This is a genomic window from Lederbergia citrisecunda, from assembly GCF_018343695.1.
In the GTDB taxonomy this organism is placed as follows: Bacteria; Bacillota; Bacilli; order Bacillales; family Bacillaceae_C; genus Lederbergia; species Lederbergia citrisecunda.
Map to the genome: position 1 here is coordinate 2,453,898 of NZ_JAGYPJ010000001.1, position 230,686 is coordinate 2,684,583.

Sequence of the window (230,686 nt, forward strand, 5' to 3'; positions counted from 1 at the left end):
TTTCCTGAAAATCTCCCGTATAATACGGATCAGGAACATCAGCTTTTTTATCCGTTAAATCAAGCAGTCTTAACACTTTCGGATGTTTAGACTCTCCGCATATATCGTAAATATCATGAATATTCATCTCATCCATAGCAATAACATAATCAAATTTCTCAAAGTCTTCTTTTGTAAATTGTCTTCCAAACATTCCTTCAGATGAAATTTGATATTCTTCCAATTTCCTCAAAGTCCCTTTATGAGGACGGGCACCAACATGCCATGAGCTTGTACCTGCGGAATCAATATGGATTTTCTCACTCAATTTTTCATTCTTAACCAAATCCCTAAATACCGCCTCGGCCATTGGTGAACGGCATATATTCCCAAGGCATACAAACAAAACGTTAACCATATACTTTTCTCCTTTCTCTTCGTTTTCTATTTAAAAGAACCACTCCAATAAGGGCAATAAAAGCACCTAATGAATCAATCCCAACATCTAGCACGGCTCCCGTTCTTTCAGGGATAAAAACTTGGTGTAATTCATCCGTCGCTGCATATAACGTCGTCAACAGCCAGGCAAACCAAAATCGATTCTTTTGTAATCCCTTGTAGAAAAGTACGGCGAGTAATCCAAAAGCACTTAAATGAACGCATTTGCGAAACACCACATTCCAAATTTGTGCCTCGTCTTTAGTAAAATGAAAAAACTTTATCAGTATTGACTGTGTATTACTCCCCGTAGATGATGGGGATGCCGTCGCTATAAAAATTGCTATACACCAAAGAATCGCACCGATAAGCCAAAAGTATCTTCTATTCATAAACATAATCCTCTTATCATAGTCTTCTATCATTATATCTAATTCAACTATTGCATGCACTCAACAAAAATATGAATAAAGCACTCATATATATTACTAATACAAAAGAGCTACATTATTTTATTGTTTTTCTCAAAAATCTCTCTATTTTTAAAATTTCCATAGGTATATATTCACAAAATGTTCACTTTTTTTTATCAATATGTTATAATCTTTCCAATATGTCATAACATTACGACATTAATATTTAAAAAAAATAGAAAGGATGGTAGAAAAGATGAGTCAAACAGTAGGTCTAGGTACGCCGATATATTCATTCAGCAAAGATCATAATCCTGTTGCCACTGTTGCTTCAGGAAGTCGAATTAAAGTTGAATCGTACGATTGTTTCGAAGGACAAATTACGTCTAATGAAACAACGATGAATTCTATTGATTGGGAGCGGATTAATCCGGCAACTGGCCCAATCTATGTAGAAACTGCTCAACCTGGGGATGTACTTGCCGTTACGATTCACGGTCTTGATATCAAGGGTCCGGGAGTACTTGCGACAGGACAAAACCTCGGAGTCATGGGCCATCGAATTGATGAGTTTACAATCAAAATGATTCCGCTAGAAGGGGATGAGGCTGTTTTTAACGAAAAAGTTCGCATTCCACTTAACAAAATGATCGGAGTCATTGGTGTTGCTCCAGAAAATGAAGCTGTGCCATGTGGAACACCAGGTAACCATGGCGGAAACTTAGATACCGTGTTAATTACGGAAGGCGCAACGATTTATTTCCCTGTATTCCACGAAGGAGCTTTATTTGGCCTTGGTGATATGCATGCTGCAATGGGAGATGGAGAAATTGGGGTATCCGGAATTGAAGTAGCCGGTATAGCGGATTTAACACTTGAAGTAAAAAAAGGAAAAAGCCTAAAACATCCACTTGTTAAAAATAAGGATGGCCTAAGCATCCTAGTATCTGCTGAAACGCTTGATGAAGCGGCAAAACTCGCAGTTGAAGAGATGATCGATTTATTATTGCCATACACTGATATGGATGTTGCAGAAATGACAATGCTCATGAGTGCCATTGGGCATTCACAAATTTCGCAAATTGTCGATCCACTTTTAACGGCAAGATTCTTTGTTCCGCAATCGTTTTTAGATGCATATAACATAGACATTTTTTAATCATTTAGGGGGAAATTTGAGTGGCTATAGAAAAACTAAGCCAGGAAGCTAATTTAAACGGGAAAGCTCCTGAATATAAACAGGAACTGAAACGTGCATTAACTTTTTGGGATTTAATGATTTACGGACTTATTTTCATGGTTCCGATTGCTCCATTTGGAATTTATGGTGAGGTTGCAACTGGTGCACAAGGGATGGTCGCCCTTGCTTATGTAATCGGTATGATCGGGATGATTTTTACCGCACTGAGCTATGCGCGAATGTCTGAAGCTATTCCATATTCCGGATCTGTTTACGCTTATGCACAGCACGGAATTAACGACACTGCTGGATTTTTTGGTGGCTGGCTCATTCTTCTTGACTATATTTTCGTTCCAGCTCTTCTATATTTAGTAAGTGCTGCAGCTCTTGCTGATATTGTTCCGGAAATACCGATTATCGTTTGGCTTCTAATTTTTATTGGTATTAACACGGTTATTAACGTATTAGGTATTGAATTCACTGCAAAAACGAACAAATATATATTGATTGCTGAACTTATCGTCTTAGTTATTTTCGTTGTTGCAGGTATCATTGCCGTTGCTCAGCATGCTAATGGTGCTGAATTTACGTTCAAGCCTTTATATGATAAAGAACATTTTTCAATGGCAACTGTCATGGGAGCTGTTTCTATCGCAGTACTAAGTTTCCTAGGATTTGACGCAGTTTCTACACTCGCAGAAGAATCTAAAGGTGGAAGAAAAGCAATTGGTAATGCCATTATCGGTGCTTTGCTTTTAGTTGGTGTTATGTTCATCATCCAAACTTGGGTTGCAGCCCTAATCTGGCCTGATTTTACAACTTTTGAAAATGTAGATACGGCATTCTATCAAATTGCTGAAATTGCCGGTGGAACTTGGTTGAAATGGACAACCATTATTGCAACCGTGATTGCATGGGGTATTGCGGACGCACTCGTTGCTCAAGCAGCCATTTCTCGTATTATTTTTAGTATGGCTCGCGACCGTAAGCTGCCACATGTATTATCCAAAGTACATCCAAAGTTTAAAACACCATTTATCGCAACGATTGTTGTTGCCGTCATTTCATTTATCGTAACAATGTTCTTCTCGGCACAAATTGGACAACTTGCTTCGGTTATCAACTTTGGTGCACTTACTGCTTTCTTGTTATTGCATGTTTCTGTTATTAACTTCTATATTAGAAAGAAGAAAAGTACTAATTATTTCAGTCACCTAGTGTTGCCTGCAATCGGTTTTCTGATAATTGGCTATGTTTGGATCAATCTGGACATACTCGCTAAAAAGCTAGGATTCATCTGGCTTGGAATTGGTATTATTTACTTCATCTATTTGAAAGTAACGAAAAAGGATACTAAATTAGAACAGTAATTACTACAAAAAAGGTGCAAGTTCACAATTATGAACTTGCACTTTTTGTATTATCCTTCTACCATTTCTATATTTTTCTGCGTCTTCTCTTTCATAGAGAACAAGATAAAGCCTATCGTCCCTATGAAAGAGCATACTGCTAATATAAAATAAAGAGTCGAACCACTGAAAGTGTCAAAGATAAAACCACCTACAGAGGAGCCAATAATATTTGTTATACTAAAAGCGATCCCCATAAAAACCATATGGCCGGTTGCCTGCATTTCAACAGGAAGGGCTTTATATAAATATTCAATCGCACCCATATACATAATCGCAAAACATATTCCATGCAGCACTTGGATCGAAAGCAATACTGAAGGATCCGAAATGAAACCAATCATCGTCCATCTAATGGTAAAGAGAAATCCTGCAATAATCATATATTTAATTGGGCTTTCCGAGCGGAACCAAATGAAACTTGTAATGAAGAGAATCGCTTCACTAAGAACCCCAATGAACCAAAGCCACCCAACAAGCATCTCATTCCCGCCTATTTCAAATAAATATAAACTAATGAAACTATCATTTACTCGGTGAGTTAGAAAAATAAAAAAACTTAAGAGAAAGAAAGTGAGCAATGTCCGGTCTTTAAAAAAATTACCTATTTCTTTCAAGTTCACTTTTTTCGCACCTGAATTTGCGTCTTTTAATGTAAAAGACAACATTAAAGTCATACCTGCTACAATCATCATTGGGATGGCAAGGGCTCCTACCCCCATTTTATTAAAATAAAAACCACTGGCCAAAGATATGATTGCAAAACCGAACGAACTCCACGACCTTATGGAACCAAATGAAACCTTCTGTTCGTCTGCTATACGCTTCGCTAAATTATCTGACAGTGGGTTCAGCGCCGTAAAGAAGAAGAAAAATAAAGAGCCTGCAGCGAACAGCCACCCGAGTGAGTTTAATTGGAAAATCCAAAAGATTCCTATAAAAATACCAATCAATACAACAATGATAATTTTTTTAACGGTTTTAAATCTGTCACTCATATAGCCCCAAACAGGCTGAGCAATCAATCCGACCAATGTACCTAAGGCAAAAAACATCCCTATAGCTGATTTGGAAAGCCCATTATTTTGAAAATATAAAGGCAAAAAACTAACGACCAGTGAACTGATCGCAGCACCAAAAAACAAAAACATTTTGAGCGACAAAAGAGGATTTTTTCTTAACATAATCATAAGCTTCCTTTGCGAGTATATTTCTGTGCAGTCTATATAATCTATAAGAGCAAGCTCGACTCCGTCGACTCTACCACAAGAGTAGCGGTTTTAGTCGACTTTCCTTATTTTTGACAAACCTTGCGATAATGCCAAGAAGTTGGCGATTCGATATACGCTAGAGCTGGACATTAAAAAGCTTAAAAGCATCGTAAATTTTATACATCGATGCAAAATTAAGGAGCCAGCCCTTTTCTAAGGACTGGCCATGTATGGCTACTGTTATACTATACTATTGATAGGCTAATTTTGAATAGTACCTTTTTTTAAACTTTTAAGAACACAGATTAAAAGGCATGCTATACATGCCCTTTAATCATCAATATGTGTTATAGATGCTTCTCACGGATAATTTTTTTGTTAACTCTTGCAAACTTAAAGTCTCACTTAAGCTATCTTTCATGATAGTAATAGTTTTCGTGTCTCCTTTGGAGAGATCGAAATAATTATCGCTGAATTTGCAATCTGCATCTTCTAAATCAAGTTCTACATATTTAGCTAAACCACCATTTGTTTGTACTGAAAGAATAAATTGATCTTGTTCTTCCTGCACATCAAGTTCAAATTGCGGATCAACAAATTCAAAATGTTTCGGTTTTACGAATAAAACAACTGCATTGGAATGTACTTCTTCATCCATGATGAGTACTGCTTCAAGATACGTATTTCTCATGTTTTCATCTGAAAGTACATCTTTAAAAGAAAGCTCGATGCATTTTTCAGCTGATAGTTTTCCAACCTTTGCTTCAAATGTGCCTTCCTTCAATATTTCAGAAGTGTTCGTACGGAGTTTCCATTCAATACGACCTTGAATGTCTTCCAGAGAATCATTCGTTACATGAATTGAAGCTGTCTTCCCTTCTTCTTCAATGGATAGAAGAATTGGTGCATAAAATTTCTTCGCAAAATAATGAAGTGCCTTCCAGCGGCCAAAGCTATCAATGCTTGACCAAGATGCTACTGGCCAACAATCATTTAGCTGCCAATACAATGATCCCATACAACGACCACGATTGCGACGCCAATGTTCAACCCCATATTTAATGGCTTCCGCTTGTAAAAGCTGGGAAGTATAAAGCAATGAATCAAAATCTTTCGGGTAAAGGAAGTTCTCAGATAAATAGAAAAGAATTTTTCCATTCGCTCCTGCATTTTTCTGATGAGTTTCCATCACACGCGAGAAAATATTCCGATCCTCTGGAATCGTAAAGGTCTTCACTGTTTTTAATGAAGGAAATGATTGGAAACCGAACTCAGAGCAGAAACGGAAAAAGTACTTGCGATACTCTGTAAATGGCTTCAAGCCGTGCCATACTTCCCAATAATGCACATCCCCACGGTTAGGGTCACGCGGTTGATCAAAGCCACCGCCTGATGTTGGTGAGGATGGCCAGTAAAATGTTTCAGGGTCAAGTTCCTTCATCATTTCAGGGATAATGTATTCGAATAACTTAATATAATCTGTTTTACGCATCGGATCCTGCGGCCAGCCCCAATGCACCCAGCCCTCTTCAGTTTCATTATTTCCACACCAAATACCTAAACTTGCATGATGGCGTAGACGCTTTACATTATCTGCAACTTCTTTTTTAACCGTATCTAAAAATTCATCTGTTAGTTTATACACACTGCAAGCAAACATGAAATCCTGCCAGACAATGAGACCGAGGCGATCACATAGGTCATAGAAATAATCTTCTGGATAGTGACCTCCACCCCAAATGCGGACCATGTTAAAATTCGCTTCTACGCTATCTCTTAAAAGCCTTTCAGTTTTTTCAACAGAGTTTCTTGCAAGTAAGTTATCCTCTGGAATGTAGTTCGCACCCATTCCAAAGATAGAAAGACCATTTACATAAAATTCAAAGGATCTTCCAAACTCATCTGGAACAGATTTCACTTCAATAGTACGAAGACCAATATTGTATTCCTTTGTATCAAGCTTTGAATTATTACCATCCAGTACGGAAACTTCTACTTGATACAACGGCTGTTTTCCATATCCATTTGGCCACCACAATTCAGGGTTTTCCACGTTGAAGGTGATAATTTCTTGCACATCTGAAACAGGAACTGTTTTCACTTCAACTTGACCTTCTGGACTTGTCAATGAAACTGTAAGTTGAAGATTATCTGCTTCACTTAATCTCTCAACTTTCACTCTTACATCAAGACGCACTTCATTTTCACTATGCACTTGAGTCATGTATACATCATCAAGCTTTGCTGAACTCCAAGCTTGAATAGATATATTTCGCCAAATCCCCATATCTGGAATTTGTGGACCCCAGTCCCAACCAAACATATAATGAGCTTTTCTTAAATATGGATATCCAGCGACCGCATCGCCGACACCAGCAAGCGGATCTTCTTCTTGTAAAGCTTGAATATACTGAGTAGGAGAATTGAATTTTACCGTAATTTCATTTTCGCCTTTTCGTAAAAACGATTTTACATCCATTTCGTAAATACGATGCATATTATTTGTTTTCTCTACTGGTTGCTCATTCACGAAAACTTCAGCAAGCGTATCAAGACCTTCACAAATAAGAAGGATTTTATCTTGTAATAAAAACTCTTCATCTACCGAAAACTTTCTAGTATACTCATAGTCTTTTGCCGCAATTTCGAGACCAATTTTTTCATTATCACGGTAAAATGGATCTTCGATTTTTCCGTACTGCAATAAATCATTCATGACAGATCCTGGGACTTGAACATCAAGCCATTCAGATGTTCCTACCTCTTGCATTTTCCAATGTCCGTTTAAATCAACTTTTAACATTATGTCCACTCCTTGAAGTTACATTGCATTAATTTAATAAGCTTTTACTTGCCTCTAGCCATGATTTTGCCATCAGCATATTCCCAGCCGAATTCATATGAACACCATCAGTCGTTAACTTATAAGTTGCACCCGTTTTTAAATAATCAATAAAATCTTGGTGGGTCGGAACGAGAATGGCGTCGAAATTTTTAGCAAGTTTTCGAACGATCTCGACATAAGGGATAAGCTTTTGATTTCCTTCAGAATGAATGTCTTCTTCGATTATTGTAGGCTCCATTAAAATCAACTGAGCATTTGTTTTTTCTAATAATCCTGCCAAAATCTCTTCAAACTGCTCAGGATATACTTGGACCATATCTGGGTTATCGAGCTGACGCCACACATCATTTATTCCGATTGAAACGGACACGTAATCAGGATGCAAGTCTAGAACATCTTTCTCCCATCTATCCTGTAAATCTGTTGCACGGTTACCGCCGATTCCCTTATTAATGATTTCGAGTTCTTTGCTTGGAAAAGCAGTCAATAAATAATCATGTATGATTCGGACGTATCCAATTCCGATTCCTTCAGGGTCTTCATTTCTTCCCCATTCAGTAATACTATCGCCAATAAATAAAATTCGAGCCTTATCCTTCATATTTGTCCCTCCAAAATCTATTTATTGAAATACCAATCTTTTAAAACTGCCTCTGCTTTTTTTCCATATATATCAAAGCCCCTATTATTCTTAGCTTCTTCTAACGGATAAAGTTCCGTACTCCAGTCCCACCAGAAGAATCCGGCAAACCAAGGCTCGTCCCAAAACGTTTTCATAACGGAACTGTAAAAATTTGCTTGTTCCTCCTCGTTAAAAGGAAGATCTCGATGTTCAAAATCCCAAGGCATCATCGCACAGCCTTCAGCACTTCTGCATCCAATTTCCATAAATAGAATCGGCTTATTAAATTTCTTATGAAGATTTTCAATTCTACCCTTTACCTTTTCCCAGTTTTTTAGCATTGTTTCTTCACTGTCGCCAGGTTTTTCTCCAACGGGATAATAAGCACTCGTACCAATCAAATCAACTTGATCAAACCATTCAATTCCATCTTCTTTTCCATGGTTTGCATTGTAAATGACGGGACCACTGTAAACTTTTCTTACTCTCTCAACCACTTTTATCCAATGCTCTGTCTGTGCTTCTGTCCCCACCATTTCACAACCAATGCAAAACATTTCGCATTCTAGATCCTCAGCCAATTCAGCATAGTGAACTACAAAATTCGTGTAAGACTCAAACCATTGCGCCCAATAGTCATATGCTTCTTCTGGAAATCCAATTCTCGCTCTCCACAACCCATCTTTCGAATTGACGACAGGCTTCAAACATACTTTCAATCCAAGTTCCTTTGCTTTTTTCACCGCAAACATGATATCACTATCTGTCATTGTGAAACCGTAATCAAAAGGAATATCAGTAGAGAAAATGGTGTTTTGGTATGTATAAAAGGACAAAGCAATCCATTCACTGCCTGTTTCTTTTAACTTTGTTAATGACTCAACCGCACCTGGAGTTCGATAAGCACCCCTTGAAGAATCCCAGCCATAAGTCATCCCTTTGATAAATAAATCTTTCACTATTTTTCCTCCGTTAATATTATTATTTTATAGAGTCAAAATCATGATGCGTACTTGAAAAAAACGATCAATATATATAATTAATCATAACTTAATCGTTAACTTTATTCAATTTATTTATCAATAATTTAGTTATTTAGAAACATCACTTCTGCAACATATCAGAAACTAAACTTACTTAGTTCAAATGCATTAGGGAGGTTAATAAATCCATTTATGAAAATGAGCGTCGTGGATGTTCGTGTCAGAGTTTTAAAGTATTGGCGGAACCGAATTTACTAAATAAGCGGCTCGTTTTAAAAGGATTGAATCCTGACTATTACGCTTCTGCACGTGGTGGTATTGTTTACGTAGGAGACCAACTATTTGCTACGGCATTACAATGTACCTAAGCATTAAACTATATGCAAAATAATTAAAGAGAGAGGTGACAACCTCTCTCTTTTTGTTAGTCTTTCTTTATGTTTTTCACCGAATCCCTATAAATGATATTTCCCTTAATTTGGACTCTTCCATGTTTTTTATCTTTGTCGCGAATTTTTTCATGAATAAATACGACAGCTGTGCGCGACATTTCTTCAATATTTACTTCTACTGTCGTAAGTCCTGGTTCCGTAATGGTCGCATATATATCATTATCAAACCCGACAACTGAGAAATCATCCGGAACACTATAGCCCATCTCCTTTAATTTTGCGATTAAAATATGGGCTACTTGATCACAATTGCATACAAACGCTGTAGGAAGCTCCTCAGGAAGTTCAAGCTCAATATACTTTCCATGATTATCACGATCATTTAATATATATTTTTCGTTTAATTTTATATGATGTTCCAGCAAGGATTTGTAATATCCAAGAAATCGATCTTGGATACTGCTAGTAGAATAAATATTGCCTACATAAGCAATTTTTTCGTGACCGTTTCGAATTAAGTAATTTGTAATATCGTACGCGCCATAAAAATTATCAGTAATGACTGCATCCATATGAGACTCGTCATCATAGAAATCCATAAACACAGCTGGAAGCTCGACCGTCTGTAGTTTTTTAATATACGGCTTCTTTATTTGCCCAAGTATGATAAAACCATCAACCTTTTGCTCTAAATAAATTCTTGGGAGCTTTAGCCCATCTTCATCTTCGGCTCGTAAAATATGCAGGATGCCATAATATCCTTGCTCTTCTAAAACCCTGGAAATGGATTGATAGAAATTCAAATAAAATGATTGGGCCAAGCCTGTAAAACGTTCAGGAATGATAACGCCAATATTAAATGAAAGGCCGTCTTTCATCGATCTCGCTGCGGTATTAAAGCGATATCCCATCTTTTCAGCTAACTGTTTGATTTTTTCTTTAAGTTCATCGCTGACCCCTTCTTTGTCATTAAGTGCTTTTGAAACCGTCACACTGCTGACTCCAATCTTTTCAGCGATATCCCTCATTGTTACATTATTTTTCATTAATATCCCTCACATGCTCAGCATGTAGCCGTTCATTATTTTTCTTTCACATTAAAAATCGTCTAGTTTGCTATTAGTTAGCAGGTTCTTCTATGCTTGTCGTGTAAACCTATTAATTTCCTCGTATCCTTTTCATAAGCTCCAAGCAAAATCGCCCATTATGATAAGACGCTTTCCATGGATCAACGATATTCATCTCTTTAGGTTGGCCACTTGAATTTACAGCCGAATACCATTCACCATTTTCCCGTTCATCGATGATGTATTTTTTAATATAATTCCACAAGTCTTTCGTGAGCTTAAGGAATCTTTGATCCCTAGTGCGTTCATAAGCATTATAAAATCCAACTGCCGCTTCCGCTTGCACCCACCAGACGCGAGTCCGATCAATCTCACCATCCACTTGTTCATTTAAAAGCGCACCATCTTCTTCGATAGCGTTGCCCGCTATATTATAGGCGATATCAATTACCATTTGATTGAATTTTGGATTATGAATACCGATCGTTTTGATCGCTTCATCTATTAACCAACTCGCTTCAATATCATGACCAAACGATTTTACATTAATGAGATTGTTCCAGTTTTTATCAAAAAACACACCAAGAAACTTTGTATCCTCTATGTAGATTTTCTCATGTAAAATATGAAGCAGATTTTCAATTCTTTCTTCCAGTTCAGGAGCTGGCCATGTCTTATACAAGTTTGTATATGCTTCAAGAACATGAATATGAGTATTCATCGTTATTTCTGCGATAAGACCATTCCCACTAAGCATTTGATTGGGCATTTCGTTCCATTCCCTATCAAATTCTTCTCGGTATGCATTGTTCTCACGGTTAAACCCTTTTTCTTCAATTAAAAAATAGATTGTTTTAGCAAGTTCAAGAGCTTCCTCATCCTTAGATGCCAAATAATATTCACTGCATGAATACACGCCAAATGATTGTGTGTAAACATGTTTTCTCGTATCCTTAGAATTTCCTCTGTAATCTAAAAGCCAATAGAGACCCGCAAATTCATGATCATATACCTTTTCCTTTAAGAAGCAGAATAATTTCTTTGCTGCTTTTAAGTACTCCGGCTTGCCTGTTGCACGATATGCAGCGGAAAAGGTCCAAAGAAACCTTGCTGTAACAATGCCACCTTTATCTGCTTTCTTATCTACATTCAAATCATAATCAACTAGTCCATATATACCGCCATATTCCGAGTCTTGCAGCTCTAACCAAAACGGGAGAATATGCTCAGTCAATTCGATTGCAACTTCATTTTTTAGTTGGTTCATACGTATCCCTCCGGAAAAAGGAGTGTTAATTTATCGATAACTTTATATATGATATTACTTCTTGAATATTGAAAAGTCAAAGTAAGGATTATTTGCATGTGACAATAGAGTGGAATCAAAATTAGTAAATTGGTGATCTTTCAAAGTTGCAATCAGAGGGACTAATGGCAGCATTCTGTGGATTGATGACCTTCATCACTAAATCCTGCATTGCATAAGGCGCCAACCCGTATTTTTGCTTGAGTTCATATTTGATATCAAGTAGAAGGCTTTGATAGAGTCTCGGTTCATACCCATTAGCAGCTGTCAGAACGAAAAAACGTCCATCCCAATTTCAAAAAGGGATGGACGTTTCAATGACAAAAATTTATACAACTTTTGATTTAATTTCATTGGGATTAACTATTACAATTTTTCCATCTTCTAGTTCCATTCTCACTTTATTCGTTTCGGAAATACCGATGGCTTCCAAATAGCTTTCTGGAACTTGAATTCTTCTTGCACTATCGAGAACAGCCAATTCTACGTGTGTATCTTCTTCCACACCGTCATCACTGCTTTCGTCCTCGCTATTTTTAATATAATAAGATTTACGCAAAATCTCACTAGATGTTTTTCCATCACGAATGGCAACAACACGGTCCATTTTTCTCGTGAGCTGGGTGTCATGAGTAACAATGACAATCGTTACCCCTAGTTCCCTGTTTAAGTTACGAAATACATCAAGAATGATATCTGCTGTCTTAACGTCAACACTTCCAGTCGGTTCGTCTGCCAATACTAATTTCGGATTATTGGCAAGGGAGATGGCAATTGCCACCCTTTGTTGCTCACCTCCCGAGAGTGAGCTTAACTTGTTATTTAAACGATGACCCATTCCGACCATTTCCAGCAATTCTTTGGCGCGTTCACGTTTATGACGACCTTTTATTAACATCGGCAATTCTACATTTTCGACTGCCGTTAAATAAGGGATCAGGTTACGTGCGTTATTCTGCCAAACAAAACCAACTGTTTCAAGTTTATATTTCACTAAATCTTTATCGGATAAACGAAGCAGATCCTTACCGCCAACAGTCAGCTTCCCAGCAGTAGGACGGTCCAATCCACCGAGCATATTTAATAATGTGGATTTTCCACTACCACTACTTCCGATAATTCCCATCATTTCGCCTTGCTCCACTTTCAGATCGAGTCCTTGTAAAGCAATAACTTCATGATCATCGTCAATTTTATAGATTTTCATTAAATTTTGGCAATCGATCATTAATCTTCACCTAACTTTATGGCTTGATGAATTTTTATTTTTCTCAAGAAGCCAATTAATATGGCGGATCCTAAAATTAGCATAGCCGCGGCAAATATATAGATCTTCGCCTCATCGCTCGCCTCAGAAATGACAGTAAATGGAGGCATTAAGTCCCTAACATTCATCGAAAGCTTGAATAATGGAACATACAATTGACTTGTCACTCCACCCACAATAATTCCGAGTATACATGCGACGCCAGATGTCAAGAGTTGTTCAGATACTAAAATCCCAATTAATTTTGGCATAGGTATCCCCATCGCCCTGTAAATACCGTATTGTAGGGTTCTTGATTTAATTGTCAGCACCCAATATAAAAGGAAGCCGATGAACGAAATCAATAACGAAATCAGGAAACCTAATGTCATTGTACCATTTAATCCCAATAATAATGCTCCATTTTTCAAATCTGTAATTTGAGGGTTTACATCATTCATAACCATAACTGGAATTTTGGCGTCCTTGACTTCTTGATAAAACTCAGCACGAGACGTATCTGGTTTCATTTTCAGCCAAACTTCATATGGTTCAAGTCCCAGCATATTCTGGACGTATGGCAGATTAGCTACAATAAGTGCTCCCTCAGATTTATTTTCCAATGATTTCTCCAAAGGATTAAACGACGGCCAATAATCAATTATTCCATATACTACAAATTCACCGTAGTCGGAACCAGCCCATTGCATCGAAATATAGTCACCTTGTTTAAGATCTAGGGCTTCTGCTGCTTTTGTTGACACAAGGACAGCACTCGGCTCTTTTGCGATAAGGTTTAAATACTGGTACCAATGGTGCGGCAATAAAGAAGACTTAAACCATGCTGTTTCCCCAAATGCCTTTGGTTCGATCGCCATCAAAGTTGGATAGTGGATGCTTTTCCCGCTAGGAGTCGTAACGGAAACAGAGTCCTTTTTAAAAACTTTAGCCGCTTTCTCTACTTGTTTTAAACTTTGAATAGGATCAAACGGTGGTTCCGTATAAACAATAGGTTCGAATTCTGGCACACTAGCAGCATCTGATTCTCCGCCACCTCCATCCTGCCCACTTGGACTTTGCGGTGTATAGCTACCACTTGCCGGACGGCTGCTTTCCCATCTTAACAACATGCGGATTTCTGATCCATTTTTGTAGAGCAGCTGTTCTTCTAAGTTTGTGTTAATTGTCCGGGCTGCACTTGCACTAAACACACCCATTCCAATCGTCATGACTAAAAACAACATGAGAAACTGATATTGTTTTGTAGACCTACTCACTTGTAGAAATGTACTGTACAACGATACAGGCCAAAACTTTTCTCCAATTTTATAAATCAGCTTCAATATTAATGGATAAATTCTTAAAGCCACTAATCCTAATCCAATGATGAAAAGAGCTGGCATAAAAAATAGCTCAGGGTCAATCATGATATCAGAACTCTCAACATCAAGGGACTGTAAAAATTTCTGGCTGCGATTAAAAGCAACGAGTCCATAAATGGCAACTCCAAGAACTGCAAATTCACCAATGAGGGAATACCAAGGTACCTTACCAATATCCCTCGCCATTTGCTGTTTATGACTGACAATGCTTTGGCCAGATGCTCTGTAAACAGGAATCATAATCATGATAATAGAAGCCAGTACAGCAAGCAGTGCATAAATATATGATTTTAAGGAGAGTTTGACAGGCAATGACGACCTCTGGATAAACTCTAGGAAACCATTTGATGCACCTAGTAATTTACAAAGCTGCAACCCAATAATTGGGCCAATTAACAGTGCAAGTACACCTAAAATAGCAATTTCAATAAAATAGATTCCTAGAATTTGAAATCGACTTGCGCCCCTACTAGTAAAAACTGCAATTTCATTTAATTGTCGTTCAATGATCAAGCGAGAAATCATATATAAATAAATGGCAAGCATAATGAGAACGGGTACATTCAACGACCAAAGCATAGTAGTCATTTGCTTTCCTTTATCTTCATATGATTTTAGAATATTTTTGATCGGGAAATTAAATAAAATAGTTGCTTTTTTCACCTTTGTGACTTCTGATTTCAGCTTTGATTCCAAGCGTAGTAATGTTGGAAAATGAGTATCTTCTATTTTATGATAATCAAATGCGGTACTAAATCTACCAATTCCTAATATTTCTTCATGTTTCGGTATTAATTCATCCCTAAACCACTTTTCGTTAACGATAAAATCATCGTTAAAGGAGCGTGGAACAAGGGACCAATATGGATTATCGAGCGATTTGGGTTGGAAAGTTCCTACTGGTCTTATGACAAACTGATGCTCTTTTTCACTACCAACAATAAAATTAGTTCCAAGCACCATGCTTCTTTTAACTAAAGCTGTTTCTGATACAAGGACCTCAACCACTCCGTCAACAGCTTTTTCACTTGGAAACTCCCCATCTGTAATCGTAATATGATCTTCAATCCCTGTAATCATAAGTAATTTAGCAGCGTTTTGTGAACTTCCGCGCCGTTCTTCTTCTTCATACATCGTTCTAAGCGGAGTAGTTGCTATTATATTCGCATCCGCTATCACAGGTATTCCTGCACTTTCTACGATACTTTTATTAATATCTTCAACTTTAAGGAGTGATTCTGCAGGATTTTTAACAATTGATTGTGCAAATGTATCGGAAAAAGAAAATTCACCTGGATATTGATTTTTTTTCACTTGATGGTCTTCTAATTCTCGAATCAATAATTTTTGTAAAACACTGGAAGTATAAGTTGGGATACTGGAAACAAGTGAAACGGTTATGATTAAACCGAGGAATAAGCTTCCGGTCAGCCAACGATTGTTCAGCATTTTACGAAAAATTAACTTTATAATAGCCACGGGCTTATCCCTCCTACTTTAAGATGATGACGTCCCCTTCATTGAGTCCTTTCAACACTTCCACTTCTGTAGAGGAAATAATTCCGACTTCAATATCGACTTCACGTTTTGTATTATCAACCATGACTTGAACATAGTTTCTTCCTACTGTTGAACGAAGACCATTTTTTGGAATAATCATTGTATCTTTTTTCTTAGCAGTGACAATTTCTATGCCGGCTATATCCCCTACTTTTGTATCTTTCGGAAGCTTTTCAACCTCTACGAGAATTGATTTGCTGTAAAGATCAGGATTTTTTTCATAAATATCGGCTGGAACATCTTTTGGTGTTTGTACCACTTTTCCTTTAATGTCTTTCCCTTTGATGTTAGTAACTACATCCATTCCAAGTTTAACATCGGCAAGGTCATTGGCATTCATTGCTGCATATTGAACTTGCAGTTGGGTCGTTTCAGCCACTTGAAATAAAGATTCATAAGCTGGTACCCCTTGACCTTGTCGAATTTCAGTAACAAAAGTGATAACTCCGTCAATTGGAGAAACAATTTTCGATTCAGCTAACTGATTATTCATAAAATAAAGTCGATTATTAATGCTTTGGACATCTAATTTTCCCATTTCAATAGAATATTTATCTTCCTGATTTGCTTCCATTTGCTGAAGTCTAAGCTGAGCTTTTTTCAAATCGATATACGCTTGATCAACTTCAAAAGCGAGATTGCCAGTTTCTAATTCTGCCAGGGTTTGACCTTTTTTAACGAGATCCCCTTCTCTAACGTCGATCTTCTTTAAACGTCCGCCATCTTTTGTGTAGTATAAATCATGATGACTAGTCGGAACCATGGTTCCTGATCCTTTTACTCTTTTGATGATTTCACCTTTTTTTACCTCGGCTGTTTCATAATCAAGTTGAGCAGGTTCAACGAGTGGTGGGGCTAATACTGGTTCTTCTTTAGGTAAAAAAGAACAACCACCCAAAAAGATTGAAAGTAATGCAAAAGCCCCTAGTAAAAAGTAAACTTTTATTCTATTAGATGATAATTTCTTGTTTATCTTTCGCAATTTTCCGATCCTCCAATGTATAGACATGTTCTATTATTTCAAGAATACCAGGGTCATGGGTTGTCATCACGATCGTAGTCGATCGATTTTTCACCAGTTCCTGAAATGCACTAATAATATGGAATGCTGTTTTCGTATCTAATTCAGCAGTAGGCTCATCAGCAAGGAGTAGAGCTGGCTTTGTAGCAATGGCTCTAGCGATAGCGACCCTTTGCTGCTCTCCACCAGATATTTCATATGGACGATGTTTCGCACGCTTTGACAATCCAACTAGCTCAATTGATTCTTTAATTTTGTCCGCCCATTCTGCACGAGGTACTCCTGAAATTCTAAGTCCAAACTCAATATTTTCTTCCACAGTCATTAACGGGACGAGTCCATAGGACTGGAACACGAAACCCATTTTTGTCCTACGCAGCTCTGAACGCTGCTTTTCATTGTATTTGCTGATCGGATTTCCTTCTATGTATATCTCTCCATCCGTTGGTTTATCTAATGCACCAATTAAGTTCAGCAAAGTTGTTTTTCCCGATCCTGATCTTCCTCTTAGAGCAACCAACTGATAAGGCTCAATCGTTAAATTAATTTGATCCAAAATATCTACTTTTTTATTTCCGGACCCAAAAGACTTACTTATATTCTCAATTCTCACTACCGGTTCCATTTTCACAGCACCTTTCTATCATTTCTGGATGCCACCCAACCATATCTTATTCATGACCACCCCTTTTAACCGCCCCAACCCAGTGTAGCGCTTACAAACTTATTGAAAAATTAGATGATTTTCACGAAATATACTACTTTAGTCTTAAAATTATGTCAGTTTTCGCATAACTTTATCATATTATTGTTAAATCCAAACGTCAATGCGATTTTACAAGTATATTACATTTATTGTAAAGGCTGTCCTTCAATCTAAAATCCTACATTATAGATTAAAAAGAACAGCCTTTGGATTCAGAACTTATTTCTCATTCATCCAAACAAGCATTTCTCCTGGTTCACGATTACACCAGGCATAATATGGGACGGCTGTTAATGTATGTGGATAATATTTTTCATCTGCTGCTTTATATAAAGCTGAACCCCAATCTGATTCTTTCAATCTATTAGCCTCAGCCTTAATTACTACTACGCCGCCTAGAAGTTCGTTATCAAAGTGTGTTTCTAATCTAGCATGCTTTGGCAAAAAGATATTCGGCAAGTTGGGACTATTATCAACTTCTTCTAGACAGTAAACTATTGGACCCATTTGCAAAGCAGTTTTTCCCACATTTTCTCTTACACTCGGATGTGCTTTAATCCTATCTACAGGCATCTCCAAAATAAGCTCTATTTGATCATCCGGGTTCCAAGTGCGTTTCAAATAAACATATCCATTAACTGTATTTTCTATGGCAACTTTTTCTCCGTTGACTTTTAATTGAGCATTCCTGCACCAACCAGGAATTCTTAAGGCAATCGTAAATTTCATAGATTCTTCAGGAGAAACAGACATGGATACTGTACCATCCCATGGATACTCAGTTTTCTGATTCATGTAGACTTTTTTATCTTTTATATCAAATATGGCTTCGTTCCCCATATAAAGATTTACAAATATTTCATCATTACGTTCAGTGTAAATATAATGACCAATCGAAGCGATTAATCTAGCTAGATTAGGTGGGCAGCATGCACAATTAAACCACATTTGACGAACTGGTTTCACATGTCTTTTGTCATGTCTTGAACAAGCTTCTGGCCATACTTCGAGAGGATTTACATAAAAAAACTTTTTTCCATCAAGGTCCATTCCACTAATCGTTCCATTATATAGCGCTCTTTCCATCACATCGGCATATGAAGAATTCACTTCTAGATTTAGCATTCTTTTTGCCCAAAACACTAATCCAATCGAAGCACATGTTTCTGTGTAACAAAGATCGTTAGGCAAGTCATAGTCAAAACTAAACGCTTCACCAAATTCGCTCGAACCGATTCCTGCAGTTATATACATTTGCTTATTCGTTACATTATCCCAAAGCGTCTTACACGCTGTTTTTAGTTTGTCGTCGCCTGTTTTAAAAGCTAGATCTGCCATTGCCGCATACATATACATCGCGCGAACTGAATGGCCGACAGCCTCTTGTTGCTCACGGACAGGTAAGTGGGACTGACTATACTTATAACTTCCAAAATACCAAAACGGCTTTGTATCGCCCCGCACTTCACTTTCTTTATCGAAGAAGTGTGGCTGTTTTCCACGTTCGTCGATAAAAAACTTACTCAAATTCAAGTATTTTTCGTTTCCGGTCACTTCATAAAGTTTTACAAGAGCGAGTTCGATTTCTTGATGACCATCATATCCTTTGATTTTTCCATCTTCTTCACCAAAAACAGAGTCAATACAATCTGCGAACCTACACATAATATCCAATAATTTACGTTTTCCAGTTGCTTCATAATAGGCGACTGCTGCCTCAATCATATGACCAGCACAATATAATTCATGTTGATCTCGTAAATTCGTCCATCTTGAATTTGGTTCTTTTACGGTAAAATATGTGTTTAAATATCCATCTTCCTGCTGCGCATTTCCAAGTAAATCAATCAATTCATCAGCGGTTTTTTCCAGTTCTGGATTCGGATCTGTAGCCAAACTATATGCAACTGCCTCCAACCATTTCGCTACATCACTATCTTGAAAAACAAACCCGTGAAATTCCCCTTCCGCGAGTCCTGCCGCAATACGAATATTTTCGATTGCATGGCTTTTTGCTGCCCCTTCCACTCGATCATTTAAAGCTTCCCACTGATAAGGGATTACTTCGTCACGAACTACATCCATATATCTGCGCCAGAACGTATCGGTTACTTTCGGTTGGCTTGCCATCTTTTTCAGCTCCTATAATTAATATTACTGACTGAGCTTGATGTTATAACACTTCAACATTGTAAAACGTTCTCTTAATAAATGGGCTTCCTTTAAACTTCGTTCAACAAGCTCCTCGTCAATGTTTAATTCCTTAGGAAATGTTGGACCTCCTACCCTTTTTAGGAGAGCTGCTATCTGCTCTGATTTAGGAATCGTCGCAATAATCTCAGCAATTTTTTCGCTTCTATCGTTTAAAGCTATCGGCAGGAGTTCTCCTGATGCAAACCAAGCATGATAAAGGTTTGCAAGTAAAACAGAACTGACGCCTACCTTTGCTCCGTGTAACACCTGATGGCGTTTTTTCTGTAAAAATTCCATTTCCCAGTAGTGTGAAAGATGATGCTCTCCACCAGATGCTGGATGCGATTGCCCGAACAGTAGCATAGCAAGCCCTGATTGAATAAGGGAAGCTAGTAAAATACGAACTCCTTCTTCGTCGCCTACAGCTATTTTATCTACCTTATCCACACAATTTTCTAAAGCTTCTTTCGTAAGGGAGGCAGCAAGTGGACAAAATGGCTCGTCTGCTATGAATCTTCCAAAGTTCCAATCAGCAAGTGATGTATATTTTGCCAACATATCGCCAAACCCAGCCGCAGTCATCTCTTTTGGAGCATTCATGAGTACATTAATATCTGCAAAAAGAGCAATCGGTGATACGGTTTGAAATGTCTTTTTTACTCCTCGGACAATTAACGGAGCACCTAAGGAAGTAAAACCATCAACTGATGCAGCAGTTGGAATAGAGATAAATGGTTTTCCTGTCTTAGCACTACAAAATCTTGTAATATCGTGGATAGTGCCGGAACCTATCGCTAGGAGGGCATCGATGTTGTTATCGATTTTCAATAATGCTTGTACAATGGATACTTCATCAGCTACCACATCGCCGATTTTATTTGGTTCAACAATACATACCGAATATTCAAAATTTAATTCTCGTAAAGCTTGCCCCAGTTTTTCTCCTGCTTCAACATATGTGTTTTGATCAGCTACTAAAAGGACGCGCTTAAACTTTTTTTCTAAAAGAAATGATGAGCATTTTGCAAAAGCATCAATCCCAATAAACATCGTTTCAATCGAAATATGATTATGGTTATTTCCACAATTACATGTCTTACCTAAAGCTTCTATTTCCGCAATCATTTCTTCCAAATTCATAAAAGACTTCCTTTCATTATACTTGTGCGAACATGTTACCATTTTTTGCGAGGTAGTTCAATTGTTTATAGAAGTTAATCTATTTATTTTACAATAAAAGTAAAATACACTTCTCTAAATCTGAATACCTGTACGTATAAGCACATAATATAATCTAGTAGAAACAATCTACACACTTATCTTTTCATATTATTATTACAATTACTTATCTTTTAATTTTTTTTAGAGCAAAAGTAATGAGTACTACAAAAAAACTCCCCGTAAAAGTACCACTGCTTTCGAGGAGTTTTGTTTATTACATTGGTTAACCTCATTACACAATCATGTCCAAATCAATCTATTTCAATCTTTAAAACTACGGGATATAAACTTTGTACTGTCTTAGTTTGAATAACTAGTGCTTCCTCATTTCTCTCCCAAGAAGGTTGCTCACTAAAACCAATAATACTTACATCCTTAATAATCCCATGGAAATATGTTGACTTTTCTTTAAGGGATTTTATTTGTACTTGCCCATCCTCGGGATAAACTAATATGGTCGCATATAAATAGCTTCCTTTGCTTGTAAAACGAATATCTTCACTAGTAAACTTTTTAGCTGTATGGTCAGTAAATTGCCCCTCCTCTACTTGAGTAGGTCCTTCTCCAAAAAGCCTCCAGTAAGAAGTATCGTAAATAGATTCACCGTTCACTTTTAACCATTCACCAATAGCCATTAAGATGTTTTTGTCTTCTTCTGGAATCGCGCCATCCGCTTTTGGTCCAATATTTAATAGAAGACTTCCATTTTTACTAACGATATCTACTAAATCTTGAATGATTTCTACGGGTGATTTGTAATTGTTATTTGGAGTGTAGCACCAAGAATTCCGTGCAACAGCTGTATCTGTTTGCCAAAAATATGGCTTCATATCCGAAAATTGTCCTCTTTCTACATCTGGAACAGCTGTACCTAGCATGAAAGCGTCATGCTTATAGTTGATGGCCACATCATATCCCCATTCAGCCGCTCGATTATAATAATAAGCTGCAAACTTTTTAATATAGGGTTTAAAGGCTGAGTGATGAATCCACCAATCAAAATAGAAAATTTTTGGTTGATAACAATCTACTAATTCACAGCAACGAATCAACCAGTCTTCCAAATACTCTTGATTTGGTGGAGAATCATATAAATCCTGAAATTCCGGTTCATTACTAGCTGGCCAGTAAAAGTCGCCTACTTTAAGTGGTTCTTTAATATCGGAATCAAATTCCTTCCCATGTGACATAAAAAACCAGTGCTCAGCTCTATGAGAAGAAACACATAACTGTAAATCCTGTTTTTCAAAAGCCTCTTTCATCTCTCCTAAAAGATCTCTTTTAGGTCCCATTTCAAAGGAATTAAACGGAGATATATCACTCTTATACATTTGAAAACCATCATGATGTTCTGCTACTGGCATTATGTATCTTGCACCAGATGCCTTAAATAAATCTGCCCATTCGCTTGCATCAAAATTTTCAGCTTTAAATAGAGGGATGAAATCTTTATAACCGAATTCTTTATGTTCCCCATATACTTCAATATGGTGTTTATACTCATCAGATCCTTGGATATACATATTTCTAGGGTACCATTCATTTTTAAACGCTGGGACAGCATATACTCCCCAATGAATAAAAATTCCAAACTTAGCATTACGGTACCAATTAGGAACTTTAAAATCGGATAATGAATTCCAGTTAGGTTTGAATTGACCATTCGCAATAACTTCATCAATAGTTTTTAGATACTCTTCTTTCTTCATTTAAGATTCACCCTCCAAAAGCAATATAAGTTTTTCACATCAATTCCATTTTAAAACTCGCCTATTTATACAAGTTTTATAGTTCTACCACCGCTTTGATTACTTTAGATTCCGGTTTTAACCAGTCACTAAATGTGGATGGCAGATTTTCAAACGTACAACGATGTGTGATAAATTCATTTATGTTTATTTTTCTGTTTTCTAAAGATTGTTTAACATAATAAAAATCATCCTTAGTTGCATTTCTACTGCTCAGTAATGTCAATTCCTTTCTATGAAACTCGGGATCTGAAAAAGTAATTTGATCATTTACCAAACCAACAAAAACGAGTTTGCCTCCTTGCTCTGGATATTGAAAGGAAGAGTTCATTGAATGTACATTTCCTGTTGCTTCAAACACCGTTTCCGGTAGCTCTCCGTTAAACATTTCCCGTAATTTTGTGATGCTCTCTTCGTTCGGAACAATCGAGTCGAATACACCTATACTTGATAAACAAAATTTTAATCGTTCTTCATTTATATCCATTGCAACGACAGTAGCGCCTTCCAATATTGCAAATGACATCACCGCTAATCCAATGGGACCAGCTCCAATTACAAGAACCTTTTCTCCCTTACGTAATGATGCCCTTCTTACAGCATGAGCACCTATACTTAGCGGTTCAATCATCGAAGCTTCATCAAGAGTTAGATTATTTGTTTTGATTACATGATCAACTGGTACGGAAATGTACTCTCTCATTCCTCCATCCTCATGAACTCCTAGTACAGATAATGTAGAACAACAATTTGTCTTCCCTGATCGACAAGCAATACATTTTCCACATTCCAAATAAGGAAGAACAGTTACTTGATCACCAACCTTTATTTCGGAGTTGTCACTGTTCACCTTTTCTACAATTCCAGATAGTTCATGTCCAAGAATTCTCGGATATGTAAAAAACGGCTGATTTCCTCTAAAAGCGTGAAGATCTGTCCCACAAATACCAATTCTCTTGATTCGTACTAATGCTTCCCCAGGATGACATTCTGTTTTTTCACTATTTGTCATTTTGAAGATATATGGCTCTTGACATATAATTGATTTCATCATTTCACCTTTCTACTATTAATACAATCTTTACCAAGTTTCGTTATGTATGGGCGCCAATATTTTCTGTACTTCTGTAAGCAGTGCTTCATCCATTCGTTCTTCAACCCACCGGATATTATTTTCAATATTTTGGGGATTTGCTGTACTAATTAATGTGGTTGGTATACTTTTATTATTTACTGAGAACTGTACTGCGAGTTTTTCTATAGGTACCCCTTGCAAGTTGCAAAAATCGACTGCTTTTTGACATACACTTTTTATTCTCTCATTTGCTGGATGCCATTCAGGAGCACCTCTTTGACTAAGTAACCCCATCCCTAAAGGCGATGCATTTATTACTCCAGTCTTTGTTTCACTCATAAGCGGAAGAATATCTTCAAGAGATGTATCATTGAGCGTGTAGTGACAATAGGATAAAATCACATCCAAATTAGTTTGTTCCACCATATCCGTAAAAATTGATAAAGGAAGACCCGATATTCCAAAAGAACTTATCTTCCCTTCTTTCTTTAAATCCTGAAGTGCAGGAATCGCCTCATTAACTATTTGTGTTCTATCACCAAACTCAATATCATGAAGTAAAAGTATATCTAAGTAATCTGTATGGAGACGTTGCAAACTTTCTTCTACACTTTTAATGATTCTTTCATATGAAAAATTAAAATCGTTTTCTCCGTACCTACAAGCTTTTGTACATAAATAATACTTATCTCTCGAAACGGTCTTTAACGCTTTTCCGAGTACTGTTTCAGCCTTTGTTAACCCATAATAAGGGGAAACATCTACTAAATTAACACCTAAATCAATAGCAGTATGGACTGCTTTTACTCCTTCTGTCTCATCAATGTTTCGAAAGACAGACCCAAGGGACGACGCTCCAAAGCTAAGTGCTGAAACAGATAGTCCCGTTTCTCCTAATGTTCGGTATTCCAATCTCTCACCTTCTTTGTAAATTGTTCGCGCTTTCAATTAATAGTAGCAAAGTAATAATGTTATAAAAATATCTATTTTTGTTCTTTATGTACCTTTTTTTGATATAATGTTAGAAAATTAAAATAATCGTGGTGTGACATGAAACCTCTAACAAAATCAATTGAAAGTGATTTTATTCATATTGTTTTCCAAGATACAAAGCAGCCTGACCATGAGTTGCCCGATCATGTTCATGATTGGCATGAGATCGTTTATGTTTACGGTGGAACGGGTACTTTTTTTATTAATCAGCATTTCTATGAAATGTCCAAAGGGGATATTTTTGTATTACCTGCAAATACGATTCATCGAGCAGTACCTGATTCAAAAAATCCAATCACTTCCACCGCTTTATTTTTTCATCCTTCTATCATAGCTCAATCATCTTTTATTAGGAGTCTATCAATTGGAGGAATCATAGATAAAAGTAAAAAAGACCAAGAATATCGCTACTCTCTTGCAACAAACAAAAATAATAAGGTCGAAAACTTTCTAATGGAGATAGAAAAAGAATATAGGTATAAGCGCGTGGATAGTTGGGAGGCAATTGTACTACTGTTGCATTTGTTATTACTAGAATTAAATAGGCATTGTTTAAAGCAAAATGAAAGAATGGGAAACCATGAACCTGACTGGCTAAAGAACAGTCTAATATATATTGATAAACATTTAGGTGAAAAACTAGATTTAAAAACAATTGCAAAAACCGTCTCCGTCTCACCTGCTCATTTAAGTCGAGAATTTAAAGGTTTTATTGGAATGAACATCACAGATTACATCACAACAAAACGTATAATCTGGGCGAAGGAAATGCTTCTCTCGACAAATGATCCGATTCATTCCATCGCCCATCAATGTGGGTATCAGAGTATGCCCCATTTTCATAGAACTTTTAAAAGTATCACTGGAAAAACACCAAAAGAATATAGATTTAATATTCAATACTAAACTAGATACTAATTCTTTAATTAAGGTATTTGAAATTATACAGTTAACTACAAAAAAAGAGTGAGATTTCATCCCTCACTCTCAATTCGTGAACAATTTATATTTATTTTTCTTTCGAGAAGCAGAGCAATAGTACAAAATGTCTGAGAGGAAGATTCTTATTATCTTTCTCTTCATATCATTTAAAAATCTATTTTATTTTCTTGATACTCATCATAATACTTTTGCATCATATCGATAGTTCTTGTTATACCAATACTTTCTAACTGTTGTACGTAAGCATCCCATTCTTCTTCCATACCACCTTCAGTAATCCATTTACCAAAAGCACCCATCGAAAGATTCATTAAGGTGGAATTGAGTTGCGTTAATACATAATAATCTTCTGGACTATATTTAATAAAAATCTCAGGATATACGTCTTTTTCTTTATTAATGCCATCAAGTGCGGCTTTTAATGGCTTAGTTTGTTCGACAATTGCTTCTAAATCGGAACTAGGAGTTATCTGCGATGAATCTGGTATATACATAGGTCCATTATCTCCCCAAGTTGTTGTCCATTTCCAAGTAGCAGGGTCCATTCCGAGATCTTCTGGTGGAAGTACTGTATACGTACCCTCACCATTATCGGAAATATTTGATCCGACGGAACCAAATAATACTTGCATACTGACAATCGGATCATATAGTTCATTAATGAATTTCATCGCTGCGTCCTTGTCTTTAGCGGTGGCTGACATTTGGACCATGTTCGCACCATACGTCAATCCATAGAAATCATAACTCCAAGAAACCTGTTTGTCCGAGCTCGATGAAACTTGCAAAGGTGGCAGTGAAACGTATTGTGAGGCAAGCGTATTACCGAATCGTTCTGATAACTCCCAACCCCATGTAAAGCCGACGTTTGCTGTCTCTCCATTTCCGCGTGCAACGGATTGATACGTTGCATAATCGCGAGAAAGAATGTCCTCGGTCAGTACACCGGCATCCCAACATTTATGTAAAAATGTAATTAATTCCTTCGCACGCTCGTCAATGAAAAAGTTTTTAACGACGCCGTTTTCAACGAAATACCCCTGACCGCCACCGTTCGTAATGGTTATTCCAACACTCCCTAACAAAACAGTAGGGTGGAAAAAATTAAATCCTCCCATACCGAGTGGTGCAAAATCCATTGGAATTTCGTCATTGGGATCACCATTACCATTTACATCATTTTCCTTAAACGCTACTAAAACAGCAAATAACTCATCCCATGTTGTCGGCACTTCCAAGCCTAATTGATCCAACCATTGCTTATTAATGAATTGTCTCGTCGCGGTTTCAGTTCCAAACGGCTGATACTTTGGTAATCCGTAAATTTTTCCGTCAAGTTGAGTGGCAATCACTTCCGTTTCAGGCTTATCTTGAAACATTTGCTGAACGTTCGGACCATGCTTTTCAATTAATTCCGTCAAATCTTGAAACATGCCTGGATATTGAGCAAATTCGGCGTCCGTTATTGCATTGGGCCCAATGATAAGATCGGGAATTTCTCCACTAAACAATAAATCTTGTTTTATTTTTTCCCAATCTGAAGACACTTCCTGCCACTCAATTTCCACTCCGGCCTTTTTCTCTGCTTCTTTTAGCCAATCCATGTTAGATACATCTTGAGTTAAAGGATGTTTTACAATAATGGCAGTTAATTTTACTTTACTTTTAGATTTACCGACACCAATACTTATACAACCAGCCAAAAAGAAAACACAAATGGTTATCATTAAAAAAGCTACGAGTCTCTTTCTCACGCCTTCCCCCACTCCTCACTATTAGCTAGTTTAATGATACCAAGTTTTGGAAGATTATGCCGCTGATTTTTCGAGTTTTTCAGATTTTTCTAAAGAAAAGCTAATAAAAATGATTAATATTAACGGTAACGATAATATCCCAAATAAAACACCCATTTGTACATGCTCAGCTATAAAGCCGAACAAATATGGAATCGTCATCCCGCCAACTCCACCTGCTGCTACTGCTAGGCCAAAGGCTGTTCCAGAGTATTGGGATGAAAACATCGATCCCGCTTGAGATACTATGAGTGGCCATATTCCGGAAAAGCCAAGGCCCATTAAAAATAAGGTTACGGGAGCAATCGAATTGAACACCGAAAATACTTGTGCCACTAGTCCCATAATCGATACAAGGCATAAACCACTTACAAGAATTTTATTTGAAAATCTTTCAGCCAACCAAGCTGAAATAAAACGGCCGATTGTAATGCCAAACCAAAGCAACCCGACCATAAAGCCAGCAAATGCTTGTTCATAATTCATATCTGTTAAATGTTTTGGCGTCCAACCCCAAGCGGTTGTTTCCACCCCTACATACAATGCAATCGCCGTACAAAGCAAGATAAAGCTTTTATTCCCTAAAATATTTTTAAACGCGGAAACATCAAAACTCTCATCTGTTTCTACTCTTGGATATTCATATCTCGTTACCCAAATAACTGCTACAAAAGCTAAGATGGCAGCGACTAAATAAGCCGTATTCCAAGAATAATTTGAATCGATTAACCAACCAGAAAAAGTAGGTCCTACAATGGCTCCAACACCGAAGAATACATGAGCAAAGGTAACCGCTCGTCTTTCATTCCCCGGATTGACATCAGCTACGATGGCACTAAGTGTACTTTCGATAACTCCACCAAAACCACCTATTAGAAAAAACATTACAATAGAAAGTGAAAAATATGGTGAAATCGAGAATAATAGGAGTGCGCTTGCAAATCCAAATCCCGACCAAACAACTACTCGTTTTTTCCCAATCCGATCGGAAATAATTCCTCCAAATATGATCGCCACCGTAAATCCAGCAGCAGAAACCGAAAAGAACGACCCCATTTGCGCAACTGACAAATGGAAGGAATCAGACATTTTTTCAATTAATGGACCAAGCATCGTCATTTGCAAACCGAACACCAAAATGGCGAAATTGATAGCATAAGTAAAAAGTTTTCTGTTCATACATTTTCCCCCATACACAGGAGTCAGCCCCTTACCGAAACAATCGGAAGGGACTGACTCCATTAATAATTATCTTATTTTTTTGAATTTCATTATTTTTAGAATACCAGAATTCTGAAATAAATGAAAGGGGTTGTAAGAACACTTAGCTTTTATCCAATTTAAAAAAGACTTGCATGGATACCCACATACTTCCTGCTAATGCAACAGCAATCGAGAAAAAGAGAATAAATGCGGGGATTTCCAAAGAGATATAAAGCACAATGAAAATGACCATTCCAAGTAACAGCGTATAATGTATCCTTGAAATACCTATAATGAATGCATTTTTTATATGATTATGCCATTTGGCCTCGTAATGAGCCATTAATGGAAATGACCATAATGCAATGATTGAATAGAAAAAAACTAAAAGGTAAAAAGCAAATGGGATGATAAACAGGATTTCATTTGTTGTATTCACCATTACTCGATAATTTATATAGAGTACCAAACCAACAATCGTAAGAATCCATCCAAGAACATTGGCACTTTTAAACTCTTGCTTATATATGTCCTTGAACTCTTGAAAAATATGAGTCTCATCATTACCCATTATCCACTTTCTCGCTACCCCAAGCGCAGCAACCGTCGCAGGAAAAACACCCGCTATGAATAAACCGAGAAATGAAAATAGAAACCATAACACGTTTAGAATGGCAAAACGCATAACCCAACTTAGGATTCGATCAAATGTGGATACGATTTGTTTACCTACCATGTTGTAGCCACCCTTATTCATCTTCTTTCACTCTTTTCTATCCTTTAACTCCACCAACAGTAAGCCCTGTTACAAAATAGCGTTGGAAAAAGATAAATAATATAATGATTGGAACAATCGTCATAACCGAACCAGCAATCAATATATCGTAGTTATTCCCGTACGGTGTTAACAATGTTGCTAATCCAATCGGCAATGTGAACATATCATTCGAACGCAATACTATAAGAGGCCATAGGAAGTTATTCCAGCTTCCTAATCCTTGTAAAATTGCCATCGCCGCTAAAGATGGTGTCATTAACGGCAGCATGATTTTAAAAAAGATCCCATACTCCGTCGATCCATCAATTCTTGCAGCATCCATCAATTCCTTAGGTAAACCGAGGGCAAATTGCCTAAAAAAGAAAACTGCAATTGGCGCAACAATTGCTGGGAGCATAACAGCCGTATATGTATTAATTAACTGCCAACTGATCATGAGTTGGTAAAGCGGCAACATTAAAATTTCAAAAGGTACCATCAAAATAAATAAAACGAGCATAAATAAAAGGTTTCTACCTTTAAAATCATATAATGCTAAAGCATATCCTACCATTGATGAAAAAAACAAAGAAAGAACAATTGTAATCGCTGAAATGACTAAGCTATTCCCATACCAGTCCCAATAATTGCCAGCCACTGTGAAAATATAAATATAGTTGTCAATGTTTAATGAACTTGGGTCGAACGTTAAACTAATCCCGTTACGCATTAATTCTGATGAGGGTCTAAAAGAAGAAAGAAGCAAGCTCAAAATTGGAAACAGCGCAATCAATGAAATGATGACAAAGAAAACATTAATAACCCATTTGAGTCCTGAATCACTTTTTTTCGGTTTCATATTATTCATCTCCCCTTTTAAATGCTCCGGTGAGAATAAGCTGAATGAAACTAATAATAAAGATGATAATCATCAACACAACCCCAATTGCAGCACCGAATCCCATGTTATTTTGTTGTATTCCTTGTTGGTAAAGATATCCTACAACTGTTAATCCGATATTTCCAGGAGAACCGCCACTCCAGTAAACGAAACTTTCCTCAAACATTCGATATCCACCGATGATTGAAATCGTCGACACGAAAATCGTAACTGGTTTTAAAAATGGCAGCGTCACAAATCGAAATTTCTGAAACCTGGATGCACCATCAATATCAGCCGCTTCATATAATTCATTCGGAACCGTTTGTAATGCAGCGAGGAAGTATAAAATATTGACTCCCATCCAACGCCAGCAACAAAGCAAAACCATCAAAAGCATCCCGGACCACGCATGATAACGCCATTCGACAGAGTTCAATCCAAGCCAATTCATGAATTGGTTTGCAGCAGCGCTGTCAGTTTCTCCAAATAACAATCGAAAAACCATACCTGCAACAATCGTGGATGTTAATGCTGGTATAAATAAGGATGCTCTAAACAATACTTTGAATTTAACTAACTTAGAGTCTAGTAAAACTGCTAAAATTATCGGGACTGTTACTAAAATGACTACCGTTAAAACAACATATATCGTCGTATTTGATAAAGCTTTATAAAACGTAGGGTTGAGAATCCTGGAATAATTTCTGAATCCTATATATGTTATTTGACCGGGCAAAATACTTTGAAAACTCATAATGAATGCTTTTATCGTTGGATAAAGTGTAAAAACGAAAAATGATAGAACAAACGGCGTAACGAATATATAAGGTACAACTTTTTTAGAGTTTAAAAACTTTAAAATTTTATTCGGGCTCTTTATAGGTGCCATTTCAGTTGCTGTATTTCGCGGTGTTGGTAACATATGATACCACCTCGTCATTTCTTAATTACTTGATAAGACAGGAATGATCCTGTCCCATCAAGTATTTCTTTACTGCTTATTGCTTCTAATTTTCTCCGCTGCTTCTTTCAATGCTTCTTCTGCAGTCTTTGTTTGCTGCCTTAAGACACTATCAAATGTGATCGTATTAATTTCATTCTGCACTTCAGGAGTTTGCGGAGTTATATGAACAGGATTGATTTCATCCCGTACATCAAGAAGTGTATCGAAAATATCGTTACCAAAGAATTGGTAGAATTTATTGTCTTGCTTCACTTCTTCACTTTCCCATACGTCCCAGCGAGGAGGGTCGAAGCCTAGGACCGTCCATAATTTGATATTCGCTTCCCTTGAAAGTTTTGCAAATGCTAAAAATTCTTTTGCGAGATCAGGATGCTTCGTTTGATTCGTAACGACAGTTCCTGTTCCTCCCATACCCGCCGATCTGAAACCACCCGGCTCCCAAGCAGGCATCGGACGAATGACCATCTTATTTTTTAAGTCTGGCATATAATCTATAAATCTACCCATATACCATAATGGCATTGAGATGGAAGCTGCCCCACCGTCATTCATATAAGCATAATATTCTTCCGCGTGAGGTTGTCCTCCGGGAGTCAATTCAGCGATTTTATGCACATAAATGAGGTCATGCAGGAATTGGAGTGCTTTAATATTTTCAGGGCTGTCGACAGTTACTTCCCCATTTTCATCAAACCAGTCAGAGCCCTGCTGGCTAATCATAGCCCACATCGGAATATAGTCACCAGTAGGGACATTTGTCATCATTTTCCCTGTTTTCGCAACTACTTGTTTCCCAGCCTCTACATAGTCGTCCCAAGTTTTAATGGAATCAATATCTACTCCTGCTTCATCCATAATTTCTTTGTTATAATACATGACTGATGCACCGACATGTGTTGGCATCCCGTAATACTGGCCGTCTTTACTATATATTTCCAAACGAGCTTTTACAAAATTATCGATTTCAGGCTCAACAAGCTGATTCATCGGCAATAATTGCGGCTCGCCTTGCAAATAATTCGGAAAACGACTGATTTCAATATCCGAAATGTCAGGGGCACCCTTCCCAGATTGTAAGGCTAAAAGCAAGTTATTATGCATTTGATCATAAGGATATGTTTCTACCTTCAATTTAATCGGTTTGTCTGAATTCTCTTCATTCCAGCGTTTTGCAGCATCTTCAAAAAACTCCATATGCAAGGAAGCAAACGTCCAAAAAGTTAATTCTGTCGCTCCTTTAATATCGTCTCCAACAACACGACTATCTGTTGCTTCTCCAGAACCAGAGCCTGATTTCTTTCCACCACAAGCTACAAGAACGATCGACATTACTCCAATCAGTAAAATGAAAAGACTCTTTTTTATCACCATTTATCCCCCCTGTTATTTGACACGGTACTCATTAATAAGGAAACGCTTTCAACAAAAATGAAAACTCACACCCCCGTAGTATTTATCAGTATAGTTGTTGTACAACCTGTGATAACTCTACTCTATTACCTGTACGAACATGTTATCATTTGTCGTAAATGTGGTCAACCATTTTATTTAATGAACTATAGTAAAAAAGCCTTATTTTATAACGGTATTTTCGACAATATTATTCATAATTTTCTCTTCTGAAAGGTTGAAGTTGTATATTGCTGCGTTTCACCAAAACTACCTATACGTACCAATAGATGTTAACTTTAATATCATACGGTTATTTTATAGGATAAAAAAAGAGTGATTTGTCATGTTAATTCGACAAATCACTCTTTTAGTTTAATCTTATTTCACCGCCGCTGGCCTCTCCTTCGCCTTATCCGCTTCCCCGGCATTTTTACTAGCTGCTTCACGGTCTTCTGCCATTTCTTCAACCGATTTTACTTTAAGACGAGCAGCTCCTTTGTAATCATCTTTCGTAGGAATGAGATTACCTAAGGCGAGTCGCTCTTTCGCTTCAGCAATTGCCTTATGGTATTGCGGTAACCATTTTTCTTGCCCCACAAGCATCTCGTCAGTCATTTGCCAAATTTCTTTCGGATTGCATACTGCACCTGTTAGCGGGTCCATCATCATAGCCTGACGAAGAAGGAAATCATCTCCATGTACTGCAGCTTCCACTGCAAGTCTTTGAACAGATATACTTGCGTTACAAACCGCTGCCGGACCAAGTGGCAAATCACCAACATGAGGCATGTTAATTCCATTTCGGTCAACATAACCTGGTGCTTCAATGATGGCGTCATCCGGTAGATTGGAAATGACTCCATTATTCACAACATTAAAATGACCTCGGTAGACGCGCCCCGTCTCAAGTCCTTCGATAATCCACGATCCATGCTCTTCACTTCGTTTTTCCGGCTTGTATTCCATTGGTTTTTCTTTTAACCAGTTTGGAAAGTCTGTTTCAAACCAGTTTCTTCCTTCTGTACATACGCGCAGATAGCCTCCGGTTTCACCGTTAATCCATACGCCTAAATCAATCCAATCATTGATTTCTTCAGGACGTTTCCTGTACCAAGGAACATATTCACTCAAATGACCATTCGATTCCGTACTGTAATAGCCAAATCGCCTTAGCATATCAATCCGGACTTTTTCAGTTTTACTGAATTCAGGATGACTTTCAAACGCTTCCAATATTTTATGCGTTAAATCTTCCCCATTATGTTTCACACTAATATACCATGTTTGATGGTTGATTCCTGCACAAATGATATCGACTTCTTCTTTTTTAAGACCAAGAGCCGTAGTAATCTGCCAATGTCCGCCTTGCACACCGTGACAAAGTCCAATAGTCTTGACCCCACCATATTTATTGCAAGCCCACGTAATCATCGCCATCGGGTTCGCATAGTTAAGAAGAAGTACGTCAGGAGCTGCCACTTCTCTAATATCTTTACAAATGTCCAGCATTTCTGCAATTCCGCGTTGCCCATACATAATTCCGCCTGCACAGAGTGTGTCTCCAACACATTGATCAATTCCATATTTTAGCGGGATATCAACATCCATTTGGAAAGCTTCCAGCCCACCAATACGGACAACGGAAAAAATGTATTTCGCATCTTTAAATGCTTCTCTACGATCGAGTGTTGGTTGAATTTTAATATTTAGGCCATTTTCGTCAATATCTCTTTGACAGAGCTGGGTAACCATGTCTAAATTATGTTCATTAATATCTGTAAAGGCGATTTCGATGTTATGAAACTCTGGAACTGATAGAAGATCACGTAAAAGTCCTCTCGTGAAACCGATACTTCCTGCCCCAATAAAAGCCACTTTAAATGACATTAGCATATCTCCTTTTCAAAAAAATATGATTGCTAATATCATAGCAATCATGGCATTCAGAATATTGCAGGATGTTAACTTTTCAGTTATTACATGTTTAAAATATTAACCTTTCATTAACGGAATTTTGTTATTTGACTCGAGTACGTTCTTCTATAATCAATAGGCGTCATACTAGTATGCTTTTTAAAGATTTGACTAAAATATTGACTACTATTAATTCCAACATATTGTGAAATTTCTATAATTGGAATGTCTGTATCAGCTAAAAGCGCCTTCGCCTTATCCATTCGAAGAAGAGTTAAGTATTCCATAATGGTACAATTCATCAGTTTTTTAAAAACTCTATGAAGATATCCAGGGTGCAAATTAACGGCTCGTCCAATATCCTCTAATTTCAAGTCACAGTCATAATTTTGGTGTAGAAATTCAACTGCTTGATTTACATATACATTCGCTTGCTGATTTACTTTTTTTAGTTCCACATCTTCAACAGCCATTCGCGCTATTTGGATAAGTAATTGAGATATAAGCAGCTGAACCATCATCTGTTTATCTTCTTTTTTATCACTTTCAAGAACGAGATTTTTCAGAGTATGATAGATTTCATTCGGATCCTTTAATACGATGTAAGGGCTCTTCATTTTCAAAAACTCTGATAACGCCTTATTTTCATAGGCTAGTTCTTTAATGGAAGGAAAACTTCCATTCGAATGAAGGAAAGAAAATTCCACATTTAACATTCTGCATGGGTCACCTGCAGCCACGATAAGTCTATGAGGAATATTGGAATCAAGTAATATAAAATCACCTTTTTTTAATGTAATGGCTTCCGATAAGGTTTCTACGATGCATTCTCCATTAATAACATACATAATTTCTATATCTTTATGTGTATGAAAAGCCATTTCATAATTTTCCCAGTGCTTAAAATAATAAGCATTCACTTTAGGAAAATAGCGATCTTCTATTAATTGCGGGTGAAAAATGCTGGTGGTGATCATAGTTTCCCCCCTTACTAACCGTGAAGAATAAAAGGGACCTTCTAAATGATCCCGTTGGTAATTTATTCTTTAATTAACAATCGCAGTTCCTTGATCCTACTAGCCTCCACACTCTGCCCGCCATATCTTACTTGTTCATACGCATCTCTTAACTCTTCTAATGTGGTCTTTTCAGTCAATAAAGACTTTAATATTTCGATGGTTTCTCTTGGCGTTTTAGACGACTTGAAATCCATTTCCTTTTTATGTTGCTTCACAATTTGTTTATACACATATCTAACCTTTTGTTCAGTTGTTAAGGAATCCCAGCGTGGCTCGCGTTTAAAGATTTGCTGAAAAAGTCCCATCGCTTTTTCCTGTTGGGCATCCTTCCATTCTTTCCAATCAAAGACACTCTCTTTTTCATCAATATACTGTCTTGATTCTTCCAATTCAGATGATCTAAAAATGATATTTTTTAAAAAGTCGATAAATTTGCTAAGAGCTTTCATAACTAACATTCTTACTCTTTTTATAAATAAAAGAAGAATCCCCACTGCAAGAGCTACTATAACTGCATAACCTATGTACATAAAAAACATTTCCAAAAACTTCCAAAACGCATTAGGCTCCCCTTTTTCTAAGTCAATTCCCATTTGGGCAGGAGGGGGGGTTTCTTCTACTACTGATTTCCCTTGATCCGATCCAAATAACCAAAAAATCAATTGAAATAAACCTTTAATTGCTTGAAAAACTGCTTCCTGTACGATTTTTCCGTTTGTTAAAAGGAGAATAGTTATAGACGTTAATATAAGGTACACTCTGTTCTGGTTTTTGATGGCTCGACTAATAAACGGTTTCTTTTCTTTAGATAATGTTGATGCTTTCAACTGCTCGCCGTTTGATATAAAAAGAATAATAACGACTACAACTGCTCCACAAATTGAAATGATTGTTAAATGGGTTTGAAATTTTTCAACGTAACGGAAAAGTAGATAGCAGACAAAATAAATTCCAAATCCTCCATACCACATAAAAGATGTAGGTAGAAGGCTTTCCCAATTGCGGCCCACATACATCATTCCGCGATAAATAACTACAGGATGAAGTAATATTAATAAGGTTAAAGATAAGATATGGTGACCAAATAATATGCTTGGAATAATTGCGAATACAAAGGAACAAATGGCATATACCCACCATTTTTGTTGCGGAAATATAGTTCTAAATAGAACACCGACAATAAACAAACCGTAAAGGACCGGAATCCAAATCCATAAGACTTCTGGAACAACAAGAATTCCAAACATTAGAATTAGCGGAAGGAAAAGGAGGTATTCAAACAACCCTTGAATGAGTGTAACGATCATTTTTTTCATGTTATCCCACCTTTTCATTCGCCTTTTTTAGTAAAATTTCAGATTGTAAAGTAAGAACTTCCACAGAATTCCCTTGTGATTCCAACCTTTTAATCGTTTCTTTCATACCATCCGTCATAATAGCCGTTATTAAAAGAATATCAGTCCCTTCTAAGGGACGATCCACATCTTCTTGTAAGAAAAAATCAATAAATGTACTTGTACCTATTTTTACTTTTGCCATTGTCTCAAATAAATAGGTCAACTGCTGTTTGCTATTCTCTGGCTCAATTCGAATCGGTTTTTTATCCAATTCATCAAAATACGCGTTGCAGCCAAAGCCAGTTGCAATACCATTTGCAATTGCATATTGGGCAATGGATGCTGCATAGGAAAGTGCTTCTTCCATAAGGGCCTCATCGACAATCGGGATACGGAAATCTTCTGTTTGATTAAAATTTATATATATCATTAAGTGATGATCTGCCGAATAATCCTTTTTACTTACTTGAAGACGATTCGTACGAGCGGTTGCCTTCCAATTGACCGAATTTAAAGGGTCTCCGTAAGCGTAATCACGGACACCAGATATTAAAAAGGGATCTTCAATAATCCAGCGACGGACGATAATATCACCTAACCAGCTATGTGCGGGAAGTGGGATATTTTCCATTGAAACTAATCGCGGATACACAATAATTTCCGCAGTTGAAGATACACTTGTAAATCTTTCACTAATCCCAAATGCATCACCGGTAGATAGAGATACGGTTTTAAATTGGTAATGTCCTCTTTTTGTACAGGTCAAAAATTGTCGTCGCTTCACTTTTTGATAGGGCATTAAGCTAAATAACGTGCGATGATAGTCCCCACTGTTGATTTCATTATCAGTAGCGGAAGTTTTTTGGAATTGCAGATTGGCACTTATTTTTGATTCAAGGCGAAGCCACGGAATGGGAAGAAGTTTTTTATTAGAAATTTCATCTATCATTTCAACTTCTTCGCCCTCAAAAACCGCTTTTTCATTAAATGACCTCGTATATTCAATTCGAAGTAGTCCCCATTTATGATAGATGTACGCTTGACCCCCAACTACCGCAAATGTAATCAAAATAAACCACGCAATATTCATTTACTTCACCGTCAATTCTTCTGCCGGAACCGCAACCTGATCAACAATTTCATCCAATAATAGGTGTGCTTGATTTTCCCGCAGCCTCATCGTATGGGCTAAAATGAGACGATGCGCCAAAACTGGCTTGACCATTGCTTTCACATCATCTGGAATAACGTAGTCCCTACCTTTTAACAAAGCATATACTTGGACTGCCTTAAGCAACGCCTGACTTCCACGTGGGCTTACGCCTAATTCAATATGTTCATGATTTCTTGTTTTTTCAATAATTTCCATCATATAGCTAAGCATATCGTCACTTACATATACTTTTGAATACAGTCTTTGTGCCTCTACTATGTCTTCCTTACTCGCAATCGGCAGCAATTCATGAATCGGATTTTTTTCTTTAAAACGTTTTAAAATGGCGATTCCTTCTTCTTTGGAAGGATAGCCTAAGTTTAATTTTAATAAGAAGCGGTCGAGTTGTGCTTCTGGCAAAGGAAACGTACCTTGGCTTTCAAGTGGGTTTTGAGTCGCGATGACAAGAAAAGGTTTTTCTAATACATGTGTCTCACCATCAATCGTCGTTTGCTGCTCCTCCATACATTCAAGAAGACTCGACTGCGTTCTAGGAGTCGCACGATTAATTTCATCCGCCAAAATGATATTGGAAAAAATAGGACCAGGACGAAATTCGAACTCGCCTATTTTTTGATTATAAAAGTTGATCCCAGTTATATCAGATGGGAGTAAGTCAGGAGTAAACTGGATGCGTTTACATGAACAAGAAAGCGATTGCGCCAATGATTTCGCCAATAACGTCTTTCCTGTACCCGGAACATCTTCAAGAAGAACGTGTCCAGAAGAAATCAGTGCCACAAGCAGTTGATCAATCGTATCTTCTTTCCCGACTATGACTTGTTGAATATTTTGTTTTACCTGATCGGTTAAATCTTTTATTTTTTTCAATTCCATAAAACACGGCTCCTTTTCCATACCTGTTTTGAGAGTATTACACATGAAATTTTTGATTATTTCAATTATACACTATTTATCTCTTAAAAATCATAATAGAACAATAACTTGGAACTGGACTGTATGAAGAAGGATCTTTATTCATGAGAAATCTTAAATTGAATAGTATCGTAGGAATGGTGATAAGGTTTCCGGAATGGCTAATAGAAACCCCGGGACGGCTAATGGAACTCCGGATAGGTTAATAGAAACCACGGAAAGATTAGTAGAAACCCGGAACGGCTAGTAAAAACCGCGGAACGGCTAGTAAAAACACGGAACGGCTAGTAAAAACTCCGGGACGGCAAGTAGAAACCCCGGGACGGCTAATAGAAACCACGAAACGGCTAATAGAGACCCCGAAACGGCTAATAGAAACTCCGAAACGGCTAATAGAAACTTCGAAACGGCTAATAGAAACCCCGAAACGGCTAATAGAGACCCCGAAACGGCTAATAGAGACCCCGAAACGGCTAATAGAGACCCCGAAACGGCTAATAGAGACCCCGAAACGGCTAATAGAGACCCCGAAACGGCTAATAGAGACCCCGAAACGGCTAATAGAAACCCGGAATGGCTAATAGAAACTCAGTAATGGCTAATAGAAACCCCGAAACGGCTAATAGAGACCCCGAAACGGCTAATAGAGACCCCGAAACGGCTAATAGAAACCCGGAATGGCTAATAGAAACTCAGTAATGGCTAATAGAAACCGGAATGGCTAATAGAAACTCAGTAATGGCTAATAGAAACTCAGTAATGGCTAATAGAAACTCAGTAATGGCTAATAGAAACTCCGGAACGGCTAATAGATTCCGCTAAAATAACATAACGGCGAGCGGAATCGTATATTACTAAAATTATTAAAGCCTGAATACAGTGATTCAGGCTTTTTCAAGATACTTCATTGACTTTTGATGACCCTTACCCCGTACACTCCACCAGCTATATTCCCAACGCTTGAAGCAAATTTTACTTCGACTTTCGATTTACCTTTTGTCATTTCAAATGGAAGGTCATAACTTATATCGAAAAGATGATCGGAGTTAGTTCCACCAAGTTTTTGCTCGGCAATTTTTATGTCATCTATAAAAATATTAAAGTTTCTTTCGTATAACTTTCCGTCAAGGAAGATTGTTCTATCATTTCCGTAATACGTCACTAACAAATGCATTTGTACATCGGCTTCGACAGCCATCTCATAACTAAAAAATCCTTCATCACGACAATCACGCCATCTGCTCTCTGCAACATTTAAATACCCCGAGTGTGAGTTGCTAGATTTGATTCCATGTTCTACTTCAGGCTGCTGTTCCCCTGGCTGAACAAAGTCCACTGTTATTTTCCGCAATCTGTCATTATGCTCTTTTTCATCGTCTACGAAGGACTTGTATGCTTCTTCATCTAGCATATTCCAGTATAGGGTGTATCGTTGATGGTGCAATTCGTAAAATGGGATGAGTTTCACTTTTATATTTCCTGGCTGCCCAACAGCATCCGTTTCAAATGTTAATGAGTGTTCATCTACTCGTCTCACCCAATTATGTATATTATTCTTATCTGCCACGAGATTAGGAACATCGATCAACGGAAGGTTGTTAAGTTTTAAATGATCGTCCAATATATCACTTTCAGGGAAATTTTCTTTTCCAAGTGCCCCTGCGAGTACAATAGGTCCAAACATTATTCCCACTTTGTTAGCGTCATCTTTTGCCGTATAGGTGTGAAGATTCATCGCAAGGTTTATTTCAACTGAATCCCCAGTTGTCCACTTCCTTTTAAGTGTGGCGTACCCATTGTTAGGATCAACATCCACTTTTTCTCCATTCACCAAAATGGAGATGTCATCCGACAGCCAATAAGGAACCCGAATATGTATCTGTTCTAATTGAGAGTCGACTTTATTAACATGCAACAATACTTTCTCAGAGTTTGGAAACTGAGTTTCCTGTTTTAATATAATTTTTTCGTCTCCACTCGTCCATTCAGAATTAATGAATAAATTAACATAAATTTCATCATTCTTATGAAAATAAATATTTCTATTATAAAGAGTGGGATTTTCCATCCCAGTTCCAGTGCAGCACCAGAATGAACTTTCCGCTGAACAATACACTTTAAAATGTCCAGGCTGTGACGAAATAAAATATGTTTTCATTCCTGATTCAGGGTCTTGCGAAGCCAAGATATGGTTATATAGTGCTTTTTCATAAAAATCCATATACTCTGCTTTTTGTTGCCAACGATATAAAATTTCCGTCAGCTTGAGCATGTTGTACGTATTACAAGTTTCAGTAGTCTGAATACCAAGTTTTTCTTGACCTACTGGACCAAAATGCTCGTTAATACTATTTCCTCCTATAATATAAGAGCGAAATTTCGTAACCTCATTCCAGAAAAATTCAGCCATACTTCGATATTTTTCCTCGCCAGTAATCTCATAAAGCTTGGCTGCCCCAATGACTTTCGGAATTTGTGTGTTTGCATGTTTCCCTTCTAGGTCATCGATTCCTTTTGACAATGGCTCTAAAATAGCATCATGACAGAATCGAATAGCAAGATTAAGGTAGTCTTGATTTTTTGTAATCGTATACAAATCCGCCATTGCTTCATTCATTCCGCCATGCTCGCAAATGAGCATTCTTTGGAATTGTTCATCACTCAAGTGATCGGTTCCTCTTTTCGCCCAATCCGCTAGTTTTAATACTATCTCTAGTGCTCGTTTACTCCCAACTAATGAATACACATCTATTAAACCTGCATAAATTTTGTGGATACTGTACCAAGGTACCCAGCTCTCCCCCAAGCTAAAATGTCCAACTTCAAAATTACCAGAAAAAACTTGATCAAAACAATCTCGAGGAAATCCACTTACATAACCATCTGGGTCTAGAGCTTGAACATATTCAAGTTCACTGACTGCATAATTGATCTTTTCAAGCAATCTCTCATCCTTTGTAATTGTATACATGGAAGCAGCTGCAGAAAGCCAGTGGCCGACCGAGTGTCCTGCAATTTGCGTGGCTTCCCATCCTCCATATCGAGGCTTTTTCGGTTCTTGATTTTGTGCTTCATAGCACGGAGCAATCAACCGATCCACATCAAGAAAAAGCAAATACTCCTTCCCCTTTTCCTGTGAATCTTTAAAAATACCACTGAGTAGTTTCACATTTCGCATTGATAATCACCTTTGAATTATTAATCGCTTACATTAAGTTTAATATTATCACACGAAAAGTTGTACGTATATGTTTTCAAAACAAAAAAGCCAGCATTTACACGCTAGCCTTTATACAGTTGATTGTAGAACTGTGGTTAACTTATGGCAATCTGGAATTAGTTTAAGCTTAAATGATCAGTAAGAGGTAGTTGAATATATCAAGTTTCCCAATATGTATTATCACTCCTACTGTTGTATTCTCAAACATCTTTCTTCATTTTATTTTTAGAGCGACATTGGAAAAGACCGAATGATAAAAAATGAATTCTCTATTTTCGTAACGATGTTTCATTTCATTTTTAATCAGTTGCCTAATATTCATTTTCATATAATCATTATATCTAACGAAAATGGAGTAATTGGCAGGCGGTAAATCTTTTAATGAGTCTAATTTGAATTCGATAAATCCTTCACCATTTTCTTTTATAGTCACCGGTAAAACATAATCATTGTGAGCATTTTTCCCGTCACGAATTAATACATCTGTGATTGAATGGATGTCATCACCATAGACATGAAAGTGAAGATTGTATCGGTCCCCTTGACAATAATGTTGTTTAAAGGTGATATATATGGGCAAAGGAATATATTTATATTTTTCCTCAAGAAAAGGAGTAACCATATAAGGCTTATGATTTTTTATCGCCACTTCTTTTACTTTCATTGATTTATCCCATTCCAACAGTTTTGTTACTGTACTATACCTACCTTCACGGATCAATTCATAAATTACTTTATGAATTGGTTGTAAAAAGTTCTCAGAAAAATCATATGTTAATTTTTTTGTTGTCTTCAAAATTTGTTTGTACTTATAATAGTACAGCAGTTTTAATTTTGTGTTTTGAAAATGTGGTGTCGTAAACAGCCTTCTCGTTAAATCAAATTCATAAATTCGATTTACTATCATTTTTTCAATTTCAATATCTAATTTTCGATTTAAAATGTAACGGACTACTTGTAAATTATAATTTGTTTTTTGTAAAATATTGGTTTGATTCGTTAAGCGGGTTTTTTTCGTTTCATCCAAGCGATTTACATAATAAATCGGCTTTGTCGTCGTTGAGATTGTTTTACAACTTGTTAGTACATCAATAAAAAATTGCTTATCTTCGGCGAATTTCATCTCGGGGAACTGAATCTGCTGCTCTTTAATAAAACTAGTTCGCATCATTCTTGCCGTCGGACCAAGATGGTGAAATATATGCGGGATGGAAAAAGGAGATACGCTTCTTCTTTCTTTACAAGATTGATGGTCACCAACTACTTGAGTTCCTCCATTATCCACTCTGATCGTTTTTCCAACAACATATGCTTCACCTGTTTCTTCTAAAATCTCAAAAAGTACTTGTAATCCATTTGGATCGAGCCAATCGTCTGCATCTAAAAAAGTGATATAAGGTGAACTTGCTAATTCCAGACCAATATTACGAGGACGTCCAGGTGTACCAGAATTACAATCTAACAAAACCACGGTAATGTTCTCATGTTTTTTTTCATAATCTAATAAAATTTCTTTTGAACGATCTGTGGAACAATCATCGATTAAGATGTACTCAATATTTTTAAAACCAAGCGTTTGATTCTTAACGGATTCAATTGACTTCTTTAAATAGTTTTCCCCATTATAAACAGGGGTAATGACAGTAACTAAATATTCTTTTTTCCTATTTGTAGACTCGTTAAACACAGTATAAGCTTGTTTTTTAGGCTTATATAATTTTTTAAAAATCGTAGTATCTAATAAATTATATTTTTGGACCATGTCTTCACGTCATTCCTTAAAAAATCTATTAAAGACAATAAATGACTTATACATAAAATTAGAGATCGAATATGTTGGATACCTTAAGTAACAACCATATTTTGGTCCAAAAACAAATAAATTATTCTTTTTTTTAAACTCTATTCCATAAGGACACCTGCCCTTATTAAACATGGCCTTGAATGTAATGATCGAAAGTACTGATTAAACAATCATGCATTCTTTTTTCAATATAACTTTTATGAATGGGTAGGAGTAGAATTCTTAAAGCAATGGGAAATGGATTTTGAGCAGGTGATGAAGGAAGTATTAGATGAGTACTTTCTGATAAGATTGGGTTTATTTCATTTAAATTTTGTTTATATCCTATATCAATTAATTAATTTAATAATAGGTTCTAGCAGTGGTTATGTATCAACTTTATAGTACGGTTCACCATGATCTTCAGTAGATAATCTAAGTGGCAGATGGAATCACTCCATCCGCCACTCGGCATTACATTTAATCAATAGAGAAAGATTGAAAGTGTATCAGTCCACTTTTACTCTTCAATAAAATAATTAGTAAGTGAACCTAGTTTTTCAACTTCAACCGTTAAGACATCCCCTGGCTGGAGATAGTGTTGCTTGTCTTCGGGATATCCCATGACGACTCCTTCTGGTGTTCCAGTTAAAATTATATCTCCTGGCTCCAACGTCATATGCTGCGAAATATAGCTAACAATTTCTGCGCAATTAAAAATCATATCCGATGTATTGGAATTTTGTCTTAACTCGCCATTTACATACGTTTTTAAGGTAAGGTTGTTAGGATCTCCGACCTCGTCTGCCGTCACTAAAAAAGGTCCTACTGGGCTAAATTTATCACATGACTTTCCGAGCAACCATTGAGGAGTTCTCAACTGCAAATCTCGTGCAGACAAATCGTTCACCGTGGAATAGCCGAAAACATATTCCAATGCTTCATCTACATTGACGTACTTTGCTTTTTTTCCAATGACGATTCCTAGTTCAACCTCGTAATCTAGTTTTTCCGTCACTTTTGGAACTGGAATTTCCTCTTTATGACCCGTTAATGTATTATCGAACTTATTAAATAATATTGGAACTTCCGGATAAGGAGCGTTCGTTTCATCTGCGTGTTTTCTGTAATTCAAGCCAACGCAAATGATTTTATGAGGTCTTGTGACACATGGTCCCCAAGTGATTTCGTCCTCATTTGCAAAAACTGCCTTCTCTTCATTAATCGAGTATTCAATAAAATCCTGAAGTCTTGACACTTCTTCTTTAAATCCAGAAATAACATCCATAATATCTGTCTTGATATCAAAATTAATTCCGTTTTTAACAGAAGCAGTAATGTCCAAAATTCCATGTTCTGTTTTTACTCCAAGCTTATGTATGCCCTGATCATAAAACGTTAACAGCTTCATAGAAAATTTCTCCTTTCATGAACTATGCATTTTTTCCAATAGGAAGCGAAACGAAGATCAGCTGTTCCTTCAATCCGCTTCCTACACTGTTGAAATTTTTCTATCTTGCTTTATCCAATCCTGCATTCCGTCAATACTTTATCCGTAAATTTACATCCTAATCCCGGTTCTTCAGGTAAAGTGTAATAGCCATTCACCACTTTAACGGGATTTTCCCAAATATCTGCGATTGATTCGTAGCAATATTCAACCATCGGAACATTTGACGAAGCAGCCGCTAATTGGACATGTAATTTTTGTTGAACATTTGTATGTGGAATGACTTCAAGATTATAACAACGGGCGAGAGCTGCAACATCCAGCCACTCATCAATTCCAGATAGTTTCGTAGCATCCGCTTGGACGATATCAACCGCCCCCATTTCGATATAATCACGGAAATCATATTTCGTATAAATGGTTTCTCCAACGGCGATTGGCAAGTCTAAAGTACGCGCCAATTCGGCATGAGCTTTTTTATCAAATGGGTTCATCGGTTCTTCAAGCCAAAACACGTCAAACTCCTCAAATTTTCGTCCCCATACGATTGATGTTTTTAAGTCCCAAACCGTATTGACATCAACCATTAATTTTACATTGTCGCCAATGGCTCTTCGGACTGCCTTCACTCTTTCATAATCCTCTCTAGGGTCAGGCAAGCCGACCTTCATTTTTACCGCATCAAAACCACGTTCAATTAATGTGGTCATATCTCGAATCAATTCATCCTGGGTCACCTGAAGCCAGCCGCCGTCAGTGTTATATGCCTTTACTTTATCTTTAACTGGCCCTAAGTATTTCCATAACGGCAAGTTTGCCACCTTCAATTTTATATCCCATAAAGCCATCTCAACTGCACAAAGACCAACTCGTGTTACTCCAACCTGGCCAATAAAATGATTCGTATAATGGAGCTCTCGCAAAATATTTTTATACATAAGCGGGTCTTTTCCAATTAATTTAGGTGCATATGTATCATCGATAATCGCTTGAACTGCCCTAGTCCCTTTTGTGTAATTCCAGTTAAAACCCCAGCCACTAATTCCTTCATCTGTATCAACCCGGATAGCGATAAATTCAACACCTTCAAGCCTTGTTTGCGAATCTGTAATCGCTCGTTGCTTTAAAGGGACATCAAGTAAGTACGTTTCAACATGAGTAATCTTCATTAATAATCCTCCTCTAGTTAACGCTTACATTTATTAATTTAATTCAATTTTAAAAACGACTGGGCTTGTACTTTCGACAGTTGAAGTTTGAATCATTAGCGCTTCTTCAGTTCTATTCCATGTTGGTTTTTCCTTAAATCCTAAAATGGAAATATCTTTGATAATGCCATGAAACAATGGTGATTTTTCTTTAAGCGAATTAATTCGAACTTCACCACTTTCTGGATATGTCAGAACGGTTGCGTATAAATGTTTGTCTTTTCTAGTGAACCGAATATCTTCACTCGTAAAAACCTTAGCCTTTTGATCTGTAAATTGGCCTTCTTCTATATTATTTGGCCCTTCCCCAAACGTTTTCCAGTAAGTCGTGCCGTAAATTGCTTCTCCGTTTAGTTTTAGCCAATCTCCAACCTCTAGAAGAATTGCTTTATCTTCTTCAGGAATCGTACCATCCGCTTTTGGACCGATGTTTAATAGTAATGCACCATTTTTACTTACTAGGAAATCTCACTTTTATATAGTTGAAATCCATCATGATGTTCCGCAACTGGCATAATATATTTCGCACCAGATTGTTTAAAGAGATCAGCCCATTCTTCCGCATGAAAATGTTCCGCCTTAAACATCGGAATAAAATCTTTATAGCCAAAATCTTTATGCTCTCCATGCATTTCGAGGTGGTGTTTATATTCATCCGACCCTTGAATATACATATTTCGCGGATACCATTCATTTTTAAAAGCCGGAACCGAATACACTCCCCAATGGATGAATATCCCGAACTTCGCTTTTTGATACCACTCTGGAACTTGGATTTGCGATAATGAGTCCCAATCGGCATTGAATCGTCCAGAGGCAATCGTGTCATCAATGATCTTTAAATATTCCTGTTTATCCATCCTGTCATCCTTTCCTATTAAGCTATATATAATATTCTTCATCGTTTACTAGAATCCTTGATAAATTCTGTAATTTCTTATTTTTCTTAAGGGAGTTTTTTGTTTGGAAATTGAATAATATGTGAAAAGGCGTCTAAGGAGAAATACATACATAAAAAATTCCTGGGTTTAATTTTATTCTTATTATTTTTAGGTGGTTGCAACAACTCGAATGAAGATACATTGGCAAACAAGCACCGGTTATGGCTCTTATAGGTCCACCTTTTTTACTTTGAATCATCTGTGTTATGATAACAGGATACTAACAGGAAGGCTGTGGACATGCTGTGAAGGAAAAGGTAAAAATCGAGGTTATTCAAAAAGTATTAGACAATTGGATGGGGTTCTTTTTACCTTACCAAATGGCATTACATGAATTAGAAAGTGATTTCAAGATTATTGACTTAGAGTGGAAAACACGATATGGCTATTCCGTTATTGAACATAAGAAAACACGTATAAAAACATTAAGATCTTTGGTGGAGAAAATACAAAGAAAAGAAATTCCTTTAACACAAGAAGCAGTGAGGAATGAAATAAGAGATATTTTGGGTGTTAGAATTGTCACAAGTTTTGTTGATGACGTATATATGTTGAAGGAGCATATCCAGCAACGTGAAGACATTCGAATCATACGCGTAAAAGATTATATTCAGGACCCGAAAATGAGTGGATATAAAAGTTTGCACCTGATTGTAGAAACCCAAGTCATCCTATCTAACGAGATAATATGGGTTCCTGCAGAAATACAAATTCGTACTTCCGCTATGGATTTTTGGGCATCCACCGAGCATAAACTAAACTATAAATATCAAGGGGAAACTATACCTGAGGATGCTCAAAAACAGCTAATTGAACTTGCCAAAGCATCTTCCTTAATGGATAAAGAAATGTCAAGATTAAGAACACAATTACTAGCCAATTAAGCAAACAAGCGTGACACCTATATATCATATACAACCTTAAGAAATTCTGACAAATAATAACCCTTGGAACACTAAAGATTGTTTTTTCCTATGTCTTCATCATAAAGACGGAATTATGACCCGCAACAAATAACCGTATGTCTTGAACAGATTCATTGTTAAACACTGGCGTTTCACCTTCGATTATATTGTTTTCAGTTTCCTTTCCCATTACACTACTTGTAACTATTAATTAAAGGGTTAGGAAAACAAACATCAGTCTGTGCACTGATTTTTTATTCATTTAGAGAATTCCTTCTACAAAATCGTCATGTATTTTTAAGTAGTTGCTTTGAGGTTTTTAAAAGAGAGAGTGGTTACTGAAGAAGTTTTATAATGGGTGAGAGAATTCCTCTCCCCCGAGCAATATTATTTTTTCTAACGAGTAACGTTCCAAGACAGTTTTGGCAGGGTAGCTGTTACTCGACCATTTTCATTAGTCGCATCGCCATTATTGTGAGGAGCAACTGCCTGGGAAGTTGCAGTATTAACTTGTTTTAAGTCATCATTTTCAAGAACGATATGCTCTACAACTTGATAACCTTCGAAGTTACGATTATCACATTCTAACAATAAGCGATCATCAAGGTCACGGTTAACCGCAAATATCGTAAGTTCTTCATTTTCTTCGTTATATACGGCCTCTGAATCCACCAATCAAATTAAAAAACTTTAGGTTGATATTGGTCAACTAGTTCACAACAACGAATCAACCAATCTTCTAAAAATTCTTCAGTTGAGTCCGGGGAATGGATATCGTGAAGATCTGATTCAGGTATCGATGGCCAATCTCCGCAAACGAGTGGTTCTTTTACATCCGAATCAAATTCCTTCCCGCCCTACATGAAAAACCAATGCTCCGCTCGATGTGAGGAAACAGTGAGCTCTAAACCTTGCTCTTCAAATGCCACTCCAAACAAATCCCGTTTTGTCCCCATTTCATACACTTTGAAAGAGGAAATCTCACTTTTATATAGTTGAAATCCATCATGATGTTCCGCAACTAGCATGATATATCTCGCTCCTGATTGCTTAAAAAGTTCCGCCCCTTCCTCTGCACGGAAATTTTCCGTCTTGAACTTGAACCTTTTGTTTATCTAGGGCCATTCGAAATAGAAAAAAATAACATAACTAAATGATTTTAAGAAATACTATACATGGAGGTGAAGAGTGTGTCGAGAAGAAAAGCTGACCCATCAACGATCGGTTTAGGATCATCACAAACTATGGCGCAAGGAACGACAACAAGGGAAACTGGAATTAAGAAGGATTCTTCAAGAAAGAAAAACAAGTAAGGATTTTTAATATGTTTTATTATTTAAATAAGCAAAACAGGGGAAATATATTCCTCCTGTTTTGCTTATTTTAGGTAATGATAGATAAGCTTCCGTTACTCCAATATTTCGCCTTGGAAAACTAGCGTTTAAATTCCCCACTTTATACGGGATTCCTCCATTGTAACCTGCTCTTTTGGATCCTGTTTAGTATGTCCTAAAGGTTCATTTCCAACCCATCGCTCATCCATTGGCTCGGTATTTAGCTGGTAACGTGTATCAACACTAATTCGGTAGCGATTAGTAGTATTATTAATGGAGGCGTGTAGTGTAAACATACCAAAAATGATAACATCGCCAGCACTAAATGGAGTTGTGGCCCATTGCCCACCATATTTATCAATAATTTCTATTGGATTTGTTGTGAGCCATCCATTTGAAACTCTATCGCGATCCACATCCATTTTTCCATACGTTTCTTTTATTTTTTCAAAGTTTTGAGAGCCTAAGCAAATTGCTAGAGGTCCATGTTCTAAGGGTGTATCACCTAATGGTGTCCACATTGTATAGATATTTCTAGTTCCCCTACCCATGTAGACAATATCGTAATGAGCTCCCGTAAATCCTTCCTTTCCTACAGCACGTGGCCATTTATAATCGTAAGTAGTAGCAGTTCCTTCTAAAAATTCATTGAAAAAACTCATAACTCTGGAGGAATTAACAAGTTCAAGAAGATCCGGAAATTCTAAAGCAAAGTCTAGTCCTCCCCCTCCGTAAAATCCTCCCTTATTTTGCGGCCCAATAATCCCCTCATCAATAGGTTCAACATCCGCTAATTTGCCTTCTCGTTGTAATTTTTCTAGAATATTTCTCCGTGCAGCCAATACCTTCTCCCTATCATGGAATCCACGGAATAATAAATAACCTTCCTCTTCCATCCTTTTTCGAAGCTTGTCCGTTTGATCTAAGATATCATTTGAATCTCTTAAATTTGTAAGATATTTCGTGCCCATTTCCAATTCATGTTTACCCATTTTTAATATCATTTTTTAATTATCCTTCCTATTCTTTATATATATATGTATATGAGACCTTAACAAATATTAGTCAAATACTTGTTAATCCAAAAGCTAAAAAACTATCATAATTGTTGAGCCCTAATTAAAAGACAAGCTCTCCTTTATTTTTTCTCCATTCGGAAGGTGATAACCCTTCAATTTGTTTAAACCAAGACGAAAAGGAATGTATATTTGAAAAGCCAATTTGCTCAGAAATGATTTGCAATGATTTTTTTGTATATACTAATAACCATTTTGCTTCTGCCATTCTATAATACTGTTGAAATTGTTTTGGATTAATCCCGTATAACTCTTTGAACTTTCTACGAAAATTCGATTCAGAAAAACCTGTAAGGATTGCTAAATCGCGCATTCGTATTTCCTGATGAAGATTTGAGCGGATATATGTTGCCGTGGTCTCTATCGTAATGGGAACATAGCCAGTCTTAGAATGCTGTAATAAAAACAGCAAAAAAATTTCAATCCATGTAAATATTACTTTTTTTTCTTCTATTAAAGGTTGCGAAATCATTTTAAGCCAGTTTCTAAATAAGACTTCATATTGTTCCCTATAAATTTGTAGCAGTGATATTATTCGAGGATATTCCGTATGAGTTAATCTATAAAACAATTTCTTTAACTCTTTTGGCATTACTGTTATCTCGATCACTCCCCATCTTACTGATGTAATAGCGAAAATCCGATGAGGTAAATTGGGAGGAATTATTACTACACTACCCTCTTGTAAAAAAAATTCTGCGTTTTCCAATTGAAAAACTGCATTTCCTTCTAGTAATATTGAAATTTCATAAGTCTGATGTTTATGGAAGCCCATATCCCATTTATGTGAATGAGTGTTAATACTACTGTTTATAAATTCCATTACGATGTCCACCTTCCTATATTGGATTATCAATTAAATATTCCATTAACGATTACTCAATAATTAGGAGTTTGCACCATAACATTCCATCTGCTTTTAGCCTTTTATCCCTGTAGTTGATATTCCCTGAATAAATGTTTTTTGGGCAAAGAAGAAGATTATAATTATTGGTAGAGTCGCAACAGTTGAAGCTGCCATTAGCATCCCCCACTGTGTTCCATATTGGCCAATAAATTGTTGTAAACCTAATGCAATAGTATATTTAGATTCATCATTCAGATAAATTAGCGGTCCCAAAAAGTCATTCCAACTGCCCATGAATGTAAATAACCCAACTGTAGCAAGAGCAGGCTTAGATAACGGTATTACTATCTGCCAAAAAATACGGAATTCCGAACATCCGTCAATTCGAGCAGCATCTGATAACTCATATGGAATAGTTAAAAAGAATTGTCTTAGTAAAAAAATAAAAAATGCATTAGTACCAAAAAAAGCGGGAATAATTAATGGTTTAAAAGTTCCAACCCAACCAATTTCTTTAAAAACTAAAAAAAGAGGGATCATAACCACCTGGTAAGGTAACATCATGGTTGTGAGCATAATAAAGAAAAATACATTTCTTCCTTTCCATTCAATTCTAGCGAAACCATAGGCAACAATAGCCGCTGATAAAATGGTTCCCAATACCGTAAAAATGCAGATAACCATAGTGTTTTGAAAGTATAAACCAAAAGGAACAAAGGTTAAGGCCTCAGGAAAGTTTTCCCACATAAATTTTTCTGGTATCCATTCTGGTGGCCATTTAAAAATTTGAGCCTCCGGTTTTAAAGAAGTTGATAACATCCAAACAAATGGAAATAAAAAAGAAAGACCAAATATAATTAAGCATACGTGTGCTATTGCTTGCTGGATAGCCTGCTTGTTTTTCCTACTTAGCCCTGTGTTATAAGACCTCATTCACCCATCTCCTTTTAAAAAGAAAGGGAATAAAATTCCCTTTCTTTTTATTCAGATTTTCCCTTCCCCATTTCTTTTTCTATTTCTTTTTGAACAGTTTCTAAAGCTTCTTCAGGAGTTTTATTACCGGTCATAACGGATTCTTCCGCTGAGCCTATTCGATCCCAATAATACTGCTGAACAGGTATTACAGGTGTGATTTGGATATTTTCACTATTAAAAAGATCAACAAAGCCATTTCTAAAAGGAATTTCATTTAAGTATGATTGGTAACCGGGCTGTTCAGTAATCTTTGGAGATGCAGGAATCCAACCACCCTTTGCTAACATATCTCCTGCCCATTCTTCGTTTTTATATCCAGTAAGCCAAAGAATAAATTCCCATGCCTCTTCTGGATGCTTTGCTCCTTGAGGGATAATATTATAATTTCCATTAATCCAAGATGCATTTGGTTTTCCATCCACCTCTGGGTAAGGTAAAGGAACTACACCGTAATTAAGATCAGGAGCATATTTTTGTAAGTCAATCAAACGCCACATTCCATCCACAGCAAATACTGTTTTTCCGGTTAGAAATGGCCAAGTGCTGTTTATAGTATTGGATTCTAAACTTTTTTGAAAAGAAGCAACCTTTTTTGGATCATATTTCTTCGCATATGATTCGAACCATTTTAACGTCTCTAGATTTTTTTCATTTGTTGCTGTTGGATTTCCTGCATCATCAACCCATTGACCACCAAAGGCAGTATTCCATTGGATTAACCATCCGGGCATAAATCCTATTCTTTCAATAAAGCCCCTATTATCAATTTTCCATAGTTTGTCCTGCATCGCATCAAGTTCTTGGGTTGTTTTTGGAGGATTTTCAGAATCAAGCCCGACTTCTTCAAAAACATCTTTATTATAGTAAAGCATAAAGGAATTCATCGAGAACGGAACCGCATACATTTCATCCTTATATCTTCCTATTTCGGCCACAATAGGATACATCCAATCTTCTAAATCTGGAGCATTCGTTTTAATGTATGGATCTAGAGACATAATGGCTCCTTTTTCCGCCCATGACGGAATAACTTGGTTCCATTGTGTCATTACATCAGGAGGATCCCCACCTGCTTGAGCAGTTAAGAATTTTGAATTTGCATCTCCTGCAATGGATAATGCATTAACATGAATATTGGGATGGCTTTCGTTAAATTCATCTACAAGACTATCAATTAGCTTCTTCCAATCACCTGTCCACATGTGCCAATATGTAACTTCAACTACTCCATCTTTTGATGTTTTTTTCGACGAGCCATTTGAACTGCAGGCCACTAAACCCAGTAACAATACACTCATGATTAAAAGTATGAAAAGATTTTTTTTGCTCAGTCTCAAATTAATTCCTCCCAAAGTTTTATTATTCCCCGCCATAGTAAACCCAGCGCGCAGAAGATTTAAATATTAGTAGGGTAACAGACATTACGATAGCAAATAAAATCCAAGCCATTGCCGATGCATAGCCCATATGGAAATAGGAAAAAGCGTTATTATAAAGATATAATGCGTAAAAAAGTGTAGAATCATTGGGTCCGCCCCTGGTCATAATGTACGCTTGTGTAAAGTATTGAAAAGAGCCTATCAAGCCCATTATTAGGTTGAATAAAATGACAGGAGTTAGCATCGGTATTGTAATAAAAAGAATCTTTTGCCACCATGTCGCTCCATCAATGTCAGCGGACTCATACAAATCGTTTGGAATATCTTGCAATGCAGCTAAGTATATAATCATGGGCCCTCCAACTCCCCATAATCCCATTAAAATCAATGCAGGTTTTGACCATTGAGGATCGACTAACCAACCCGGCCCTGGAATACCCAAATTCTCCAATAAAGCGTTTATTACACCAAACTGAGGATCTAGTAGCCATAACCATAAAATAGAAGAAGCTACAAAAGGAACTATGGATGGAAGATAGAAAATCGTTCGATATATTGCCATTCCTTTTACTTTCAGATTAAGCAATAACGCAATCCCAACACCTACCACTACTCCTAGAGGGCAAGAAAACAAAGTATAATAAAATGTGTTATAAAGTGATTTCCAAAACAATTCGTCATGCATCAGTTCTGTGAAATTTTTAAACCCCACCCAGGTAGGTTTTTGGATAATATCGTAATCTGTAAAACTATAAAATAAGGACATCGCGAATGGTGTTAAAGTAAATGCAAGAAAACCGATTAGCCAAGGTGAAATAAAAAGTAACCCTTTTATTAATTTTTGTTTTTCTTGATGCGTTAACCTTTTTGGTCTAACGACTATTTCTTGAGATGTTTCTTCCACCAACCTTTTCGACGAACTAGCCAAATTTATTCCCCCAGTATGCAATCAAATTCCGGAAATATACTTACAAGCGAATAATATTAACAAGAAAAAAGTAATCAGGATTTAATTAATAGCTTCCCTCCTTATTTTTAAAAACCTATATTTAACATTTAAAATAAATAAATTACTTCGATCATAGAAAGCTTCATCTGTATTTTTATATCGACAATTCATGGTAGGGAAAAGTGTCAAAAAGCCCCTAATTTATCGTTATTAAGTAGATTTATTGACTTGGATATTGGAGAATAAAATCATATATTTTACCGAAAAAAGCTATAAAATTCCTAGGTCATTTTAACCATATAATCTAAACTAGTTTTTTAAGTGAGATGCTTAAATTGAGGTAACCAATCTTTATTCACTACAAACATCTTATCAACCATTGATTTTGTTTCATCTAGGCTTAAAACTGCAGAAGTTAACGGATCATAACAGATAGCATGGAAAATTTTGCGCGGGTCGCCACTTAAGGCCCCTTCCACAGCTAATTCCTCGCATCTTGCACTTGTATTTATTAAAATAGCTAATTGTTCAGGTAAATTTCCTATCTTAAGAGGATTTAATCCACGTTTAGAAGCTATTACAGGCACTTCTACACAACAACCTTCCGGCAAGTTATCAATTATTCCTAAATTGCGCACATTGCCATTAAATTCAAACATCGTTTGATCCCCAAAAACAGCATTAAAAATATAGGAAGCGTATTCATTTCCTCTATTTATATCAATCGGTTCATCTCTCCAAGAGATCAGTTGTTTTTCCCAATTCTTTCTATTTGCTTCATAAGATCTAACGATCATAGCATGCAAGCCAGGATTCCATCCGGTTCCGTATGTACAATACTTTTCTATTAAGTCAGGACGTTTTCTAAACCATGCATTATATTCTGAATTATGCCCACTGGATTCTGTAACATAATAATCTAGATGAAGAAACATCTCGTTCCTTACTTGTTCCTCATTATAAATTTCGGGATTATTTTCAATTGCACTTCGAATAAGTGGATAAGCATCTTTTCCATTCCATTTAAAGTTTAGGTAAAATGCCTGATGGTTGATTCCTGCACATTCATATGTAATTTCTTTCATTGGTGCACCAATCCACCTTGCTAACATCTGCGCAGTACCTTGTACACTATGACATAAACCAGTTACTTGAACTTGTGTTTCACTCTGCATTGCCCTACACAGCATTGCCATTGGATTAGTGTAGTTAAGAAATATTGCTTCAGGACAAAATCTTTCAATGTCCTTACATATTTCCAACATTATTGGGACAGTGCGTAAAAAACGGAATATTCCTGAAGGACCCCGTGTATCACCAATATTAATATCCACACCGTATTCTTTTGGTATTTCTATGTCTTTTCTCCAAACCTGAAGATGTTAGCTAGTATGGTACAAACAACACCATCCGCTCCTTTTAACGCCTCGGGACGATTCATTGTGCATTCTAATTTTGCCGAATCATAATTACCAGCTTCAAAAATTCCTTCAACCATCTTTTTGGCAAAACCTAGTCTTTCCTCATTGATATCCATTAAACAAATGGTAATATCCTCAAATGCAGGAAATGTTAATAAATCACGGACCAAATTATTTGTAAATACAAGACTACCTGCACCTATAAAAGTTACTTTTGCCATAAAAAATTGACCTCCTACCCAATTAATATAATTGCCTTTATAGAATGTCTCTTAAATGGGAAGAATTTATTTCCTTTTCACAATTTTGGCAATTATTCTTAATTATAGAATCATCCTCATCTTTTGTATTTGCTCAAAACGTCACTTTATTTATTGAAAAACAACATACTTTATTAAAGTAAATATTATGACCCAGGGATTGATTAAGGGATTTTGTCGATTTATTAGTGTGTTATTTATGAAGAAATAACAAGTACTATTCAATTTTCTAAAGTTCAAAATTCATATGAGAAAACGAATATAATTCTACTAATGTATCGATTAGGGAAAATCATGCACTGTAGAAAAAAATAAAACATGCTGCCCCTCCTATCCAAAGGACAGCATGTTTACATTTAACTTTTTTTCCTCACTATGATTTTCATCGCTAAAATAATCAATAGCAAAACAACATTCAGACATAGCGACAACACAACAAGTACAAACTGTGGTGTGTCGGATTCTACCCAAAATAGCAAAACAAAACTGGATAATGCAAAAAACACTGCAATTTTGAAAATTATTTTGCTAAAGTGACCAATTTCCATTCTGGAATCCTTTCTGCATGGTGGCATGCGACTAAATCGTCTCCGTGAAATCTTAGTCTTGGCTCCACTAGAACGCATGTTTCATCTGCATAAGGACATCTTGGGTTAAAGGCGCAGCCGCTTGGAGGGTTTGAAATACTCGGCATTTCTAAGCTTTTTAAGGGCAACTCCCGTTTTCCTTTGGCCATTTTTGGATCAGGTACGGGAACGGCTGTGAGCAACGCCTGTAAGTACGGGTGTCTTGGAGCTGCCAACACGTTTCTCACGCTTCCGAGCTCAACTATTTTTCCTAAATACATAACTGCCAATCTACCGTTTTTCGCTATATAACGTGCGGTTGCCAAATCATGAGTGATGTATATAAATGCGATCCCCATTTCTTTATTTAACTTTTCCATTAAATTCAAGATTGATAGTCTGAGTGAAACATCAACCATGGAAACAGGTTCGTCTGCTACGACTAGCTTTGGATTTAACGAAATTGCTCTTGCCATCAGTACCCTTTGCCTTTGCCCACCACTAAGCTGATGAGGATATTTTTCCAAAAACTGTTCTGGTGGTGTCAATTCAACGATTCGCAACAACTCGCACACTTTTTCATGTGTAGCCTTTTTTCCTCTAACAATTTTATTTTGTAAAATAGGGGCTGATAAGGATTGGTAAATCGTTTTTGCAGGATTTAATGCGGCATAAGAGTCCTGTTGAACGAGCTGCACACTTGATCTGTACTCGGCAAACTCACTCTTATTCATCGACCAAACATTTTTCCCTTTATAAAATAATTCTCCTATCGTCGGTTTTTGCAAGCCTGTCAAAACCTTACCTAATGTCGTTTTTCCACAGCCGCTTTCACCTACGAGTGCGACAATCTCCCCTTGATTAAACTTCAAATTCACATCAACCATTGCAGGAATCGTATGTTTTACTCCATCTGTTTTACCTTTAAAGATTACACTGACATCGTTAAGTTCTAATAAATGGCTCATTTAGTTCACCCTTTCATCTCGGGCGGCATTATAAAGATGACATGCCGTTAAATGATTCTCTCCGACTGTTTCCATTAGTGGTGTAACCTGTTTGCATATATCCTTTGCAAATTGACATCGTGGGTGAAACGCACAACCCAATGGTAAATTTAAAAGGTCTGGAGGTGATCCGCCAATCGGTACTGTATGCTCTAAATCTTCCAATAAAGAAGGTGCGGCTTTAATTAATCCAGAAGTGTAAGGATGTTTCGGATTCGTAAAGATTTCAAAAATATCCCCAACCTCTACTAATTTTCCTGCATACATGACTCCGATTCGATCGGCCACTTTTGCAACAACTGATATATCATGAGATAAAAGCAACATCGTGATACCTAATTCTTCATGGATTTTCAATAATATATCAAATATATAATCTTGCGTAATAACATCAAGAGCCGTCGTCGGTTCATCCAAAATGACCAAATCAGGATCCAATAAAAGACTAAATGCAATCATGACCCTCTGTTTCATCCCTCCACTTAACTCATGCGGAAAGGATTCAAAAACCCGTTTTGGTTCAAGCCGTACATATTCTAATAATTGAGCTGCTCTTTCTAATATTTCTTTTTCAGGTGCCTTTTTATGCGCCAAATATGTTTCGATAAATTGCTCTTTTATTCGTACAACGGGGTTCAGTGAATTTTGTGCTGCCTGAAAAACCATCGACACTTGGCTCCAGCGATATTGCTGCAACTCTCTTTGTTTCATCGTTAAAATATCTTCGCCGTTGATTTTAATTTCCCCATTACTAATAACTCCAGGTGAAGAAACCATTTTTAAAATGGCTGATGCGAGCGTTGATTTGCCGCTCCCACTTTCACCGACTAAGGCAGTTACTTTTCCTTTTGGAATATCTAATGAAACATTGTCCACTGCTCGGATCGTTCCTCCTTTTAACTTAAACTTAACCGAGAGATCGCGAATTTCGACGAGATTCTGTTCCATCATGCATTCCCCCTCAACCTTGGATTTAACGCTTCATCTAATCCATTCGCGAAGAAGATGGCTCCTAATTGGAAAAGGGCTAGACAAACAATCGGAGAGAGAACATAAATATATCCATTAGGATTAAAAATTCCACCTGTTTGAGATATCGCTAATGAGAGCATCTGCCCCCAGTTGGTCGGTGAATAAGGGGCCAACCCGAGCATCATGAGCCCGACACTTCCTACTATCGCTCCACGCATAATCAATACAAAGTTGATGGCAAGGTAGGAAACGATATTTGGCATTAATTCTTTAAAAACAATATGAGGCAAACTGAGATTCATCACGCGACAAATGACGATAAAGTCTCTTTCTTTTAATGAAATGACTTGCGAACGAACGGCACGAGTTAATCCTGGCCAACTCCAAGCACTTAATACGAGAGCAAAACTGATTGGATCCCTTATCGAAAGGATAGCTGCCAGCATGATAAATATTGGGAATGAAGGAATCGTTAAAAATAAATTCGTTATAAGCATGATACCAGTATCTACTTTCCCGCCAATCAACCCTGAAATCATTCCAAGTAAAGATCCAAAAATCATTGTAATCACCGCGGTAAGAAACCCAATCGTAATAACTTCTTTCGATCCATGAACGAGCTGCGTCCATGTGTCCCTCCCGCCGTAATCGGTACCTAGCCAATGATCCCAAGTAGGTCCTGAATAACGATTTTCATAATCGACGCCCATATCAAGCTTGAAAATAAAGGGGCCGACGGTAGCCATTAAGAAGAAAAAGATGAGAATAATCAACCCAACTAATGATCGTTTATTACCGCATATGATATTGAAAAAATCAATTGTTCTCTGCATGATCATCACTCCTCATTCTTAATTCGCGGATCTAGTTTGGAGTAAATTAGGTCAGATATTAAATTAGCAACGACCATCGTAATTGCAATAAATAATAAGATTCCTTGCATGACTGTATAATCACGTTGTTTGGTCGCCTCCGACATATAGTAGCCAATGCCTGGGTATTGGAATAAATTTTCAATGAGAATGGCACCTCCAAGCATTGCCCCTAAAGCTACCGCTAGCTGTGTAACAAGTGGAATAATCGCATTCTTTTTTACATATCGGTCCATAATTCTTGATTCGGAAATTCCTCTTGCTCTTGCTGCTTCCACATAATCCTCACCTAAAACCCCGATAGCACTCCCTTTCATCATTAAAGCCCAACCGCCAATTAAGGTAATGACATACGTTAATATTGGCAACGCAGCATAGTACACAACACTTAAAAGGAACGGAAGATTAAATCCTGGCGTCAGGTAGAAATCATATGCTCCATTAATTGGAAACCACCCTAGACCATAAGCGAAAATAATCAGCAAAATAATCGCGAAAATGAAATCAGGAACAGCATTTGTGACAACCGAATACAACGATACAATCGGCTCCAAGATTGAATTTCGTTTCCACGCCATTTTTACCCCAAGAAAAACTCCAATGACAAAACTGATAAGCAGCGAAACACTTGAAACAAATAGCGTCCATGGCAATGCCTTCGCAATAATTTCGTTTACCGACAGTCCCTGATTGACCATCGAGTAACCGAGGTTCCCGTGAGCAAGCCCTGATACGTAACGAACAAATTGGCGGTAGATCGGTTCAAGCGGGTTATAATTTATCATTCTAGCAATTCGTTCATACGCGTCCGTCAATGATATATTGTATTGAATCGAATATTCCCTAGCCCACTGATCAATCGCATTTCCGGGTGTCAATCTTAGTAATAAAAAGGTCAATACCGTTGCGAGTACAATCGTAATCGCTGCCGTTCCTACTCTTTTTAAAACGATCTTTACGGTCATGCTTTATCCCTCCTTATTCAATACACCTTCGTCTGATTGCCATCCACTGCGGATTTTCTATTATTTAGGAGCATAACGTCCTTCCACAAATGGCGTTATTCCGGAAAAACCTTGGTTCAGGTCGGCGACTTGCTGTAGATCCTCTGGGACGGTTGTTACCGGCATATCACGATTATATTTTTCAATTTCATCTACACGCGGCCATCCTGTTACCGTTTTTAAATTAGCCCATGCACCGGTCACATTTTGGAAAAGCACCATCCCCATTGCATTTTCATTCGTGATCCATGCCAGTTTGGACAAAGCTTCTTTCTGCTCTTCAACCGAATTCATATATGGGATATCCCTAAGCATCTGGTCGATATCGATGACTTTTCCATCCGGACCTGGAAGATGGAGATTTAAGCGATTTTGTTTTTCACCGGATTCATACCTCGGTAAATGCCCCATTTGTCCTAGTCCCCACCAATAATAATTACGCATCGAGTTCCATGGGAACATAAATCCCCAAGAGACGTCTACCCAGTCCATCGACATATCGTATTTTCCTTTATCCTTTGCTGCATTATCAAAATAGACCGTCCCGTCAACGGCAATCAGCTTAGTCGGCAATCCAAATTCAGTTAATTGCTCGGCCGCTACTTGCCCCGGAATTGGGCCGTTTTGCCAGCCTCCGTTTACACCGATAATGAATTCATGAACCTTACCTTCAGGATCACGCCAAATTCCATTCGAACCTTTTGTCCATCCTAAATTCGTTAATATTTCTGCTGCTTTTTCAGGGTTATGCGTAAACTTTTCCATCTGATCTCGGATTTCAGGAGTTATCCAGTTATCAAATTCCGATTGCGGCATCCCTGCCATCGAGACGTCCGATTCTTGACCATAATAATTTCCAATTTCACGGATTTTTTTCCGATCTAATGCGTATACGATTGCTTTTCGGAAATCTTTATTATCAAATGGCGGTCGATCGAGATTAAACACCATGCCGACAGATGCAGGATCAAGCATTTTGTAATGAGCAATATCTTTATTTAATTTTAAAATTGATTCAATAATGTCACGCGGGGGAGTCCCGTCAAACCAATCCACATTTCCTGATCTGACAAGGGCAAAACCAGCGGAAGGATCTGGACCAGGGTTTTTGATTGTGATTTTATCGAAATGAATATTCTCGACGTTCCAATAGTTTGGATTTTTTTCCAATAACATATCAGATGCGGTTACTTTTTTTACGATGAAAGGACCTGTACCTACCGGAAAATCTGGACCTGCTTTCAAAAAGTCGCGCCAATTCTCATCCATTGCCTCACGTACTTCATCTTTAATTTCTAATCCAAACGGACCTTCCTTGTTTGGCTCTGTAAAGGGCTTGGCCTTTTTTAGAAGTTCGGCAGCCTTATCTACATACTTGTGATAAAGATGATAAGGGATTGTTCCATGGCCATCCTGACCTATGAACAATTGCTTCATATGTTCAGCTGGCGATGGGTCGCGCCAATTGAATGCAATCGTCAGGTCATCGACTGCTTCAATACTCTCTAAATATTTCGTTACTTCAGCCCCGTTATTCAAAGTGTAATATGCCCACACATCCTTACTCGTAAAAGGCTCCCCATCATTCCATTTCACACCGGATTTGATTTTTACAATCGTTTTATTTCCTTGGTGCTCGAGGGATTCTGCCAACCTAAAATACTGTTTATCTGTAAATCTTACATTTTGAAATAATCCTTCAAATACAAATGGATAGGCAGCGCCTACGCCACCATTTGCAAAGTTATTCCCTTGGAACAACGGCGGCTTTGGCCAACCACCACTTTGCCTCCAGACGGTTTCTCGTTTTCCATTTTTTCCAGATTGGCAGCCACTTAAAAACATTCCGATAAGTAAAAGACTTGCAAATAGAAAGATTAGCCATTTTCTTCTTTGCATCTTCAAATCGCCCCCCCTACTTAATTTTTTTCTTACAAATAAGAGGATTACTTAGTAAAACGCTTTCAAATTCAATTTTTAAAGGCTGTCCTCCTTTCAATAATATTTGTATAGTTATTGTATACACGTAGTGTTGTAAAAATTTCAGAATTATAAAAATAATGAAAAATACCTATTCGCTTTATCCTATATTTTATAACGAACAAACGGGTTATCTGTTAGACTTTAAAGGTTAATTTCCAATAATAGCAAACAAAAAAACACTCCACTTTATGTAGTGAAGTGTTTTATTCTAGTATTAAGGATTCATTCTCTAGTTTCCAATACATACTCAAGATAACTGATTAACTGTTTTGCATACTTTTCGTCTATGTGTTTTCCCGAAGACTGTTCAACTCGTTTGATGATATGCTCCAATTTTTTATTGCCGTTTGCTTTGAAATGCTTTGCTTGAGCTTTATTGCCTTGTTTGAGGAATTGCTCCATTTTTTCAAAGTCTCGATTAGCGTTATCAAACTGGACAAACAATGACTCACGAATTCCCGGATTCATGACAAAATGTTGGATTAGTTTCTCAATCATTTCTTCTACTCTTGGTATTTCTCCAGAACCATAATAAGTCTGAATTTCCTCGTCAGATAAAACAATGCCATCGTATATAAGCAGGTCATCCATTAACCCTTTGTATGGAAGGTCCCAATAGTTAACGCCTAATCCGAAAGTGGCATTTGTTGTCGTAAACACATTCGGGAAGCCTACTCCGGAAAACTTCTTTATACCATTTACGTATACATTTATTTTTCCCTCGTCTACCGTGAACGCGATATGAGACCACTGATTTTTTGGGATCTGCATTCCTGTAACCGCATCGTACCAATTAGATCCTGACCAGACCATCGTCTCAGCACGAACTGGCCCTTTTGGTACAATACTCACCCAGTTTTCAGTCGTTCTCGCACCAAAGAATGTCGTAGTGAAATCAGTGAGTTGATCTGGATTCAACCAAAGGGATACAGAATATTGATTACTGGAAATCAATCCGTTTGGCAGCCTGACTCCAGAAGCTCCATCAAAAATAGCAGCTTTACCTGAAATTCCAGCTCCATACGATATTTTTCCACCACTATTATCAATTCGATCTCCAGTAAGCGTTCCTGATGCTACGTTTTTCGTACGATCAGATAAATCATTTTCAAATGAATAATGAGCAACTAGTCTTGGTAGTTTTTCAGCAAGAACGATAATCGTAAAAGTTTTCGTAGCTGTTGCCTCACCTTTTGTTACAGTAGCGGTTAAGGTGATTGTCGCATTTTCCTCCCCAATTACTGGTCGATTCACAACCCCTTTTGCAGATACAACTTCAGGGTTGGAGGAATGCCATGCTATTTGAGTGCCGCGTGTCCCTTCTGTCGGTAAATCTAGGTTAGCAATTATAGCGTTCGTATCTCCTAAATCTAGTTGATTCTTAACAATCTCAACGATTTCCTCCTCAGTTCGCTCGATTGTTTTTATCCCCCAAATCGACATTCCTTCGTTCGATAATGCCGTAAAGGTTACTCCAACTTTACCTGCAACAGAGTTCCATTGACGTAGAAAGAATCCATTATATGCTTTTCCATCAATGGTGATTGTTGCATAATCATCACTCGACAATTCCCAAGAACCATTTGCTCCTGAGATCGTGCCGTCATTATTTAATGTAATCGTAGTTGCCTTTTTTAGTGTTTTGGAAATATCTTTTCCATGATTGATAAATTGATAATCTCCAACTATATCTTCTTTATTAATTTTTTCAAGCTTTTCCCCTGTATAACGGTAAGGTGCAGCCACTGGCCAGCCATCTTTGTTAATAAATAATTGGTGTACGCGAACCTCGTGTGTTTCCCCTCTTTGTGGAAATCGTGTATGGAACACTAAAAATTTCTGGTCCTTTTCTTCATCATATAATACTGAATTATGTCCAGGCGATAAATATCCATAGCCAATTCCAGTACCAGGATCCCCTACATTTCTCTCAAACAAGAAGTGCCCCATGATTTTATTCCCATAAGGGGAATGGTCGACATTTCCTGGTAAAACTGCGTTTTGTTCCATTGCATCTACATAAGGTCCTGTTGGGTTCTTCGCTCTAAACACTCTCATATTATACTCGCCGTCTGCCGCAAGCCATCCAGTCGTGACGTACAAATAGTAGTACTTCATTTTTTGATCATACACGACATATGGACCTTCACCTGATTTACCGAAGCCACCAGATATTTTCGTTCCAAAATAGCGGTCAATCAACCTTCCATCAGCCGTTGTTCCATCTTGCCCCGGATAAATAGCTCTCCCTGTTGTCTTATCAATTTCGAGGATAAAAATGCCCCCAGACCAAGAACCGTATGTCATCCATAGTTTTCCGTTTTCGTCGTAAAAAAGATTCGCATCGATGGCATTTGGGAACGTGCTGTTATTGTACGAACCATTACTATTGAACCAACCGGATCTAGTGCCTGTAAGCGAGCCATCAGCAATCAAATCTTTAATATTCGTATTATCCCATTTTTTATTAATAACACTATTCGCATCATATGCCTCATCTCTAGTAAAACCGGAATACACAATCGTATCTACGTACGTATATGGTCCTTCAATATTTTTGGAAACTGCATAGCCAATGGCGGAACGGATATACGTGGAAGAAGCACTGTAATACATCATATAAGCACCTGTCGTACCGTCCTTATTAATATAATGGTCATTCCAAAAAATCTCAGGCGCCCAAACCGCAAAGCCGCCTTTACTATCCGAATCATTTTCACCAGCCCATTTAAATGACTCTGCAAGATTAGCAGAGAGATCTCCGTAAAGGGCGTTGCCAGGAGTTTTATAGCCATTCGTAAATCGAGTCCAGCTCATTAAATCTTTTGACTTGGCTGCCTCAATATGAGTTCCAAAAACATAGTACATATCACCTTCTTTGATGATAGAAGGATCGTGAACTGATACATTGTTAAACACTGGATCTTCACCTTCGTTTTGGTTGGTTTTCATTTCCTCTCCCATTACACTGCTTGGAATGATTAATAAAAGGATAAAGAAAACAAGCATCAGTCTGTTAACTGATTGTTTACTCATATAGAGAACTCCTCCTACAAAATAGTCATGAAATTTTTAAGAAGTGGCTTTGAGATTTTTAAAAGAGAGTGGTGACTGAAGAAGTTTTTTATGTGGGAGAGAAAAATTCTCTCCCACGAGTAACTTTATTTTTTCAAACGAATAACGTTCCAAGACAGTTTTGGCAGGGAAGCTGTTACTCGACCATTATCATTAGTCGCATCGCCATTATTGTGAGGAGCAACTGCTTGGGAAGTTGCGGTATTGACTTGTTTTAAATCATCATTTTCAAGAACGATATGCTCTACAACTTTATAACCTTCGAAGTTACGAATATCACATTCTAGTAATAATCGATCATCAAGGTCACGGTTAACAGCAAATATCGTAAGTTCTTCATTTTCTTCGTTATATACAGCTGTCGTATCAAGAACAGGAACATCTGTAAAATCTTTACTATCATATTTCGGACTAGATACGATAGGATTCAATACAACTCCTCTTCCATATTTAGATGCATGCATATACGGATAGAAGATTGTTTGTTTCCAAGCAGGACCGCCAGTTTCCGTCATGATTGGGGCAATAACATTGACAAGTTGAGCCATACAAGCAATTTTTACACGGTCCGCATGCTTTAATAGAGTAATGAGCATTGATCCTACTAGTAAAGCATCTTCGAAATTATAAATATCTTCAAGTTGAGGCGGTGCAATTGTCCAAGGCTCGATTTTACGGTCAGCTGCATTGGAATGATACCAAACATTCCACTCGTCGAATGAAAGGTTAATTGTCTTTTTGCTATGTTTTTTCGCTTTAATATAGTCGGCAATTGAAATAACGGATTTAATAAAATCATCCATTTCAAGTGGCAAAGCAAGATAATTGGCTACATCGTTGGAACGATTACCATAGTATTGGTGAAGGGATATAAATTCAACGTTTTCGTACGTATGGTCGAGAACAGTTGCTTCCCAATCCGCAAATGTAGGCATTTTACGGTGTGAGCTTCCGCAAGCGACTAACTCAATCGATGGATCAACAAGCTTCATTACCTTCGCAGTTTCATTTGCTAATCTTCCGTATTCATGTGCCGTTTTATGACCAATTTGCCATGGACCGTCCATTTCATTTCCGAGACACCATGTTTTAATTTTATGAGGCTCTTTGTAGCCATGAGAAATACGTAAATCACTGTAGTATGTACCTGATGGATGGTTGCAGTATTCAAGTAGGTTCCTAGCTTCTTCAATACCTCTTGTTCCAAGATTAACAGCCATATTCACTTCTGCATTTACAAGCTTTGCCCAATCAACGAATTCATTTGTACCAAGCTCATTCGTTTCAATCGTACGCCAAGCAAGTTCTAAACGGCGAGGGCGATTTTCTTTCGGTCCAATACCATCCTCCCAGTTATAACCGGATACAAAGTTTCCACCTGGGTAACGAATTAATGGAACATCTATTTCTTTTACAAGTTCGATTACATCCTTGCGAAAGCCATTTTCATCAGATTCTGGATGACCTGGTTCATAAATACCGCCATAGACAGCACGTCCAAGATGCTCTACGAAAGAACCATATATTCGCTTATCTACCTCTGACACTTTAAAATCCTTTTCAACGATCATACTTGCCTTTTTAGTACTCATTTTTTTCATCCTCTCTTTTTTATTCGCAAGACTCGTGGGCGTGCTTCACGCCCCGAGCCATTTTGAACCTTGTGGGTATGGACAAGTGCTTTCTTTCAGCCTTGCTCTGTAGTGAATAAGACTTCCGCTATGCATACAAGTTGTTTCGTATTGTAGGGAAGGACAGCTTCTACACATGTGGAGCCGTTTTTCATATATTTCATCTGAAACGATTTTTTTGTCTTCTTTTTCAGCATCATATATCAATTCTTGCAGTACTTCCTCTGAAACAATGACGTTTTGTGTACAACCTTTACAAATACTCATCTAGCACTCTCTTATTCTACTGTCAATACAACTACAGACATTGGAGGCAGTGTGACAGTTAAAGATTCCTCTTGTTTTTTTACATTTGTAAACTCTGCTGGTTTTACATTTTCAGGTTGTTCAAATGTGTTATGGGCATTCATTTTATCTGCTGTTAAAATACGTCCGCTTACTGTAGCAGAAGATATATCGATTCCACGTAGATCGATTTCTATATCGGATTGATTTTGATGGTCGAGATTACATAGACTAATATGAATTTTTCCCTCTGCGTCTTTCGAAGCTGAAACCGTAACTTGTGGTAAAACTTCTCCATCCAGTTCATATTTTCCAAAGGAAGATTCAACAGATAGTAAAGATGCATCATGATGAACCTTGAACATTTCAAATACATGGTACGTCGGCGTTAAGAGCATCTTTTCGCCTTCTGTTAAAATCATCGCTTGCAGTACGTTAATTGTTTGAGCTATATTCGCCATTTGCACACGATCCGCATGCGAGTGGAAAATATTAAAATGGATTCCTGCAACAAGAGCATCACGAATCGTATTTTGCTGATAGAGAAATCCTGGGTTTGTGCCTGGCTCAGGGTCATACCATGTACCCCATTCGTCGATAATCAAGCCAACTCTTTTCGTTGGATCATACTTGTCCATAATTGTGCTATGTTTCGTGATGAGTGTATCCATATGAAGTGCTTTCTTCAATGTGGTAAACCATTCACTCTCAGGGAAATCAGTTGCTGACCCTTTCCCCGTCCAAAATTCACCCGGAATGGTGTAATAATGAAGACTTAATCCATCCATCATCCAATGCGCATTCTTCATTAACACTTCTGTCCAATTATAGTCTGCTACATTGGCGCCGCCTGCAATCTTATAAATTCGGTTATCTCCATAATTACGTACATACGTCTGATAACGGCGGTACAAATCTGCATAATATTCTGGGCGCATATTACCGCCGCAGCCCCAGTTTTCATTTCCAACGCCGAAATATTTCAATTTCCAAGGCTCATCGCGACCATTCTCTCTTCGCAAATTAGCCATTGGGGATTCCCCGTCAAATGTCATATATTCAACCCATTCAGACATTTCTTGTACGGTACCGCTTCCAACATTTCCGCAAATATACGGTTCTGTTTCTAGCATCTCACATAGCATCATAAACTCATGTGTACCGAAGTGATTATTTTCTACAACTCCACCCCAGTGTGTGTTGATCATGCGTTTACGATTTTCACGAGGACCAATTCCATCTTTCCAATGATATTCGTCTGCAAAGCAGCCGCCTGGCCAACGTAAAACAGGAATGTTTAAATTTTTCAAAGCTTCTAATACGTCATTTCGTATTCCATTCGTATTCGAAATAGGAGAATCCTCTCCTACCCAAATACCTTCGTATATCCCTCTGCCCAAATGCTCTGCAAAATGACCGTATATGTTTTTATTAATCGTAGCTTTTTCTACATCTGCATTAATAATGACGTTGTTTCCCATTGATTTCTCCTTTTCGAAAACGTATTGTTTAAAAGTATCTCATTTCTCAGTGATCGTTTCTGTCACACGGAAATAGTCAAAATCAACGAATCCATCACTCGTTTTTGTTGCATAATTAAATAATGCAAAGCGATATCCCATAAAATGCGGGATAGTATATTTCATTTGTAAAGGTTCTCCAATCACATGCCAGTTTTCTTCATCCAGACTGTAATAGAAATAAGCTTGATCTATCATATTTTTAAAATCAAAATCTACCTTAAAGTAGACTCGATCATTTGTGATGGAAATCAATTCTATTTCTTGTTGTTCTTTGGAATTGCCCAACACCATTACAATAAAGTTTTCATTTGCTGTAGCTTTAACAGCTACAAATCCATAGTTTTCTTGAAAAGCTGCAAGTCCCGCAAAGTCTCCATCTTTCATATGACTAATCTCTACTAAAACTTGCCCTGAACACTGTGGTCCAAATGTACGTTGAGTTAATATATTCCTAGCATCTAGAATACTATTGCTCACTCTTCCATTTTTGATTCTTAAATAACCCGGTCGTTCCGATAATGACCAGTACTTTGAATCTGGATTATGGTTCCACTGCCATACAAGAGGGAGTTTTAATCCTTTATCTTGTAAAACTTCAATATTTTTTAGATATGATGGATTGCGATTCTCTAATGCTTGATCAAACTCATCTGATGATACAATTTCTGGTATGAAATGATTTGTTGAGACTCTATCAAAATCATTTTTATGAACAGGCCATCCATCTTCCCATTCAACAGGAATGATGAAAGGTGTACGTCCTACCGCCCCACAATCTTGAAATAACATCGCATACCAATCTCCATCGACCGTATCGACAATTCCACCTTGTGCAATACCAGCATCATCTAAAGCGATTCGCCCTTCATACTCCCCATCAATGCAGTCTGATCTGAACATTAATTGCGTGCGCCCTTCTCCCTTTGGCCAAGTAATGAGAAAGACATAATACATTCCATTAATCTTTTGAATATGGGCTCCTTCAGCAGGCAACCCAACATTCGGCCCTGCAATCAAACTAGCATTCGGGATAATGACTTTATTGAGCCCACCTTCTTTAATTGCAGTGGCATCAGAAGTAAGTTCAATCACCTTAATATCTCCGCCACCATAAATCATGTATACATGCCCCTCATCAATAAGCAGGGACATATCATGATAAACACCATTAAGTGATGATTTTTTCCAATCACCATTCTCAATATCATCTGTTTGAAAAATATACGTTTTGTCAGCACTAAAAGAAGCAACTGCTAAATAAAACGTATTGTTATGAAATCGAAGACTACTTGCCCAAGATCCTAATCCATACTCATTTTTGCCATTATTCAGCAGCTGTTCATCATTTTCTTCCAAAATATCATACACGTAATTAACGACTTCCCAATGAACTAGATCACTAGATTTCATGATGGGTACTCCCGGATTCATATGCATCATCGTACTCGACATGTAGTAAACATCGCCTACTCTAATGACATCGATATCTGGCACATCAGCCCAGATAATCGGATTTTCGACATTTACTTTAACACTTTGATAAGTTTGTTTTTTCATCCTTAAAACCCTCCCCTCCAATATTTTTGAATGAAAAATAATTTTTTATATGGGGAATGGAATAGATTATTGTCGTTCCTATATGGCTCTACAAGGACTTTATTTATACAAAAGGTCATTCCATCGAAGTTCATTTTGGAATGTATGTGTATTCGTTCCATTGTTAATTAAAACAGATTCGATTCCGAGTAGCTCTGCAAGATCCTTTAATTGCTCAGGAGTGACAATGTAAGAAAAACCTGAGTGATGGGCGCCACCAGCCATAATCCAATTTTCAGCCCCTTGGCTAAGGGACGGTTGCGGCTTCCAAAGTACTCGTGCAACTGGCAGTTTCGGCATCTCTTTTTCTACTTTTACAGCATCAACTTCGTTGATTACTAATCGGAAACGATGTCCTAAATCAATGATAGATGCATTCACTGCAGGGCCACTCGCTCCATTGAACACAAATCGAGCCGGATCTTCTCTGTCACCAATTCCGAGTGGATGCACTTCAATCGTTGGTTTTGTTTCAGCAATCGTCGGACAAACTTCAAGCATATGGGATCCAAGAACCATTTCATTATCTGGTTCAAAATGGTACGTGTAATCCTCCATAAAGGAAGTGCCTTTTCCGTTTGCAATGATTTTCATTAAACGTACGAGAGCGGCTGTTTTCCAGTCTCCTTCACCAGCAAATCCATAACCTTGTTCCATTAAACGCTGTACGGCAAGCCCTGGAAGCTGCTTCATTCCATGTAAATCTTCAAACGTCGTTGTAAATGCTGTATAACCACCGTCTTCTAAAAATGCTTTCAAAGCAATTTCAATTTTTGCCTGATAGCGGATAGCATCTCGAATCGGGCCTTCTTGCTTGCCTTCTTTAACGATTTCGTATTGATCTTCATACTCTGTCATTAGCTCATCTACTTGCTGTTCCGTAATAGAGTTGATGCGCTGGACTAGGTCACCAATTCCATAACCATTTATAGTCCAACCTAATTGTATTTGAGCTTCTACTTTATCGCCTTCTGTTACAGCTACTTGGCGCATATTGTCTCCGAAACGCGCGACCTTTAAGTTCTGACTTTCATTAAAGGCGACCGCAGTTCCCATCCACCCGCCAATACGTTTGAGCACATCTTCGCTTTCCCAATGCCCTACAACTACTTTTCGAGTTACATTCATTCTCGCACCGATAAAACCATATTCACGGTCACCATGAGCAGACTGATTTAAGTTCATAAAATCCATATCAATACTATCCCAAGGAATATCACGATTGTATTGCGTATGTAAGTGGAGAAGTGGTTTTTTCAGTGCTTTCAACCCAGCAATCCACATTTTGGCCGGTGAAAAAGTATGCATCCACGTAATGACCCCAGCACAATTTTCATCTGCATTTGCTTCTAAAAATAACCTGCGAATAGCATCAGATTCCTTAACGACTGATTTAAAAACTACTTTGTAAGGGACTGAGTCATCACTATCAATACCAGCAGCCATTGTTTTTGAGTGCTCCTCAACTTGTACAAGAACATCCTCCCCATAAAGCAACTGACTGCCAGTAACAAACCAAAACTCATAGACTCTTGTTTTTAACATATACTTCACCCTTTCTAGTATGTGTGAGTGCTTATTTCTACAATTAATTTAAAAACATCACCAAATCCTTCTTGGATCTCACCAATTAACTTAAAAATCTTACTAATTCTTGATCGATTTTCTACAATTTATGGTTTATTAGATGTTTTCATGACTCTATTAGACCTTTGGTGATTCCTATTAGACGATTTCACGACTCTATTAGACGTTTAGTAAATCCTATTAGATGATTTCACGACTCTATTAGACGTTTGGTTAATCCTATTAGACGATTTCACGACTCTATTAGACGTTTGGTTAATCCTATTAGACGATTTCACTAATCTATTAGACGTTTGGTTAATCCTATTAGATGATTTCACGACTCTATTAGACTTTTAATAAATCCTATAATTCTCTCTGCGCATTGCACTCGTGTATCTACTCACTTCTGCCCGTAGTAAGCACCTGGACCATGTTTGCGTAAATAATGTTTATCGAGTAAAAATTGATCCATAGAACCTACATTTTGGTTTAATTGAATTGTGTGTAATGCCATTTTTGCTACTTCTTCTAAAACGACAGCGTTGTGCACTGCTTCATCGGCATTTTTGCCCCAGTTAAAAGGAGCATGTCCTGAAACAAGAACGCCTGGCATTGCCTTTGGATCGAGGTCTAGGTTACGGAATGTCTCAATAATGACATTGCCTGTTTCCAGTTCATACGCTTCTTCAATTTCCTTTTGAGTTAATCCACGTGTAACCGGAATTTCACCATAATAATAATCAGCATGAGTTGTGCCAAGTGCAGGAATTGGCCTGCCTGCTTGTGCCCAGCTCGTCGCCCACGGTGAATGGGTATGAACGACACCTCCGATTTCAGGAAAGGCTTTATATAAGGCTAGATGTGTCGGAGTATCTGAAGATGGGCGGAGAGCCCCTTCCACCATATTTCCTTCCAAATCAACGACAACGAGATCGTCAATCTTCATTTCTGAATAGGCTACTCCGCTCGGTTTAATGACAACAAGTCCACTTTCTCGATCAATCCCGCTCACATTCCCCCATGTAAACGTGACCAACCCATGCTCTGGAAGTTGTAAGTTTGCTTCCAATACTTCTTGTTTCAATGTTTCAAGCATGACTTTTCCCCCTGTTCATCTAGAGGCATTCAATTTTATTTCCTTTAATCTTTTCATAACGTCGTTATCACCGCGGCCGAAATAATCGTATAGTCTTTCGTATTCTGCATAAAGCTTGTCATACACTTTTACATTGTCGGCAATTGGCTTATAGGTCTCATCCTTAACTCGTCCCATTTCCTTCGCAGCGCCCTCAATGCTGTCGTATCCACCGCGCTCCTTACCCGCGGCAACTGCACCAAACATTGCGGATCCTAATGCAGGTGTTTGCGATGAAGCTGATATCTTTATTTCTGTATTTAAAACATCAGAATAAATTTGCATCATAAGCACATTTTTTTCTGCTATACCTCCGCAAGCGTACACTTCGTCAACCGGAACACCGTTGTTTCTAAAGGCCTCGACGATTACACGGGTTCCGTAAGCGGTTGCTTCAATAAGTGCTCGATACATTTCTTCTGGCTTTGTTAGGAGGGTAGCTCCTAGTAAAACTCCAGTTAAATCAGCATCTACAAGTGTCGAGCGATTCCCATTCCACCAGTCCAAAGCTAAAAGGCCGCTCTCGCCGACTTTGAGATTTCCAGCTTTCTCCGTAAGCAATGCGTGAATATTAACTCCTTTTTCATTTGCCTCATCGTAATAGCTTGCAGGAACACAATTTTCGATAAACCATTCGAAATGATCTCCTACACATGATTGACCTGCTTCATAACCCATAAATCCTGGAATAACTCCATCTTCAACAACTCCGCACATTCCCGGTACTATTTTTTCCTCTTCACCAAGCAACACATGGCATGTAGACGTTCCCATAATCATCAATAACTTTCCTGGTTCCGTAATTCCAACAGCAGGAATCGAAACATGTGCATCGACATTTGCAACAGCAACTGCTGTTCCTGGATTCAAACCTATTAAACTAGCAGCTTTTTCAGTTACTTCCCCAGCCTTTGAACCAATGGAGAAAATGTTATTTGAAAGCTTGTCTTCGACAACATTTTCAAGTCGAGGATCAAGCGCTTTAAAAAACTCTTTCGAAGGATAGCCTTCTTGCTTATGCCAAATGGCTTTATACCCAGCTGTACAACTGTTTCTTCTAATTTCCCCCGTCATTTGAGAAATGACCCAGTCGGTAGCTTCAACAATTTGGTCAGCCGCTTCATAAATCTCTGGAGCCTCGTTTAAAATTTGCCATACTTTAGGAACCATCCACTCCGAAGAAATCTTGCCACCGTATCGCTTTAAAAATTCCTCTCCTCGTTCTTCCGCAATCTCATTCAAGCGATTCGCTTCATCTTGTGCAGCGTGGTGTTTCCACAACTTTACATAGCTATGAGGGTGTCCTTTAAATTCTTCCATCATACAAAGTGGAGTGCCATCCGATTTAATGGGTAGAACCGTACAAGCCGTAAAATCAATACCAATGCCGATTACATCATCTGCAGACAAGCCAGACTCCTTTAGTACTTGCGGAATCGTAATTTCTAATACTTCCAAATAATCATTCGGATGCTGTAAAGCCCAATCATCCTCAAGCTTCGTTGTTCCATCAGGTAAAAATTCATCCATTACAGCGTGTGTGTATTCCTTAACTGCCGTAGCCACTTCTCGCCCCGAGCCAACTTCTACAAGAACTGCTCGACCCGATAGCGTTCCGAAATCAACCCCGATTGAATATTTCGCCAATGTTTATCACCCTGTTCAAAATAAAATTAATCATCACTTAATCGTATTCAAAATCACATAGTATATACGTACAATCTACAAAAATATCGAACTTGTACGCATAACCTTAATTAGATTCTATCATCTTATTTCTTTTTTTCAATGGAAAACGCTTAAAAAACTTAATTTCACTTCACTTTAGCAAACTCGTACGACTATCTACTCTTTCTTTTTGCTAGATTGTATGATACTTTAATCACAGAAACTTCAAAAATAGGTGAAAAAAATGAATATATTAAACAGCCGGATTTACATCGTATTAGAGAAAATCTCGAACCTCTTTATTTTAAATGTTTTATGGATCGTATCTTGTCTACCAATCGTCACCGTATTTCCTGCAACCGCTGCCATGTTCAGCGTCATCAGGCAATGGAAGCTAAGAGACGAAACAACGGTGATAAAACCATTCATCCGCTCATTCAAACTAAATTTTAAACAAAGTCTGGTAATCGGATTATTATGGATCCCTTTTGCTTTCCTACTTTATATTGATTATTTTTATGTCATTCAGGCAGCTACACAATGGCGAACATTTCTATTAGTCCCACTATTTTTGATTGGTTTAGTATTTCTATTTATGAGTACATTTTTATTTCCAGTAATGACTCATTATCAATTGCGACTAAGGGATGTATTAAAAAATTCATTCATCGTATCACTCGTCTATTTCCCTACGACATTACTCATTATTATTCTGGGAGTCATGTTCTTGCTCGTTCTGTTATATCTCCCTGTCACTTGTTTGATCATTTTTAGCCTCTGGGCAAACATAAATTTTACTCTTTGCAATCGAGCCTTCACGAAAATAGAAAAGTTAAGAATAGAGGAATGATAAAAATCATTCCTCCCAGACTGTTGACAAACGCTTGCTTTCTTCGTTAACTCGCCTTCTTGCGGTGCTCATTGCCGAGAATAGGCAACTCCGCTCCACAGAAGGCTTCGCACCTCGAAAGACAAACGTTTTCAACTAGTCTCAATGTCCTTTAAAATAATTTTTCTACAAACTGAGAGGAATGATAAAAATCATTCCTCTTTCTTATTTCCTATTGTCTAGCTACAGCGCCTATCAACTATTACACTTCCTATCCTTTTCGTACTACTCCCCAGAAATCCCCGAACGTTCTAATCCTTCAACGAATGCTCGCTGTACGAATAGGTACAAGATGAAGATTGGCAAGATTGTCAGCATGACAGCCGCCATGATTTGGTTTAGTAAGGTCGGCGTTAAACCAAATGCATCTGAGGCAGCGACCATTTGTTGCATTTGATTAACCCCTTGCGCATTCGCATTTCCGTTAAAGGTTGACAAATTTTGAGCCAAGTTGAAATAATCGGGCACGAGTAAATACATATTTGGCTGGAATACGTCATTCCAATTCCAAACAACTGAAAATAAGAACACTACAATCATAGCTGGCTTGGCAAGCGGAAACATAATCGTCCAATATGTTCGAAACGGACCTGCTCCATCAATTTTTGCTGCCTCTTCCAATACTTTTGGTAAATTAAGATAAAATTGAATGAAAATCAGAACGAACAAGGCGCCTTTTAATCCAAAACCAAACAGTGCCGGAAAGATAAACGGAAATAATGTATTGATCCACCCTAAATCACTGAAAAAGATATAGAGAGGAACGACTATCGTTTGTGGCGGAACTAAAAATGTAAAGACAAGCAATGCAAGCCACAATCCTTTTAAAGGAAATTTATACCGAGCGAACCCATATCCGATAAAGGAACAGCTAATAATTTGTAAAATGGCGCTCCCGAAGGATATCCATATACTGTTTAATAATCCGTTCCAATAATTAATCGATTTAAATGCTTCTACATAATTTTGAAAAGTTAATACTTTTGGCAGCCATTGGACTGTCGCATCTGCTACATCCGAAGGGCGCATAAAGGACTGGGAAATCATATAAAGAAGCGGATAGACGAAAACAAATGATAAGCTGAATAACAATACGTAATAAAAGGTATTTCCAATAATCGATTTTGTTCGTCTCATCAACAATGCCTTTTTGTCATGATCCACTTTCTTTGTAAGAGTTTGAACTGAACGAATGATCGGTAATTCCATCTAAAGTCTACCCCCTCTCTAATTGGTCAACCCTCTTCGGAATATGAGGAATACTAGTCCGAGCACTATAAAAATAAAGATAAAGTATAGCCAGCCAATGGCAGACCCATATGAGTAGTTATTCGATACAAATACAACATTTAATAAATGACTCATAACCCCATTATCAGGTTTCGTAAACGAATTCACTATACTGTAAAGTGTATTGACAAATATCATCGGGATCAGCATTGGAAACGTAATTTTCCAAAATACTTCCCACTCTGTTGCTCCATCAATTTTTGCTGCTTCATATAACGAAGGTGAAATCGTCTGTAGCCCGGCCAAAAATATTAAGATTTGCACACCCGAATCCCACATGACAAGCGTAAGGGCATCTGCATATTGCAATAATGGATCGAGAACTTCTTCCGGAATAAAAGCATTCAACTGCCGATACAAATCAAATTGGTAAAAAATCGGCAATGATGCTGCCCCTTGCTCCATCAGCTTTCGAAGAGCTGCCCCAGAAGCGATAATAACAGGCAAGAAGAAAATCCCTCTAAAAAAAGTTCTTCCAAACGCCTTTCGATTCAAGAGAATGGCGCAAAACATCGCAAATATGAGGATAAGCGGTACTTGCGTAAGCATATCCTTCATCGTCTCTAACAATAGTGGGAAAAACTTAACATCTGTCGTGAAGGCATCACGATAATTTTTCATACCGACAAATGTTGCTTGAAGTCCTTGTTTAGTCGGTTTTAACTGATTTAATGAATAGTAAAATGATCTGCCAAGCGGAACGGCCATAAATAGAAAGAATCCAATAATCCATGGTCCTACAAATGAATAGCCTTCTATGATGTGTCTTGTTTTCATTGATAGTTTCATGGTTATTTTCTCCCTCCTTCAATGACAACATAGTTTTGCCCTTCAATCGTATGGCCATCTATAATTTTGGCTTTGCGATTATAATTCACAATCACTTGAGTTCCATTTTCGTAAGTTGTTGTATACACATTCTTTTCCATTCGTTCATGGTTTGCAATCAATTGCTCGCCGATACTTTCTTGAAGCTTTCTGAACTCCTCGTACTCTTCTATAGATCGATTAAACCAGTAAGAATAATCTGAACTGAACAGCCTGTCTTCCATCGTACGCTTCAAATGATCTGTCGACTTAAACGTAAGCTCGAAGCTCGGAGAGGCACCATATTCAATGGCCCTTAGAAATTCAACTCTCTCATCATTTCTCAAATTTGACGGTTTTCCAGTATAAGGTACTAACCCATGAATAACGATTTGATAAAAGGGCACTGTTTCATCCAAATAAACAAAGTTACTAGAATCCATCGGTATTCGATGAATCTCATCGACATGACCTAATAAATATCCAAATCCGTAATCTACCGAAATGTGATCAACAACATTTTTATATTGATCTATCGTCTTAATCCAAATTTCTTTCATATCTTCTCTACTCGAAGGATTTTTCTTATCTAAATCTGTATAGAGCAAGTTTCCGGCATAACTAAAATGGACTCCAGAAACACCGAGATCTTTATATGAAGGAGCTTCCTTTAATGCATACTCGGATGAATATTTCGGTTTCAATAAATAGAAGAGCTGTTGGTAATGTCCGAATCTACTAGATACGCGATAATTCGGATTCTTCATTACCTCCCGATCAATTCCTCTGACAGCTTCATTCCTAGGAGTTAGCCCCTTGCTATCTACAAAAGGCCGTACATAATTAACATCTAAATTTAGCATTACACCCAATTTTTTCGCGTAGGCAGCTAAATCTTCGAGATCCTTCTTGCCACCGAGTTTTCGTTCTACTGGAAAATGCTCTGGTTGATTCCCGTACAATCCTTTTTTGGACCAGCCTTTGAACGTAATCGATAATGACTTTATCCCTTTATCCGCATAATCATCAATAATCGACTTTGCTTGTTCAAAAGTGGTTAAATCGATAAAGGTTTTTCCAATTATTTCATCACGCAAAATTCCACCGACAAGCTCAATAAATAGAGTCTCTTTTTCAACTCGTTTTTCCAATCCTGCTTCTTTGAGTAAATAATTTCGATAGGCATGTGCCATACCGACGTAATTAGACCCTTCTCCTTCTAGTAAAATATATTTTACTTTTTTATCTCCTGTAATCCTCTTCCCTTGGAATAACGGAATGATTCCTGACGAGCCGATGAACATGACGTCTTGCTTTCTGTAAAAAAACTTCACGCCTGCACGATAAAGTGGAATATTTCTTATTCCTGAAGGTGTTGCCGTAATATTGGCTGTTTCTTCCCCTTTTGTAATAATACCTAAATAGCCAGTGTTGTCTTGGTGAATACCGAATACAGGCAAGGCGATTTTTTCTTTAGGAGCTGCCCCCCTAGTAAAACCTTCTGCCATGACATCCCCAAGTTCAATTGCAAAAGTCGGGTCTGGCCCGTATACAGGTTCGGAATATCCTTTAAAGTATTGAGGATGCTTTTCCCTAACTTTCATTAAAGCTCCAGAACCATCCGGAACGAACACTTCTCCATCGACTTTACGATCAGCAGCATGAAAAAACGGCATTACTTCTAAGCTTGTAAGTCTAACTGTTCCTAATTCCTTGATAGAATCATCCGGAATCGTTACTTCAAACCCATCGTCTGTCAGCGTATATTCCAGTGCGAAATTGACCTTTATTTCCTTAATATTAAAGTCAACCCGTATTCCGTTTTCGATAGGTGAAGTTGTAATTTCATTTTCCTTATCTTTTAAGGTATATGTTTGAGAAACACTCGATCCGTCAGTATATTCAATATGAACGGGAGCATCAATAAACGCTTTATTGTTAGGAAGAACTCCTTTATCTACTTGCGGTCCACCAAGCCATTCATTTCCTGACTTTTTATTGACAATCCGAATATTTCCGTTTGCTTCATCTACATAAAGCTCTAACGAAGAATTCTCGGCTACCTTTTTTGTTGCAGTAATAGGATACAATTCTCCGGTTTCAACAAAGACTATTTCTTTAGGTGGAGCCGCTTCAGCATTCTCACCATCCGAACCTGCTTCCTGTTCCTCACTATTTGCTTCAGTAGCCGAGTCATCTCCGGCGTCCTCCGCAAATATCCCTTGTGGAAACAAACTAAAGATTAACATCGTGCAGATGAAGAAAATAAAAATGTTTTTCCGACTAATCTTTTCGTATTGGAACAACTTTTCCACCTCCTACAGCCTGAATCGTATTTCTTTAAAGAGATCCAGGAAAAAACTAATAAATTGGTTGATAAGCCCGTATAATAAGATGCCGATAAACCAAATAATCGCCATTCCCAGTAATGTAAAAAATGTAATCATGATAAGCTTTCCGAGTTCAAAATCATGCAAAACTTTTACTTTGATTAATATTAATAAACCAACCCAGCATAAAATGAATACCGTTGCAGAGTTAAAAAATGATTCTTCACTTAAAGCGAGTACATTCGTCATTAGCGTAATTGGAATAATAAAAATGATGTAAGGGACAAGACAAAAAGCACTGCCTACTAAAAGCTCTTTAAATTTCCCTTCCCCATCTAATATCGTACTGACACTCCAATTAGAAAGACTCCAGGTAATCCATGGAACTAATATCCAAATAAATTCATGTAAATAAGAAATTTGATACGGCTCTCTCGTTTCAAAATGGTAGCCAACAAGTAAAAGTGAAGCCATTTTAGCTAGAAATGCCAACAATATAAGAATGAATCCTTGTGACCATTTCAAACGGTTCGGCTCTTGAATGTCATAAAAGAAATCTAATGGTCTGATTAAGATTTGGCGCATCATCTGCACAGTGTTCACTTTGCTTCCACCTCTCCTTCAAGAGCCTGCCGTCTTTCCTTCCGGCTTTTTCGAATGAGTTTGATCAATTGCGGAATTCCAAAACGAAGAATTAAGAATAAGACGATAACTCCTCCAAAAAACCAAGCGAAATGCTCTCGAACATATTCAATCCGATATTCTCTGAAGGATGTAGAGTAATCTACACGTGAATTCGCCTTTTTGAAATACTCCATCGCCTCTTTATATTTTTCTGATTTATAAAGGGCTTTTCCAATAGCGTGATATGCAATATCATAATTGCCATTTAAATGGATGACTTCTTCCCATATTTCTTTCGCTTCTTCATATCGACCATCTACATATAATTTGGAAGCAGTATGGACAAGGTCAGCAAAAGGTGTCGTTCTAAATAAATCAATGCGATTTCTTCCTTTATCAACGACGTATAAAACACCATCGGAATCTTGAGCAATACTTGAAGGTGTTGTAAACACCCCATTTTGCTCCCCTGTTCCCCCGAATACGAATAACAGATTTCCTAGTTTGTCATATTGATAGACTCTGCTCGTCTGTAAATTTAACGCCGTAATTAAACCATCTTCATTTACAGTAAGATCAATAAATGCGGAGATTTCAATATTTCCTCCATAGTTATACAAATCGCCATACTGCTTTTTAGTAGGATTTAACGTATCCACCCCGACAGGAGACAGCCTTTTTATCTGATTTTCATCTGTTCCCAACGTCGTTGTATAAATAAATCCATCATTATCTTGTGCTAAATTTGAAAAGGCTAAAGGCTGTACAGACACCATTTTTGCCTTTTGTTCATCTGTAGCAATGAGACGTGCGAGAAAACGCCATAAATTAAATCCAACATCATTCGTTCCGAAAAAGCCTTTAAATTCACCTTTATTATCAATTTGCATTAATCCTTTAGTGTTTCCTTCACTTACGACATATAAGTAATCACGCTTATCGACTACGAGCTTGGAAGGGGAATAAGAAAACTTTTTCCCTAATAAAGTACTGGTAGGTGTAGTCAGCTCTCGTTCGAACTTTCCATTTCGATCAAAAATTGCGATGCGTTGATTTTTCGTATCAGCAACGTAAAGCGTTCCATCTTCCTTAACAAACACACCTTTAGGTCCATTCAGCTTTCCAGGTCCGTCTTGATCGCCAATCACTTTTATCACTTCATGATCTTGATCCAAGTGAACGATCCGATTATTCCCTGTGTCCGTTATATAAATGGTGTCGTCCGTTGCGATGAAAATATCTTCCGGATTATTAAAAACCCCTGTCGGCAAGAAAGCGCCATCAATTGAATCATGATATACATACCCATTGATAGAATGAACATCTCTTCCCTCGGTATTCCATATATAACCTTCGTAGGGGGTCTCCGCCAAACCTTCAATTGGCAAAACCAACATCATCATGACAGCTGCCACCAAAATGCAAAGTCGTTTCGTTGTCTTCAAATGTTCTCCCCCCTACTCTTTCAGGCCCGAGTGAGCCATCGTTTGCAATACCATTCTTTGTGTAATCGTAAAGACGATAATGGTAGGCACGATCATTAAGAAACTAGCTGCGGCAAATGTTCCAACACGAGCGATGACTCCTGCTCCACCACTTATTGATTGAATTGCAAAAGGCAAAGCCTTTAACTCTTCCCTCGTCGTGTACATCATAGAAGGATACGGATCATTCCACGCTTGAACGAAGCTAAAGAGGGCAAAAGTTGCAACTGCCGGCTTCAGTAATGGGAAAACGATTTTCCAAAGAATTGTCCACTCGGATGCCCCTTCAATTCTTGCAGACTCAATTAAAGAGTCCGGCATCTGTTTAAGGAACTGAATCATTAAGAATATTCCAATTGGAGCAGCCAAGTATGGGAGAATCATTGCAAAATACGTATTCATTAACCCCGACTTACTGACAAGTAAATACTGAGGAATTTGCAATACCATTGACGAAAACATAAGTGCTGTCACAATCAAATTAAAAATCGTACTTTTAAATGGCATTTCATGTTTGGCTAGTGGATATGCCGCCATTGCTGAAATGACGACTCCAAAAAACACAATTCCAGCTGTGATCAGTACACTATTAAAAATATAACGAGAAAATGGTACAAAGGATGTCCCTGTAATCAAAAGTAAATCTCGGAAATTCATTATAGTGGGATTAATTGGGAAAAACCTCGGCGGAAACAGAAATAATTCACTAACAGGTTTAACAGATGTTGAAGCCATATATACAAGTGGCGCAAGCATCAATAAACCGAAAACGGTAAGGAATATATAAAGAAAAACCCCTCCCCAATCAATCCTTTTTCGGGAAACTGCAGCTCTCATCTTCTATTCCCTCCCCAACACTCTAAAAATAAGTCTATTCAATCCAAGCATCATCAAAAATAAGATGACGGCAATGGCTGAAGCGTATCCCATTTCAAAGCGGATAAAAGCATAGTCATATAAATGGGCTAAAATAGTATGCCCGGCATATAACGGACTTGGCATTCCGACTAGCTGCATACTTACATCAAATACTTGAAGTGAGAATACAACCTGCATGACAGCTCCGAATAATAGCTGTGGTTTTACAGAGGGAAGTGTGATATACCATAACTCCTGCCAACGATATTTAACCCCATCAATTTTTCCCGCTTCATATAAATCCTTTGGAACATTTTGCAAACCTGCGAGAAACGCAAGGAAGCCAATTCCCATACTGCTCCATAACGAGACAATAATGATAACCGGTACAATCGATTCAACATTTTGTAAAAATAAGTACGGTTCCTTTAATATCCCTAATTGCATCAAATAGTGATTAAATAACCCTTTTCTATCTCCAGCAAATAAATATAACCACACGACAGACATGGCAACCGCACTCGTAATCGATGGTGTATAAAAGCATAGCGTATAAAAAAAGCGATACTTTTGAGGGATTTGACTAATTAGCCAAGCTAGCATAAACGCTAATATATAGCCAAGCGGGCCTGTTACAAACGCAAATTTAAGCGTTATCCCTACAGCCTTTAGGAAAATATCATCGTCTACAAACAATAGCTTGTAATTGGAAAGCCCGACAAATCTTGGGGCTTCCACGATGTTGTAATAAGAAAAACTTAAAATGATCGATGTAATGATGGGAATGATTGTAAACATGGTAAATATGATAAGAAAAGGCGCTAATAATAAATAAGAAATACGGTTTCTTTTCATATCTAACCAAAGTTTTTTCCATTTCCCTATCGGAAGAGGAGGGCCCGATGTAGTAACGATCGGAGCCTCGTTTTTAACAGTTGTTGTTGATTCCATAGCCATTTTTGTGCGCCCCCTTATTCATCAAGGCGATCGGTGTCAGATGTTTCTAAACCGAATTCCTCACGTTTTTTCCGGAGTTCCTTGTTGATTTCCCGCACTCCTTCTTCTACCGCTTCACGGGTCACCTTTCCATTTAAGACAATTTCATTCCACATATTCGCAATATGGCGGGTTGTATAATAACCACCAATGACGACTTCCCTTTCTCTAAACCATTCCCATTGTTCCAAAATGGCGTCTAAATCTTTTTGTTCCCAAGGAAGTCTATTCAATGCTTCAACGTTAGCCGTGTTCCATCGTGCTTCAACCCCAAGAAGGGCTTCCAGTTCCGATCCAAACCTTTCCTGAGCATCCGCGCCTGTCCACCATTTTAAAAACTGCCATGCTTCCTCTTTCATTTTGGAATCTTTAAAAATGATACCTGTCTGGCCAAGACCACCTGTTGAACGATTAATCCTTCCATCTTCCTGCTCAAGACCTGGCATTGGTTTCATTCCCCACCAACCGGTTAATTCAGGTGCAGCGGTAGATAACAATATATAAGTTGAATAGTCTGCAACCCCTATAGGCATTTCACCTGAACGGAAACGGTTGTAAAAATCGGCTTGCTTTTCTATCTTGTAATTGGTGAAAAGCTCTGTCCACATTTCCATCGCTTTTAACGCTTCCGGAGAATCGAGCTTCGATACCATGCCTTTTTCATCATATAAATCTCCACCATGCTGGAATAAAAACGGTGCAAATTCATTAATGGCAAGCTTTGTATCATTCGGAGCATGCGGATAGAAAAAGTCCATTCCGTTTTGTTGCAAAGTTGGAATCAGCTGCATTACCTCTTCCCATGTGTCCGGAATTTCGTCCTCTGTAATGCCAAGCTCTTCCATAATATCTTTACGGTAAAAAAGCATATAGAAGTTTTGGTTTTCAGGAAGGGCATAATCACCGCCATTATATTTATATGGGATGAGTGCTCCTGGCCTAAAACGATCAGCAGCTTCCTGATAATCAGGAAAGTCATTTAAATCGACGAGTGCATTACGAACTGCGAAGTCTATTGGTGTTTCTCCCTCAACTCCAAGTGCAACATCTGGTGCTAGACCGGCAGTGTTTGCTAAAAGTAACACTTGCATTTGACCTGCTGGAACAACGTTAACATTTACTTTAATTCCAGTTTCAGTCGTGAAATCCTCATCAATCATTTGTTTAATGATCTGCACCCAATCACGTCCACGTGCAATCCAAACGTCAAGAGCCTCTTCATCTTCATATTGATTTCCAATCCCGCTATAATCTTTTGTAAAAGAATAACCTAAATCTTGTATACTCGTTCCCGCCCTTACGTACCATGGAGCAGCAGGCTTCGGCCATTTTTGATCAGGAGACTGAATTAATATATAATCGAGCAGCAAACTTTGCTTGCTCATACTATTCACCCAAGTACCAAGAGAGGCTTGAAGATTATTGATTGATTTTAATCTTCCTGGGATTGTATCTGTATCTTCAGCCATACTAAGCAATGTATCGCGCACTTCCAATAAAGTACTAATATCAGAGCTTCCTTTTTGAACGCCTAAATCATATAACGATTCAACGACATCGTTCACATTCTTAGCTAGTATTTGTAATCGAGGTACTAGGTTCGTAATATTATTTTCCAAATTCCAATCAGCATTTGGATCCGGACTCGTACCCGTAACACGAATAACTTCTCGATACAGGAGTGATAATTTATTCGTCGTAACTCTAATCGATTCCATCATTTCTCCAAGACTACCAACCTGTACTTCCATCCGAATCGTATGTTTACCTTTTTCCAAATAATATAAAAACTCTTCATTTTCATTGCCCAATTTTTTCATTTGAAACTCTACTTTATAAGGAAAAAGAACTCCATTCATTTCCTGAAACGGCAGCCTTCCATCTATGGTGATCTTCCTTTGTGTAGGAATTCCATTTAAATACCATTGGCCATATCGCATCCCGATATTGTACAAACCACTTTCAGGCACTTCAAATTCCCATTCAGCCCACTGTTCCCCGTTCCTCCATCCTTCACCACCAAATGTATTTAAAATAATCGCTTTTGGATTAAAGGGTTCAGTGATTGGCTCCCTATCTTCAATACGCTTCAAAGTAGGATCCGATCGTAATAGTGCATGCTCCGCCTGGATTTTAACTTGTACACCTTTCGTTTCTTTATATCCCTTCTCTTCATATGTCTTTAACACTTCTTCATAAGTAGGATAATGAATGGGTGAAAAGATGCGGATCTCACCAATGGCAGCCGGTTCACGAACAGCTTCAATTCGAAGAGTATGCTCACCCTTAGTCAAATAAAAACGAAGAGGTTCTGCAATTTTCGCTTCAGAATCTCGAATCTCCTTATATTGCCAACCATAAACTTCTTCACGGCCCGGGTTAAATTCATTCCCTTGATTATCAAACCATGGATCATCTTTTTCTTCCCACATTCGTTGGAAAGTAAGTTTTTTAGCTTGAAAAAAAGGATATTTTCCATCTATTTGCATGCTTCGAACTACAGCAGCCCTTTTCCCAGGAAGCGCATAGTAACTCATTCCCATTTGATAGTAGCCATCTTCTGGAACAGTAAAGGTATACTCTACCCAAGCATTTTGGTCTATAAGTGCAACAGCCTTGTCAAATGGTTCACCAAGGCCTGTTTTCATTTCAACATCATCTTGACTGATTGCCGAATAATCGCTGGAAGCAATCGTCATTTCAAAACCGTCGGAATCAGCTGCTCCTGCTAGATTATGATTATCAAAGTATTCAAAAAAGGATGGCTCCAACTTACTTTGAATATCCTCATCCGCTAAAATGGATCTTTCCTCTATATCATCATATTCTGGAACCTTTGCCATCGCCGCGTCATTATAACCCCGGGATTGATTCCATATAAATAGTGATGCAATAAGTACAACAACAACAGTTATGCTAACTGCATATTTTCGAAGCAAACGTTTCACGGAAGCCTCCCCCAGTTTCGTTTATCTAAAATCGATGTTTTAAGAAAAGCGTAAGCGCCTTGCTCATCGACGTACTGCCCCCACAGAATGTGGCTCCTCCGACGTTTCCACAGGAGGTGGCGGTTTTAGTCGAAGTCTCTTACTTGCCCTATGCCTTGCGATAAAGGAAACACGATGAGTCTAGTAGGACGAATCGATGTTGGCTTATCGTAGGGAAGTGGACAAGAAGTTTGCTAGTCAATAAGCGCTGGAGCTAGACAGCAAAAGCCTACGTTCAATCAATATGGACTAATAACAAACTTATTCTTTTTTATGACTTAACTTTTCTTTCTAAATTAAGGGCTGTCCTACTCATCTATTAAATTCGTGAGGACAGCCCAAGATTATTAGTTACCGAGATCCGCCTTCAATTTTTCAACTTCAGGGCCAAGTTCTTTCTCAGCAGCTTCTTCTATTTGTTGAAGAGTAGTTTTAGAATCAATATTTTCGTCTAGCGCTTTAGCTACTCTATCAATATAGATTGGCCAAGCTTGACCATCTAAAGGTGTTAGTCTACGAACTGGAATTTGGTCAGCGATCTTATCATATAAAGCATAATCATTTTGTCCGCCTAAATACTCATTCGAATGCTCTTGATACCAAGGCAAAGCGGTGATATGTTTCCAACCTGGTTCTACAGAATACTCAACAAATACTTTCCATGATTCTTCTGCCGTGTTCATCCATTCAACAAATGCCCAAGCCGCCTCTTTGTTTTCACTTTGAGAAGGAATAACAAACGTGGATCCACCAAGACCAACATTTAAACCGAGCGGCATCGTAGTTGCTCTCCATTTTCCGGATTGTTCAGGAAAAACATTTTTCAATTCACGTGCACCCCAGCTCCCTACAGGGAAGGAGGCTACTTTTCCTTGGTTGACTAACTGCTTACCTTCATCACTAAATAAAACAGACATTTGTGGTGCCCAGCCAAGTTGATTTCCTTCTTTTACAAAATCAAGTAGTTCAGCCATTTTTTCATCATTTCGAAGCCATTTGTAATCGCTATCATAATATCCAATGGCATCCCCATATTGAACGGCTGGAGAATCACGCCATTCAAACATATAAATTCCGTTAGCTGCAAAAGTTCTTGCTGCTGCTAAAACGTTGTCTTTATCTTTTATGAATTCACCAAGCTCATCTGGTTCACTTGGTAGACCCATTTGTTCATATAAATCTTGACGATAGTAGAATACACCCGGAGTTACATCCCACGGCATACCGAGAAGTTTTATTCCATCAACAGACTTCCAACGCTCCCAGTTGTATTCTGATGTCAAGTTTTGATAACGTCCTGCATCATATGGAGGTTGAAGCAAATCTTCAAGCAAGTCCCCTACAACATAGCGTGCGAATTGTCCTTGTTCAACTTGCGCTACATCCGGTGCTCCACTTCCAGCCGCTAATGTTGTTTGCAGCTTGTCATGCATGTCACCAAAATCCAAGCCTACTACTTCTACCTTTACGTTTGGATATTCTTTATTAAACCCTTTTACAATATCTACATAGATGTCTGGAGTAAACGTCCAGAATGTTACAGATCCTTCCAAAGAAGAATCGTAAACTAGTTTCATATCCTCTTCTTCTTCTTCTTCCGCTACTTCTTGTCCATTATCATTATTTCCATTGTTGTTCGTATTATCATCTGATGGATTGCTTGCAAGATTTGAACCACTCTTACAACCTGCCAAGGTGAGCATCAAAACTAGTAGAAAAATAAATACGCTTACACTTTTTCTCAATACATTCTCCCCCTTATCGGAAAATTAATAAAAGATGAATCTATATACTCACTCTTTTCCATCTCCTCCTTTCAATGTTTTAATGAATATATTTAATAAATATTCCAAAAACATCAATTCATACGTACATGTTTTGTTAATTTACCAATAAAAACTATAATTAACGTTGGGGATTTCATAAATAAAACGCTTACTTTAAAATTAAATAAAAAAAATTGTATGTATGCCTTTATTTTACGTCTCCATGTTCGGACATGTCAATCGAATTTTTGATAATTTTTGCTCATTTTTATAAACTAACTACTATTTGTACGGACAATAATTTTGTTTTTTCGACAAAAGGGGATGGCTAATGGGGACCATCCCCCTAAAATGATTAGTTTTCTACAATCGTCCTATGCCACACATGATTGATCTCTCTTATTTTTTTTAGATCACATTTCGGTTCACGGTGGTAAGTCAATAAACCATTGATTTCCTGCTCGACGTCGGTTAGTTGAGTATAGCAATAGCCATGTAAAATTTTCGAAGCGTAGACAGCTTCCATGACACGCTTATAATCTTCAACAAACTCCTCTTCCGTTTTTACAGAAGTATATCCCCAGCCAGCATCTTCCCCAACTTTGAAGCCAATTCCTCCGAATTCAGTCAAAAGAATCGGTTCTCCTTCATGTTTAAATCCATCAGCGTAAATATTGCGATGGGCAGGCTGTGACTTTAAAATGCTTTCTTTCGTGGCAAGCGAATCTTTATAGTATTCATATTTGGCGACTTCCTCTTTATTCCCGTGGTTATAATTATGGATCGCACAAATATCCGTTTTCGTTAATTCCCACCCATCATTCGAAATAACAAGCCTTGTCGTATCAAGGGAATGAATCAAGTGATACATGGCAAGTGAATGATTTTGCTGTTGCTTATCACGATTAATGAAAGGAACTCCCCAGCTTTCATTGATTGGCACCCAAGCAACTAAGGAAGGATGATTATAATCACGCTCTATAATTTCAATCCATTCTTTCGTGAGTCGAGCTGCTGCAGTTTCACTAAAATATGGAGCTGCCGCACATTCGCCCCACACGAGGAATCCGAGCTTGTCTGCCCAATACATGAAACGAGGGTCCTCTACTTTTTGATGCTTTCTGCAACCATTGAAGCCCATTTCCTTCGTAAGTTCGATATCTTTTTTCAAATCCTCATCAGTTGGTGCTGTTAAGAGTCCGTCTGGCCAATACCCTTGATCCAAAACTAATTTTTGATAATAAGGGCGATTATTTAAATACACCATTCCGTTTTCGGTGTGTATTTTTCTCATACCAAAATAGGATTCTATCTTATCGAGTTCATGACCATGTTCATCCAATAATCGTATTTTGATATCAAACAACTTTGGATTTTCCGGTGTCCAGTTCCAACCATGATGATGAAACCCCGTACGGAATATTTGCTGCTGATATAGATGAATTAAATGTTTATTATAAGGAGCAGTGACGAGATGTGTATTGCTTGCAATCTGTTCTTGATCGAACGTAATTTCAAACTCGGCTCTCGTATTTTCGTAATCTCCTAAAACATCAAATTCAATTAAAATGTCACCGTGATCAATATCTGGTGTAAAACGCAGCTTGGAAATACGCGTTTCATTCACAGGCTCTAGCCATACTGTTTGCCAAATTCCAGTTGTCCGTGTGTACCAGATTGCCTCGGATTTTTCTTTCCAAAATTGTTTACCCCTCGGTATCGTTTCGTCAGTAGATGGATCTTCAACACGCACAACAATTTCTTCCGTTTCACGTGTTAGGCAGTCTGTTATATCAAAGGAAAAAGACGTATGTCCTCCTTCATGAAAACCAACAAGCTTTCCATTCACATAAACCCATGCACGGTAGTCAACTGCACCGAAATGAATGATGACGGATTGATCCCCCCACTCCTTCGGAATCGAAAAAGTTCTTCTATACCACACATGGTCGCAAAAAGATGGATCGTGAATGCCGCTCAATTTCGTTTGATAGGCAAATGGAACATTAATTTTACGATCAAACGCCTCAGCCTTTTGATACCACTTCTTCTTCATACCAACATTTTCGCGATCAAAAGCAAAATCCCACTCACCATTTAAATTCAACCATTCCTTCCGGACCAACTGCGGCCTCGGATATTCCTGTCTATAATTCATAGATGCATGCTCCTTTAATAATTATTCTTTTTTTTTTGGGGACAGGTTCAATGGGGACAGTCCCCATTGAACCTGTCCCTTTTGAACCCGTCCCCCATTTTTCAGATCACTTCTAACTCATCTTTTCCTGGTATGGCGGGATGAGGGATGTGAGGTTCTGTTTGGTACCAGAATGCTACGGATGATATATCGTCCTTAAGTGGTAGGTATCTACCTTCAGACCGCCATCCTAGCGCTTGGATTGTTACTTTTAATTCCTCTTCAAAGCGGATTGGATCCATCACATGCCATCTGTACATACCAAAACGCTGCTGACTACGGTACAATCCATCTGGTTTTATTAGCTGATGCATTCCTAAATACGGGGTAGAATACGTACAATATTCACCTTTCGGCTGCTCCCAATTCCATGCACCACCGAAATAATCTTCAGTCCCTGTTCCACATATCGTTGGAAATTCTTTGTCCCCATCCATATAAAACTTAATTTCTCCTTCGCCCCACCAGCCGGTATTATTCACTTGCCAAGCCAAATACGTCCCGACATAATGTCCTTGTCCTTTTATATGGTCGACGATTGTATGTACTTCTTTATATTCAAGGGGATTGCTGCGATTCCAATGAGCATGAAAATAAGCCATATCCTCGGGAACTTCCGTCAAAGTATAGTCGACTTGATAATATAAAACAGCATCTTCATTCCCGATATTTTCAACCGTGATTTTAGCTGACTTTCGAAACGGCATTTCCCAATAGCAATTCATTCCTCCAGCGGGATTCACGGCAACCGGCAATGAATTAAGATTCGCCCGCTCACACCAACCACTGCAGAAGAAATCTCCGATTGGCACTTGTACAGAAGGCTGTTCTTCCCCATCCCAATACATACGAATAATCAATGATCTCCAATGTGTAGGGAAACAAGTGAGCCAAATGTGTTGAATGGCGCCTGAGTCTTGAATATCAGCCATAGTAAAAACGGTATTTTTTTGAATAATAACCGACGGTGAAACCTTCCAACCTTGTCCTAAATCACGAGCTGCCTGTGCTCCAGTTCCTTCGGTCGCCATTCCACCCTTTCCCTTTTCACCTGTAAAATTTTCCGCACTAATCGATCTCGTTTTCGCTTTCGATAGTCTTGATAAATTCCCTAAGTTCATCCCTAACCCATTAAACATAATGACTCCTCCCTTACTTTACTTTGATTTTTTGCTCCGTGGAAGTTGGGCCATCTACTTTAAGCTTTCCATCTTCAAAATAAAGGCGGTCAATATTCATTTGTCGGTTCCCGCTCGGTGCGTCCGGAATTGTATGCGTATGGTAAACAATATAGAGTGTTTCATCATCAGGTCCTACCGTGACACTGTTATGTCCTGGTCCCGAAATTCCTAGAGAAAGATCTTTAGATAAAATAGGATTTTCCACAGCTTTTACATATGGACCAAATGGATTGGGAGCGGTTGCATATCCAACACTATAATTATGGCTTGCGAAATAATTGGACGAATACATCAAATAATAGATCCCCTCATGTTTTAACACAAAAGGGCCTTCATTCCATTGATATTCATCATGCGGTCTTTCCCAATTCGCATCTGGTTCAGTAAGGAATTGTGGCTCACCTAACAATTCCGTCAGCTCATTATTCATTTGTTGTACAAAAATTTGACTGACATGCTTTCCATTAATGATGTTTTCGGAACAATCTTTTACATAATACAAATAAGAAGTTCCGTCATCATCTATAAAAATATGTCCATCAATATAAGAGCCTTCTTGTTTAATAATCTGAGTGCTGAGATCCGTAAAAGGTCCGAGCGGATCAGAACTCACTGCGATCGAAATCTGTAAATGTCCTTCTAAATTACGTGCACTATACGTCATATAAAATCGATTGTTATGCTCAACGACTTCAGGTGCCCAAAAGTCCCCTGTCGCCCATTTTTTGGGCTGATCAAAATGAACATATGCCATGCCCTTTTCTTCCCAGTCCACTAGATTAGGAGACTCCCAAACTTTAAATCCAAAATTAGGCTCAGAAGTGGCATACATATAATAGTTGCCACGTGATTTTAAAACAAACGGATCGCCAATACGAGTCATTCCCCCGACTGGATTCGTATAAGTAATCGTTTTTGCTTCTTTCTTGTTAAGATAGCCCAACAAACTCCCCCCTATCAAAAGCAATAAAGCGAAAAGAATTACAATCTTTTTCATACCTTTTCTTTGGGGACAGGTTCAATGGGGACAGTCCCCATTGAACCTGTCCCCCCTTTCTTATTCGATCGCTGCTTTACGGGAGTTAATGTTGCGAATGATGTCAGGGTCGAATTTCGGTTTTCGATCATACGTATAAAGCCCATTTACTTCCTGTTCAATGTCGTATAACTGGGTATAGCAAAATCCAAACATATAAGGATTATCAAGCAGGACAGAAACGAGGCCTTCATATCGACTTAAAAACTCTTCCTCTGATTTTGGCCTATCTCCATATCCCCAACCTATATCATCCTTCTGATCCGGATTCCACCAAATCCCGCCGAATTCACTTACAAAATATGGCTGACCTCCATACTGTTGACGCTCTGAGAACGTTGTAAATATTTCCCCTCCCTGTTTCATTGCCTCATATCTCGCTGCAAACGTTTCAGGATTTTGATCGTAATCATGAACATCGTAAATATCAGTTTCCACATGGAAATTTCCGCTCGTGTCTATAACTGGACGAGTAGGATCCACTTGTTTCGTAACATTATATACAATGCGCAACACTTCATTATTTTGTTTTTTGCCGTCCAAATCCCATGTTTCATTAAAAGGACACCAGCCAATTAACGCAGGATGGTTGAAATCTCGTTCGACGACCTCAAGCCACTCCGGTAAAAACCTCTCGATTCCCGTTGCGGTTGTAATATCCAAACCCCAATTCGCATGCTCTCCCCACACGAGGTAGCCAAGCTTATCAGCCCAATAAAGGAAACGCGGTTCAAATACTTTTTCATGCAGTCTTGCACCGTTAAAACCCATCTCCATCGAAAGCTCAATATCTTTCCGAAGTGCTTCATCGGACGGAGCCGTATAGATTCCATCTGGATAAAATCCTTGATCAAGAACAAGACGTTGAAATATTGATTTATCATTAATCTTAAAAGCCATTCCATCTAATTTAATGCTGCGCAGTCCGAAATAACTTTCGACGGAATCGAGCTTTTTACCATCATTTAAAATTTGAATTTCTAAATCATAAAGGTTAGGATTTCCCGGTTCCCATAAGTAAATCTCAGAAAGTTCGACGGACAATCTTGCTTTCCGTCCAGAAACAGCAGCTTGATTATGGCCAACAGCTTTCCCATTAAATGAAGAAGATACTGCTAATGAAAGTTGATCATTATAATCTCCATTTAATTCAGCTTCGATATGTACACAATGATTATCAGGATCTGGGTAATATTTTAACTTTGAAATATACGTTTTCGGCACACACTCTAACCAAACCGTCTGCCATATTCCAGTCGTTCTCGTATAATCACATCCGTGGGAATAATATAACCCGCTCTGTTTTCCTCTCGGTTGCAGCCCAGACCTAACATCGTCCTCCGCACAAACCGTCACCACATTATCTCCAGGAGAAATGTATTCAGTAATATCAAAGGAAAAAGAAGAATAGCCACCACGATGCTTTCCAACAGACTGACCATTAATCCACACTTCTGCATCATAATCAACAGCTCCAAAATGAACCAATACACGATTGTCCTGCCAGTGATCAGGAATAGTAAACTGTCGTTTGTACCAAACAGCCGCCATAAAATCGGTATAGCCTATTCCAGATAACTCACTCTCCGGACAAAATGGAACAACTATATTTTGGGATAAGTGGTATCCTTCCTCGAACCAATTTCTCTGTTTTCCACTTTTTCCATGATCCAATTCAAATTCCCAATTCCCATTTAAATTCATCCAATCAGCTCTTACCATTTGCGGCCGTGGATATTCTGACCGTGGAATTAAATGACTATTCACGATTGAACCACTCCTTTTTCATTACCATTTTTTAAGTAATATATGATTATATTATTCTGAATATATCGCTTTCATTTCCGATATTACAAGATTAGTTGTAATACTTCAAGTATTTTTGTAATGAAATTTCAAAAAAATCTAAAAGATGTACATAAAAAGCCACCGTAGAATCACCGTGGCAAATTAGGATTTATTTAATTCCAGTAAAGCTTATTCCTCTAACAATTTGTTTCTCAAATATTAAGAATGCAATAATTACCGGAATCGAAGCAACTGCATTTACTGTCATCGGAAGTACGTAATCAACTGAATAGACAGAGTTAAACTGAGGAATTCCTACTGGCAACGTAAATAAATCCTCTGACATAATCGCTAAAAATGGCCATAAGAAGTTATTCCATGAACCAATAAAAGTGAAAATCCCAATCGCAGCAAGCGCCGGTTTTGCGAGCGGGAGTACAATATTTAAATAGATTCGGACAAGCGAACAGCCATCCATTTTCGCACTCTCTATCAATTCATGCGGAACCCCATCAAAAAAGCTTTTTAATATAATCACTCCTAGTGGAGACGCAATCCCTGGAATGATTAGACCTGTATAAGTATCTAACAAGTCCATATCTTTCACAATTTGATACAGCGGGATAATCGTCGCTTCTCCTGGAACCATTAAACCAGCCAAAAAGAACACATAAATGATTGATTTATAGCGAAATTGCATTTTTGATATGGCAAAAGCAGCGAGTGACGTTACAAATAATGTTAAAGCTGTTGAAATAAGAGCAACGATTAAGCTATTCCACAACCACCTTAATACAGGAGTATCAAACAATACATGGTTATAATTTTCAATCGTATAAGGAGGGATGAACCAACCGATTACGTTCGAAACCCCAATTCCTTCCGGCTTAAGCGAGACAAACAGCATCCAGATGATAGGTATGACGAAAAAAATCGCTGCGACCATTGAAATTCCGGATAATGTATAATGGGAGGCAGTTTTCTTATTTTTCATCTGGATGCTCCTCCTTGAATGATATTCCCCTTCAATTGAATCAAGGAAAGGATGAGCAGGATGACGAACAATGCATAAGACAAGGCCGCTGCATACCCTAAATTATTTTGTTTAAAACCGACTTCATATATATACTGGATCAGCGGGCGAGTAGCTGTACCTGGCCCTCCACCTGTTATTAATAAAATCTGGGCAAATACTTTGTACGATGCAAGGATTTGTAGCAGCAAAACAACTCTACCAATTGGGACCAACAAAGGAAGTGTAATATGTCGTAATAGCTGCGAACTTTTTCCTCCATCTATTCTTGCTGCCTCATACAATTCTTCCGGAATATCCTGCAGTGCCGCTAAAAATAACACCATATTAAAACCGACCGTCCACCATAAAGTAACACCAACAATAGAAAACCAAGCCAAATTCGTATCTCTTAACCAAAAAGGTTCACTATCAATTCCAATAAGATGCAACGTTGTATTTACAAAACCTTGATAGGGCTGCAGCATAAAAATCGCAATATAGGAAATAACCGAAACGGAAAGAATCGAAGGCAGGAAAAACGTACTTCGGTAAAAGGTCTTGAACTTGGAATTCCGATTAGCCATTAATGCCAATATCAAAGCAAGAATAACCATTGATGGAGTCGACAAAATAACGAACAATGTCGTATTCCATAAAGACTTCCAAAAGTTTTTATCCGCAATTAATTCCTTATAATGATCGAGTGCAATAAAATCCATTTTCCGAATAATCGTCCAATCATAAAAACTCATTTCTAAACCTTTTAAAATTGGATAAATCGTAAACACAACATAAACAAGAAAGAACGGGAGTAGAAACGGAATCGCTTTTACGTCTTTGATAAATTTCCCTTTCATATCTATTCCTCCATATGCGCAACAATGATCACTTTCAGACTAGTTGAAAACGCTTGTCTTCCGAGGGCGTAGTCTTCTGCGGTGCGAAGTTGCCATAAACGGCAATGCGCACCGCAAGAAGGCTAACAAGCGAGCGTTTTCCAAAAGCCAAAAGCTCCAAGCTTGTCAGGGAAGTGAAAATTATTTACTCAACAACTCGGCTATTTCAGATTCCATTTTATTAAATGCTTCTTCTGGGGTTGCTTTATTTGCCCAAATCGTATCTAGATTGCGAATAATGATATCTTTAATTGGCCAAACCTTATTCGACTGTTTCGGAAATGCTACTTGTTGGGCTGCTTTTTCATAGTCACTTCGATAAGGTAAATTTTTAAATTCAGCAGACTCTACTACACTCGTTTTACTCGGGATATGACCAGCTCGTGTCCAAATTTGACCGTGATCAGCAATAAAATCTGCAAATCGCAATGCTGCTTGCGCTTTGTCTGTATCCTCTTTCTTTTGCACTGGAAGGAAAATCGTATGGGAATCTCCCCATGTTGCTGGTGTATTATAAAGAGTTGGTAGTGGAATTACGCCAAAATCCAAACCGTCCGTTTTTTCAAAGGTCCCTGTTGCCCATACTCCAGTAATAATCGTCGCTGCATTTCCCGTTTGAAAAGGTTGATAAAAATCTTCCATGTTCAAAGGAATGACCTTATCCTTGTAATAAAGATCCTTCATAAAGTTGGCTGCTTCTATCGCCTTTTCTTTATCAATTTGAGGAGATGTTAAATCATCAGACACAACATCATGAGCACCAAGCTGATGATAGAGCGCCCACCACAACCTAAAAGGATCATCGCCAGCAGTTGGGAAGGCAAAAGTTGTTAACTTAGAATTATTTGCTTTTAGCGTATTCATAAAATCACTAAAGCCCTTTGCACCGCTCTCTATTTTCGGCATCCCATTCTCATCTAGTAACCCAGCTGCCCCCAAATGTTTTTTATTATAGTAAAAAACGATTGGATGTGTATCGATAGGAACTGCATAATGTTTGCCATCAAAAATGGTAGCATCCAAAATATTCTTGTTGTAAGAATCCCAATCCAGCTTGATGGAATCTGCAAGTGGATCTAATTCCGTAGCCAAACCTTGATCAACAATTTCAGGCAACTTAGAAGTATGGGAAATCCCGATATCCGGCCCTTTACCAGCAGCAACCGCCGTAACTAATTTCGTATAATACTCTGCCCATTCTAACGTAACCGTTTCTACTTCAATGTCTGATTGGGAATTATTGAATTCATTTATCATTTCTTTCATGAAGTCTCCGTCCCCACCAGAGAATAAATCCCACATCACTAACTTAATTTTCCCATTAGATTTACTTCCGGAGCTGCTACTTTGGCAACCGACTAATAAAGCTAAAACGATAATACTAGAGAGAAATATTGACCAGACCCTCTTTTTCATGTTTGCCTCCCTCTTTTCTGAAGTAAAATCTTCCTGTCCCTGCTTTTAACATATCTATTACAAAATTACTTGTAATATTTCAGATTTTCTGTAATAAAAAGTGACAAAAAAAGACCAATTCCTTTTAACTAGGAATTGATCTTTCGAATCGTTCATTATTTAATTTGGGAATATTTTATCTTCATAATAATCCCTTGCTCGTAATTTCCGAATTTCGAGCCAAATAAGTTGATGCCTCCTTGGTTGTTAGCGTCTTGTTTTACACCTAATTTCAAGGAGATAAACGGTTTTTCTTGCAGCTTTAGTTCATCAATGGTAGTTGAGGAAATTTTCACCCCATCAATAAAGCTTCCTTCTTTATTGATTTTCCAGTATTTCAATACCCCAAATTGAGTATTATGTATTTCCCACCAACTTGGCGTTAAGAAGCCCCTTTCGCCACCAAAATCACCTGGACTTGTCCAAAAACCAATTTCCGTATCATTGATCCAACACGTGATGTCTGACGGCCAATCCTCATTATGATACGGAGCCTCTGAACATAACTCAACCGAAAAACTAAGCTCATCGACATTCGTCCCATATGGAATTCTGTTTGGAAAATGATATTCGATAAATCCGGATCTAAACCAAACAAGCTGCGCATTCTTTCGATCGGGTTCAAAAAATGAACGCTGATCATCAATGATATGAATGATGCCATCCTTGCTTAGAAGACCACACGTAGGCTCTACCTCACAGTTTACATACTCCCCAACCTCAAGTTCATATGTAATGATGTCTTCTAGTATAGCCGCTTGCTCCTCTAAATCTATAATGATCCGATCATATCGTTTGGAGCTTACCTTTTGATTCCCTCTGCCCGGAACGATTTCAGTAGTGATTAAACCAGCATTTTCTAAAATTTTTATATTAGCGGCTGCCGTTGAAAAAGGGATATTTAATAATTCAGATATATCGTTTACATTTTTCGGACCACTCGTCAGTTGGCGAATGATCTCCATTCTATTTTCATTTGCTAAAGCTTTGGAAACCTCCAGAGCTTCTTGTAAAGTTAATTGTAATGTTCTCAAGCGTTATTCCTCTCATTCACTCTAATGACTATTCTTTTATTATTACAATTAAACTTGTTTTTTTCAATCTATCCTTATTCAGAATCCGCCTCAGGAATTCCGAAATTTGGAGTACCATCTTCATTCCACGTAAACACCTTCGCTCGAGCATGACGATTCGGATCCCAAAGCGGGTCACCGTCTATCTCCTTATAGTTACGTGCATGATAAATTAAAACATCGTGTTTACCATCCTCTGAAACTGTAAAACTATTATGTCCTGGTCCGTATTGACTAGTTTCTTCATTCGTTTTAAAAACGGGTTCATTTGCCTTTGTCCAAGATGCAGAATCTAATAGATCACTATCCTCGTCAGCCCATAAAAGACCCATACAATAGTTATGGTCTGTCGCACTTGCAGAATAAGATATAAAGATTTTTCCATTTCTTTTTAAAACAGCTGCTCCTTCATTCACTAAAAAGCCAATCACTTCCCACGGATATTCCGGCTTTGAGATCATCACTTGAGGAGAGCTCAACGTCCATTGATTCTCCATTTTAGCGATATACAAATTGGAATTACCATCAATATTCGGATCCTTCTGTGCCCACACATAATATCGCTCGCCTCTATGTTCAAATGTGGTGGCATCCAATGAAAATGATTCCCAATCTGTTTTTATCTGACCTTTTTCAATCCATTCCCCTTCAAGAGGGTTGGCGGATGCATTTTCAAGGACGTACATCCGATGATCAAATATTTGATCTGCTCTCGCTGCCGCAAAGTGAATAAACCACTTTCCATCTACAAAATGGATTTCTGGCGCCCAAATATTCGCACTCATCGGACCACTTTCATGCTTTTTCCAAACCGTAACAGGTTCCGCCTCACTTAAGCCTTCAAGTGTCTTTGCTCTTCTCACTTCAATTCGGTCATAAGCAGGAACTGACCCCGTGAAATAATAATAACCGTCCGTATGTTTATACACCCATGGGTCTGCCCGCTGTTCAACCAAAGGGTTTTTGTATTTGAGCAGCGTTTCCATCATCATTCACTCCACTATTCCAAATTTAAAGGTGGTGACTGAAGTATATGGCTTATCTTTTTCTAATACCCATGAAGGAAAATTTTCGTGATGAACGGCATCCGGCAAACCTTGCGTTTCTAAGCAAATACCGAGGTGTTTCCGAGGCTGTACACCATAAATTTCGTCATCTCCGGCAAGCTGATTGGACGTATACACAACTACTCCCACTGCATCTGTTTCTACGATCATTTGACGTCCACTTTCTGAATCTCTTAATACGATTTCCTCGTTTCGGTTCTCACTCAACACAAATGGATGGTCATATCCACCGCCAGCAAGCTTGTTTTGTGGGTGCTCCGAATCCGCTCCACTTCTAATGGAACGCCCTTGACGAAAATCAAATGGCGTACCTTCTACATCAGCATATTCCCCTGTTGGCAATAAATTTTCCTGAAGCTCAAGATACTGATCACTCTTTAATGTAAGCTCATGATCAAGTATGTCGCACTTTAAATCACCGCTTAAATTAAAATAAGAATGATTCGTTACATTTAAAAGAGTCGTTTCGTCAGAAATCCCTTCATATTGAATCTTTAATTCATTATTGTTATTTAGCGTATATGTAACATCCATTTTTAAATTTCCAGGATAGCCTTCTTCACCGTCTGGGCTTATAAAAGAAAATTTCACACTTACTTCATCTGACTTTTCTTCCGTTTTAGCATCCCAAATCACTTTGTCAAAACCTTTTATCCCGCCATGAAGATGGTTATTATTTTCATTTTTAGCAAGGGAGTATGTTTTTCCGTTTAGCGTAAATTCCGCTCCACCAATTCTTCCTGCCACTCTTCCGACAATACTGCCAAAAAATGCGGTATTATTTAAGTATCCTTCTAGTTGATCATATCCTAAAACAATATTTTCAAATTCTCCATTTCGATTTGGAGTGATGATTTTCGTAATCGTGCATCCATAGTCCAGGAATGTTACTTTTACACCATGATCATTCTCCAAAGAAAATGCATTTACAGTATTGTTTCCAAGTTTTCCAAATTGTTCTTTCGTTATATTCATTGGGTCTCCACCTTTCATTCTTCTATTGTCATCATAGTCTCGATGTACGTACATGTCAATTTCAAACTTCCTTCATTAATACTGAATTTAAAAACATACAATTTCGTTTCTAAATCGTGTATAATGGGTATAATTGTACGAATAACTATTTAAAAACGAACAACTTGAAAGCAGGGATTTTATGGGGAAGCCCGCAAAGTATGTGATGGTCATTGATACAATAAAAGAATGGATCGCAAATGGCGATGTCAAACCTGGTGAAAAAATATATTCTGAAAATGAACTCGCAAAGATGTTCAATGTCAGCAGACATACGATTCGACAAGCTGTAGGTGAACTCGTCCATGAAGGACTACTATATAGGGAACAAGGCGCCGGAACATTTTGCACAAGTCCAGCAGAAACATCAAATATTTCCAGTCAACCCGCTGCTATTTCTGGGAAAAATATCGGAATCATTACGACCTATATTTCAGACTACATTTTCCCAGCCATCATTAGAGGAATGGAATCCTATCTCACATCAAAAGGCTATTCACTTATTATATCCAGTACTGATAATGATATAGATAAAGAAAAGCAATGTCTCGAAGCGATGCTAAGTCGAAACGTCGACGGTCTCATTATTGAACCTTCAAAAAGTAGCGGATACAATCCGAACATTCATTATTATCTTGAGCTTGAACAGAAAAACATTCCGTATTTAATGATTAACCAATACTATTCGCAGTTAAATCCTCCTTATATGATTCTCGATGATGAAAAAGGCGGCTTTATTGCGACAGAACATCTAATTAACGAAGGTCATGATAAAATCATAGGCATTTTCAAAACTGACGATATGCAAGGCGTCTATCGGATGAAAGGCTTTATCCGTGCTTTTCGTGAGCATAAAATTCCATTTTTAAATGATACGATCATTTCCTATTCGACGGAAGATTTGACGAATGGCCTCGAAGATAAAGTAAAAGCAGTGTTAGCTGATCCAAAAAGAATACCAACTGGAATTGTTTGCTATAACGACGAAATCGCACTAAGGGTCAGCAACGTCTTGAGAGAAGAAGGCTTAAGTGTCCCAGACGACATCTCTATTGTCGGTTACGATAATTCATCGCTAGCAGAAGCTTCAGAAATTAAACTGACATCTGTCAACCATCCAAAAACCAGAATGGGACTGGATGCAGCAAAGTGGATCGTCGATACTGTTGAGAATAATGGAAAATCAGATAAAAAACACATTACGTATGAACCAGAACTCGTTGTCAGAAGCTCTACAAAAACGATAGGTAAAAAAGAAGCATTACGTTCGTAAAGCAGGAGCTCCTTTTCGAGGAGCTCCTTTTTTAAAGAAAAAGATCCCTCTATAAGGGGATCTCTATAAAAATTCACTTTAATTGTTTGTCGGACAATTCTCCAAGGATAGGAAGCTTATAATACTTGCCTTGATATGCTTGATACATCAAGAAGATCCATAATATTAACATGACTGGGGTTAATATGAGACTCAATAACCAGCCGATAATGGGAATCACCGTAAGCACAATGTTGAGTACAAAGAACACAATCGATAGTGCAATGGATTGTACCGCGTGGAAACGAATGAACCTATTTTCTTTTTCAATTAATAAAAATACGATTCCACCTACAAACCAGAATAAATAACATAATAAGCCCGCAACATTTTCTGACAATCCTGTAGAAGCAACTTTATCATCCTGCTTTGACTTTTGCTGTGATTTCGGTTCTTCATTGAAGTCTTTAAAAATCGGTTCAATTTTTCTTTTTTTCTCTTCTGTTCCGTCAAATTTCTTATCAGCCATCCGCCCTCCTCCTTCCGCACTTAATCACTGTTATTTTATTCACGAAAAACAAGAATAGATTACATTTTTCAAAAAATAAACGTGAATGAAGTTCAATTGGATAAAGAAAGGTCATTACCTCAAGAATATGTCTGATTATAGTATGGAGATAGATATGCTAAAAATGTTTGAACGGGAATAGATGGTGCTTGAACTGGAATTGGAGGCACTTGAACGAGAATTGGCGATTCCTGAACGGGAATTGGAGCTACTCGAACGAGAATAGGCGATGCTTGAACGGGAATTGGAGCCACTCGAAAGGGAATAGGAAATTATTTACATCATATTACCATCGAAAGTCTTACAAAAAAGCCAACTCCCTAACAACATAGAGAATTGGCTTCTTAACTTAATTTTTCACTAAACGATCAACAAGCGCCATCACATCATTTTCAAGTCCTGCTATCTTTTTCGCGCTATCTTCCATTGATTCGCCTTTTACAGCAAAATAAAATTTCGCTTTCGGCTCAGTTCCTGAAGGTCTTAAGCAGAACCATGATCCATCTGCCAGTTTGAATTTTAATACGTTTGATTTCGGTAGCTCAATCGCAGTCTTAGTGCCAGACGCCACATCTAAACTTTCGCTCGTTTCATAATCCTCGATCGCTGCAACGGCAATTCCGTTCACTTCTTTTGGAGGATCATTTCTGAACGTTTCTAAAATCCCTGCAATTTGCTCCGCCCCATCTTTTCCTTTTAACGTGAGCGAACGCAGTGATTCTTTATAGTATCCGTATTTTTCAAACAGTTCAATTAAACCATCATACAACGATTTTCCTTGCATTTTATAGTATGCCGCCACTTCTGCAGCAAAAACAGCTGTCTGAACTGCATCTTTATCACGGACAAAATCGCCGATTAAATATCCATAGCTTTCTTCATATCCAAATAAAAAGGTATGGTTCCCTGTTTCTTCGAATTCCTTAATTTTTTCACCAATAAACTTAAAGCCTGTCAATGTATCCATCGATTCGATACCGAAACTTTCAGCAATAGCTCGCCCGATCTCTGAGGTCACGATAGTTTTTATCACAACTCCATTTTCCGGAAGAGTTCCGTTAGCGCGTTTCTGCTCAAGAATGTAGTGCGTCATCAATGCACCCACTTGGTTACCTGTCAATACTTCATATTGTCCGCTCTGATTTTTCACAGCGACACCTAAACGGTCTGCATCCGGATCTGTTCCTAACAACACATCGGCGTTCACTTCTTTACCATAACGAATCGCTATCTCAAATGCAGCATGCTCTTCAGGATTTGGTGATGCGACTGTTGAAAAATTGGCATCTGGAAGCTCCTGCTCTTTTACAACCGTAACATTTTCAAATCCAAATGCTCGCAATCCATCACGAACCGGATGATTAGCAGTTCCATGCAGTGGAGTAAATACGATAGCTAAATCCTTGCCAATACTCTTTACTGCTTCCTCGTTAAGATGGATCGATTTCATCGCTTCAATATAAGCTCGATCTACTTTTTCACCTATATAAGTTAGCAGCTCTTTTTGTAATAGTTCCTTTTCATCCGCGACTTCAATTTTCAACTCACTGCCGGCATTTTGCACGTAACGAATAATAATATCCGCTTCTAAAGGTGGTAGCTGCCCGCCATCCTCACCATACATTTTTAACCCATTGTACTCTGGTGGATTATGACTTGCCGTAATGACTACTCCTGCATATGCATGTAAATAACGAACAGCAAAGGAAAGAAGCGGAGTTGGACGTAATTGTTCAAACACATATGCTTTTACTCCATGTTTTCCTACTGTTTTTGCCACTTCAAGCGCAAACTCAGGAGACATATGGCGAGAATCATAGGCGATCACGACTCCACGCGCCATTTTTTCCTCACCTTGCTCAACCATAAAACGCGCCAAGCCTTCAGCTGCTTTTCGAACTGTATATATATTCATTCGATTGGTACCAGGACCTATCTCCCCGCGCATACCACCCGTTCCAAACTCTAATTCCTTATAAAAACTATCCTCAAGCAGCTTTTCATTCTCCTGATTAGCTACTAATGTTTCTCTCAAATTTGTATCAAGTGCCTCAAATTCAAGCCACTCATTCATCTTTGTCTTCCAAGACATTGTGCTTGTCACCATCCTTAAATTGTCAGTTCAAATTTTTTTTGTTCTATTATATCTTTTACAATATCAGCTGTTTTTTTATTCGTTGTATCATATAAAAACGGCTCATTAAATGGATTTTCATTTTCCAACTGATTAAGTAAAAAAAGCGAACGGTCAACCATATATGTATCTCCGCGATTTGTAATGCGTTCAATCAATGTGTCCTTGTCCGCTCGAAGAACAACATATTTAAACTTTATTTCCAAATGGGAAAAATATGTGCAAAACCACTCTAATTCATCTTCCACAACAAAGTCAATCACGACGTTAAGCTTATGCTGCAAAAGATTTTTCGTCACATCTACAAGGTTTTTCCATGCGATCCACAGCCGTTCCTCCCACGGAAGCATCGAATGATCATGATAAAAATGCAAAAGATGATCTCCTTCTACAAGCGCACAATTCGGAACAAGCTTCGAAATTTCTCGAGAAACTGTAGATTTCCCTACGCCGCATGGTCCGGAAATGATGTAAATGTATTGCAAATGAGATGCACCTCCGAAGCTATCTTTATATTAATAAGCATAATGTAGTTCCAATTATAACATGTAAATATGACGATTTGGGGTCACTAGATGCGTATTTCTAACCAACAATTATGGTTTAACATGACACCTAAGTACAACTGAGTATTTCCTCTTTTATCTATATTTTTTCCTAAACTCACCTGGCGGTTCCCCTACTTCTGTCTTGAAAACTCTAGTAAAATAATGAACAGAAGCAAATCCCGTTTCGTCAGCAACTTCTTTAACGGACAGGTCTGTTGTTGATAATAATTCTGTTGCTTTTTTTATTCGTTCATTCTTGATATAACTTGTACAACTTTCACCTAATTCGGTCGAAAATAACCTAGATAAATGGCGGGAAGAAATATGTAAATAACTTGCAAGATCATTTAGCTGCAAAGGCTGGGATAGGTTGTCTTTTATATAAAGTTTTGCTCGGTGTAAATAGGAAGCACCTCTCTCAAGCAGCGGCACATTTCGATCCTCTTTTTTTATAAAAGTTTGTGATAGGGAGACGAGTAGTGAATACGCTAACGCAGCATTTACCTCAGCTCGAAAAGTTTGATGATAATTAGATTGTAATAATAATGAATGCCATAAATGAATGGCGGGTGTTTGATCATCCGCCTTGTGAATATAGTTTTCTGTATGAATAAGTTCGTGATATTGCTGAATTGCAATATCACTCGATTCTGATTCGATTATTTCAAAAGCGACGAAAATAAGATCCAGCCCCGTTTGGCTTTTTATCTGATGCCAAATCTCTGGCCTTGATAAAAATAATGTGCCTTTCGTCAATCGATTTTCGACTCCCTGATCCACATAAAAGCCTTCACCATCAATTACATAACATATTTCAAAAAATGAATGTTTGTGCAAAGGGTTATCAAAATGAGTAGGATTTATTCCCCAATAATGCACGAAAAAAGAAAAATGCTCCCCGGAAAGTTTTGTTACATGCTGATTTAGAAAAGCTTCCCCTTGCGCTAAAGACATTCTTCATCCCTCCATGTCCTATTTTTACAAAAAGATGGCTGATTATCATAAAGATTTGATGACGTGATTTTCCTATAATTTGAATAGAACATTAATAAAGAAGATTCGAATAATAAGGAGGTAATTGATTTGATAGTAGCAAGGGATGTGGAATTTTACAAAGAAAATGGGTATCTGCTCGTAAAAAATGTTTTTAATCATCAAGAAGTAGAAGAAATGAGAAATGCTATTGATAAAATTCTCCAAAGAGCTGCAGATGCTAGTAAAGATGCCAACCACACATGGCAAGGAGATTATATTCCTGAGGAAGAATTGAAAAAACTCGTTTTAAAAGGTTTCCATGATGTACATTATCACGATGCATCTTTTACAAAAGCCGTCGCTCATCCTAACATGGTTTCTATCCTATCACAGTTGATTGGACCAAATGTGCAACTGCACCATTCCAAAATGCTTGTCAAACCTCCAGAAAAAGGCGCTGCTTTTCCAATGCATCAAGACCATCCTTATTTTCCACACGAAAAACATACCGTTCTTGCCGCCAGCGTACATTTAGATGATGCCGACGAGCAAAACGGCTGTATCAATGTATTGCCCGGATCCCATCAGGCGGGACCGATAGAGCATATTGGCAGCTATTATTTGGATCCTAAGGAATATCCAATTGAATCAGGAGTTGCCTGCCCTGCTAGAGCAGGTGATGTGCTATTTTTTAACTATTTAACGATTCATGGTTCTAAACCTAATTTAAGTGAACGCACACGCAGAAATGTTCTATTCGAATATCGAGATCCTGCCGATCTGCCAACGAAAGACGTACACGTAAATTGGGGGCAAGGATTAATGATTTGTGGCGAAAACCCTAGATTCCGTGAATATCGCCCGGAATATCAACTCACAAAGATATAATTGCAAAGAAAAAGATGCATTCCCACTAAGGTTGCATCTTTTTCTTGTTGTTGAATCCTATTTTTTAGGCAATCCATTCGCCTCACGAACAAGATCAAAATACTGATCTCCACGGACCACTTCAAATTCAGGTCCAAGCGATTTAGCTATTTCTTCAATGTCAGATGGATTTATGGACCATGCTAGCATTCCCATTGCTATAAATAGCGGAGACTTGCCATCCCATTTGGAAGTTGCCTTCGCTATTTCTTCTTTTGCTTGCCCAATGCTACTAGAGGAAAGCAAGATGGATTGTGGCAATTTACCATTTAAAATAGTAGTTTCCGTATGATTATCCCAACCAATAAACATGCCTTTCGGATTAACAAAATCTATATAATTCTGTGCCTTCAAGTCTGATAACAATACATCTTTACCATCAACACGGTTAAGTGCGTAAATAATATCCATTCCAGTTTTCTTCATATACTTACCAGTTTGTTTTGCATAAATATGGAACGTGTCGTCTGGCCAAGGTGTAGGATAAATATATCCAGCACCCGATGGACCTGCAACTAATAAATCATTTTCCGTAGCAGTCTGTTGATAGTACCCGAGAATGGAAGGAGCAACATCGTACAGAAGCGGACTTGTTGTCCAGTTAATCGGAACACTTCCTCTTCGTTTGTTGTCCCATAAAAATCTCATATGATGCTGGTTGTATTGTAAATTATCACCCTCACCAAGTGTAAAAGTAATATAAATTTTATTATCCAGCTTTGGAGCTTTCATAGGTTTTTGTTTTACGATTTTCCCTTTAGCACCTGAAAATACGGTCATATTATTAAACCAATCAGCTGCAAGCACATATACTCCATGCTTTGATACAATTTCAGTTCCACTAAACTCCCCTGCCACATCATTTCCGAACCATCCTAAATAAGGCGTGTTTGGTTCAACATCTGATAAAATTTTCTCAAATAATACCTTTTCTTCTGGAATATTGGATTCGAGCCAGAATACCATTGCACGGTTAGCAATAGCATAGTCTCTTAAAAAGCCATATGGCTCTTTTTGTCCTGATGCCAAAGGTTTATCATTCGAAACTGATACCTTAAACTGATTCCACATATCAAGGGAAACAATAAGTTCTTGAGTATTCTCCGGTGCTTTAAATTCATATACAAAGTAACTACCACCATCTGCCCATCTATGACCATCGAATCGCTCATCAGAATTCGATTCATCTCGATCATATAGATAAGGCACTTCTCCTTCCGTCCCAGGAATAAATTGAGCAATGATTTTCCCATCCGCTTTAACTGTTACCTCATGTACGGCCGGTCCCCATCCATCGCCCGGAAAGGCATCTTGAAAACGAAGATAAACCGCTTCTTTTCCTAAATAATCCGACAAATCAAGATTATAAACATCTCGATTAGAGCTATCTCTTAACTCTTTTTTCTCTTCAAGGATCGTTTTAAAAGATTTAAAATTATCATTTGGAAGAGGTATATTTTTTGTTGGATCCAATCCAATTAACATACGATGTGTCGTTTTCGACCAAAGATTGTCGTACTGCCATTGATAGGCATCTAATCCATCTTTGAACTTCCCGCGGAAATCTTTAATTACTTTGAATTTATATGGTTTCTCGGAAAGCTTTTCAGCAAGTTCCGGACTTGCTACAAGAGCATTTTCTAAACCTGCCAACGTAGTAGCAACATTAATAGAATCGGGTACCTCTGGGTCATAGATGATAATCCCCGACACTTCATTTTTATACTTCAATACAAGATCCCATGGTTTTTCAACCATTGTATAAGGAACATCCAAATCATTTAACCAAGTATATTTTCCTTCACCAAATTTATCCTCGTATAGATAAATCCGTGGCCGCTCACGATTCACGTTTCCTTGCAATGAAGCAAAAAGAATTTTCTCTTCGCCAGAATTTTTTTGTATGTCAATAACATCAAGATGTTTAGGTTTTGAGAATGTAGGTAATGCCTGGCTAGTCGGCCATTTAATTTTACCTTCTGAATTTGGACTCTGTGCGTAAATAGTACTTCCTGAAAACATTAAAAATACAGTTAAACTTATCAAAAATAGTTTACGGATCATTTTATCCTCCTTCATTCTGATTAGTTTAAAGACTAGGAGACTTTACTACACAATCCTTATTCGCATATATAAATGTAAGCAACACCTCCTTAAAATTAAAGGGATATTAAAAAAGGTATCGAATATTCAAATAAATAAACGTAATTTTTGGAGTGAAATTGATGTCAAAGGTTTTAAAAATCCCTATAAATACTCCGATAGAATTCATTTCCGGTGGACATTTTATTTCCGAAAAACCTTGGATTCATACGAAAAGAAATATTGATAGTTTTGAAATTATCATTGGAACTAATAAAACCCTTTATATTGAGCAAAATGGAGCGAAATATGAAGTAAACCCCGGGGATGTACTTGTTATACTCCCCCATATAGAACATAAAGGATTCGCTTTAGGGGAAGAAAACTTATCTTTTTATTGGTTCCACTTTTACTGTCCAGCTAATTATGAAATCATAGAAGAAGCAACGATGAAGAAGGAGGTTTCCTTAAAAAGTCGATCTGACATTTGTATTTAAAGATTACCTAACGATGACGAACGAAAGTATTAAAGAAATTGCTTACAGGATTGGTTTTCAAGACGAAAAATATTGTATGAAACTGTTTAAAATGTAAGAGAGAATGACATCCACCGATTACAGAATCTCTTATTAACGCACAAAAACGAATAACCACTAATAAAAGAGATAGAAGTTTTAGAGCAAAGCGCCTATCAATCTTGTTACCCTATTCTTCCCTAATCCAAACCACCATTTCTCCCGGCCCCCTATTTCTCCACGAAAAATAAGGAATTGCCTTCACCTCGATTGGAGCTTTTTCATTATGGGAGGTAACGTATAATTGTTCGTTATCTGATGGATTAATTTCAAGTACAAAAATTACTATCGCCAAAAATACTAGACTTACTATATTTCTATTAAGTACAATTTGCGACAGGATTTTTTAATAATCTCTGCTAATATATTGATATTCAACAAAAACGTATCTTTATTAGGACTTCGTAGGTCAACTAAACGTGAGCTAATAAAAAATAGGAAAGGTTCTTAAAACGGTGAGATATTATGGAACAATGGCTAAATGTTCAAACACTTATTTGGCTATTTCCGATTATATTTATTCTTCATGATTTTGAAGAAATCGTAATGATAGAAAAGTGGATGAAAAATCATACTAATATCATTTATGAGAAATTACCAAGAAAAATGGCAAATAGAGTTATCAAACAATTTTCAATGTCAACAGCACAATTTTCTGTTTCAGTGTTGGTTATTTTTCTATTCGTTAGTTTTTCTACTTATATGGCTAGCCAATATGTTAATCATCATTCACTTGCCAACATTCATTTCTTTACTGTTTCGATCATGGTTTTCTTTCTTCATATATTTACTCATATTGGTCAGTCTATCTTGTTCCGTTCCATTACTCCTGGTGTGATTACTTCAATATTTATCGTTTTTCCTTATTGCATAGTGTTGTTTAACTCATTAATGACCAACCGAATTATATCTTGGAATACAATATTTGCTAGCCTTCCATATGTAATATTGATTATCCCTATTGTTCTAATTGCTCATTGGATTGGTAAAAAAGCCGTATAAAAAACCGCAAAGCCAAAAAGGAATTGTAAGTAAAGATCAAACGAAACTGATCACATAAAAAAATCCCTGTAGGATTATAATCTACAAGGATCACGATTAAATCTTCATATTCGATTCTAGCAGAAGCACTGCCATTATTTGCAAAATAGTTAATTCAACAAAAATCGGGCAGTGCATGTACACCACCCGATTTTTACAAAGAATTAAACTTCCGGAATCACTATCTCCACTTCTCTACCAAGCTCAGAAGATCTTAAAATACCATCAATGATCGCTTGATTGATCAAGATTTCCTCACCTGGGATTGGAGCTGTTTTTCCTTCCTGAATCGCTACAACAAAAGCACGGACTTTTTCGTAGAAAATATTAAGATTGTGTTGTTGTACAGGGATTGGGCTTTCTGTATGGTGGCCTTGTATGTCATGGAATAACGTGATTGAACCGATACCACCATCCCATACGCCGCTCCATGGACCGCTTCCTGCTGGTGTTAGTTTTAATCCAGCATCTGTTCCTAAGAATAGTGTAGGTCCAAGGGAATCCATATGCATCGCCCATGAAATTTTAAAATTAAGAACCTTTCCGCCCTCTAATCGCACAAGCGCTACTCCGAAGTCTTCTACTTCAAATCTTTCAGCTTGTGAATGGTATGTAGGGTTCGTTCCAAAATGGTTAGATGTAAAAGCAGATACACTTAAAGGTTTTGGATAGCCTAGGGCATTTAAAGCTAGATCAAGAGAGTAGCAGCCTATATCTGCCATCGCTCCTGCACCCGCTAGTTCTTTATTAATGAACGTTCCTCCAGGCATACCACGTCTGCGACCACCACCTGTTTGAACATAATACACATTCCCCAGTTGGCCAGATTGAACGATTTGTTTTACAGCTTGCATATTCGGATCATATCTTGGCTGGAATCCTACTGATAAAATTTTATCCGCCTTTTTACCAGCTTGCACCATTTCGACACCTTGCTCTAATGTAACCGCAAGCGGTTTTTCCACTAATACGTGTTTGCCAGCATTTAGAGCATCAACACTTGTCCGGTGATGTGCCACGTTTGGAGTACATACGCTCACACCATCTAAGTCCAATTCCAATAATTCTAAATGGCTGTCAAAAGCTTTCGCCCCTGTCAAACCAAGTCTTTCAATAAACTCGGCAGCCTTACCAGGAATGACATCCGCAACAGCCACAATTTCAACTTCCGGCATTTGCATATACGATCTTGCATGTGCTTGTGCAATTCCACCGCTACCGATAATTCCGATTTTAACCGTCTTCGTCATAATATCCTCCTCGTTCGACCTTTCGGGTGTTAGTTCCAAATTTATAATCCTGCATTCCAACACTTTAGCAAAAAGTTTTACTTAAAAATTCTTTCCAAGTTTTCTTTCGCTTTTATAATGCCTTGCTGTTCTTTTTCAAGAGTACCCCAGTAACGATGATCCTCTAACTCAATACTAATTGGACCATTATAGCCAAGCTTATCTAGGCGAACAGCGACTTTCTCCCATTCAACTGCACCATGACCTGGAATTGTATATCTCCATGAACCTTCTGAGAAACCATATTTTGCTCCAAACGTTGCTGGTAGAATACCAACATTATAGAGCTCATCCGTCAAGATTTCTGTATCCTTTCCATGACAGTAGTTTACTTTATCACCAAACTCCGTTAAAAAGCGCAAATAATCAACGCCTAAGCGAACGAGATGTGAAGGGTCATAGTTCAAACCAAAATGTTTAGATGGAATCACTTCAAACATCGCGCGCAACATTTCCGGTGTACATCCGATCGTCGGATAATGAGGCGCTGGTCCTGGCCAACCTTCCAAAGCAAAGTAAACGCCTGCTTGTTCCGCATGCTTCACGATTTCCGGGAAAGTTTCTTTCCAAATGTCAAAGCTCTTAGAACGTGATTGTGTAACATCTGTTGGTCCAAGACAAATAAAGACTGTTTTTCCACCGATTTGAGAGATTTCACTGATTTGATTTTTCAGTGCATCAACTGCCTCTCCACGTACTTTCTCATCAGCACTCAACAAGTTGGTCAATCCTACAGCGCCAACACCATCAATCGATCCAACTTCCAAACCAGCACTTTCCAAAGTACTTTTTACTTCTTCGTTATAATATGGGACATCAATGACATCTATTCCGGCACTTTTGGCCCAATCCGCAAGTTTTTCCATTCCTAATGCGCCAAGCTTTGGCGGAATACGCATACCTATTTGAAAAGCCATCCAACAAACCTCCATTTTTCTAAACTAGTATAATAATTTTTGCTACTGGAGCTTGCTTACTGTGAAAGGTTCGAAAACCTAGTCTGCACCTTTCACATCAATCAATAGCAACAATAAGCTGTAAATATTCCAAGCCTTATTATTCTATTAACCTAATATTATTTAATTCCACTAAATGTAATCCCTTGAATAAACGTCTTTTGCATAAAGAAGAACATGACAATAATCGGCAATGTCATCATCGTTGAAACTGCCATCATCATTCCCCACTCAGTTCCCATTTGGTTTTGGAACTGTTGAAGTCCTAATGACAATGTGTATTGCGTTTCATCTGTTAAATATAGCAAAGGACCAAGGAAATCTGTCCAGCTGCCCATGAATTGGAAGAGACCAACCGCAAGTAATGCAGGCTTCGCTAATGGCAGCATGATTTGTAAATAAATCCGTAATTCTGAAGCACCGTCAATTTTCGCCGAATCTCTTAACGTATCTGGAAGTCCTAAGAAAAACTGACGTAACAAGAATATGTAAAACGGAGCTCCAAAAAAGGCAGGAATAATTAATGGAAGCGGCGTTCCAACCCATCCGATTTTATTGAACAACAAGAACAATGGAATCATCGTCACTTGTCCTGGGATCATCATGACAGCGATCGTAATGATGAAGAATGTATTTCGTCCCTTCCACCGAAGTTTCGCAAAGCTATACGCCACTAAAGGACACGAAACAATGATACCTATTGTACTAAAAATCGTAATGACGACCGTATTTTTCAAATAAGTAAAAAACGGGATATACGACATCGCTTCGATATAATTTTGAAAACGAAATGGTTTTGGAATCCATTCAGGCGGAAATGAATAAATTTGTGTGATCGGTTTCAATGAAGTCGACACCAGCCAAATGAATGGAATAATGAAAAAGATGGACGCAATGATCAAAATTACATGTGCTAACGAATATTGAATTCTTTTTTTGACAATCGGTTGCATTCGCCACACTCCTTTCTACTCACCTTGATAGTGAACCCAACGTTTTGAAGTTATGAAAATTAATGCAGTTAAGGCCATAATGATGACAAATAGAATCCATGCCATCGCTGAAGCATAACCCATTTTGAAAAATTTAAATCCGTTATCGTATAAATACATGACATAAAAGGTTAAAGAATTTGCAGGTGTCCCTTGTCCTTGTGTCATCGTATATGGCAATGTAAATTGCTGGAAAGCTCCAATGATTCCCATGACTAAGTTAAAAAATATAACTGGTGTAAGCAATGGAATTGTGATATGTCTCGTTCTCTGCAGCCAGTTCGCTCCATCCACTTCCGCTGCTTCATAAAATTCTTCCGGTATGTCTCCAAGACCAGCTAAATAAATAATGACCGCTTGCCCAATTCCCCAAAGTGACATTAAGATCAACGATGGTTTGGACCATTTCACACTACCTAACCAGTTAGGACCATCAATACCAAAAAAGTCCAATGTTCCGTTAATCAAACCAAATCCTGGGTTCAATAACCACATCCAAAGAACCGCAAGGGCAACGTGTGGAACTAGTGTCGGCAAGAAATAGATTGTCCGATAAACCGCCAATCCCTTAACCTTCATATTGAGCATCATAGCAAGGGCAACTCCGAAGATTATGCTGAGAGGAACAAAAAATACTGCGAAATAAACCGTATTATAGACTGATTTCCAAAACAGATCATCGTGAAATAGTTCTTTGTAGTTTTGAAGTCCGACAAAATCTCCCGGCTGTAACACACTGTATGTCGTAAAACTAAAATAAATGGATGAAAATAACGGGATGGCAAAAAAAACAATTAACCCAATGACCCATGGTGATGCAAATAACCAACCCGTTATATTTGCTTTTAAAGTGGTTGAACTTTTCTTTTTCGGCTGGACTACGACACTTGAAGTTTCAACTTTCGCCAATTTTGGCAGCCCCCTTCATAAATAAAAGGGAGGTATAATCCTCCCCATTTATTATTTTTTCAAAGCTTTATTTACAGCTTCAGTTGCTTTATCTAGATTTTCCTTAGGTGTTCCCTTGCCTCTTGTAGAGTTCTCAGTTGCAGAAGCAAGTTCGTTCCAGAGCAATTGTCCTTCTGAAATAACTGGACGATGATGTGAATTTGGAAGGATATCAATAAACTCTTTTAGCATTGGATCATTAGCACGGCCCAATTCTTCGTTAACTGCTGGTTGAACTGACAAAGATCCGTCAAGCTTTTCATAATATGCTTTTGCCCCTTCAGGTCCACCAAAGTATTTCAAGAATTCCCACGCAGCTTCAGTATTTTTTGCACCTTTAGGAATGATAAAAGCGTGACCTCCAGACCAAGTCGTGAAATCCGTTCCAGTTGGTGTTGGAATTGGCGTAACACCATAGTTTAAATCTGGCTTAAATTTATTAATTCCAGAAATGGTCCAGTTTCCGTCTACCTTCATACTAAGTTGTCCGGAAATAAATGGATCCAACGCGTCACTACCTGCAGAACTTTCAAAACCAGAAATATCTTCAACATTGTATTTATTACCGAAATCAACCATCCATTGCAATGCTTCTACAATTTTAGGATCGTTAGCAGTAACCTCTTGTGTGCTCTCATTGTAGAATTCACCACCGAATGACCAGCCCCAGCTATAAAGCCAACCTTGACTATACCAAGGAATAAAACCAATACGTTTAAAACGGTTACCTTCTTTGATTGTTAATTTTTCAGCTGCAGCTTCCAATTCAGCAATCGTTTTAGGTGGATTTTCAGGATCTAAACCGGCTTCTTTAAAATGATCTTTATTGTAGTACAGTAAACGAGAATCCGTAGAATATGGAATCGCGTAAAGCTTACCCTGGTAACTCGCTTCATCCCATGCATATTGATAATAACGATCTTGCGAGACACCGTCTGCAGCAGCCATATCTGATAGATCAGTTAAAGCACCTTGTGATGCCCATGATCCAACTTTAAACCTATCAAATGTTGCTACGTCAGGAGGATTACCACCTGTTACGGAAGTAAGTAGTTTTTGGTCAGCACCCTCATTGGCTTCTGTATAAACCATTTTCACTTTAATATCAGGATGTGATTCTTCAAAACTCTTAACTAATGCATTCATTGCTTCCAATCCCAAACCTGTACTTCCATGCCAAAACGTAATTTCTGTCTTTCCACCTTCAGAGCCTTTTCCTCCGCCGCTTCCGCCGCTGCCTCCACTTCCTCCATTAGAAGTCTTATCGCTCGAAGTACAGCCCGCTAGAAATAACGTCAAAGCGAGAACACTCATAATCATCAATCGACCGAATCTCTTTACTCTCTTACTCATTTTTACACCCCCGGTTTTTGTCAAAAATAGTAAACTAGCAAACAATTAAGTTTTACCCCCCCCTTATGAATCGCTTACATTTCTCAATCTATGTAATTTTCTAAGATGTCTATAAATTCAATGTAATCAACATAATATATTATCTTATATCAACATGTCAATCCTATTTTTACAAAAAAAAAAGAAGAATCTATTCAATTCTTCACTGGAGTCTTTATTGGCGCGGTTGATAAACCTTCAATTAATTTAAAATTCAATAACTCAGTTTCAATGGTATACTCACCATTGATTTGCGACATTAATCGTTTTACTGCTCTGGCTCCCATTTCGTTTTCCCTTTGAGAAATATGGGTAATTAGGGGCTTGCCAATAATTGGATGAGGTGAATCAAAACAAATAATCGAATAATCTTGTGGAACTGTTTTTCCAATTGATTGGATGACATATAAAAGAATTTTAGCAAAAGCGTGGCGGCATGCTACGAAAGCTGTAATTTCTGGATAATTTAATATAAAATTCCTCATATTCTCTATTTCCAATTCAAACTCCAGTTTCCTTTGCTTATTAAAAGCAAAATCTGATCCGTAATTTGTAAAAATAAAATCCGGATTTAGTTGTTTATGCTGCTCGTTATGTGCAAGCTGATATCCTTTTAAGCGATCTTCCAAGGCAGTAGTCCCATCGTATGCAGGTGTAATATATGCAATATGTTCATGTCCAAGTGACATTAAATACTCTGTCGCTTCTTTCGATGCTCTAACGTTATCAGTTAAAACAGCACTAGCCTGAATACCTCTTAAATAACGGTCAACGAGAACAATCGGAAATTTTTTCAAAACAAGCTCTAGAATTTTAGGATTATAATGTTCCCCATGAATAGGAATAACAATCAGCCCATCAACCCCAGCATCTAACAGCTCTTCAATCGCATTTTCTTCTTCCTCTATTTTTTCTCGAGTGATTTTCATTAATAAATTGACCCCGTATTTTGATCCACTGTATTCAATCGACTGCACTAATGCCATTCCGTAACTACTAGCAAAACTAGGAATAACTAGACCGATTTTCAGTCCTTTTTTTGTATTAAAAGTTTGATTACTATTGAGCATATTGTCTGGTTCTTCAACCGAATAAATAACAAAAGACCCTTTTCCCTGAACTCTCTCTATTATTTGTTCCTGGGCAAGTAAGTCCAAAGCTTTTTTGGAGGTAATTCTACTAACTTGAAACTCATCAGCTAATTCTTTTTCTGAAGGGATTTTGTCCCCTTGTATTAATTCGCCAATTTGGATTTTTTGCAAAATTGTTTCATAAATTTGCTTGTACAATGGTACATTCATTTTCGCATCACCCTATAAGTTGATATAACCACTATATCAACTCTTTTTAAAATATCAATAAAAAAGATTCACTTTTATAAAATTTTTCTTCCATGAACAGAATTTTTTTAAAGAAAATTCCTACAATTTCTGTCATCCTACGACTTTTATACTATGTTTAACAACAAAAAAACCTCCGAAATGAAATCGGAGGTTTTCCATCAAATTAAGCAAATACTTCTTCAAGGTAAACAGCTTTACCAGTTTTAGCAGATTCATAGATTGCTTCTAGGATTTGTGTTACAACAAATGCTTCTTCAGGTTTTACTAATGGCTCAGTATCGTTAATGATGCTTTCGATCCATTGGCGAGCTTCGATATCAGCATCGGTTTCAACGCTTCCATCATAGAATGCTACTCCACCTGGTCCTAAGTCAACTTTTGTTGTATAAAGCTTACTGTTGTCTTCACCGTTAATGCGAAGGCCGTCTTTCATGTCAGCTCCAGCTTCAGTACCACTTAAAGAAACTTTCGCTTCATCAACATCTAGAGTATTAAGTGCCCAGCTGGATTCTAGAACGATTGTTGCACCGTTTTCCATTGTGATGAAACCAAATGCAGAATCTTCTACAGTGAATTTAGCTGGATCCCATGATCCAAATGCGTTAGCTGCGTTTTCTTTTTGGCCAAGTTTATGGTAAGTCGTACCAAGAACAGCTTTTGGCTTGTAGTTATTCATCATCCAAAGCGTTAAGTCAAGTGCGTGTGTACCGATATCGATTAGCGGACCGCCACCTTGTTTTTCTTCGTCAAGGAATACTCCCCAAGTAGGAACGGCACGACGGCGAATTGCATGAGCTTTCGCGTAGTAAACCTCACCTAGATCACCGCGCTCACATAATTTATGTAAGTGTAGGCTGTCAGGACGGAAACGGTTGTTATAACCGATTGTTAATTTTTGGCCAGTACGCTTAGAAGTCTCTACCATTTGGCGAGCTTCTTCAGTTGTTTTCGCCATTGGCTTTTCACACATTACATGCTTTCCAGCTTCCATAGCAGCGATTGAAATTTCAGCGTGAGAGCTGTTTGGAGTACAAACATGAACAACGTCAAAAGATCCGTCTGCTAGTAGCTCTTTATAATCTGAATATACTTTCGCACCTTCAACACCATATTGAGCTGCTGCTTTTTCTGCTTTTTCAACTTCGATGTCGCAGAACGCTACCATTTCTGCTTGCTTAACTTTGGACAAGCTTGGCATATGCTTACCATTTGCAATACCGCCGCAGCCAACAATTGCTACTCTTACTTTCTCTGTCATTTCAGCATCCCCTTTTTCTAGAACTTCGCTTTTAATTTAAACGTTTTCACACAAATAGTCAATAAAAATATCCGTACATATTTTGGTTCGCAGGAAAAGTAATAGATTTATAGATCTCGTAGTGTGACCATTTCATATCCTTCATCGTGCAAATATTTTAACACAAGCTCAACTGCTTCAACCGTTGTTGAATGTATATCGTGCATTAATATAATCGAGTTGTCACGTACTTCTTCTGTTACAATTTTTAAAATAGCTTCCGGATCACGTGATTTCCAGTCAAGTGTATCAACCGTCCAGAGGACTTCCTTTTCCCCGTACCCTCTAGCAATCTCTTTAATTGACTCATTCGTATTGCCATAAGGAGGACGGAAATGAGTAGGCAATTCCCCTATCACGGTTTTGATAACACTCTGAGTTGTCGAAATTTCCTCTTCCACTTCTTTTTCATTCAAAGTAATGAGGTCTGGATGATTCCACGTATGAGAAGCGATCTCATGACCTTTAGCAAAAACCTCCAGCGTTATAGCTGGATTTGTATCAACAAGTTTACCTATTTGAAAAAATGTAGCTTTTGCATCATATTTTTCAAGGAGTTTAATAATTTTTTGCGTGTTCTCAGGATGCGGTCCATCATCAAATGTTAAAGCTACCCTTTTCTTTCCATTTTCCAAAATCTTCACCTCACTTTTTTATTTGCATCTTGTCTTTTAATCATACAAAAGATTTGGAAAATTAACCACAAAACAAAATTTTCTTATGTTTACTTTGTCGAACGAAACCGTCTTTTATGGAGGGGGGTTCATCGTTACAATTAATACAATTGGAAGGAGGGAGGAAAAAACGATGTTTTATGTAGCGATTCTGTTTCAAATATTAGTCTTTCTCTATTTTGAAATAACAACATTAGTGAATCTTTTTCCATGGAATGATTTATCTAAATATACAGTTAGACAGAAATGGACAGAAGCAATATCAAACGGAGTTATTTTACTAGTTTGCATCGGGTTGTTTGCTACGAAAACAAGCTGGGGAATGGGAATTAGCTTACTATTTTGGGTGTTCTTTTTTATCATGCAGCTGCTTACATGGTGGATGCCATATGTAATGGGACAACACTTAAAACAGTTTCCAAAAACACTTTATGAATCACATTTTTCAAGAACCGTGAAAATATTGCCTCCAATTAAAAATCATATTGTTCCAGACGCTCAGCATAATGTATTACAACTTCTCTCATTGTCTGCCATTATATTTAGTATTGCAGCGTTTTGGGGATGAAAAAAGAACCTCTCCTACTTTGGAAGAGGTTCTTTTTTCACGCAAGGACTTGCTTAATTCTATCAATTTTCGCACGCTCAATCGGATTCATAAAGCTATTCTCTTCCCGAACTCCAGAACCGAAATGGATTTCCTTCGGGCTAACTTCATCATAAAATTCATTAAACGTTTCAGCACGGAGACCGTATCCAGGCATGATGGTAAGATGCGTATTTTCCGCAAGTTCCATCAGCTTTTTGATCATCGGAACTGATTCAGTAGCTGGCTTTCTTCCACCAGCGGTTAGAATTCTTTTCACTTGCTTGAATTCTGTTAAGGCTTCTAACGTTTCTTCAAAATCTCTTGAAAAGTCAATAGCCCTATGAAATGTGATATCGAGTCCTTCCGCTTCTTCAAGGAGTCTTTTCATCACCTCAACATCGACTCGTCCTTCTTCCGTAAGAGCTCCTATGACAACTCCGTTCGCCCCCAACTTTCGTACCATTCGAATATCTCGAACCATTGTATCCACTTCTAAAGATTCATAGAAAAATGATTGAACATGAGAACGGATAATAACATTGATTGGGATTTTAGAAATTTCTACTGCTGATTCAATCAAACCAAAACTTGGAGTAACACCATCCTCCTTCATTCCTACGCACAATTCAATTCGATCCGCACCATAATCACTTGCAGCTTTTACATCTCGAATATTCGTAGCAATAACTTCTAATAACACGAGAGCTCCCCCTTTAATAATTCCGAAAAACAATGATAAATACATTGTACGATATATTTGTTGACCTTTCGATTTTTATGGAAAAAGTATTTTCATGTTGTGGAGGGTATTTTGAATTTTATACGTCATTGGCCAGGCACTATCTGAATTTTGGGTGCTGTATTTTGTTACTGCAATTATTATATGGAAATAGCATTCAGCTAAACAGCAATAGCCACACCATATACGAGAATATATGTACTTTATACTACAATAGAAGAGCGTTAGACGATAATAGAGCTTCCGAACGACAATCGCATTAGCTTCAACGGCAATAGCCAGCGTTTATGTACAATCTTAATACATTTTATCTGCAATACAATTTTAAATCACAATCCTACTTCATATATGGATAATTATCTTCAAACATTTTAAAAATTTATGCTTGCATTTTTTTTCAGGCAAGCTTATAATCAATTTCAATCACATATGCTTTACTTTTTTTCAAAGACGATGAAGAGAAAAAGTAGGATTATTGGTTTTACACAGAGAGCTTCGGTAGCTGAAAAGAAGCAAAAATCACGATCTGAACAATGGCCTCTGAGTTGCGAGCTGAACATCCTTTTGGATTATTAGGTGCCGACGAGATTTGGTACTCGTTATCAATACCACAGTATTTCGAGCAAAGATTTATTTGTGCTCCAGTACTTGCAGAGGCTGTTTTGTGTAAGCAAACAGTGAAATAAGGTGGTACCACGTGAATTCAACCACGTCCTTATCTTTTTTATAAAGATACGGGCGTGGTTTTTTGATTTTCTAAAACATTTTTTCAAACGGAGGAATTTACAATGACGAACAGTTTAGTGATCCAAACAGATTTCGGTTTAAGTGACGGTGCTGTAAGTGCAATGTACGGAGTGGCGATTTCAGTCGATCCGAATCTTAGAATCTTTGACCTAACTCATGACATTCCGCAATATAATATATGGGAGGGATCGTATCGCCTCTATCAAACCATTTCATATTGGCCGGAAGGAACAGTCTTTATTTCAGTTGTCGATCCTGGAGTTGGCTCTGATCGCCGCAGCGTTGTAATAAAAACAACGGAGAATCAATATATCGTTACTCCAGATAATGGAACATTGACTCATATTAAAGATGAAATTGGTATCGTGGCGGTTAGAATTATTGATGAATCCGTCAATCGTTTGCCAAAATCCGGCGAATCGTATACATTCCATGGCCGTGACGTATATTCATATACAGGAGCAAGACTTGCATCTGGAGTTATTACATTTGAAGAAGTTGGCCCGGAAGTTCCAGTCGATTCAATCATAGAACTCGCAAAATTTGAACCAAAAATTGATGAAACATCCGTTACTGGAACTATCGATATACTTGATATTCGTTTTGGAAACTTATGGACAAATATCGACCGAACTTTATTCTTGCAATTAGATATTGAATATGGAGACAACTTTGAAGTGACCATACAAAACGATACACGTCAAGTATATAAAAACATCATGACATATGGCCGTTCCTTTGCAGATAGCCATTTAGGTGAACCCTTAATATATGTAAATTCACTCGATAAACTCGGAATCGCCATCAACCAAGGATCATTCGCCAAAGCGTACCACATTGAAACAGGGGCAAATTGGAAAATATCCCTCCGCAAAGTGCCAAAAGTCATATATAATTAAGTTTGGAATAATAGAAATATTAAATTTTAAAAAAGGGAGAAGAATCAAAATGGGGAAAAATTTAGCAATTAAAACAATCGTAGCGATTGGGATTGGTGCCGCTGTGTTTGTTATCTTAGGGAGATTTGCTTCAATTCCAACGGGAATCCCGAATACTAATATTAATACTTCCTATGCGTTCTTAGCGTTAATGGCAGTTGTATTCGGTCCAGTTGCAGGCGGACTTATTGGGTTGATTGGACACGCACTCCTAGATTCCATTATGTGGGGAAGTGTTTGGTGGAGCTGGGTAATCGTTTCAGCATTAGTTGGATTATTGATTGGATTTTCTGCAAAAAGAATTAATATTGAATCCGGTGAATTTGGCAAAAAACAAATTATCTCATTTAATATCATCCAAATTATTGTTCAAATTATCGGATGGGGGCTTATTGCTCCGACTCTAGATATACTTATTTACGCAGAGCCTGCTAACAAAGTATGGACACAAGGTATTGTGGCTGGTCTCGCAAACATCGTAACAGTTGCAGTCCTTGGTACAATTTTACTCGCAGCTTACGCAAAAACAAGAGTGAAAAGTGGAAGCTTGAAAGCAGAATAATGAATTTTATTATACAATAGTGTTGATGATGCGAGGAAATCGTAAAATTCGATTTCCTCGTTTTAAGTTCATTTTGAGAAAAACCACATGAATTTTAAAGGATTTTCGAGAATATAACTGAGGAGATCGAAATGAAAAAGCCCGTTATTCAATTTGAACATTTTAATTTTAAATATCGCACCCAAGTTGACCCGACTCTTCACGATATTAATTTAACCCTTTATGAAGGAGAAAAAGTGCTGATTGTTGGGCCTTCGGGCTCAGGTAAAAGTACAGTCGGTCACTGCCTCAACGGCTTAATTCCATTTTCCTACAAAGGAGAAATTACCGGAAGTTTGAAGATTATGGGACAAGAAACAAAAGACCTCGATATTTTTTCACTTTCTAAAATGGTTGGAACTGTTTTGCAAGATCCTGATGGGCAATTCATCGGGCTAACCGTTGGCGAAGATATTGCATTTGCACTTGAAAATGATGTTCGGGAGCAAGACGAAATGTTTTCGATAGTAAATGACGTTTCCAAAATGGTTGATATGGATGGTTATTTACAATCTTCACTTCATCAATTGTCAGGGGGGCAAAAGCAACGAGTATCGTTAGCGGGAGTTATGGTAGACGATGTAGACATTTTACTTTTTGACGAACCGCTCGCCAATCTTGATCCAGCAACTGGAAAACATGCGATTCAACTTATTGACCGCATTCAGAAGGAAACGAATAAAACCGTCGTCATCATTGAGCATCGCCTTGAAGATGTACTCGAATGCCATATCGACCGTATAGTGGTCGTGGATAAAGGCACGATTGTTGCGGATGTTACTCCTGATGAATTGCTCGCTTCTTCCATTCTGGAAGAGTGCAATATTCGTGAACCGCTTTATGTAAGAGCAGCAAAATACGCTGGTTCAGATGTTACTGCCGAGTCAAAGCCCTCCCATATTAATACATTTACTGTTAATAAGGACAAGCTGCTCACTTGGTTTGAAGCGACCAATCCTCCTGAACGAAAAAAGAAAACAGAACCAATTTTAGAATTGAAAAACATTCATTTTAGTTATTCACCTAGTCGTGAAATCATTCACAACGTATCTTTTTCTATTGAAAAAGGAGAAATGGTCAGTATTGCTGGTAAAAACGGTGCTGGAAAGTCAACATTGGCCAGTATTATTTGTGGATTTGTAAAACCCAATTCCGGTCGGATTCTTTTTAAAGGTGAAGATATTACGAATGATACGATCAAAGAACGCGCTGAGCGAATTGGACTCGTCATGCAAAATCCAAACCAAATGATTTCAAAGCATATGATCTTTGAAGAAGTCGCTTTGGGTTTGGTCTTACGAGGTTTACCTGAAGATGAAATAAAAGAACGAGTAGAAAAAACATTACGGATATGTGGTCTCTATCCATTTCGAAATTGGCCGATTTCAGCCCTTAGCTTCGGACAGAAAAAACGTGTTACTATCGCTTCTATACTAGTATTGGAGCCTGAGTTGATTATTTTAGATGAACCAACCGCGGGACAGGATTTCAAGCACTATACTGAAATCATGGAATTTTTAACAGAATTAAATGAACAAGGCGTTACGATTTTAATGATTACTCATGACATGCACTTAATGCTCGAGTACACACCGCGAGCAATCGTTATTGCTGGTGGAGAAAAAATTGCAGATGATACATCAGCGAATATTCTTACTGATCGCGACGTAATCGAAAAAGCGAATTTGAAAGAAACGTCATTATTCGACCTTGCCGTTAAAGCTGGAATCGAAGAACCGAGAGAATTCGTCGGACGATTTATCGCCTTCGACAAGGAGGTTAGAACAACATGGCAGTAGAAATGCTCGCATATATTGATCGTCCTTCGCCTATTCATCGTCTGACTGGTGCAACAAAACTCATTTGCTTTATTTTGTGGTCGACTGCCGCTATGCTTACGTACGATACACGAGTGTTGCTATTTTTATTTGTGGCGAGTATCGCTATTTTTATCGCCTCACAAGTAAAAATTCGTGAAATCTCCTTTGTGTTGATCTTTATTTTGGCATTTTTACTACTGAATAATATAGCCATTTATATTTTTTCACCACAAGAAGGTGTTAAAATTTACGGTTCTAGCCATGTATTGTTCGAAATAGTTGGACGGTATAACGTAACGTGGGAGCAGCTATTTTATCAGTTTAATATTACGATAAAATATTTTACAATCATTCCAGCAGCGATTTTGTTTATCGTAACCACACATCCGAGCGAATTCGCAGCATCTCTAAACAAAATCGGTGTCAGCTATCGTATTTCATATGCGGTTGCACTAGCCTTACGCTATATTCCCGACATCCAGCGCGACTTCCGCAACATTGCCATCACTCAACAGGCTCGCGGAATCGACATGTCGAGCAAAGAAAAACTAGGAAAGAGAATCAAAAACATAGCATCCATCATCATCCCTTTAATATTATCGAGCTTAGATCGAATCGAAGTTATCAGCAACGCCATGGAACTGCGCGGTTTTGGAAAAAATAAAAAGCGTTCCTGGTACAGTGCTCGTCCGTTTAAACGGATTGATTACTTCGCACTTATTTTAGTTGGAATCGCGTTCGTTGTTTCGCTTATTATTACCTTTTATGATGGAAGTAGATTTTATAATCCGTTCGGGGCGTGATTGGTAACGCCCCGAAGTTTTAACACTGTGCATAATAAATTTTGGACTCCGTCTTTTCGGATTTCCTGATAGCAATTATTCTACTGTATGTATTTTGGAGAAGAACCGATCAATTCACTTTTTTTAAAAGCTAAAAAAGACGGTTGAAAATTTCCCAAGAGTCTCGTAGTTGATATTCTATAAACAAAACACATACGAGCATGAGTTCTCTTAAAGCATATGAAAAAGCGCCAAGACCTCAAGTCTCGACGCTTTCTTTTTTATTTCAACTCCAAATGCTCTTTCAACTTATTCTGTACATTCACTCTTTCCTCATCTGGTACAACATAGTACCATAGTCCATCAATGGTTGCGCCGCTACCTTCAATTTGGATTTGCTCAAGATTATGACGGGCATCCGCATAATTTTTTTGAATGGATTTCATTTCGTCAAAAGATATATTTGTTTCAACATTTTTGCTTAACGCTTTTAGAACATCGTCATATTTCCAAAGGGCAGAAATATTAGCACCTTTGTTGATGACTCCTTGAATGACTTGACGTTGACGCATTTGACGTCCGAAATCGCCACGAGCATCTTGTTTACGCATGCGGGAATAGCTCAATGCTTCCTTACCATTTAGGTTCAATTCACCCACTGGAAAATGATGTTTGTCTTGTGTAAAGTCAAGATCATTATTAACCGTTACACCGCCGACTGCATCTACTATTTCTTTAAAACCTTCCATATTCATCTTTACATAATAATCAATTGGAATATCGAGGAACTTTTCGACCGTATTCATCGACATTTCTACGCCGCCACGAGCATACGCATGGTTAATTTTTTCCACAGTACCATTTCCGACAATTTCTACTCGAGTATCGCGTGGAATACTTAGCATTTCCATCGACTTCGTCTTAGGATTTACAGTAATAACAATCATCGTATCCGAACGGCCTTTATCACCAGAACGCTCATCCACTCCAAGCATCAATACTGAAAACGGTTCTCTCTTACCAAGTTCCAAATCCGATTCCCTTTTTACTTCCGGAGTACGGTCAATTGGACTATGAACAGCATTTGCCGCTTTAGAAAGATTATGATATATCGAGTAACCATACGCAACAATCCCAGCTACTAGTACAAATAAAGTAATAAGGAAAATTTTTAATCCTTTTCTTTTCTTTTTCGTTTTATGTCGACCCATGTTTTTTTCCCTCTCCCATATTTTCTTTCTATAAATAGACGTTAAATAGATTCAAAAGTTACAACAATCTATATTATACTCATTCACAGTTGCCTATTACAATAGCCTATATATAGAAACTTTGAATAATCATGGGAAAGTAAACAAACATATTAAGACAAAATAACCATTTTTTAAAGTAAAGACGAGGGCTAAAGTGCCCTCGTCTGTGTTATTTTATCTTTAATGACATTTATAAGGAATAACGAAAAATTGTTCTAGATGTATGATCGCTTGTTCATGATACCTTTTTTTCATTTCTAGCCTCTCTTTATAGCAAACATCCAAGCAATCAGGTATTAGTATAGTTAATTCTTTAAGTCTAATAAAATGCCAATAATATCTAATGCGATAATATAATCTCTTCATATAATGCCTCCGAATAATCATAAATCGTCGGAGTTCGTGTTCGGTAGCTGGCTGGCGTAATCAAAGTGACATTAGCCCCTATAGTTTTGCGTCATCACTTTTCAGTAACTTTGCCGATTCGTACGATTTATGGGTACTTTCAATAATATCATCGTATGAATTTACCTAATAATGAATAGGTCCATTGACTTATTTTTTTGAATCAAGCAAGAGAGGAACGAACTATAAAAACAAAAATTAAAGAAGTACTGCAGTTACGCTTGAAGCTTTATACAACTAAGTCCCTGCATATTCTCCTTTAAAAAATACCTAGGCTCCTATTCAAAACCTAGGCATTTACTATTAATTTTTATACGCTATAACAATTGAATCGCTACTATATACTTTTTTTCCGTTTACTGTTCGATAAGCTCTTACTTTATAGTAATAGGCTTTGTTTTTAGATAAGCTCTTGTTTATAAAACTTATTGTCTTCAGAGTACCAAGTTTACTAGCTTTACCATTTTTGGATGTGGAGCGGTACACCTCGTAACCAGTAGCACCACTTACTTTAGACCAACTTATTTTTACTGATGTGCTGGTCATCTTTTTTGCTGATACTTTTAAAGGCTTCGACAACAATGGTTTAGTACTGACAATACTAGAAAATGCTCCATATATTTTTTTATCGTTAACTGTTCGATATGACCTTACTTTATAGTAATAAGTTGTACCTGTTTGTAAACTGCCATTTGTATAAGTTATGGAAGATCCATTCGTCAAAGTGGCGACTCGGCCATACGTCCCGTTCTTTGAATTAGATCTATACACTTCATAGCCGCTGGCACCCGTTACTTTAGCCCAACTCGTTTTAATTTTATCGTAACCCGCCGATACAGCTTGTACAGATGTGACTTTCGATAAAATTGGTTTCCCACTGATAATGTCCGAATACGAACTGTAAACCTTTTTCCCATTAACGACCCTATACTCCCTTACTTTATAATAATACGTCGTCCCTGTTTGCAAACCACCATTTGTATAAGTTAATGAAGATCCGCTCGTTAAAGTGGCGACTAGACTACACGTACCGCTCTTTAAATTAGAACGGTACACTTCAAACCCACTGGCACCCGCTACTTTAGCCCAACTTGTTTTTATTTTGTCAAAACCAGCAGATACGGCATTTACGGATCCGACTTTTGATAAAATTGGTTTTCCGCTCGCGATTGCTGAAAAAGGACTGTACACTTTTTTACCGTCAAGAACTTGATAAGCTCTTACTTTATAAAAATAAGTATTACCTGTTGTCAAATTGCTATTTGTATAGGTTATCGTATTTCCACTCGTTATCGTTCCTATTAGACTATATGTTCCATTTGACGAAGTTGCACGATAGATTTCGTATCCATTAGCTTCATCTGCTTTGTTCCATTTAATTTTTAATTTATCATATCCCTCAGATACAACTGTAACGTTTTGAGGTGTACCAGTATTTTTCATGAATTTTGCATAAACGATTAAATCTTCTGTAATTCCTTGAGTAAATTCATACAGTTTTTCAAATTTAGGATCTAAATACCATCCAATAAAGGTATAATCAGGCTTTACAGGATCTTCAGGTGCTAGAACTTTACTCTTATGTTTGTAGTTTTGCTCGAATAAAACCTTTGTTCCATCCATAAAAATGACCTTGTATTCATTTTGTTTAAACTGTGCGGTTACAATCATATCAGACGTAATATGACTAAAATCATTATCCCAACCAGTAAACATATAACCTTCTTTAATAGGAGGTTCGGGTGCTGTGGCTGCTTCACCTTCATATACATCCTCCAGATTAATAACACTACCACGATCATCAATAAAATAAACTTTATACTGATTCCGTTTATATATTGGTTTAACGGTTAGATCGCTGTAAATACCAGACAAACTCTGTTCCCAGCCAAAAAACGTATATCCTGGAACAGCTGGTGCGGTCGGTGCATCTACTGTAGACGCGTACTTAACTATTTTAGTCTCTAACACATTACCGTCATAATCTAAAAATGTAACCACCTGGTCATTCACTTCATACAGGGCTGTAATATATAAATCAGATGTTACTTGATCGAATTGTTTATCCCAACCGATAAAAGTCATACCTGGAATTGCAGGCACTTCAGGAGCTGTGGCTGCTTCCCCTTCAGGAACATATTCTGTTTTCAATTCATACCCGCCTGTATCTTTAAATACAACTTTAAATTTATCCTTAACGTAAACATCAAATGTAGTAATAAAACCATCATAAGTTACCGTTACTAATTGCTTTCCTGATTGCTCACGATCATATCCTCTTACCATATCTTCCGTAACAGTAACATCAAGCTCATTCCCAAAACTCGTTCTTACAGAAACAACCATTCCTGTAAGATCCAAATCTTCTCCTTTAACATAAGTAGTTTTTACTGGCCCACTTTTAATAAGAGTACCGATGTTTTTTTCTATAGTAGGAGCATTATTATCAATTAATTGAGGGAATGGGTAATCGGAATTCTTATCCAACTTCCACACAGATTCAAAATCAAACCCTGCATATGTAAGTATATTTTTCATTTCGTTGAACGTTTCTTTATTAATTCCTTGCTTTCCTTGATCATTATGATCAAAGTTAACGGCGCTATCTAAATAGTATGAAGCTTTGATTAACCGGTTTTCGGCTGACCATTCATCTGAACTTCCACCTAGAATAGCACCAGAATATGATGGAGAAAAAGTACCATCAGGAGAAATGCCACCTATATTATAGGTTCTTGTTATGATTGTTTTCCCTTCGGAAGAACCTACAATTCCTCCTCCCATAAAGGAGGCAACGATATGACCCATATTATAACTATCCGTAATACTAGCATATGATAAATGCCCAACGACACCCCCAACCTTATTACCCTGGAGATTGCTAGTATTAAAACTTTTAGAAACCGATGCTGGATATTTGACAGTACCATATATGGTACCTACTATTCCCCCTATCCAATCACCACTAATCGTTCCCTCATTACTAGACTCTGTAACGGTTGATGCATAGGCGTCTCCTGCAAGTCCTCCTGCCATACCGCCACTTATTTCTCCATTGTTCCGACTTTGTGAAATGGTTGATCCATTAAGAGAAGCTACAATACCTGCAGAAGCATTTTCCCCCATGACCTGACCTTCATTTTGACAATTAAGAAACTCCCCACTATTGACGAGACCAGCTATTCCTCCAGTATTTCCCCCATTTATTCCCCCTTTATTTACGCTATTCTCCACATTTCCTTTTTGCAGTTCCCCAATAATTCCACCAGTATTTAAACCGAGGGAGTAACTTGTGTAGTTATATTGAAAATTTTCCTTAGCTTTTATTGTTCCTTCGTTAACGCTGTGGATAATTGTCATATCAGACCCTCGGCCAATAATACCGCCTATACCCATGCTAATATCCGAACTTGTAGAACTCCCGTTTACTAGTCCGAGATTACGACTGTTAACAATGGAAGATTGCTGTCCGTTTCCAAGAATTCCTCCTGCTGAGCCTCGATAACGGGTCGCGTCTTTTTCACTAGAAAATGAATCGCCCCCTACAGTAGCTGTATTTTCACAATTATTAAAAGTGGTTAAAGTAGCATCGCCAACTATTCCTCCTGCAGCATCTCTAGAGGTAACAGCTTTATTACCACTTCTATTAATAGAATTTGTTTTTATTTCTCCAGAACTCTTACAATCAGTAAAACTTGTATTAAAACTTTTCCCTACTATGCCACCAACACTAATATTGGAGTTAATCGAATAAAAAACAAAATTATTATTCGCAGTGATAGAAATGCTCGCGTTAACGGACGTATTGATGACCGTTGAGTTTTGAATATCTCCCGCTAAACTTCCAGCAAAAACATTCGATTCCAAGGTATTATTTTCATCACTGTTATTCACCATTTCTAGCGTGATATGAACCGAAGATAATGATAAATTCCGGATTTCACCATTTTGAATATGACTAAATAAACCAACACTTACATTTTTAATGGAAGTGGCTTTTTGTTTAATTGTAAGTCCACTTATCTTTTTACCATTACCATCAAAAACTCCAGTAAAAGCCGTCTCTTCTGATCCAATCGGCATCCAGCCTGTACTATATTTTTCAATCAAATCGATGTCATTCATTAATATGTATTTCGCCGATAAGTTTTCTCGAACTCTATCAAGATCATCGGCAGTATATATTCCTATATAGCCTTCAGGAACCTCAGTCACCGCTTTAGCAACGTGTAAATGAGCTGTTAAAAAAGCACCTACTAGTACAAAAATAAACCACAATACTCTAAATCTTTCCATCCTTACTCCCCCAATTGGCAAATAAAAAGAGTCACTTCTTTAGTGACTTTGACGATCAACAATTATTAAAATTATTCCTAAAACTGGTTAACAAAAATTATTATACAATAATTGTTTTTATTGATGATACATTAACTCCATATCCAATTTATGGTAAATCGTTGTGAATGTTAACTTCATTATTCACTACTAATTCATCATAGTATAATTACCCAATGTACTTGCTCTATTTTATTGCCGAAGCCGTTATTTATTATTCCTGGATTCCTATATTAATCATTAATTATCCAAAGTGGCATACAGCTATCATTACTATTATTGGATATACTAGTCTAGAAATCACCACGTTTATGGTAAATGATGATTCCAAAATAGTAAGATTACAAGTATTAATGATGAATTCAATTGTGAATGCCATTATTCTTTTCAGCATGCCTAGTACAGAATCAAAGTCAAAGAAGTTCCCATTACTATTGCTTACGGTTGGCAGAATATTAAGTGGTAAGATATTGAAATTAATAGATAGTGCTGATACAGTTTTATACAAGGCTAAAGCTAATGGACGGAATCAGCTCGTTGTTTTTCATTAATAATGGCTAATTCTAAACAAAAAAATAAAACTTGGAGGAAAATCATGTTAAGCAATCGGCATGAAACATTCCGCTACGAATTTTCACCACCTCTTCAATGTAATTTTAATATTAAATTAGAAAATGAGCTTGAAAAAGTAAGCCACTACGGAAATGCAGAAATCCGCAATATTAGTCCTCATGGATTAATGTTCTCTACTAACCTAAACATTCCGAAGAAATGGGACATGATAAAGGTAAATATTAAATTTACTTTGGAAGAAATGGAATTTCTAGTATCAGGGCATTTTCGATGGAAAAAAGAGTTTATGGGAATATATTCGTATGGCGTCCTGTTGGACAATGACAACGAAGTTGAGAAAAATATTATTAATCAACTAAAAAGATATTCAAAGAAAAAGCACAATTTACCTTTGGATTAAGTAGATTTTTGACCAATTATTTATAAGGGATGACTTCTTTTTTTAAAAAGTGGTTATCCCTTTTAAATTTAGCCGGCTTTTCCATATACCTCCTCCACCAAAAAATCACCACTCACCTTACTTGATAAGCATTTAGGGTGAGTGGCTACTTAAAAAATCATCATATTTATTTTACTTTCTTTCTTACATATTATTACGCAATACTTTCTTTATTTTCGGAAATGAAGGTATGGTTTTTGAAAAAATCCGCGATAAATATCAATTCACTATTTTTTCCGCTCCCCTAGCCAACTTTAGAAACATATCCTTAAAAATAACGTCCCGATGAACATAATGAGCATATCTTATAAAATGCCTAGAAGAATTAAAACTCCAAGTGACTTGATCCGTTAAAATAGGACTATGTACAAGTTGCGTAGGAATAGACTCGTTGTTAATAAGATAAGCAATGGCGGAAATATCCCAAATAACTTTAGAATAAGCGTAATGATCATCATGATATTCTTCAAATCTTTTAGCTAGGAAATCCCCTATTTCTCCTTTACCAGCAACAAAATTCTTTATTTCTGAAAGGGTTGTATGTAAGTGCGACGTTACCCCCATAACAGGAATCAGCACAAGGGGAACCCCGCAATCAAGAACTAATTGCGCAGATTTAACATCTTGTTGTAAATTGAATTCCTTAGTATCCTCCCAATTCAAAGCATGACCACCTAGCCATACCACAACAATTCTCTCAATGATTTTGGGCTCAATTAAAATGGCTGATGCAATGTTTGTGAGAGCTCCTATGGCAATTACATATAATGGATCATCCTCCGAAGATTTCATAGCCCTTTCTACTAAATCTAAGGCCGCTTCACTATGATACGGATTGCTGTAGTTTTCTAAAAATCCTCTTGAACCCTTATAGACAAAGCTTTCTGAGGAGATATTTAACCTTTTTAGAATCCTTAGTATTTCATCATAGCTTTTCTCCATTCCATCTTCCGGACCTTCGGATTTATCATTATAAAATGGCGCTGCATAAATCGCTTCCACATTCAACCTTTCCGGTGACTGAAGTGCATATACAATGGCAAATTGATCATCAACTTCATTAAACGTATCCGTATCAAGCACCATACGTACTTTTAAAGATGGAGATGGTGGTGTTAGCTTTCTAATGATCGTTTCTTGATTCATTACTGGAAAATTCATAATCGCACACTCCTAAAATAGTATTTTTATAAAGTCATATATTATTTTTTATTTGCATATTGATGTTATTTATGGTTTGTATCAGCATCCTATTAGCACAGTCGACAGCTTTTTTATTTAATGAGGTTGGAACTTATAGGATAATAAATAATAAAAATAGAATCAGATAAAAAATACTATGTCGTAGAAAAAAGGTGTTTTATTAAGGTAGTTCCTTTATGCTAAACCTTTTTCAACATAACACTCCCCTTTCTTAATGAATCCGTTTCCAAAACTGTTGTTTCTATTATATCACTATTTAAATGTGACTCTTGCAAAAAATACAAAACCTCCTATCCTCGTAGAAGTGTACGATTTTCTTACTAATTTTCCACCGTTTACTCTTTTTCTACGCATGATATTTTCGCAAAGTCAAAGAGCCCTTTTAATTTATCCTATTTGAAATCGATCATTTAAAAATCATTATGAAAACGATGGACATCTATTTTTGGGACCATACACTAATAGAATTAGAAAAAGAAAGAAATAATAGGGTCGGATTTATTTTTTACAATTGACTATGAGTAATTCCCTTTTTTCACCTACGAAACACTTGCTCAAATATTAAGAATATTGATTTAAAAACCCCCCTTAAGTATAATTAAATACCAATAGATGTAAACATTGGAAAAATATTAATATTGGATAGATACTTCAATTGTTGGACCAGGCTGATTCCGCATTATTTAAAGCCAAAATGAATGGTCGGAATCAAGAAGTAGCAGCCCATATTTTGGAGGTAACTTTCATGCTAAGCAGACGTAATGAAGCATTCCGCTACATTTTTTCCCCACCCCTTCATTGTCATTTTAATATTGCACTGGAAAATGAGCCTAATAAAGTAACCCACTACGGCAATGCAGAGATTCATAATATTAGTCCTCATGGGCTAATGTTATCGACTAAACTAAATATTCCTCAGAATCGGGATATGATAAGAGTGAGTATAAAATTCACTTTGGAAGAAATGAACTTTCTAGTGTCTGGTCATTTTCGGTGGAAAAAAACGCATACAGGGGAATTTATGTATGGTGTTCTTTTAGATACCGATAAAGAAGTCGAACGAAAAATTATTAATCAACTAAAAATAGTATCGAAGAGAAAGCATAATTTACTATAGAACAGATGGAATATGAGTAAGAGGTCCAGTTATACAAGACATATATATGACATGATATGATTGCTCACTTTTGAGTAATAAATTGCAATCTTCACACCCACAACCACAATCCTGTCGATATTATGTGACGTATTCTAATAGTAGCCGTAACACCCCAAATGTGTAGGACTAGTTAATCTAGATCTTGAAATGGGCTCTCATACAAGACATTCCCTTTATTTTAAATCCGAACATATATATCTTATGACAAAAATAATGTGATTCCTTCTATGATTAAAATGCATAAAAATTATAGGTGTACAAAAGCTAAATGAAAATATAATCATGGAGTGAATGACATGGACGCAAATAGAGTAAAACAAATTTTATCATCATCTGCAGAAATCGACGTGAAATATCATGACGTTCCGATATGGATTGATAGTTTGAACAAGGATGAAACAACAGCAATTGTTCAAACATTTGATAATCGGAAATTAGGGGAGAAAACGACTGTAGAAATAAGAGAGTTAGAAGAATTTTGAAACCTTAAAAGTATTTAATTATATGATTCAAAACGAAAAGAAGGTTGCGATACTTTATTAAGTAGCAGCCTTCTTTTTTTATGGATTGTGATAATTGTTCGCAACAGCATTAATTAGTATCCTGTTTTTGATTTAACTGAACCGGTTCGCCATAAATTACTGCGGCAAGCTCATAGTAAAAACTAGTTTGAGTGGGTATCTTAGCACCCACTCCATCAAGAAGTCTTTTCCTTCCTCTGCAATAGCACCGCTCCAATCACAATCAATCCTTTAAACGCCTCCCGCAAAAATGGCGGGACTCCAAATAGATTTAATAGATTGTTCATAACAGCGATGATCAGCATTCCGTAAACCGTTCCGAGGATAAATCCTCTTCCCCCCATCATACTAGTTCCTCCGACAACAGCTGCGGCGATAGCATCCATTTCCATTCCTCTTCCGGCGTTGGAAAAGTCCATGGAACCGATTCGGGAAACTTGAATGATAGCCGCTATCGAAACGAGGACTCCCATTAAGGCGTAGACGCGCAACTTAACTTTATTTACGTTCACACCGGAAAGTTTTGCGGCTCTCTCGTTTGATCCTACCGCAATAATGTGCCGTCCAAAGGTGGTTCGCTTGGATACATAGTAAAGAATATACGCAATGATTGCCCAATAAATAATCGGCATAATCATATAGTTTCCGATTTTAAAACTAGCAAGCTGTAAAAATTCCATCGGTACCTTCGGATTATATCCTTGCATGAAGTGCTGCGTCACACTTCTAAAAATCATCATCGCACCTAATGTCGCAATAAATGGAGGCACATTTCCCTTTGTAATTGTAATTCCGATTAACGAACCTAACAAATATCCAAAAAGAACGACCAACACAATCGTCACAACAAATGCTGGAAATCCTGTCATTCCCAACATTCCTAAAATCCCTTTTGTCCCCGTGTCGAGAAGGATCATGGCAAAAGCCCCTGTCGCAACCAACGTAGAACCCACTGCTAAATCAATGCCTCCAGTCATAATGACTAAGGTCATCCCTAAAGCAATGATTCCGACTCCCGCATTATTTCTTAAAATATTGATCCAGTTATTGATCCAGGACTGAAACCATTCACCGAATGAATTATAATCAAATCCTAAAACCAATGTCTGCAAAATAATCATGATAATAAGTGCAATGGCTGTGCTAAATAGTGGTTCGCTCGTCCATTTATGTTTAAACCATATAAAAAAATTTCTATTATTAATCACATTGGCATTTTCCATCATTGGCTTTCCTCTCTTATGCATAAGTCAATTGTCCACCTGTAGCAAGACTCATAATATTTTGCTCATTCATTTCCTCTCCTGCCACTTCCCCTTGGATAACTCCGTGGTACATAACGAGCGCTCGATCGCATACACGGATGATTTCTGACGCTTCACTGGAAAGGACGACAATTGCAATGTTTTCATCTGCAAGCTGCAAAATAATATCATAAATATCTTCTTTTGCGCCTACATCCACGCCTTGGGTTGGGTTGTCTAAAATAAGTATTTTCGGATGCGATGCTAACCATTTCGCTAAAACAACTTTTTGCTGGTTTCCACCGGACAAACTCGCAATACTATCCGTAAGCTTGCCCATCTTTAGCCTCAATGCTTTTCTTTGCTCTGCGAACGTCTCCACATGCTTTTTCGCATTGATAACACCACGTTTAGAAAATTTAGACCACGTGACAATTGATGCATTCTCTAGTATATTCATATCTTTTATAATCGCATTTTCTTTCCTGTTACGAGGTAAGTAAGCAATTCCTTCATTGATAGCCTGTGTCGTACTTTTTAATGACACTTCTTTTCCATTTAAAAATATTATTCCAGATGACACTTTGTCAGCTCCGAAAATCGCTTGAAAAAGCTCACTGCGGCCATCACCGAGAAGTCCCGTTACTCCAACAATTTCACCAGCGTTTATTGAAAAATGTATATCTCTGAAGGTATGATCCGACGTTAACCCTTCTACCCGTAAAATCTCCTTACCTATTTTTTTCTCCCTCAACAACGGCTCCGTCCTTACATCAAATCCCACCATGAAACGCGCGAGATCATTTGTCGTTACATCATGAACGTCCCCTTCTGCGACAAGGTTTCCATCACGAAGGACAAGATATCGATTACAAATCTCCATCACTTCGTTTAGCTTATGGGATATAAAAATAATCCCGACATTGTGATTTTTCAACGTTCTCATCATCGTAAAAACCCGTTCAATTTCTTGTTCCGTAAGCGAAGTCGTAGGCTCATCCATAATAATAATCGACGCTTTTGTCATCATCGCCCGGCATATTTCTACGATTTGTTTATAGGAAGCATCCAGGTCGCGAACCATCGTATTCGGATCGAGATTCACGTTCATTTGCTGAAACATTTTTTCCGTTTCAGCATACATCCTTTCGAGGTCAAGACTCCCTCTCTTCGTTTTTAACTCTCTTCCTAAAAACATATTTTCATAGATTGGTAAATCATTAATCAAATTCAGTTCCTGATGAATAAAGGCGATTCCTGCTTCCTGCGACTCAGCAGGCGTACTGAATTCTACTAGCTTCCCATCTCCCATAACCTGTCCTGAATCCGCAGGCAGAACTCCGCCTAATATATTCATCAGCGTTGATTTTCCTGCACCATTTTCACCGAGTAACGCGCAAACTTCACCGCCTCTTAGTGTAAACGATACATCTTTGAGTACATCATTACTTCCAAATGACTTTCTGATGTTTTTCATTTCAATGATCATACAATCACTTCCAACCTTTTATAAAAAGAGAGACCATAGCTAAGCCATAATCTCTCTTTCTTATCCTGATTTTTTTATGACTTAATATGGTGAATTTTCGTCAAGGAAATCCTTATAATTATCGCGGTCCACGATCGTTGTTGGAATAACCTTAACTTCTTCAGCACTTTCACCATTTAAAAGTTTAAGCGCAACGTCTACAGCATCCTTTACCATTGCTGGGCTGTATAATGCGGACTCAATCCAGATATTTTCATTTTCAGGCATCATTTTAAAATATTCCTGCATTCCACCGCCGCCAGTTACGACCTTAATATCCGTTCTTCCAGCTTCATCAATCGCCTGTAAGACACCGATAGAAGTTTCATCGTCCATGGAGTAAACGGCGTCAATCTTATTATTACTTGTTAAAATATCAGCAAAATCCTTCAAACCATCTTCACGTGTAAACTTTGTAGCATACGTCGTGATTTTCATATCTGGTGCAATTTCTTTCATCGTATCAACGAAACCTTTTTTCCTTAACTCGGATACAGAACCTGAAGTCGGTACTTCAAGCATGACTACATGGCCATCTTTTCCAATTTTATCTACAATGTATTTCGCACCTTGGATCCCCATGTCTTCGTTGTCCCCAGACACACGATACACCCCATCAGCATCTATGACAATATCAAAGTTTACAACTTTAATACCTTCATCTAGTGCCTTCTGGATAGGAACTTCCATCCCTTCCCACTGTGGAAATGCAACAATCGCTTCTGCTCCCCAGGTCATCAAGTCATCTAATTGTGAAGTCATTTCTTCAGCATTAGTACTCGTTTGGATTTGATACTCAATGTCATTTGTAAGCTCTTTAGCACGAGCTTCGGCATGATATGCAACCGCAGCCACCCAACCATGAGTAACAGCTGGTGCTAAAATACCAATTTTGTGCTTTTTACTACCCGAATCAGATCCCCCTGAGTCCGAACCAGAACCTGAATCAGCGCCTGAATCTGTTGACTTTCCACCGCATGCGGTAAGAAGTGGAACCATGATCAATAAAAGTAAAGCGATTACATTTAAAACCTTTCTCATTGAAATATCCTCCCCTTTTTATTAATCTGCGAGTCTATATGTAAATATTTTTGAAACCGCTTTTAAAACAGGCAATACTACCTACCTGAAATTATGTACGTTACATTAATTATATGATATATGGATATAATTGTAAATTAGTTTAACGATTTTAAAACTATATGACATATGTCTCCGTTACCAACCATTATTCTTATCACTTTTTTGTCACAAATAGATGACTATTGTGACATTTTCATGTTTTAATGCGAATTCTAGTAAAATTTATGTATAATAAGAAAGTAAAATTTTTAGGTAAGGAGGATACATAACAATGGAATGGGTATTAGCCATTTTGTTTGGTGCAGCTGTGTTGCTGCTCATTTTGTCGTTTATTAAATCAATGAAATCATCATCAAATTTGGAAAAACAAATAGATCAGCTTTCATATTCTTTAATGGATGATGTACATCAGCTAGAACAGAAAGTTAGAAATCTTGAGATAGATGCCGAAATCACTGCACAAGAAGCTGGTGTATTACCGGGATCTTCAAAGCAGCGCCTCTTGTTGCGCGACGTGCTCGACTTACATAAGCGAGGCTATTCATTTGATAGCATTGCAGCGAAAAAACAGTTGCCTAAGAATGAGATAGACCGTTTGCTTGCCCCCTACATAAAAGCAAAGGATGAAAGGAGCAAAGTTGCCAATGACATCTAAATCAATGCGCAGCTTTGCCATTGGACTAATTGTCGCGGCAAGTATGTGTGGCGCGGTATACTATTTCGGTCCTAATGAAGCAGAAAGCGCACAAGCAGTAGAAAAACCATCGTTAGATGAGATGAAAAACATGCTAAGTTCTGAAGGCTATATCATCTATTCAGAAGATGAGTGGCGTGAGCAGGAAGCTGCCTCTAAAGCAGTTAAAGATAGCGCAAAAGAAAAAGATAAAGAAGTAACAGAAAAAGTAAAAGAAAAGATTATATACCGTACGATGATATCCGTAACCTCAGGCATGACAAGTATTGATGTTGGTGAAGCTCTTGAGCGAGCACACATCATTGATAGCAAGATGAAGTTTTTTAAAGAAGTTGAAAAAAAAGGGTTGTCGAAGAATTTACGTCCTGGTACATATGAAGTAGAAAGCGGAATGACGATGCAAGAAATTATATCGATCATCTTTAAATAGCCTTATTTTGAACGATTAAAAAGCCACATCAAATGGCTTTTAGTCGTTTTTTTATTACTCACAAAGGGGCGAACTATTTTGAAAGTACAATTTTCCAAATAAAGGCCAGTGCACATAACCACTAAAGAAGCACATCCTCACTTGCTCGCTCCCCTATCTGTTTTTAACTAAATAGTAATGACTATCCATTTTCTGAATCACGATTTGATCATTGATTTTAAGATGTTCCATACTAATCACACTTTAACATAATTATGATAGATAAAGCGGTGTATCCCTTTTCTCAACAGGAATAAAACAAGCACCTCCTCAAGAAGGTGCCTACATACGAAATCGTTCAATCACATTCCCCAGATTTTTAGCCAGATCATCTAATGAACTAGCTTCCTTTGCTACTTCGTCAATAGAAGCAATCTGTTCTTCCGTGGAAGAAGCAACCAATTCCGTGCTTGCTGCTATTTGCTGAGAAATGGCAGTAATTTGTTCCATACTCCCTACCATATCTTTCGCTCTATCACTTACATCATTAGCTACACTTACAACTTCTTTTGCTTCCAGTAATACTTTTTCAATGGCAACCGCAATGTCATCAAAGGCTATTTCTGTCTTTCCAACCATGTCCATGCCGTCAGTTAATACTTCTGCTCCCCTTGTCATTGATTGAACAGCTTCTTCGGTCTCTACTAAAATCGTTTCAATAATGTGGCGAATTTGGATAGCAGATTCAGCTGTTTTTTCCGCGAGCTTTCTTACTTCATTTGCGACAACTAGAAAACCTTTTCCATGTTCTCCCGCGCGAGATGCTTCAATGGTGGCATTAAGAGATAAAAGATTCGTTTGATTAGCAATATCACTAATTAAGTTTACGATTTGATCAACTTGGGCTGACTTTTGCCCTAATGAATAGATTTTTTCTGCCGCAGCATTGACTGCCTCTTGGCAATAAGTCATGTGTTCTACTGTTCTATGAACCAATTGATTTCCATTATTCGCTTTCTCATCTGCTCCACGAGCCGAAACCTCAACAGTACGAATAGATTGCTCAACACGATGAATGCCAGCAGATATTTCAGACATAATCTCCGTCCCTTGTATAGCTGATTGAACTTGATTATCCATACCAACAGCAACTTCTCCTACTGCTGCTGCAATTTGTTCAGTTACATGCTTGGCATCATGGGAAGCCGCTCGCAAGTTCCCGGAAGTTGAAGTTACGGAGAGTGTACTTTTTTCTAAGTGACCGACTAACGTATTCAGGCTTTCAATCATATGGTTAAAACCAAAAAAGAGTGTTTCAATTTCTTTGGAATTGGAATGCTGTTGAATTTTCCCCTGAAAATCTCCTTTCGCTACATTCTCCATTGACCGTTTTAAGGTAGAAATAGAGGATACCATTTTACGGATGATGAAAAATACTAATATACTTGCAATCAAAATAGAAATGAGCGTCATCCCAATTGTAATGTTTCGATATTCATGAACTGGCTGTAAATAATCGCTATCATTCACTGCGATTACATATAATGAATCATCCATTTCAAATTGATACGCTACAGAAATGGTTAACCCATCAACATGAAATACCCCCTGTTTTTGTTTATACATGTTGTCAATTTCTGCTTTATGTATCGTAGGGATTTCACTTTTAAATCCACTAAATGGAACGAGCCTCCCTTCTTTTGTAATCTGGAATTGCATCGGTTTTCCATTGCTGAGTTTATACGAGTTAGCATTTTGTTGTAGAGCATACGCCAGCTTCCGATCAAATTCTTTCTTTGAAACAGTTGATTTCAACATTGTTATTTTTTCAGTTAAAACCTCTGCAGAAGAACGGAGCTGCTGTTCCATTGCATAGATAGTTAATTGCTTGTTTTTTTCATAGCTTACATACGCAATGCTGATAGAAGACAAAGAAATGACTAAAATAATCGGAAATACTAATAGTGTCTGCAAACTAAACTTCCAATTTTTCACTATTACTAGTAATTTATTCATGATGTTCACTCGTTTCTTCACATAATTAACTGCCGTATAGTTCTATGTAAAAGGACTTTATTCCTATTACCAATTAAAGACTATTATGATTAATTTAATGTGAAGACTTTGTAAAGATTATGTGTAGAATGATAGGTGTGGATATGCCTTGTTGATTTACAGTCTTCTTCATATATAACTCTAACAACTGGACATATTCATTGAGACAAAATCAAAATTTCATGTAAAAAGAATGTGAGGAAGAAAACATGAATTTAAACAATTTCACAGCCCAAATAAATAAAACAATCCTTGATAGAGGATACGATTATTACCTAGAGGGAAATATTATCGAGACTTATACTCATGGAAACGATGAATATGTATTTATAGTTGAAGGAAGCGATGATTATGAGGTTGTCATAAAGCTAGAGGAAGATGGAGAAATTATTTATTCAAATTGTGATTGCCCTTTTGATTTTGGACCTATTTGCAAGCATCAGGTTGCAGCGTATTTCGAATTACTTGAACTAATAAATAGCAAGGAAGTCCATGAGATTGAAAAACAACCTAAATTAATAGACGTATTAAACCATCTTTCCACAGAAGAATTAATAATCATAATAGAAGAAATAGCTCAAAAAGATAAGGTACTAAAAAACAATATTTTGTATAAGTACGGCAAAAGTAATGATGAACATGAAGTAGAAAATTGTAAAAATCTTATCAGATCCATTGTAAATAAACATATAGGCAGACAAGGCTATCTTACATACAGAGAAACATATTGGTTCACGAATGAAATGGCAGAAGTCTTAGAGAAGGCTAAAAACACCAATAATCTCCTATTATCTTTAGATATTGCATTTTTACTATTAAATGAAGCAATTGAAGCCTTTCAATATGCGGACGATTCTGACGGAGAAATAGGTATTTTAGTAACCGAGACAATTGAGCAAGTAAGAGAAACCGCATTTGCATGTAATCATTTAGATATTTCGATAAGAGAAGAAGCTTTTAATAAAATTTTATTTCAATCTGATAACCATGTTTTTGACGGATGGGAAAATTTCAGGATTGACTTGTTAGGAATATGTACAGAGTTTGCTGATCTTCCTATACTTAGGACGAAATTAAAAATGAAAATTGAGGAATTAATGGACGGTCATTTTACACAATATGATAAAGAAAGCTTGCTTCAGATTTTATTAGGCATGACAGAAAAATATGGAACGAAAGAAGAAGAAGAGCTATTTATACATGAAAACCTCATGTACACCTCGTTTAGAGAATCATTTATTAATAAACAACTTAAAGAACGAAACTATCAAAAAGTAATAGAACTTTCTTTAGATGGTGAAAGGAAGGACAAGGACCTTCCTGGACTACTTTCAAAGTGGAAAAAGATAAGATATACAGCTTATAAAGGTCTCGCACTTAAATCAGAACAGGAAAAGTTGGCAAAAGAATTATTGCTTAGCGGTGATTTTGAATACTATTTTGAGCTAAAAGAATTAGTTGGGGGAGATAAAAAAGCATTTTATGATGCTCTGAAACAAGAACTAAAAGAAGAAAAATCATGGCGGGTTCAATCTATATATCTTCAACTCATAAAAGAGGAGAACGATTTGGATGAGATTTTGGAATTTGTAAAGTTAAATCCAAATAGAATTGAAGAGTACTCTGATAGGTTGGTAAAAACATTTAAAGATGATGTTATCAATATTTATACAAAATATATAAAAGCTGCAGCTAGTTCTGCGTCAAATCGAAAAGAATATCAAAATGTTTGTAATAAACTTAAGAAATACAAAAAAATAGCCGGGAATGAGAAAAAAGAAGAATTAAGAAATGAATTGAGGTTATTATACGTAAGAAAACCAGCATTTTTAGACGAAATAGGAAAAATTACATGAAGAAAAGAAGTAACTACACGGTTTAGTATTATATATTTCAATGCCCTACGCGATTAGTGAAAGAATTAAAACTTTATCATAAGGTGTATTCTATGTATTATATGAATATACTAACAAGAGAAGTGCTAACACACTTCTCCCATGCAACTATTACCGTAAGGGTGGTAGTTGTCGTTATTAAATCTTTCTATGAGAACCACCCTATTGCTTGCAAGTGCTGGGTGGTTTTCTTTTTATCATTTACGGTTTTACGAAAGATGAATACCGAACTTTCACAGACAATACCTCTCACAATTCCGCGAATGATTTCAAGAAATGTTTCCATGACTATCACCTCCTTTCCTATAAGGAAAGAAGAGCAACAACCAACCACAAAATAAGATGTTGTGTACTTGCTAAATAATACTAAATCTTTATATTGTAAAAATACAAATAAGATATTCCAGTCTACCCTTTTATAGATCCCGTAGTCAGTCCATCAAGTAAGAAACGTTGAAAAATTAACGATAGTAAAACAGGTGGAAGTAAAGCAAGTACTCCGCCACTCATCATTAAACCAAAATCAACTGTAAAACGTCCTAAAAACTCTGTTATTGCAACCGGTAAGGTCTTCGCTTGTGAACTGCTAGTTAAAATAAGAGCCATTCCAAATTCATTCCAAGAACCTAAAAATGCAAAAACTCCTGTAGCAAATAATCCAGGTGTAGATACAGGAAGAATCACTTTAAAAAGGGCACCAAATCTACTCGTCCCATCTATTAAAGCAGCATCTTCCAAGTCCTTTGGAATGCTTTTAAAGAACCCTCTCATTACCCAAATTACAAAAGGTAAGGTAAATGTAGTATGAATTAGGATCAAAGCAATCTTTGTATCTAATAAATTTAAATTTTTAAATATAATATAAGTTGGCAACATGATAGCGATCCCGGGAATAAGTTGAGTGAACAAAAATAAAACAACTATTTTATCTCGAAACGGAAAATTTAACCTTGCAAATGCATAAGCCCCAAAAGAACCAAACACTAGACAAACTAAAGTTACTATAGCAGCTACTACAAAGCTATTATACATTGATATTCTAAACTGTGAGAAAATGTCATTTCCGCCATCGCCTGCGCTTAAAATTTTTATATAATTTTTAAAATTTGGTTCCGATGGAAACCATTTAAGCGGAATACTCGTTACGTCTTTAAGAGACGAGATACTTGTTATAAATACCCATAAAAATGGAGCAATAGTAAAAAAGATAAGTACTGCAACTAAAAAGTATTTTATTATTTGATATAATAATTTTCGCCGTTTCATTCTATAGATGCCCCTCCTTAAAAACTTTCATTCTGATCTAGTTTTTTTACATAAATAAAGACAAGAATAAGAATGAAAAATGTAATGACATAGCTTCCTGCAGCACTATATCCGAAGTTGGCAAATTCAAATCCTTCCTTATAAAGATAATAACCAACTACTTGAGTTGCATTTGCCGGTCCACCTTTTGTAAGAACATAAATTAAATCGAAAATTCTAAAAGAGTCTATCGTTCTTAAAACAAGTAAAACCAATGCGATAGGTGTTAAAAGAGGTAAAGTGATCCTTCGAAAAATAGATAATGCATTTGCACCGTCTACCCTAGCAGCTTCATATAACTCACTTGGAATAGATTGTAAAGCTGCTAAAAGTAACAATGCCACAAACGGAAAGGACTTCCATACATCAGCAAGTATAACCATATTTACAGCCAAAAATGGATCTGAGAGCCACGCTATATAGTCTTTTGTAATACCTAATTGTGTTAAAGCCGCATTTAATACACCATAATTAGGATGTAAAATCCATTGCCAGATTAATCCGTTAATGACTCCCGAAATAGCCCATGGTATTAGAAGGATCGAGCGAGCTATCCCACGAAATTTAAAATGCTGATTAAGAATCAACGCAGCAATAAGCCCAAACAACAAGCTTCCGATTACACTAAAAATAGTAAAATAACCTGTCACTTTCATACTTGACCAAAATTCAGCATTTTTAAGAATGTCAGTAAAGTTTTTTAAACCTACAAACTGCGGACCTATCCAAGGCTTAGTTAAATTCAAGTTAATAAAACTTAAGTATATAGAATATATAAAAGGATACATGAGCAAACCGAGGACCAAGATAATAGTAGGTAGTAATAATAAGAAAGCAAATTTACTTTCTGACATTAACTTTTTATGGGATTTGTCTTGATTGGTCTTTTTGTTATTTATTTTAGTTTCTTTTGTTAGTTCTAAATTCAATGAGGCCCCTCCTTTAAAAGGGCTCTCATGTAAAGAGCCCTTATCAAATAAAACTAGTTTTCACTAATAATTTTTAATGTTTTTTGAGTTGCATCTTCTAAAGCTTGTTCAGGAGTTTTCTTTTGTGTTAATGCATTTTGCAGTTCGACCTGCATCATAGATGACCATTCTTTATACCAAGGTACTGCTGGTCTATTCACAGCATTTTCTCCTTGATTAATAATATCTTGCAAAGCTGGCACCTTTTCTTTTACTTCTGGGTCTTCATAGATACTCTTCCACCCTGGGAACATTCCATTTTCTAATGTAGCCCGTTTTGAACCTTCCTGACCTGCAATATACTCGATATATTTCCAAGAAGCCTCTTTATTTTTAGAACCAGAAGAGATGGAAAATGCCATAGGACCTGAAATAGTCGCTGGTTTTACTTCATATGGCATAAGTGAAGCTTCAATTTGTCCTACTACCTTTGACTGTTCTTCATTATTTAATTCAACTGTTGGAATTCCCCATTGTAATTCAAAAGCAATATCACCAGCTGCCATTGCATCTCCTACTGGACCTTCAGAAAATGTAAGTGATGCAGGATCAACAATTTTATATTTATGAACCATATCCACCATTAATTGTAATGCTCTGATACCGTTTTCATTATTAAAAGTAGGATTGGCATCTTCATCAAATAATGTGGATCCCATCGAAGCAGCTATAGCTGTAAAATCGCAAATTAGTGCTTCTCCTTGCAGCCAAGACCAAGATGAAGCATATTTGACTAGACCTTGATCTTGTAAACTTTGGCTAACTTCTATAAACTCATCCCATGTTTTAGGAGGTTCATTAAAGCCACCCTTTTGAAGTATTTCTTTGTTATAAACGAATGACTTCCACTCTGACGCGTAGGGTAACCCATACCACTTGTCATTATAAACAACCGCACTTTTTGCAAATGGAAGCAAATCCTCTTTCATTTCCTCGGTAATCCATTGGTCAACAGGCTCTACCCAACCAGCGGCTACATATTGAGGGACATCAATAACATCGGTTACAAATATATCGTAACTTGCTCCCCCAGCTAAGAATGAATTTACTAATTTTTGTGTTTCCTGCCCGTATGGCACCGTATCCCTTTCGATTTTAATGCCTGTCTGTTCTTCAAATTCTTTATTTACTTTAGCCCAGTAGCCCTTTTCGTCTGGACCACCAATCGTACGAAGGACAACTCCTTCAAATTCCTTGCCACTATTTTTCCCACCTGAATCCGATGTTGTTCCACTGCCTGAACAAGCAGTTATTAAACTAATTGTTAAAAGTAATGCTATTAATGACAAAATTCGACTTTTCACTTAATAGTCCCCCTTTTTAAATAATAAAAAATTATCCAAAAATTTAATTCAATAAAATACCATGACTTTATAACTCCTCCTATAATTGTTTTACACAAGAAAAGCGCAAGGTGCCCGTAATCGCCGACAAGCAAATGTTCTGAGACGCAAAAAGTCGCTCCTTGACTTTTAGTGGCGCTGGTATTTGCCTCCAGCCGATGGCGCCTAGAGTTGGACAGCAAAAGCCTAGATTCAAAAATTTATACTTTCTTATATTTTTAAAAAGAATCTGTTCCCCAAAAATTATAAGGCACTGCTGGAAATAGAATATTTAATAATTTATCATCCATATATCCTTTGATATTTATGTTCCCTGCACCATTAAATAGCATGGATATGAATTCCCTTTCATTAAATTTCAACAATTGATTATAAGCAATATGTTCAGAGGGATCTTTTATGTTTACAGCGTCCCCTTTAATTTCTAGTAAAATCTCTGAGTTACCACATTCAATTAGATAGATACAGTTATCTATCTCTAGTCCCAACTTTTTTGCAGAGTAAATCCTTTTAGTTAGTACATTCTTTATTTTTACTAATAACCCTTTTAAATTAATTACTTTCCACATTTCTGAAGTTACTATTTTTTTTTCTGCCCCCCATCTTTGAAAATAGTGAGTTAATAAATGATTGGGAGCAAATGTTATACGTATTTGTTTGTTTCTTTGAACATCCTTACACATTTCTTTTAATAAAATAAAAACCGCATTTTCATGACCTTTTTGAAAACAACACTCATTTATCACTAAAATGTCATCTCTATTACTAACTCTTAAATAGGCAACTACTTTTTCATGGCTTTTAGCAACTAAAAATTCTGAAGGGTTTTCGTGTCTCCATTTAAGCTGACCGTCCCAATAGTCACTTGATCTTATCCATGTACCAATATAATTCTGACAAAAGTCTTGATATAGGTCTTTTATTTGATTCAAATCAGTCTTAGCAAATTGTTTAATATCATATTGTGAATCCGGCATAAATTCAGGAATATTCGAAATACCCAAGCTATAAGAATATACCGGTACAGTACCCCAGCCAACTTTCTGATAAAATGGATTGATATCTGTAAAAAGTAAGGATAAATCATAACTATTGGATTTCATCCAATCAGTTTGCCTTCTCATAATTGTCTGAGTGAGACCTCTCCCTCTATATTCCGGAAGGGTTCCTACACTTCCAATCCCGCCTACCTTTAGCATTGAATTCTCAAAAGTAATATTATAGGGGAATATTTGTACAGATGCTGCTATATTTCCATTGACCTTTGCTATCCAAGTTGTATTCATATCATAGGAATTGTCATAATCTAAGCGCTCTTGGAAAAATGACCTATCTTCCCGGAAAACTTGCCCCCAGATATCGTATGCTTTATTTAGTTCGTCTCTATTTCTTACAGCTCGAACTTCTATTTTCTCCAATTACTTGTTCACCTCTCTTCACATAATTTCAATTAGCTTATTATTTGATTGTCAGGCACTAAACAATTAGAAATTGATAGTGCCTGGTATAACTACTTCCACTCCAATTTCGGCAAAATATCCTTCTGCAACTCACACATCTCGTCAATCATGGCGCATGCTTGGTAATAGCTTGGCGCTTGTGGATCTAGAAGAATAGCTTGCAATAGTTTTGTTTTCGACTGTTCTACAAATGCCTCAAGCAATAGTTTATGAATGGTTCCTTGAATATGAATCGTTCCAATAATCGCAGTAGGTAGTTCAACGGTCATTGGGACTAATTTAATTCCTTGTCCATTCACAATGGCCTGCGTTTCTACTACCATATCGTCAGGAAGTCCTTTGATGGCACTATTATTTTGCATATTTACTGAGTTTAATTGAATTTCGTCGTCGAAAAAGATAGCCTCAATAATTGGAATTGCATATTCATTACTTTTTTGGACTTTATCTTTATCAAATTTAAAAGTTTCTTCAATCCATTCTTCTTGCGTCATATCTTCTGAAAATAACCCTTTATCCAAGGAATGACCACTCGCACAATATATAAAATCCGGTACTCTTGAATCTTTTTCCCATAATTTTTCTCTAATTGGGTCATAACGATACTGTAACGCTAACCCTGCGTAAAAATCACCAGCGTATGAAACGTACTCTCCAATATGGTTTGTACCAGGATATGGATAGTAACCGTACGTATGATACATCGTTCTAGAAAGTGAGATATGATCAAATTGGGCTAAGCGGTCTGCTTTCTTTTCTTTTTCATAAAATAATGGATATAAATCTTCGCCTGTTTTCTTGTTCCAAATTTTTGTAAAGAAGCCAAAGTGATTCAAGCCCCCACCTTCAACTCCAATATCCTCAATATCCATTTCTAAAAACTGAGAAATCTGGTCGATTCCCATATCTAATCCATGGCAAAGACCAACAATTTTTATGGATGTTAATTTCGAAATGGCTTCCACCAGCTTCGCCTCAGGATTCGTGAAATTAATAAACCAAGCATCTGGACAAACCTTTTCCATTGTTTTAGCAATTTCAAGCATAGGACCAAGATTTCTTAATGTATGGAACATAGAACCAGGTCCACCATTTTCTCCGTAAATTTGCTTACTTCCATAGCGACGAGGAATATGAAAATCTTGAGACCAGTAAAAATATCTGTTAACCTCAATCGCAACAATAACAAAATTAGCATCTTTAAGAGCTTCTTCTAAATTCGTTGTTTGTGTAATGTGTGCTGGATGTGAAAATGAAGAAAACATTTCTGTAGCATATTTGTAAGTTCTATTTATATTTTCTTCAACAATATCCATAAGAGTGATTTCCAAATCTACTTGATTTTTTAATCGATCCGATAACACCATGTCTTGAAGGGCTCCTAAGGCAAAAGATAAACTCCCTGCTCCAACTAATGTTACTTTCATCTTTTTCATACTCATCATTCCCCTTTTGATTTTTCCATTGCTATATTACCTGCCCCTATTATTCCTGCATCGGGACCAAAGTTGGTCATTACAATGTTTATTTTGCCTCTTAAGTTGAGGAGCAACTTTTTTTCAGCACTTTCAATAATTTTTCCAATTAACCATTGATTGTTGTAAATGACCGCTCCTCCAAAAACAAACATATCGGGATCAATCGTTTGCATTAATGAAGCAATGGCACTTGAAAAGTGTTCAATCCATAGTTCAATAGTTTCTACCGCATTTTTATCTTTTGCTTGATATTTTTCAAACAATAAACTTGTTGTTGCTTCATTACCATACAAATTTTTACTAGCGTGTTCTAGAGCTTGACCACTACACAAGGATTCTAAAGATCTATCAAAGTTGGAAACAATCATACTTCCAATCTCACCTGCATAGCCATGAGCTCCATGAAATATTTTATTGTTTAAAACAATGCCACTTCCAATTCCTGTGCTGATTGTTATGTACATTGAGTGTTTATACTCTTTAGAGGCTCCATACCTTGCTTCTAGTAACGCAATAACATTTACGTCGTTCTCAAAATAAACAGCATAGCCTGGAAAAAAAGAACGGATTTTTTCAACACTCATTTTTTCTAGAAAAGGGATGTTGGTGGCATCAACAATAAATTCTACATCCTCTCTCCAAGGAACTGGCATAGCAATCCCTATCTTATTCGCTTTTCCATCAGGATCTACCCTGCTGATCATTTCTCTAATGTATGTAAACATGTCATCTGCATCACTAAATTGATTTTGTAATGCTGTTTCTTTTCGAACTAACTGAAGATTCTCGTCAAGAAAACCGACTCGTATATTCGTACCCCCTATATCTACTCCAATCACACCATTACACATTATTTGGACTCCTACTAATATACTTCGCTGCATCCATATCTAAGTAGAAATCGATATGATCGTAACCAAGAAGCTCTTGAGCTGGCAGATTCGCTTCTTGATTAGCAAAAATTTCCTTTACTATGTCAGCCTTATGTTCTCCCGTGATCACGACAATAACCCGTTTACTGTTGATAATTTGCTGTAAGCCCAACGTAATTCCTTCCTCTAAATGCGTCGGTTGATTGAAGTATTTTTGGGCGACTGTCTTTGTTGTTTCCGATAGTTTTACAATGGAGCTATGATTTAAAACTGGATACCCCGGCTCATTTAACCCAATATGTCCGTTCATTCCGACACCCATTAAACTAAACGTAATCGGGTATTCTTCAATAAATCGATCAATTCTTCTACATTGTTCCTGTAAGTCTTGTGAAGTACCATTAAAAAAATGAATTTGTTCTTCATCTAATTGCAATAACGAAAATAAATCGTTGTTTAGCATTTGATAGCAACTTCCTTCAGAATCTCTATCAATTCCCACCCATTCATCTAAACTAACAATTTTAAGCTTCTTCTTTTCGTTATCAACGTTTTCTGCAAACTTTTGATAACCTTTTTGGGGTGTACTCCCTGAGGCCAAACAAAAAACGGGATTTTCATCCTTCATTAAATTATGGTTCATTTCCTCAGCAATTTTATTTGCAACTTCCTCTGCACTTTCAAATATCTTTATCATTATGTTCACTTCCCGAAATTACTTTTAGTATCTCCTGTTGAAGCATTAGAATAGCCGCTCCGAGTGCGGTTGAATGTTCTAAATAACTGACTGATATATTCGGAGACCATTCTGTATATTGTTCTACATATTTCTTTGTATGGTCTAAAATAGCATCAGAAAATAATGCTATCGTCTTTCCACCTATTATGATTTGATCAATATCCAATATACTGATAATGCTCGTAATGGCTAATGCGAGATTTTTAGAAATAAGGTCGATACAAGCTTTTATGTCGTAATCAGAACTCAAGTCGAAAGTTTGATGTAGGTTTTTAATTCCTATCTTACTTTCCAGCCACCCGACGGAAGAAGGATCTTTCTTATAATTCTCATCAAAACACAAATATTCCAATTCTCCAGCACTAGCATTAAATCCTCTGTGCAGTTTTTTGTTTATAATGATGCCTGCACCTATCCCATCCCCTAACGTGATATGGACTAAATCCGTAGAAGCAGTTCCGTTATTCTCTAAATTTCTAAATTCAGCCACCGTTGAAGCATTAACGTCGTTCTCAAGAATGATGGGCAACTGTACTTTACTTGTTAAATTCCTAATGATTTCCTCATAGTAAAAGTCCTGTTCCTTATATTCTTTTGTTTTCATTCTTATTGTCTTTTTTCGAGTATTAATTGCTCCATCTACGCCAATTCCAATTCCCAAAACGACACTGTTTAATTCTGATGCTTTTGTCTTCATTCGATTAATGATTTTTTCAAAAATCTCCGAAAAATCTTCATGATAAAATGGAATTTCCGTTTCTAGAGAATATGTATCGATCACTTGGCTATATAAATTTACGAGGACGGCAGTGATCTTATTTCCTATTATTTGAACACCAATCGTCACATAACTGTTTTCAACAAATCGATAAACGGTCCTTTTTCTTCCTAGTCCGCCCGACCCTTCACGGCTCTCGCCAGTCGCCTTTAAGATTCCGACTGATTCAAAAAAATTAACTATTTTACTTACGGTCACAAAACTAATCGCTGTCTTTTCTGTAATCTCTACTTTTGCTAATTCTGGATGTTGCAGGAGGATATCGAAAATAATTTTTCTGTTTTCATCTTTAATATCATTCGGTAAGTAAGACTTCATTTCAGTGCTCCTTAAATACTAAACTACATTAATTAATAAACTTAAATAATTATCCAAAAAAATATATTGAACATTTAACTTATTTAAAAATTATTATATACATACTATTCTGAGTGTCAATATGATATCAACTAAATTTGGAATAATATTGGAATTTACTTTTGAATTACGCTTCATTCATAATGAAATCAGAATAAAAGTAGGTTTCATCGCGAATATACACCATATTCACGATGAAATCCATATAAAGCATGATTTGTGTCAGAAACCGAGTATCAAAATGACTTGATTATGTCTCAACCCACCGAATAAACGAGCTTTCCCGCTTTATATGTTTGCACTACCTTCACTCGATTTTCATTCCACTGAAAAACAACTAGATCCGCGGGTGCGTTCTTCCTTAGCCCTTCCAACGTAGGCAATCCCGTAAAAGCAGAAGGCCTTATCGACGCCATTTCCCATGCTTCAGATAAACTTGTTAACCCACTTTTATAGAGATGTGAGATTCCTTCTTTTAACATTTGTGCAGATCCGGCCAAGATTTTTGGATTGTCCTTTGTATGCAGCTTACCTTCGGGCGTTAAAACGACTTGACCGCCAATATGAGTGTCATAATGTCCGGGAGCAAGACCACTCAAATATACTGCATCACTAACTAACATGGAACGTTGACCTTTTACTTTCATTGCAACTTTTAAAAAAGATTCTGGAAGATGAAATCCATCAGAAATGAGACATGTCCACAAGTCATCCTGTGCTAATTGTTCCCATATATAGTTCGGATGGCGAGGCAGCATCAAGTGAGCTCCATTACCTAGATGAGTAGACATTTTGGCACCAGCTGCAACGGCCTCCCTTATTTGTTCAGGGGTCGCGGCAGTATGTCCTATTGAAACAACAACACCGCTCCCTACACATTTCTCGATAAACTCAACAGACTCTGGCCACTCTGGTGATAGGGTAATAATTTTAATTCTCCCGTTTGCCGCTTCTTGCCACCTTTGAAAAAGCTCCCAATCAGGTGCCTTTACGAATTCTTTCCCATGTGCCCCTCTAGGACCATCCTCTGGTGAAATGAATGGACCCTCAATATGTATCCCTGGAATACATTTTCCAATAATATCATTCTTTTCACATACCGAAGCTATTGTTTTCACAGCTTTTTCTATAGTATCATCGCTATTCGTGATAATTGTTGGATAAAAGGAAGTGACCCCTTCTTTCCATAATGCTTCAGTAATTTGTGTAACAAGATCTTCTGTAAATGGTAGAGTATTAAAGTCATAGCCGTGATACCCATTAATTTGTAAATCAACGAGCCCTGGTGCTATGTAATAAGGAGAATCGTTATTTTCACCAGAGATATTACTTATTTTTCCTTCATCAATCGTGACAGAAATGGATTTGCCTGTTGCAAAGTGAACTCCTTTTATTGTCATCTTCATTTGCCATACGATTCCTTATCTAAAAAAAGGATACAACTTGGATGACGGCGTAAAATGGTCGCAGGATTTTCCGTAGATATTGGCCCTTCCAACACTCCTCTTACCGCTTGCCTTTTTGTAGGGCCAGGAACAATACAGAATAAATGTTTTCCTGACATTAATGCTGGAATCGTTAAAGTAATCGCGTGAGTAGGCACGTCGTAAATTGTTTCAAAACAACCATCATTCACCTGTTGCTGTCGGCAAACTTCATCCAACTTAACAACTTTTATCAATTTAGGATCGTTAAAATCAGCGACAGGAGGATCGTTAAAGGCGAGATGTCCATTTTCTCCAATCCCTAGACAAACAATATCAATTTCCTCTTCCTGCATAAGTTTTTCATAGCGTAAAAGCTCATCATTCACATCACGTGAGCTGTCCATCAAATGTACGGTTCCCGGTTTTACTTCATCGAAAAGCTTCTCCTTCAAAAAGACCCCAAAACTTTGTGGAGCATTTGGCTTAAGTCCTATATATTCGTCCATATGGAATGAGACAACCCGAGTCCAATCAATCTCGGAATCTCTTTTCACCATTTCAAAAAATTCATTTTGAGAAGGTGCTGCCGCAAAAATCATTCGAACCGTATCCTGTTTTTCCAAAAGTTCTTTTATCTTAGCAGAAACCTGAATGGCAGCTGCTTTCCCTAAATCCACACGAGTCTCATATACCTGCACGACCAAATTTTCAACTTGTTCTACAGTAATACTCATTTTTCACACTCGATTCCCAATATTTTTTGCAAGCCTTCCAAAGTCATTTGAGTGCCCTCTTTTGCTGTACCACCTTCAGGTATATAATGCGTCTCAATCGTAAAAAGTCCTTCGTACCCATCATGTTTAAGGGCTTGAAGCTGGTCGATAAAAGGTACACTCCCTTCACCAATAGGAACACATTTTGATAGGCCGTTCTCATCAATGAAAGCATCCTTTAAATGAACATGACCAATAAGTCCTCTCACCTGATTGTATCCTTCTGGAAAAGCGGATTTTCCCCCGTATGCTTCATTTCCCGGGTCCCATAAAACCTTTAAGTTAGGCGAATCAACCTGCCGAACGAAACTAGCGACTTCAGATGCATAACCACCATTACAGGCATTTTCGTTTTCCAATAACAATAAAATTCCTTTTTCACCCGCAATTCTAGCAGCTTTCCTGAGATGCTCAATAATTTCTGCCTCGTATAATGAAGGATTTTCCTCTCTCCAAAAGGAAAATATTCTAATTTTATCAGCCTTTAATTTTTTACAGATTTCAAATACTCTTTCAAGTTTCATAAAATGATTTTCAACACTTTCCTCTTTTTGCCCGAACATATCTCCAGAAGCAACAGCTCTTGAAAGATCGAGAGCGCATTTGAAAATAGGTGAGGCGATTGCCGAAATGTATAATCCTCTTTTTTCAACTTCAAAAAGCAATTGATCTAATTCCTCATCGGAAAAATCAGCGATATTTTTACCATTTACCATCCTAATTTCTACATGTTTTAAGCCATTGCTTACTGCCCAGTCGAACGCTTCCGTTACGTTTTGTGATACCTCGTCCGTCAATACCCCGAGTCGATCAAAAATCAATGTTCTCACTCCTGTCTAAAGTTTCACGGTTTTTCCCGTTTCACGACTTTCATTCGCAGCCTCTAAAAATTTAGTAATCTCCAATGTTTCTAAGTTATTAATTGGGGACTTTCCGTATTTAAAAAATTGGATGATTTCCTCTAAAAGAGACGCATAATACGGTTTTTTATCAGCATTAACATCAACGTATTGTGTCCCATCTTCACGATGAATCAATGCGCCAAATGAAGAATTGCCTTTTCGATTTCCTCGAATACTTCCAATTCTGCCATCCTTCCATTCTCCAACAATCAGATCATGATCATCATTATTCATAACCGTTACTTTTTCGCATCCCGGACCTAACACTCGATAAAGCATTTCTACCGTATGAATTCCATACCAAAATAAGCCATGGGTTGGCTCCATTGCCAGTGGGCCATAGCAATCGACACCGAAAATATTACCACCTTCGCCATTATCAAGGGCTGTCGTTAACCCTTCTGAGTATCTTAGCGATGAACAACTCATTATAGGGGTCCCGAACTGTTCAGCTAATTGGATAATTTTCTTCGCATCACCTGACGAAGTGGAAAATGGTTTATCAATAAAAGTAGGTTTCTTAAACGATGCAATTCTACTAAATTGTTCAAGATGGACTCGACCATCAACAGACTCTAGCAAAATAGCGTCACTCTCTTCCACTACCTCTTCAGGAGTCTGAACAATTTTAACACAAAAATGGTCACGCATTTCTTGTGTATAGCCATCTACACGAGTATAGCTAAATTCCATATCTGACCCACCTGGGAACGCAACAATAACTTCTCCTCCTGCAACATGATGATCATGTTTAGGATCATTCAGGAGCTTTGTAAATGCAATAACATGTGAGGTATCCAGCCCAATCATTCCAATTTTGATTTTACTCAAGAGAACCAGCTCCCTTTAAGGATTTACTTTTACTTCTTTTCCTGTTCTCGAAGACTCATAGATCGCTAAAATTAAATCAACTGCTTTTCGCGCATCCTCACCTGGTACGAGAGGTTCACGATCCTCACGAACAGCCTGAATGATATCATCAACAAAAGCATAATGTCCCTCATCTGAAATTGCCTTTGGATCACTGCTTCCACCTTCACTGTCACCAACCTGTGGAATCGCTTCACCACTATCAAGAAATTCCCAATGTTTAAAGCCACTATCGGCAAAAATAATCGAACCATTTTCCCCATGTATTTCAAATCTTGTCTCTTGTCCAGGATAAACAGAAGTTGTCCCTTGAATGACCCCGAATGCACCATTTTTATATTTGACCGCAATTACTGCAGTATCTTCCACTTCAATATTTCTAACTAACGGAGCGGTGTAAGCGAATACAGATTCAACATCACCAACCATCCATTGGATAAGGTCAATTCCATGTACCCCTTGGTTCATAAGGGCACCACCGCCATCCAATTCCCAAGTTCCTCTCCAACCAGCACTCGCATAGTATTCCGGACTACGATAATATTTTAAATAAGCATCACCAAGGACAAGTTTCCCAAGCTTACCTTCTTGAATCGCTTTACGCGTTATGATGGCCGCATCCAACATCCTTCTTTGATAAACACATCCTAATTTCACTTTATTTTCTCTACACACTTTAATCATTTCAGTCATTTTTTCTTTCGTGATATCTAATGGCTTTTCACAGAGAACATGGATCCCTGACTTCGCTGCAGCAATCGCTACCTCCGCATGAAGTCCACTTGGCATACAAACGGATACGATATCAATCTCTTCTTCCTTGAACATTGTTTCATAATCGGTATATGTTTTTGAAACAGAAAATTCCTTAGCTAATGTTTCTGCCTTTTCTTTTCCAGTATCACAAATTGCAACTAATTCAGCTTCTTTATTAGCCGTAATCGCCTTTGCATGAAAAGGCGCAATCACACCAGCTCCAACAATCGCGAATTTCAATTTGGTGGTCATGAAAGACACTCCTTTATGTATTAGTTTGATATTTCTTATCTAAAAAAACGATAAATTAAAACGCTTTCCAAAATTGAACACTAACATTATGGTTAGGACTAATTATAAATCTATTCTTAAGTGCATTAGAAATGTTCCTCTTTATGACATTCTATTTCAAATGATAAAATCCTCTTAGTTTTCCTTAAAAAAGCCTAGGCTACCACAATTAGATGAATATCCTTTACTTTCCTGCGACTAAAAATATGGATTTTTGAAGGTATTCACCAGTTGCTCCTTTAAATATTAAACACCCCCATTCTAACAGGGGGTGCCAAAATTTCACAGATTCTCTTTCACAGTATTATTTGTCATTTAAAAAACTCAATAAAAAGCTAACTTTTTACAGAACACCGATCTATTAATCAACCCATCTCCGGAATCCATACCCGCATCTCTCCTGGCTCACGATTATCCCACGAATAGTAAGGAACCGCTGTAAATGTAAAAGGAGAAGCATCAGGTTTTACAGGTTTATAGAGTTTGTTATCCCAATCATTATCATCCATTACCATTCCCTTGCCTGTAATTTTAACAACTCCATCAAGGAGCTCAGGAATGTATTCTTCAACAAAACCGCTATCTCTACATATGCTAATTTTTTGAAGGGGTTCGATATTGTCAGTGGATTCTAAGCAATAGACAACAGGTCCTTTTTGGATTGCAATGTGATTTATATTTTGACGAACTTTTGGATTTGAATAAAAACGTTGAGCTGGCATGGCTAAAATGAGCTTTACTGTATCATCGTTTGTCCATTCTTTTTCAATGGTTACGTATCCTTTATCAAGCTTATCTGCGATTTCAACATTCTCTCCGTTTACTTCCAAAAGCGCATCTTGACACCAATCGGGTATTCTCAATTTCAGTCCGATTTTTTCCGGTGTTCCTACTTCAAAATTAAAAGTAATTTCCCCATCCCAAGGATAGTTTGTTTTCTGGTGCAATACGACTTCTTGACTTTGAATGTTAAATTTTCCGCTTCCTTCTACATATAAATGAGTCGCGATTTCATGATCATTTTGGGAATATACATATTCACCTAATGAAGCTAGCAATCTCGCAACATTTGGCGGACAGCAAGCACAACCAAACCAATCCCTTCTATGTACATTCCCTAAACTTGCTAATGGATTTTCATAAAAGAATTTTTTCCCATCTAACGAAATTCCACTAATAACCCCATTATAAAGTGCTCGCTCTAAAGCATCCGCATATTTCCCATCACAGTCCAGCTGAAGGAGACGATGATTCCAAAAAACAACCGCAACGGCCGCACATGTTTCACCATACGCCGTTTCATTTGGCAAATCATAATCAAAAGTAAAACCTTCATTCGCACGCGTCGATCCTATTCCACCTGTGATATACATATTTTTATTATGAAGATTATCCCATAATCGTTCACACGCTTGAAGCAGGCTCTCATCTCCTAGTTCTCCAGCAAGATCAGCCATCGCAGAGTACATATATAAAGCCCTCACCGCATGCCCAACCACTTTATCTTGTTCCCTCACTGGTTTATGAGACTGATTATAAGCATTCTTATCTTGATGACTATTCATAAAAGGATCGAAAAATCCCGGCTGTATTTTTTTCTCTAAATCAAAATAATGAGGCTGTTTTCCCCTTTCATCAATGAAATATTGGCTCAATCGCAAATAATTTTCATTCCCTGTCACTCTATATAATTTAACCAAAGCTAATTCTATTTCCTGATGCCCACAGTATCCTCTCTTTTTCCCCTCTTCTAAACCAAACACAGTATCAATATAATCCGCGAACTTGCAAATAACATCAAACAACGTCCTCTTTCCTGTTGCTTTAAAATGGGCTATACCTGCTTCAATTAAATGTCCAGCACAATATAACTCATGTGCATCACGTAAATCCGTCCATCTTTTCTCAGGTTCAACAATGGTAAAATATACATTTAAATACCCATCCGGCTGCTGCGCCCCAGCGATTAAATCAATTACTTCATTTAATAGAGCGTCTAATTCTGCATCAGGATGTGTTGCCAAACTATAACTCGCAGCCTCAATCCATTTTGCTACATCGGATTCCCAAAAAATATGGGGTACAGGCTCCATCCCCGGTTTCCAATCTAGTTTGAACGCATCAATTCTTCCAGTAGCTTTACATTGTTCGTATTGAAAAGGAATTGTCTGTTCTCGATTAACCTCTATTCTTTTCGCCCAAAACGAATCATTAATTTTAACATCTACAAAAGAAAGCGGTTTATATTTTTTAAGCTGTTTTGTAATCATTCTATTTCCTCCCTACCCTCGAATAGTTTTACTAATTCTTGCCCTGGATTTCTCCAAATCTCAAATTATTCTAAAAAGCTCACTATATCTATAATTGTTTAGCGATAGCATACTCTTACCCTTTAGTTCCTGTCAAAGCTATTCCTTCAATAAAATAGCGTTGCATAAAGAAGAATAAAACAATGATTGGTGCGACAATCGTTGCAGATGCCGCCATTAAATATCCCCATTGGGCATTGTACATTCCTTTAAAAGAAGCTAGTCCCAATGCCAACGTAAACTTTGAGTCATCGTTCAAGTATATTAAAGGACCAAGGAAGTCATTCCAGGCGCCAATAAACGTAAATAGTGCAACTACAATAATCGCCGGCTTTGATAGTGGAATGATAACGGTAATTAATACTTTCAATGGAGAAGCACCGTCCATATAAGCTGCTTCATCCAACTCCCTTGGGATTGTTCTAAAAAATTGTCGTAATAAGAAAATATTAAACGCTCCACCACCAAACCATGCAGGAACTGTTAATGGTAAAAATGTGTTAACAGCACCAAGAGCTTTCCACCCCATAAAAACAGGAATGAGTGTAACTGCATAAGGCAACATCATCGTACTAAGAACACAAGCAAAAATAATGTCCCGACCTGGCCAACGTAATCGTGCGAAACTATAAGCACTAACAGTACTAGAAATCAAAACACCACTAACTGCAAAAAGTTCAATCGTCATCGTATTTAAAAAGTATTTATGAAATGGAACAATAGTCAGAGATTCAGAGTAATTACTCCACACAAAAGGTCTTGGAACCCATTCTGGAGGGAATGTAAAAATTTGCGCTGTACCCATTAATGAGCTTCTAATCAACCAGGCGAATGGAAACATCATGATAATACTTCCCGCGATCAAAAGGATATACACAAGGATTCGCCAAATGGAAATCTTCTTTTTTCTCCTCACCTTTATCATTTGAGGACTTGTTTTTTTGTTCAGACTAACATTGGATTCACCATTCATCACTTGTCACCACCTTCGTAATAAACCCAACTTTTAGAACTTTTAAATACGATTAAGGTTAAGAGCATAATGATTAAAAAGAGAACCCAGGCGAGTGCACTTGCATAACCCATTTTCGTTTCTTGGAAAGCAGTTCTAAACAAATAATATACATAGAACAAAGTAGAATTATTCGGCCCACCATTTGTCATAATATAAGCTTCATTAAAGACTTGTAATGTTCCTATTAAAGACATGATTAAATTAAAAAAGATGGTTGGCGTCATAGAAGGAATCGTCACATATAAAAGTTTATGAAACGCATTTCCTCCATCAATATCCACTGCTTCAAACAAATGAGTAGGAATTCCTTGCAGCCCTGCAAGAAAAATCACTGCCGAGTTCCCTATTCCCCAAGTACTCATTAAGATAAGTGAAGGAACAGCGGTTCTCTCATCATAAATCCATTGCAAACCTGGCATTCCCATCATTTTTAACATGGAATTAAACAATCCAAAATCAGGATTAAAAATCCATAACCATAACATCGTGCTAGCGATACTTGGCACAATAACGGGAAGGTAATAGATTGTCCGGAAAATAGATAGACCTTTTACTTTTTGATTGAGTAATAGAGACACAATAAAGGCTACTATTATTACAAGCGGAACACTTCCTAATGAATAGTACAAAGTGGCACCAAGTGATTTTTTGAAAAGAGGATCCTCGGTAATCATTGTTTTATAGTTTTCTAGGCCAATAAAGGTAAACTCTCCACCAATTTTCCAGTCCGTAAGGCTAAAAAAGAGTGAAGCAACCATTGGACCAAGTGTAAAAATGAGAAACCCTAGAATAGCAGGCAACGCAAGAATAATTCCCCATCTTCGTTCTGAAACATACAAACCTGATCTTTTGTTCTTCTTCACGTTCAAAAGTATCCCCTCCCTTTTAAAGAGACAGGAAGAAATACATTCCTCCTGTCCTAATTTTTAGCGCTCATATAAGCCTTGAAGTAAAGGTTGAACCGTTTTTTCAAGTTCATCTAACGCATCTTTTGCTGACTTTTTGCCTAGCCATATTGGATCTAAGCCTGCTCCAATGGCAGGGTCAATCTCGACAAAGTTTTTCAAGCTATAAGATGGACCTGGTTCAATATTATTCATTGTGTAGTCAACAACCGCTTCTTTAAATTCCGGAGGGTGTACCTCATTATTTATCCAGCTATCAATATATTCCTGTTCTGTATAGTATTTTTCTTCTAGCGGCATCCATAGTCCTTTCGCAAATAGATCCACTTCTTCAGGATTATTGTGGAATAGATAAAATTTCATCGCTTCATCAGGGTGCTTCGTATCTGCGAAAATAACGGTAGGAGCGCCGAATATGACGGATTTCGCTTCTTTATATTTTGGGAGAACCCCGATTCCATAATTTAATTTACTTTCACCAAAATCAAGGATATTCCAATGGCCATCAATCACCATGGCAACTTTTTTCGTTTGTAAAAGTACACTTGTTGCAGGCATGTTTTCTTTTTGTGTAGGAGTAGGCGCTACATGGTATTTGTACATTAAATCCTGTAAGTTTTGGAATACTTCCACTGCTTCAGGGCTATTAAGAGTGTACTTCGTTCCATCTTCGTTCGTAATTGCTCCTCCATTGCTAAGTAAAAATGGATACCAACCAGCCCACCAAGTTGGGAAGGAAATTCCATATTGTGCAATGTTTTTAGCATCAAAATCAGGACTTAGAGCATTTCTTCCTTGATTATCAAGCGTTAACTTTTGTGCAGTTTCAACAAAGCTTCCCCAGTCCCAAGCATTTTGTGCATCGGCAGGTGGCAAATCAACCCCTTGCTCTGCAAATAAATCTTTATTATAAAAAAGGCTCATAATTTCTCCGGCTGTATTCGTACCAATTGTTTTACCTTTATCAAAGTAATAGAAGGTTTCAGGGATACGATTTTTCAATTCATCAAATTCCAACATATATTGAGTAACATCCATAACCTTGCCTTCTTCAGCCCATTTTAATGCTAATCCTTCTGATAAATAGGCAACATCAGGTAAATCTCCAGATGCCATTAATGTATTTATTTTCGTACCATAATCATTCGGAACATGTTGTGCATCGACTTTTATATTTGGATTTTTTTCTTCAAAGGATTTTACCATTTTTTCAACAGCTTGCTTTTCAAATACACTTCCCCAATACATGAATTTCAGCGTAACTTTTTCACTGTCATCTTTACCTTTACTAGTCTTGGATGAATTGTCTGAGCTGCATGCTGCAATAAAAATACATAGAATAGAAGTAAGAATTAAAATCCATATTTTTTTTGTCATCACTACAGTTCCCCCTTAATATTCATTACAAGCCTTTAGACTACAGACCTACAGTTTTTTCATAACTTTGAAATACCACCTCCTCTAATTAACATTTATTCTCCATCGTTGAATCTCTTATGATTAACTTACAATCTACTTTTTTCTTTAGATTAGAACCTTGTTCACCTTGGATATGATCGAGCAATCGTTTCGCAGCCAATTTTCCCATCTTAAAAGTAGGTAATTCCACTGTCGTTAAACCAGGTAGTAATAATGTAGAAAAATCGGTATTATCAAAGCCCACCAACGAAATATCTTTTGGAATCCTCATTCCATGTGCTGCACAATACCGTATTACACCAGCGGCCATACTATCATTCGCTGCAAAAATAGCGGTAGGTCGTTCATGTCCCTTTAGAATATCTGCAGCCAATGAATAACCCGACTCACTTGACCAATCACCTGTTTTTATCCATTTTGGGAATATTTCAAGACCTTCACTTCGATGTGCTTCAATAAATCCATTTAACCTTTCAATCGAGGCATTCCAATCAATTGGTCCATTAATAAAACCGATTTTATGATGTCGCAATGTTAATAAGTGCATCGTCGCATCATATGCCCCTTGAAAATCATTTGGTATCACATAATCCTCAGCTAGATCTTGCGTATATCCATATACATAAGTGTGAGGAATATCCGGTGTCTTCCATTGAATTTCTCTGACCCAGGAACTTGCATAAATCAATCCATCAATTTGTTTTGGATTAAAAAGCTGTGTGTAGTCCCATTCGCTCTCATGTTCATACCTAATTTTAGAGATTAATATGGAATAATTTTGCTGATACAAATACTCTTCTATTCCACCAATCATAGAAGGCACAAAATCCATAAAATTATCTGTTAATACACCGATTGTAAAAGTTCGATTTTGTTTTAAACTTTTTGCAATAAAATTAGGCTGAAATTGATACTCATTAATAACCTCTTGTACTTTCGCTTTCGTTTTTGAGCTGACCGGTGCAGTGCCGTTCAACACATGAGATACTGTAGAAGGCGCAACACCGGCAATCTTAGCTATATCCCTGATTGTGGTCAATGTTCAGTCCCTTTCACTATTAAATAAAACCGATTTCATTAACTAATCCATTTAAAATGATTTTTCTATTAAATTAATTAATCATATCTATCAGTTCATCTATTAAAGCCACCATTTAGATAAAACCGATTCAAATTTGTAAGTGCCTGCACTATAACCATTTCACCAATCCCTACCTCAATACCGGAAACTCCCCAATCCTCAACCTCGCACACCCATATGGAACGAGTTCCATCGTCTCAATTGTGGCATTTTCATATGGTTTTGGATCTTTTGGCGGTGCTGCGGCTGAATTATGCTTCATCATCCAATTTGCAAGCAGTCTCCCTTTTGTCCGTAATCTGATAGGAGCGTGTTCTGTTTTAAATGGTTGATAGTGAATTTCCTCCATTTCCTCTACATCGAATTGTGCATTTTGTATTAATGCGTAACGCCATGCAGATGTCGGGTAAAGCTCCCAATCATGGAATCGTTCACGTTCATGAACTCGAACCCAATTTTCTTCTATCGGCAACACATATACGAGTGGCCCCCGGTTCACGCTGATCGCATAATTATTTCTTTCTTCTAATTGAACTTGCATCGGGAGCTTAATCTCAATCTGATCACTAGGATTCCATTCTCTTTCAAGACGAGCATATCCATTTTCAACGTGAACATATTGAACTTGCCCGTTAACCTTTATCTTTATGTCAGAGCACCAGCCTGGAACCCTTAATAAAAGCGGAAACGTTGCCTTTTCCTTTAGACTTACGTTAATCGTCACTAGTTCTCGGAATGGATAATCACTTTTGACGCCTAGTTCGATATCCTTCCCATCCGCTACTTTGGCTTGTACAGTACAAGGTGCATAGGAAACAGCTGCTAACCCACTATCTTGAGTTGCCATCCACAGGCTTGAAGTAAATTTGGGCCATCCTTGGTGCATATTTGCGGTACAACAACCAAAGTTCGGTTCCAACCCAAACATATTTGCATCAGGACCGTTCGACCATGGACGTTTCGCCAAATTACAAATGACTTGATTCACTTGCTGATCATATTGGTGAGAATCCCACTCTGGGGAAATTGTTGCAGGTAAGGCGTTAAAGGCTACTTTTTCTAAAATATCTGCAAACACCCCATCCCCTAATATTCGGGTTAGGTTTTCCATACTGAACATATACTCTACAACTGCACATAACTCCACACCTTGACTCGGATGGGTTCCTGATAACCATTCATCACCTGAAAACATCCCGTGTGCTTGACCATGGTACGTCATCAGACTTTGAATCCCTTTATATACAGCGTCCTTATCACTTTCATCACCAGTTTGTCGATAAAAAACAGCTGGTGTTTTAATCCCCATCGCCACATTAACAACATGCGTGCGGTGATTCCATTCCGTTTGTTTGCGCCAGTAAGGGAAATTTGCAAAAATATGATTCCAATCAATCGTTTGTGCTTGGACCATTTGAGCTAATTGAAGTAACTCGGAATCCCCCGTCCTCTCATATAACCAATGGATTGATAATAATAAATCCGCTCCACGTGCTTCATGCCATTCCTTCAAAGGATGATCGACAAGAGCCATTTTCAAATACGAAAAATACTTCACCATGAATGGAATGACTCTTTCATCTTTCGTCACTTCTTCATATTGGGTTAGCACTTTCAACATGATAAAATCTTGCCACCAGTCATAGTTGTCCATAACGTTATTTGCATTTTTTAAATATGTAGGTCCAAACGAGCCATCTTCTTTCTGGCTAGAAAACGTCCATTCTATCCAAGGTTTAACCTTTTCTATTAATCTTTTATCCTCTAAAAGATATGCCAATGGTAGGAGCCCATCTAAATAGTATGGACCGCGCTCCCAACTATCACCATCTCCTCCAAGCCAGCCATTGTTTTGCCCAACATCATCCCATTGCTCATCTAAATGACCGGAAAAACCATTCGCTTGTATTTCCAATTGATTTCTTAACCATCCAGAAGGCTTTATACTTCCTAGTGGCAATGATTGAAAAACGGTTTCTTTTAAGCCTTGATACGTTGTATGACTCAACATCTCTTCCCACCTTTGCCTTTTTCTATTTACCTATGAGCCCATTATATTGTTATAATGGTGGGTAAATAATGCAAAATTCAAACAATTTTTTGCACTATCGTAACCTTCTAACGGGGAGAAAAGACAAAATGCTACAATTAATCGCACCACCTTTACCGATCATATTAGGTGTTGGAGAAGATACATATTCAATTGGTCAATCTCATCCAAACCGAAACAAAATTGGAGTATTTGATTTACTTGTCGTAACCAGAGGTTGCTTAATAATGGGGGAAAACAAAAAAAAGTATCCAGTTGAAGAAAAACAGGCGCTTATCCTCTATCCGGATCGACATCACTATTCGGTAACACCATGTGAAGCTGAAACACATTTTTACTGGATTCATTTTGTTACGCCGAAGGAATGGATTGAAATCAACGAGGATTCGACTAGAAGAGGATATGATTTCGCAAAAACAGAACACAGGAATGCTTTCTCGGAACACCCATTTTGGATCACACTTCCAAAGCATGGAAATATTCAAAACTGGAGCATAGTTGACCTATTATGCAGGCAATTATTATCAATAGAAGAAAACATGAATTACTCGTGGGAATGGAAAAGACAAATACAATTTCAGCAATTATTGCAGGAATTAGCCAATACAAATAACTTGGCGAAATCTTCACCTTCAATGGCAGTAGCAGAACAAGCCGCCTCTTTTTTAAAGAAAAATTTTGCAAAGAAAATAAACTATAAAGAGCTGGGGGAATCACTTTGCTACCATCCTAACTATATTGCTAGATGCATGATTAATACATTAGGATTCAGCCCGGTGGAATATGTAAACCAAGTACGCATTGACCATTCAAAAATTCTACTAGTCTCAACAAATTGGAGTATTGAAAAGATAGCAGAAAACTGTGGTTTTCAGCAAACGGCCTACTTCAGCCGCTTCTTTAAAAAGAGAGAAGGAATGAGTCCGAATCAATTTCGAAAACAGTATGAGGGCTAGTAATACATCCACTATTTTAATTTTTTCATTGCTTAAAGTCTCAAATAGCAGGATTGGAGTCATCGTCGGTGATTTTTATTTTGCTTAAGAGCACAATAGGAACAGCGTAATGGTGATAGAAACGGATAACGGCTAATAGGCGCAGTGTAATGGTAATAGAAACGGATGAAAAGGCTGAACACAGATAGAAGGCGTTCATCGATGATTTTTTCGTTACTCAAAGTCTCTACACACCGATTGAGGCCTTTCATCGGTGGTTTTTTCGTTACTCAAGGTCTCTATACACAGATTGAGGCCCTTCATCGGTTGCTTTTTCGTTGCTCAAGGTCTCTATACACAGATTGAGGCCCAACATCAGTACTTTTTTTCGTTACTCAAGGTCTCTATACACAGATTGAGGCCCTTTATCGATGATTTTTACATGGCTTAAAGGCACCTATACACGGACTGATGCCCTTTGTATCGACATTTCCGATTACGAAGGGCATCAATGTTTAATATAAATTTTTTACTCTATTAAGCATACATTCTCCGGGCATTTCTGATAAGTAATGCTCTTTCTGGAAAGTCTGAGATAATGGCGTTCACACCTGCATCTAATAGTTCGTTTATTTCTAGAGGATCATTGACGGTCCAAACCCGAATACTTCCATCCAAATTTTTCAAATAAAGATTCCTCATTAAGACGATTCGTTTTGATATATGCATTCCTTCCATATCAAACGTTTGGATATAATCATTTGGATGGGGAAGCTGATGCTCATATAAAAACGCAATCTTGGAGGAAGGATCCCATTTTTTAATACGTATCAAAGTTGGTAAATGAAAAGAAGAATAGATAACGTTTCGATTGTTCCCATATTGTTTTACAACATTCAATACTTTTTCTTCAATTCCTTCATAATCTACTAGATACGTCTTTAATTCAATGTTCAGTTCGATATCATAAGGTGCAAGTAATCCCAGTACTTCCTGTAATGTTGGTACACTCTCCAATTTCCAAGACTCATTATAATGTGGTAAATGGGTAAACTTGGCCCCTGCACTATACTCCTTAATCTCTGCTAAGCTTAAGTCTTTAATATATCCCATACCATCAGTCGTTCTATCTAATTTCTCATCGTGAATAACAACGATTTCCCCATCTTTTGTCATATGAACATCTATTTCAAGGCCATCCACACCTTGCTCAATTGCTTTCTTAAAACTAATCATCGTATTTTCTGGATATATCCCCATACAGCCGCGATGACCAAAAATTTTAGTCTCTTCCATATTAATACTTCCTTTCATTTATAAATTTTAGAGAATAAAGTACTAGAGCTTCATTCTCTATTTTATATGACAGGATTCCATTCAAGTACAAGGCAAAATCATAAAGAATAGTGGGAGAATCTTTAGTAGATCTTGCCCGCCAAAACGATGGATGAAACCTAGCTAGCAATCATAATATGAAACACAACTATTTACCTTTAGTTGTATTTGCTTGTTCAATCGCACTATTCAGTTGTTTTACAGCCGTATTATATGCTTTATCTACATCCCCACCGTTATAGACCGTTTCAAGTGCGGTTTCAATAATTTTTCTTTCTTCAGGAATCATATCCATAACGGCACCTTGTGTAGCATAAGATGATTTAGTTGCTTGAAGTTGATTAATTCCATTTAATACGTGACTTTGCTTATCGTATGATTTTGAAATATTGATCAACTCGACTTGTCCCATGCTTAACCTCCTTTTGATGTGCTAACCATATTGAAACACACTTTTTTATTACAAAATTCAAATTAACTGAACTTTTACACACCTTTTAGTACGAGTTAACATCTTTTACAATTTATTAATCTATTAGCAATAATTAGTAAGGAGAAACAGTAACTTCCATTAAGCATTTGCCAACAGTCTCTTCCTATCTACATTTATGTATTAACAAAAACTACAATGGAATAAATAATGCCTTTGTCTTTATAAAAAAATAAAGTGCAGAATTATGAACTTTTAATGTTCATAACTCTGCACTTTTGTGTTTGGATCAAATCAACTTATATAAACTGTGGGACCATGATTCTATTCAAGTAGAAGGCGAGTCTCCTAAATTTGACGAATCATCTAGATACTAACCTGAAATATTATTCTACTTCCCTAGAAACCACAGTAAAAAAATATCCTATAAAAAGATATTCTTGGATATCAAACTAAAGACTCCCCTTGTCTCTTTCTTTGTCACTCAATTCGCCACCTTCCACTTATGGTAAATCATTCCATCAACAGTTAAAATATTCATATAAACCAACAAGGAGAAGAACATTTATGTTATTAAATTTTTTAAAAATGAAGAAGGACAAGCCTAAAGTTAAAACTAAATCTAATGAACAGGTAGCCAGAAGAAAAGGAGAAATAGGAGAATACAAAATTGATATTCAACTTAATCAATTGCCCAAGGAATGTTGCTACCTAAGTGATTTACTTGTAGAAAACCCAAAAGCAAAAACGGGTTATTCACAAATAGATCATGTAGTTCTAACTTCTTATGGAATATTTGTCATTGAAACAAAGAACTACCAAGGTACCATCTACGGTGCAAAAGAGCAAAAAACTTGGTTAGTGAATGGCAAATTTAAAATGATGAACCCATTCGTACAAAATTACGGACATATCAAAGCATTAACATCATTTATTGAAGAAAAATACCATCATCTATTTATTTCTATGGTTTCATTTACGAAACGTTGTACTTTTAAAGTAGATTTAGACTATCGAAAAATAGCGTCCAACGAATTGATTGTATATGACATCGAATTATCAGAGTATCTACAACGGAAGCTTTCGATCTTGAAAATTCAGCACAAAGAACCTCTATTAAGTGAGCAAGAAATTTCAACAATATATAACACTTTTTCGAAAGAAAACATTATCGATTTAAAAATTAGAGAAGAGCATACGCAAGGAATAAAAAAACTAGTAGAAGAAAAAGATTTGGAATCCATTTGTTCAATATGTAATCAACCTGTTTCAGATACAGTAAAGGCCTACTGCTTGAGTAATAAAAAATTCAATGGAAACATTTACTGTTATGAGCATCAAAAGGGTGTAAACTAATCTATTAACTTTATAAGGAAAAGGTATATTGCTAGAAACCGAATTCCCTTTAGTGATTTGATCGTTGGAGCTATTATGTTTAAAAGGAAGGAAGAAAAAGAAAGTATAGTTCTTGTGATAAAAAACTCAGCTATGTATCTTGGTTGTATTATTACAACTAGCGGCGAGAAAGGATAAATAGCACTAAATTCAGCCAGTTGTAACCCTATTCCCCTTATTCAAAATAAAAATGCCAGTTTCCAATAATGACACTCAGAAACTGGCACAACAATGGTTTTACTTTCTTCTCCCTTTCATTACAAAACCAACAACCAACCCCACAGCTAATCCAATTCCTAAAGCTGTAAAAATAATATACAGTTGACTATCGTTTTCGGGACTCTCTGATTTTTTTTCCTCTTTGGTATGTTTGGAGCTGTCTTTTACAGGCTTATCACCTGTTCCTAATTTATTTACATCTTCTGTAGCTGCAGCCAATTCAGCTGTTCTCGAACAAAGATTCACTCTCAGCTTTCCATCTACTTCATTCGCATACACTAAATACTTTTCGTTTAAGGAAAAATTAAAGCCACAACTGGCTGAATCTCTTTCCGTGTAAACAATCAACTCTGATTGTTTACTCCCTTTCCATGATTGATCCACTTCAAATTTAACCTCAACCAAATCTACAGAAGATTGGACTTTATTATTTTGATTTGGATCTACAATCTCAACCACTTTCCCTGAAAAAACTGCACTACTTCCATCTACCCCATCCTGAACAGTGCCCAACGGAATGCATGAACAAGCAAAACCTTTAGTTGGTGATACGGCAAAAAATAAAAAAGTGATGACCGCAATGCTGATAAAACTATGAAGAATTTTCATTCTCATCTTTCTCCTTTTTCTTTTTTAGACGTTGGAGAATCAAGTTAGTTACAATAAAAAAAATTATCAATTGTTAAATGGGCTACAAATGGATTTACGAAGAGTCATTTTCAACTGAAATGAAAGATTAGTCACGAAAATGTAGGGATGAGTTCGGGATTGAACCGAACTCATCCTAGCACTTAACTGTTACCTTCTATGAATATTGTGATGTTTTTCATATATAAAAATCTTCACTGTGGAGGGAGAACAACATTGATTCCCTCTCCGCACTTCCTGCTTTATTATTTAACAAAATAAAAAAGCGTTTCTTTTAATGGAAACGCATCTATAGCATATTAGCAAACTACAAATTCAATATTCTTAGCTGTTCGTTCAGCAATAGATTTCCCCATTATTTGCTCAACAAGATATAGAGCCATATTAATCCCTGAAGAAACTCCCCCAGAAGATAGGAGATTATCATCATGTACGACTTTAGTATCTGTTTCTACTATAATATCAGGGTATTTTTTTTGAAATATTTTAGATGCTAAATGATGAGTTGCAGCTTTCTTTCCATCTAACAAACCTGTTTCGCCTAATATAAAAGCCCCTGTACAAACTGTACATATATATTCTATTTTTTTATGTTTAATAATCCATTCACGTATCTTTTTATTTTTAGCCACAGATTGTACTGCTCTTAATGGTCCCCCCGGGATGATTAAAATATCTATTGGGGGACAATGATCAATATCATAATCCGGCTCTACTTTGATCCCCGAATGAGTTTTCATTTGTTTTCCCGAATCTGAAATGGTGATGACTTCAAATGGTCTAGTAGGCAATAAATGCTTTTTGTATAGAGTTAGAGCTTCTTCGGCTTTATTATTAGCTGTTAATGATAACACTTCTGCTGGACCAGTAAAGTCTAAAATATCTACAAAGTCATATAGTAAAATTCCTACTCTTCTCTTTTTCATTTAATTTCTCCTTTTATCAATACAATTTACTTGAGGATACCATACAACTTGCTGATTATTCCCTGCTGATGCGACATATAACTTCATAATATGATATTCATTCAACTATTATATTTTTTCTTTTTTTATTAAATCGACGAAGTTTTGAGCAGTTTTAGACAAGTAATGATTTTTCAGCCATATTAATCCGACAGATGCAGATAGCGGATCACTCGAAATTTTGTAGACATGTAGAGGATATCCTTTATGACGTTTAAGTAATGTTTCTGGAACTATGGATGAGCCAAAATCAGATGAGACTAGATCCATTAAAAGAGAAATGTCGGAGCATTCACCAACAACATTGGGATGTAATTGGAATTTAGAAAATGCCTCCATAATCACATAATGCACACCTAATCCTTCCGTGCTAGGTAAAATGAGTGGATCGTTTTGAATATCGGCAAGTGAAACTTCATCACCAGTCTGTTTCCTTTTTTTTGATGTAATAAAATAAAAGGGTTCTGAATGAAGATGAAGAACCGATAAATTATCCAACTCGAGTGGCAATCGAATGATCGCAAGCTCTACTATCCGTTCTCTTACTAATTTACATAGATGTGCGGATTCATTTTGTTGAATTTTATAAGTAACTTTTGGATATTGTTTTTGAAATTTATGAAGTATTTCGGGTAACTTGACAACTGAAAACGTGTTAATGCCTATTGTCAGCCTTCCATTTACTCCTTTTCCAACTTCCTTGACTTCTATTTTTGCCTCCTCCATTAACTGTGTCACTCTCAAGGCATATTTATATAAAGCTTTCCCGGCTTCTGTTACTTCGAAATGTTTTCCACTTCTCTCAACTAATTTTGAACCTAGTTCTTCTTCCATTGTTTTTAATTGTTGGCTTAATGGCGGTTGAGAGATATGCAGTCTTTCAGCAGCAGCGGATATTTTCCTTTCCTCTACAATCGCTATAAAATATCGGAGCTGTCTTATGTCCATCGCTGAAAACCCTCCTTTTATTATATGAAAAACTTAAGTAAAACTTATTTTTTTTATATTTTTCATATACATACTCGTATGTTAGCATTTTTATATAGACAAGCAAAGGAGCTACGATGATGTATCGTTTCTTTATGATTTTATTTGTTGTTTTGCTTGCAGGGTGTCATGGAGTTCCTAATTCTTCTGAGAGTTTACAGAAAGTATCACAATCTAAAGAAAAGAAGGTGAAACTTATGAATCAACAATTCATATTATCGGCTGAAAAAGGAGATACCGAAAATGTTCTGAAACTGCTAGATGATGGCGCAAACATTAATGCAACGGATGAATTTGGAAGAACAGCTGTACTAGCAGCGACTTATAACAATAAAGTAGATACAGTAAAGGCACTTATCAAAATGGGTGCGGACATTAATATTCGGGACAATAATTTAAACAATGTGCTCTTGTATGCCGGAGCTGAAGGATTGCTTGAAATCGTAAAACTTGCGATCGATGCTGGTGCAGACACGAAGCTTACGAATCGGTTTGGAGGTACGGCTCTAATACCAGCTTCAGAACGTGGGCACGTTGAAGTTGTTAATGAACTTCTTACTCGTTCGGATATTGATGTCAATCACATCAATAATTTACATTGGACAGCGTTATTGGAAGCTGTCATTCTAGGTGACGGCGGAAAAAAGCATCAAAAAATCGTCCAGCTGCTAGTAGATCACGGAGCGGATCTCAATATAGCTGATCGTGAAGGAATTACTCCATTAGAACATGCTCAAACACGTAGATTCCAGGCAATTGAAAATATATTATTAAAAGCGAAATTATAAATCACCCAAGTTCTAACGAATAGAGAAATTTTTTTCAGATACTAAGGGGGAGAATCTATATGATACAGCAAGATTTTATGAGGAAAGCAATCGATTTGGCTACTGAAAATGAGCGGAGCGCTAATGGTGCGCCATTCGGAGCAGTCGTTGTTAAAGAAGGACAAATTATAGGAATAGGTGTCAATGAAGTTTGGGCAACTAATGTCCCGACGGCTCATGCGGAAATTCAAGCAATTCTGGAAGCTTGCCGAAATTTAAACACAACAAATCTTTCAGATTGTGAGATTTACGCAAGCACTGAGCCATGCCCAATGTGTTTGAGTGCGATCTACTATACGCAAATAAAAACAGTGTACTTTTCAAATGCCAGCAATTCCAGCCAAGATTATGTATATAATCAGCTTTCCTTACCACATGAAGAACGAGCAATAAAGATGGTTCAACTTATGCTTTAATACTCTTCTAGACAGAAGAAATTTTTGAATAACTACGAGGTGATTTCTGTGGATTATGTTAAACGTACTATTGATTTAGCACTTAAAAATGTAGAGGAAGGCGGTCGGCCGTTTGCTACTGTAATAGTACGGAATGGAGAAATTATTGCTGAAAGTCCGAATCTAGTAGCACAAACCCATGATCCCACGGCACACGCTGAAATACTTGCAATTAGAGAAGCATGTAAAAAACTACAAACAGAACATTTAACTGACTGTGAAATCTATATCCTTGCAAGCCCATGTCCTATGTGCTTAGGCTCTCTCTATTATTGCAGTCCTAAAAAAGTTATTTATATTACAACACGCGAGGATTATGCTCCTTACTATAAAGATGATCGTAAGTATTTTGAATTAGAAACATTTTATGATGAGTATAGAAAACCAATCGAAAAACGAAGACTACCAATGATTCAGGAAGAACGTGTAGATAGTATAAAAGTGTACCAACGTTGGGCAGAGTTAAATAATCACTTAGCTTAAGTTGTGTATTCATCAATTTTATGAATTAAAAGTGCTCAAGTCTTTCTTTCATGAAAGGTTTGAACCTTTTTTATTAAATATGGAGGATTAAAGAAAATGACAAATTCATCATTCTGGTTAACGAATGTCAATTTAGAAACTGGTTACCATTATGAAAATGGTACCGTATCAGGAACAAAAACAGAACGTTTTCATGTAAGGATAGAAGATGGAAAAATAAATGAAATTGTTGCAGCAGACAAACCGCTAGAAACAACTTTGCCTAAACGAGATGCGAATAATTATTTAATGCTTCCATCGTTTAGAGATATGCACATTCATATTGATAAAACGTATTATGGAGGTCCTTGGAAAGCGCCTACTATTCCAACTAAAGGGTTGATCACAAGGTTAGAAGAAGAGGAAGAACTACTTCCACGCTTATTGCCTGTTGCCGAGGAAAGGGCGAAAAAGCTATTAGATTTGGTGTTGAGTGCAGGTTCAACTCATATTCGTACACATTGCAATATCGATCCTTTTATCGGATTGAAAAATTTAGAAGCCGTATTACGAGCAGTGGAAGCATATAAAGACAAAGTTTCTGTTGAAATCGTTGCATTCCCGCAACACGGTTTATTGCGCAGCAATTCTATTTCATTAGTGAGGGAAGCATTGCGTAGTGGAGCTTCATTAGTTGGTGGTGTCGACCCTGCATCAATTGATGAAAATATTGAGAAATCATTACAAACGGTGATGGAGCTAGCTGTAGAAGCAAATGCAAACATCGACCTTCATATTCACGACCCAGGTCATCTAGGTATTTTTACGTTTAAACGATTGGCATCTCTAACGGAAGAAGCTGGATGGCAAGGAAAAGTCACTATTAGTCATGCATTGGCATTTGCTGACATCACCCCTAAAGAAGCGAGTGAAGTCGCCGAGTTACTGGCTCACCAAGGAATTTCGATTACTTCATCTGTTCCTATTGGAAGAACGATTCCAATTCCTCTCTTGCATGAAAAGGGGGTAGAAATCTCCCTAGGTGATGATAGCATTACAGATCACTGGTCTCCATTCGGAAAAGGAGATAGTTTAGAAAAAGCAGGGACTTTAGCGGAACGTTTTGGTCTAAGTGATGAACGTTCACTTGGACAAACCTTAAGATATATTACTGGAGGCATAACTCCTCTTAATCAAAATGGGCAACGTGTTTGGCCAAATATTGGTGATGATGCCAATCTTGTTCTCGTTAATGCAAGCTGCTCCGCTGAAGCTATTGCAAGACGAGCAGAAAGAAAGGCCGTAATCTTTAAAGGAAATATCGTTTCCGGAGCACTTTAATTTGAAAAAGAAAGGATAAATACTATGAGTTCTAATTTTTGGTTAACAAATGCGCGATTAGAGACAGGTTACCAAGTCGTTAATGATGTCATAACTGGAACAGAGACTGCATGTTTTCATTTATTAATTCAGGAAGGAAAGATCGCAAAGATTATTTCCTCTAGTGAAACCATTTCAGATGATTTACCAAAAAAAGATGCGAAACAGTTATTAGTTCTTCCTTCTTTTATAGAAAAGCATTGTCATTTGGATAAAACATTGCTAGGTGACAAGTGGCGTGCAGTAACGCCTGTAAACAGTATTTTTGAACGACTTGATATTGAAAAAGAAGTTCTCCCTTCTTTGGAGACCACAACGGAAGAACGTGCGGAAAAGTTACTTGAACGTTATTTAAAAGCCGGAGTGACTCATATACGTACACATGTCGATCTATATCCTGAGGTTGGATTAAAGAATTTAGAAGAAGTTCAAAAAGCATTGCAAAAGTTTGAAGGAAAGCTTTCGTATGAAATTGTTGCATTTCCGCAACATGGTTTATTACGTACAAAGGCAAAAGATTTAGTAAGAGAAGCACTTCGCCAAGGGGTGAACTTTGTCGGTGGTGTAGACCCCGCCACAGTAGATGGAGATATTGAAGCCTCTTTACAAGAAATGGTAGAACTCGCTGCCTGCGGAAATGCAGGAATCGATTTGCATTTACATGATGGGGACCATCTAGGAATCTACACAATGAAAAGATTGGCTCAGTTAACAAAAGAAGCCGATCTACAAGGGAAGGTTGCCATCAGCCATGCATTTGGACTTGGGGACATAACTGAAACTCATGCAGAAGCTATGGCAGAACTATTGGCTGATGCAGGAATCACTATTATTACAAGTGTTCCACTTGGCAGAAAGTTTCCGCCTGTAGGCTTATTACACAAAAAAGGCGTTTCAGTTGCCGTCGGATGCGATAATATTTTTGATGTTTGGTCACCTTTTGGAAATGGTGATGTGTTAGAACGAGCTGGTCGTTTAGCTGAAATTTCAAGGTGGAGCGATGAACGGTCATTAGCCCAAACGCTATACTTTATTACGGGTGGCAAAACACCGCTTGACTCTGAAGGAAAACAAGTTTGGCCTCAAGTGGGCGACGAAGCAAGTGTCGTACTAGTTGAAGCATCTTGTTCTGCCGAAACCATCGCTAGAAGATCGAAACGAGTAGCAACGATGTTCAAAGGAGAGATCGTCTCGGGCTCACTTGAATCGAAGTAAAGAATGAGTAATTATTTGTTATCAATATACACTCAATTTATTCTAGCTCTACAATACTACTTTCGTAATTACAATAATTTATTAAAGATGCGCCGATCACATTTGTCCTCCAGTGATCGGCGTAAAATATTTTCAAATAAACATTTGAACTTTTTTTATCAAGAACCATAAAGTTTGGAAAGATGTAAGAAGTGCTCTAACAGTTTTTTGAACTACCCATCACTATATAAAGTTACGATGAATGACGACATATCACATATTGATTTATTGAAAGATATCTTTCATTATAAAGAATAATTAGTTTTGAAATTAGATTTATCCTGAGTAAATTCATTTAATTTTATTGTTGAGGGGGATAACATTGACTGATTTATGCTTATTAGACCACACAAGTTTAACAGAACTTTATTCCAAAACGTTAAGGAAATATGATGATATTAAAGATAAAAAGCTATCCTTAGATATGTCTAGAGGGAAACCTTGCCCCGAACAACTAGATTTATCACTAGGTTTACTAGACATCGTAAATTCTAATAGTCCACTTCTTGTTAGTGAGTCTTTAGATATTCGAAACTATGGAATGGTAGACGGCTTAGCAGATGCAAAAGAGTTATTTGGCCAATTACTTCAAGTAAGTTCCAATGAAATAATAATAGGGGGAAACTCCAGTCTTAATATGATGCATGATACGATTTCTAGGGCATTACTAACTGGCGTCATAGATAGCAATACTCCTTGGGGGAAATTATCGAAAATAAAATTTTTGTGTCCTAGTCCAGGATATGATAGGCATTTTGCTATATGTGAAACATATGGCATTGAAATGATCACAATTAATATGTTAGATGATGGGCCAGATATGGATGAAATTGAAAAACTAGTTTTACAAGATGACTCTATTAAAGGTATATGGTGTGTGCCAAAATATAGCAATCCAGACGGTATTACTTATAGTGATGAGGTTGTAAATCGTCTTGCGAAAATGCCTACAAAAGCCAATGATTTCAAAATATTCTGGGATGATGCATATACGGTTCATCACCTTACAGATGAACCATCCATAGTAAAGAATATTTTAAGGGCTTGTGAAGATGCTGGTCATCCAAACCGTGTTTTTATGTTTGCCTCAACATCCAAGATTACTTTTCCAGGTTCCGGTGTGGCAGTAATGGCTGCAAGTGAGGAAAATATATCTTATATAAAAAAACAACTTAGTACCCAAACAATTGGTCCAGATAAAATAAATCAACTACGCCATGTGCTTTTTCTTACGAACTTGGAAAATATTAACCTTCATATGAAAAATCATGCTGCCATCATTAAGCCTAAATTTGATATGGTATTAAACATACTGCAAGCAAAATTAAGTAAATATAGTATTGCTTCATGGAGCAAACCTAAAGGGGGATACTTCATTAGTTTGAATACACTTGATGGGTGTGCTTCAGAAGTAGTTAAGCTTGCCTCTGATGCCGGTGTTTCTTTAACTCCTGCAGGTGCTACCTATCCATATGGAAAAGATCCTAGAGATAGGAATATCAGAATAGCACCTACGTTCCCATCATTATCAGAACTAGAAGCTGCAATGGAAGTGGTTGTTCTGTGTATTCTACTAGCAAGTATTAAGAAGCTCTTACAAAACCAAATAATCTAAGCACTCATATTATTTTTATAGGAATATCCCACCCTACATAATGAAAAGATGCCTTCTCCAATCCAGATGTATTTCACACACTTTATTATATAAAAATAACCCTATAGGTAGAATCTCTACTCTATAGGGTACATTTTTGTACAAGGAATCGACTTTTTCGAGATCATTATTTGCTTAATGATCGAAGCTTAGAAAATATTAGTGTAACCCTTAATTTACCGGATGTCTGTATCTCTCGATTTCGACTTTTATTTGATATATTCGTTACTTACTAATGCATCATCAATTGCGTTGGTAGGTATGGTAAATTCCAACACGCCCATAGCGCCTGGAGCGGCTTCATATTTATTAAATACAATGATAAGTTTGCCTTCATCGTTAATATAAAAGCTTTGATCTTTGGCAATGGTTTTAAAGCCCATTTCATCATCCAACCAATAAACCTTGTTGGGATCCGCCTTCATTTGCTGTTTCATCTGTACCTTAATATTTTCGCTTATCAGGTTAATATAGCTTTCATCTTTAAATAAACTTGGCAAAGTAATCAAAAGTTGATTTTTCTTGTCAATCGTATCATAAGTATATTCTGAGTAAGAGTTAACCGTGCTTACAACATATCTGCCAATGGCTAGAATCTGATTATTGTCGGTTTTGACATCATAACCGCTTTCTATACCTATATGACCTCCGCCATTTTTCTTTAAATCTTCCATTTCTGCATTGAAATCGTTGTACAGTTCTTTACTTTCTTCAAGGTATTTTTTGTTCAAGCTGGCTTCGAACGTTTTATTTTCCATGTTGGTAATTGCAGGTACTTTTATTTCAGCGTTAGCAGTTCCCTCATCTACTTTAAATTCTGTAAAAGTTAGCACCTTGACGATCGAACCAACCAATGGCACTTCTGATAAGGCATTTGCAAAAGTGGAGCTAGTATTAATCCCTGTTATCATAATAATAGCGGCTGCTCCAACCCCAATAAAACGCCTCATCATGTTCACGTGTCTTTTCTTTTTTTGCTTGAGAGCTTTCTTCACGACGAAATCCAATTCATTAGGAATAGGTGTATTCTTATATTCATTTTTTAAAGTTTCTAATTTCTTATCCATTATATTAATTCCTCCTCAGTGATTGTTATGCGTAATAACTTCAATCCTCTATAAAGCCGTGTTTTTACTGTATTAATGTTTTCATCTACAATTTCCGCAATTTCCTCAATTTTTATATCTTCAAAGAAGCGCAAAATAATAACGGTTTTATACTGAAGTGGTAATTCATCTAAAGCTTTGTGAAGATCAATATCCTTGTATTCATCTTCTTTACCTTGTCTTAAATATTCAATGGTTTGATCATCTACAAGTGTTAGTTTCTTTTGTTTCCTTAGAAAATCGATGGCTGTACGAACAACAATTTTATAAAACCAACTTTTTATCGAACTAGGATTTTTAATTGCTTCAATTGAGATAAGAGCTTTTTTTATTGATTCTTGGACGATATCTAATGCATCTTGTTTATTTTTTACGTAGCTAAACGCTAAACGATAAAAATCCTCTTTGTGATCATGGATACAGGTAAAGAATAGTTCATTCACATCTTTTTTCTTCATTACTTCAAAGAGCTCCTTTTAATAAAATACATCTTATAGCTGTTACATAGTATAGACGAAGAAGTACTATTAAAAAGTTTCATTAGGATATGAAAGCAGATATTATGTAATAAAAACCAAAATTCATGTATTGATGAGATTTTTCTTTCGATCTTCATCCTAATTTCTTTATTCCAAACAAATATATTTTTATAAACACCGATAGTTTATTTCAAATTTCATTAGTCTATGGTCTATAAAAACGACAAATGCCCTTTCTCCTGATTTATGAAAAAAGGGCATTTGTCGTTTTTTTATTATTTTTTTATTTAAACCTAAACAACTTTTGCAGAACAAAAAATCGACAAATAAGCATTGATATAGAAGAAGAAAACGAGATTCATTCCCATAGTGATTCTATTATTATTCGTTTCTTTCAAAAAATCCTGAAGAAACTCAAATAGACTCTTGCTGTTCCACGGCAGAATCAAGATCAATGACTTCCACTGGTCGCTGTGTTAGCGAATTAGTCTAGCTAGTACTTAAAAATAATGGTTGTATGTTTGGAAAGTTCTTCAAGGGAACAACATGGCAAATCTTTATTCATATTCAAGAGATTTGGATATCTCCCTTACTAAGGGATGGAAAGCCATTCACTTTCTTGTTTATGTTTTTAAGTAACACTTATTCATTCATGCCTTAGAAATAACAAAATCAAATGCTCATGTAGTTGCTTATACTGGCTATATTGAACACTTCCAACCTTATTAAACGACGACTAAACAACAACTCCTTCAATGTAAATTTGTAACAGGTATAAATGTATTGCTGGCTCTTTAACCAAATAGACGTTCAAAAAAATCATAAAGTTTGCCTTTTTAAAAAAAATGTACTATTGAATAGGCATTCGCAACTTTTCTTATTCATGAAACTAAATGGATAGGTGGCCACGTCTATGTAAAGAGACTGTTTTTAATAATAAATTATTTGTGACGTTGCTGGGTGAAACACTAATGAAGAAGTTTTAAAGATTATTAGAGATATTTATTATGTTAGTTCAGGAGTTACATTTCTAGAATAGATGGATTAAAAGCTTTAGCAGCACTATTTGTCATTGCATATCTTTTATATTCTGTTGGCAATAGGCGAATCCCTCGGAGTTAAAATCTTTTGTTTAATGAGGTGGGAAAACTACCATTTTATCTATAAAAGGAGGTCTGTAAACAATATGTTTGCGCCAATTTGGGATTGTATGGGCTTGAAGTCTACTTCCAGTTGCCAAACATAATCATGGGTCTTGATTTATAACGTTCGAATAAAGTTACCCAATGAAAATGAAGATATGAAATTTATTTAACAATAATAGTTATTGTATTAATTCACAGGTGCAAAATCTAAAACATTATGTAGTAGATTTTGTATTTTTTCATGTATATCACCAAGAATTTTACGAGAGGTAGTGAATTTGTGTGAGCTTTATAAAACGGATCAAATGGCCAGGATGGATTGTTCTAATTTTATTAGTCGTAGTAATAATAAGTGCAATCTATCAATCTATTGATATAAAATCTGTCATTGCAAACAATAAAAAATTAAAAAATACAAGTATCACAACCGTATATAATCATAATGTGAGTGAATTCCCAGGATTAAAATTACAAACAAAAACAGAAGAAACAAAAAAATATACTTTGTCCATCAGTTTACCAACAACAGAGAGTGAAATAGTCAATACCCCTATCAAAAAATGGATTGAACATCAAAAAAAAGAATTTATGGAAGAAATAAAACAAAATGACGATTATTTAGGGAATGGGGATGCGGCACATTTAAATATTCAAGTAGATACAGAGAAAATTACTGATGAAATATATAGCCTTTTATTTACTCTTTACCGATATACAGGGGATGCAAATAGACTGCAAACCATTAAGCCATTTACAGTAGATATGAAACAAAATAAAATCTTACGATTAAACGATATCCTAAAATTGAATGATGAAGCTTCAAAAGAAATTCAAACACTGATTACAGAAGAATTAAAAAAAGATAAAGATTTGAACTTTGATATTATGGAAGATATGTTTAACAAAACATTAGAACGATTGGAAGATTTGAAATGGACAATAAGCAAGGAAGATTTGACGATTTACTTTGATGCGAAGGAAATCTCCTCTGGAACTGTAGGAGTAATAAAAGTGGAAATTCCTTTTGAAAAATTGGAATCATACATAAATGACAGTAGATTAATGAAAGAGCAAGAGCCTAAACACGAGCAAGATGAAGAAGAGAAAATAGAAAAAGGAATAAAAGAACTTGACCCAAACAGAAAATATATCGCACTTACTTTTGATGATGGACCAAGTCCAAAAGTAACTCCACGAGTGTTAGAGGTTTTAAAGCAATATGATGCAAAAGCAACCTTTTTTATGTTAGGTAACCAAGTGGAATCCTATCCTACAGTTGCAGAACAGGTAGCTAAGGCTGGTCATGAAATTGCTAGTCATTCTAATAGTCACCCCGACCTAACTAAATTAAGTAATGAAGCGATGAAACAGGAATTTTACGAAAGTAGCAATAAAATCGAAAAAGCTACTGGAAAAAAGCCTACACTATTTCGTCCACCTTATGGGGCATATAATGATAATGTTATGAACTATGCAAATAATAATCGTTATTCCATTATACTATGGTCTGTTGATTCACTAGATTGGAAGAGTCGTAACGCTTCTGCTGTAATTGATACTGTAACACGAGATGTAACAAATGGTTCAATCGTATTATTGCACGATATTCATGCATCAACCGCGGACGCTTTACCGCAGCTGTTAGCATCATTAAAGAATCAGGGTTACCAGTTCATTACAGTATCGGAGCTTCTTAATCTGCAAAAAGAGAGTGGTGTTGGTCCACATTTTGGAAAAGTTTCTTAATTTATAAATATGACTGTTCAATAGTATATTCATTTATGGTTGGATAAACATTGGTAGCAAAACATGTAAAAGATAGAAATGCATTAAATTACTAATAAGATCTGTCATGGAATAATTAGATTGGTTAAAAAAGATAGCTTCTATCCACTAAATACAAATTCATACTAAAATAATATTTTGTTCAAAGATGTATACAGAGAATATTTCCACTACAATTCTAATTAATACTACTATCACAGGCCTTAAATGTGTTATTAAGGAATAAATTGTTTAGAAAATAAGGGATAGTGGCTCTCCAAAAATCTCTTTAATCGGTATACAAGAAGCAAACTATAGCTTAGCTACTGCTGCGGGATTATTTAAATCATTGATTGCCTTAGTGCTTATAGTGACAGCAAATAAGATTGTTAAGAAATTTGGAGAAGATGGACTATGGTGAGGTGAAAAAAATGATACATATGTCTAGGGGTGAAAAGTTATTTTCACTTTTTAATTATTTATTTATGATTGTGCTGCTGATATTGATGTTATATCCTTTTTGGTATTTAATGATGGGTTCGATAAGTGATGCTAAATTAGCTGCAGGAGGAGGATTATTCCTTATTCCCGCCGGATTTTCCTTAGATGCCTATAAAGCAATATTAAGTAACTCATCATTTTTAAGCAGTCTAAAAACAACAGTAATTGTTACGCTTGCCGGCACGTTTCTAGGAACATTTTTCACTGCAACTACCGCCTATGCAATTTCTAAAAAGCGCTTAAGAGGCGGGGGGCTCGTTTCATTCTTAATCTTATTTACAATGCTATTTAATGGCGGATTGGTGCCTAGCTATTTATTGGTAAAAATGCTAAATATGATGAATACAATTTGGGCCTTGATTCTCCCCAATTTATTAAGTGCATTTAATATTTTTGTAATGAGAAGTTTTTTTAAAGGAATACCTGATACGCTTGAGGAAGCAGCAAAAATTGATGGTGCTAATGATTTAACGATATTTTTTAAGATCGTATTGCCGTTATCAAAACCGGTATTAGCTACAATTGGTTTATTTATAGCTGTTTTCTACTGGAATGACTTTTTTTCGACCATCCTTTATATCTCCGATAAGGAGAAGTGGCAACTTCAGGCATTTTTAAGAGATATCATTAGCAACACTGCACAAGTAGTTAAGTCATCAAGTGGAGTTGGGATGGGGATGCAAAGTAGTGTATCTGAATTTACGGTAAGAATGGCCTCAATCATTGTGGCTACAACTCCTATATTAATAGTATATCCTTTTCTACAAAAACATTTTGCTAAAGGTGCTATGATAGGGTCTATAAAAGGGTGAGTGAGTTTACATCATACTTATTAATACCGCTTATTTGAGGATGATCACTTTACCCATTAATCCCCCTTTTTAGAGCTGTTGACAAACTAATAGAATTTTTTTAACCTGTGTAGATTTTATTCTATACAGGTTTTTTATTGGGGGGATATTTATGATGGGTGGTAATTACTTATAATGTCGGTTTATCTCCTAAAGATATCGAAGTGATTATTCGTCAATAACAGAAAACCTCCTAGCTGCAAAAATAGCAAGGAGGGTGATTTCGCCTTATTTCCTATTGATTAACAATATTTACAGTATTTCCTTTAATAAAGCTTTGTACATTGTTCACCGCAATTTCCATTAAACGTTCACGCGCTTCCTTTGTCGCCCATGCAATATGTGGAGTAATGATACAATTACTTGCTGATAAAAGCGGATTGTCAGCAGCTGGTGGTTCGGTAGACAGAACATCTACCGCCGCCCCTGCAAGACGTCCTTCATTCAATGCATGTGCCAATGCTTGTTCATCAATTAACGGTCCCCTAGATGTGTTAATCAAAAACGCGGATTTCTTCAATAAAGTAATTTTTTCGGCGTTGATCAATTTTTCTGTAGCCGGTGTCAACGGACAGTGAAGGCTAACAACATCGGACCTTTCCATTAATTCCTCAAGTTCTACCCATTCTACCCCAGACACTTCAGGAGGAGTTGGACGTCCGCTTCCAACAGCTAATACACGCATCCCAAACGCTTGGGCAATCTGCGCTGTCTGCCTGCCAATTCTCCCTAATCCAATCAAACCAATCGTTTTGTCAGCTAGCTCGATCAGCGGGGATTTTGTAAAAGAAAAATCAATACTCCGCGTCCATTCCCCTTCATGAACAGCATCACTATGCCGCCCTACATGGTGGCATAGTTCTAAAAGCAAAGCAAATACTAATTGAGCCACTGATTGCGTACTATAGGTTGGCACATTCGTAACGATAATCCCTCGTTCTTTCGCAGCCTCAGTATCAATAATATTATAGCCAGTCGCAAGTACACCAATATATTGCAAATTTGGTAATGCTGATATGGTCTCTCTCGTCATTGGCGTTTTATTCGTCAGCACGATCTGCGCATCGGCTGATCTCGGAATAATCTCATCTGCATTCGTTCGATCATAGATTGTTACATTCCCAAAACTTTCTAAACCTTTCCAGTCCAAATCACCTGGATTTAATGTATAACCATCTAATACTACTATGTTTCGCACCTTATCTCTCCCACCTTTATGTATTACGTTCCTCTTTATATATTATACAACGAGGGTAGATGGAGCGAATTATATCTGTGACACAAATCCATCTCATTTTTTTTATGAAATCTTGATTACTAACTGCGTATAATTCAAGAAGGAGCTTTACAAACCCTTCAGTCTCACACGATCAATATGTGTCTTTTTAATATCTTTACTCACATTTGAATATTTTTGCAGTTTTGCATAAAATTGATCGACTTCATCAATCGATAATAAATTAAAGTGATGCAAGTAATAAGCTTCGTTTAATCACTTTTACATTTGATGATCGAACGGTTACTTTTTAGAGTACATCTATTACTGAAGATGATATGGGATTTATATAGGAAATCATGGTCGATTTCAATCACATTTTTGATCGGTTGGGGTCTGACCCTCATCTCTCGCATGATTTTGTAAAAATATTAAAGGTGGTGGAAAACTACTCCCACCACCTCAACTTTACATCGATAAAATTGTTAAACCTGTTCTCCTAATTCAATCACTTACCAATACAGGAGCAGGATCTTTTTTAGTGTTAAAATAAACTAAGCCGGCGATGCCGATAAAGGTGAAAGCAGCCATGATAAAGTATAAAGTTGCGCCTCCATAAGCGTCAAAGATAAAGCCACCTGCCAAGGAACCAATAATTCCCGTAACGCCAAAGACAATGAGCATAAAAACCATATGTCCAGTAGCCTGCATCTCTGTCGGAAGACGTTTGTACAAATACTCAATCGCCCCCATAAAGAAAATCGCATAACAAACTCCATGCAAAACCTGGACCACGATCAGGTGAAGCGGATTGGAAATAAAGCCAATGACGATCCAACGGCCCATATATAGAAATCCCGAAAGGATAATATATTGAATCGGTTTTTGGGGACGAAACCAAACGGTCGCTGTAAAAAACATAATCGCCTCACTCGCTACGGCCATAAACCATAACCAACCCACGAGTGTCTCATCTCCGCCAATATCAAATAAATACAAACTAATAAAGCTGTCATTCATACGATGAGTAAGGGAAATAAACGAAACGAGTAAGAAAAAAAGCAATAAAGTCGGGTTTTTAAAAAAAGCACCCATCTGTTTAAAGTCCATTTTTTTGGTTCCTGTTTTCGCATCTGTCAGCCGCAAGCTTAACAAAAACGTAATGGCCCCTAGGAAAATCATTGGAAAAGCAATGTATTGAATTCCTATCTTGGCGAATAAGAACCCGCTCAAAAGAGAAACTAAGGCAAATCCCACTGCCGCCCATGAACGAATCGAGCCAAAAGACACTCCGTTTTGGTCCGCAAGTCGTTTCGTTAAATTTTCCGATAGAGGAAAAAGAGCATTATAAAAAAGATAAAAGAAAGAACCAGCAACAAAAATCCAAGCAATATGGGAAAGCTGGAAAATCCACACAAGACCGAGAACACTTCCGAAGAGCACCACGTTTACAATCTTTTTTACCGTTTTGTATTTATCGCTTAACAGTCCCCAAAACGGCTGTCCGAAAAGACCGACAAATGTACCAAGCGCCAAAAACATGCCAATTTCCGAAGTGGTTAATCCCACATGCTTAAAATAAAGCGGAAAATAGCTGACAACAAAGGTGTTCATCGCTCCTACTAAAAATAAAAATCCTTTCAAATTCCAAAATAACGGCTGTCTATTCATATGTACGCTTCCTTTTCTACACAAATGTATCGTTCTTTAAACGATTTTCTAGGATGACGAAGCTTTCACCTGTTAAATAATAGAGTGATGGAGCGCTCTTCATTAGAAAACTTAATCGTCTATCAAGCTAGCATTATCAATATCAAGTTCAAAAAAATGGTCGCTGCTATAGTGAGCGTAAAGGCTGTTCCTTCGTGGAAGGACTTGTGTCATGTCACCATCTACTCTACTCAAGCTAGGTAAGGCAATTATGTCACTATTATTCAAGAAAAGAAACGATCTGCTTTACTTTCTCCTCCGTTAATTCTCCTGAGTTATCAGATACCATAATGTCTATTTCCGGAAGATCCAAGCTTTTTTCCTAATCGCCCCAATGATCAATTTTCCATTGGCCCCAGTCCATGGCACAGCGTTCAATAATTCGCTCTTTTTGTAACTGTGTATCTCTTAAAGTGACAAACACTACTTTTACTATAACCTCGTCTCTTGAGAGCTTAAATTCTGCCAACTTCTTGTCTAGCCATTCCTTGGTTTCAATTTCCTTCGTCTATGGACCAATCAAAATCGAGTCTAATCCGAGAATTACATTTTCCATTGCTACACCATCGTCATATCATACTCCAAGTCACGGCAATGCGCCTTATAATATTGTGAATCTCTATCACTTGGTTAGTTCCCTGTTGATTTTTAAAATTGTTCACTTAATTTCCCGCCATCTGTATCTTTATCAAGATAAACAGCAGGAATATACCTCGAAACAGTCGTTTTTCCGGTTCCTGCAACTCCAATAACAAAAATAACTTTTGGCATTAGATTTTGTCTCCTTATAAATATAACTGAATACATTGGAACTGGCGCACATTCCAATCTCCTTGAAAAAAGAACTATCCGAACCTTTATAATACACTCTAATGGTTAACATATTTATTGTTGACGGTGCTCATTTATTCTTCTCATAAAAATAGCCCAGTCCTCTTAAGAAGCCTGAGCCTGACACTAGAATCATTATAGATTATTCATAATTAACTGTCAAAATATCCAACCAGTAAAACTTGGCAAAATGATAGTAACGATGAATAAGGAGAACCATTCTATAAAAATGGTTTGTTTTTAAATTCCTTTTTATATATTATACAACATGGCTAGATGAGAAGAATTTTATCTGTGCCACAACTGTTATCAATCTCCCCTACTGACAACTTTCTTCTATATTAATACAACAAAAAAAGCCCTGAAAGGACTCCATATAAATATAATCTCATTTTCTATTTTTGAGCGCGTTGTTTTTCTCCTGAAAAGTATTCTGCAGTTCCTATTAGAATATTAGATAAAATCCGGTCCATTATCGCCCAATTATCTTCGGCGAACGCTCAATATGTTTCTTTTTAATATCTTTACTAACATTTGAATATTTTTGCAGTTTTGCATACAATTGATCGACTTCATCAATCGATATTACATTAAAGGATAGTTCGATATCTTTCTTGATTATAGCAAGTAATGAGTTTCGTTTAATCACTTTTACATTTGGTGAACGAACGGTTATTTTTTTTAGAGTACATCTATTGCTGAAGATGATATAAGATTTATATAGATAATCATGGTGGATTTCAATCACCTTTTTTAAAGCATTAATATGCCCCTTATTCTGCCAAATAGGGTTAAAAAAGTTATTCTTATGATTACCCCGAAGTGTCTGGACCCAATTTCTATTCTTTTCGTCGCCAAAAATCCAACCACTGTAATTTTTTGATTCAAATACGTAAATACCAGTTCGGGAAATCATAATTACATCAATTTCAGTTGTCGTTCCATTCTTTTTCGGTAAATATATATTAGTCAATAGTTTATGATAACCGCCTATCCTTTGAAGCGTAGTAAATGTCAAGTACTCTCCATAATTACCTTTATTAAAGAAAGTTTCGAAAAAACCATTTCCACTAGTAGTTTTATAGTTTGTATCGCGAAACCTCTTATTTTTTAGTAGAAAAAACAATCCTATCAAAATAATTAACATCAGCGCTTCCAATCGGATACCTCCTCTCATTCTCTGTCCGTTTGCCCAACTAATGCTCATAGCATGGAAACAAATACGTAATTTCTGATCTGGATCCTTTGTAGTTTTTTTACATCAGCTTAGATATATCTTTTCGTACCACATATGGATACTTCTTCCGTAGACGGCAATTATGCAAGCGTTGTTTCAAAAATATCATGTTTACACAAAAGACCATCTGCAGCACATAATGAATGGAAATACAAACCGACATTATCAGATAAGCAACAGTCTGCTTCTCCTAACATTCTTATATCCTATGATGAAGATAATATGATCAATAAAAATATAAAAAAACCCTACAACTTATCAGGTTATTAAAAGAAAATTAACCGCAAAGGTGAGGGTATTTTGTAAATAAGCAATGTTTATCAAAAGATGTTAACTATTATAATATCATATAACCAAAACCATTTACATAATAATTTGTATATTTATAAAATTTTGTAATTTAATCGTGATCTTCTGTGTATAAGTATTTAAGGCTTACAAAAATGAGGCATGTAATTACTTTTTAGCAATATCACTTTGTAATATAGTTAAATCTAGTTTGTCTGCGGTTCGATTGCTTCATTATTATCTAAGTCTTTGGGCCACTAATAATAAGGTGGAATATAAACAAATATATTAACAGTTTCCAACGAACTATAACCAAACTTTTTTGTAAAATAAAAAGCCTTTTAGTTGTGAACAATCTATATTATCGTCTGAAAAACTTAGATTTAGCTTAATATACACAACTTTCCTCTTGTTTTTATACCCGTCTCTTCTAAATAAATATCTATATTTTCTATCAAGATTGCTAACTTTTTGTTAAAACAACTCCTTAGGAATTACTACCAACTTTATAGTTTTATTTTGATTTTGTATCTCATTAGAAATTAAAAATTCGTTTCCCAAACTCAATACACCAAAGTCTATATCAAAACCTTTTTACCAGTTCTTGCACTTTCAATAGCTCCAAATACCATTTTCATACTTTGTATATTATCATTACAATCCGTTTCTGCAGGTCGATTTTCTTCCAAAGATGCAAACATTTCATCAAGACAGCCCCAATGTCCTTCTTTCCCATCCCATTTACTCTCGACTTCAATTTTTTTCATTTGGTTAAGAAATGCTGATTTTTGATCTCTGTCTACTATTTCACAGACAGGAATTTGAGTTCCGTCCCAGCATGCACTTCCTTCGCTCCCGGTAACTCTCCACTCCGATTCCCAGGATGTATTCAATCCTTCTACACACCACGAACCATTATAACTAAAGACAGCTCCATTACTCATTTCAAAAATACAAATTGCAGAGGCATTACCTTGATACCAGGAACCAGGAGGATTATATTCATGACAATAGACAGATATAGGATTTGCGCCAATTAGAAAGCGGGCTTGGTCAAAAGTATGGATGGCCATGTCAAGAATTAATGGATTATTCATTATATCTCGAAACCCACCAAAATGAGGACCAAGGAAAAAGTTTGCATGGATAGAGCCAACAGTCCCAATAACACCACTTGTAATTACATCTCGAAAGGCGCGGATTTGTTTCAAATATCTTCTATTTTGCATTACTGCATATTTTTTTTCTGAAATATTTGCTACTTGTAATACCGCTAAAGCATCTTCAAGTGTTTCAGCCATAGGCTTTTCACCAAATACATGGCATCCTGCTTCCAAAGCTGTTGCTACTACTTGCCGGTGTGCACCAGGGATTGTGACATCAAACAAGAGATTTGCATCAGTTTCTTTTAATGCTTCTGATAAATCAGTATAGAGTGGAATATTTAGTGACCTTCTATTAGCCATTGCTTTAGCAGCTTCAATATTAACATCTACTAGCCCTACAATTTCAGCATTTTCCCGCTGCTTAGCATAATCTAACCATGTATTTGACATTGAACCACAACCAGCTACAACAATTTTGAATTTTTCCACAAGAATCCTCCTTTTGGATTTAGCACTAAGTTTTTTCCTCTGCATTGTTTAAACCTGAGCATTTATAATATTTCATAGCTTTATCAGATAGTGGAGTTATAACTTAACTCCATTAAAGTACACAAAAAAGCTAGAACGATATATTCAAAATCTGTATGAATTCACAAGAATGCGAAACAAATGTGCCCTCCTAACCTATTAAAATTGTATGTATATTTTTACATATTTATCCTAATAGTAACTTAGTGATTTTTCTATATCCTATATTATTTGATAGTCAAACAATATTATGCTTCATTATAATGTAAGCGTTGACAATAAGTTGAATGATTGCTACATTAAACGAAAAATTAACTATATAAACTTTCGGAGGGTTGAAATGGAAATTGAACATTTGAAAGAGTCTACAGTTATTCCGGATAAAACTTTTCCTATCAATGTTTTTTTTGTACAAGATATTTATTTACATTGGCATGATCACATGGAATGGATAATTGTTAAGGAAGGTAGGGCCTGCATACAAATCGACGACTCATTTGTTGAATTGCAAAGAGGAGAAATTGCTTTCGTTAATTCTAAACAATTACATGCTGCAAGAATAATAGACTCAGATACGGAATTAATTGCAATTGTTTTTAATGGTGCGATAGTAAAAAATAATGGATTGGATAATACAGGAAATCTATATTTTTCTCCTTATTTGTTTCGTCAGTTAAAACTACCTAATTTCTTAAAAAAAGAGGATGATCACACCAATAAAATAAGAGCAGCGATATTGAGGTTAATTAATGAATTTGAAGGCAAAGAAAAGGGATTTGAGTTATTAATTAAGGCTGAATTATTTAAAATCTTTGGTTTAATCCTACGGAATTATTGTCAAATTGAACAATTATCGGTTACTAGAATTCAAAAAAATTATCATTTAACTGAGCTATTGGATTATTTACGTGAGAATTACAATAAAAGTATTACTGTTCAACAGGCGGCTTCGATGGTTAATTTGAGTCCAAATCATTTTTGCAAAATCTTTAAAAAGGTTACTAGTAAAACATTAATCGAATATCTTAATATTCTTCGTGTTAATGAGGCCGAAAGAATATTAATGGAAACGGATTTACCCATTACAGAAGTTGCCGAAAAAGTAGGATATGGGAGTATCACCTATTTCGGTAGAGTCTTCAAAAAGATAAAAAATATTTCCCCCTCTGCTATAAGAAATATTCAAGAGAAATAGATTTTGTTTAAACATGTTAAGTCTATGTAATTTCTTGCAATATAGATTAATTCTTTACTATCTTATTAATACAATCTTCCGGAATTAAACTTCACAGAAAATAATTTTGTACTAAAAGTGAGTAAGATTATGCGTTCAATATTCAGTATATTTAGAGTATAATCTCATTACAAAATATTCCCTCTCTTCATGATTGATCCCAATTATATGAATAAAATGGTTGAAGTTAAAGTTGTACGAACAAGAATAATTATAATTAGAAAGGTGTGATATAGGGTACCATCATTTGTTGTTTTTTCCTTTTAAACATTATAAGGGGGAGTTTTTATGCTAAAAAAATTTAAAGGTTTATCGATCTTATTATTCATTGCATTATTGATTATTCCATTAACAGGCTGTAAAAGTGAAAAGTCAGGTAGTAATTCGAACGGTGAAAAAGTTGAAGTTAGCTTCATGGGATGGGGTAACGAACAAGAAAGAAAACTGTATGCTGAAATGTTTAAAAAGTTTGAAGAAAAACACCCAAACATCAAAGTTAATTACATATATGTTCCACAAGATTACGATACGAAGTTAAAGACAATGATTAAAGGAAATACAGTTCCAGATGTATTTTATGTGGGAGAAAACCTTGTTACGGAATATGTTAAAACCGGAAAATTAGCTGAACTCGATCAATACATTGAAATGTATCCTGAATTGGTAGCAAATTTTGTTCCTGGACTTTTAGAGTATGGAAAAGTTGATGGAAAACAATATTCAATTCCTAAGGACTGGGAACCATATATCATGTATATCAATAAAGATTTATTTAACGAAGCAGGTGTTCCTATCCCAACAGGAGATTGGGATATGGAAGAATACATTGATATAGCAAATAAATTAACAAAAAAAGAAGATGGAAAAACCACACAATATGGTGCTGCTTTAGATACTTGGTGGGGTCCTTGGAGCGTATTTACTCAAAATGAAGGTGGAGTATGGTTTAAAGATGGAAAATCCAATTTTAACACCCCTGAGGTAATCAAAGGGCTAACAAGGATGTATGACCTATTTCAAACATTTAAAGCTGCTCCTTCACCTGCTACCTTAAAGCAATCTGGAATGGGTCAAAGTCAAATGTTTGAAACTGGTAAGGTTGCGATGTATCCAACAGGACAATGGATGGTTCCAACATATAGAGAGGCACTTAATTTCGAATGGACTGCCGTCGAAATGCCAAAAGGCGCTACTCGAGTAAATCCAATTTTCTCTGGTACTTTGGCTGTAAGTGCAGATAGTAAACATCAGGATGAAGCTGTAGAACTTTTAAAATATACATTAAGTAAAGAGGGTCTGCAAGAGATCATTGGGTTAGGTTTGGGAATGCCAACAAATACAGAATTTTTTGATGACCCATCCATGGTAACTTCTCCACCTGATGCAGATGTATTAAAAGCTACATCTAATTATCTTGATACGCAAGTCCAACTAGAGGCGGCTAGAAGTGGCCACTTCTCAGAATTTATGGATAAGTATGTTACACCTCAATTAGATGCTGCGTTTAATGGAAAACAAACAATAGAAGAAGCTGTTAAATTAATTGACGAAAAAGCAAATAGCGAATTATTTAAATAAGGTTCTGGAGGGAGGAATAGAATTCCTCCCTTTTACATAGGAGGTGTGGAAATGAGTAATAAAGCATCTGAAATAGTAGTTAACAATTCTATTACTCTTACAAAAAAATATAAATCCAGAAAAAGAAAAAGAGATAATTTAGAAGGCTACTTATTTATAGCTCCAGCACTTTTTGGATTTTTAAGTTTTACACTTATTCCTGTTATAGCTGTTTTCGTTATAGGAAGTATGGAGTGGGATACACTTACACCCGCAAAATGGGCTGGATTTGATAATTATATAAATTTATTTAAAGATGAGGTATTTTTAATTAGTTTAAAAAACACTATATTGTGGGTAATTTACTATGTTCCAGCATCAATCGCACTCTCTCTCCTCTTGGCCCTGGCAATGAACTTACCATTAAGAGGAATTTCTGTATTTAGAACACTCCTATATATTCCAGTCATAAGCCCTTTGCTTGCAGTAGCTCTATTATTTGTATGGCTCTATAATCCAGATTTTGGGTTAATCAATTTTATTTTATCAAAAGTAGGTATTGATCCAATAGATTGGTTGACTAGCGAAACATTAGCTTTACCAAGTATTGCACTTATGGCAATTTGGAAAAACGCCGGATATAATATGTTGATCTTTTTAGCAGCACTACAAGGAATCCCTAGACACTTATATGAGGCAGCTGAATTAGATGGTGCAACTAAAGTTCAAAAGTTTTTCCGTATAACGTTTCCACTATTAACACCAGCAACCTTTTTTATCACCATCATGTCAGTAATAGGTGCTTTCCAAGTTTTTGGAGAGATTTATATAATGACAAGTGGGGGACCAGGCTATTCAACCCATACTCTCACTTATTATTTATGGTCCAATGCCTTTAAATACAATAAGATGGGTTATGCCTGTGCAATAGCAGTCATTATGTTTATTTTAATATTGATTATCACCTTAATCCAAAATAAATTACTTGGGCGCAAGGTTCAATATGATATGTAGGAAGGTGAATATGAATTGCGAAAAACTAACCAAACTGGAAAAATAGTATCTTATATACTACTTTCTATCATGTCAATTGTCTCTATAGCGCCATTTCTTTGGATGGTTTCCACTTCTTTAAAAAAGCCGAATGAAATATTTATAATGCCTCCTGTTTGGATTCCGAGTGAATTTGATTGGAGAAATTACTATGAAGCTTGGAATGCCGGTGGGATGAATTTCGGTACCATGTTTGTTAATACGCTTCTTATTGTATTACCTGTCACGATTTTTACTGTTCTCGTTTCGTCATTAGCATCTTACGCCTTTGCAAGAATAAACTTTTACGGGAAAAACTTCATCTTTATTTTGTTATTGGCATCACTTATGATCCCAGGTACTGTTACTTTACTCCCACAATTTATTGTATTTAGTAAAATAGGTTGGATTGATTCATTTAAGCCACTTATTATTCCTGGTCTCTTTGGAAATGCGTTTGCTATATTTTTGATTAGGCAGTTCTTTCTTACACTGCCAGGTGACTTAGAAGATGCTGCCATGATTGACGGTTGTAGTAGATTTAGGATTTGGTGGCAAATTTTTCTACCACTATCAAAACCTGTTCTTGCTACCTTAACCGTTTTCACGTTTCAAGGAGTTTATAACGATTTTATGGGTCCATTAATCTATATTAATTCAATGAATAAATTTACAGTTCAATTGGGACTTGCTTCATTTAAAGGGGTCTACTCTACAAACTATGACCTACTAATGGCGGCTTCTGTCTTTACGTTATTGCCTATTATTATCATTTTCCTTTTAGCACAACGTTATTTTATTGAGGGAATAACATTAACAGGTGTGAAATAAATAAACCTATGATTGAAATTAAAAAGCGATGATAGCAAGCTTCTAAACTATTTATATTTTACTTAATATTTATTATCATGATAGAAAAGGAGAGAATTACTTTGAAACTAGGAGTTTTTGGCTGATATAAAGACATTATACTTATTATCAAAATGTGTGGTGCAATAGGCACCACACATTTATTATTTGGTTTGATTTACTTCTTTTGATAATATCCCACATACCAGTCCGCAAACTTCTGCAATCCCTCATCAATTGGAGTCTCCGGCTTAAATCCAACAGCTCGCTGCAAAGATTCCGTTGATGCATAAGTAGCTGGAACATCTCCAGGTACAATTGGCTCATAGATTTTCTCAAACAAAACTTCTCTACCTAAAGCATTACTTAGAGCCTTCTCTAATGTTCCAATAAATACCATTAACTTCTCAGGATTGTTGTTTCCTATATTATAGACTTTATGTTGGAGATCTCCTGTAGGTGAGTTACTTAATAGGCGTTCTATGCCTTCGACAATGTCGTCAACATAAGTAAAGTCACGGTATAGGTCGTTTTCAAAGTCACCATTATTAAATATCTTAATAGGTTCCCCCGCAAAATAATTATCAGAAAATCCGAAATAAGCCATATCAGGGCGTCCCATTGGACCGTAAACAGTAAAGAATCGAAGTCCTGTAGCAGGAATTTTATACAGATGGCTGTATGTATGAGCCATTAGTTCATTTGACTTCTTAGTAGCTGCATATAATGAGACAGGATTGTCGACAAAATCTGTTTCTTCAAAAGGCACTTTCTTGTTTGCTCCATAAACAGAGCTGGATGAAGCGTAGACTAGGTGATCAACAGGATAACGTCTACATGCCTCTAGTATATTAAAAAAACCTGTAATATTGCTTTGTATATATACGTCTGGATTCTCAATAGAATAGCGAACACCAGCCTGTGCAGCTAAGTTGACTACAATATTAGGCTTATACTCTTCAAAGATATTCAAAATAGTATCTTTATCTGATATATCGCATTTAATAAAGGTAAACTTATCATAAGTTTCTAATAGATTGAGACGTGTATATTTGAGATTAACATCATAGTAATCATTCATATTATCAATTCCGATTACCATACAGTCTTGATCAAGTAGTTTTTTAGATAAAAAATAACCAATGAAACCAGCGGCTCCAGTGATTAAATAAACTTTCTTAGGATTTAATTGATTCAAGTTGTTTCGACTCCTTTCTCAATACCCTTTTAGTAGGTTCCCTTCCTATAGAATGGTATTCTATACCTGCATCTTCCATATCTTTAACGCTATATATATTTCTTCCATCATAAACCAATGGAGTCCTCATTAATTTTCCATAAGTTTCAGGAGTAACTGCTTTAACTTCCCCCCACTCGGTAAAAATAAAGCAGACGTTAGCACCATCTAATGCATGCTCTATATTTGAAACATAGGTAATACTACCTTTCCCATCCTTCCCTTCTGGATGGACTTTAGCAAAATTAGGAGAACCAACTGGATCATATGCATAAATGTCCGCACCCTGTTTTAATAATAGAGGGATATTTTCCAAGGAAGCAGCTTCTCTCAAATCATCTGTTCCAGGTTTAAAAGTCAAACCTAAAACAGCTACCTTGAGACCATTAAACGTAATGAGTCTTTTGCTAGCTTTCTTAAACAATATAGTCTTTTGTTCTTTATTTACGTCAATAGCAGCCTTTACTGTTTTTAACTCGTAACCATTTTGTCTTGCTATATATTCCAGTGCTTTTGTGTCCTTAGGGAAACAGGAACCACCAAAACCAATTCCTGCGCTTAAAAACTTACTTCCAATCCGCTCATCAAAACTCATACCTCTTGCAACATCCTGAATATCCGCACCAACTAATTCGCAAAGGTTGGCAATATCATTCATATAAGAGATTTTAAGTGCTAAGAAATCATTTGAAGCATATTTAATCATTTCGGCAGATCTTCTGTTTACTGAAACAATTGGTAGATTAAATGGTTCATAGATTTTCGTTAATAATTCTTCAGCCCATTTGCTTTCTGTTCCGATAATAATTCTTTCAGCGTGAAGTGTATCGTGCACTGCGGATCCTTGGGCTAAAAACTCTGGATTAGATGCAACTTCTACTTTAACATCGTTAATTAGGAAATCTTGAATAAACTGTTCCACCTTATCGTTTGTACCAACCGGAACTGTTGATTTCACAACAACGAGACAATCCTTCTCTACAGATTCAGCAATTTGCCTTGCAACTGTCGCGATATATGATAGATTTGCGGATCCATCAGGTTGTTCAGGAGTACCTACTCCTATAAAAATAGCATCTGCGTCCCTGTATGCAGTTTGATAATCCGTTGTATAATCTAAACGAGTAGATGCGTAATTCTTCTGCATTAACTCCTCTAATCCATATTCGTATATTGGAGAAACACCGGATTTCATTAATTCTACTTTTTTTTCATCTATATCGACACAGGTTACTTGATGACCTTTTTCAGCAAAACAAACACCGGCTACAAGACCAACATATCCCGTTCCTGCAACTGCTATTTTGTACACATTAAACACCTCCCAAAATTTAAGAATAAAACTAATTTATTTTTATCAAAAGTCATTTTGGAATGCAAAAAACTAGCACATCGGCTAGTAGTGTTCCTCCTATTCTACCACTATAAAATAATCTGTGTAACAAGTCTTTTTGATTAACATAATTTATCAAATACAACTTTAGCAATGTATCAAAATTGGTATTGACAACATGACTCACGTATTTATCCGATTTTCCACTAGGGAAACTTGTTGGACCACCATGCTCATCGACAAATATATCTTCTTTTAATCTAATAATTTTAAAAGGAGAAAATGGTAATAGATTGGAAATTAAAATACATGGGTCCACCTTGCTAATTAAGATAAAGCTAGGTTAATAACATTAGTTGATCTAGCTAGCGAAAGCTAAAAAGTGCCGGGTTCTAACAAAATTCTGAATTATTTTAGAACCTGGCACCCAACAACTTTATATTGTCTGTAAGTTCCTTTAAGAAGAGATTACAAGTCGAATAGAAAGAGAAATCTAAAAAAAGACAGAAGGTTCCTATTCCAATTGAAAAAGAAAAACCATCACCATCGTTTGGAAACGTTGCTTTGGTAAAAGAAAAATGTGAAAAGGAAGCTAACAAACAGTTCACTAAAAATGGACAGAAGTTAGGAAATTAATAAAAGGAAACAGAAGGGAGCAAGATCATTTGATACCTTCTTTCCTTTTTTTAACTAAAATCGAAAATGAAGTGTAAATATTTTACATATATTTAATACTTCAATGCAAGGCTAGTGGGTCTGATCCACAGACCCCAAAAAACCTTTCAACAAATATTTAGAAAGGTGCAAAATTTCCGCGAAATTATGAATTGTTTCAGAACCTGGTGCCCTATATTATAGCCGATTTAAACGTTTTGAGTTCATAACCGTTCTGCTTGGCAATATACTCAAGTGCTTTTGTATCTTTAGGGAAGCCTAATGAATGATTAATCAACTCGCCTAATATTAACAGTATTTCAATTCACTTCGCTTATTTATATACATAATTCACAAATATCGGTTGATGACGTCAGTTACACACTAAGATAAGAGGGGAATTACTAAAACATTGGAATGAATTTTTATTTATTAGAAGACCTAGCTATTCTAAGATATTGTTTTTCCTGTCCTCCCATTTAAAAATAACTTGAATACATTGAAGAGCCTATGAACCCAAACTAATACAAGCTAATACAAGGTTCTCTCTTTATCTTAGCATCACCTCCTACTCTTGTCCCATATATTTTTTCTGAAAATCTTACTTAAGAAATATATGATGAACAGGGCCGTAGTCCCAAAGAACGATTGATGAGATTGAACCAATTGATTGTTTGCCGGTATAAAGAATCCAAAGATAAACAATTGTCCTAGTGCTATTAAAGCTAATATATTTTTTTTATAAATAAAGTCAAACCAGCAATATGCAAGCAAAATACCTATCAAAAACATAAAAAAGGGAACACCATAAAAACTTAAATCAGAAGCTAGCCAAGGGAAAACAGAAGACCAAAACATTCCATTCGGCCATGAATTTATCGCCTCATTTCTGGCTAAATATGTTTTACTGCTAATAGATTTATCTGTAAATTTTTCCGCTTGTTCTGTTAATGTTCGCGAGTGGCCTACTCCGTAAGTCCATTCAAAGGGTAAATTAAATGCATATGCAAGTCCTGTATATCCCTGTGTTGTATAGTTTACAAGATCGGTTAAAGAAGTCGATAAATTAAGGCCTAATATTTTTATTATGATACTATCACTATCTATCTCCTTTAAAAAAGGTTTCATAGCCTGAGATACGTAAAATACTTCTGTAGTTTTGAGCCCTATTTCTTCTTTCCGGCCTTCCCCAACTACTGAAAACGCCATAACAAAAAGGCAAAATAGAACAACAAGTGACAACGTTCTTGTTTTCTTAACACTTTTGTTTGAAGCCCTCGATATAGAGAAAACATATCGTTTTAATAGAAAAATTGGAATAAAAACAATTACTAAATCACCTAATCCCTTCATTGTCCCCATATTTAACCAGTAAATAATTGTCATGACTAATGAAATAACAAAAAGTAAACGCATGTATATATTTAGTTTTTTCCAATAAATAATACCCATGGGATAATAAAAATAACTTAGAACCCAACTGTAGGTGAATAATTGTACAATGATATTTCTTTCACCGCTAAACTCTATTTGTCTGTATAAATAAGATGATCCTGGTGAAAGTATATTTGATAGGGAAATTCCTCCCATAAAATAATTTGAGTATACAAAAACCGATAAGATATTATAAATGGCACTAATAATTATAATTGCGTTTTTCTTTCGGGTAAATTGTAAATCACCATCAAAAAAAGATTGGGGCAGATTATGTTTATGCTCCCTAGCATAAACATAATATCCAAACCATAGAATAATAAAATTAAATATCACATAAGTCGTCATTTGAACAGGATTAGGAATAAACCATTTTATTACCCAAGTATGGTAAAGGAGTATTGTTAAAAATAGATAACTCATTAGGATGATTATAGGCATATAAGCCGCTTTAATAATTTTTTTTTGCGTTACCATTTTTTTCTCCTCATTTATTATTTAAAGAGTTTGAAATAGGAAATTACGATAAACTTTATTCAAAACTCACTTCTTCAACATATTTTCTTTTCACTATCGTCCCGGATGGTTGAAATGAAAAATAACAATTACTACAAAAAGAAGAAGCGTTAGTTCAAAAAACCTTCACTTTTAGTTTTTTCCCAAGAAACTGGTGATACCTAAACTCAGTACTTACTTAGTTTATCTATTCCATATATAGAATCCCATTTATACTTGACTCAAAATCTAGCACACTGTGAAAAGTGGCAAACTCTGAAGTATCAATAATTTCTTCTTAACTGGACCACATATTTTACAAACTGTTTCACAAAGCTCCATTCTCTTTGGTGTTCTAAAAAATATTAAAAAGGAAAGCAATTTCATTTATAGTTCATCCTTTTTTTCTTTATATGCGTCTAAAAAAATTCCTTAAACAAATTTAAAGTTTATATTATAAGAAAGAATTTAAATTACCTCAAAACCGCAATTCAGCTAATTTATTTTACAAAATTAAAATACAATAGCTAGCATATTCTTAAAAAATACGAGTTCATTTTATTTGACTAATCAGAAGATCTTCCCAACTTTTAACTATTTTATTAATTGAAAGTTTTTCCCTAATAAGTAGAGCTTCATCACTAATTTTTAAAGCTTTCTCTGGATTTTCAATTATATATCTCATAGCCTCAGCTAATTGCAGATTATCATTTTTGCGAACTAAAATTCCATTCTTATGTGTTAATATAAGTGCTCTTGCCCCTCCTCCACCACAGTCTGTTGAAATACTAGGAATTCCCATTGCCATCGCCTCTATTAATGCATTTGGCATTCCCTCAAAATCTGAAGATAATACGAACATTCTTGCATCTCTTATTAATTCCATTATATTATCTTTCTGTCCTGGCAGTTCAATTTTTCCCTCTAGCCCAAGTTTATATATTTCATCTTCTAATAATCTTCTGTCATCACCCTCACCATATATCATTAATTTATAATCCGGGTAATCATTAGTGATCTTAGAGAACGCTCTAATAAGCAAAATTTGATTTTTTTGTTTCTGATCTAATCTGCCTACACTAACAATAGTATTTTTTCTATCACCAATGTATCTTTGTGGAATATTTAGGTTTGTTATTGGGTTCGGAATAATCGAGATCTTACCTTTCATAAACGGTTTGAAAAAGTCAGCAATTTCTTCTGTTTGTACAACAAGATTATTTGAAAATGGATATAGTATCTTCCTTAATATCCTATATTTTTTCTGTTTCGGCTCAATTTTAGGATCATTCCTTTCAGATATGATAATGGGTACTTTTGTAAACATACTTGCCAAAATAATAATAGGATTTAAGATATATCCAAATGAAATAATAACATCAGGCTTATCTCTTAATATTAAATTACGAATTGCAAATATCCTCTTAAGGTTTTTAACAAAGAAGCCTCCTTGATAATTTATTATCTGAATTTCAACATTTCTATCTATTGGATCTTTATAGGGCGAACTTTCATCCCCTTGCATCGCCAAAAGTATTACTTCATTTCCTTTTTTTTGCAATGCATTGGCCAGAGCTAAGAGAACCCGTTCTGCGCCACTAAACCTTAAAGAGCCTATCGTAACCATTATTTTCACTTTTTATTTACCACACTTTCTATAAAATAACTAATTTTATTCGTATACTGTTGATAATCAAATGATTCTCTTGCACTTTTATATGCATTGGAACGCATTATATCTATTTCATCGGCTGTTAGATTTAAAGCATATTTAAGTGCGCTGATTATTGAACCGATATTGTTATCTTTAACTACTATGCCATTTCCCCCATGATTTAAATAGTCATTTATATTACTAGTGATATTAGCAATAATAGGAGTTCCTAATGATAAACTCTCAGAAAACTTAGTAGGGAACCCAGCGTTTGTGTACCTTTTATTTTGGGGCCTTATTAGAATTGAAAAATGAGATTCTTGGATAATTGATTGGGCTTTTTCTATAGGAACCCGACCATGGAAAATAAACCTTTTAACTAATTCTGTGGAATATTTACTTTTATTAAACATAGGGTAGTCCTCAGATATTCCTACAATATTTAATTCCCAGTTTTCATTACATCCTATTTTTTCAAAGGCGTCCCAAATTGAACATAGATCATCCTTTTTCCCTGGGCTTCCACAGTATACAAACTTTAATTTATCATGAGTCGCTTTTCTATTATTTCCCATATGCTGGACATCATCTAACGCAGGTACCCTCAATACTGGAGTATACTTTTCATAATATTTTTCTAAATACTTACTAATCACAATCATTCCATCAGACTTTTTATTTGCAATTAACATTCTTAATTGTGAATTATAATAGGCTAAACCAAATCTTCCATGTATAGTCTGTCGTGGATCATACCATTCAGTGCAATCAGATATAAATGTAATACTCCTATTTTTACAATATCTAATACACTCTATCATTCCAAGGAAGTCCATATGGTAGGAGATAATGATATCCACTTTTTCTCCCTCATTTTCTAATTTATTTATTAAATTTCGAATTCTACTAAAGCTATAATAATTATCGATTTTTCTTTTGACTTTACTTTTTATATCCCTTGGGAAATATCTAAAACCATTATACTTATAATTTCCATTCTTTTGTTTGTCCTCATTCCTATAGCCTTCATTATTGCCAGCAAAAAATACGTTATAACCAGACCTTTTTAAAGATCTTCCGATATTAAGGACTCTTTTTCCAGCAGCATCCTCTGTTGGAAATAGAAAGTTCCCAACATATAACACTGTTTTTTTCGGCTGTTTCATATAGTTTTGACGCCTCCTTCACTCTATAATTTTTAATGATTTCGCATACTTTATAATGTCAAATAGCTTAATTTCATTAATTGGGCAATCAATATTTTCGGTGAATAACAATGAAACACTTAAAATACTTCCTTAATAATTTCTTATTTGGAATTTTTTTGTTATAGCCCAAAATAAAAATAGCAAAAAACTTTGATCATTGCTCATTAAAAAAAAATAACTGACCATTAACTTGGCCAGAAAGACAAACACTTAAATGTCATCAAATAAGGTAATTTTAATACAATCAAGCCTCTTTTTACTAAAGACCCAATCTAACTGATTATTGCATCTTGGTTTCCGAAACATCTTCAAAAAATTAGTTTTGATTTTTAAATAACATATCTTATTTACTTAATATCTGTATATACTTTTTTAGCTAATATATAAGTAGGTAAAGCTATTAATAATGTATATAATATTACACCAATCCACGGTACTACCAAAAAACCAAATTGGATTGAAAGATAGTATTTAATACATAATGAAACTGGTGTATAAATCGAAAATAATATAATTTGTTTTTTTACAATTCCTGCTCCGTTCAAAACCATAAAATATGGAGAAATAAAAGATTGAACTATTTGCATTAATAATAATCCGGCCATTAACAAAAATGGTATTTTTACATTGTTATTAAGCCATAGGTCTATTAAATGACTTCCAAATACTAAAAATATTATCGACCCTAGTAAAGTTACTCCCAAAGACATCCTCGACATTTTTTTTGTTGTTTTACGTACCCAAGAAAAATCTTTTTTAGATAGTGCTTCTCCATTAGCGGCCCATAATGGGGTACTAAGCATTATAGTTGCAGCGCCCATTACCATTGCAATTCTATAACCAATTGAATATGGTGTTACATTTTCAAGACTAGATGTTTGTGCAATAATGTAACTATCCATTGATAATCCGATAGTTGTTAATATCGATAAAATCATAAATTGAAATCCAATATTCAATATATTAAATGCCTCGTTTCTACGAAACAGAAGTAATCTAGGTTTAATTTCTGGGTGCTGAATATTAAAGTATGCAAAATGATTCACTGCAGCTACAAATACTGGGGCGAAAGACGATCCCCATATTATCCAAATAGGGGCAATACTTAGTTGGGCAAGTAAATATACTATTATTAGACTTAGTATACTGGAAGCCCCATTCCAAATGTTGCTAATATATCCTTCTTGAAATCCATATTGAGTCCTTTGTACTAATCCAAGTGGTACATTTGCAATTTTACTTAAAACAACAGCTAAAACTACAGTCGCCACAACAGTTATTGTTTGTTCAGATTCAGCATTCATTACTTTTATCCAGTTAACTTCAGAAAATAACAGGCAAAATACTAATAAAATAACAGATGCAACTACAGTTAATACCATAAGTGAACTTGATATTAACATTTGAGCTTCTCTATTATCCTTAGAGCCATGTAACCTGCTAAGCTTGGTTTGTAAGCCACTACCTAATCCTAAATCAGCAAATGTAAAAAGTGAAAAAAATGCTGTCACAGTCATCCATAGTCCGTATGTTTCTGCCCCTAATCGTTCAATTGCTATACGAACAATTATTAGTGGAACAAGAATTGATAAAACACGAGAGAGAGCAGAAGTTATTGCTGTTAATGCTATACGCTTAGTCCTCTCATCTTGTTTAAAAATCTTTTTTGCTTTATTTATTTTTCCTTCCAAGTCCAAGTCATTTTCCCCTCTATAATTTAACTATTCCCCAAAATAAATTATAAGTCTATACACCTTGTTCACCCACATACAGCTACTTTTGAATTTACTTTAATTAACCAAGGAGTTATCTTTGGTTATAATTAGAGTTATTATGCCTAATTTTTTGGGTATATCATTTCAAGGTGACCCTTAACTTATTCCCTCTACCCTGAAATTCTTCCAACGGGAATATTACTAAAGAGTGCTATTGCATGACTTCTTTATTACGAACGCCCCATTATGATAAATTATAATGTATCTATTATCTTCTTTCCTTGATTGATATAATTCTTACCTTTAGCAAATTCTAAAGCCTTAAAACCAATTAGATATCGTTCTTCTATTTCTAATTTAATTACTTTTTTAAGCATATTACAAATTGTTAAAGGACTATTATCCTTTAACACTAAAACATAGTTTTTATATTCTTCTGGAATACCTGGTAACATCGTAGTTATTAATGGTGTTCCAGAAAGCATGTACTCGAGAGTCTTTGAAGGAAATGAATATTTTACATATTCATCTTCAGCAGATCGTGCATTAATTAAGAAATCAGCTCCTCTCTGAATTTTTAAAATATCTTCATTCGAAACGAACCCTCTATACCTTATCCTTTCATCTATAGTACTAACCTTTTTTAATTCATCTTCATAGTCACCACGGCCATATATTTCAAGTATAATATTTTCATTTTTAACTAACCTAAAACCCTCAACTATATTCTTTATCCCATACCGTTTCTCTATGGAACCTGTGTAAACTATCTTAAAAAAATCCAAACCTTCGATTCTCTCTTTTTTAATATTAGGGTTTATATCTTTTTCATCTATTATACCTTCTATAACTGTACAAGGTTTTTTTGGAGCAAAATCATCTGCAAGATATTTAGTAAGAGCTATGACTTTTGATGCTTTATTCATTAATATCTTTGAGAAGAGGTATTCTATTTTTCTTAGTTTGGACTTCAAAAAACTTTCTCTTTCACTTCGTACAGATGGTGGATCTGTCCAAATAGCAATATAATCTATATTGTATAACCTTGATACAATATATCCTATTAACATAAAGGGAAGATGTACAGAATAAACAATTACACCGCCTTTTTCTTTAATTCTATGATATTTTTTTATGCTATAATAGAGCCCTGAAAAAAATCTTGTGAATATTTTAAGGATGCTTGAATTAATAAAGTAAATTTCAGTTATCTCTATTTTTTTATTAAATACATCTACACTCCATTTTTTACTTTTAATTTTCTTCTCGGAAAAAAAGGGATAGTCTGATACTGGTCTTGCTGAGATGTAGGTATAATTATAAATATCGTGTACTTCCATTCCTTTTATTAAATTCCAATTAAACTTATGAGTTTGAATAGCAGGGAATTTATCAAAACTCATTACACTTTTCATTTCCTCATCTGGAATAGCAAAGCCTAGAAACAGAAAGTTCTTTCTCATTATTGTTTACTCCACACTACTCTATTAACATAATCTGTATAAGACAAAATAATCCTGAGAACCTTATCAGAAACATTAGGCATACAGTAATCCTCAACAAGCCTTAAGGAATTTTTTTCTTGTAATTCTAATACATTTAGCCCTTGTAGTATTCTTTCTTTTGTTAAACCAACCATCATAACAGATGCTTCTTCCATAGCCTCTGGTCGTTCATGAGCTTGCCTAATATTTAGTGCTCTAAACCCAAGAATTGATGATTCTTCACTTATCGTTCCGCTATCACTAAGTACTGCTTTAGCTTTAATTTGCAGTTTTACATAATCATTAAAACCCAAGGGCTTCATAGTTCTCACTAAAGGATTAAACTCTATTCCTTTTGCCTCAAGCATATTTCTAGTTCTAGGATGTGTACTTACTATAACAGGCATTTTATATTTTTCGGCAACCGCATTTAAACTATCGACCAAATCTAGGAAGTTACATTCTGAATTGATGTTTTCCTCTCTATGAGCAGATACTACAAAATAGTTTTCTTCCTCTAGATTTAACCTCTCTATTACATCCGAATTTTCTATATCATCCTTTCTCGAGTTTAGAACTTCAAACATTGGACTTCCAGTTTTAATAATCCTGTCTGAAGGAAATCCCTCTTTAAGTAGATATTCTCTTGCAATGTCACTATAAGTTAAATTAATATCTGCAGTATGATCGACAATTTTTCTATTTGTTTCTTCCGGTACTCTCTGATCAAAACATCGATTTCCTGCTTCCATGTGAAATATAGGAATCTGCCTTCTTTTTGCTGCTATAGCACATAAACAGCTATTAGTATCACCAAGCACTAAAAATGCATCAGGTTTTACTTCTTCCATAATTGGATCTATTTTGACAAGGATATTTCCTATGGTTTCTACTGCCGTTCCAGTAGCAGCATTTAGGAAATAATCTGGCTTTTTCAAGTTAAAGTCTTTAAAAAATACCTCGTTCAGTTCATAATCATAATTTTGTCCTGTATGAACAAGTATATGTTCAATTGCATTTGATTGTTCTAATTTATTTATAACAGCCGATAATCTTATAATCTCGGGTCTAGTACCAACGACTGTCATGACTTTTAATTTTTTCATTAATTATACCTCCTCGAAATAAGTGTCTGGCTTTTCTGGATCAAAACATTCATTTGCCCACATTACTGTTACAAGGTCACTTTTTCCTACATTTACAATAGAGTGTGTATAACCGGTAGGAATATCTACAACCTGCAACTTTTCTCCACTAACTCTATATTCTATAATTTCATCAGAATCTATCTTTCTAAAGCGAATTAAGCCTTCCCCACTAACAACTAAAAATTTTTCATTTTTAGTATGGTGCCAATGATTTCCTTTCGTTATTCCTGGCATTGATACATTTACAGAAACTTGTCCTCTTTCAGGTGTTCTTATAAACTCCGTAAAGGAGCCTCTATGATCGGAATTCATTTTAAGATCATAAGAAAACTGATCCTTTGGTAAAAAGCTTAAGTAAGTACTATAAAGCTTTTTAGTTAGAGCATCCTCCATATTAGGGATACTTAAGTTTTTCCTACTTTCTTTAAAACTCCTTATAAGGTCCGCTAAATCTCCAAGCTTAATATTATGTGTTACAGGTACAACACATAAATCATTCTGAACATTAGGTCTTCCTTCTAAAGCTCTAATAAACTCTTCTAATACATCATCTATATAACAAAGATTTAGCTCGGCATCCGGGTTGTTAATCTGTATATCTAAGCCTCTAGCTATGTTATGACAAAATGTTGCAACTACTGTATTATAGTTTGGTTTACTCCACTTACCGAATAAATTTGGAAGTCGATATACATATACTTTAGCACCTGTCTCATAATAATAATTTAATAATAAGTCCTCCCCGGCTTTTTTACTTCTTCCATATGGGTTATACTTTTCTGCTTGAATAGAAGACGTTAAAAGCACAGGGGCATTATTATTATGTTTCCTTAATAATTCTAGTAATTGAGAAGTTAAACCTAAATTACCTTCCATAAATTCCTTTTCATCTTTTGGTCGATTAACCCCAGCTAAATGAAAGACAAAATCACATTCTTTTGTATATTTCTCAAGTAGGGAAGTATCGCTTTCCCTTGTAAACTCAAATATATCGTTATACCCGTTGTTTTTAAGCTCTGCGATAAGGTTTTTTCCCACAAACCCTTTTGCACCTGTAACAAGAATATTCATCACTCATACCACCCTTAATTCATAACGTGAACTTTTTTATTCCACTCTTTTAATTCATGTCGTACATAATCTAATTCAAGTAGTTTTCCTTTAATTTGTTCAATGCTAAGGATTTGTGTATTATCCGAATTATACTCTTCTACACTAGTAAGCTTTTGATCTCCCTCTCCAAAATACTTATCATAGTTAAGATCTCTTTGATCGGCGGGAACTTTATAGAAACCAGGTAAATCTTCTGCCTTTACATATTCCTCTTTGGTAAGAAGTGTTTCATAACGTTTTTCCCCATGGCGGGTTCCAATAATTTTTATTTCATTATCTGCATTAAATAATTCTTTTACAGCTTGAGCAAGGTCTCCAATAGTGCTAGCTGGGGATTTTTGAACCATAATATCGCCTGCTGCAGCATTATGAAATGCAAACACTACTAATTCTACTGCTTCCTCTAAACTCATTAGAAATCTTGTCATATTAGGATCGGTTACCGTTAAGGGCTGACCACTTTTAATTTGTTCAATAAATAACGGTATAACCGATCCACGTGAAGCCATAACATTGCCATATCTAGTTCCACAAATTAGTGTCCTATCCGAATCAACAGTTTTCGATTTAGCAACAAATACCTTTTCCATCATTGCTTTTGAAATCCCCATCGCATTAATTGGATAAGCTGCTTTATCCGTTGAAAGACAAATTACTTTTTTAACTCCAAAATCAATTCCAGCAGTTAATACATTATCAGTGCCTATTACATTAGTTTTTACGGCTTCAAGAGGGAAGAACTCGCATGATGGGACCTGCTTTAATGCCGCTGCATGAAAGATATAGTCCACTCCATGCATAGCATTTTTTACACTAGCTAGATCCCTGACGTCTCCTAGATAAAATTTAAGTTTATCGTTCTTATAATGTTTTCGCATATCATCTTGCTTCTTTTCATCGCGGGAAAATATCCTAATTTCTTTTATATCCGTATCTAAGAACCTTTCCATAACAGCATTACCGAAAGAACCAGTACCACCTGTAATTAATAACGTTTTATCCTTAAACATAATTTTAACCCTCCAGAGTTTTTCGCATCATTTTGACATATTGTTGAGTACAATGATCCTTTGTATATTTTTCAAGGAAAACTTTCCTACAATTCTCTCCCATATAGCTGAGCTTAACTTTATCTTCCAAGAGTTCATTTATAGCACCCACAACTTTAGAGCTCTCTCCTACCTCCATCGAATAGCCAGCATTATTTTCAGTTAAATCTTTAGCTATATCGGATTCGTTCCCAATAATTGCGATTACCGGTTTACCAGCCATCATATAACTATAAGTTTTGCTAGGTACAGCTAATCCAGTTAAACCATCCACCAAGCTGACGATGAAACAATCACTGATATTAAGAGCGTCCTGAAAATCTTGACCGTGTAAAAAATCAAAAACACTAACATTATTTAGGTTTTCCTCTTCTACAATAGTTTTTAACACCCCCATCTTATTACCATGACCTGCAAAAATAAATTGAACTTTCCTATTATCTTTTAAGTGGCGTATCGTATCAACTATGGTATCGAGATCTTGACATATTCCTAAATTTCCAAAGTAGGATACTATAAGATTTCCATCTTTTTTTAGCGGATGGAATAATTTATTTTTAGATGACTCTTCCACATCAGATAATCCTTTATCTTCATACCAATTTGGAATAACCTCTATTTGGTGGTCCGATAGTGCTGATCTATGCTTAAGTAGATAAGCCTTCATCTCATTCGAAAGTGCTACTACTTTATCTACATGCTTAAAAATACTTTTATTAGCAATTTTCATCATTTTGCTTATTGCACTATCCTTTGAAATAGTGTTTGTAATATAAGCCATTTCGGGGTACACATCATAACTAACAAAGATTACCTTTGTATCAAAAAATTTGTTAGCAAGTGCCGCAATTAACGGCAAAACAGGTGGATTTGAATAAACAATAATTGTTTTATATTTTCTTAGCTCCCAAAATCGTAAAGCAACTATAAAGGTAAATGAGAAATAGTTTATTAATCTTCCAATGAAGTTTGTTCGCTTAAGTTGAATATATTTTAATCTTTTTATCTCAATATTCTCATAAGTCCCTTTCATTGGTATTTCATCAATTTGATTGTACTCTTTGGGATAACCAGATATCGCTCCAACGGTAAATCCAGCTTTACTAAGCGCCAATGCAGTATCAAAAGGTAGTGTAGCAGAAGAAACATATTCAGGATAAAAGTACTGACATAAAAATAATATATCTTTCTTTTTTTTCATTAAATCTGCTCCCTACCTTCAGTGCGTACAATTGACTCTTCGAACGAAACAACCTCATAGTCTATTTTTTTCATATTCATTTTAGTCCCACAGCTTCCTGAGATTCCTATATCATAGACAAAGGATCCAAATACTTTCCTTAGTGTCCTTGACATTTTAAGGCCTATTGCAAGAGCCCAGTTAAAAACCTTTGATGTTTTAATCTCTTTCCCTTGAGCCTTTGCGATAAGCCTTACTAAATCAGTAGTATTCACATACTCCTTATTTTGCGGAAAATATATACCACCTTGGTTATTATCAATTATTATCCTTATAAATTCAGATAAATTATCAATATATATCATGCTTCGCTTATTATCTATATCAGGAAAAATTGGTAACATTAGAGCCAATCTCGCTAGCCTAACATAGTTCCCAGGACATCCTTTACCATATACAATCGGTGGACGTAGGATTGCTACATTAAAATCACTAGAATTGATTTCTAATAAAGGCTGTTCAGCTTCATATTTTGACTGGGCATAAGTGGTCTTTGGTATTGGCTTAGTATATTTTGTAATAAATCCCGTTTCAGTACCATAAACCCCCATAGTACTTAAAAATATGAATTGCTTTACACCTTCTTTTTTCGCTTTCTTAGCTAGCTCTACTGTTAGTTCTTTATTAACTTTAAAGTAATTAGCTGTATCGTTTTCTTTAACATGTACAATTGCTGCTGTATGGAAAATTACATCATATCCAAAGAACGACTTTTCCTTCCAATGTTCATCTCTTAAACTAATAGCATCTACAGAATACTTATCAGGATATTGTGAAATCCATTTTTTAAATGATGTACCTATATAACTATTAACTCCAGTTATTAGTATCTTTTTCATTTCAAACCTTCTCCTCATTAGTAGATGCTACTTCTACAGTTCCTAAATTAATTTCTACCAAATACGTGTTAACATATCTATCTTCGCCAAATAACACAACACCAACAGTCCTAATAATTATTTTCAGATCAAGTAACAAGCTATAATGCTCTACATAATAAACATCAAACTTATAACGGTCTCCTAAAGAAAGATATATATTACCACTTACTTGAGCTAATCCTGTCATACCTGGATTCATATCAAGCCTTTTAGAAATTTCTTCAGTATAATCAGCTAGTGATGCTATTCGTTCAGGTCTTGGACCAACAAGGCTCATTTCACCTTTTAATACATTTAATACTTGAGGAATTTCATCTATTTTACTTCTTCTAAGAAACTTTCCAACGGCTGTGACACGGTCATCATCTTTCATTACTTCTTGTCCTTTAACCATTTTTTCTGAACCCGGTCTCATCGTTCTAAATTTATAGACTTTAAAGATTTTCTTATTTAACCCTGGTCTATCTTGTAAGAAAAACACCGGGCCAGGAGATGTAACCTTGATTAAAATTGCAATTAATATCCATATTGGAAGAAATGGAATAAGAACTATTAACGAAACTACAACATCAAATAAACGTTTAATTATTTTTTGAAATTTCTTATCCTTCATGACTATACCTCTACCTCATAATCAATAGGAATTAAATATCCATCAATAAGTTTTATAGGCCCATCATCTTTATTTGTTTTAGCAGACCAAATTCTGTATGCTTTATCTCCATCTTTGTAAAAAGCACCTGGGTAGGGATGTGTAACTGCTCTTACTAACTTATCTGCTTCGTCCATATTCATACTGTTTAAAAGTTCGCCATCTTCAGGTTTTCTTCCAGGCCACTCTGTAGCCAATTCTTCAGTTTGTTTCATAAGTGTAATATTGTTATTAACAATATCATTCCAGTACTTCGAAATTAGTGTAACGTGCATATCATCAACGTCTTGATAAAGTTCTGTTGCTGTAGTGTTCTGATCTAGTTTAATAATCCCTTGACCGATAATATAACCGGTATCTACACCTTCATCCAACTTAAACATAGTTACACCAGTTTCTTCTAACCCCTTGATAATTGCCCATGGTATTGCCGCTCTCCCTCTTCCGATTGGTAATAAGGTAGGGTGCATACCGATACAGCCATAAGTCGGAGTTTCAAGTACATCTTTCTTAGCAATTTGAGACCAACCAATAATAAACAACCAATCAATCTGGTATTCCTTTAAAGCAGAAAGAACCTCTTGATCGTTGATATTATCAATCTTCAATAGAGGTGCATTATGTTCATTTGCAATATTATCTAAATAGATTCTTCCAGACTTATTCATAGCTTTTGCATCTTTAAGGGTAATTAGTAAGTCCAGATTCCCACCAATACGGTAGATTTCTTCAATACAACTTAGCCCTAACTGAACGCAAGTTGCAAATGCAATTCTCTTCTTCAACGCATTCCACCCTTTCTACTTTCTAAAATCCACGTCTAAATACACTTTCAAAGGCTTCCGCATAAACCATTCCTGATTGTCCACCCCGGTAAGCTGCCAGACCTTTGATTGCTTCCTTACTTCTAGGATGTGGATAATCTCTCATAACTCCACGATATTGTGCTAAAGCTTCTATTTTTTTATCAATTCCATTTTCACCGACCTCAATAAAGGTATTTGGTGAAAACTGTTTAAAGGTTTTGTTCAAACCCCATTCCGTAGACGATGGTATCTCCATAAAAAGAAGCTCTTTTAGCGGTGGTACATCATCTCTCCTTTGGAATAATCTAACTGCAGCTTGACACGCGAGGGAAGTGTGTAAATGATCATTATTTAAATCTGCCGGATGATGAGTAAAGACAACCTCAGCATTTGTTTCAATAATGGCTTTTTCAATAAATTGAACAACTTTTAAATGTGGTACATTATTTAGTTCAATATTTGGAAAGTCACCAGTAATAATTCTATCAACACCTAAAATACTCATTGAAGTTTTTACATCTTCATTTAGTTCATCCGTAGCAGGACGGAAGTTCCTAGCATTCACTTCTCCAGATAGAATACAGACATTAACTGAATGCCCTTCTTGAGCAAGCTTATACATTGTAGAACCTGCTCCTAAAACCTCATCATCTGGATGTGCAACAACAACTAAATATGACATATGATTGAACCTCGCTTGTTTTTTATTCTCAACTCTTGCAATCTATTAATTTGCCATTAAACAACTTTTTTAGTTAACTAAGACTTAATTGAAAAAAGTTTTCTCTGTTTCCGCAACCAACGACTAAACTACTAATTTTCAATTACTTCGATTACCTTCGTCAAACATCTTTTCATTCAATTAAGCAAATACAAAGTAGATATTTACCTTTTGATCAATTTTTATAGCGTTTCTTTCCCATGTTCCAATACAACCCAAAAAAGCCCCGCCCATATCTTACCTATGTAATGAATATGGACAGGGCTTACTCATCCTAGCTTATTGTTCAACCTTCCCTAACAATCCCTCAAGATATCCAACTAATTCTTCCTTTAACTCATAATCTTGCAATGCCATCTCAATCGTCGTCTTAATAAACCCTAACTTCTCTCCAACATCAAATCGTTTACCTTCAAAATCATAAGCATAAACTTTCTGAATCTCATTTAGCCTTTGTATCGCATCCGTCAGCTGAATCTCTCCTCCAGCTCCAATTTCTTGGTTATCTAAGTATGTAAAGATTTCAGGAGTAAAAACATATCTCCCCATAATCGCAAGATTCGAAGGAGCTGTACCCTGTTTCGGTTTTTCTACGAAATTCTTTACCTCATACCTTCTTCCCTCATTAAAAGAAGGTTCAACAATCCCATATCGATGTGTCTCTTCGTTTGGTACACTCTGCACGCCAATTACGGACGAATACGTTTCTTCAAACTGATCTAATAACTGCTTCAAACAAGGAGTCTCAGCTTGTACAATATCATCACCTAAAAGAACCGCAAATGGTTCATCACCGATAAATTTCCTGGCACACCAAACGGCATGGCCCAATCCTTTTGGTTCCTTTTGGCGAATATAATGGATGTCAACATTAGATGATTGCCTTACTTTATCGAGTAAATCAAATTTTTCTTTTTTTACTAAATTGTCCTCTAATTCAAAGTTATTATCAAAGTGATCTTCAATTGCACGTTTTCCTTTACCGGTAACAATGATAATATCTTCAATCCCTGATTCAATCGCTTCCTCAACAATATATTGAATCGTTGGCTTATCTACGATCGGAAGCATTTCTTTCGGCATTGCTTTTGTTGCAGGCAAGAACCTCGTACCAAGTCCAGCTGCAGGGATAATTGCTTTTCTAACGGTTTTCAATTAACACCCTCCGTGTTTTACTATTCTGCAATCTGAAGTTTCGTTATTTCTTTATTATTTGCGACTGAAATAATGGTTTCTTTTAATTCATCTATTGTCATATCTTTTAAACTACTAATAAGAGTGAATAATTCCGTTTTTCCAAGCGGTTCTGCTTTTCCAATATGGATCTTTGGGAAGATTTGCTTCTCTTGAATTTCATTTTCATTCAATAATTCTTCGTACATCTTCTCACCTGGACGAATTCCATTGTACTCAATTCCGATTTCTTCTATTGTATACCCAGAGAGAGTAATCAAATTTTTGGCGAGATCCGATATTTTTACTGGATCGCCCATATCAAGCACGAATACTTCTCCACCACGAGCTAATGTTCCTGCTTGGATGACGAGTCTTGATGCTTCTGGAATGGTCATGAAGTATCTTGTCATATCAGGATGAGTAACAGTGACTGGACCACCATCTTCAATTTGCTTTTTAAATAAAGGAATGACACTGCCTCGACTTCCAAGCACGTTTCCAAACCTAACGGCAACAAATTTCGTATTGCTTTCTTTTGCTAAGTTTTGAATAATCATTTCCGCAATTCGTTTTGTTGCTCCCATAACATTTGGTGGGTTGACGGCTTTGTCAGTTGAAACGAGGACAAATGTGTTAACCCTGAATGTTTCAGCTGCATCTGCTACATTTTTTGTTCCAAAAATATTGTTTTTCACAGCTTCTCTCGGATTATATTCCATTAAAGGAACATGCTTATGGGCTGCTGTATGGTATACGACATCAGGTAAATACTCTTCCATCACTTCAAATATTCGAGCTCGTTCTTGGACGTCCGCTATTACCGGAATAACATCTATCTTATTCCCATATTGGTTGCGCAATTCCATGTCGATGTTATAAATACTAAATTCACCATGTCCAAGAAGTATGAGTCTTTTTGGAGAGAATTTACAAATTTGCCTGCAAATTTCCGATCCAATAGAGCCTCCTGCACCTGTTACTAAAACTGTAGCTCCTGTGATTGATTCAGTTATGCTGCTAATATCGAGTTCAACAGGATCACGACCTAATAAATCCTCTACTTCAACATTACGTATCGCATTGACAGATACCTTTCCAGTCATAATATCTTCAATCATCGGCATGATTTTGATTTTCACATCCGTTTTGGCACAAATTTCATATATTCTTCTTATTTCCACTTTTGATAAAGATGGTATCGCAATAATAATATCTTGTATCTTCTCTTTTCTAACAATTTCCGGGATATGCTCGATATCACCACATACGGAAATCCCATAAATTTCAAGCTTGTACTTCTTAATATCATCATCCACAAAGGCGACTGGTTTCAAATCAACATCATTATTATGAAGAAGCTGCCTCGCAACGGCTGTACCTGCTGAGCCAGCACCAACGATTAATGTTCGCCTTTTTTCTTGATTGGATTTAATATATTGATCTCGATACATTCTCCACGAGAATCGAGATCCGCCAATCAATAAAATATGGAGCATCCATGTAATTAGCAAGACTCTTCCGTATATTGTACCGACTCCTACAGCCTGAGCGATTGCAGCAGTGGCGATAGAAAAAGTAACCGCTTTCGCTATAGTAACTAACTCCCCAACACTTGCATATTCCCACACTTTATTATAAAGACGATAAATAATGGCAAATAAATGGTGACTAATAAGCAAGATGATGGAACTTACAAGCAATAGTTTTGACGTATAAAAGTCAGAATAAGGATGCAAGATGAAATATCCTACATAGATGGAAAATAAAACAATGATTGAGTCAAGTAGCATCAATAGCGGTACTCGCTTTTGATATGTCAAGTTCATCCCTTCTTTTCATTTTATTAGAAATGCGAAAATCGACGTACAAACTTTATAAATAAGACTAAATGGTTGCAAATCGATCTTGTCAGAAAATCATTAGTTCAAAAAAACATATAATAACTTTTTCATTATACGAATAAATGTCTAATGAAAACGCACAACCCTGTACGCTTTCATTAGACATTTATATAAGTCTTTACTTTTGGTTAAAAAGTCCTAAATAGGATTAATAATCATTTAGTTTGTTTTCTAGCTAAATTAATTAAATTAGGGGCATCTAACCCATCCTCACGCCATCCTTTCGACAACAATTTGCGTCTAAGGTAGTATTACCACCCACAGCATGACCGAGTGCCCCCAATTATAACGGATAGGAGACATTACCGAATATATCTTATTACCTTGTAACATCACATGTCGTGACATTTAGTATTTCGAAATAATAGAAAATGGCGAAAATACCTGTCCGTCGACGTACACACTTTAGAAACTTTGCAGAAACATGACGAGACAGGACAAATGTACGGAGGCAACTTTTATTGCCACTGAGCTGATGCCCACAGTTAGGTAGAACCAATTGATGTTGATTAATTGAATGAAAAAGGACAAGAAGTCTACTTGTCTAGACATTTTTTAACAAAAAAAATAATCGAATCAACTCTTAAAATAGTCCGAATATCTTTTTTCTTTTTATTCGTTCAGGAACTTCTCTGTAAATGTCTTTTCCATCTACAATTAATTCTGCATTTTCCATAAAATAATAGACTGAGTCTAATCCGTATTTTGTTTCAAGCAAATCATATGCTTCGGACATTTTAAATCCACGGGTTGTTGTATTATGTGCATCCGATGCGATGAAATGGGTCAAATTGGATTCAACTAAATCAAATGCAAATTTTTGAATCTTCTTTCCAAAATAACCAGCAAAGCTTGTAGCTGTTATTTGAGTAGCTGCACCGTTTTTTACGAGAGTGTATAGCTTATCAGGTCGTTGAATAAGTTCTGAATTTCTTTCAGGATGTACAATGACAGGTATTAGGCCTTTCATTTGCATATCGTAACAAAGCTGATCTGTATAGTGTGGTACGTGATTGGATGGTAATTCGATGAATAGGTAACTTGAGATGCCGGAGAGCGTTAAAATCTCACCAGCCTCATAATCTTCTAGTAATTCTCCATATATACGAGTCTCTTGACCTGGCAATATATGAACATCTACTTTTTCAGAATGTAAATAGTCATTGAGTTCCGCGACTTTTTTTTCAATATCCTTTTTCGCGTTAACATATGAACCATTTTGATGGTGGGGAGTGGCAATAATGGTATGAATCCCTTCACTTTCAGCCTGTTTAGCCATGTGTAGGCTATCTGTAAAATGACTAGCTCCATCATCTACATTCGGCAAAATGTGACAGTGTATATCAATCATTGCTAACCCTCCCCTTCTTTCGTAATACTTTTGTCCTAGTAATAATTTACTATATTCCCTCTAAATGTCAATAAATTATTTTGTGCCGTAATAATAATAGTAATCGTGTTTCTCCATTTTTTTATTATTTAACACGACGCCCAGTACCTTTGCTTTTGCTGCAGTCAGAAGGTCTTTCGTTTTTTGGGCACTCTCAATCTCTGTTTTCCCACTAGAGATAACGAGAATCGTTCCGTCACATTTATTCGCTAATACTTGCGCATCAGTAACTGCCAAAACAGGTGGAGTATCGAAAATGATTGTATCGTATTCTTTCTTGGCGAGATTGAAAAACTCTCCCATTCCTTTTGAACTTAATAATTCCGCTGGGTTTGGCGGAATCGGCCCTGATGTTAAGATGTCTAGTGTTGAAACATCTGTCGTTTTGACCGCTTCATTTAATTCCATTTGTTTCGTTAATAAATTCGTTAGTCCATAGGCATTGTTCATTCCGAATGTATAATGCACGGTCGGTTTCCGCATATCTGCATCGACTAGGAGGACACGCTTACCTTGCTGGGCAAACACAACGGCTAGATTACCAGCCGTCGTCGACTTTCCTTCAGCTGGACCTGATGATGTAACCATGATTGTTCTTATTTCTTCATCTACAGCAGAAAACTGTATATTTGTCCGAATCGTTCGGTATTGTTCTGATACAGGAGATTTTGGATTTACTTTAGAAATTAGCTTTCTTCTCCCTGACTGTAATGTACTCTTAGCCAATTGTCTCACTCCTTACCCTTGTCTTTCGAGCCGCCCGTTCAGGTCTTTCTACTTTTTGATCTTCAAATGTAGCAATAGATCCGAGCACTGGTAGTTCTAAAAGTCTCTCGACATCTTCTGCCGTTTTTACTGTATTATCCAAATATTCAAGTAAGAATGCTAACCCTACTCCCGCCATCAGACCTACAACAAAAGCAATAGCAATGTTTAACATTGGTTGAGGCTTTACTGGAGATGGATTTATTTCTGCTTTAGAAATAATATTTACATTGTCGACCTTCATTAAAGGTACGATTTCTTTTTCAAACACTTCTGCGATTTTGTTCGCAAGTTCTGCAGCTTTTCGCGGATTCGGATCCTGAACGGTTAGATTTACCACTTGTGAATCCTTTGCACTTTGAACAGTAATATTTTCTGAAAGCCCTTTCGCTGTTGCGTCTAGATTCATTTCGTCAATAACTTTATCAAGAATAAACGGGCTTTTAATAATTACGTTATATGTATTGATTAATTGCAAGTTCGTTTGGATTTCCGAAGGATTATAGATCGGCTGATCACTCTTTGCTTGGTTAACAAGGAGTTGGGCCGTAGATTGATAGATTGGCGTTAAAACAAAAAAACTGACAGCACCGCTAATCGTTACGGCTGCTACAGTAATTAATATAATTAAACTTAATCTTTTCTTTAATGTTTGCATAAGCTCTTTCAAGCTAATTGTTTCTTCCATTAGTATCCTCCTGCGGTAATTGTCGACTTTTTCCATAATGTGTATTATTATAGCATAATATTAGGTAATTTTTACTATAAATTATCAAAATATCTAAATTTAAACATTTTATTTACATATTTTCACAATGATTTCATTCTATTTTACTACTGGAGGGAATAGAATTGCGGGCATTTATAGCTACTCTTGCAGTCTTGGCCTGCGCTATATTTTTGGCGGCCGGACATTTTTATTGGAAGGATAAAACGAATATATCTTCATTTAAAGCAGCGGAAGATATAGAAGTGAATAGGGAGGAAACAGCTCCTGTAGATGAAGATGAAGTTCAATTGAAAGGTTTGGAGATTTTCGGCAAGACGACAAACTGGCCTGCTCAAGCAAGTGAAGATTTCCGCAAGGCAGTAGAAGACGGACGTACATACAAACTCGCATTCGTTGGATCACCCGCGCTCGGAAAAGAAGTAGGTGGCTGGTCTGTTATGCTGCGGGATGCAATTGAAGATACATACGGGAAAGATAATATCGAAGTAGGGATTTTTGAATACGACCTTTCATCCGATCGATTTATCGGTGGCGGTCACGAGCAGGAGATTGTCGATTGGAAGCCAGATTTTATTTTGTTTGAACCATTTAAATGGATCGACAACAAGGCAGCACCCCAAAATAATAGTGGAAACATCGAGAAGTTTATGAACGCATTAGATAAAGCAGGAAATAAGGCTGTACTTGTTTTGCAGCCACCGCATCCGGTATTTGGAACCACACACTACCCAAATCAAGTTGGAAAATTAAAGGAGTTCGCGGAAGAACAACACATTGAATACTGGGACCATTGGACCACTTGGCCGGATGATGAGAGTTTGATAGGTTACTATCTTGAAGACAAAAGTTCTCCTAATGAGAAAGGGCATCAATTATGGTTTAAATACTTGAAAGAAAAATTTATTGCAGAATAGCCTCAGCCCGAACCGAAGGTTCGGGCTTCCTCGCTTGAATTCATCATTTTTAAAAAATTATTCACCAATTTCTTCATATCCTACTCACTCAACTCCAATTAACCCAAAAGTTTCAGCAATTCCTTCTTAAATATCATCAGTTGCTAGAACCTCCAAGAATAAAAAGACCCACTCCTTCAAGGAATGGGTCCACGTCTTATAATTTAAATCTATTAATCAATCCATTTAAGTTTTCTGCTAATCGAGCAAGATCCGCTGAATTATTTGCGACTTCTTCCATCGAACTGCTTATTTGTTCAGAAGAAGCAGACGTTTGCTCAGCTCCTGCAGCGGATTCTTCTGATACTGCTGCGATTTCGGTGATTGACTTTTGCATTTTTTCGCTATTAGAGGATATATTCATGATATTATCAGAAACCGTTTTAATGTTATTCGCCATTTCGGTAACAGCTGAACTGATTTTATCAAATGTTTGTTTCGTCGATTCTATTTGGTTTGTTCCTTCGGCGACCTCTTCATATCCAGCTTGCAATGAGTTTGTCACGATGCTGGATTCTTTTTGGATGCCTGCTACGATACCCGTTATATCTGCTACGGAGTTGGATACTTGTTCCGCAAGTTTTCGTACTTCGTCTGCTACGACTGCAAATCCTCGTCCTTGCTCGCCCGCTCTTGCTGCTTCAATCGCAGCATTCAACGCTAGTAAATTGGTTTGATCGGCAATCTCTTGAATAACGGAAACTAATTTCGATATTTCTTGAGATTTTATGTCCAATCCTTTTACCTTTTCAACAGCATCCTGAACGATCTGATCGATTTTTTCCATTTGCTGGCTTGAGGTTTCCATTAAGTAATTGCCCTCATTCGTCATGCCTAATACTTCTGTTGATGCATGTTGAATACGTTCGCCATTTTCATTCGCTTCCTGAACCGTTCCCGCGAATGATACCATGATTTCCGCCAACTCGCTTGCATTTGAAGCTTGAAGCTCAGTACCCGCTGCTAGTTCTTCCATCGTGGTCGCTATTTGCTGTGATCCGGAATTGACTTCATTTGCAGATTGCATCATTTCCTCACTTTGACTCGTGATGCTTTCAGAAACAGTATTGATTTCACTTACTAATTCTCGTATTCTTCCATTCATTTCATTTGTCGCGACTACTAATTGCGCGATTTCATCTCGTGATGTCGTTTTTAGCGATTCGAGGCTCAAGTCTCCACTCGCAATTAATTTCATACGCTCCATTACTTTCTTGATCGGTTTCGTAATGAAGTTTGATGTAATGATAGCAGAGGTGAGACTAACAACGACTACTAAAAGAATAAAAATAGATACAATATATAAAGACTTTTCTCCATTCGTAATGATACTTTTGCCTTTTTGTTTGATGATGTGTTCTTTATTAATAGCAATTTTTTCGTACTCTGTAATGATTTCTTCAGCTTCTTTTGTGATAGACGCATGGTTTCTGTTTGCTAATGTTTTTTGTCCTTTATCATACATGGCAAAAACATTATTCTCGATATCTGTTTGCCAATTAATTGTACGATCAACAAGTTGTTTAAAATCCTCTCCAGCACCTAAATCTATTGCCCTTTTTTCATCTAAAATTGCCTTTTCTGTTAAAGCGTAAAATTGATTTCGATATTCCTCGTCTTCAAATAACAAAAAACCTCGTAAAAGAGAGACCCTATTTGCTATATTCGCCGATAGTTCCTGATCAACAATTAAGAGTTGCAGCTCTTTATCAAGAATTTCATCTGTATTATGATTTACATTTTTAACAGTCATAAAGTTATATAGTCCAAAAGCAATAAACAATAAAATAATGAGCGAAAATCCTAATAATATTTTCGTTTTCAAGCTTTTAAAATTGAACAATTTCTTCACTTTCCCGCCTCCATCATGAAAAATTGGCTAGTTTCCTAAGAAATAGCCAAAATCTATATATTATGATAGTTTTAATCTGAACCCTATACTTCGGGTCACGAATGATACTATCATCATAGAGTACAGGTACTTATTATTCAATACTTTACAAACAATTTGTAGCAAAAATAGATATTATTACCTATCAAGTTGATTCATGTCGTTTTCTGGACTCGGACCATAATAAACGTGACCTCTATTTCCAGAGGCCACGTTTTATTCGAGCTCACAGATAAAACCAATTATTCTTGATTGCTAGAGTTGCTGCATTTGTTCTATTATCAACTTTTAGTTTTTTTAGCACTGAGAGTACATGACTTTTTACTGTTTTCGATGCGATGTTAAGTTGAAGCGAAATGGCACAATTCGAGTAGCCTTTTGCAATAAGTTCAAGGACGTCCCATTCTCTTTTTGTCAATAATCCTATCGGTCTTTTCGGTTTCATTTTCTTTATACATTCGTTGCTTTCAAGTAAGACAGATAAAAGGCGGGGATGAATATAATGCATCCCTTTCATGATGCACTTAACTGCATAAATCACTTCACTCTTTTTCATATCTTTGTAAAAATATCCGTGCAACTCCATTGAGAGTAATTCTGGTAGGTATTGTATATCCTCATCAGAAATCCATACAGCAACGATGATGTTTTGATCAAGATATAAAGGAACCGCTCTATGCAAGTCTACATATGAATTCAGATCAAGTATTAATAAATTTGGTAATTCATTTTTTTGTTTTCGTTTTAATAAACGATTGGCTGGCTTATAGTTTTTAGCATATTGATTTAAACATTCATGCACTCTATTTGACTCTTCTACTATATCAACCATACTCATTTCCATCCCCTCCTATCTTCATTCATTTTAAAGTTTGAAGCGGTTTATTAAGTCATTTAAGTTTTCCGCTAATTTTGCAAGATCTGTTGAACTATTTGCTACTTCTTCCATTGAACTACTGATTTGCTCGGATGATGCAGACGTTTGTTCCACCCCGGCAGCAGACTCTTCTGAGATCGCCGCAATATCCGTAATTGATTCGTGCATTTTTTCACTGTTCGCTGCTATAGTAAGTATATTTTCAAAGACTGTTTTAATATTAGTGGCCATTTCCGATACTGCAGAGCTAATTCCATTAAACGTTTCTTGTGTCGCTACAATTTGGCTCGTTCCTTGCGCTACTTCCTTATATCCATCCTGCAAGGACGCTGTGACTACACTCGATTCATTTTGAATTCCAACTACAATATCTGTAATATCAGATACAGAAGCTGAGACTTGTTCGGCAAGTTTTCTCACTTCATCTGCCACAACAGCAAAGCCTCTACCTTGCTCGCCCGCTCTTGCTGCTTCAATTGCTGCATTTAAAGCAAGTAAGTTCGTTTGATCCGCTATTTCTTGAATAACTCCAACTAATTTAGAGATTTCTTGAGATTTACTATCAAGACCTTTTACTTTTAGGACAGAATCTTGAACAATGTGATCAATTTTCGTCATTTGCTCACTGGAATTTTCCATTAAGCTTCGGCCTACATTTGTCATTTCTAGCACTCCAGTTGAAGCATGTTGAATATGTTCTCCATTTTCTTTTGCCTCTTGAACTTTATCAGCAAATGACACCATAATTGCAGCTAATTCACTTGCACTTGTAGCTTGTGTCTCCGTACCTGTTGCCAGTTCTTGCATCGTGGCCGCTATTTGTTGAGAACCTGCATTTACTTCGTTAGCAGATTGAGTCAGCTCCTCGCTTTGTCCAGTAATCGTTCCGGAGACGACATTGATTTCACGAATGAGTTCTCGAATTCTATCATTCATCTCATTAGTAGAAACAACGAGCTGTGCGATTTCATCCCTTGATTTCGTTATTAATGATTCTTGACTTAAATCACCACTAGCTATTAACTTCATCCGTTCCATTACTTTTTTGATTGGAGTTGTGATGAGAGTTGCTGTAATGAGGGCTGCTACGATGCTAACTAAAATGACTAACGCTGTGAAGATGATGGAAACTCTAAATGTATTTTGGCCATTAGATATGATTAGTTGCCCCTGGTCTTGGATCCGGGATTCCTTTTCCAACGCCAGTTTTTCGTAACCACTCATTATTTCCTTTGCCTCTTGTCTTACTTTTAAATAATTTTGTTTTGCCATTTCTTCGTTTCCACGGTCATATTCATCAAAAACATGCTCAGTTATATAGGTACGCCATGCAACTGTACGTTTAATTAATTCGTCAAATTCTTTTGTAACTCCAACATTTCTAGCCATTTGCTCATAATATTTTCCTAGCTCAGTGTAATCATTAAATTCCTTTTTATAATTACTATCGCCATCCATGATATAACCACGTGCAACTCCAATTCTATTGGCCATTGTTGTAGCTAATTGTTCGTCTGCAATTAATAGTTGGAGGTCTTTATTAATGATACTTTTTGTGCTACTGTTCACATTTATCACAGAAATAATATTGTAAGCGCTAAACGAGATAAACAGAAAAATAACAATAGAAAATCCAAATAATATTTTCATTTTTAAACTTTTAAATATAAATAAATTCTTCACTTTCTTTTCCTCATTTCAGTTATAAATTTACAGGCAGAACAACCATTAATTCGCACATAAAAAAATGGCTATAATTCGGTTATATAGCCAAGGAAATTTAACAATATAAAAAATCAGAAAACACACGTTTAAACTTAGGACGTTCACCCCACTTTCCAATAAAATTTCTGTATAAAATTGGATTCTGCCTAGTCCGTTTTCATCATAAAATAGGGGTTTTTATTATTCAACAAACTAAGTCAAAATACGACAAAATTAGTCAATTTTACCGAGAAATTTGACAAATTTTGTGATTCTTTTGGTGTAGATTTCCAATAACAAAAAAAGCGGCAGGAGCATGATT

Annotated in this window: 193 protein-coding genes, 1 pseudogene, 1 riboswitch and 1 other annotated feature (1 of these 196 running past the window's edge); of the genes and pseudogenes, 40 read left to right on the forward strand and 154 right to left on the reverse strand. The window is 36.6% G+C overall.

All coding sequences use genetic code 11. The annotated features are described in order from the left end of the window. Both KHA93_RS12370 and KHA93_RS12375 read right to left on the reverse strand, forming a co-directional pair. A protein-coding gene (locus KHA93_RS12370) for a low molecular weight protein-tyrosine-phosphatase (protein WP_213111010.1) crosses the window boundary here: on the reverse strand, nt 1-397 show its 5' portion. 62 nt of this gene lie to the left of the window's left edge; 397 of the gene's 459 nt are visible here — the first part of the coding sequence; its start codon is at nt 395-397; the stop codon falls past the left edge of the window. Next, entirely contained in the window at nt 390-809 is a 420-nt protein-coding gene (locus KHA93_RS12375; RefSeq protein WP_213111011.1) for a VanZ family protein, read from the reverse strand. The genes KHA93_RS12370 and KHA93_RS12375 overlap by 8 nt, the downstream gene beginning before the upstream one ends. A gap of 277 nt (nt 810-1,086) precedes the next feature. Between KHA93_RS12375 and KHA93_RS12380 the strand changes: the two genes are divergently transcribed. Together KHA93_RS12380 and KHA93_RS12385 are read left to right on the forward strand one after the other, a co-directional pair. Next, entirely contained in the window at nt 1,087-1,989 is a 903-nt protein-coding gene (locus tag KHA93_RS12380; protein WP_213111012.1) for an acetamidase/formamidase family protein, read from the forward strand. A 20-nt stretch (nt 1,990-2,009) separates the two neighbouring features. After that, nucleotides 2,010-3,380, forward strand: a complete 1,371-nt coding sequence (locus tag KHA93_RS12385; protein ID WP_349772285.1) for an APC family permease — start codon at nt 2,010-2,012, stop codon at nt 3,378-3,380. A 50-nt stretch (nt 3,381-3,430) separates the two neighbouring features. Here KHA93_RS12385 and KHA93_RS12390 read toward each other — a convergent pair whose 3' ends face one another. The 4 genes from KHA93_RS12390 to KHA93_RS12405 form a co-directional block, all read right to left on the reverse strand. After that, complete coding sequence (locus KHA93_RS12390) at nt 3,431-4,603, reverse strand: MFS transporter (RefSeq protein ID WP_213111013.1); 1,173 nt, start codon at nt 4,601-4,603, stop codon at nt 3,431-3,433. A 364-nt stretch (nt 4,604-4,967) separates the two neighbouring features. Next, entirely contained in the window at nt 4,968-7,433 is a 2,466-nt protein-coding gene (locus KHA93_RS12395; protein ID WP_213111014.1) for a beta-mannosidase, read from the reverse strand. Between the two features lie 28 nt (nt 7,434-7,461). After that, entirely contained in the window at nt 7,462-8,076 is a 615-nt protein-coding gene (locus KHA93_RS12400) for an SGNH/GDSL hydrolase family protein (protein ID WP_213111015.1), read from the reverse strand. 17 nt (nt 8,077-8,093) lie between these two features. Next, nucleotides 8,094-9,056 carry a glycoside hydrolase family 113 gene (locus tag KHA93_RS12405; protein ID WP_349772286.1) on the reverse strand — a complete coding sequence of 321 codons (963 nt, stop codon included), beginning with the start codon at nt 9,054-9,056 and terminating at the stop codon, nt 8,094-8,096. 260 nt (nt 9,057-9,316) lie between these two features. Here KHA93_RS12405 and KHA93_RS23535 point away from each other — a divergent pair, with 260 nt between their 5' ends. Beyond that, the gene (locus KHA93_RS23535) at nt 9,317-9,448 is read left to right on the forward strand and encodes a hypothetical protein (protein ID WP_267917342.1); all 132 of its coding nucleotides are present in this window, start codon (nt 9,317-9,319) and stop codon (nt 9,446-9,448) included. Nucleotides 9,449-9,504: 56 nt separating this feature from the next. Here KHA93_RS23535 and KHA93_RS12410 read toward each other — a convergent pair whose 3' ends face one another. From KHA93_RS12410 to KHA93_RS12460, 11 genes are all read right to left on the reverse strand, one after another. After that, nucleotides 9,505-10,518 carry a substrate-binding domain-containing protein gene (locus KHA93_RS12410; protein WP_213111016.1) on the reverse strand — a complete coding sequence of 338 codons (1,014 nt, stop codon included), beginning with the start codon at nt 10,516-10,518 and terminating at the stop codon, nt 9,505-9,507. 112 nt (nt 10,519-10,630) lie between these two features. Next, complete coding sequence (locus tag KHA93_RS12415) at nt 10,631-11,806, reverse strand: AGE family epimerase/isomerase (protein ID WP_213111017.1); 1,176 nt, start codon at nt 11,804-11,806, stop codon at nt 10,631-10,633. Between the two features lie 367 nt (nt 11,807-12,173). Next, on the reverse strand, nt 12,174-13,073 hold the full coding sequence (locus tag KHA93_RS12420; RefSeq protein WP_213111018.1) for an ABC transporter ATP-binding protein: 900 nt from the start codon (nt 13,071-13,073) through the stop codon (nt 12,174-12,176). Next, a complete protein-coding gene (locus tag KHA93_RS12425) occupies nt 13,073-15,952 on the reverse strand; it encodes an ABC transporter permease (protein WP_213111019.1) in 2,880 nt (959 codons plus the stop codon). Before KHA93_RS12425 ends, KHA93_RS12420 begins: the two co-directional genes overlap by 1 nt. Before the next feature lie 13 nt (nt 15,953-15,965). Then, nucleotides 15,966-17,015 (reverse strand): efflux RND transporter periplasmic adaptor subunit, encoded by a 1,050-nt coding sequence (locus KHA93_RS12430; protein ID WP_213111020.1) that lies wholly within the window; start codon nt 17,013-17,015, stop codon nt 15,966-15,968. Continuing rightward, nucleotides 16,984-17,679, reverse strand: a complete 696-nt coding sequence (locus tag KHA93_RS12435; protein WP_213111021.1) for an ABC transporter ATP-binding protein — start codon at nt 17,677-17,679, stop codon at nt 16,984-16,986. The genes KHA93_RS12430 and KHA93_RS12435 overlap by 32 nt, the downstream gene beginning before the upstream one ends. Nucleotides 17,680-17,979: 300 nt before the next feature. After that, nucleotides 17,980-19,890 (reverse strand): glycoside hydrolase family 127 protein, encoded by a 1,911-nt coding sequence (locus KHA93_RS12440; protein WP_213111022.1) that lies wholly within the window; start codon nt 19,888-19,890, stop codon nt 17,980-17,982. A 24-nt stretch (nt 19,891-19,914) separates the two neighbouring features. Then, nucleotides 19,915-21,093, reverse strand: coding sequence for a sn-glycerol-1-phosphate dehydrogenase (locus tag KHA93_RS12445; protein ID WP_233711141.1), 1,179 nt, complete (start codon nt 21,091-21,093; stop codon nt 19,915-19,917). A 332-nt stretch (nt 21,094-21,425) separates the two neighbouring features. Next, nucleotides 21,426-22,883, reverse strand: coding sequence for an alpha-L-fucosidase (locus KHA93_RS12450; protein WP_213111023.1), 1,458 nt, complete (start codon nt 22,881-22,883; stop codon nt 21,426-21,428). Nucleotides 22,884-22,959: 76 nt separating this feature from the next. After that, nucleotides 22,960-23,976, reverse strand: a complete 1,017-nt coding sequence (locus KHA93_RS12455) for a zinc-binding alcohol dehydrogenase family protein (RefSeq protein ID WP_349772287.1) — start codon at nt 23,974-23,976, stop codon at nt 22,960-22,962. Between the two features lie 27 nt (nt 23,977-24,003). Further along, nucleotides 24,004-24,909 carry an aldo/keto reductase gene (locus KHA93_RS12460; protein WP_213111024.1) on the reverse strand — a complete coding sequence of 302 codons (906 nt, stop codon included), beginning with the start codon at nt 24,907-24,909 and terminating at the stop codon, nt 24,004-24,006. Between the two features lie 138 nt (nt 24,910-25,047). On the opposite strand from KHA93_RS12460, the gene KHA93_RS12465 reads away from it, so the two are divergent. Further along, a complete protein-coding gene (locus KHA93_RS12465) occupies nt 25,048-25,896 on the forward strand; it encodes an AraC family transcriptional regulator (RefSeq protein ID WP_213111025.1) in 849 nt (282 codons plus the stop codon). Nucleotides 25,897-26,078: 182 nt separating this feature from the next. Here the strand turns inward: KHA93_RS12465 and KHA93_RS12470 are convergent, their stop codons facing one another. From KHA93_RS12470 to KHA93_RS12520, 11 genes are all read right to left on the reverse strand, one after another. Continuing rightward, nucleotides 26,079-27,686, reverse strand: coding sequence for an extracellular solute-binding protein (locus KHA93_RS12470; protein ID WP_349772288.1), 1,608 nt, complete (start codon nt 27,684-27,686; stop codon nt 26,079-26,081). 54 nt (nt 27,687-27,740) lie between these two features. Then, nucleotides 27,741-28,904 (reverse strand): MFS transporter, encoded by a 1,164-nt coding sequence (locus KHA93_RS12475; protein WP_213111026.1) that lies wholly within the window; start codon nt 28,902-28,904, stop codon nt 27,741-27,743. Between the two features lie 145 nt (nt 28,905-29,049). Further along, nucleotides 29,050-29,664, reverse strand: coding sequence for a YesL family protein (locus tag KHA93_RS12480; RefSeq protein WP_213111027.1), 615 nt, complete (start codon nt 29,662-29,664; stop codon nt 29,050-29,052). Between the two features lie 37 nt (nt 29,665-29,701). After that, nucleotides 29,702-30,544 (reverse strand): carbohydrate ABC transporter permease, encoded by an 843-nt coding sequence (locus KHA93_RS12485; protein ID WP_213111028.1) that lies wholly within the window; start codon nt 30,542-30,544, stop codon nt 29,702-29,704. Nucleotide 30,545: 1 nt separating this feature from the next. Then, entirely contained in the window at nt 30,546-31,490 is a 945-nt protein-coding gene (locus KHA93_RS12490; protein WP_213112905.1) for a carbohydrate ABC transporter permease, read from the reverse strand. Nucleotides 31,491-31,559: 69 nt separating this feature from the next. Further along, a complete protein-coding gene (locus KHA93_RS12495; protein ID WP_213111029.1) occupies nt 31,560-32,903 on the reverse strand; it encodes an ABC transporter substrate-binding protein in 1,344 nt (447 codons plus the stop codon). Nucleotides 32,904-33,302: 399 nt separating this feature from the next. After that, the gene (locus KHA93_RS12500; RefSeq protein WP_213111030.1) at nt 33,303-34,811 is read right to left on the reverse strand and encodes an alpha-glucosidase/alpha-galactosidase; all 1,509 of its coding nucleotides are present in this window, start codon (nt 34,809-34,811) and stop codon (nt 33,303-33,305) included. Between the two features lie 116 nt (nt 34,812-34,927). Then, nucleotides 34,928-35,815, reverse strand: a complete 888-nt coding sequence (locus KHA93_RS12505; protein WP_233711142.1) for an AraC family transcriptional regulator — start codon at nt 35,813-35,815, stop codon at nt 34,928-34,930. A 62-nt stretch (nt 35,816-35,877) separates the two neighbouring features. Then, entirely contained in the window at nt 35,878-37,173 is a 1,296-nt protein-coding gene (locus KHA93_RS12510; protein ID WP_213111031.1) for a DUF4129 domain-containing protein, read from the reverse strand. Nucleotide 37,174: 1 nt separating this feature from the next. Beyond that, a complete protein-coding gene (locus tag KHA93_RS12515) occupies nt 37,175-38,284 on the reverse strand; it encodes a DUF58 domain-containing protein (RefSeq protein ID WP_213111032.1) in 1,110 nt (369 codons plus the stop codon). Then, nucleotides 38,285-39,244, reverse strand: coding sequence for an AAA family ATPase (locus KHA93_RS12520; protein ID WP_213111033.1), 960 nt, complete (start codon nt 39,242-39,244; stop codon nt 38,285-38,287). Between the two features lie 612 nt (nt 39,245-39,856). Between KHA93_RS12520 and KHA93_RS23540 the strand changes: the two genes are divergently transcribed. Then, nucleotides 39,857-39,982, forward strand: coding sequence for a hypothetical protein (locus KHA93_RS23540; protein WP_267917343.1), 126 nt, complete (start codon nt 39,857-39,859; stop codon nt 39,980-39,982). Between the two features lie 205 nt (nt 39,983-40,187). On the opposite strand, the gene KHA93_RS12525 is transcribed toward KHA93_RS23540, so the two are convergent. The 6 genes from KHA93_RS12525 to KHA93_RS23255 form a co-directional block, all read right to left on the reverse strand. Next, nucleotides 40,188-42,461: a glycoside hydrolase family 127 protein gene (locus KHA93_RS12525; RefSeq protein ID WP_213111034.1), complete on the reverse strand. Its 2,274-nt coding sequence runs from the start codon at nt 42,459-42,461 to the stop codon at nt 40,188-40,190. Between the two features lie 256 nt (nt 42,462-42,717). After that, entirely contained in the window at nt 42,718-44,265 is a 1,548-nt protein-coding gene (locus KHA93_RS12530; protein ID WP_213111035.1) for a glycosyltransferase family 2 protein, read from the reverse strand. Nucleotides 44,266-44,806: 541 nt separating this feature from the next. Further along, nucleotides 44,807-45,697 (reverse strand): fumarylacetoacetate hydrolase family protein, encoded by an 891-nt coding sequence (locus KHA93_RS12535; protein WP_213111036.1) that lies wholly within the window; start codon nt 45,695-45,697, stop codon nt 44,807-44,809. Between the two features lie 110 nt (nt 45,698-45,807). Then, nucleotides 45,808-46,905, reverse strand: coding sequence for a mandelate racemase/muconate lactonizing enzyme family protein (locus KHA93_RS12540; protein ID WP_213111037.1), 1,098 nt, complete (start codon nt 46,903-46,905; stop codon nt 45,808-45,810). A gap of 33 nt (nt 46,906-46,938) precedes the next feature. Beyond that, a complete protein-coding gene (locus KHA93_RS23725) occupies nt 46,939-47,373 on the reverse strand; it encodes an alpha-L-fucosidase C-terminal domain-containing protein (RefSeq protein WP_349772352.1) in 435 nt (144 codons plus the stop codon). A gap of 29 nt (nt 47,374-47,402) precedes the next feature. Further along, a complete protein-coding gene (locus KHA93_RS23255; protein ID WP_233711143.1) occupies nt 47,403-47,846 on the reverse strand; it encodes an alpha-L-fucosidase in 444 nt (147 codons plus the stop codon). Between the two features lie 284 nt (nt 47,847-48,130). Between KHA93_RS23255 and KHA93_RS12550 the strand changes: the two genes are divergently transcribed. Then, nucleotides 48,131-48,769, forward strand: a complete 639-nt coding sequence (locus tag KHA93_RS12550) for a GTP pyrophosphokinase (RefSeq protein WP_349772289.1) — start codon at nt 48,131-48,133, stop codon at nt 48,767-48,769. A 417-nt stretch (nt 48,770-49,186) separates the two neighbouring features. Here the strand turns inward: KHA93_RS12550 and KHA93_RS12555 are convergent. Beyond that, nucleotides 49,187-49,462, reverse strand: a pseudogene (locus tag KHA93_RS12555) (alpha-L-arabinofuranosidase C-terminal domain-containing protein); the annotation flags it as partial. A gap of 185 nt (nt 49,463-49,647) precedes the next feature. Continuing rightward, complete coding sequence (locus KHA93_RS23260) at nt 49,648-49,905, reverse strand: alpha-L-fucosidase (protein WP_349772353.1); 258 nt, start codon at nt 49,903-49,905, stop codon at nt 49,648-49,650. Between the two features lie 75 nt (nt 49,906-49,980). Here KHA93_RS23260 and KHA93_RS12565 point away from each other — a divergent pair, with 75 nt between their 5' ends. Then, nucleotides 49,981-50,103, forward strand: coding sequence for a YuzL family protein (locus tag KHA93_RS12565; protein ID WP_213111039.1), 123 nt, complete (start codon nt 49,981-49,983; stop codon nt 50,101-50,103). A gap of 128 nt (nt 50,104-50,231) precedes the next feature. On the opposite strand, the gene KHA93_RS12570 is transcribed toward KHA93_RS12565, so the two are convergent. From KHA93_RS12570 to araB, 20 genes are all read right to left on the reverse strand, one after another. Next, nucleotides 50,232-51,128, reverse strand: a complete 897-nt coding sequence (locus KHA93_RS12570; RefSeq protein WP_213111040.1) for a phytanoyl-CoA dioxygenase family protein — start codon at nt 51,126-51,128, stop codon at nt 50,232-50,234. Between the two features lie 115 nt (nt 51,129-51,243). Then, the gene (locus KHA93_RS12575) at nt 51,244-52,023 is read right to left on the reverse strand and encodes an AraC family transcriptional regulator (RefSeq protein ID WP_213111041.1); all 780 of its coding nucleotides are present in this window, start codon (nt 52,021-52,023) and stop codon (nt 51,244-51,246) included. A 96-nt stretch (nt 52,024-52,119) separates the two neighbouring features. After that, entirely contained in the window at nt 52,120-52,980 is an 861-nt protein-coding gene (locus KHA93_RS12580; protein WP_213111042.1) for a carbohydrate ABC transporter permease, read from the reverse strand. A 47-nt stretch (nt 52,981-53,027) separates the two neighbouring features. After that, nucleotides 53,028-54,359, reverse strand: coding sequence for an ABC transporter substrate-binding protein (locus KHA93_RS12585; protein WP_213111043.1), 1,332 nt, complete (start codon nt 54,357-54,359; stop codon nt 53,028-53,030). Between the two features lie 22 nt (nt 54,360-54,381). Further along, nucleotides 54,382-55,329 (reverse strand): carbohydrate ABC transporter permease, encoded by a 948-nt coding sequence (locus tag KHA93_RS12590; RefSeq protein WP_233711145.1) that lies wholly within the window; start codon nt 55,327-55,329, stop codon nt 54,382-54,384. A gap of 338 nt (nt 55,330-55,667) precedes the next feature. Continuing rightward, entirely contained in the window at nt 55,668-56,684 is a 1,017-nt protein-coding gene (locus KHA93_RS12595) for a family 4 glycosyl hydrolase (protein WP_213111044.1), read from the reverse strand. A 20-nt stretch (nt 56,685-56,704) separates the two neighbouring features. Next, nucleotides 56,705-56,992 (reverse strand): family 4 glycosyl hydrolase, encoded by a 288-nt coding sequence (locus KHA93_RS23550; RefSeq protein ID WP_213111045.1) that lies wholly within the window; start codon nt 56,990-56,992, stop codon nt 56,705-56,707. A gap of 559 nt (nt 56,993-57,551) precedes the next feature. Continuing rightward, nucleotides 57,552-58,565 carry an ABC transporter ATP-binding protein gene (locus tag KHA93_RS12605; RefSeq protein WP_213111046.1) on the reverse strand — a complete coding sequence of 338 codons (1,014 nt, stop codon included), beginning with the start codon at nt 58,563-58,565 and terminating at the stop codon, nt 57,552-57,554. After that, the gene (locus tag KHA93_RS12610; protein ID WP_213111047.1) at nt 58,566-59,555 is read right to left on the reverse strand and encodes an ABC transporter ATP-binding protein; all 990 of its coding nucleotides are present in this window, start codon (nt 59,553-59,555) and stop codon (nt 58,566-58,568) included. Next, nucleotides 59,552-60,409: an ABC transporter permease gene (locus KHA93_RS12615; protein WP_213112910.1), complete on the reverse strand. Its 858-nt coding sequence runs from the start codon at nt 60,407-60,409 to the stop codon at nt 59,552-59,554. The genes KHA93_RS12610 and KHA93_RS12615 overlap by 4 nt, the downstream gene beginning before the upstream one ends. 5 nt (nt 60,410-60,414) lie before the next feature. After that, on the reverse strand, nt 60,415-61,413 hold the full coding sequence (locus KHA93_RS12620) for an ABC transporter permease (protein ID WP_213111048.1): 999 nt from the start codon (nt 61,411-61,413) through the stop codon (nt 60,415-60,417). 60 nt (nt 61,414-61,473) lie between these two features. Then, a complete protein-coding gene (locus KHA93_RS12625) occupies nt 61,474-63,351 on the reverse strand; it encodes an ABC transporter substrate-binding protein (RefSeq protein ID WP_233711526.1) in 1,878 nt (625 codons plus the stop codon). A gap of 306 nt (nt 63,352-63,657) precedes the next feature. After that, complete coding sequence (locus KHA93_RS12630) at nt 63,658-66,471, reverse strand: lipocalin-like domain-containing protein (RefSeq protein ID WP_213111050.1); 2,814 nt, start codon at nt 66,469-66,471, stop codon at nt 63,658-63,660. 125 nt (nt 66,472-66,596) lie between these two features. Beyond that, entirely contained in the window at nt 66,597-68,102 is a 1,506-nt protein-coding gene (gene arfA, locus KHA93_RS12635; RefSeq protein ID WP_213111051.1) for an arabinosylfuranosidase ArfA, read from the reverse strand. A gap of 45 nt (nt 68,103-68,147) precedes the next feature. Continuing rightward, complete coding sequence (locus KHA93_RS12640; protein WP_213111052.1) at nt 68,148-68,408, reverse strand: DUF6171 family protein; 261 nt, start codon at nt 68,406-68,408, stop codon at nt 68,148-68,150. 11 nt (nt 68,409-68,419) lie between these two features. Continuing rightward, on the reverse strand, nt 68,420-69,907 hold the full coding sequence (locus tag KHA93_RS12645; protein ID WP_213111053.1) for an alpha-N-arabinofuranosidase: 1,488 nt from the start codon (nt 69,905-69,907) through the stop codon (nt 68,420-68,422). A gap of 39 nt (nt 69,908-69,946) precedes the next feature. Beyond that, nucleotides 69,947-71,506 (reverse strand): glycoside hydrolase family 43 protein, encoded by a 1,560-nt coding sequence (locus KHA93_RS12650; protein WP_213111054.1) that lies wholly within the window; start codon nt 71,504-71,506, stop codon nt 69,947-69,949. A 99-nt stretch (nt 71,507-71,605) separates the two neighbouring features. Continuing rightward, nucleotides 71,606-73,090, reverse strand: coding sequence for an L-arabinose isomerase (gene araA, locus KHA93_RS12655; RefSeq protein ID WP_213111055.1), 1,485 nt, complete (start codon nt 73,088-73,090; stop codon nt 71,606-71,608). A gap of 424 nt (nt 73,091-73,514) precedes the next feature. Beyond that, the gene (gene araD, locus KHA93_RS12660) at nt 73,515-74,210 is read right to left on the reverse strand and encodes an L-ribulose-5-phosphate 4-epimerase (protein ID WP_213111056.1); all 696 of its coding nucleotides are present in this window, start codon (nt 74,208-74,210) and stop codon (nt 73,515-73,517) included. A gap of 15 nt (nt 74,211-74,225) precedes the next feature. Then, complete coding sequence (araB, locus tag KHA93_RS12665) at nt 74,226-75,896, reverse strand: ribulokinase (RefSeq protein ID WP_213111057.1); 1,671 nt, start codon at nt 75,894-75,896, stop codon at nt 74,226-74,228. 265 nt (nt 75,897-76,161) lie between these two features. Here araB and KHA93_RS12670 point away from each other — a divergent pair, with 265 nt between their 5' ends. Then, nucleotides 76,162-76,767: a YesL family protein gene (locus KHA93_RS12670; protein ID WP_213111058.1), complete on the forward strand. Its 606-nt coding sequence runs from the start codon at nt 76,162-76,164 to the stop codon at nt 76,765-76,767. Nucleotides 76,768-77,031: 264 nt separating this feature from the next. Here KHA93_RS12670 and KHA93_RS12675 read toward each other — a convergent pair whose 3' ends face one another. From KHA93_RS12675 to KHA93_RS12765, 19 genes are all read right to left on the reverse strand, one after another. Next, nucleotides 77,032-78,015, reverse strand: coding sequence for a carbohydrate ABC transporter permease (locus tag KHA93_RS12675; RefSeq protein WP_213111059.1), 984 nt, complete (start codon nt 78,013-78,015; stop codon nt 77,032-77,034). Nucleotides 78,016-78,033: 18 nt separating this feature from the next. Next, the gene (locus tag KHA93_RS12680) at nt 78,034-78,885 is read right to left on the reverse strand and encodes a carbohydrate ABC transporter permease (RefSeq protein WP_213111060.1); all 852 of its coding nucleotides are present in this window, start codon (nt 78,883-78,885) and stop codon (nt 78,034-78,036) included. Nucleotides 78,886-78,887: 2 nt separating this feature from the next. Next, nucleotides 78,888-81,209: a DUF5696 domain-containing protein gene (locus KHA93_RS12685; RefSeq protein WP_213111061.1), complete on the reverse strand. Its 2,322-nt coding sequence runs from the start codon at nt 81,207-81,209 to the stop codon at nt 78,888-78,890. Between the two features lie 12 nt (nt 81,210-81,221). After that, the gene (locus KHA93_RS12690) at nt 81,222-81,836 is read right to left on the reverse strand and encodes a YIP1 family protein (protein WP_213111062.1); all 615 of its coding nucleotides are present in this window, start codon (nt 81,834-81,836) and stop codon (nt 81,222-81,224) included. Then, nucleotides 81,833-83,302 carry a hypothetical protein gene (locus KHA93_RS12695; RefSeq protein WP_213111063.1) on the reverse strand — a complete coding sequence of 490 codons (1,470 nt, stop codon included), beginning with the start codon at nt 83,300-83,302 and terminating at the stop codon, nt 81,833-81,835. The genes KHA93_RS12690 and KHA93_RS12695 overlap by 4 nt, the downstream gene beginning before the upstream one ends. Nucleotides 83,303-83,314: 12 nt before the next feature. Continuing rightward, nucleotides 83,315-84,178: a carbohydrate ABC transporter permease gene (locus KHA93_RS12700; RefSeq protein ID WP_213111064.1), complete on the reverse strand. Its 864-nt coding sequence runs from the start codon at nt 84,176-84,178 to the stop codon at nt 83,315-83,317. Nucleotides 84,179-84,181: 3 nt separating this feature from the next. Beyond that, on the reverse strand, nt 84,182-85,156 hold the full coding sequence (locus KHA93_RS12705) for a carbohydrate ABC transporter permease (protein WP_233711146.1): 975 nt from the start codon (nt 85,154-85,156) through the stop codon (nt 84,182-84,184). A 14-nt stretch (nt 85,157-85,170) separates the two neighbouring features. Beyond that, complete coding sequence (locus KHA93_RS12710; protein WP_213111065.1) at nt 85,171-88,143, reverse strand: extracellular solute-binding protein; 2,973 nt, start codon at nt 88,141-88,143, stop codon at nt 85,171-85,173. Between the two features lie 386 nt (nt 88,144-88,529). Beyond that, nucleotides 88,530-89,927: an ABC transporter substrate-binding protein gene (locus tag KHA93_RS12715; protein ID WP_213111066.1), complete on the reverse strand. Its 1,398-nt coding sequence runs from the start codon at nt 89,925-89,927 to the stop codon at nt 88,530-88,532. Nucleotides 89,928-90,303: 376 nt separating this feature from the next. Further along, nucleotides 90,304-92,106, reverse strand: a complete 1,803-nt coding sequence (locus tag KHA93_RS12720; RefSeq protein WP_213111067.1) for a glycoside hydrolase family 2 protein — start codon at nt 92,104-92,106, stop codon at nt 90,304-90,306. Between the two features lie 101 nt (nt 92,107-92,207). Beyond that, entirely contained in the window at nt 92,208-93,284 is a 1,077-nt protein-coding gene (locus KHA93_RS12725; protein WP_213111068.1) for a glycoside hydrolase family 172 protein, read from the reverse strand. 13 nt (nt 93,285-93,297) lie between these two features. After that, on the reverse strand, nt 93,298-94,269 hold the full coding sequence (locus tag KHA93_RS12730) for a glycoside hydrolase family 43 protein (protein ID WP_213111069.1): 972 nt from the start codon (nt 94,267-94,269) through the stop codon (nt 93,298-93,300). Between the two features lie 114 nt (nt 94,270-94,383). After that, nucleotides 94,384-96,129: a glycoside hydrolase family 2 protein gene (locus KHA93_RS12735; protein ID WP_349772290.1), complete on the reverse strand. Its 1,746-nt coding sequence runs from the start codon at nt 96,127-96,129 to the stop codon at nt 94,384-94,386. A gap of 190 nt (nt 96,130-96,319) precedes the next feature. Continuing rightward, nucleotides 96,320-97,144, reverse strand: a complete 825-nt coding sequence (locus tag KHA93_RS12740) for a carbohydrate ABC transporter permease (RefSeq protein ID WP_213111070.1) — start codon at nt 97,142-97,144, stop codon at nt 96,320-96,322. After that, nucleotides 97,141-98,022 (reverse strand): carbohydrate ABC transporter permease, encoded by an 882-nt coding sequence (locus KHA93_RS12745; RefSeq protein WP_213111071.1) that lies wholly within the window; start codon nt 98,020-98,022, stop codon nt 97,141-97,143. The genes KHA93_RS12740 and KHA93_RS12745 overlap by 4 nt, the downstream gene beginning before the upstream one ends. Nucleotides 98,023-98,202: 180 nt before the next feature. Further along, entirely contained in the window at nt 98,203-99,477 is a 1,275-nt protein-coding gene (locus KHA93_RS12750; protein WP_213111072.1) for an ABC transporter substrate-binding protein, read from the reverse strand. Nucleotides 99,478-99,632: 155 nt separating this feature from the next. Next, on the reverse strand, nt 99,633-100,550 hold the full coding sequence (locus KHA93_RS12755) for an ArsR/SmtB family transcription factor (RefSeq protein WP_213111073.1): 918 nt from the start codon (nt 100,548-100,550) through the stop codon (nt 99,633-99,635). A gap of 74 nt (nt 100,551-100,624) precedes the next feature. After that, nucleotides 100,625-101,575: a glycoside hydrolase family 43 protein gene (locus tag KHA93_RS12760; protein WP_213111074.1), complete on the reverse strand. Its 951-nt coding sequence runs from the start codon at nt 101,573-101,575 to the stop codon at nt 100,625-100,627. 6 nt (nt 101,576-101,581) lie between these two features. Then, nucleotides 101,582-102,631 (reverse strand): aldose epimerase family protein, encoded by a 1,050-nt coding sequence (locus KHA93_RS12765; RefSeq protein WP_213111075.1) that lies wholly within the window; start codon nt 102,629-102,631, stop codon nt 101,582-101,584. Between the two features lie 181 nt (nt 102,632-102,812). On the opposite strand from KHA93_RS12765, the gene KHA93_RS12770 reads away from it, so the two are divergent. Continuing rightward, nucleotides 102,813-103,943, forward strand: a complete 1,131-nt coding sequence (locus KHA93_RS12770) for a GntR family transcriptional regulator (protein ID WP_213111076.1) — start codon at nt 102,813-102,815, stop codon at nt 103,941-103,943. 73 nt (nt 103,944-104,016) lie between these two features. Here the strand turns inward: KHA93_RS12770 and KHA93_RS12775 are convergent, their stop codons facing one another. From KHA93_RS12775 to KHA93_RS12795, 5 genes are all read right to left on the reverse strand, one after another. After that, nucleotides 104,017-104,451, reverse strand: a complete 435-nt coding sequence (locus tag KHA93_RS12775) for a DUF4870 domain-containing protein (RefSeq protein WP_213111077.1) — start codon at nt 104,449-104,451, stop codon at nt 104,017-104,019. Between the two features lie 119 nt (nt 104,452-104,570). Then, entirely contained in the window at nt 104,571-104,744 is a 174-nt protein-coding gene (locus tag KHA93_RS12780) for a hypothetical protein (protein WP_213111078.1), read from the reverse strand. 95 nt (nt 104,745-104,839) lie between these two features. Then, nucleotides 104,840-106,582 (reverse strand): phospho-sugar mutase, encoded by a 1,743-nt coding sequence (locus KHA93_RS12785; RefSeq protein WP_213111079.1) that lies wholly within the window; start codon nt 106,580-106,582, stop codon nt 104,840-104,842. Between the two features lie 17 nt (nt 106,583-106,599). Continuing rightward, nucleotides 106,600-107,109 carry a P-loop nucleotide/nucleoside kinase family protein gene (locus KHA93_RS12790; RefSeq protein WP_213111080.1) on the reverse strand — a complete coding sequence of 170 codons (510 nt, stop codon included), beginning with the start codon at nt 107,107-107,109 and terminating at the stop codon, nt 106,600-106,602. Between the two features lie 156 nt (nt 107,110-107,265). Further along, nucleotides 107,266-108,126, reverse strand: coding sequence for an AraC family transcriptional regulator (locus tag KHA93_RS12795; RefSeq protein WP_213111081.1), 861 nt, complete (start codon nt 108,124-108,126; stop codon nt 107,266-107,268). Between the two features lie 129 nt (nt 108,127-108,255). Between KHA93_RS12795 and KHA93_RS12800 the strand changes: the two genes are divergently transcribed. Beyond that, nucleotides 108,256-109,035 carry a phytanoyl-CoA dioxygenase family protein gene (locus tag KHA93_RS12800; RefSeq protein ID WP_213111082.1) on the forward strand — a complete coding sequence of 260 codons (780 nt, stop codon included), beginning with the start codon at nt 108,256-108,258 and terminating at the stop codon, nt 109,033-109,035. Between the two features lie 57 nt (nt 109,036-109,092). Here the strand turns inward: KHA93_RS12800 and KHA93_RS12805 are convergent, their stop codons facing one another. Beyond that, nucleotides 109,093-111,138: a GxGYxYP domain-containing protein gene (locus KHA93_RS12805; RefSeq protein WP_213111083.1), complete on the reverse strand. Its 2,046-nt coding sequence runs from the start codon at nt 111,136-111,138 to the stop codon at nt 109,093-109,095. Nucleotides 111,139-111,299: 161 nt separating this feature from the next. Between KHA93_RS12805 and KHA93_RS12810 the strand changes: the two genes are divergently transcribed. Next, complete coding sequence (locus KHA93_RS12810; RefSeq protein ID WP_233711147.1) at nt 111,300-111,653, forward strand: AraC family ligand binding domain-containing protein; 354 nt, start codon at nt 111,300-111,302, stop codon at nt 111,651-111,653. Between the two features lie 208 nt (nt 111,654-111,861). Here the strand turns inward: KHA93_RS12810 and KHA93_RS12815 are convergent, their stop codons facing one another. Further along, nucleotides 111,862-112,026, reverse strand: coding sequence for a hypothetical protein (locus tag KHA93_RS12815; protein WP_213111084.1), 165 nt, complete (start codon nt 112,024-112,026; stop codon nt 111,862-111,864). 170 nt (nt 112,027-112,196) lie between these two features. Between KHA93_RS12815 and KHA93_RS12820 the strand changes: the two genes are divergently transcribed. After that, nucleotides 112,197-112,733, forward strand: a complete 537-nt coding sequence (locus tag KHA93_RS12820; RefSeq protein ID WP_213111085.1) for an HXXEE domain-containing protein — start codon at nt 112,197-112,199, stop codon at nt 112,731-112,733. Between the two features lie 203 nt (nt 112,734-112,936). On the opposite strand, the gene KHA93_RS12825 is transcribed toward KHA93_RS12820, so the two are convergent. The 8 genes from KHA93_RS12825 to KHA93_RS12860 form a co-directional block, all read right to left on the reverse strand. Next, the gene (locus KHA93_RS12825) at nt 112,937-114,022 is read right to left on the reverse strand and encodes a Gfo/Idh/MocA family protein (protein ID WP_213111086.1); all 1,086 of its coding nucleotides are present in this window, start codon (nt 114,020-114,022) and stop codon (nt 112,937-112,939) included. A 77-nt stretch (nt 114,023-114,099) separates the two neighbouring features. After that, nucleotides 114,100-114,978: a sugar phosphate isomerase/epimerase family protein gene (locus tag KHA93_RS12830; RefSeq protein WP_213111087.1), complete on the reverse strand. Its 879-nt coding sequence runs from the start codon at nt 114,976-114,978 to the stop codon at nt 114,100-114,102. 158 nt (nt 114,979-115,136) lie between these two features. Then, on the reverse strand, nt 115,137-115,970 hold the full coding sequence (locus KHA93_RS12835) for a carbohydrate ABC transporter permease (RefSeq protein WP_213111088.1): 834 nt from the start codon (nt 115,968-115,970) through the stop codon (nt 115,137-115,139). 15 nt (nt 115,971-115,985) lie between these two features. After that, nucleotides 115,986-116,918: a carbohydrate ABC transporter permease gene (locus tag KHA93_RS12840; protein WP_213111089.1), complete on the reverse strand. Its 933-nt coding sequence runs from the start codon at nt 116,916-116,918 to the stop codon at nt 115,986-115,988. A 51-nt stretch (nt 116,919-116,969) separates the two neighbouring features. Continuing rightward, nucleotides 116,970-118,310: an ABC transporter substrate-binding protein gene (locus tag KHA93_RS12845; protein ID WP_213111090.1), complete on the reverse strand. Its 1,341-nt coding sequence runs from the start codon at nt 118,308-118,310 to the stop codon at nt 116,970-116,972. A gap of 194 nt (nt 118,311-118,504) precedes the next feature. Further along, nucleotides 118,505-119,650, reverse strand: a complete 1,146-nt coding sequence (locus KHA93_RS12850; RefSeq protein ID WP_213111091.1) for a GntR family transcriptional regulator — start codon at nt 119,648-119,650, stop codon at nt 118,505-118,507. Nucleotides 119,651-119,855: 205 nt separating this feature from the next. Further along, the gene (locus tag KHA93_RS12855; protein ID WP_213111092.1) at nt 119,856-120,950 is read right to left on the reverse strand and encodes a Gfo/Idh/MocA family protein; all 1,095 of its coding nucleotides are present in this window, start codon (nt 120,948-120,950) and stop codon (nt 119,856-119,858) included. Nucleotides 120,951-121,057: 107 nt separating this feature from the next. Next, entirely contained in the window at nt 121,058-121,624 is a 567-nt protein-coding gene (locus KHA93_RS12860; protein ID WP_213111093.1) for a polysaccharide deacetylase family protein, read from the reverse strand. A 172-nt stretch (nt 121,625-121,796) separates the two neighbouring features. Here KHA93_RS12860 and KHA93_RS12865 point away from each other — a divergent pair, with 172 nt between their 5' ends. After that, complete coding sequence (locus tag KHA93_RS12865; protein ID WP_213111094.1) at nt 121,797-122,231, forward strand: hypothetical protein; 435 nt, start codon at nt 121,797-121,799, stop codon at nt 122,229-122,231. Between the two features lie 37 nt (nt 122,232-122,268). Here the strand turns inward: KHA93_RS12865 and KHA93_RS12870 are convergent, their stop codons facing one another. Further along, on the reverse strand, nt 122,269-122,952 hold the full coding sequence (locus tag KHA93_RS12870; protein ID WP_213111095.1) for a copper homeostasis protein CutC: 684 nt from the start codon (nt 122,950-122,952) through the stop codon (nt 122,269-122,271). Nucleotides 122,953-123,435: 483 nt separating this feature from the next. Then, nucleotides 123,436-123,711, forward strand: a binding site (T-box leader). Nucleotides 123,712-123,779: 68 nt separating this feature from the next. Here KHA93_RS12870 and KHA93_RS12875 point away from each other — a divergent pair. From KHA93_RS12875 to KHA93_RS12890, 4 genes are all read left to right on the forward strand, one after another. Beyond that, a complete protein-coding gene (locus KHA93_RS12875; RefSeq protein WP_213111096.1) occupies nt 123,780-124,637 on the forward strand; it encodes an SAM hydrolase/SAM-dependent halogenase family protein in 858 nt (285 codons plus the stop codon). Nucleotides 124,638-124,686: 49 nt separating this feature from the next. Beyond that, a complete protein-coding gene (locus tag KHA93_RS12880; RefSeq protein ID WP_213111097.1) occupies nt 124,687-125,238 on the forward strand; it encodes an ECF-type riboflavin transporter substrate-binding protein in 552 nt (183 codons plus the stop codon). Between the two features lie 131 nt (nt 125,239-125,369). Continuing rightward, nucleotides 125,370-127,076 carry an ABC transporter ATP-binding protein gene (locus KHA93_RS12885; protein WP_213111098.1) on the forward strand — a complete coding sequence of 569 codons (1,707 nt, stop codon included), beginning with the start codon at nt 125,370-125,372 and terminating at the stop codon, nt 127,074-127,076. After that, the gene (locus KHA93_RS12890; protein WP_213111099.1) at nt 127,067-127,900 is read left to right on the forward strand and encodes an energy-coupling factor transporter transmembrane component T family protein; all 834 of its coding nucleotides are present in this window, start codon (nt 127,067-127,069) and stop codon (nt 127,898-127,900) included. Before KHA93_RS12885 ends, KHA93_RS12890 begins: the two co-directional genes overlap by 10 nt. Nucleotides 127,901-128,160: 260 nt before the next feature. On the opposite strand, the gene tagU is transcribed toward KHA93_RS12890, so the two are convergent. From tagU to KHA93_RS12905, 3 genes are all read right to left on the reverse strand, one after another. Then, on the reverse strand, nt 128,161-129,090 hold the full coding sequence (gene tagU / locus KHA93_RS12895; RefSeq protein ID WP_213111100.1) for a polyisoprenyl-teichoic acid--peptidoglycan teichoic acid transferase TagU: 930 nt from the start codon (nt 129,088-129,090) through the stop codon (nt 128,161-128,163). Nucleotides 129,091-129,312: 222 nt separating this feature from the next. Next, on the reverse strand, nt 129,313-129,498 hold the full coding sequence (locus tag KHA93_RS12900; protein WP_213111101.1) for a hypothetical protein: 186 nt from the start codon (nt 129,496-129,498) through the stop codon (nt 129,313-129,315). A 39-nt stretch (nt 129,499-129,537) separates the two neighbouring features. Further along, nucleotides 129,538-129,623, reverse strand: a riboswitch (cyclic di-GMP riboswitch). A gap of 217 nt (nt 129,624-129,840) precedes the next feature. After that, nucleotides 129,841-133,833, reverse strand: coding sequence for an InlB B-repeat-containing protein (locus tag KHA93_RS12905; protein ID WP_213111102.1), 3,993 nt, complete (start codon nt 133,831-133,833; stop codon nt 129,841-129,843). Nucleotides 133,834-134,048: 215 nt separating this feature from the next. Here KHA93_RS12905 and KHA93_RS12910 point away from each other — a divergent pair, with 215 nt between their 5' ends. Then, complete coding sequence (locus KHA93_RS12910; RefSeq protein ID WP_213111103.1) at nt 134,049-134,423, forward strand: GGDEF domain-containing protein; 375 nt, start codon at nt 134,049-134,051, stop codon at nt 134,421-134,423. A 44-nt stretch (nt 134,424-134,467) separates the two neighbouring features. Beyond that, on the forward strand, nt 134,468-134,845 hold the full coding sequence (locus tag KHA93_RS12915; RefSeq protein WP_213111104.1) for a PilZ domain-containing protein: 378 nt from the start codon (nt 134,468-134,470) through the stop codon (nt 134,843-134,845). A gap of 258 nt (nt 134,846-135,103) precedes the next feature. On the opposite strand, the gene KHA93_RS12920 is transcribed toward KHA93_RS12915, so the two are convergent. Next, the gene (locus KHA93_RS12920) at nt 135,104-136,045 is read right to left on the reverse strand and encodes a nucleoside hydrolase (protein ID WP_213111105.1); all 942 of its coding nucleotides are present in this window, start codon (nt 136,043-136,045) and stop codon (nt 135,104-135,106) included. Between the two features lie 697 nt (nt 136,046-136,742). On the opposite strand from KHA93_RS12920, the gene KHA93_RS12925 reads away from it, so the two are divergent. Further along, nucleotides 136,743-137,204, forward strand: a complete 462-nt coding sequence (locus tag KHA93_RS12925; protein ID WP_213111106.1) for a PilZ domain-containing protein — start codon at nt 136,743-136,745, stop codon at nt 137,202-137,204. Between the two features lie 338 nt (nt 137,205-137,542). Then, complete coding sequence (locus KHA93_RS12930) at nt 137,543-137,728, forward strand: H-type small acid-soluble spore protein (RefSeq protein ID WP_213111107.1); 186 nt, start codon at nt 137,543-137,545, stop codon at nt 137,726-137,728. Nucleotides 137,729-137,943: 215 nt separating this feature from the next. Here the strand turns inward: KHA93_RS12930 and KHA93_RS12935 are convergent, their stop codons facing one another. The 3 genes from KHA93_RS12935 to KHA93_RS12945 form a co-directional block, all read right to left on the reverse strand. Further along, the gene (locus KHA93_RS12935; RefSeq protein WP_233711149.1) at nt 137,944-139,014 is read right to left on the reverse strand and encodes an ABC transporter permease; all 1,071 of its coding nucleotides are present in this window, start codon (nt 139,012-139,014) and stop codon (nt 137,944-137,946) included. After that, a complete protein-coding gene (locus KHA93_RS12940) occupies nt 139,007-140,500 on the reverse strand; it encodes a sugar ABC transporter ATP-binding protein (RefSeq protein WP_213111108.1) in 1,494 nt (497 codons plus the stop codon). Before KHA93_RS12940 ends, KHA93_RS12935 begins: the two co-directional genes overlap by 8 nt. An 81-nt stretch (nt 140,501-140,581) precedes the next feature. Then, a complete protein-coding gene (locus KHA93_RS12945) occupies nt 140,582-141,580 on the reverse strand; it encodes an ABC transporter substrate-binding protein (protein WP_213111109.1) in 999 nt (332 codons plus the stop codon). A 313-nt stretch (nt 141,581-141,893) separates the two neighbouring features. On the opposite strand from KHA93_RS12945, the gene KHA93_RS12950 reads away from it, so the two are divergent. Beyond that, nucleotides 141,894-142,277: a hypothetical protein gene (locus KHA93_RS12950; protein ID WP_213111110.1), complete on the forward strand. Its 384-nt coding sequence runs from the start codon at nt 141,894-141,896 to the stop codon at nt 142,275-142,277. Continuing rightward, nucleotides 142,267-142,746: an endolytic transglycosylase MltG gene (locus tag KHA93_RS12955; protein WP_213111111.1), complete on the forward strand. Its 480-nt coding sequence runs from the start codon at nt 142,267-142,269 to the stop codon at nt 142,744-142,746. Before KHA93_RS12950 ends, KHA93_RS12955 begins: the two co-directional genes overlap by 11 nt. 321 nt (nt 142,747-143,067) lie before the next feature. On the opposite strand, the gene KHA93_RS12960 is transcribed toward KHA93_RS12955, so the two are convergent. Then, on the reverse strand, nt 143,068-144,741 hold the full coding sequence (locus KHA93_RS12960) for a methyl-accepting chemotaxis protein (RefSeq protein WP_213111112.1): 1,674 nt from the start codon (nt 144,739-144,741) through the stop codon (nt 143,068-143,070). A gap of 248 nt (nt 144,742-144,989) precedes the next feature. Between KHA93_RS12960 and KHA93_RS12965 the strand changes: the two genes are divergently transcribed. Beyond that, complete coding sequence (locus KHA93_RS12965) at nt 144,990-146,636, forward strand: SWIM zinc finger family protein (RefSeq protein ID WP_213111113.1); 1,647 nt, start codon at nt 144,990-144,992, stop codon at nt 146,634-146,636. A 187-nt stretch (nt 146,637-146,823) separates the two neighbouring features. Here KHA93_RS12965 and KHA93_RS12970 read toward each other — a convergent pair whose 3' ends face one another. The 20 genes from KHA93_RS12970 to KHA93_RS13065 form a co-directional block, all read right to left on the reverse strand. Further along, nucleotides 146,824-146,961, reverse strand: coding sequence for a hypothetical protein (locus tag KHA93_RS12970; protein WP_213111114.1), 138 nt, complete (start codon nt 146,959-146,961; stop codon nt 146,824-146,826). A gap of 122 nt (nt 146,962-147,083) precedes the next feature. After that, nucleotides 147,084-147,941 carry a carbohydrate ABC transporter permease gene (locus tag KHA93_RS12975; RefSeq protein WP_213111115.1) on the reverse strand — a complete coding sequence of 286 codons (858 nt, stop codon included), beginning with the start codon at nt 147,939-147,941 and terminating at the stop codon, nt 147,084-147,086. 17 nt (nt 147,942-147,958) lie between these two features. Continuing rightward, entirely contained in the window at nt 147,959-148,909 is a 951-nt protein-coding gene (locus KHA93_RS12980; protein ID WP_213111116.1) for a carbohydrate ABC transporter permease, read from the reverse strand. 53 nt (nt 148,910-148,962) lie between these two features. Then, complete coding sequence (locus KHA93_RS12985) at nt 148,963-150,252, reverse strand: extracellular solute-binding protein (RefSeq protein WP_213111117.1); 1,290 nt, start codon at nt 150,250-150,252, stop codon at nt 148,963-148,965. A 257-nt stretch (nt 150,253-150,509) separates the two neighbouring features. Further along, a complete protein-coding gene (locus KHA93_RS12990; protein WP_213111118.1) occupies nt 150,510-151,709 on the reverse strand; it encodes a GNAT family N-acetyltransferase in 1,200 nt (399 codons plus the stop codon). A gap of 92 nt (nt 151,710-151,801) precedes the next feature. Beyond that, complete coding sequence (locus KHA93_RS12995; protein ID WP_213111119.1) at nt 151,802-153,187, reverse strand: family 4 glycosyl hydrolase; 1,386 nt, start codon at nt 153,185-153,187, stop codon at nt 151,802-151,804. A 5-nt stretch (nt 153,188-153,192) separates the two neighbouring features. Continuing rightward, nucleotides 153,193-154,080 carry an ROK family protein gene (locus KHA93_RS13000; protein WP_213111120.1) on the reverse strand — a complete coding sequence of 296 codons (888 nt, stop codon included), beginning with the start codon at nt 154,078-154,080 and terminating at the stop codon, nt 153,193-153,195. Next, nucleotides 154,073-154,798: a 6-phosphogluconolactonase gene (locus tag KHA93_RS13005; RefSeq protein ID WP_213111121.1), complete on the reverse strand. Its 726-nt coding sequence runs from the start codon at nt 154,796-154,798 to the stop codon at nt 154,073-154,075. The genes KHA93_RS13000 and KHA93_RS13005 overlap by 8 nt, the downstream gene beginning before the upstream one ends. Further along, complete coding sequence (locus tag KHA93_RS13010) at nt 154,782-155,936, reverse strand: ROK family protein (RefSeq protein ID WP_213111122.1); 1,155 nt, start codon at nt 155,934-155,936, stop codon at nt 154,782-154,784. The genes KHA93_RS13005 and KHA93_RS13010 overlap by 17 nt, the downstream gene beginning before the upstream one ends. A gap of 296 nt (nt 155,937-156,232) precedes the next feature. Then, nucleotides 156,233-157,381, reverse strand: a complete 1,149-nt coding sequence (locus tag KHA93_RS13015; protein ID WP_349772291.1) for an N-acetylglucosamine-6-phosphate deacetylase — start codon at nt 157,379-157,381, stop codon at nt 156,233-156,235. Continuing rightward, on the reverse strand, nt 157,378-158,136 hold the full coding sequence (locus KHA93_RS13020; RefSeq protein WP_213111123.1) for a glucosamine-6-phosphate deaminase: 759 nt from the start codon (nt 158,134-158,136) through the stop codon (nt 157,378-157,380). The genes KHA93_RS13015 and KHA93_RS13020 overlap by 4 nt, the downstream gene beginning before the upstream one ends. Beyond that, nucleotides 158,133-158,996 (reverse strand): sugar phosphate isomerase/epimerase family protein, encoded by an 864-nt coding sequence (locus tag KHA93_RS13025; protein WP_233711150.1) that lies wholly within the window; start codon nt 158,994-158,996, stop codon nt 158,133-158,135. The genes KHA93_RS13020 and KHA93_RS13025 overlap by 4 nt, the downstream gene beginning before the upstream one ends. A gap of 15 nt (nt 158,997-159,011) precedes the next feature. Beyond that, nucleotides 159,012-159,908: a Gfo/Idh/MocA family protein gene (locus KHA93_RS13030; protein ID WP_233711151.1), complete on the reverse strand. Its 897-nt coding sequence runs from the start codon at nt 159,906-159,908 to the stop codon at nt 159,012-159,014. A gap of 15 nt (nt 159,909-159,923) precedes the next feature. Beyond that, nucleotides 159,924-160,955: a Gfo/Idh/MocA family protein gene (locus KHA93_RS13035; protein ID WP_213111124.1), complete on the reverse strand. Its 1,032-nt coding sequence runs from the start codon at nt 160,953-160,955 to the stop codon at nt 159,924-159,926. Between the two features lie 404 nt (nt 160,956-161,359). Next, a complete protein-coding gene (locus KHA93_RS13040; protein ID WP_213111125.1) occupies nt 161,360-163,264 on the reverse strand; it encodes a glycoside hydrolase family 127 protein in 1,905 nt (634 codons plus the stop codon). A 115-nt stretch (nt 163,265-163,379) separates the two neighbouring features. Further along, a complete protein-coding gene (locus tag KHA93_RS13045) occupies nt 163,380-164,228 on the reverse strand; it encodes a carbohydrate ABC transporter permease (RefSeq protein ID WP_233711530.1) in 849 nt (282 codons plus the stop codon). Between the two features lie 47 nt (nt 164,229-164,275). Then, complete coding sequence (locus KHA93_RS13050; protein ID WP_432806316.1) at nt 164,276-165,187, reverse strand: carbohydrate ABC transporter permease; 912 nt, start codon at nt 165,185-165,187, stop codon at nt 164,276-164,278. 57 nt (nt 165,188-165,244) lie between these two features. Next, nucleotides 165,245-166,600, reverse strand: a complete 1,356-nt coding sequence (locus KHA93_RS13055) for an ABC transporter substrate-binding protein (protein WP_213112920.1) — start codon at nt 166,598-166,600, stop codon at nt 165,245-165,247. Nucleotides 166,601-166,688: 88 nt separating this feature from the next. Further along, entirely contained in the window at nt 166,689-167,681 is a 993-nt protein-coding gene (locus KHA93_RS13060; protein ID WP_213111126.1) for a LacI family DNA-binding transcriptional regulator, read from the reverse strand. A gap of 172 nt (nt 167,682-167,853) precedes the next feature. Continuing rightward, a complete protein-coding gene (locus tag KHA93_RS13065) occupies nt 167,854-169,734 on the reverse strand; it encodes a beta-L-arabinofuranosidase domain-containing protein (protein ID WP_213111127.1) in 1,881 nt (626 codons plus the stop codon). A gap of 128 nt (nt 169,735-169,862) precedes the next feature. Here KHA93_RS13065 and KHA93_RS13070 point away from each other — a divergent pair, with 128 nt between their 5' ends. Continuing rightward, nucleotides 169,863-170,729, forward strand: a complete 867-nt coding sequence (locus tag KHA93_RS13070; protein WP_213111128.1) for a helix-turn-helix domain-containing protein — start codon at nt 169,863-169,865, stop codon at nt 170,727-170,729. 516 nt (nt 170,730-171,245) lie between these two features. On the opposite strand, the gene KHA93_RS13075 is transcribed toward KHA93_RS13070, so the two are convergent. Together KHA93_RS13075 and KHA93_RS13080 are read right to left on the reverse strand one after the other, a co-directional pair. Further along, nucleotides 171,246-172,004 carry a glycerophosphodiester phosphodiesterase gene (locus tag KHA93_RS13075; protein ID WP_213111129.1) on the reverse strand — a complete coding sequence of 253 codons (759 nt, stop codon included), beginning with the start codon at nt 172,002-172,004 and terminating at the stop codon, nt 171,246-171,248. A 187-nt stretch (nt 172,005-172,191) separates the two neighbouring features. Next, nucleotides 172,192-172,455: a hypothetical protein gene (locus KHA93_RS13080; protein WP_213111130.1), complete on the reverse strand. Its 264-nt coding sequence runs from the start codon at nt 172,453-172,455 to the stop codon at nt 172,192-172,194. A 585-nt stretch (nt 172,456-173,040) separates the two neighbouring features. On the opposite strand from KHA93_RS13080, the gene KHA93_RS13085 reads away from it, so the two are divergent. Beyond that, nucleotides 173,041-173,829 (forward strand): nuclease-related domain-containing protein, encoded by a 789-nt coding sequence (locus tag KHA93_RS13085; protein ID WP_213111131.1) that lies wholly within the window; start codon nt 173,041-173,043, stop codon nt 173,827-173,829. A 276-nt stretch (nt 173,830-174,105) separates the two neighbouring features. On the opposite strand, the gene KHA93_RS13090 is transcribed toward KHA93_RS13085, so the two are convergent. From KHA93_RS13090 to KHA93_RS13100, 3 genes are all read right to left on the reverse strand, one after another. Continuing rightward, entirely contained in the window at nt 174,106-174,696 is a 591-nt protein-coding gene (locus KHA93_RS13090) for a hypothetical protein (protein ID WP_213111132.1), read from the reverse strand. A 338-nt stretch (nt 174,697-175,034) separates the two neighbouring features. Next, nucleotides 175,035-175,661, reverse strand: a complete 627-nt coding sequence (locus KHA93_RS13095) for a DJ-1/PfpI family protein (RefSeq protein ID WP_213111133.1) — start codon at nt 175,659-175,661, stop codon at nt 175,035-175,037. A gap of 108 nt (nt 175,662-175,769) precedes the next feature. Next, nucleotides 175,770-176,648: a LysR family transcriptional regulator gene (locus tag KHA93_RS13100; RefSeq protein ID WP_213111134.1), complete on the reverse strand. Its 879-nt coding sequence runs from the start codon at nt 176,646-176,648 to the stop codon at nt 175,770-175,772. Between the two features lie 236 nt (nt 176,649-176,884). Here KHA93_RS13100 and KHA93_RS13105 point away from each other — a divergent pair, with 236 nt between their 5' ends. The 6 genes from KHA93_RS13105 to KHA93_RS13130 all read left to right on the forward strand — a co-directional run bounded on the left by KHA93_RS13105 (nt 176,885) and on the right by KHA93_RS13130 (nt 182,680). Continuing rightward, nucleotides 176,885-177,475 (forward strand): ankyrin repeat domain-containing protein, encoded by a 591-nt coding sequence (locus KHA93_RS13105; RefSeq protein ID WP_213112921.1) that lies wholly within the window; start codon nt 176,885-176,887, stop codon nt 177,473-177,475. A 59-nt stretch (nt 177,476-177,534) separates the two neighbouring features. Continuing rightward, the gene (locus KHA93_RS13110) at nt 177,535-177,930 is read left to right on the forward strand and encodes a nucleoside deaminase (protein ID WP_213111135.1); all 396 of its coding nucleotides are present in this window, start codon (nt 177,535-177,537) and stop codon (nt 177,928-177,930) included. Nucleotides 177,931-177,978: 48 nt separating this feature from the next. Further along, nucleotides 177,979-178,452, forward strand: coding sequence for a nucleoside deaminase (locus KHA93_RS13115; protein ID WP_213111136.1), 474 nt, complete (start codon nt 177,979-177,981; stop codon nt 178,450-178,452). Nucleotides 178,453-178,548: 96 nt separating this feature from the next. Next, complete coding sequence (locus tag KHA93_RS13120) at nt 178,549-179,772, forward strand: amidohydrolase family protein (RefSeq protein ID WP_213111137.1); 1,224 nt, start codon at nt 178,549-178,551, stop codon at nt 179,770-179,772. A 24-nt stretch (nt 179,773-179,796) separates the two neighbouring features. Next, a complete protein-coding gene (locus KHA93_RS13125; protein ID WP_213111138.1) occupies nt 179,797-181,026 on the forward strand; it encodes an amidohydrolase in 1,230 nt (409 codons plus the stop codon). A 361-nt stretch (nt 181,027-181,387) separates the two neighbouring features. Beyond that, the gene (locus KHA93_RS13130; protein ID WP_213111139.1) at nt 181,388-182,680 is read left to right on the forward strand and encodes an aspartate aminotransferase type Ic; all 1,293 of its coding nucleotides are present in this window, start codon (nt 181,388-181,390) and stop codon (nt 182,678-182,680) included. Nucleotides 182,681-182,928: 248 nt separating this feature from the next. Here the strand turns inward: KHA93_RS13130 and rsiV are convergent, their stop codons facing one another. Both rsiV and sigV read right to left on the reverse strand, forming a co-directional pair. Continuing rightward, complete coding sequence (gene rsiV / locus KHA93_RS13135) at nt 182,929-183,786, reverse strand: anti-sigma-V factor RsiV (RefSeq protein WP_213111140.1); 858 nt, start codon at nt 183,784-183,786, stop codon at nt 182,929-182,931. Continuing rightward, complete coding sequence (gene sigV, locus KHA93_RS13140) at nt 183,786-184,283, reverse strand: RNA polymerase sigma factor SigV (protein ID WP_213111141.1); 498 nt, start codon at nt 184,281-184,283, stop codon at nt 183,786-183,788. Before sigV ends, rsiV begins: the two co-directional genes overlap by 1 nt. Nucleotides 184,284-185,731: 1,448 nt before the next feature. On the opposite strand from sigV, the gene KHA93_RS13145 reads away from it, so the two are divergent. Next, on the forward strand, nt 185,732-187,195 hold the full coding sequence (locus KHA93_RS13145; protein WP_213111142.1) for a polysaccharide deacetylase family protein: 1,464 nt from the start codon (nt 185,732-185,734) through the stop codon (nt 187,193-187,195). Between the two features lie 458 nt (nt 187,196-187,653). Then, nucleotides 187,654-188,526 (forward strand): carbohydrate ABC transporter permease, encoded by an 873-nt coding sequence (locus KHA93_RS13150; RefSeq protein ID WP_233711153.1) that lies wholly within the window; start codon nt 187,654-187,656, stop codon nt 188,524-188,526. A 274-nt stretch (nt 188,527-188,800) separates the two neighbouring features. On the opposite strand, the gene KHA93_RS13155 is transcribed toward KHA93_RS13150, so the two are convergent. The 4 genes from KHA93_RS13155 to KHA93_RS13165 all read right to left on the reverse strand — a co-directional run bounded on the left by KHA93_RS13155 (nt 188,801) and on the right by KHA93_RS13165 (nt 193,481). After that, entirely contained in the window at nt 188,801-189,763 is a 963-nt protein-coding gene (locus tag KHA93_RS13155) for a D-2-hydroxyacid dehydrogenase (RefSeq protein ID WP_213111143.1), read from the reverse strand. A 522-nt stretch (nt 189,764-190,285) separates the two neighbouring features. Beyond that, entirely contained in the window at nt 190,286-191,452 is a 1,167-nt protein-coding gene (locus KHA93_RS13160) for an MFS transporter (RefSeq protein WP_213111144.1), read from the reverse strand. 687 nt (nt 191,453-192,139) lie between these two features. Then, on the reverse strand, nt 192,140-192,262 hold the full coding sequence (locus tag KHA93_RS23270) for an AAA family ATPase (RefSeq protein ID WP_233711154.1): 123 nt from the start codon (nt 192,260-192,262) through the stop codon (nt 192,140-192,142). Between the two features lie 532 nt (nt 192,263-192,794). Beyond that, a complete protein-coding gene (locus tag KHA93_RS13165; RefSeq protein WP_213111145.1) occupies nt 192,795-193,481 on the reverse strand; it encodes a nuclease-related domain-containing protein in 687 nt (228 codons plus the stop codon). Nucleotides 193,482-193,613: 132 nt separating this feature from the next. On the opposite strand from KHA93_RS13165, the gene KHA93_RS13170 reads away from it, so the two are divergent. Further along, complete coding sequence (locus KHA93_RS13170) at nt 193,614-193,829, forward strand: hypothetical protein (RefSeq protein WP_213111146.1); 216 nt, start codon at nt 193,614-193,616, stop codon at nt 193,827-193,829. Between the two features lie 596 nt (nt 193,830-194,425). On the opposite strand, the gene KHA93_RS13175 is transcribed toward KHA93_RS13170, so the two are convergent. Next, a complete protein-coding gene (locus KHA93_RS13175; RefSeq protein WP_213111147.1) occupies nt 194,426-195,442 on the reverse strand; it encodes a Gfo/Idh/MocA family protein in 1,017 nt (338 codons plus the stop codon). A gap of 379 nt (nt 195,443-195,821) precedes the next feature. On the opposite strand from KHA93_RS13175, the gene KHA93_RS13180 reads away from it, so the two are divergent. From KHA93_RS13180 to KHA93_RS13195, 4 genes are all read left to right on the forward strand, one after another. After that, nucleotides 195,822-196,676: a helix-turn-helix transcriptional regulator gene (locus tag KHA93_RS13180; protein ID WP_213111148.1), complete on the forward strand. Its 855-nt coding sequence runs from the start codon at nt 195,822-195,824 to the stop codon at nt 196,674-196,676. A gap of 327 nt (nt 196,677-197,003) precedes the next feature. Then, nucleotides 197,004-198,293 (forward strand): ABC transporter substrate-binding protein, encoded by a 1,290-nt coding sequence (locus tag KHA93_RS13185; protein WP_213111149.1) that lies wholly within the window; start codon nt 197,004-197,006, stop codon nt 198,291-198,293. Between the two features lie 51 nt (nt 198,294-198,344). Beyond that, a complete protein-coding gene (locus KHA93_RS13190; protein ID WP_213111150.1) occupies nt 198,345-199,286 on the forward strand; it encodes a carbohydrate ABC transporter permease in 942 nt (313 codons plus the stop codon). A 15-nt stretch (nt 199,287-199,301) separates the two neighbouring features. Next, entirely contained in the window at nt 199,302-200,135 is an 834-nt protein-coding gene (locus KHA93_RS13195) for a carbohydrate ABC transporter permease (RefSeq protein ID WP_233711156.1), read from the forward strand. Between the two features lie 196 nt (nt 200,136-200,331). Here KHA93_RS13195 and KHA93_RS13200 read toward each other — a convergent pair whose 3' ends face one another. The 20 genes from KHA93_RS13200 to KHA93_RS13295 form a co-directional block, all read right to left on the reverse strand. Further along, on the reverse strand, nt 200,332-201,351 hold the full coding sequence (locus KHA93_RS13200; RefSeq protein ID WP_213111151.1) for an SDR family NAD(P)-dependent oxidoreductase: 1,020 nt from the start codon (nt 201,349-201,351) through the stop codon (nt 200,332-200,334). Then, nucleotides 201,332-202,702: a UDP-glucose dehydrogenase family protein gene (locus tag KHA93_RS13205; RefSeq protein WP_213111152.1), complete on the reverse strand. Its 1,371-nt coding sequence runs from the start codon at nt 202,700-202,702 to the stop codon at nt 201,332-201,334. Before KHA93_RS13205 ends, KHA93_RS13200 begins: the two co-directional genes overlap by 20 nt. A 1,236-nt stretch (nt 202,703-203,938) precedes the next feature. Continuing rightward, nucleotides 203,939-205,288, reverse strand: coding sequence for a hypothetical protein (locus KHA93_RS13210; RefSeq protein ID WP_213111153.1), 1,350 nt, complete (start codon nt 205,286-205,288; stop codon nt 203,939-203,941). Between the two features lie 571 nt (nt 205,289-205,859). Beyond that, complete coding sequence (locus tag KHA93_RS13215) at nt 205,860-206,933, reverse strand: glycosyltransferase (RefSeq protein WP_213111154.1); 1,074 nt, start codon at nt 206,931-206,933, stop codon at nt 205,860-205,862. A 5-nt stretch (nt 206,934-206,938) separates the two neighbouring features. Beyond that, nucleotides 206,939-208,126 (reverse strand): glycosyltransferase, encoded by a 1,188-nt coding sequence (locus KHA93_RS13220; protein WP_213111155.1) that lies wholly within the window; start codon nt 208,124-208,126, stop codon nt 206,939-206,941. Nucleotides 208,127-208,515: 389 nt separating this feature from the next. Then, complete coding sequence (locus KHA93_RS13225) at nt 208,516-209,865, reverse strand: lipopolysaccharide biosynthesis protein (RefSeq protein WP_213111156.1); 1,350 nt, start codon at nt 209,863-209,865, stop codon at nt 208,516-208,518. A gap of 272 nt (nt 209,866-210,137) precedes the next feature. Continuing rightward, the gene (locus tag KHA93_RS13230) at nt 210,138-211,346 is read right to left on the reverse strand and encodes a glycosyltransferase (protein WP_213111157.1); all 1,209 of its coding nucleotides are present in this window, start codon (nt 211,344-211,346) and stop codon (nt 210,138-210,140) included. Further along, nucleotides 211,346-212,473 (reverse strand): non-hydrolyzing UDP-N-acetylglucosamine 2-epimerase, encoded by a 1,128-nt coding sequence (gene wecB, locus KHA93_RS13235; protein WP_213111158.1) that lies wholly within the window; start codon nt 212,471-212,473, stop codon nt 211,346-211,348. Before wecB ends, KHA93_RS13230 begins: the two co-directional genes overlap by 1 nt. A gap of 3 nt (nt 212,474-212,476) precedes the next feature. Beyond that, the gene (locus tag KHA93_RS13240; protein ID WP_213111159.1) at nt 212,477-213,586 is read right to left on the reverse strand and encodes a capsular polysaccharide biosynthesis protein CapF; all 1,110 of its coding nucleotides are present in this window, start codon (nt 213,584-213,586) and stop codon (nt 212,477-212,479) included. 14 nt (nt 213,587-213,600) lie between these two features. Beyond that, nucleotides 213,601-214,638, reverse strand: a complete 1,038-nt coding sequence (locus tag KHA93_RS13245) for a polysaccharide biosynthesis protein (RefSeq protein ID WP_213111160.1) — start codon at nt 214,636-214,638, stop codon at nt 213,601-213,603. A 4-nt stretch (nt 214,639-214,642) separates the two neighbouring features. Continuing rightward, nucleotides 214,643-215,878, reverse strand: a complete 1,236-nt coding sequence (locus tag KHA93_RS13250; protein WP_213111161.1) for a glycosyltransferase family 4 protein — start codon at nt 215,876-215,878, stop codon at nt 214,643-214,645. Continuing rightward, nucleotides 215,878-216,756 (reverse strand): NAD-dependent epimerase/dehydratase family protein, encoded by an 879-nt coding sequence (locus KHA93_RS13255; RefSeq protein ID WP_213111162.1) that lies wholly within the window; start codon nt 216,754-216,756, stop codon nt 215,878-215,880. The genes KHA93_RS13250 and KHA93_RS13255 overlap by 1 nt, the downstream gene beginning before the upstream one ends. A 1-nt stretch (nt 216,757) precedes the next feature. Continuing rightward, a complete protein-coding gene (locus KHA93_RS13260) occupies nt 216,758-217,411 on the reverse strand; it encodes a sugar transferase (RefSeq protein WP_213111163.1) in 654 nt (217 codons plus the stop codon). Nucleotides 217,412-217,413: 2 nt separating this feature from the next. After that, the gene (locus tag KHA93_RS13265) at nt 217,414-218,235 is read right to left on the reverse strand and encodes a formyltransferase family protein (RefSeq protein WP_213111164.1); all 822 of its coding nucleotides are present in this window, start codon (nt 218,233-218,235) and stop codon (nt 217,414-217,416) included. Between the two features lie 22 nt (nt 218,236-218,257). Next, nucleotides 218,258-218,938 (reverse strand): PIG-L deacetylase family protein, encoded by a 681-nt coding sequence (locus KHA93_RS13270; protein ID WP_213111165.1) that lies wholly within the window; start codon nt 218,936-218,938, stop codon nt 218,258-218,260. A gap of 318 nt (nt 218,939-219,256) precedes the next feature. Next, entirely contained in the window at nt 219,257-220,132 is an 876-nt protein-coding gene (galU, locus tag KHA93_RS13275; protein WP_213111166.1) for a UTP--glucose-1-phosphate uridylyltransferase GalU, read from the reverse strand. 20 nt (nt 220,133-220,152) lie between these two features. Next, nucleotides 220,153-221,973, reverse strand: coding sequence for a polysaccharide biosynthesis protein (locus KHA93_RS13280; RefSeq protein ID WP_285891554.1), 1,821 nt, complete (start codon nt 221,971-221,973; stop codon nt 220,153-220,155). 664 nt (nt 221,974-222,637) lie between these two features. Then, nucleotides 222,638-223,405: a tyrosine-protein phosphatase gene (locus tag KHA93_RS13285; protein ID WP_213111168.1), complete on the reverse strand. Its 768-nt coding sequence runs from the start codon at nt 223,403-223,405 to the stop codon at nt 222,638-222,640. A gap of 75 nt (nt 223,406-223,480) precedes the next feature. Continuing rightward, nucleotides 223,481-224,170, reverse strand: a complete 690-nt coding sequence (locus KHA93_RS13290) for a CpsD/CapB family tyrosine-protein kinase (RefSeq protein WP_213111169.1) — start codon at nt 224,168-224,170, stop codon at nt 223,481-223,483. Continuing rightward, nucleotides 224,163-224,897 (reverse strand): YveK family protein, encoded by a 735-nt coding sequence (locus tag KHA93_RS13295; protein ID WP_213111170.1) that lies wholly within the window; start codon nt 224,895-224,897, stop codon nt 224,163-224,165. Before KHA93_RS13295 ends, KHA93_RS13290 begins: the two co-directional genes overlap by 8 nt. Before the next feature lie 164 nt (nt 224,898-225,061). Between KHA93_RS13295 and KHA93_RS13300 the strand changes: the two genes are divergently transcribed. Next, nucleotides 225,062-225,853 carry an SGNH/GDSL hydrolase family protein gene (locus KHA93_RS13300; RefSeq protein WP_213111171.1) on the forward strand — a complete coding sequence of 264 codons (792 nt, stop codon included), beginning with the start codon at nt 225,062-225,064 and terminating at the stop codon, nt 225,851-225,853. 196 nt (nt 225,854-226,049) lie between these two features. Here the strand turns inward: KHA93_RS13300 and KHA93_RS13305 are convergent, their stop codons facing one another. From KHA93_RS13305 to KHA93_RS13315, 3 genes are all read right to left on the reverse strand, one after another. Then, nucleotides 226,050-227,744, reverse strand: a complete 1,695-nt coding sequence (locus tag KHA93_RS13305; RefSeq protein ID WP_349772292.1) for a methyl-accepting chemotaxis protein — start codon at nt 227,742-227,744, stop codon at nt 226,050-226,052. 265 nt (nt 227,745-228,009) lie between these two features. After that, nucleotides 228,010-228,621, reverse strand: coding sequence for a response regulator transcription factor (locus KHA93_RS13310; protein ID WP_213111172.1), 612 nt, complete (start codon nt 228,619-228,621; stop codon nt 228,010-228,012). A gap of 27 nt (nt 228,622-228,648) precedes the next feature. Continuing rightward, entirely contained in the window at nt 228,649-230,343 is a 1,695-nt protein-coding gene (locus KHA93_RS13315; RefSeq protein ID WP_349772293.1) for a methyl-accepting chemotaxis protein, read from the reverse strand. Between the last annotated feature and the right edge of the window lie 343 nt (nt 230,344-230,686).

Bases quoted from the DNA above. Each gene is read 5' to 3' on its own strand.
- KHA93_RS13180 (WP_213111148.1), top strand. From the start codon at position 195,822: ATGGAAATTGAACATTTGAAAGAGTCTACAGTTATTCCGGATAAAACT.
- arfA (WP_213111051.1), bottom strand. From the start codon at position 68,102: ATGAGTACTAAAAAGGCAAGTATGATCGTTGAAAAGGATTTTAAAGTG.
- KHA93_RS13125 (WP_213111138.1), top strand. From the start codon at position 179,797: ATGAGTTCTAATTTTTGGTTAACAAATGCGCGATTAGAGACAGGTTAC.
- KHA93_RS12805 (WP_213111083.1), bottom strand. From the start codon at position 111,138: ATGATCCGTAAACTATTTTTGATAAGTTTAACTGTATTTTTAATGTTT.
- KHA93_RS12970 (WP_213111114.1), bottom strand. From the start codon at position 146,961: ATGGAAACATTTCTTGAAATCATTCGCGGAATTGTGAGAGGTATTGTC.
- KHA93_RS13045 (WP_233711530.1), bottom strand. From the start codon at position 164,228: ATGATAAAGGTGAGGAGAAAAAAGAAGATTTCCATTTGGCGAATCCTT.
- KHA93_RS13295 (WP_213111170.1), bottom strand. From the start codon at position 224,897: ATGGAAGAAACAATTAGCTTGAAAGAGCTTATGCAAACATTAAAGAAA.
- KHA93_RS13010 (WP_213111122.1), bottom strand. From the start codon at position 155,936: ATGAAGTCTTACTTACCGAATGATATTAAAGATGAAAACAGAAAAATT.
- KHA93_RS12390 (WP_213111013.1), bottom strand. From the start codon at position 4,603: ATGTTAAGAAAAAATCCTCTTTTGTCGCTCAAAATGTTTTTGTTTTTT.
- KHA93_RS12725 (WP_213111068.1), bottom strand. From the start codon at position 93,284: ATGTTTAATGGGTTAGGGATGAACTTAGGGAATTTATCAAGACTATCG.
- KHA93_RS23550 (WP_213111045.1), bottom strand. From the start codon at position 56,992: ATGGCAAAAGTAACTTTTATAGGTGCAGGTAGTCTTGTATTTACAAAT.
- KHA93_RS12785 (WP_213111079.1), bottom strand. From the start codon at position 106,582: ATGTCTTGGAAGACAAAGATGAATGAGTGGCTTGAATTTGAGGCACTT.
- tagU (WP_213111100.1), bottom strand. From the start codon at position 129,090: ATGGGTCGACATAAAACGAAAAAGAAAAGAAAAGGATTAAAAATTTTC.
- KHA93_RS13110 (WP_213111135.1), top strand. From the start codon at position 177,535: ATGATACAGCAAGATTTTATGAGGAAAGCAATCGATTTGGCTACTGAA.
- KHA93_RS13240 (WP_213111159.1), bottom strand. From the start codon at position 213,586: ATGAATATTCTTGTTACAGGTGCAAAAGGGTTTGTGGGAAAAAACCTT.
- KHA93_RS12650 (WP_213111054.1), bottom strand. From the start codon at position 71,506: ATGAAAAAACAAACTTATCAAAGTGTTAAAGTAAATGTCGAAAATCCG.
- KHA93_RS12825 (WP_213111086.1), bottom strand. From the start codon at position 114,022: ATGACGAAGACGGTTAAAATCGGAATTATCGGTAGCGGTGGAATTGCA.
- KHA93_RS13100 (WP_213111134.1), bottom strand. From the start codon at position 176,648: ATGGACATAAGACAGCTCCGATATTTTATAGCGATTGTAGAGGAAAGG.
- KHA93_RS13095 (WP_213111133.1), bottom strand. From the start codon at position 175,661: ATGAAAAAGAGAAGAGTAGGAATTTTACTATATGACTTTGTAGATATT.
- KHA93_RS12490 (WP_213112905.1), bottom strand. From the start codon at position 31,490: ATGTTACCAACACCGCGAAATACAGCAACTGAAATGGCACCTATAAAG.
- KHA93_RS12775 (WP_213111077.1), bottom strand. From the start codon at position 104,451: ATGGCTGATAAGAAATTTGACGGAACAGAAGAGAAAAAAAGAAAAATT.
- KHA93_RS12845 (WP_213111090.1), bottom strand. From the start codon at position 118,310: ATGAGTAAGAGAGTAAAGAGATTCGGTCGATTGATGATTATGAGTGTT.
- KHA93_RS12675 (WP_213111059.1), bottom strand. From the start codon at position 78,015: ATGGAATTACCGATCATTCGTTCAGTTCAAACTCTTACAAAGAAAGTG.
- KHA93_RS12885 (WP_213111098.1), top strand. From the start codon at position 125,370: ATGAAAAAGCCCGTTATTCAATTTGAACATTTTAATTTTAAATATCGC.
- KHA93_RS12645 (WP_213111053.1), bottom strand. From the start codon at position 69,907: ATGGGAAACAACGTCATTATTAATGCAGATGTAGAAAAAGCTACGATT.
- KHA93_RS12450 (WP_213111023.1), bottom strand. From the start codon at position 22,883: ATGAAGAAAGAAGAGTATCTAAAAACTATTGATGAAGTTATTGCGAAT.
- KHA93_RS12605 (WP_213111046.1), bottom strand. From the start codon at position 58,565: ATGAGCCATTTATTAGAACTTAACGATGTCAGTGTAATCTTTAAAGGT.
- KHA93_RS13080 (WP_213111130.1), bottom strand. From the start codon at position 172,455: ATGGGACAAGTCGAGTTGATCAATATTTCAAAATCATACGATAAGCAA.
- KHA93_RS12930 (WP_213111107.1), top strand. From the start codon at position 137,543: ATGGACGCAAATAGAGTAAAACAAATTTTATCATCATCTGCAGAAATC.
- KHA93_RS12495 (WP_213111029.1), bottom strand. From the start codon at position 32,903: ATGGTGATAAAAAAGAGTCTTTTCATTTTACTGATTGGAGTAATGTCG.
- KHA93_RS13170 (WP_213111146.1), top strand. From the start codon at position 193,614: ATGGATACTTCTTCCGTAGACGGCAATTATGCAAGCGTTGTTTCAAAA.
- KHA93_RS12890 (WP_213111099.1), top strand. From the start codon at position 127,067: ATGGCAGTAGAAATGCTCGCATATATTGATCGTCCTTCGCCTATTCAT.
- KHA93_RS13230 (WP_213111157.1), bottom strand. From the start codon at position 211,346: ATGAGAAAGAACTTTCTGTTTCTAGGCTTTGCTATTCCAGATGAGGAA.
- KHA93_RS12475 (WP_213111026.1), bottom strand. From the start codon at position 28,904: ATGAACAGAAAACTTTTTACTTATGCTATCAATTTCGCCATTTTGGTG.
- KHA93_RS13255 (WP_213111162.1), bottom strand. From the start codon at position 216,756: ATGAAAAAGATACTAATAACTGGAGTTAATAGTTATATAGGTACATCA.
- KHA93_RS12935 (WP_233711149.1), bottom strand. From the start codon at position 139,014: ATGCATAAGAGAGGAAAGCCAATGATGGAAAATGCCAATGTGATTAAT.
- KHA93_RS12625 (WP_233711526.1), bottom strand. From the start codon at position 63,351: ATGCAAAGAAGAAAATGGCTAATCTTTCTATTTGCAAGTCTTTTACTT.
- KHA93_RS12915 (WP_213111104.1), top strand. From the start codon at position 134,468: ATGTTAAGCAATCGGCATGAAACATTCCGCTACGAATTTTCACCACCT.
- KHA93_RS12950 (WP_213111110.1), top strand. From the start codon at position 141,894: ATGGAATGGGTATTAGCCATTTTGTTTGGTGCAGCTGTGTTGCTGCTC.
- KHA93_RS12940 (WP_213111108.1), bottom strand. From the start codon at position 140,500: ATGATCATTGAAATGAAAAACATCAGAAAGTCATTTGGAAGTAATGAT.
- KHA93_RS12520 (WP_213111033.1), bottom strand. From the start codon at position 39,244: ATGGAATTGAAAAAAATAAAAGATTTAACCGATCAGGTAAAACAAAAT.
- KHA93_RS12480 (WP_213111027.1), bottom strand. From the start codon at position 29,664: ATGGTAGGTAAACAAATCGTATCCACATTTGATCGAATCCTAAGTTGG.
- rsiV (WP_213111140.1), bottom strand. From the start codon at position 183,786: ATGGATAAGAAATTAGAAACTTTAAAAAATGAATATAAGAATACACCT.
- KHA93_RS13210 (WP_213111153.1), bottom strand. From the start codon at position 205,288: ATGGTAACGCAAAAAAAAATTATTAAAGCGGCTTATATGCCTATAATC.
- KHA93_RS12905 (WP_213111102.1), bottom strand. From the start codon at position 133,833: ATGGAAAGATTTAGAGTATTGTGGTTTATTTTTGTACTAGTAGGTGCT.
- KHA93_RS12615 (WP_213112910.1), bottom strand. From the start codon at position 60,409: ATGCAGAGAACAATTGATTTTTTCAATATCATATGCGGTAATAAACGA.
- KHA93_RS12855 (WP_213111092.1), bottom strand. From the start codon at position 120,950: ATGACAGAGAAAGTAAGAGTAGCAATTGTTGGCTGCGGCGGTATTGCA.
- KHA93_RS12525 (WP_213111034.1), bottom strand. From the start codon at position 42,461: ATGCGAAATGTGAAACTACTCAGTGGTATTTTTAAAGATTCACAGGAA.
- KHA93_RS12745 (WP_213111071.1), bottom strand. From the start codon at position 98,022: ATGAAAGGGAAATTTATCAAAGACGTAAAAGCGATTCCGTTTCTACTC.
- KHA93_RS13150 (WP_233711153.1), top strand. From the start codon at position 187,654: ATGTCTAGGGGTGAAAAGTTATTTTCACTTTTTAATTATTTATTTATG.
- KHA93_RS12400 (WP_213111015.1), bottom strand. From the start codon at position 8,076: ATGAAGGATAAGGCTCGAATTTTATTTATTGGCGATAGTATTACTGAA.
- KHA93_RS23540 (WP_267917343.1), top strand. From the start codon at position 39,857: ATGGCTAATAGAAACTCAGTAATGGCTAATAGAAACCCCGAAACGGCT.
- KHA93_RS12810 (WP_233711147.1), top strand. From the start codon at position 111,300: ATGTCAAAGGTTTTAAAAATCCCTATAAATACTCCGATAGAATTCATT.
- KHA93_RS12630 (WP_213111050.1), bottom strand. From the start codon at position 66,471: ATGAGTAAACAATCAGTTAACAGACTGATGCTTGTTTTCTTTATCCTT.
- KHA93_RS13070 (WP_213111128.1), top strand. From the start codon at position 169,863: ATGCTACAATTAATCGCACCACCTTTACCGATCATATTAGGTGTTGGA.
- KHA93_RS13035 (WP_213111124.1), bottom strand. From the start codon at position 160,955: ATGACCACCAAATTGAAATTCGCGATTGTTGGAGCTGGTGTGATTGCG.
- KHA93_RS12530 (WP_213111035.1), bottom strand. From the start codon at position 44,265: ATGGTCCAAAAATATAATTTATTAGATACTACGATTTTTAAAAAATTA.
- KHA93_RS12750 (WP_213111072.1), bottom strand. From the start codon at position 99,477: ATGAAAAAGAGGGTCTGGTCAATATTTCTCTCTAGTATTATCGTTTTA.
- KHA93_RS12965 (WP_213111113.1), top strand. From the start codon at position 144,990: ATGAATTTAAACAATTTCACAGCCCAAATAAATAAAACAATCCTTGAT.
- KHA93_RS12515 (WP_213111032.1), bottom strand. From the start codon at position 38,284: ATGAATATTGCGTGGTTTATTTTGATTACATTTGCGGTAGTTGGGGGT.
- KHA93_RS12510 (WP_213111031.1), bottom strand. From the start codon at position 37,173: ATGAAAAAAATGATCGTTACACTCATTCAAGGGTTGTTTGAATACCTC.
- KHA93_RS12960 (WP_213111112.1), bottom strand. From the start codon at position 144,741: ATGAATAAATTACTAGTAATAGTGAAAAATTGGAAGTTTAGTTTGCAG.
- KHA93_RS12540 (WP_213111037.1), bottom strand. From the start codon at position 46,905: ATGAAGATTACTCATGTTGAAACGTACTTACTTGATGTCCCTTTAAAG.
- KHA93_RS12705 (WP_233711146.1), bottom strand. From the start codon at position 85,156: ATGGCTATGGAATCAACAACAACTGTTAAAAACGAGGCTCCGATCGTT.
- KHA93_RS12740 (WP_213111070.1), bottom strand. From the start codon at position 97,144: ATGAAAAATAAGAAAACTGCCTCCCATTATACATTATCCGGAATTTCA.
- KHA93_RS13000 (WP_213111120.1), bottom strand. From the start codon at position 154,080: ATGTGTAATGGTGTGATTGGAGTAGATATAGGGGGTACGAATATACGA.
- KHA93_RS13220 (WP_213111155.1), bottom strand. From the start codon at position 208,126: ATGAAACAGCCGAAAAAAACAGTGTTATATGTTGGGAACTTTCTATTT.
- KHA93_RS12820 (WP_213111085.1), top strand. From the start codon at position 112,197: ATGGAACAATGGCTAAATGTTCAAACACTTATTTGGCTATTTCCGATT.
- KHA93_RS13020 (WP_213111123.1), bottom strand. From the start codon at position 158,136: ATGAGTATTACTGTAGAACAAGTTGAAAATTTGGTCGTGCAGGTATAT.
- KHA93_RS12575 (WP_213111041.1), bottom strand. From the start codon at position 52,023: ATGGAATTTATAAACAGTAGTATTAACACTCATTCACATAAATGGGAT.
- KHA93_RS12760 (WP_213111074.1), bottom strand. From the start codon at position 101,575: ATGGAAACGCTGCTCAAATACAAAAACCCTTTGGTTGAACAGCGGGCA.
- KHA93_RS12505 (WP_233711142.1), bottom strand. From the start codon at position 35,815: ATGATCACCACCAGCATTTTTCACCCGCAATTAATAGAAGATCGCTAT.
- KHA93_RS13310 (WP_213111172.1), bottom strand. From the start codon at position 228,621: ATGAGTATGGTTGATATAGTAGAAGAGTCAAATAGAGTGCATGAATGT.
- KHA93_RS12720 (WP_213111067.1), bottom strand. From the start codon at position 92,106: ATGAATTATAGACAGGAATATCCGAGGCCGCAGTTGGTCCGGAAGGAA.
- KHA93_RS12765 (WP_213111075.1), bottom strand. From the start codon at position 102,631: ATGAATATAACGAAAGAACAATTTGGAAAACTTGGAAACAATACTGTA.
- KHA93_RS12395 (WP_213111014.1), bottom strand. From the start codon at position 7,433: ATGTTAAAAGTTGATTTAAACGGACATTGGAAAATGCAAGAGGTAGGA.
- KHA93_RS13090 (WP_213111132.1), bottom strand. From the start codon at position 174,696: ATGAAAATTCTTCATAGTTTTATCAGCATTGCGGTCATCACTTTTTTA.
- KHA93_RS12465 (WP_213111025.1), top strand. From the start codon at position 25,048: ATGAAACCTCTAACAAAATCAATTGAAAGTGATTTTATTCATATTGTT.
- KHA93_RS12580 (WP_213111042.1), bottom strand. From the start codon at position 52,980: ATGAGGTCTTATAACACAGGGCTAAGTAGGAAAAACAAGCAGGCTATC.
- KHA93_RS12440 (WP_213111022.1), bottom strand. From the start codon at position 19,890: ATGGCAAGCCAACCGAAAGTAACCGATACGTTCTGGCGCAGATATATG.
- KHA93_RS13040 (WP_213111125.1), bottom strand. From the start codon at position 163,264: ATGATTACAAAACAGCTTAAAAAATATAAACCGCTTTCTTTTGTAGAT.
- KHA93_RS13215 (WP_213111154.1), bottom strand. From the start codon at position 206,933: ATGGTTACGATAGGCTCTTTAAGGTTTAGTGGCGCAGAACGGGTTCTC.
- KHA93_RS12975 (WP_213111115.1), bottom strand. From the start codon at position 147,941: ATGAAACGGCGAAAATTATTATATCAAATAATAAAATACTTTTTAGTT.
- KHA93_RS13190 (WP_213111150.1), top strand. From the start codon at position 198,345: ATGAGTAATAAAGCATCTGAAATAGTAGTTAACAATTCTATTACTCTT.
- KHA93_RS12455 (WP_349772287.1), bottom strand. From the start codon at position 23,976: ATGATGAAATCAATTATATGTCAAGAGCCATATATCTTCAAAATGACA.
- KHA93_RS12770 (WP_213111076.1), top strand. From the start codon at position 102,813: ATGGGGAAGCCCGCAAAGTATGTGATGGTCATTGATACAATAAAAGAA.
- KHA93_RS12920 (WP_213111105.1), bottom strand. From the start codon at position 136,045: ATGAATTTTCCAGTAATGAATCAAGAAACGATCATTAGAAAGCTAACA.
- KHA93_RS13065 (WP_213111127.1), bottom strand. From the start codon at position 169,734: ATGTTGAGTCATACAACGTATCAAGGCTTAAAAGAAACCGTTTTTCAA.
- araA (WP_213111055.1), bottom strand. From the start codon at position 73,090: ATGTTAAAAACAAGAGTCTATGAGTTTTGGTTTGTTACTGGCAGTCAG.
- KHA93_RS12955 (WP_213111111.1), top strand. From the start codon at position 142,267: ATGACATCTAAATCAATGCGCAGCTTTGCCATTGGACTAATTGTCGCG.
- KHA93_RS13245 (WP_213111160.1), bottom strand. From the start codon at position 214,638: ATGTTTAAGGATAAAACGTTATTAATTACAGGTGGTACTGGTTCTTTC.
- KHA93_RS12485 (WP_213111028.1), bottom strand. From the start codon at position 30,544: ATGAAACCGAAAAAAAGTGATTCAGGACTCAAATGGGTTATTAATGTT.
- KHA93_RS13015 (WP_349772291.1), bottom strand. From the start codon at position 157,381: ATGAAGATGACAATAAAAGGAGTTCACTTTGCAACAGGCAAATCCATT.
- araD (WP_213111056.1), bottom strand. From the start codon at position 74,210: ATGCTTGAAACATTGAAACAAGAAGTATTGGAAGCAAACTTACAACTT.
- sigV (WP_213111141.1), bottom strand. From the start codon at position 184,283: ATGAAGAAAAAAGATGTGAATGAACTATTCTTTACCTGTATCCATGAT.
- KHA93_RS13185 (WP_213111149.1), top strand. From the start codon at position 197,004: ATGCTAAAAAAATTTAAAGGTTTATCGATCTTATTATTCATTGCATTA.
- KHA93_RS12945 (WP_213111109.1), bottom strand. From the start codon at position 141,580: ATGAGAAAGGTTTTAAATGTAATCGCTTTACTTTTATTGATCATGGTT.
- KHA93_RS12640 (WP_213111052.1), bottom strand. From the start codon at position 68,408: ATGAGTATTTGTAAAGGTTGTACACAAAACGTCATTGTTTCAGAGGAA.
- KHA93_RS13075 (WP_213111129.1), bottom strand. From the start codon at position 172,004: ATGGAAGAGACTAAAATTTTTGGTCATCGCGGCTGTATGGGGATATAT.
- KHA93_RS12670 (WP_213111058.1), top strand. From the start codon at position 76,162: ATGAATATATTAAACAGCCGGATTTACATCGTATTAGAGAAAATCTCG.
- KHA93_RS13055 (WP_213112920.1), bottom strand. From the start codon at position 166,600: ATGACAAAAAAAATATGGATTTTAATTCTTACTTCTATTCTATGTATT.
- KHA93_RS12500 (WP_213111030.1), bottom strand. From the start codon at position 34,811: ATGTCATTTAAAGTGGCTTTTATTGGGGCAGGAAGTATCGGTTTCACG.
- KHA93_RS13250 (WP_213111161.1), bottom strand. From the start codon at position 215,878: ATGAAAAAAAAGAAAGATATATTATTTTTATGTCAGTACTTTTATCCT.
- KHA93_RS13270 (WP_213111165.1), bottom strand. From the start codon at position 218,938: ATGTCATATTTAGTTGTTGTTGCACATCCAGATGATGAGGTTTTAGGA.
- wecB (WP_213111158.1), bottom strand. From the start codon at position 212,473: ATGAAAAAATTAAAAGTCATGACAGTCGTTGGTACTAGACCCGAGATT.
- KHA93_RS13160 (WP_213111144.1), bottom strand. From the start codon at position 191,452: ATGAATAGACAGCCGTTATTTTGGAATTTGAAAGGATTTTTATTTTTA.
- KHA93_RS13260 (WP_213111163.1), bottom strand. From the start codon at position 217,411: ATGAAGGATAAGAAATTTCAAAAAATAATTAAACGTTTATTTGATGTT.
- KHA93_RS12795 (WP_213111081.1), bottom strand. From the start codon at position 108,126: ATGTCTTTAGCGCAAGGGGAAGCTTTTCTAAATCAGCATGTAACAAAA.
- KHA93_RS12680 (WP_213111060.1), bottom strand. From the start codon at position 78,885: ATGAAACTATCAATGAAAACAAGACACATCATAGAAGGCTATTCATTT.
- KHA93_RS12835 (WP_213111088.1), bottom strand. From the start codon at position 115,970: ATGCAACCGATTGTCAAAAAAAGAATTCAATATTCGTTAGCACATGTA.
- KHA93_RS12830 (WP_213111087.1), bottom strand. From the start codon at position 114,978: ATGGCTTTTCAAATAGGTATGCGTATTCCGCCAAAGCTTGGCGCATTA.
- KHA93_RS12850 (WP_213111091.1), bottom strand. From the start codon at position 119,650: ATGAATGTACCATTGTACAAGCAAATTTATGAAACAATTTTGCAAAAA.
- KHA93_RS12875 (WP_213111096.1), top strand. From the start codon at position 123,780: ATGACGAACAGTTTAGTGATCCAAACAGATTTCGGTTTAAGTGACGGT.
- KHA93_RS12375 (WP_213111011.1), bottom strand. From the start codon at position 809: ATGAATAGAAGATACTTTTGGCTTATCGGTGCGATTCTTTGGTGTATA.
- KHA93_RS23270 (WP_233711154.1), bottom strand. From the start codon at position 192,262: ATGCCAAAAGTTATTTTTGTTATTGGAGTTGCAGGAACCGGAAAAACG.
- KHA93_RS12900 (WP_213111101.1), bottom strand. From the start codon at position 129,498: ATGAAGAGATTATATTATCGCATTAGATATTATTGGCATTTTATTAGA.
- KHA93_RS12420 (WP_213111018.1), bottom strand. From the start codon at position 13,073: ATGATCGATTGCCAAAATTTAATGAAAATCTATAAAATTGACGATGAT.
- KHA93_RS12995 (WP_213111119.1), bottom strand. From the start codon at position 153,187: ATGAAAAAGATGAAAGTAACATTAGTTGGAGCAGGGAGTTTATCTTTT.
- KHA93_RS12535 (WP_213111036.1), bottom strand. From the start codon at position 45,697: ATGAAGCTGTTAACGTTTTATGATCAGGGCATACATAAGCTTGGAGTA.
- KHA93_RS13105 (WP_213112921.1), top strand. From the start codon at position 176,885: ATGAATCAACAATTCATATTATCGGCTGAAAAAGGAGATACCGAAAAT.
- KHA93_RS12865 (WP_213111094.1), top strand. From the start codon at position 121,797: ATGTTTTATGTAGCGATTCTGTTTCAAATATTAGTCTTTCTCTATTTT.
- KHA93_RS12410 (WP_213111016.1), bottom strand. From the start codon at position 10,518: ATGAAAAATAATGTAACAATGAGGGATATCGCTGAAAAGATTGGAGTC.
- KHA93_RS12880 (WP_213111097.1), top strand. From the start codon at position 124,687: ATGGGGAAAAATTTAGCAATTAAAACAATCGTAGCGATTGGGATTGGT.
- KHA93_RS13285 (WP_213111168.1), bottom strand. From the start codon at position 223,405: ATGATTGATATACACTGTCACATTTTGCCGAATGTAGATGATGGAGCT.
- KHA93_RS12435 (WP_213111021.1), bottom strand. From the start codon at position 17,679: ATGGAACCGGTAGTGAGAATTGAGAATATAAGTAAGTCTTTTGGGTCC.
- KHA93_RS12610 (WP_213111047.1), bottom strand. From the start codon at position 59,555: ATGATGGAACAGAATCTCGTCGAAATTCGCGATCTCTCGGTTAAGTTT.
- KHA93_RS12700 (WP_213111064.1), bottom strand. From the start codon at position 84,178: ATGAGAGCTGCAGTTTCCCGAAAAAGGATTGATTGGGGAGGGGTTTTT.
- KHA93_RS12570 (WP_213111040.1), bottom strand. From the start codon at position 51,128: ATGATATTAAAAATGGGTAAACATGAATTGGAAATGGGCACGAAATAT.
- KHA93_RS12910 (WP_213111103.1), top strand. From the start codon at position 134,049: ATGTACTTGCTCTATTTTATTGCCGAAGCCGTTATTTATTATTCCTGG.
- KHA93_RS13005 (WP_213111121.1), bottom strand. From the start codon at position 154,798: ATGATAAAGATATTTGAAAGTGCAGAGGAAGTTGCAAATAAAATTGCT.
- KHA93_RS13120 (WP_213111137.1), top strand. From the start codon at position 178,549: ATGACAAATTCATCATTCTGGTTAACGAATGTCAATTTAGAAACTGGT.
- KHA93_RS23255 (WP_233711143.1), bottom strand. From the start codon at position 47,846: ATGAAGAATATTATATATAGCTTAATAGGAAAGGATGACAGGATGGAT.
- KHA93_RS12415 (WP_213111017.1), bottom strand. From the start codon at position 11,806: ATGAACCAACTAAAAAATGAAGTTGCAATCGAATTGACTGAGCATATT.
- KHA93_RS12620 (WP_213111048.1), bottom strand. From the start codon at position 61,413: ATGACCGTAAAGATCGTTTTAAAAAGAGTAGGAACGGCAGCGATTACG.
- KHA93_RS12445 (WP_233711141.1), bottom strand. From the start codon at position 21,093: ATGAATTTGGAAGAAATGATTGCGGAAATAGAAGCTTTAGGTAAGACA.
- KHA93_RS12380 (WP_213111012.1), top strand. From the start codon at position 1,087: ATGAGTCAAACAGTAGGTCTAGGTACGCCGATATATTCATTCAGCAAA.
- KHA93_RS13085 (WP_213111131.1), top strand. From the start codon at position 173,041: ATGTTATTAAATTTTTTAAAAATGAAGAAGGACAAGCCTAAAGTTAAA.